157 protein-coding genes, 2 tRNA genes and 2 pseudogenes (1 of these 161 cut by a window edge) are annotated in these 174,949 nt (G+C 64.0%); 86 read left to right on the top strand and 75 right to left on the bottom strand.

The genetic code is table 11. The annotated features are described in order from the left end of the window. Positions 1 to 494: 494 nt before the first annotated feature. Both HU752_RS04325 and aptA read right to left on the bottom strand, forming a co-directional pair. Positions 495 to 1,988: a CoA-acylating methylmalonate-semialdehyde dehydrogenase gene (locus HU752_RS04325; protein WP_186689013.1), complete on the bottom strand. Its 1,494-nt coding sequence runs from the start codon at positions 1,986 to 1,988 to the stop codon at positions 495 to 497. 70 nt (positions 1,989 to 2,058) lie between these two features. Beyond that, positions 2,059 to 3,408 (bottom strand): omega-aminotransferase AptA, encoded by a 1,350-nt coding sequence (aptA, locus tag HU752_RS04320; protein ID WP_186689010.1) that lies wholly within the window; start codon positions 3,406 to 3,408, stop codon positions 2,059 to 2,061. Between the two features lie 125 nt (positions 3,409 to 3,533). Between aptA and HU752_RS04315 the strand changes: the two genes are divergently transcribed. The 3 genes from HU752_RS04315 to HU752_RS04305 all read left to right on the top strand — a co-directional run bounded on the left by HU752_RS04315 (position 3,534) and on the right by HU752_RS04305 (position 6,119). Then, complete coding sequence (locus tag HU752_RS04315; protein ID WP_017903828.1) at positions 3,534 to 4,454, top strand: LysR family transcriptional regulator; 921 nt, start codon at positions 3,534 to 3,536, stop codon at positions 4,452 to 4,454. Positions 4,455 to 4,863: 409 nt separating this feature from the next. After that, positions 4,864 to 5,514 carry a TetR/AcrR family transcriptional regulator gene (locus tag HU752_RS04310; protein ID WP_186689007.1) on the top strand — a complete coding sequence of 217 codons (651 nt, stop codon included), beginning with the start codon at positions 4,864 to 4,866 and terminating at the stop codon, positions 5,512 to 5,514. A 23-nt stretch (positions 5,515 to 5,537) separates the two neighbouring features. Then, positions 5,538 to 6,119, top strand: a complete 582-nt coding sequence (locus tag HU752_RS04305; protein ID WP_186689004.1) for an IMPACT family protein — start codon at positions 5,538 to 5,540, stop codon at positions 6,117 to 6,119. A gap of 363 nt (positions 6,120 to 6,482) precedes the next feature. On the opposite strand, the gene HU752_RS04300 is transcribed toward HU752_RS04305, so the two are convergent. Continuing rightward, entirely contained in the window at positions 6,483 to 6,911 is a 429-nt protein-coding gene (locus HU752_RS04300) for a hypothetical protein (RefSeq protein WP_186689002.1), read from the bottom strand. Between the two features lie 84 nt (positions 6,912 to 6,995). On the opposite strand from HU752_RS04300, the gene HU752_RS04295 reads away from it, so the two are divergent. Then, entirely contained in the window at positions 6,996 to 7,355 is a 360-nt protein-coding gene (locus HU752_RS04295) for a MerR family transcriptional regulator (protein WP_186688999.1), read from the top strand. Between the two features lie 16 nt (positions 7,356 to 7,371). Next, on the top strand, positions 7,372 to 8,055 hold the full coding sequence (locus tag HU752_RS04290) for an SDR family oxidoreductase (protein ID WP_186688994.1): 684 nt from the start codon (positions 7,372 to 7,374) through the stop codon (positions 8,053 to 8,055). Positions 8,056 to 8,064: 9 nt separating this feature from the next. Here the strand turns inward: HU752_RS04290 and HU752_RS04285 are convergent, their stop codons facing one another. Beyond that, entirely contained in the window at positions 8,065 to 9,153 is a 1,089-nt protein-coding gene (locus HU752_RS04285) for a calcium:cation antiporter (protein WP_186688991.1), read from the bottom strand. 160 nt (positions 9,154 to 9,313) lie between these two features. Here HU752_RS04285 and HU752_RS04280 point away from each other — a divergent pair, with 160 nt between their 5' ends. Then, on the top strand, positions 9,314 to 10,267 hold the full coding sequence (locus HU752_RS04280; protein WP_186688988.1) for an adenosine deaminase: 954 nt from the start codon (positions 9,314 to 9,316) through the stop codon (positions 10,265 to 10,267). A gap of 112 nt (positions 10,268 to 10,379) precedes the next feature. Here HU752_RS04280 and HU752_RS04275 read toward each other — a convergent pair whose 3' ends face one another. From HU752_RS04275 to vimR, 3 genes are all read right to left on the bottom strand, one after another. Further along, positions 10,380 to 11,756, bottom strand: coding sequence for an MFS transporter (locus HU752_RS04275; RefSeq protein WP_186688985.1), 1,377 nt, complete (start codon positions 11,754 to 11,756; stop codon positions 10,380 to 10,382). Between the two features lie 128 nt (positions 11,757 to 11,884). Beyond that, positions 11,885 to 12,601: an ArsR/SmtB family transcription factor gene (locus tag HU752_RS04270; protein ID WP_186688982.1), complete on the bottom strand. Its 717-nt coding sequence runs from the start codon at positions 12,599 to 12,601 to the stop codon at positions 11,885 to 11,887. Between the two features lie 243 nt (positions 12,602 to 12,844). Then, entirely contained in the window at positions 12,845 to 13,768 is a 924-nt protein-coding gene (vimR, locus tag HU752_RS04265; RefSeq protein ID WP_186688979.1) for a transcription regulator VimR, read from the bottom strand. 134 nt (positions 13,769 to 13,902) lie between these two features. Between vimR and HU752_RS04260 the strand changes: the two genes are divergently transcribed. Then, a complete protein-coding gene (locus HU752_RS04260) occupies positions 13,903 to 14,916 on the top strand; it encodes a zinc-binding alcohol dehydrogenase family protein (protein WP_186688976.1) in 1,014 nt (337 codons plus the stop codon). A 203-nt stretch (positions 14,917 to 15,119) separates the two neighbouring features. After that, positions 15,120 to 15,293 carry a hypothetical protein gene (locus HU752_RS04255; protein ID WP_186688974.1) on the top strand — a complete coding sequence of 58 codons (174 nt, stop codon included), beginning with the start codon at positions 15,120 to 15,122 and terminating at the stop codon, positions 15,291 to 15,293. A 1-nt stretch (position 15,294) separates the two neighbouring features. Here the strand turns inward: HU752_RS04255 and HU752_RS04250 are convergent, their stop codons facing one another. Both HU752_RS04250 and HU752_RS04245 read right to left on the bottom strand, forming a co-directional pair. Further along, a complete protein-coding gene (locus HU752_RS04250; protein WP_186688972.1) occupies positions 15,295 to 16,482 on the bottom strand; it encodes a multidrug effflux MFS transporter in 1,188 nt (395 codons plus the stop codon). Between the two features lie 144 nt (positions 16,483 to 16,626). Beyond that, positions 16,627 to 16,827, bottom strand: coding sequence for a heavy-metal-associated domain-containing protein (locus HU752_RS04245; RefSeq protein ID WP_186688971.1), 201 nt, complete (start codon positions 16,825 to 16,827; stop codon positions 16,627 to 16,629). A 146-nt stretch (positions 16,828 to 16,973) separates the two neighbouring features. Here HU752_RS04245 and HU752_RS04240 point away from each other — a divergent pair, with 146 nt between their 5' ends. The 3 genes from HU752_RS04240 (at position 16,974) to cueR (ending at position 20,388) form a co-directional block, all read left to right on the top strand. Then, entirely contained in the window at positions 16,974 to 17,360 is a 387-nt protein-coding gene (locus HU752_RS04240) for a hypothetical protein (RefSeq protein ID WP_017903813.1), read from the top strand. 81 nt (positions 17,361 to 17,441) lie between these two features. Next, the gene (locus HU752_RS04235) at positions 17,442 to 19,829 is read left to right on the top strand and encodes a heavy metal translocating P-type ATPase (RefSeq protein ID WP_186688965.1); all 2,388 of its coding nucleotides are present in this window, start codon (positions 17,442 to 17,444) and stop codon (positions 19,827 to 19,829) included. 151 nt (positions 19,830 to 19,980) lie between these two features. Continuing rightward, positions 19,981 to 20,388, top strand: coding sequence for a Cu(I)-responsive transcriptional regulator (gene cueR, locus HU752_RS04230; protein WP_186688962.1), 408 nt, complete (start codon positions 19,981 to 19,983; stop codon positions 20,386 to 20,388). An 18-nt stretch (positions 20,389 to 20,406) separates the two neighbouring features. Here cueR and HU752_RS04225 read toward each other — a convergent pair whose 3' ends face one another. Then, positions 20,407 to 21,306 carry a PA4780 family RIO1-like protein kinase gene (locus HU752_RS04225; RefSeq protein ID WP_186688959.1) on the bottom strand — a complete coding sequence of 300 codons (900 nt, stop codon included), beginning with the start codon at positions 21,304 to 21,306 and terminating at the stop codon, positions 20,407 to 20,409. 423 nt (positions 21,307 to 21,729) lie between these two features. On the opposite strand from HU752_RS04225, the pseudogene HU752_RS32040 reads away from it, so the two are divergent. Both HU752_RS32040 and HU752_RS32035 read left to right on the top strand, forming a co-directional pair. Further along, positions 21,730 to 22,818, top strand: a pseudogene (locus tag HU752_RS32040) (cache domain-containing protein); the annotation flags it as partial. A 90-nt stretch (positions 22,819 to 22,908) separates the two neighbouring features. Then, positions 22,909 to 23,676 (top strand): methyl-accepting chemotaxis protein, encoded by a 768-nt coding sequence (locus tag HU752_RS32035; RefSeq protein WP_437182353.1) that lies wholly within the window; start codon positions 22,909 to 22,911, stop codon positions 23,674 to 23,676. 139 nt (positions 23,677 to 23,815) lie between these two features. Here the strand turns inward: HU752_RS32035 and HU752_RS04215 are convergent, their stop codons facing one another. Further along, positions 23,816 to 24,607 carry an AraC family transcriptional regulator gene (locus tag HU752_RS04215; RefSeq protein WP_186688953.1) on the bottom strand — a complete coding sequence of 264 codons (792 nt, stop codon included), beginning with the start codon at positions 24,605 to 24,607 and terminating at the stop codon, positions 23,816 to 23,818. Positions 24,608 to 24,824: 217 nt separating this feature from the next. Further along, the gene (locus HU752_RS04210; protein ID WP_186688950.1) at positions 24,825 to 26,102 is read right to left on the bottom strand and encodes an acetyl-CoA C-acetyltransferase; all 1,278 of its coding nucleotides are present in this window, start codon (positions 26,100 to 26,102) and stop codon (positions 24,825 to 24,827) included. A gap of 120 nt (positions 26,103 to 26,222) precedes the next feature. Here HU752_RS04210 and HU752_RS04205 point away from each other — a divergent pair, with 120 nt between their 5' ends. From HU752_RS04205 to HU752_RS04175, 7 genes are all read left to right on the top strand, one after another. Then, positions 26,223 to 27,575, top strand: a complete 1,353-nt coding sequence (locus tag HU752_RS04205; protein ID WP_186688948.1) for a 3-oxoacyl-ACP reductase — start codon at positions 26,223 to 26,225, stop codon at positions 27,573 to 27,575. Positions 27,576 to 27,577: 2 nt separating this feature from the next. Next, positions 27,578 to 28,432: a MaoC family dehydratase gene (locus HU752_RS04200; protein ID WP_186688946.1), complete on the top strand. Its 855-nt coding sequence runs from the start codon at positions 27,578 to 27,580 to the stop codon at positions 28,430 to 28,432. A gap of 135 nt (positions 28,433 to 28,567) precedes the next feature. Beyond that, the gene (locus tag HU752_RS04195; RefSeq protein WP_186688944.1) at positions 28,568 to 28,873 is read left to right on the top strand and encodes a MazG-like family protein; all 306 of its coding nucleotides are present in this window, start codon (positions 28,568 to 28,570) and stop codon (positions 28,871 to 28,873) included. Next, positions 28,870 to 29,619: a methyltransferase domain-containing protein gene (locus tag HU752_RS04190; RefSeq protein WP_186688934.1), complete on the top strand. Its 750-nt coding sequence runs from the start codon at positions 28,870 to 28,872 to the stop codon at positions 29,617 to 29,619. The genes HU752_RS04195 and HU752_RS04190 overlap by 4 nt, the downstream gene beginning before the upstream one ends. A gap of 13 nt (positions 29,620 to 29,632) precedes the next feature. After that, positions 29,633 to 30,241 carry a DUF4136 domain-containing protein gene (locus HU752_RS04185; RefSeq protein ID WP_186688931.1) on the top strand — a complete coding sequence of 203 codons (609 nt, stop codon included), beginning with the start codon at positions 29,633 to 29,635 and terminating at the stop codon, positions 30,239 to 30,241. A gap of 30 nt (positions 30,242 to 30,271) precedes the next feature. Then, positions 30,272 to 30,835 carry a DUF4136 domain-containing protein gene (locus HU752_RS04180; RefSeq protein ID WP_186688927.1) on the top strand — a complete coding sequence of 188 codons (564 nt, stop codon included), beginning with the start codon at positions 30,272 to 30,274 and terminating at the stop codon, positions 30,833 to 30,835. A 930-nt stretch (positions 30,836 to 31,765) separates the two neighbouring features. Next, complete coding sequence (locus HU752_RS04175; protein ID WP_186685910.1) at positions 31,766 to 33,706, top strand: pilus assembly protein TadG-related protein; 1,941 nt, start codon at positions 31,766 to 31,768, stop codon at positions 33,704 to 33,706. Here the strand turns inward: HU752_RS04175 and HU752_RS04170 are convergent. Both HU752_RS04170 and HU752_RS04165 read right to left on the bottom strand, forming a co-directional pair. Then, a complete protein-coding gene (locus HU752_RS04170) occupies positions 33,695 to 36,448 on the bottom strand; it encodes a PAS domain-containing sensor histidine kinase (protein ID WP_186685907.1) in 2,754 nt (917 codons plus the stop codon). The two genes, HU752_RS04175 and HU752_RS04170, sit on opposite strands and share 12 nt — an antisense overlap. After that, positions 36,445 to 36,891 (bottom strand): TadE/TadG family type IV pilus assembly protein, encoded by a 447-nt coding sequence (locus HU752_RS04165; RefSeq protein WP_186685897.1) that lies wholly within the window; start codon positions 36,889 to 36,891, stop codon positions 36,445 to 36,447. Before HU752_RS04165 ends, HU752_RS04170 begins: the two co-directional genes overlap by 4 nt. 75 nt (positions 36,892 to 36,966) lie before the next feature. Between HU752_RS04165 and HU752_RS04160 the strand changes: the two genes are divergently transcribed. Beyond that, on the top strand, positions 36,967 to 37,437 hold the full coding sequence (locus HU752_RS04160) for an A24 family peptidase (protein ID WP_186685895.1): 471 nt from the start codon (positions 36,967 to 36,969) through the stop codon (positions 37,435 to 37,437). A 125-nt stretch (positions 37,438 to 37,562) separates the two neighbouring features. Then, entirely contained in the window at positions 37,563 to 38,348 is a 786-nt protein-coding gene (locus HU752_RS04155; protein WP_186685885.1) for a response regulator transcription factor, read from the top strand. On the opposite strand, the gene HU752_RS04150 is transcribed toward HU752_RS04155, so the two are convergent. The 5 genes from HU752_RS04150 to cpaB all read right to left on the bottom strand — a co-directional run bounded on the left by HU752_RS04150 (position 38,345) and on the right by cpaB (position 43,644). After that, complete coding sequence (locus HU752_RS04150; protein ID WP_186685882.1) at positions 38,345 to 39,235, bottom strand: type II secretion system F family protein; 891 nt, start codon at positions 39,233 to 39,235, stop codon at positions 38,345 to 38,347. The genes HU752_RS04155 and HU752_RS04150 overlap by 4 nt on opposite strands. A 1-nt stretch (position 39,236) precedes the next feature. Continuing rightward, a complete protein-coding gene (locus HU752_RS04145) occupies positions 39,237 to 40,133 on the bottom strand; it encodes a type II secretion system F family protein (RefSeq protein ID WP_186685879.1) in 897 nt (298 codons plus the stop codon). Positions 40,134 to 40,145: 12 nt separating this feature from the next. After that, entirely contained in the window at positions 40,146 to 41,420 is a 1,275-nt protein-coding gene (locus HU752_RS04140; RefSeq protein ID WP_186685867.1) for a TadA family conjugal transfer-associated ATPase, read from the bottom strand. Continuing rightward, positions 41,420 to 42,607 (bottom strand): CpaE/TadZ family protein, encoded by a 1,188-nt coding sequence (locus HU752_RS04135; RefSeq protein ID WP_186685865.1) that lies wholly within the window; start codon positions 42,605 to 42,607, stop codon positions 41,420 to 41,422. The genes HU752_RS04140 and HU752_RS04135 overlap by 1 nt, the downstream gene beginning before the upstream one ends. Positions 42,608 to 42,711: 104 nt before the next feature. Continuing rightward, complete coding sequence (cpaB, locus tag HU752_RS04130) at positions 42,712 to 43,644, bottom strand: Flp pilus assembly protein CpaB (protein ID WP_186685863.1); 933 nt, start codon at positions 43,642 to 43,644, stop codon at positions 42,712 to 42,714. Between the two features lie 305 nt (positions 43,645 to 43,949). Between cpaB and HU752_RS04125 the strand changes: the two genes are divergently transcribed. From HU752_RS04125 to HU752_RS04105, 5 genes are all read left to right on the top strand, one after another. Next, the gene (locus tag HU752_RS04125; protein WP_186685861.1) at positions 43,950 to 44,156 is read left to right on the top strand and encodes a Flp family type IVb pilin; all 207 of its coding nucleotides are present in this window, start codon (positions 43,950 to 43,952) and stop codon (positions 44,154 to 44,156) included. 69 nt (positions 44,157 to 44,225) lie between these two features. Further along, positions 44,226 to 44,639 carry a response regulator gene (locus tag HU752_RS04120; RefSeq protein ID WP_186685846.1) on the top strand — a complete coding sequence of 138 codons (414 nt, stop codon included), beginning with the start codon at positions 44,226 to 44,228 and terminating at the stop codon, positions 44,637 to 44,639. A gap of 173 nt (positions 44,640 to 44,812) precedes the next feature. Then, complete coding sequence (locus HU752_RS04115) at positions 44,813 to 47,218, top strand: autotransporter family protein (protein ID WP_186685843.1); 2,406 nt, start codon at positions 44,813 to 44,815, stop codon at positions 47,216 to 47,218. A gap of 134 nt (positions 47,219 to 47,352) precedes the next feature. Continuing rightward, positions 47,353 to 47,646 (top strand): hypothetical protein, encoded by a 294-nt coding sequence (locus HU752_RS04110; protein WP_186685827.1) that lies wholly within the window; start codon positions 47,353 to 47,355, stop codon positions 47,644 to 47,646. A gap of 51 nt (positions 47,647 to 47,697) precedes the next feature. After that, on the top strand, positions 47,698 to 49,047 hold the full coding sequence (locus HU752_RS04105; protein WP_186685824.1) for an MATE family efflux transporter: 1,350 nt from the start codon (positions 47,698 to 47,700) through the stop codon (positions 49,045 to 49,047). 16 nt (positions 49,048 to 49,063) lie between these two features. Here HU752_RS04105 and HU752_RS04100 read toward each other — a convergent pair whose 3' ends face one another. The 6 genes from HU752_RS04100 to HU752_RS04075 form a co-directional block, all read right to left on the bottom strand. Further along, complete coding sequence (locus HU752_RS04100; RefSeq protein ID WP_186685821.1) at positions 49,064 to 49,843, bottom strand: DUF4123 domain-containing protein; 780 nt, start codon at positions 49,841 to 49,843, stop codon at positions 49,064 to 49,066. Beyond that, positions 49,840 to 51,138: a contractile injection system protein, VgrG/Pvc8 family gene (locus HU752_RS04095; protein ID WP_186685818.1), complete on the bottom strand. Its 1,299-nt coding sequence runs from the start codon at positions 51,136 to 51,138 to the stop codon at positions 49,840 to 49,842. Before HU752_RS04095 ends, HU752_RS04100 begins: the two co-directional genes overlap by 4 nt. Positions 51,139 to 51,388: 250 nt before the next feature. Then, positions 51,389 to 53,302, bottom strand: coding sequence for an arginine decarboxylase (gene speA, locus HU752_RS04090; RefSeq protein ID WP_186685815.1), 1,914 nt, complete (start codon positions 53,300 to 53,302; stop codon positions 51,389 to 51,391). Between the two features lie 224 nt (positions 53,303 to 53,526). Then, positions 53,527 to 53,898 (bottom strand): translation initiation factor Sui1, encoded by a 372-nt coding sequence (locus HU752_RS04085; protein ID WP_017903778.1) that lies wholly within the window; start codon positions 53,896 to 53,898, stop codon positions 53,527 to 53,529. A 172-nt stretch (positions 53,899 to 54,070) separates the two neighbouring features. Next, positions 54,071 to 54,616, bottom strand: coding sequence for an NUDIX hydrolase (locus HU752_RS04080; protein WP_186685813.1), 546 nt, complete (start codon positions 54,614 to 54,616; stop codon positions 54,071 to 54,073). Positions 54,617 to 54,619: 3 nt separating this feature from the next. Beyond that, positions 54,620 to 55,687 (bottom strand): DUF2333 family protein, encoded by a 1,068-nt coding sequence (locus tag HU752_RS04075; RefSeq protein WP_186685811.1) that lies wholly within the window; start codon positions 55,685 to 55,687, stop codon positions 54,620 to 54,622. Between the two features lie 323 nt (positions 55,688 to 56,010). Here HU752_RS04075 and HU752_RS04070 point away from each other — a divergent pair, with 323 nt between their 5' ends. The 13 genes and pseudogenes from HU752_RS04070 to HU752_RS04010 all read left to right on the top strand — a co-directional run bounded on the left by HU752_RS04070 (position 56,011) and on the right by HU752_RS04010 (position 73,085). Beyond that, positions 56,011 to 57,672 carry a response regulator gene (locus tag HU752_RS04070; RefSeq protein WP_186685800.1) on the top strand — a complete coding sequence of 554 codons (1,662 nt, stop codon included), beginning with the start codon at positions 56,011 to 56,013 and terminating at the stop codon, positions 57,670 to 57,672. Positions 57,673 to 59,142: 1,470 nt separating this feature from the next. Further along, a pseudogene (locus HU752_RS32030) lies at positions 59,143 to 59,688 on the top strand (methyl-accepting chemotaxis protein); the annotation flags it as partial. 288 nt (positions 59,689 to 59,976) lie between these two features. Further along, entirely contained in the window at positions 59,977 to 60,429 is a 453-nt protein-coding gene (gene aroQ / locus HU752_RS04060) for a type II 3-dehydroquinate dehydratase (protein WP_186685795.1), read from the top strand. A 48-nt stretch (positions 60,430 to 60,477) separates the two neighbouring features. Further along, on the top strand, positions 60,478 to 60,939 hold the full coding sequence (gene accB / locus HU752_RS04055) for an acetyl-CoA carboxylase biotin carboxyl carrier protein (protein ID WP_186685792.1): 462 nt from the start codon (positions 60,478 to 60,480) through the stop codon (positions 60,937 to 60,939). Between the two features lie 17 nt (positions 60,940 to 60,956). Further along, entirely contained in the window at positions 60,957 to 62,315 is a 1,359-nt protein-coding gene (accC, locus tag HU752_RS04050) for an acetyl-CoA carboxylase biotin carboxylase subunit (RefSeq protein ID WP_186685788.1), read from the top strand. A gap of 162 nt (positions 62,316 to 62,477) precedes the next feature. Then, a complete protein-coding gene (prmA, locus tag HU752_RS04045) occupies positions 62,478 to 63,356 on the top strand; it encodes a 50S ribosomal protein L11 methyltransferase (protein ID WP_186685785.1) in 879 nt (292 codons plus the stop codon). A 30-nt stretch (positions 63,357 to 63,386) separates the two neighbouring features. Then, complete coding sequence (locus HU752_RS04040) at positions 63,387 to 64,706, top strand: DUF3426 domain-containing protein (protein WP_186685782.1); 1,320 nt, start codon at positions 63,387 to 63,389, stop codon at positions 64,704 to 64,706. 174 nt (positions 64,707 to 64,880) lie between these two features. Beyond that, entirely contained in the window at positions 64,881 to 65,894 is a 1,014-nt protein-coding gene (gene dusB / locus HU752_RS04035) for a tRNA dihydrouridine synthase DusB (protein WP_186685779.1), read from the top strand. Next, complete coding sequence (gene fis / locus HU752_RS04030) at positions 65,891 to 66,211, top strand: DNA-binding transcriptional regulator Fis (RefSeq protein ID WP_003186237.1); 321 nt, start codon at positions 65,891 to 65,893, stop codon at positions 66,209 to 66,211. The genes dusB and fis overlap by 4 nt, the downstream gene beginning before the upstream one ends. 80 nt (positions 66,212 to 66,291) lie before the next feature. After that, positions 66,292 to 67,899 (top strand): bifunctional phosphoribosylaminoimidazolecarboxamide formyltransferase/IMP cyclohydrolase, encoded by a 1,608-nt coding sequence (gene purH, locus HU752_RS04025; RefSeq protein WP_186685776.1) that lies wholly within the window; start codon positions 66,292 to 66,294, stop codon positions 67,897 to 67,899. A 189-nt stretch (positions 67,900 to 68,088) separates the two neighbouring features. Next, on the top strand, positions 68,089 to 69,384 hold the full coding sequence (purD, locus tag HU752_RS04020; RefSeq protein ID WP_186685772.1) for a phosphoribosylamine--glycine ligase: 1,296 nt from the start codon (positions 68,089 to 68,091) through the stop codon (positions 69,382 to 69,384). A 100-nt stretch (positions 69,385 to 69,484) separates the two neighbouring features. Further along, positions 69,485 to 72,265, top strand: coding sequence for a hybrid sensor histidine kinase/response regulator (locus HU752_RS04015; protein ID WP_186685769.1), 2,781 nt, complete (start codon positions 69,485 to 69,487; stop codon positions 72,263 to 72,265). Positions 72,266 to 72,488: 223 nt separating this feature from the next. Further along, positions 72,489 to 73,085, top strand: a complete 597-nt coding sequence (locus tag HU752_RS04010) for a MarC family protein (RefSeq protein WP_186685766.1) — start codon at positions 72,489 to 72,491, stop codon at positions 73,083 to 73,085. Between the two features lie 7 nt (positions 73,086 to 73,092). Here HU752_RS04010 and cobJ read toward each other — a convergent pair whose 3' ends face one another. Genes cobJ through cobG form a run of 4 tightly spaced genes read right to left on the bottom strand, consistent with a single transcriptional unit; the run spans position 73,093 to position 77,495 of the window. Further along, positions 73,093 to 74,796: a precorrin-3B C(17)-methyltransferase gene (cobJ, locus tag HU752_RS04005; protein WP_186685763.1), complete on the bottom strand. Its 1,704-nt coding sequence runs from the start codon at positions 74,794 to 74,796 to the stop codon at positions 73,093 to 73,095. Then, positions 74,793 to 75,524 carry a precorrin-2 C(20)-methyltransferase gene (locus HU752_RS04000; RefSeq protein WP_186685913.1) on the bottom strand — a complete coding sequence of 244 codons (732 nt, stop codon included), beginning with the start codon at positions 75,522 to 75,524 and terminating at the stop codon, positions 74,793 to 74,795. Before HU752_RS04000 ends, cobJ begins: the two co-directional genes overlap by 4 nt. Beyond that, the gene (locus HU752_RS03995) at positions 75,524 to 76,150 is read right to left on the bottom strand and encodes a precorrin-8X methylmutase (RefSeq protein WP_186685761.1); all 627 of its coding nucleotides are present in this window, start codon (positions 76,148 to 76,150) and stop codon (positions 75,524 to 75,526) included. The genes HU752_RS04000 and HU752_RS03995 overlap by 1 nt, the downstream gene beginning before the upstream one ends. Continuing rightward, entirely contained in the window at positions 76,143 to 77,495 is a 1,353-nt protein-coding gene (gene cobG / locus HU752_RS03990) for a precorrin-3B synthase (protein ID WP_186685749.1), read from the bottom strand. The genes HU752_RS03995 and cobG overlap by 8 nt, the downstream gene beginning before the upstream one ends. 136 nt (positions 77,496 to 77,631) lie before the next feature. On the opposite strand from cobG, the gene cbiE reads away from it, so the two are divergent. From cbiE to ureC, 23 genes are all read left to right on the top strand, one after another. Beyond that, positions 77,632 to 78,834, top strand: a complete 1,203-nt coding sequence (cbiE, locus tag HU752_RS03985; protein ID WP_186685740.1) for a precorrin-6y C5,15-methyltransferase (decarboxylating) subunit CbiE — start codon at positions 77,632 to 77,634, stop codon at positions 78,832 to 78,834. 33 nt (positions 78,835 to 78,867) lie between these two features. Then, positions 78,868 to 79,965 carry a cobalt-precorrin-5B (C(1))-methyltransferase gene (locus HU752_RS03980; RefSeq protein ID WP_186685737.1) on the top strand — a complete coding sequence of 366 codons (1,098 nt, stop codon included), beginning with the start codon at positions 78,868 to 78,870 and terminating at the stop codon, positions 79,963 to 79,965. A gap of 8 nt (positions 79,966 to 79,973) precedes the next feature. Beyond that, positions 79,974 to 80,705, top strand: a complete 732-nt coding sequence (locus tag HU752_RS03975) for a cobalt-precorrin-6A reductase (protein ID WP_437182352.1) — start codon at positions 79,974 to 79,976, stop codon at positions 80,703 to 80,705. A gap of 145 nt (positions 80,706 to 80,850) precedes the next feature. Further along, a complete protein-coding gene (locus tag HU752_RS03970; protein ID WP_186685733.1) occupies positions 80,851 to 81,255 on the top strand; it encodes a DUF2946 domain-containing protein in 405 nt (134 codons plus the stop codon). Positions 81,256 to 81,302: 47 nt separating this feature from the next. Continuing rightward, positions 81,303 to 81,788: a copper chaperone PCu(A)C gene (locus tag HU752_RS03965; protein WP_186685731.1), complete on the top strand. Its 486-nt coding sequence runs from the start codon at positions 81,303 to 81,305 to the stop codon at positions 81,786 to 81,788. A gap of 21 nt (positions 81,789 to 81,809) precedes the next feature. Then, the gene (locus HU752_RS03960) at positions 81,810 to 82,283 is read left to right on the top strand and encodes a DUF2946 domain-containing protein (protein ID WP_186685729.1); all 474 of its coding nucleotides are present in this window, start codon (positions 81,810 to 81,812) and stop codon (positions 82,281 to 82,283) included. A 47-nt stretch (positions 82,284 to 82,330) separates the two neighbouring features. Then, a complete protein-coding gene (locus HU752_RS03955) occupies positions 82,331 to 84,460 on the top strand; it encodes a TonB-dependent copper receptor (RefSeq protein ID WP_186685727.1) in 2,130 nt (709 codons plus the stop codon). A gap of 169 nt (positions 84,461 to 84,629) precedes the next feature. Continuing rightward, positions 84,630 to 86,012 (top strand): PepSY-associated TM helix domain-containing protein, encoded by a 1,383-nt coding sequence (locus tag HU752_RS03950; protein WP_186685703.1) that lies wholly within the window; start codon positions 84,630 to 84,632, stop codon positions 86,010 to 86,012. A gap of 154 nt (positions 86,013 to 86,166) precedes the next feature. Then, positions 86,167 to 88,287: a TonB-dependent receptor gene (locus HU752_RS03945; protein ID WP_186685700.1), complete on the top strand. Its 2,121-nt coding sequence runs from the start codon at positions 86,167 to 86,169 to the stop codon at positions 88,285 to 88,287. Positions 88,288 to 88,862: 575 nt separating this feature from the next. Next, on the top strand, positions 88,863 to 89,651 hold the full coding sequence (locus HU752_RS03940) for an ABC transporter ATP-binding protein (protein ID WP_186685693.1): 789 nt from the start codon (positions 88,863 to 88,865) through the stop codon (positions 89,649 to 89,651). Then, positions 89,648 to 90,598, top strand: a complete 951-nt coding sequence (locus HU752_RS03935) for an ABC transporter substrate-binding protein (RefSeq protein ID WP_186685684.1) — start codon at positions 89,648 to 89,650, stop codon at positions 90,596 to 90,598. Before HU752_RS03940 ends, HU752_RS03935 begins: the two co-directional genes overlap by 4 nt. After that, on the top strand, positions 90,595 to 91,605 hold the full coding sequence (locus HU752_RS03930) for a FecCD family ABC transporter permease (RefSeq protein WP_186685682.1): 1,011 nt from the start codon (positions 90,595 to 90,597) through the stop codon (positions 91,603 to 91,605). The genes HU752_RS03935 and HU752_RS03930 overlap by 4 nt, the downstream gene beginning before the upstream one ends. A 424-nt stretch (positions 91,606 to 92,029) precedes the next feature. Continuing rightward, positions 92,030 to 93,295, top strand: coding sequence for an urea ABC transporter substrate-binding protein (urtA, locus tag HU752_RS03925; protein WP_186685680.1), 1,266 nt, complete (start codon positions 92,030 to 92,032; stop codon positions 93,293 to 93,295). 235 nt (positions 93,296 to 93,530) lie between these two features. Then, a complete protein-coding gene (urtB, locus tag HU752_RS03920; RefSeq protein WP_186685678.1) occupies positions 93,531 to 95,039 on the top strand; it encodes an urea ABC transporter permease subunit UrtB in 1,509 nt (502 codons plus the stop codon). Continuing rightward, positions 95,039 to 96,118 carry an urea ABC transporter permease subunit UrtC gene (gene urtC, locus HU752_RS03915; RefSeq protein ID WP_017904771.1) on the top strand — a complete coding sequence of 360 codons (1,080 nt, stop codon included), beginning with the start codon at positions 95,039 to 95,041 and terminating at the stop codon, positions 96,116 to 96,118. Before urtB ends, urtC begins: the two co-directional genes overlap by 1 nt. Next, complete coding sequence (gene urtD / locus HU752_RS03910) at positions 96,115 to 96,966, top strand: urea ABC transporter ATP-binding protein UrtD (RefSeq protein ID WP_186685676.1); 852 nt, start codon at positions 96,115 to 96,117, stop codon at positions 96,964 to 96,966. The genes urtC and urtD overlap by 4 nt, the downstream gene beginning before the upstream one ends. Positions 96,967 to 97,092: 126 nt before the next feature. Beyond that, a complete protein-coding gene (gene urtE, locus HU752_RS03905) occupies positions 97,093 to 97,791 on the top strand; it encodes an urea ABC transporter ATP-binding subunit UrtE (protein WP_017904769.1) in 699 nt (232 codons plus the stop codon). Positions 97,792 to 97,821: 30 nt separating this feature from the next. Further along, complete coding sequence (locus HU752_RS03900) at positions 97,822 to 98,661, top strand: urease accessory protein UreD (protein ID WP_186685667.1); 840 nt, start codon at positions 97,822 to 97,824, stop codon at positions 98,659 to 98,661. A 52-nt stretch (positions 98,662 to 98,713) separates the two neighbouring features. Next, on the top strand, positions 98,714 to 99,016 hold the full coding sequence (gene ureA, locus HU752_RS03895; protein ID WP_117165508.1) for an urease subunit gamma: 303 nt from the start codon (positions 98,714 to 98,716) through the stop codon (positions 99,014 to 99,016). Between the two features lie 8 nt (positions 99,017 to 99,024). Then, positions 99,025 to 99,558 (top strand): GNAT family N-acetyltransferase, encoded by a 534-nt coding sequence (locus HU752_RS03890; RefSeq protein WP_186685665.1) that lies wholly within the window; start codon positions 99,025 to 99,027, stop codon positions 99,556 to 99,558. Positions 99,559 to 99,562: 4 nt separating this feature from the next. After that, positions 99,563 to 100,096, top strand: a complete 534-nt coding sequence (locus HU752_RS03885; RefSeq protein WP_186685664.1) for a GNAT family N-acetyltransferase — start codon at positions 99,563 to 99,565, stop codon at positions 100,094 to 100,096. Next, on the top strand, positions 100,093 to 100,401 hold the full coding sequence (locus HU752_RS03880; RefSeq protein WP_186685662.1) for an urease subunit beta: 309 nt from the start codon (positions 100,093 to 100,095) through the stop codon (positions 100,399 to 100,401). The genes HU752_RS03885 and HU752_RS03880 overlap by 4 nt, the downstream gene beginning before the upstream one ends. A 172-nt stretch (positions 100,402 to 100,573) precedes the next feature. Beyond that, the gene (gene ureC / locus HU752_RS03875; protein ID WP_186685653.1) at positions 100,574 to 102,274 is read left to right on the top strand and encodes an urease subunit alpha; all 1,701 of its coding nucleotides are present in this window, start codon (positions 100,574 to 100,576) and stop codon (positions 102,272 to 102,274) included. Positions 102,275 to 102,578: 304 nt separating this feature from the next. Here ureC and HU752_RS03870 read toward each other — a convergent pair whose 3' ends face one another. Together HU752_RS03870 and HU752_RS03865 are read right to left on the bottom strand one after the other, a co-directional pair. Next, a complete protein-coding gene (locus HU752_RS03870) occupies positions 102,579 to 102,884 on the bottom strand; it encodes a chaperone modulator CbpM (RefSeq protein WP_186685652.1) in 306 nt (101 codons plus the stop codon). A gap of 2 nt (positions 102,885 to 102,886) precedes the next feature. Beyond that, positions 102,887 to 103,834, bottom strand: coding sequence for a DnaJ C-terminal domain-containing protein (locus tag HU752_RS03865; RefSeq protein ID WP_186685650.1), 948 nt, complete (start codon positions 103,832 to 103,834; stop codon positions 102,887 to 102,889). 300 nt (positions 103,835 to 104,134) lie between these two features. Between HU752_RS03865 and HU752_RS03860 the strand changes: the two genes are divergently transcribed. Then, positions 104,135 to 105,400 (top strand): Hsp70 family protein, encoded by a 1,266-nt coding sequence (locus HU752_RS03860; protein WP_186685642.1) that lies wholly within the window; start codon positions 104,135 to 104,137, stop codon positions 105,398 to 105,400. A 571-nt stretch (positions 105,401 to 105,971) separates the two neighbouring features. On the opposite strand, the gene HU752_RS03855 is transcribed toward HU752_RS03860, so the two are convergent. The 4 genes from HU752_RS03855 to HU752_RS03840 form a co-directional block, all read right to left on the bottom strand. Next, entirely contained in the window at positions 105,972 to 106,982 is a 1,011-nt protein-coding gene (locus HU752_RS03855; protein ID WP_186685640.1) for an AI-2E family transporter, read from the bottom strand. Between the two features lie 61 nt (positions 106,983 to 107,043). Next, the gene (locus HU752_RS03850) at positions 107,044 to 107,199 is read right to left on the bottom strand and encodes a hypothetical protein (protein ID WP_186685638.1); all 156 of its coding nucleotides are present in this window, start codon (positions 107,197 to 107,199) and stop codon (positions 107,044 to 107,046) included. A gap of 398 nt (positions 107,200 to 107,597) precedes the next feature. Beyond that, positions 107,598 to 107,897 carry a PsiF family protein gene (locus tag HU752_RS03845; protein WP_186685636.1) on the bottom strand — a complete coding sequence of 100 codons (300 nt, stop codon included), beginning with the start codon at positions 107,895 to 107,897 and terminating at the stop codon, positions 107,598 to 107,600. A 92-nt stretch (positions 107,898 to 107,989) separates the two neighbouring features. Further along, positions 107,990 to 108,775: an AraC family transcriptional regulator gene (locus HU752_RS03840; RefSeq protein ID WP_186685634.1), complete on the bottom strand. Its 786-nt coding sequence runs from the start codon at positions 108,773 to 108,775 to the stop codon at positions 107,990 to 107,992. A 99-nt stretch (positions 108,776 to 108,874) separates the two neighbouring features. On the opposite strand from HU752_RS03840, the gene HU752_RS03835 reads away from it, so the two are divergent. Then, positions 108,875 to 109,768, top strand: a complete 894-nt coding sequence (locus HU752_RS03835; RefSeq protein ID WP_186685632.1) for a DMT family transporter — start codon at positions 108,875 to 108,877, stop codon at positions 109,766 to 109,768. On the opposite strand, the gene HU752_RS03830 is transcribed toward HU752_RS03835, so the two are convergent. Then, entirely contained in the window at positions 109,749 to 110,639 is an 891-nt protein-coding gene (locus tag HU752_RS03830) for an esterase/lipase family protein (protein WP_186685630.1), read from the bottom strand. The genes HU752_RS03835 and HU752_RS03830 overlap by 20 nt on opposite strands. Before the next feature lie 210 nt (positions 110,640 to 110,849). On the opposite strand from HU752_RS03830, the gene HU752_RS03825 reads away from it, so the two are divergent. Then, positions 110,850 to 111,380: a ferritin-like domain-containing protein gene (locus HU752_RS03825; protein WP_186685628.1), complete on the top strand. Its 531-nt coding sequence runs from the start codon at positions 110,850 to 110,852 to the stop codon at positions 111,378 to 111,380. A 154-nt stretch (positions 111,381 to 111,534) separates the two neighbouring features. Here the strand turns inward: HU752_RS03825 and HU752_RS03820 are convergent, their stop codons facing one another. Continuing rightward, positions 111,535 to 113,604: an AsmA family protein gene (locus HU752_RS03820; RefSeq protein WP_186685626.1), complete on the bottom strand. Its 2,070-nt coding sequence runs from the start codon at positions 113,602 to 113,604 to the stop codon at positions 111,535 to 111,537. A 361-nt stretch (positions 113,605 to 113,965) separates the two neighbouring features. Between HU752_RS03820 and HU752_RS03815 the strand changes: the two genes are divergently transcribed. The 7 genes from HU752_RS03815 (at position 113,966) to HU752_RS03785 (ending at position 119,337) form a co-directional block, all read left to right on the top strand. Further along, the gene (locus HU752_RS03815; RefSeq protein WP_217838501.1) at positions 113,966 to 114,571 is read left to right on the top strand and encodes a WD40 repeat domain-containing protein; all 606 of its coding nucleotides are present in this window, start codon (positions 113,966 to 113,968) and stop codon (positions 114,569 to 114,571) included. A gap of 157 nt (positions 114,572 to 114,728) precedes the next feature. Then, positions 114,729 to 115,361 (top strand): TetR family transcriptional regulator, encoded by a 633-nt coding sequence (locus tag HU752_RS03810; RefSeq protein WP_186683421.1) that lies wholly within the window; start codon positions 114,729 to 114,731, stop codon positions 115,359 to 115,361. 191 nt (positions 115,362 to 115,552) lie between these two features. Beyond that, a complete protein-coding gene (ureE, locus tag HU752_RS03805; protein ID WP_186683420.1) occupies positions 115,553 to 116,053 on the top strand; it encodes an urease accessory protein UreE in 501 nt (166 codons plus the stop codon). After that, positions 116,050 to 116,724 carry an urease accessory protein UreF gene (locus HU752_RS03800; protein ID WP_186683419.1) on the top strand — a complete coding sequence of 225 codons (675 nt, stop codon included), beginning with the start codon at positions 116,050 to 116,052 and terminating at the stop codon, positions 116,722 to 116,724. Before ureE ends, HU752_RS03800 begins: the two co-directional genes overlap by 4 nt. Before the next feature lie 9 nt (positions 116,725 to 116,733). Continuing rightward, positions 116,734 to 117,348 (top strand): urease accessory protein UreG, encoded by a 615-nt coding sequence (gene ureG / locus HU752_RS03795; RefSeq protein WP_186683418.1) that lies wholly within the window; start codon positions 116,734 to 116,736, stop codon positions 117,346 to 117,348. Between the two features lie 25 nt (positions 117,349 to 117,373). Then, positions 117,374 to 117,946, top strand: coding sequence for a HupE/UreJ family protein (locus tag HU752_RS03790; protein WP_186683417.1), 573 nt, complete (start codon positions 117,374 to 117,376; stop codon positions 117,944 to 117,946). A gap of 257 nt (positions 117,947 to 118,203) precedes the next feature. Beyond that, the gene (locus HU752_RS03785; protein WP_186683416.1) at positions 118,204 to 119,337 is read left to right on the top strand and encodes an AGE family epimerase/isomerase; all 1,134 of its coding nucleotides are present in this window, start codon (positions 118,204 to 118,206) and stop codon (positions 119,335 to 119,337) included. Between the two features lie 160 nt (positions 119,338 to 119,497). On the opposite strand, the gene HU752_RS03780 is transcribed toward HU752_RS03785, so the two are convergent. The 9 genes from HU752_RS03780 to amaB all read right to left on the bottom strand — a co-directional run bounded on the left by HU752_RS03780 (position 119,498) and on the right by amaB (position 129,436). Further along, on the bottom strand, positions 119,498 to 120,262 hold the full coding sequence (locus tag HU752_RS03780) for an SDR family oxidoreductase (protein ID WP_186683415.1): 765 nt from the start codon (positions 120,260 to 120,262) through the stop codon (positions 119,498 to 119,500). A gap of 23 nt (positions 120,263 to 120,285) precedes the next feature. Further along, on the bottom strand, positions 120,286 to 120,627 hold the full coding sequence (locus HU752_RS03775) for a hypothetical protein (RefSeq protein WP_186683414.1): 342 nt from the start codon (positions 120,625 to 120,627) through the stop codon (positions 120,286 to 120,288). Between the two features lie 380 nt (positions 120,628 to 121,007). Beyond that, positions 121,008 to 121,724 (bottom strand): ABC transporter ATP-binding protein, encoded by a 717-nt coding sequence (locus HU752_RS03770; protein WP_186683413.1) that lies wholly within the window; start codon positions 121,722 to 121,724, stop codon positions 121,008 to 121,010. Then, on the bottom strand, positions 121,721 to 122,596 hold the full coding sequence (locus HU752_RS03765; RefSeq protein ID WP_186683412.1) for an ABC transporter ATP-binding protein: 876 nt from the start codon (positions 122,594 to 122,596) through the stop codon (positions 121,721 to 121,723). The genes HU752_RS03770 and HU752_RS03765 overlap by 4 nt, the downstream gene beginning before the upstream one ends. After that, positions 122,593 to 123,891 (bottom strand): high-affinity branched-chain amino acid ABC transporter permease LivM, encoded by a 1,299-nt coding sequence (gene livM / locus HU752_RS03760; RefSeq protein ID WP_186683411.1) that lies wholly within the window; start codon positions 123,889 to 123,891, stop codon positions 122,593 to 122,595. Before livM ends, HU752_RS03765 begins: the two co-directional genes overlap by 4 nt. Before the next feature lie 3 nt (positions 123,892 to 123,894). Continuing rightward, positions 123,895 to 124,809, bottom strand: a complete 915-nt coding sequence (locus HU752_RS03755) for an ABC transporter permease subunit (RefSeq protein WP_186683410.1) — start codon at positions 124,807 to 124,809, stop codon at positions 123,895 to 123,897. 169 nt (positions 124,810 to 124,978) lie between these two features. Continuing rightward, entirely contained in the window at positions 124,979 to 126,112 is a 1,134-nt protein-coding gene (locus HU752_RS03750; protein WP_186683409.1) for a branched-chain amino acid ABC transporter substrate-binding protein, read from the bottom strand. 361 nt (positions 126,113 to 126,473) lie between these two features. After that, positions 126,474 to 127,757, bottom strand: coding sequence for an L-pipecolate oxidase (gene amaA / locus HU752_RS03745; protein ID WP_186683408.1), 1,284 nt, complete (start codon positions 127,755 to 127,757; stop codon positions 126,474 to 126,476). A 188-nt stretch (positions 127,758 to 127,945) separates the two neighbouring features. Further along, positions 127,946 to 129,436 (bottom strand): L-piperidine-6-carboxylate dehydrogenase, encoded by a 1,491-nt coding sequence (gene amaB, locus HU752_RS03740; protein ID WP_275959758.1) that lies wholly within the window; start codon positions 129,434 to 129,436, stop codon positions 127,946 to 127,948. Between the two features lie 131 nt (positions 129,437 to 129,567). Here amaB and HU752_RS03735 point away from each other — a divergent pair, with 131 nt between their 5' ends. The 4 genes from HU752_RS03735 (at position 129,568) to HU752_RS03720 (ending at position 133,521) form a co-directional block, all read left to right on the top strand. Beyond that, complete coding sequence (locus HU752_RS03735) at positions 129,568 to 130,473, top strand: LysR family transcriptional regulator (protein WP_186683406.1); 906 nt, start codon at positions 129,568 to 129,570, stop codon at positions 130,471 to 130,473. Between the two features lie 143 nt (positions 130,474 to 130,616). After that, positions 130,617 to 131,816 carry a nicotinate phosphoribosyltransferase gene (gene pncB / locus HU752_RS03730; RefSeq protein WP_186683404.1) on the top strand — a complete coding sequence of 400 codons (1,200 nt, stop codon included), beginning with the start codon at positions 130,617 to 130,619 and terminating at the stop codon, positions 131,814 to 131,816. 36 nt (positions 131,817 to 131,852) lie between these two features. Beyond that, a complete protein-coding gene (nadE, locus tag HU752_RS03725) occupies positions 131,853 to 132,680 on the top strand; it encodes an NAD(+) synthase (RefSeq protein ID WP_186683402.1) in 828 nt (275 codons plus the stop codon). 145 nt (positions 132,681 to 132,825) lie between these two features. After that, entirely contained in the window at positions 132,826 to 133,521 is a 696-nt protein-coding gene (locus HU752_RS03720) for a hypothetical protein (protein ID WP_186683400.1), read from the top strand. Between the two features lie 31 nt (positions 133,522 to 133,552). On the opposite strand, the gene azu is transcribed toward HU752_RS03720, so the two are convergent. From azu to rnr, 11 genes are all read right to left on the bottom strand, one after another. Continuing rightward, positions 133,553 to 133,999, bottom strand: a complete 447-nt coding sequence (gene azu, locus HU752_RS03715; protein ID WP_186683399.1) for an azurin — start codon at positions 133,997 to 133,999, stop codon at positions 133,553 to 133,555. Between the two features lie 324 nt (positions 134,000 to 134,323). Next, a complete protein-coding gene (locus HU752_RS03710) occupies positions 134,324 to 134,773 on the bottom strand; it encodes a hypothetical protein (RefSeq protein WP_186683397.1) in 450 nt (149 codons plus the stop codon). Further along, a complete protein-coding gene (ssp4, locus tag HU752_RS03705) occupies positions 134,773 to 135,693 on the bottom strand; it encodes an Ssp4 family T6SS effector (RefSeq protein WP_186683395.1) in 921 nt (306 codons plus the stop codon). The genes HU752_RS03710 and ssp4 overlap by 1 nt, the downstream gene beginning before the upstream one ends. Before the next feature lie 122 nt (positions 135,694 to 135,815). After that, positions 135,816 to 138,116 (bottom strand): YgiQ family radical SAM protein, encoded by a 2,301-nt coding sequence (locus HU752_RS03700; protein ID WP_186683393.1) that lies wholly within the window; start codon positions 138,114 to 138,116, stop codon positions 135,816 to 135,818. 143 nt (positions 138,117 to 138,259) lie between these two features. Further along, on the bottom strand, positions 138,260 to 139,657 hold the full coding sequence (dnaB, locus tag HU752_RS03695; protein ID WP_186683392.1) for a replicative DNA helicase: 1,398 nt from the start codon (positions 139,655 to 139,657) through the stop codon (positions 138,260 to 138,262). Between the two features lie 115 nt (positions 139,658 to 139,772). Continuing rightward, positions 139,773 to 140,219, bottom strand: a complete 447-nt coding sequence (rplI, locus tag HU752_RS03690; protein ID WP_017901623.1) for a 50S ribosomal protein L9 — start codon at positions 140,217 to 140,219, stop codon at positions 139,773 to 139,775. Positions 140,220 to 140,240: 21 nt separating this feature from the next. Next, positions 140,241 to 141,137, bottom strand: coding sequence for a YybS family protein (locus HU752_RS03685; RefSeq protein ID WP_186683390.1), 897 nt, complete (start codon positions 141,135 to 141,137; stop codon positions 140,241 to 140,243). Positions 141,138 to 141,173: 36 nt separating this feature from the next. Then, the gene (gene rpsR / locus HU752_RS03680; protein WP_002551829.1) at positions 141,174 to 141,404 is read right to left on the bottom strand and encodes a 30S ribosomal protein S18; all 231 of its coding nucleotides are present in this window, start codon (positions 141,402 to 141,404) and stop codon (positions 141,174 to 141,176) included. 28 nt (positions 141,405 to 141,432) lie between these two features. Next, positions 141,433 to 141,855 carry a 30S ribosomal protein S6 gene (rpsF, locus tag HU752_RS03675; RefSeq protein WP_017901621.1) on the bottom strand — a complete coding sequence of 141 codons (423 nt, stop codon included), beginning with the start codon at positions 141,853 to 141,855 and terminating at the stop codon, positions 141,433 to 141,435. 334 nt (positions 141,856 to 142,189) lie between these two features. Next, positions 142,190 to 142,951 carry a 23S rRNA (guanosine(2251)-2'-O)-methyltransferase RlmB gene (gene rlmB / locus HU752_RS03670; RefSeq protein WP_186683388.1) on the bottom strand — a complete coding sequence of 254 codons (762 nt, stop codon included), beginning with the start codon at positions 142,949 to 142,951 and terminating at the stop codon, positions 142,190 to 142,192. Further along, positions 142,948 to 145,539, bottom strand: a complete 2,592-nt coding sequence (gene rnr, locus HU752_RS03665) for a ribonuclease R (protein WP_186683386.1) — start codon at positions 145,537 to 145,539, stop codon at positions 142,948 to 142,950. Before rnr ends, rlmB begins: the two co-directional genes overlap by 4 nt. A 226-nt stretch (positions 145,540 to 145,765) precedes the next feature. Between rnr and HU752_RS03660 the strand changes: the two genes are divergently transcribed. Together HU752_RS03660 and HU752_RS03655 are read left to right on the top strand one after the other, a co-directional pair. After that, positions 145,766 to 145,852, top strand: a tRNA-Leu gene (locus HU752_RS03660). A 313-nt stretch (positions 145,853 to 146,165) separates the two neighbouring features. Next, a tRNA-Leu gene (locus tag HU752_RS03655) sits at positions 146,166 to 146,252 on the top strand. Positions 146,253 to 146,485: 233 nt separating this feature from the next. Here the strand turns inward: HU752_RS03655 and HU752_RS03650 are convergent. The 12 genes from HU752_RS03650 to HU752_RS03595 form a co-directional block, all read right to left on the bottom strand. After that, positions 146,486 to 148,420 (bottom strand): methyl-accepting chemotaxis protein, encoded by a 1,935-nt coding sequence (locus tag HU752_RS03650; protein ID WP_186683384.1) that lies wholly within the window; start codon positions 148,418 to 148,420, stop codon positions 146,486 to 146,488. A 141-nt stretch (positions 148,421 to 148,561) separates the two neighbouring features. Continuing rightward, complete coding sequence (locus HU752_RS03645; protein WP_186683382.1) at positions 148,562 to 149,854, bottom strand: adenylosuccinate synthase; 1,293 nt, start codon at positions 149,852 to 149,854, stop codon at positions 148,562 to 148,564. Between the two features lie 54 nt (positions 149,855 to 149,908). Next, positions 149,909 to 151,096 carry an ATP phosphoribosyltransferase regulatory subunit gene (locus tag HU752_RS03640; protein WP_186683379.1) on the bottom strand — a complete coding sequence of 396 codons (1,188 nt, stop codon included), beginning with the start codon at positions 151,094 to 151,096 and terminating at the stop codon, positions 149,909 to 149,911. 300 nt (positions 151,097 to 151,396) lie between these two features. Further along, positions 151,397 to 152,266 (bottom strand): protease modulator HflC, encoded by an 870-nt coding sequence (gene hflC, locus HU752_RS03635; protein ID WP_186683378.1) that lies wholly within the window; start codon positions 152,264 to 152,266, stop codon positions 151,397 to 151,399. Further along, positions 152,266 to 153,435 (bottom strand): FtsH protease activity modulator HflK, encoded by a 1,170-nt coding sequence (gene hflK / locus HU752_RS03630; protein ID WP_186683376.1) that lies wholly within the window; start codon positions 153,433 to 153,435, stop codon positions 152,266 to 152,268. The genes hflC and hflK overlap by 1 nt, the downstream gene beginning before the upstream one ends. 96 nt (positions 153,436 to 153,531) lie before the next feature. Beyond that, on the bottom strand, positions 153,532 to 154,833 hold the full coding sequence (gene hflX / locus HU752_RS03625) for a ribosome rescue GTPase HflX (RefSeq protein WP_186683374.1): 1,302 nt from the start codon (positions 154,831 to 154,833) through the stop codon (positions 153,532 to 153,534). A 12-nt stretch (positions 154,834 to 154,845) separates the two neighbouring features. Further along, positions 154,846 to 155,106, bottom strand: coding sequence for an RNA chaperone Hfq (hfq, locus tag HU752_RS03620; RefSeq protein WP_186683371.1), 261 nt, complete (start codon positions 155,104 to 155,106; stop codon positions 154,846 to 154,848). A 91-nt stretch (positions 155,107 to 155,197) separates the two neighbouring features. Next, on the bottom strand, positions 155,198 to 156,178 hold the full coding sequence (miaA, locus tag HU752_RS03615; protein ID WP_186683370.1) for a tRNA (adenosine(37)-N6)-dimethylallyltransferase MiaA: 981 nt from the start codon (positions 156,176 to 156,178) through the stop codon (positions 155,198 to 155,200). Continuing rightward, on the bottom strand, positions 156,178 to 158,082 hold the full coding sequence (gene mutL / locus HU752_RS03610; RefSeq protein WP_186683424.1) for a DNA mismatch repair endonuclease MutL: 1,905 nt from the start codon (positions 158,080 to 158,082) through the stop codon (positions 156,178 to 156,180). The genes miaA and mutL overlap by 1 nt, the downstream gene beginning before the upstream one ends. Positions 158,083 to 158,093: 11 nt before the next feature. Further along, positions 158,094 to 159,533, bottom strand: coding sequence for an N-acetylmuramoyl-L-alanine amidase (locus HU752_RS03605; RefSeq protein ID WP_202894688.1), 1,440 nt, complete (start codon positions 159,531 to 159,533; stop codon positions 158,094 to 158,096). A gap of 3 nt (positions 159,534 to 159,536) precedes the next feature. Continuing rightward, positions 159,537 to 160,007, bottom strand: a complete 471-nt coding sequence (tsaE, locus tag HU752_RS03600) for a tRNA (adenosine(37)-N6)-threonylcarbamoyltransferase complex ATPase subunit type 1 TsaE (RefSeq protein ID WP_186683366.1) — start codon at positions 160,005 to 160,007, stop codon at positions 159,537 to 159,539. Next, a complete protein-coding gene (locus tag HU752_RS03595; RefSeq protein ID WP_186683364.1) occupies positions 159,995 to 160,855 on the bottom strand; it encodes an NAD(P)H-hydrate dehydratase in 861 nt (286 codons plus the stop codon). The genes tsaE and HU752_RS03595 overlap by 13 nt, the downstream gene beginning before the upstream one ends. A gap of 63 nt (positions 160,856 to 160,918) precedes the next feature. Here HU752_RS03595 and queG point away from each other — a divergent pair, with 63 nt between their 5' ends. Further along, positions 160,919 to 161,998: a tRNA epoxyqueuosine(34) reductase QueG gene (queG, locus tag HU752_RS03590; protein WP_186683362.1), complete on the top strand. Its 1,080-nt coding sequence runs from the start codon at positions 160,919 to 160,921 to the stop codon at positions 161,996 to 161,998. Positions 161,999 to 162,003: 5 nt separating this feature from the next. Here queG and HU752_RS03585 read toward each other — a convergent pair whose 3' ends face one another. Together HU752_RS03585 and orn are read right to left on the bottom strand one after the other, a co-directional pair. After that, positions 162,004 to 162,618, bottom strand: coding sequence for a trimeric intracellular cation channel family protein (locus HU752_RS03585; protein WP_186683423.1), 615 nt, complete (start codon positions 162,616 to 162,618; stop codon positions 162,004 to 162,006). A gap of 120 nt (positions 162,619 to 162,738) precedes the next feature. Beyond that, positions 162,739 to 163,281 (bottom strand): oligoribonuclease, encoded by a 543-nt coding sequence (orn, locus tag HU752_RS03580; RefSeq protein ID WP_186683360.1) that lies wholly within the window; start codon positions 163,279 to 163,281, stop codon positions 162,739 to 162,741. Positions 163,282 to 163,391: 110 nt separating this feature from the next. Here orn and rsgA point away from each other — a divergent pair, with 110 nt between their 5' ends. Beyond that, positions 163,392 to 164,423, top strand: a complete 1,032-nt coding sequence (rsgA, locus tag HU752_RS03575; protein ID WP_186683358.1) for a small ribosomal subunit biogenesis GTPase RsgA — start codon at positions 163,392 to 163,394, stop codon at positions 164,421 to 164,423. 51 nt (positions 164,424 to 164,474) lie between these two features. On the opposite strand, the gene motB is transcribed toward rsgA, so the two are convergent. Then, on the bottom strand, positions 164,475 to 165,515 hold the full coding sequence (motB, locus tag HU752_RS03570; RefSeq protein WP_186683356.1) for a flagellar motor protein MotB: 1,041 nt from the start codon (positions 165,513 to 165,515) through the stop codon (positions 164,475 to 164,477). 3 nt (positions 165,516 to 165,518) lie between these two features. After that, positions 165,519 to 166,370 carry a flagellar motor stator protein MotA gene (motA, locus tag HU752_RS03565; RefSeq protein WP_186683354.1) on the bottom strand — a complete coding sequence of 284 codons (852 nt, stop codon included), beginning with the start codon at positions 166,368 to 166,370 and terminating at the stop codon, positions 165,519 to 165,521. A gap of 206 nt (positions 166,371 to 166,576) precedes the next feature. Here motA and HU752_RS03560 point away from each other — a divergent pair, with 206 nt between their 5' ends. The 4 genes from HU752_RS03560 (at position 166,577) to HU752_RS03545 (ending at position 171,854) form a co-directional block, all read left to right on the top strand. Beyond that, a complete protein-coding gene (locus tag HU752_RS03560; RefSeq protein WP_186683352.1) occupies positions 166,577 to 168,118 on the top strand; it encodes an HDOD domain-containing protein in 1,542 nt (513 codons plus the stop codon). Positions 168,119 to 168,161: 43 nt separating this feature from the next. Then, a complete protein-coding gene (locus HU752_RS03555; RefSeq protein ID WP_186683350.1) occupies positions 168,162 to 168,977 on the top strand; it encodes a rhodanese-like domain-containing protein in 816 nt (271 codons plus the stop codon). An 18-nt stretch (positions 168,978 to 168,995) separates the two neighbouring features. After that, on the top strand, positions 168,996 to 169,859 hold the full coding sequence (asd, locus tag HU752_RS03550) for an archaetidylserine decarboxylase (RefSeq protein WP_186683348.1): 864 nt from the start codon (positions 168,996 to 168,998) through the stop codon (positions 169,857 to 169,859). Positions 169,860 to 170,048: 189 nt separating this feature from the next. Further along, positions 170,049 to 171,854: a cyclic-di-GMP receptor FimW-related protein gene (locus HU752_RS03545; protein WP_186683346.1), complete on the top strand. Its 1,806-nt coding sequence runs from the start codon at positions 170,049 to 170,051 to the stop codon at positions 171,852 to 171,854. Between the two features lie 47 nt (positions 171,855 to 171,901). Here the strand turns inward: HU752_RS03545 and serB are convergent, their stop codons facing one another. After that, positions 171,902 to 173,113, bottom strand: coding sequence for a phosphoserine phosphatase SerB (gene serB / locus HU752_RS03540; RefSeq protein ID WP_186683344.1), 1,212 nt, complete (start codon positions 173,111 to 173,113; stop codon positions 171,902 to 171,904). A 132-nt stretch (positions 173,114 to 173,245) separates the two neighbouring features. Here serB and HU752_RS03535 point away from each other — a divergent pair, with 132 nt between their 5' ends. Then, positions 173,246 to 174,784 (top strand): AhpA/YtjB family protein, encoded by a 1,539-nt coding sequence (locus tag HU752_RS03535; RefSeq protein WP_186683342.1) that lies wholly within the window; start codon positions 173,246 to 173,248, stop codon positions 174,782 to 174,784. 76 nt (positions 174,785 to 174,860) lie between these two features. On the opposite strand, the gene HU752_RS03530 is transcribed toward HU752_RS03535, so the two are convergent. Further along, on the bottom strand, positions 174,861 to 174,949 hold the 3' portion of the coding sequence (locus tag HU752_RS03530; RefSeq protein WP_186683340.1) for a PqiC family protein. Its footprint extends 622 nt past the window's final position; only the last 89 of its 711 coding nucleotides appear in the window; its start codon lies off the right edge, out of view; its stop codon occupies positions 174,861 to 174,863.

The following is a 174,949-nucleotide window of genomic DNA, read 5'->3' as shown; positions in this document are numbered from 1 at the left end:
CAGAAGTTTTCAGAATTTCTTCTTCAACTTCAACCACTTGCGCTTCCGATCTCTCGTTAGCGGGAGGCGAATTCTACAGCGTTACACACTGCTGTCAACACCTCTTTTACAGCCATTTCCGTGTTTCGATGATTTGAAACTGCGCCGCCTGAAACCTGATAACTCATTGAATCTCAAAGAGTTTTCCGTTCAGTCTGCGCCGGAAGTGGGGCGCATTATAGGCCCCTGGGAACCAGCGTCAACCGTTATTTTCAGATTTCTGTCATAAAGGTCAAAAGATGAACTCGGACCCTGTAGGAGCCGGCCGGGCGGCGCTCCGCTTGCTGGCGATAGCGGCCTCTCTATAGTCAGGCACCTAACTGGATGGCCGCCTGCGGCGGATCGCCAGCAAGCCGGTTCCCACAAGAGCAAAATCAACATCAAGAGCAGAAACCCAGAAATCCAAAAGCATAAGGCCGGCCCATTGGGGCCGGCCTTATGCTCTTGACTTCTACCTACAGGCTGGGAAAAGCGAACTGCGACGCTTCATGGCTCGCGCGCTGCGGCCAACGCTGGGTAATCGCCTTGCGCCGGGTGTAGAAGCGCACGCCATCCGGGCCATAGGCATGCAGGTCGCCGAACAGCGAACGCTTCCAGCCACCGAAGCTGTGGTAGGCCACCGGTACCGGTAGCGGGACGTTGACACCAACCATGCCCACTTCGATTTCGTCACAGAACAACCGAGCCGCTTCACCGTCACGGGTGAAGATGCAGGTACCGTTGCCATACTCGTGGTCGTTGATCAGTTGCATGGCCGCTTCCAGGCTGTCCACGCGAACGATGCACAGCACCGGCCCGAAGATCTCTTCCTTATAGATGCGCATTTCCGAGGTCACGCGGTCGAACAGGGTGCCGCCAACGAAGTAACCCGCCTCATGACCGGCTACGTTGAGACCACGACCATCCACCACCAGCTCGGCGCCTGCGGCCAGGCCATCGTCTATATAGCCAACCACCTTGTCCTTGGCGGCGGCAGTCACCAGCGGCCCCATGTCCAGGCCACAGGAAGTACCGGCACCGATCTTCAGCGCCTTGATCTGTGGCACCAGCTTGGCTACCAGGGCATCCGCCACCTGGTCACCGACGCACACCGCTACCGAGATCGCCATGCAGCGCTCGCCGCAGGAACCGTAAGCCGCGCCCATCAGTGCGCTGACGGCATTGTCCAGGTCCGCATCCGGCATCAGCACCGCATGGTTCTTCGCGCCGCCCAGGGCCTGGACGCGCTTGCCGCGCCTGGTACCCTCGGCATAGATGTATTCGGCGATCGGTGTCGAACCGACGAAACTCAGCGCCTTGACTTCCGGCGCCTCGATCAGCGCATCCACCGCCCCCTTGTCGCCATGCACCACGTTCAGCACGCCCTTGGGCAGGCCGGCTTCGTGCAGCAGTTGGGCGATCAGCAGGGTCGAGCTCGGATCACGCTCGGAGGGCTTGAGGATGAAGCAGTTGCCGCAGACGATCGCCAGCGGATACATCCACAGCGGCACCATGGCCGGGAAGTTGAACGGCGTGATACCCGCCACGATACCCAGCGGCTGGAAGTCCGACCAGGCATCGATATTAGGGCCGACGTTGCGGCTGTATTCGCCCTTCAGCACTTCCGGGGCGGCACAGGCGTACTCGACGTTCTCGATCCCGCGCTTGATTTCACCGGCGGCATCTTCCAGGGTCTTGCCGTGTTCCTCACTGATCAGTTGGGCAATGCGCGATTCATTCTGCTCCAGCAATTGCTTGAAGCGGAACATCACCTGGGCACGCTTGGCCGCAGGGGTCTTGCGCCAGGCCGGGAACGCGGCCTTGGCCGAGTCGATCGCCTGCTGGATGGTTTCGCGGCTCGCCAGTGGCACCTGGTGGATGACCTGGCCAGTCGACGGGTTGTAGACCGCGGCGGTACGACCGGAATCGTTGACCAGCTGGCCATCGATCAAATGCTGGATTGCGCTCATTGGGGGCTCCTGAAATGGGTCGACGGGAGCGAAGCGTTCGCTCCCGCAAAAGATCGTTCTATGAGGAAAATCAGTCGAGCTTGTTCAGCACTTCGCCGACCGCATCGAACAGGCGATCGAGGTCCTGCGGCTTGCTGTTGAAGGTTGGGCCGAACTGCAGGGTGTCGCCACCGAAGCGCACATAGAAGCCGGCCTTCCACAGTGCCATGCCAGCCTCGAACGGACGGACGATTGCATCCCCGTCACGCGGCGCGATCTGGATCGCACCGGCCAGGCCGAAGTTGCGGATGTCGATCACGTTCTTGCTGCCCTTGAGGCCATGCAGTGCATTTTCGAAATGCGGTGCGACCTCGGCCACGCTCTGCACCAGGTTTTCCTTCTGCAGCAGGTCGAGTGCCGCCAGGCCCGCAGCGCAGGCCACCGGGTGTGCCGAGTAGGTGTAGCCGTGAGGGAATTCCACGGCGTACTCGGGGGTCGGCTGGTTCATGAAGGTCTGGTAGATCTCGCTGCTGGCGATCACCGCGCCCATCGGAATGGCACCGTTGGTGACCTGCTTGGCGATACACATCAGGTCCGGGGTCACGCCAAAGCTGTCGGCACCGAACATCGCACCGGTACGACCGAAGCCGGTGATCACTTCGTCGAACACCAGCAGGATGTTGTGCTGGTCGCAGATCTCGCGCAGACGCTTGAGGTAGCCCTGAGGCGGTACCAGCACGCCGGCGGAACCGGCCATCGGCTCGACGAACACCGCGGCGATGTTCGAAGCGTCATGCAGTTCGATCAGTTTGAGCAGCTCATCGGCCAGCGCGATACCGCCCTGCTCCGGCATGCCGCGGGAGAAGGCATTGCTCGCCAGCAGGGTGTGCGGCAGGTGGTCGACGTCCTGCATCGCCTGGCCGAACAGCTTGCGGTTGCCGTTCACGCCACCGAGGCTGGTACCGGCGATGTTCACCCCGTGATAACCACGGGCACGGCCGATCATCTTGGTCTTGGTCGGCTGGCCTTTCAGGCGCCAGTAGGCACGAACCATCTTCACCGCGGTATCGGCACACTCGGAACCGGAGTCGGTGAAGAACACGTGGTTGAGGTTGCCCGGAGTCAGCGCGGTGATCTTCTCCGCCAGCTGGAACGACAGCGGGTGGCCGTACTGGAAGCCCGGCGAGTAATCGAGAGTCCCCAGTTGCCTGGCGACCGCTTCCTGGATTTCCTTGCGGGTATGCCCGGCACCGCAGGTCCACAGCCCCGACAGCGAGTCATACACCTTGCGGCCCTTGTCATCGATCAACCAGCTGCCTTCGGCACCGACGATCAGGCGGGGATCACGCTGGAAGTTGCGGTTGGCCGTGTAGGGCATCCAGTGGGCATCGAGCTTGAGCTGGCTGGCGACGGAAGACGGAGCGTTTTCAGGCATGTTCATCGGCGAAACCTCGCAAGGCATTTAAGCGGCGTGGACGTTGAAAGCATTGTTGCGAGTAACTTGCCACGGCGATAAAGTCGGTGAAATGCAACTTTTCTAACCTTCAGTTAAGAGCCGACTAAACCATGAGCAGCCGCCGTCCCGATCCCCTGGCGCAAGTCAGCGACTTCGATATCCGCCTGTTGCGGATCTTTCGCAGCGTCGTGGAATGCGGTGGCTTCTCGGCGGCGGAAACCGTGCTGGGCATTGGCCGCTCGGCGATCAGCCAGCAGATGAGCGACCTGGAACAGCGCCTCGGCCTGCGCCTGTGCCAACGCGGGCGCGCGGGCTTTTCGCTGACCGAGGAAGGTCGCGAGGTCTATCAGTCGGCGTTGCAACTGCTCAGTGCGCTGGAGAGCTTCCGCACCGAGGTCAACGGCCTGCACCAGCACCTGCGTGGCGAGTTGACCATCGGCCTGACCGACAACCTGGTCACCCTGCCCCACATGCGCATCACCCATGCCCTGGCCCAGTTGAAAGAGCGCGGCCCGGACGTGCAGATCCAGATCCGCATGATCGCCCCCAACGAAGTCGAACAAGGCGTACTCGACGGTCGCCTGCATGTCGGCGTGGTCCCCCAGGCCAGCGCACTCTCGGGGCTGGAATACCAGCCGTTGTACAGCGAGCGTTCACTGCTGTACTGCGCGGTAGGGCATCCGTTGTTCTACGTCGATGACCGGCAACTGGAAGACGAACGCCTCAACAGCCAGGACGCGATCGCCCCGACCTTCCGCCTGCCAGCCGAAATCCAGGCCCACTACCAGGCCCTCAACTGCACCGCCAGCGCCTCCGACCGCGAAGGCATGGCGTTCCTGATCCTGACCGGACGCTACATCGGCTACCTGCCGGATCACTACGCCAGCCTCTGGGTGCAACAGGGGCGGCTGCGGGCGCTGAAAGCCAGCACACGCTTCTATGACCTGAGCCTGGCCTCGGTGACCCGCAAGGGCCGGCGTCCGCACCTGGTACTGGAGAGTTTCCTGGAGAGCCTGGCGGCCACGCGTTGAGCCAGGAACCATCAGGCCTCTCGAACCTGTAGGAACCGGCTTGCTGCGGTCGGCGTTCCGACGATCCTCCGAAGGCGGCCATCCAGTGAGACCCTTGGTGACCGTGAGGCCGCCATTGCCAGCAAGCGGAGCGCCGCCCGGCCGTCTCCCACAATGACCGCGCCCCTCTCTAGGAGCGTGGCTTGCCCGCGAATAGGCCCTCAAGTCTTGCCCACAACCATAGAATCTCTCACAGCGGCCCCTGGCCGCCCCTGAAAGCCCGAAAAACCAAGGATTTGGCGTCAATAAGTCGCCCAAAAACCACCCATCACCCTACATTCGGCTTTTATATGATGGCAGGACTTGTATGAACCCAACGGGTAAGTTATCTGTGCACAGGTTGCACCCACAGACCAGTTCGGAACTGCCTATGACCGTTGAAGTCCCTGCCCACGCCGGAAAACCCGCCAGCCGTATTCGCCAGAAAAACGAAGAAGCGATCATCAAGGCCGCCGAAGACGAATTCGCCCGTCATGGCTTCAAGGGCACCAGCATGAACACCATCGCGCTGAATGCCGGGTTGCCCAAGGCCAACCTGCATTACTACTTCACCAACAAGCTGGGCCTGTACGTCGCGGTGTTGAGCAACATCCTCGAGTTGTGGGACAGCACCTTCAACCATCTGAGCGCCGAGGACGATCCGGCCGAGGCCCTGACCCGCTACATCCGCGCCAAGATGGAATTCTCCCGTCGCCAGCCCCAGGCCTCGCGGATCTTCGCCATGGAGATCATCAGCGGCGGCGAATGCCTGAGCGAGTATTTCAGCCAGGACTACCGCACCTGGTTCCAGGGCCGGGCCAACGTGTTCCAGGCCTGGATCGACGCCGGCAGGATGGACCCGGTAGACCCGGTCCACCTGATCTTCCTGCTCTGGGGCAGCACCCAGCACTACGCCGACTTCGCCACGCAGATCTGCCGTGTTACCGGCCGCTCGCGCCTGACCAAGCAGGACATGGAGGATGCCGGCAACAACCTGATCCGTATCATCCTCAAAGGCTGCGGACTGACACCGCCACTCTGACCTTCATTCAAAGCCGATTTCGTATGCCCTTTACCCTTGCCGGCGTTTGCGAATACCGAGAGGAAATTCGCAAAAGCCGCTTCATCACCCTCGCCGCACCGATCACCAGCGTGGCCGAGGCCCAGGCGTTCATCGAGCAGCACAGTGACCTGGATGCCACGCACAACTGCTGGGCCTGGAAGCTCGCCGACCAGTACCGCAGCAGCGACGACGGCGAACCCGGCGGCACCGCCGGCCGGCCTATCCTCGCCGCGATCGAGGCACAGGCGTGCGACCAGGTCGCGGTGCTGGTGATCCGCTGGTACGGCGGCATCCAGCTGGGCACCGGCGGGCTGGCCCGCGCCTATGGCGGCGGAGCCAACAAGTGCCTGCAGAATGCCGAGCGCATCGAGCTGATCAGCCGGGTGCCGCTGCGCTGCGCCTGCAGCTTCAGTGAACTGGCGCTGGTCAAGCTGCGGGTAGCCGAGGCTGGCGGACTGGTGGTGGAGGAAGCCTTCACCGCCAACGGCGTGGAACTGCAACTGGCGGTCGGCGAGAGCCTGATCGACACCCTGCAACGCCAGTTGGCCGATCTCAGTCGCGGACGCATCCTCCTGCAGCGTTGAGTTGTCCACAGCCGCTGACAGTGCTCGACGATCCGCCTGGGCTTTTGCCCACAATCGCTGTGGGCCCGACTGTGGATAACCTGAGTACAGCCGCCTGTAACCCTTCTGCAACGTGGCTTTGCGGGCACTGATCAGTTTTCGTACAGTTGTTTGCCGTCGCCGCCGAAACTTTCTCGAAACAACGGCTTAGACGCATTTATCACCTTTCGGAGATAGCTGCCCAGCGCTTATGCCCGAGTTCGTCGCTTGCACACAAATACTGTGGAGCATCCTGTGGATAACCCGTGCAAGGGTGGCCCAACGGCCGATCCGATCTGGCTGGCGAACAACTGGTTGTTTTTTGATCAATCACGCCACGCCACCTCAGGCTTGGGCGACCGGCCCGGCAAAGCTGCGGGCATCCCTGACCGGCAGCAGTTGCGCGATCCCCCAGGCGATCTCGAAAAACAGGAACAACGCGATGATCACACTCGCCCCCTGGCTCAGCGCATACGCCATCCAGGTGGCGAACAGCAGTCGGCCGATGGCGTCATAACGGCCGAACACAGCCTGCGGATCGCGGATGCGCAGCACCGACCAGACACAGACGATCGACCCCATCAGGTTGGCCATCAGCATGTGCATCGGCTCGAACGCCGGCAGCGTCCCCGACAACCCCATGGCCAGGCTCAAGCCCTGCAACTGACTGTGCAGCGCCATGAAGCTCCAGGGGGTGGCAAACGCGGCGGTGACGATCAGGTCGTACCAGCCACTGGCCCGAACCAGACGACGATAGTGTTCCGTACTCCACATGGTGCAACTCCAGACTCATTCAAGGAACACAGAGCCTAAGGCCTGGAGTATGCTCCAAGGTCAAGCCCCCCGGAGAGTCCACCCATGCGTATCGGAGAATTGGCCCAGGCCAGCGCCGTCAGCCGCGACACCCTGCGGTTCTATGAACAGCGCGGACTGATCGTCGCCCGACGCAGCGCCAACGGCTATCGCGACTACGCTCCGGAAACGCTGCAACTGGTGCTCTACATCAAGACCGCCCAGCGCCTGGGCTTCAGCCTCGGCGAGATCGGCAACAGCGTCGCCGCCTTGTGGAACGCCCCCAATCCGGACGGCGCGGTCACACAGTTGCTGCAGGACAAACTGAACCTGATCGAGACACGCATCGCCGAACTCGGCGAACTGCGCCAGGAGTTGCAACAACGCCTGCAACAGAGTTGCCCCCTGAGAACCCAGACTTCATGACACAAGGAATTATCCCATGAGCAGTAAGAACGCATTGATCATTGGTGCTTCCCGAGGCCTTGGCCTGGGGTTGGTACAGCAGTTGCTGGCCGACGGCTGGAACGTCACCGCCACCGTGCGCGATGCCGGCAAGGCCGACGCACTGAAAGCGGCTGGCCCGGTGCAGATCGAGACGCTGGACATGGACAACCAGGCCGCCGTCGCGGCCCTCGCCGACCGCCTGCAGGGCCAGGTATTCGACCTGCTGTTCGTCAACGCCGGGGTCAAGGGGCCAGCCGACCAGAAACCGGCCAACGCCTCGCTGGCGGACATCGGCCAACTGTTCCTGACCAACGCCATCGCCCCGGTCGCCCTGGCGCAGCGTTTCGTCGGACAGATCCGCCCAGGCTACGGGGTGATCGCCTTCATGAGCTCGGGACTGGGCAGCGTCACCACCCCCGACGCGCCGGAACTGGCCTTCTACAAGGCCAGCAAGGCCGCGCTGAACTCGATGACCAACAGCTTCCTGAGCGAAATCGAGGCGCCCACCTTCACCGTGCTGTCGATGCATCCGGGCTGGGTGAAGACCGACATGGGCGGCGAAGACGCACAGATCGACGTGGCCACCAGTACCCGTGGCCTGGTCGACCAGGTCAATGCCTTCGCCGGTCGCGGTGGTCACCACTTCATCAACTACAAGGGCGAAAGCATTCCCTGGTAAGCGTCTCGCCTAGAGTCCCAGCAGCGAGAGCATGACGAACGTGGCGAACAGCACGAAGTGCGTCATGCCCTCGATGGCGTTGGTTTCACCGTCATTGAGGTTGATCGCGCTGACGACCAGGGTGATCAGCACCATCACCGTCTGCACCGGCGTCATCGCCATCTGGAACGGCTGGCCGGTATAGAGCGCCATCGCCTCCATCACCGGCACCGTCAGGATCACCGTCGACAGCGAGGCGCCCAGGGCCACGTTGACCACCGATTGCATGCGGTTGGCCAATGCCGCGCGCAGGGCCGTGAGGATTTCCGGTGCAGCGGAAATCGCCGCCACCAGGATCGCCGTGATCACCGGCGGCGCACCGGTGTTCGCCAGGCCCAGGTCGAGGGTCTTGGACATCACCTCGGCCAGTGCGCCAATCACCACGATGCCCAGCACCAGGGTCGCGATCGACTGGGCCAGGTTGCCGTGTGCAGGCTCGTCATGGCCGGGCTCGCGGCGTTTTTTCTCCGGGTAGCTGTAGCTGAAGAAGTAGCTGTGCGGACCGACCTGCATGCGCAGGAACAGGGTGTACAACAGCACCATCGCGCCGATGGTGAACGCCGAATAGACCTTCCAGTCCGACTCGGGAATGAACTCCGGGACCACCATCGACACGCCCATCGCGGTGAGGATCATCACGCTGTAGGTTCGCGCCGAATCATCGTTGTAGGGCTGTTCGCCGTGCTTGATCCCGCCCATCAGCGCGGCCAGGCCAAGGATGCCGTTGATGTCGAGCATCACCGCCGAATAGATGGTGTCACGCACCAGGGTCGGCGAAGCCTCGTTGCTCATCATGATCGCCAGGATCACCACTTCCACCAGCACCGCCGACAGGGTCAGGATCATCGTGCCGTAGGGGTCACCGACCTTTTCCGCCAACAGTTCGGCATGGTGGGCCACGCGCATCGAGGCGCAGACAATGGCGCCGATCAGCACCAGCCCGGCCACCAGCGCCACACCCCGACCGTTGCCCAGCAGGGCGTGTTCCAGGGGAAAGGCAAGCGCAGCCATGATCAACGCCAGCAGCAGGTATTTTTCTTCTCGTAACAGAGTGAGCATCGGAGAGTCTCGAGGGTGATGACTTACAGACTGCGGCGAAGCCGCAGCGTTTCTTCCTTGTAGAGCGACAGGGGCACGCTGAACGCCTGGTCAGGTTTTAGCAAATATTTTGTTTCACATCTGTAGAATGTTCGGGATCTGCACCTGATGAGAACCGAACATGTACGACTGGCTCAACGCCCTACCCAAGGCCGAACTGCACCTGCACCTCGAGGGCTCGCTGGAGCCCGAGCTGCTGTTCGCCCTGGCCGAGCGCAACAAGATCGCCCTGCCCTGGAAGGATGTCGATACCCTGCGCCAGGCCTACGCCTTCAACAACCTGCAGGAGTTTCTCGACCTGTACTACCAAGGCGCCGACGTGCTGCGCACCTCGCAGGACTTCTACGACCTGACCTGGGCCTACCTGCTGCGCTGCAAGGAACAGAACGTCATCCACACCGAGCCGTTCTTCGATCCGCAGACCCACACCGACCGGGGCATTCCCTTCGAAGTGGTGCTCAACGGCATCGCCGCCGCCCTCAAGGATGGCGAGCAGCAACTGGGCATCACCAACGGCCTGATCCTCAGCTTCCTGCGGCACCTGAGCGAAGAAGAGGCACAGAAGACCCTCGACCAGGCACTGCCATTCCGTGATGCGTTCGTCGCGGTCGGCCTGGACAGTTCGGAAATGGGTCACCCGCCGAGCAAGTTCCAGCGGGTCTTCGACCGCGCACGCGCCGAGGGTTTCCTCACCGTGGCCCACGCCGGCGAGGAAGGTCCACCGGAGTACATCTGGGAAGCCATCGACCTGCTGAAGATCCAGCGGATCGACCACGGCGTGCGGGCCATCGAGGACGAGCGGCTGATGCAGCGGATCATCGACGAGCAGATCCCGCTGACGGTCTGCCCGCTGTCGAACACCAAGCTGTGCGTGTTCGACCACATGTCGCAGCACAACATCCTCGACATGCTCGAGCGTGGCGTGAAGGTGACGGTGAACTCGGATGACCCGGCGTACTTCGGGGGTTATGTCACCGAGAACTTCCATGCCCTGCACACCCACCTGGGCATGACCCAGGACCAGGCCCGACGCCTGGCGCAGAACAGCCTGGATGCCCGCCTGGTCAAGCCTTGAGACCTGGTCTGCTCCTACAGTAGAAGCAGACCCTGTGGGAGCGGGCTTGCTCGCGAAGGGGCCCGCAAGGCCACCAGAAGCTTCGCGGGCAAGCCCGCTCCCACAAAACCGCTCAGCTAGCTGCCTCGCTCAACTCCTCCAGCGACCGGCCACGGGTCTCCACCCCGAAGCAACCGACCACCAGCGCCGCCACCGCAAAGCACAACGCACCCAGCGCGAACACCCCGCCCTGCCCCATCACCGGGAACACCAGCCCGGTCACCAGCGGCCCGAGCAACGAGCCAACCCGGCCGATAGCCGAGGCGAACCCCGAGCCGGTGGCCCGTGCCGAGGTCGGATACAGCTCCGGCGTGTAGGTATAGAGCACCGCCCACATGCCGAACAGGAAGAACTGCATCAGCAGGCCGGAGCCGATCAGCAGGCTCACTTCACCACCGAACACCGCGCTCTGCCCATAGAGAAACGCCATCAGCCCACCGCCGAGCAGAGTGACGATGCACACCGGCTTGCGCCCCCAGAGTTCCACCAGCCAGGCCGCGACCAGGAACCCGGGAATCCCGCCGAGGGAAATCAGCACGGTGTAGTACACCGACTGGGTGACGGCGAAACCCGATTGCTGCAGCAGCGCGCTGAGCCAGGAAGTCAGGCCGTAGAAGCCGAGCAGGGCGAAGAACCAGACGCTCCAGATCATCATCGTGCGCTGGCGGTACAGCGGCGACCACAATTGCCGGAACGCCGAGAAGAAGCTCGGCTCCCGCTCGATACCCCGCGGCAGGCGCTCCGGCGTCGGCAATGTGGCAAGCTGCAATGAAGCACGTACCCGCTCCTCGATGTTGCACAGTACCTGGTCTGCCGCCCCATGACGCCCGGCCTGCTCCAGCCAGCGTGGCGACTCGGGAATGAAGAAACGGATCGCCAGGACGAACACGGCCGGAATCGCCAGCACCAGGAAGATGTCACGCCAGCCCACCAAGGGCAGCAGGAAGTACGACAGCAGCCCCGCCGCGACGAAACCGAGCGGCCAGAAACCATCCATCAGGGCGATGTAGCGTCCACGTCGCCTGGTCGGGATCAGTTCCGAGAGCATCGACTGGGCGATCGGGAACTCCATGCCCATGCCGATTCCCAACAGGACCCGGAACAGCGTCAGCATCTCGACGGTTTGCGCCGTGGAACACAGGTAGCTGGCCAGCCCCCACAACACGATGCTCCACTGGAACACCGGCTTGCGTCCGAAGCGATCGGCGAGCATGCCCGACAGCGAAGCACCCAGCACCATGCCGAAGAAGCTTGAGCTGGCCAGCAAGCCGGCCTGGGCACTGCTCAGGGCAAACTCGGCTTTGATCGAGCCGAGCAGGAACGTCATCATCGCCAGGTCCATCGAGTCGAAGAAAAAGGCCAGGGCAATGATGATGAAGATCAGTCGGTGATAGCCGCTGATGGGCAGCCGCTCCAGACGTTCCGCCGCGCTATAGCCTTGAGTTTCCATGGGATATCCCTCGATTCGAATGCTCGTTCGAGTGTGGCGATATCACCGCTTGGCATTACCCCTGGGTACGACCTGCCTGCAACCGTGAACGACGCCTGCGGCTTCCCTGTCGCAGACAGCAGCGTGATTCAGCCAGCCAGTTCCAGTTCGACCCGGGCGGCGAACCGCTCGATCTGCCGCTCGCCGTTGGGGGATACCCGCAGGGCCCTGGAGTCCTCCATCACGCCGAGCCAGCCCGACTGCAGGAACAACTGCAGCAGGCCTGCACCGAGCACACCGCCCAGGTGCGGGCGACGCTCGCGCACGTCATGGCAGACGCAGACCGTTTCATGGCGCCCATGGGCCAGCGCCTGGATGTACAACCCACGCTCGGCGAAGCGCTGGACACCGATGCTGGTCACCCGGATACGCTGATCGTTCTGCTCGATCCAACCGGCCGCCAGCAGGCGCTGAAACAACCCGCAGGCCAACTCGCCGCCGAGGTGATCATGGCACTGACGGGCACGCTTGAGCGCGGCCGTATCCGGTGCCTGGAGCTTGATCGAATGATTCACCGCCAGCGGCGCGCTGGCCAGCGAGGCACTGGCCAGGGCTTCCACGGCGGTGGCGATCTCCGGCGCGGACAGCCGGAAGAAGCGCTTGCGGCCACGGGCCTCGAGGCGCAGCAGGCCACCGGCACTCAGGCGGGCCAGGTGGGCGCTGGCGGATGAAAGGGACAAGCCGGCCAGCAGGGCCAGCTCATCGGCGGAGCGCGCGCTGCCATCGAGCAGCGCCCACATCATGGCGCTGCGCTTGGGGTCCGCAAGCAGCGTGGCTATCTGACTGATGCAAGGTGCATATTCCATGTCTTCACTCCCTGTTGAAACATTGATCCACTGCACAACGCGATACTGAGAATCCACGGGATCCAAGCCAAGACGCATAAGTGCCAAAAGCGGGGAATTTCTCTCTATCCGTCGATCAACTCCGGCGAACGTAACAAAATGCGTGTCACCGCCCAGTCATTGGATCCAATAGATTCAAGCCTAAACCACAATGGAACCGGCGCCGACTTTTATTCCTGAACGGCTTGTAACAAGGACGCCGGCCTATTCGCCGCCCCGCCCCGGGGCCAGCCGGGACAGCTCGGCACAGCGCCGACCGAGCATTTCACGCAACAGGTTCACCGGCTTACTCAATTGAGCGCGATGAGCGCACAACAGATTCAGCGGTGCCCGCTCGCAGGACAGTTCCGGCAGCAGCACCTTCAGGCGCCCGGCCAGCACGTCGGCACCGACATCCAGCCAGGACTTGTAGGCGATCCCCATCCCGGCCACTGCCCACAAACGCACCACGTCGGCATCGTCACTGAAGCGATCGCCGCTGACCGTCAGACCGATATCGCGTCGGCCATCGTGAAAACTCCAGTGATCGTGGACCCGGCTGCCGAGCATGAACAGCAGGCAGTTGTGCTGGGCCAATTGCTCCACGGTCTTCGGTTCGCCATGGCGCGCCAGGTAGTCCGGCGCGGCGCACAACACCCGGCGGTTGTCGGGGGCGATCGGCAGCGCCACCAGGCTCGAATCCTCCGGCTCGCCGTAGCGCAGGGCGATATCCACCGGCTGGCGGAACAGGTCGGCGATACGGTCGCCCAGCAGCAGGCGGACGGTCAGTCGCGGGTGCTCGCGCTGGAATTCGTCGAGCCAGGGCAGCAGCACGTTGCGACCAAAGTCCGAAGGCGCCGACAACTGCAGCACGCCGCTGACCTGGTCCTGACCACTGGCCAGCAGGCGTCGACCTTCGTCGAGGTTGCTCAGGGCGGCCCGGGCGTACTCCAGGAACCCTTCACCCTCGGCGGTCAGGCGCAGGCTGCGGGTCGAGCGGGCGAGCAGGCGCGCGCCGAGCTGCTGCTCGATACGCTTGAGCGAGGCGCTGGCCACCGCCGGCGACAGGTCCATGACCCGCGCCGCGGCGGAAAGACTGCCAAGGTCGGCGGCCCGGACGAACAGTTGCAGATCATCGAAGCGCAGCATCCTGAACCCTCGGCATTATCAAAAAAATATTGAAAGAGACTGCTGTTTTAGCCGGTTTTATCGCGTGACGAAATAGCCAATCATGACGCTATCGAAAGGCCCTATCCAATCCTGTCCTCTTTACGGAGCCCATCATGAAAGCCATTGCCTTCTACGCCGCCCTGCCGATCAGCGATCCACAATCCCTGCAGGACATCGAACTCCCCGCCCCGGTCGCCGGCCCGCGAGACCTGCTGGTCGAGGTCAAGGCCATCTCGGTCAACCCCGTGGACACCAAGGTTCGCCAGAACATGCCGCCGACAGACGGCGAGGCCCGGGTACTGGGCTGGGACGTGGCCGGCGTGGTCAAGGCGGTCGGCAGCGAGGCCAGCCTGTTCAAGGTCGGCGACCGGGTGTTCTACGCCGGCTCCCTGACCCGTCCGGGTGCCAATAGCGAGCTGCACGTGGTCGATGAGCGGATCGTCGGGCGCATGCCGCAGAGCCTGGGCTTCGCTGAAGCCGCAGCCCTGCCGTTGACGGCGATCACCGCCTGGGAGCTGTTGTTCGAGCGTCTGCAAATCCCCGAAGGCAAGACCGACCTGGGCCAGAGCCTGCTGATCGTCGGCGCGGCTGGCGGCGTGGGCTCGATCCTGACACAACTGGCCAGCCAGTTGACCGGGCTGAAGGTCATCGGCACCGCCTCGCGGCCCGAGACCCAGGACTGGGTACGCGCACTCGGCGCCAACCTGGTGGTCGACCACAGCCGGCCACTGAGCGAGGAACTCAAGGCCCGGGGACAAGCCCAGGTGACCCACGTTGCCAGCCTGACCCAGACCGACACCCATCTGGAACAGCTGGTCGAGGCACTCAAGCCCCAGGGCAAGCTGGCCCTGATCGACGACCCGAAAAGCCTGGATGTGAGCAAGCTCAAGCGCAAGAGCCTGTCACTGCACTGGGAGTTCATGTACACCCGTTCGATGTTCGAGACCGAGGACATGATCGAACAGCACAATCTGCTCAACCGGGTCGCCGAACTGATCGACGCGGGGGTGTTGAAGACGACGGTTGGCGAGCACTTCGGCCAGATCAACGCGGCCAACCTGCGCCGGGCCCATGCCCTGCTGGAAAGTGGCAAGGCCAAGGGCAAGATCGTACTGGAAGGGTTCTGAAGACGGAGCCGGAACGACGCCGTGGGCTGTCGTTCCGGCTCCCTTTTTCAAGCGAAGACCGCACGGCTGGTCCGGTGAAAGAGCGTCATCCACCTCTGACAAAACAAGCGGAAATACCGTCAGTCAGATCCTTGATCCCCGTCATATCCATACACGGATTCAGGTTTACAATGGCCGCCTTTGCCAACCAAAGGGAGTCAGCCATGAAGATCCTTGTAAAAGCGTTAGCAAAAGCCAGCGGCACTCAATGGCAGGTCCGCCTCGACCAGCATGCGGTGACATTCCGCAGCGAAGCCGAAGCCCGCGCCTTCGTCACCACCCTGCAAGCCCGCCTGCAGGCACCCCATATCTTCCCCGAACAACGCGCCGTAGGCTGATTCAGCCCGCGGCAACCCGCGCCTTTTCCAGGCGCCGGGTGACCATGGCGACCGTCACCGCCAACACACCGCACAGCGCGATCACCAGCGCCATCGGCGTCGCGCTGCCGTCATGCAGCAACCCGACCAGGGAGGCTGCGCCGGCGGCAACGCTGAACTGCAGGCAGCCGAACATCGCCGAGGCACTGCCGGCCCGGGCACCCTGGCCGCGCATCGCGCAGGCCGCGGCATTGGGCACGATGCAGCCCAGGCTGGCGATACAGATGAACAACGGGACCAGCAGCGGCCAGAGCTGCGTGGTGTGCAGGGTGCTGACGCCCAGCAGGGTGAGCCCCGCCGCCACGTAGACCCACACCGCGCGGGCCAGCAGCAGCGCCGGCCCCAACTTGCCCAGCAACCGGGCATTGACCTGGGCCACCAGGATGAAGCCTGCGGCGTTGCTGCCGAACAGCCAGCCGTAGTGCTCGGCAGGCACGCCATACAACTTGATGAAGACGAAGGGCGAACCGGCGATGTAGGCGAACATCCCGGCGATGGCGATACCGCCGGTCAGCGCGTGGCCGAAGAACACCCGGTCGGACAGCAGGCGTCCGTACTGGCGCAGGGCGCCCGACAACGGCTGGCGTGGCTGACTGGCAGGCAGGCTCTCCGGCAGGCCCAGGGCCACGGCAACGGCGGACAGGGCACTGAACACCGTCAGCACGATGAAGATCGACTGCCAACCGTAGAGGTTGACCAGCACCCCACCGAGCATCGGCGCCAGGATCGGCGCGAGCCCGGTGACCAGCATCAGTTGCGAGAAGACCTTGGCCGATCCCACCGCATCGCACTTGTCACTGACCACCGCCCGGGAAATCACCGCGCCCGCGCAACCGCCCAGTGCCTGCAGGAAGCGCGCGGCGATCAGCCATTCCAGGTTCGGCGCGAAGGCGCAGGCCAGCGACGCCACGGTGAACAGGAAGACCCCGCTGAGCAGTGGCCCGCGCCGACCGAAACGATCCGCCAACGGGCCATACACCAGCTGCCCGATGGACAGGCCGAAGAAGTACACCGCCAGCGTCAGCTGGATATGCTTCTCATCGGTGCCGAAGGCAACGGCCATCGCCGGGAAACCCGGCAGGTAGAAGTCGATGGCCAGGGGAGCGAAGGCACTCAGGGCACCGATAATCAGGATCGTTCGTAGGTTCATCAGGCATCCGGTAAACAGCTGTGCACAAAGCGGCGTAGTCTAACCGCGCACGGATGCCTTGAACATTCCGATAGGTCGCTAACTAAATAAATACCCGACCAACGTACTCGGTCAGCCGGGCGGGCCTCTCAGGCCACGACGATTTCAACCGGCCAGCTTGGCCTCGTAGCCTTCCTCGACGATGGCACTGATGACTTCGTCCGCCGACAACCGGCTCTGCACCCCGACCTCCTTCGCCCCCAGATCGACCCGCACACTGGCCGCCGGGTCCCTGGCCTGGAGCGCTTCGGTGATCGCCTTGATGCAGTGACCGCAGGACATACCTTGAACATTGAAGACTTGCATGACGCTTCTCCTGTAGTGAGGTTGGAGCCAGTTTCAAGCTTGCCACGATGGCAAGGTCAAGTTCCTGGCGAAGCTGCCGGGCTGGCATTTCGCTCGTCCCTGCGCCAAGCTTCGTCATCAACGATTCAACCGTAGGAGATTCAGCCATGCGCTGGTCAGCTTTCGGCCTGTTTGGCCTTCTCAGCCTGTTCGGGGCGTCCCCCTTTGCCAGCGCCGCCGGAGAAAACTATGGGGTACTGATCATCTCCCGCGAACGCCTGGAGGTCTCGACTCCCTGCGAGATCGGCGTCTACCTGCAGGATCAGTTGTCGGCGCGACTGTTCCAGGAACAGGCCACGTCCTTCAACCTGCCGCCAGGCGATGTCTCGGTTCGCCTCAAATCCCTGCCGAGCCAGGCTCCCGGCTGCAACGCCAGCATGCTGGCGGCGCCCGAGCAGGTGATCAAGCTCAACGGCGGCGACGTGCGCAAGTTCGCCATCGTCGCCAGTCCCGCCGGCCTGCGTCTCAAGCAGGTGCCCCTGGGTTATCAATGAACCACGTGCGACAAATAGAGGCTTGACCTTGCCCACGTGGCAAGGTTGATCCTGTGGGCAACTTCTTCAGGAGTATCGCCCATGACGCAATCCATCTCCTTTGACCTGCCGATCGCCGGCATGACCTGCGCCAGTTGCGCCGGCCGGGTCGAGCGGGCCCTGCGCAAGGTGGCAGGTGCCAGTGCGGTCAGCGTCAATCTCGCCACCGAACAGGCCCGCGTCCAGGCTCCCGCCGGCAGCTTGCCGGCCCTGCTGCAGGCGATCGAACAGGCCGGCTACCAGGTACCCGGGCAGGAGCTGGAACTGGACATCGGCGGCATGACCTGCGCCTCCTGTGCCGGCCAGGTCGAACGGGCGCTGAACAAGCTCGCCGGCGTACGCAGCGCCAGCGTCAACCTGGCCAGTGAACGCGCCCACGTCCAACTGCTCGGGCAGCCAGACCCCGCCACGCTGATCGCCGCTGTCGAGGCCGCCGGTTACACGGCGAGCCTGCACGAGGCCGACAGCCACGTCGCCCAGGCGCAGGAACAACGCCTGGGGCGTGAGCGCTGGCGCCTGCTGCTGGCTCTCGCCCTGGCCCTGCCGCTGGTGCTGCCGATGCTCGCCCAGCCCTTCGGGTACGACTGGATGCTGCCGGCCTGGCTTCAGTTCGCCCTGGCGACACCGGTGCAGTTCATCCTCGGCGCACGCTTCTATGTCGCGGCCTGGAAAGCGGTCAGGGCCGGTGCCGGCAACATGGACCTGCTGGTCGCCCTCGGCACCAGCGCCGGCTATGGTCTGAGCCTCTACCAGTGGGCCAACGCCCACCCGGGGCACATGCCCCACCTGTATTTCGAGGCTTCGGCGGTAGTGATCGCCCTGGTGTTGCTGGGCAAATACCTGGAAAGCCGCGCCAAGCGCCAGACCGCCAGTGCCATCCGCGCCCTGGAAGCCCTGCGTCCGGAACGGGCGACCCAGGTGATCGACGGCCGCGAGCAGGACGTCGCCATCAGCGCCCTGCGCCTGGGCGACCTGGTGCTGGTCAAGCCCGGCGAGCGTTTCCCGGTCGACGGCGAGGTGGTCGAGGGCCAGAGCCACGCCGATGAAGCCCTGATCAGCGGCGAAAGCCTGCCGGTACCGAAGCAGCCGGGCGACCAGGTCACCGGCGGCGCCATCAACGGTGAGGGCCGCCTGCTGGTCAGGACCCGGGCCCTGGGCGCCGAGACCGTCCTGGCGCGGATCATCCGCCTGGTGGAAGACGCCCAGGCCGGCAAGGCGCCGATCCAGAAACTGGTGGACAAGGTCAGCCAGGTGTTCGTCCCCAGTGTCCTGCTGCTGGCCCTGGCGACCCTGCTCGGCTGGTGGCTGCATGGCGCGCCGTTGGAAACGGCGCTGATCAACGCCGTGGCGGTGCTGGTGATCGCCTGCCCCTGCGCCCTCGGCCTGGCGACGCCGACCGCGATCATGGCCGGCACCGGCGTCGCCGCGCGCCACGGCATCCTGATCAAGGACGCCGAAGCCCTGGAGCGGGCCCATGAAGTCAACCGCGTGGTGTTCGACAAGACCGGCACCCTGACCTCCGGCACTCCGCGCATCGCCCATCTGTCGGCAACCGGCGGCGACGAGGCGCAAGCTCTGCAACTGGCCGGCGCGCTGCAACGCGGCAGCGAACATCCGCTGGCCAAGGCGGTACTCGATGCCTGCCGCGAACGCGGGCTGGCCGTCGCCGATATCCAGGCCAGCCGTTCGCTGACCGGACGCGGCATCGCCGGCGAACTGGAAGGCCGTGCCCTGGCCCTGGGCAACCGCCGCCTGCTCGACGAAAGCGGGCTGCAGCCCGGTGCCCTGGCAGAATCGGCGAGCGCCTGGGAAGCCGAGGGCCGGACCTTGTCCTGGCTGCTCGAACAGAGTCCGCAGCCACGGGTACTGGCGCTGTTCGCCTTCGGTGACACACTCAAGCCGGGGGCCGCGCAGGCGATTGCCCAGCTCGGCGCACGGCAGATCAGCAGCCACCTGCTGACCGGTGACAATCGCGGCAGTGCCAGGGTGGTGGCCGAAGCCCTGGGCATCGACGACGTGCACGCCGAAGTGCTGCCGGCCGACAAGGCCGCCACCGTCGGCGAACTGAAAAAGAGCGGCGTGGTGGCCATGGTCGGCGACGGCATCAACGATGCCCCGGCCCTGGCGGCCGCGGATATTGGCATCGCCATGGGCGGCGGTACCGACGTCGCCATGCATGCCGCCGGCATCACCCTGATGCGTGGTGATCCGCGGCTGGTACCGGCAGCCCTGGAAATCAGCCGCAAGACCTATGCGAAGATCCGGCAGAATCTGTTCTGGGCGTTCGTCTACAACCTGATCGGTATCCCGCTGGCCGCGTTCGGCCTGCTCAACCCGGTACTGGCCGGCGCGGCGATGGCCCTGTCCAGCGTCAGCGTGGTCAGCAACGCCCTGCTGCTCAAGACCTGGAAACCCGAAGACCTCGACTAGGCTCTGTAGGAAATGTATCTGCGCTCGCCCAGGCTGCGCTGAAATCCGGCTCACAATGCTCATTTACTTCAGTAAACTGCGCGTGTTCGCCGGTTTTCGCCTTGCCTGGCCTTCGCTCGAAAACACTTCATACAGACCCTGAGGAGACGGCATGAACATCGGCCAAGCAGCCCGCCAGAGTGGCCTGAGCGCCAAGATGATTCGCTACTACGAATCCATCGGCCTGCTCAAGGCAGCGACCCGCACGGACAGCGGCTACCGCCTGTACGGCGCGGATGAGCTGCACACCCTGGCGTTCATCAAGCGCTCGCGGGACCTGGGGTTCTCCCTGGAGGAAGTCGGCAAGCTGCTGACGCTCTGGCAGGACCGCCAGCGCGCCAGTGTCGATGTGAAGGCCCTGGCGCGCCAGCATATCGACGAGCTGAACCGCAAGATCGACGAACTGGCCGGCTTGCGCGATACCCTGCAGGAGCTGGTCGAACACTGCCACGGTGACCACCGTCCGGACTGCCCGATTCTCAGGGACCTGGCATCGGGCAGCTGTTGCGCCAAGGCCTGAGCGCCTGGGCGCCCGGCTTCAGCGCTGCATCCAGGGCGGCGTCGGCTCCTCGGCGTGACGGCCGCGGGGGGCGTCTTCGGCCGAGCGGATCGCCTGCCGGCGCTCCTCGTCGAAACGCGCCGCCTCGATCTCGCGCAGCACGCCACGCACGTCCGCCCGCCCCTTCTCCTCGGCGAATTCGCCGGTCAGGACGCTGTCCGGATGCAAGGTGCCGGCCTTGTACAGGGCCCACATTTCCTTGGCATAGCGAGTCTGCTTGAGCTCCGGGGCAAACTGGCCGAAGTAGGCGGCCATGTTGCCGACATCACGCTCGAGCATGCTGAATGCATGGTTGTTGCCCGCCGCATCCACCGCCTGCGGCAGGTCGATGATCACCGGACCGTCCGGCGCCAGCAGTACGTTGAACTCCGACAGGTCACCGTGCACCAGGCCGGCGCACAACATCAGCACGATCTGCGAGATCAGCAACGCGTGGTACTCGCGCGCCTGCTCCGGCTCCAGCACCACATCGTTGAGGCGCGGTGCAGCATCGCCGTACTCGTCCGCCACCAGCTCCATCAACAGCACGCCATCGAGGAAATCGAACGGCTTGGGCACCCGCACGCCAGCACCGGCCAGGCGGAACAGTGCCGCCACCTCGGCGTTCTGCCAGGCATCCTCGGCTTCCTTGCGGCCGAACTTGGAACCCTTGGCCATCGCCCGCGCCTGGCGGCTGTTACGCACCTTGCGGCCTTCCTGATACTCGGCCGCCTGGCGAAAACTTCGTTTGTTCGCCTCCTTGTAGACCTTGGCGCAACGCAGCTCTTTGCCACAGCGCACCACGTAGACCGCTGCCTCCTTGCCACTCATCAGAGGGCGCAGCACCTCGTCGACCAGACCGTCCTCGATCAGGGGTTCAATGCGTTTTGGGGTCTTCATCAGCTTTTATTCTGGGTCCTTGTTACCAAATACGCGACCGTCATTCGGGGCGCGGCCACCTCGCACAGCGTACGAAAGATACCGGCCTCCAATGCCCTTGAATGCACTCAATGTGCCAGATTCCTGCAGTAAATCCAGCGGGTCCCAGGATGATAGCCGACACCTGTCAGGCCATTCCCATTCCGCATCCTCTCATCTCCGACCGCGATCGGAATACGAATACTCGGCAAAAACACGAATATTCGCCAGATGGTCTAAATTTTTTTCCAGGTGAGCCGAAGCGCTCAGAGAGAGTGGTGATTCTGTCGGACAATCGGCACGTCGCCTGGGAAAGGGATCTTCAGTACCGCTCGACTTTCACAGCAGCCCTGTTCCGCGCGTCGTCGGTACCCGCGGGCCTACAAGAAAAACCCTGGAGCGCGGATGAACATCAAGCAGAAATTGACCTGGGCGTTTGCAGTCGTCGCCTGTTTGCCGGTGGTGCTGGTTGCCACCCTGGTGGTACTGAACCTGCGCAGTGAGGCACGTAGCGACTTCGTCGATGGCAGTGACCGGGAGATTCGCCAGGTCAATAACGCGATACAGGTGTTCTTCGATGGCGTCAGCCAGAACATCGAGTTCCTGGCCAACCACCCGTTGCTGAAAAACACCGATGGCAGCCTCAAGAGCTTCATGAGCGCCGATCCGTCGCAGATCCCTGCCGGCGAACAGGACAAGCTGTTGATCGAAATGTTCGACAACCTGGGCAAGACTCACCCGGCCTACTCCTACATTTCCTACGGCGTAGGTTCCGGCGGTTACGCCAGTTGGCCGATCGACCAGAAGTTCGCCAACTACGACCCGCGCGTACGCCCCTGGTACAAGACGGCCCTGGCCAACCCCGGCAAGACCCTGCGCACCGCCGCCTACTACTGGGCGCCCGACGATGCGGTGATGGTCGGGACCGTGCGCACCGTGGACAACAAGCTCGGCGCCCAGGGCGGCGTGGTCAGCGTCGACGTGACCCTCAAGCAGCTCACCGAGATCGTCAAGCAGATCAAGCTGGGTGAAAGCGGCTACCTGATGCTGATGGAGAACAGCGGCAACCTGCTGGTCGACCCCAAGCAGCCGGAACACAACTTCAAGAACCTCGACAGCCTGGGCGGTGGCTACACCGAACTGGCCAAGGCCGGCAAGGGCCTGGTCGAAGTCGAGATCAACGGCGAGCGCTACATGGCCAATGTCTGGCCATCGGAAAAGCTGGGCTGGACCTTCATTGGCATGGTCAAGCAGAGCGAGGTGATGAGCAGCGCCAACCAACTGACGTGGTTGATCGCGATCATCGCCGCCGTCCTCGTGGTGATCTTCGCCCTGGTCGGCGCCAGCTTCGCCAGCCTCATCGTCCGGCCGATCCGCGGTGTTTCCAGCGGCCTGGAAGGCATCGCCCAGGGCAACGGCGACCTGACCCAGAACCTGACGGTGCGTGGCAGTGACGAAACCGCGCAACTGGCCGGCTGGTTCAACCAGTTCCTCGGCGCGATCCGCAACCTCATCCAGCACATCGGCCAGTCGGCGAACAAGATCCTCGACTCCTCGCACAATTCGACCCGTGTCTCCAACGACATGGCCGACGCCGCCAGTCGCCAGCGTGAAGCGGTGGACATGGTGTCGACGGCGTTCCACGAGATGGTCGCCACCGCCAACGAGGTCGCACGCTCCTGCAGCCAGGCCGCGGAGTCGGCCGACAGCGGCCAGCGCCAGGCCCGTGAGGGCCAGCAGCAGATCGACGCGGCGGTGCACAGCGTCGACCAGTTGAGCCATGAAATCGAACAGTCGGCCCAGTCGATGCAGCAGTTGGAAAACGACAGCAACAACATCCAGTCGATTCTCGGCACCATCCGCTCGATCGCCGAGCAGACCAACCTGCTGGCGCTGAACGCAGCGATCGAGGCGGCCCGGGCCGGCGAGCAGGGTCGTGGCTTCGCCGTGGTGGCGGACGAGGTGCGGGCACTGGCCAAGCGCACCGCGGACTCCACTGCGGAAATCGACGGCCTGCTGGGCAACCTGGCCAAGCGCACCAGCCAGGTGGCGCAACAGATGCACGCCAGCCTCGAAGTGTCGCAACAGTCGGTCAACCGTATCGGCCTGGCGCGTACCAGCTTCGGGCAGATCCGCGAGTCGGTGGACGTGATCCGCGACATGAACACCCAGATCGCCACGGCGGCAGAGGAACAGCACCAGGTGGCCGAGGACATCAACCGGCACATCAGCCAGATCCATGGCGATGCACAGCTGGTGGCGGAACTGGCGAACTCGGCGCGCATGGACTCGCAGAGCCTGGCGGGGCTGTCCAACGAGCTGGACAGTCTGGTCAAGCGCTTCCGGACCTGATCTGGACACTGATCATTCCCACGCTGCGCGTGGGAATGCCTCTCTGGACGCTCGGCGTCCGCTTTTGTGACGCAGAGCGTCACGGGCTGCGTTCCCACGCAAAGCGTGGGAACGATCAGAGGGGTCCTCAAGATTCGCTTCAGTGACGAAACAACTCTCCCGGCGTATAGCCGAACAGACCCTTGAAGGCCGCGATATAGGCCGAAGTCGAATCGTAGCCGCAGGACAGTGCCGCCCGCGTCACGCTGTCACCCTCCTCCAGCGCACTGAGTGACGACAGCAGCCGCATGCGCTGGCGCCAGCCGCGAAAGCTCAGCCCGGTCTCACGCTGGAACAGGCGCATCAGGGTTTTCTCCGACATGCCCAGGCGCTGTGCCCACTGCCCCAGGCTCGCGCCCTGCTCCGGGCTTTCGATCAACTCATTGCACAACCCGAGCAAGCGCGGATGACGCGGCAGCGGCAGGGAAAAGCCCACTTCCGGCAGACTCGCCAACTGATCCAGCAGCACCTGGACCAGCCGCGACTCGGCACTGCCATCCTGTGGATAATCCACTGGCAGCAGGCAGAAGCTCTTGATCAGTTCCCGTGCCAGCGGGGTCACTTCCAGCACCCGGCAACGCTGTGCCGCCCACGGGCAATCCTCCTTGCGCACGTACAGGCTGCGCATTTCCGCCTGCATCGAGGTCACCACCTCATGCTCCAGCCCGGCCGGGATCCACACCCCCCACTGCGGCGGCGCAAAGAAGCTGCCTTCGGAGGTATGCACGCCCAGCACGCCACTGATGGCGTAGGAAAATTGCACCCAGTCATGAGTGTGGCGTGAGGTCCACGACCCGGCATTGAGACTCTCCGCCCGCGCATACAGCGGGCGCGGCAGGACCGACAGCGCTGGAATCTGTCTTTCCGGCCCTCGTTGTCCGTTGTTCGGCATGGTTGAACCTTGTATCGCCTAATGGCTGGTGGATGCGACCTTAGGCCAGAGCCAGGCATAAGACAATGCCCATGCCGGGAGCAAGGCGGTGCCTGTAGGCGCGATTTCGGGATCTCGAGGGCCTGTTCGCGGATAAATCCGGCTCCCACGGTACCGTGCTGAACACAAATCTTGTGATCGACGCAAACTGTGGGAGCAGGATTTATCCGCGAAAGCGTCAGCGCTCGATGATCGCCGTGACACCCTGCCCGCCGGCGGCACAGATGGAGATCAGGCCGCGCCCTTTCCCCGCCCGGTCCAGCAATTTCGCCAGGTTGGCGACGATTCGCCCACCCGTGGCCGCAAACGGATGTCCCGCCGCCAATGAGCTGCCCTTGACGTTGAGCCGGCTGCGGTCGATCGAACCCAAAGGGGCATCGAGCCCCAGGCGGGTCTTGCAGTACTCGGGATCTTCCCAGGCCTTCAGGGTGCACAGCACCTGGGCGGCGAACGCCTCGTGGATCTCGTAGTAGTCGAAGTCCTGCAGGGTCAGGCCATTACGCGCCAACAGCCGTGGCACCGCATACACCGGTGCCATCAACAGCCCTTCCGCACCCTTGACGAAATCCACCGCCGCCGCTTCGCCGTCACGCAGGTAGGCGAGTACCGGCAGCCCGCGCTCCCGGGCCCAGTCCTCACTGCCCAGCAGCACCAGCGAGGCGCCATCCGTAAGGGGCGTGGAGTTGCCTGCGGTCAGCGTGCCCCTGGCACTGCGCTCGAACACCGGCTTGAGGGCGGCAAGCTTTTCCAGACTGAGGTCGGGACGCAGGTTGTTGTCCCGGTTCAGGCCGAGAAACGGAGTAAGCAGATCGTCATGCCAGCCTTCGGCGTAGGCCGCGGCCAGCTTGTGATGGCTGTCGAGGGCCACCTGGTCCTGTTCGTCCCGCGGGATGTGCCAGGCCTGCGCCATCAACTCGCAGTGCTGCCCCATGGACAACCCGGTACGCGGCTCACCATTGCGCGGCAATTCCGGCTTCAGCTGGCCTGGGCGCAGTTGCAGCAGCGGCTTGAGCTTTCCCGCGAGGCCCTTGCCCCGATTAATTTGCAACAAGATCTGTCGAAGCCCTTCGTTGACCCCGATCGGCGCATCGGAGGCGGTGTCGACGCCGCCGGCAATGCCGCATTCGATCTGCCCCAGGGCGATCTTGTTCGCCACCAGCAGCGTCGCCTCCAGCCCGGTGCCGCAAGCCTGCTGGATATCGTAGGCCGGCGTCTGTGGCGACAGCCGCGAGCCGAGCACGCACTCGCGGGTCAGGTTGAAATCCCGCGCGTGCTTGAGCACCGCCCCCGCCGCCACCTCGCCCAGGCGCAGGCCGTGCAGGTTGAAACGCTCGATCAGCCCCTCCAGCGCCGCCGTCAGCATCGCCTGGTTGCTCGCGCTGGCATAGGCGCCGTTGGAGCGGGCAAACGGGATGCGATTGCCTCCGATGATGGCAACACGGCGCAACGTATTCATAAAAAACTCCCTATTATTCGAATGACACTGCCGCTAAAAGAGTAGGACCTTTCTTAGAAAACGAACCACCGCCAGGCCGTTGCGGTCCACCTTTGAACCCCTGTCGCCGGAGAGCGTTCCATGCCTGACCGTTATATCGACTTCGCCAACTCGACGATCGGCCAACGCCTGGTCGGCGCGCTTGGCCTGCCGGCACCGACGCGTCTGGAGCGCTGGCAGGCCGGGCGCCTGCGCCCGGTCGAAGGTGCCCTGCTGCTCGGTGGCGGGCCGCTGGCCGCGCACATCGCCAGCTTCGCCCAGCGACTGACCGATGCCGTCTACAGCTATGGCAGCGAAGTGCCGGGCTGCAGCAGCTGGATTCCCGGCCACGGCCCCAGGCTCAAGGCGCTGGTGTTCGACGCCAGCCCCCTCGAACAGGTGGACCAGCTCAAGCAACTGCGCGAGTTCTTCCAGCCGCTGCTGCGCAATCTCGAGTCGTGCGCCCATGTGGTGATCCTCGGGCGTGCCCCGCAAGGCCTGCGAGACCCCTTCGCCGCCAGCGCGCAACGGGCCCTGGAAGGGTTCAGCCGGTCGCTGGCCAAGGAGCTGCGCAACGGCGGCACCGTGCAATTGCTGCAGGTTGACGACGATGCCCAGGACCAGCTCGAGGGCGCCCTGCGCTTTTTCCTGTCGCCCAAGAGCGCCTACATCAGTGGCCAGGTGCTGCACCTGAGCGCCTGCACCAGCCGGGTCCTGGACTGGAGCAGGCCGCTGGCCGGGCGCAAGGCGCTGGTCACCGGCGCGGCACGGGGCATCGGCGCAGCCATCGCCGAAACCCTCGCACGCGATGGCAGCGAAATCATCCTGCTCGACGTCCCCCAGGCCAGGACCGACCTGGAGGCCCTCGCCGCGCGCCTCGGTGCGCGCAGCATCGCCCTCGATATCTGCGCCGAGGATGCCGCCAGGCAACTGGTGGAACAACTGCCGGACGGCCTCGACGTCCTCGTCCACAACGCTGGCATTACCCGCGACAAGACCCTGGCGAACATGACACCGGAGTTCTGGGACGCGGTACTGGCGGTCAACCTCAACGCGCCCCAGGTGCTGACCAAGGCCCTGCTCGACAGCGGCACCCTGCACGACCATGGCCGGGTGATCCTGCTGGCCTCCATCAGCGGGATCGCCGGCAATCGCGGCCAGACCAACTATGCCGCGAGCAAGGCCGGGCTGATCGGCTTGGCACAGGCCTGGGCCCCGCTGCTGGGCGAGCGCGGCATCAGCATCAACGCGGTGGCACCCGGCTTCATCGAAACGCAGATGACCGCACACATCCCCTTCGCCCTGCGCGAAGCCGGACGGCGCATGAGCTCCCTGGGCCAGGGCGGCCTGCCCCAGGATGTCGCCGAAGCCGTGGCCTGGCTCGCTCAACCGGGCTCCGGCACGGTCAGCGGCCAGGCCCTGCGGGTCTGTGGACAAAGCGTACTGGGGGCCTGAACATGCTCGTGAACTGGCAATACCTGAACGCCGCCCCCGGGCTGCCCGGCCTGTATGTCCGGGCAGCCCGCCGCCGCAAGATCACCGGTACACAACTGCCGGGCGAAGGCCTGCGCTGCTGGGTCACCGTCGACACCAAGCGCCTGGCCGCCTATCGGCGGATCTGCGGGTTCGCCGACACCGGCCTGATGCCAGCGACCTATCCCCATGTGCTGGCCTTCCCCCTGCAATTGCAACTGCTGACCGCCAAAAACTTTCCCTTTCCGCTGATGGGTCTGGTCCACTTGAGCAACCGGATCCGCATCCTGCGCCCACTCGGTGGCGTCACCAGCCTGCGGGTCGGCGTCCAGGTGCAGAACCTGCAACCCCACGCCAAGGGCGCGACCTTCGACCTCGTGACCCAGATCGACGATGCCCTGGGACCGCTGTGGGAAGCCGAGAGCCGCATGCTCTGTCGCGGGGTCGAGTTGCCGGGCACTCCGCCCGACCCTCTGCACTCGGTGCCAGCCCCTTTGCTCGAACTGGCAAGCTGGCCGTGCCCGGGCAATATCGGCCGGCAATACGCCAAGGTCTCCGGGGACTACAACCCGATCCACCTGAGCGCCCTCAGCGCCCGGCTGTTCGGTTTTCCCAGGGCCATCGCCCACGGCCTGTGGAACAAGGCGCGTACCCTGGCGGCCCTGGGCAATCACCTGCCGGCGGCGAACATCGAGATCGACGTGACGTTCAGGAAACCGGTGCACCTGCCCAATGAACTGGTGCTGCACGCCAGCGTCCCGGGCTCCAGCGGTGACCTGCGACTGATCGGTGCCGGGGAGCTGGAACACATGACCGGGCATTGGCAACCGATGGCCTGAGGCACGTCCGGCAAGCTGACAATTGGCTGGGGCCGACGAATATTTCATCGGCCTGGAACGTTCTCTTCATGGAGAGGCCCTTGCTTCCCATTCCCATCCACCGGAAGCTAGCGGCCTGGAAGGAGAACACCACGCATGAACCTCGACGAACTGACCCAACGCCTGCACGGCATCCGTGATCGCAACGACTGGAAGCCATTCCACAGCCCGAAAAACCTGGCGATGGCCGCCAGCGTCGAAATGGCCGAGCTGGTGGAGATATTCCAGTGGCTGACCGAGGATCAGTCGCGCCAGCTACCGCCAGAAAAACTCGCCCATGCCGGGCAGGAAGTCGGTGACATCATTCTCTATCTCCTGTTGCTGTGCAGTGAGCTGGGGCTGGACATGAACGAAGTGGTCCGCGCCAAGCTGGCCGACAGCGAACGGCGGTTCGCCCGATGAGCGACCGCCATTTCGACCAGTTGGCCACCCGCTTCGCCGAGAAGATCTACGGCGGCGCCAAGGGTGCGATCCGTCTCGCAGTGTTGCAGGCCGATCTCGCCGAAAGCCTGCCGGACCGGCCGCTGCGAGTGCTGGACATCGGCGCCGGCCTGGGCCACATGTCACTGTGGCTGGCCCAGCGCGGCCACCACGTGACCCTAGCCGAGCCCGCCGAGCCGATGCTCGAGGGCGCCCGCCAGCGCTTCGCCGAGGCCGGGCAGCCGGCGATCTTCATCCAGGCGCCGTGGCAGGAACTGCTCGGCCAGCTCACCGAGCCCTACGACCTGGTGCTGTGCCACGCGGTACTGGAATGGCTGGCCGAACCCCACGCGATCCTGCCGGTCCTGCATCAGTTGGCCAAGCCCGGCGGCTGGTTGTCCCTGGCCTTCTACAACCGCGATGCGCTGATCTACCGCAACCTGCTCAAGGGCCATTTCCGCAAGATGCGCAAGAACGACATGGCCGGTGAGAAACAGAGCCTGACCCCGCAACAACCGCTTGATCCACGTGAGCTGGCGGCGCAACTTGAAGGTCTGTGGAACGTCGAGACCCAGAGCGGCGTCAGGGTGTTCCATGACTACATGCCGGTCGAGTTCCAGAACCGCGCCGAGCTGGTCGACCTGCTGGAGATGGAGTTGGCCCATCGTCGTCACCCGAGCTTTGCCGGGCTTGGGCGCTACCTGCACTGGATCTGCCGACCGGTGTAATACGGAGGATGCCATGAATCGCCGTTTCGTGCTGTCAACGCTGTGCCTGGGGCTTGCGGCCTGTTCGAGTCCGAATCCGTATACCGCCAGTTCGATGCCGATCCCGCCAGCGCCGCCCCAGGCTGCCCGGACCCTGGATCTGAGCGCCTATCCGGCACCCGCCCGGGACTATGGCCGCTATCGGACCTGGGCCTGGCTCAACGACCGCCAGCCCGCCGGCACCACCTGGGCCGACTCGGCGCAACTGGCCGAGATGGTCGGCAACGCCCTCGACGAGCAGGGCCTGCGCCCACGTCGCGACGGGACACCGCCGGACCTGCGGGTCAGCGCCGACGTGCACATGGAAAAACGCCTGCGCCAGGTCCAGGAGGACTATGGCTACGCCGGGGGCTATGGCGGCGGTCCGTATGGCAACCGATACGGCGTGTACCACAGCGTGCCGATCGTGCGCACCTATGAGGTCCAGGTGCTCGTGGCGCGTGTCAGCCTGTTCGATGCGGCGACCGGCCAGCCGGTCTGGAGCGCCAGCGCCGAAACCGCCAGCCAGGGCAATCAGCTCGAACGCGCGGATGCACTGCGCGAAGCGGTGCACAAGGCCCTGGCCGCCTATCCACCCAGCTAGACAACCTTCCCAGGCTACCGGAGAAAGATCATGTTCCGCCGTCTCGCTTTAGTGGCTTTTGCCGTGCTGCTCAGCGCGTGCGAGACCACCCAGGTCAACCACGACTTCGACGCCAGCCGCGATTTCGCCGGCTATCGCAGTTGGAGCTGGAAAGAACCCGCGCTGCAATACCGTCCGGACGATCCACGGATCAAGAGCGACCTGACCGAGCAGCGCATCCGCCAGGCGGTCGGTGAGCAACTGGACCAGCGAGGCCTGCGTCCGGCATCCGCCGGCGGCAAGGCCGATGTGAAGGTGCAGGCCTATCTGATCGTCGACAACCGCCAGCAACAGGTCGCCACCAATTATGGCGGTGGCTGGGGTGGCCCATGGCGGGGTGGAGGCCTGTGGGCGGGCCCGGGCTACACCGAGATCCGCAACATCGACTATCAGGTCGCGACGATCCAGGTGGACCTGTTCGACGGCAGGGACGGCAAGCTGGTCTGGCGCGGCAGTGCCGAGCAGGACATGGACAACCTGCCGACACCCGCCGAACGCAGTGCCGCCATCCAAAAGACCGTGGGCAAGCTGATGGCGAACTACCCGCCCAGATAATCTCTACCGGCCATGGCCCCCACCCACTGTGGTGAGCGGGCTTGCCCTCGCTGGGGTGCGTAGCAGCCCTGAAACCGGCCTCGCACCTGCACCTGACACACCGCAATTGCCGACTCCGGGGCTGCCTTGCAGCCCAACGCGGGCAAGCCCGCTCGCCACGACAGCGACTATCAGCTGGTGGACCCGTTCGACGGCAAGTGATGGCGAGCGACCGCCCAGATAATCCCCACCGGCCATGGCCCTCCACCCACTGTGGTGAGCGGGCTTGCCCGCGCTGGGGTGCGCAGCAGCCCTGAAACCGGCCTCGCACCTGCACCTGACACACCGCAATTGCCGACTCCGGGGCTGCCTTGCAGCCCAACGCGGGCAAGCCCGCTCGCCACGACATCGACTATCAGCTGGTGGACCCGTTCGACGGCAAGTGATGGCGAGCGACCGCCCAGATAATCCCCACCGGCCATGGACCTCCACCCACTGTGGTGAGCGGGCTTGCCCGCGCTGGGGTGCGCAGCAGCCCTGAACCGGCCTCGCACCTGCACCTGACACACCGCAATTGCCGACTCCGGGGCTGCCTTGCAGCCCAACGCGGGCAAGCCCGCTTGCCACGACATCGACTATCAGCTGGTGGACCCGTTCGCCGGCAAGTGATGGCAAGCGACCTCCCAGATAATCCCCACCGGCCATGGACCTCCACCCACTGTGGTGAGCGGGCTTGCCCGCGCTGGGGTGCGCAGCAGCCCTGAAACCGGCCTCGCACCTGCACCTGACACACCGCAATTGCCGACTCCGGGGCTGCCTTGCAGCCCAACGCGGGCAAGCCCGCTCGCCACGACGACCTGGGCGTCCGCCACGCTTCCACCAGCCTTGACTACACTGGCATGCAACACAGGAAAGTAAGCGCTCGGCCACGCGCCGGCAAAGGAGTGCTCGATGTCTTTCCCCCGTCGTGCGCGGGTATTTCGCGACCCGTCCAGGCAACGCGGCGCCATCGGCCTGATGGCTGCCCTGACCCTCGGGTTGGCGTTGGTCTGCATGGTGGTGGTGGTCGATACCGGGCGGTTGTACCTGGCGAAACGGAACCTGCAAAGGGTTGCCGATACGGCGGCGCTTGAGGCTGTCAGTCGGGGAGGCAACTGCCAGGCGGGCTTGAGTGCCGCCACTTATGCGACCCAGAGCGCCAACAGGAATGCCTTTGTGGTCGGATCTGACAATACACTGGCAACCGTCTGCGGCACACTGGTTACAGGTGCCAACAATCTGCGGACCTTCAGTGTCGATGCCAGTAAATCCGACGCTATTCGTGTCACTGCGACGACATCGGTGACGACCAGCGTTGCTGCCGGAATCGGCGCGTTGTTTTCAAGCGGCCCCACCAACCTGACCACCCAACTGACGGCTACGGCAGTCGCTGCGGCACCGTTACCCTACCTGGCACAGCTGAATATCCGCAGCACCCTGCTCAGCGTCGACACAACCCGATCCAACGTCCTAAACCCGCTGTTCTCCGGACTGCTGGGAGGGAACGTCAATATCAGTACTGCCGGCTGGGATGGACTGGTCAAAACCAACATAAACCTGCTCAGCTACATGAACCAGTTGGCCCTATCCCTGGGAGTGACCGCTGGTGACTACAACGCGTTGCTCAATACCCAGGCCAGTGTGACGACCTTCATAAAAGCGGCTGCCGACGTGCTGGCCGCCAACGGAGCCACAGCAGCCGTGACGACTGCACTGGGCAATCTTCAGGTCGCCGCGACCGGAGCAAGCCCGATCAAGCTGGGAGATCTGCTGAAGCTCCAGACGGGAACCCTGGCGAATGGGCTGAATGCCGATGTTCAGCTATTCCAACTGATCCAGGGATTCGTACAGTTGGCGAACAGGAATGGCGCCGCGATAGCAGCGCTACCGGTGAGTATTCTCGGCGTGGCGGGCGTCACGACCACCGTAGGTGTCATCCAACCACCACAGTTCTCCGCGATAGGCGACCCCAGGCTGGCGAAGCAGAACCCGACCGGTCCGAACCAGATATATGTTCAGACGGGCCAGATCAGGGCTTTGATATCCGTAGACCTATCGCTGATAAATGCGGTTCTGCAATTGGTGAACTCGACCCTGAACGTCATCGTTGGCTCCATCAATACACTGTTGGGGCCGGGGTGCCTGCTGGGTGGAACCTGTACACAGACCGACCTGCAGGTACTGCCCAACCTGAATCTGGACATAGGTCTTGAGATAGGAATGGGAGCCAGCCATGTCACGGACTACAGCTGCCCTGCAAGCGGGACTGGAAGCAAGACTCTCTCCGCCACCACCACTACCGCTGCTGGCGCCCTGAAAATAGGCCGTATAGACAAGGCCATCTGGTTCTCTGGGTCGTCAGCCGAGAGCGTCAGCCCCCTGACACTAATCGATATCGGCAGCAAGGTCTGTCATGGAACGACCTGCGGTGCCCGCACGCCATTCGCAGGAGGTGGAAGCGAATTGCTTGTAAACATCCCGCTGGACCAGACAACTGTTCAAAACATGCTCTTCAACAACCCACCGAACGTGAACAGTGGTCAGACGCTGATCCAGTCAGTCCCAAGGCCAACCGCTCAAAGCATACTGACGAACGCCCTGAACAACCCGACACTCATTGTTCACTCCCCCACCCTGAGTTCCGGGCTGATCGGAGGGTTGCTGAACACATTGCTATCCGCACTGTCCCAGACTCTGAACACGCTGATCTCGGCAATCACCGGCCTGCTCAGCAGCCTTGTCACCCCCTTGATCAATAATCTGCTACTCAACCTGGGTATCGACATCAACAGTGTCAGCGTCGGCGCCAACCTCACCTGCGGCCAGACCGGCAAGGCCTACCTAGTGATCTAGCACCAGCGGCAACTCGACACAGAAGCGTGCGCCATCGTCGCCATTGCGCACGCTCATCCGCCCGCCCATGTTCTCGACGATGCCATAGCTCACCGACAAACCCAGGCCGGTACCGATGCCCACCGGCTTGGTGGTGAAGAACGGCTCGAAGATCCGCTCCAGCAGGCGCGGGTCGATACCGCCACCATTGTCCTCGACGATCAGCCGCACCGAACGTTCGTCATGCTCGGCGGTGACCGAGATCCAGGGTTCGAAGTCCCGGTTCTTCTCGCGCTTGCTCAGCAACGCATCGCGGGCGTTGACCATCAGGTTGATCAACACTTGCTCCAGCTGGTCGACGAAGCCGCGTACCTGCACCTCGAACTCGATCGGCGGCACCCGCAACTGCACGCCCTTGCCCTTCATGCCTTCGCTGAGCAGCGACAGGGTGCCCTCCACCGCCTGGGCCGGATTGAACGGGGCGGCCTCGATTTCCGAGCGGCGACCGAACACCCGCATGTGATCGACCACCCGCGCCGCCCGCTGGACCTGGGCATCGATACGGTTGAGCTTGTCCTGCAGGTAGTCGATCTGTACATCACCGTTGCCCAGGCGCTTGAGCACGTTGACGATGGCCATGCGCATCACGTTCAACGGCTGGTTGATCTCGTGGGCGAGCCCGGTGGCCATCTCGCCGAGGGTGGCCATTTTCGCGCTCTGGGTCAGTTGCTGCTGGGAACGGCGCACCTCGGTGTTGTCGCGGCCCACGGCCTGGATTTCCTGTAGCCGGCCCTGGGCATCGAACACCCCGCGGTCGGACCAGACCCACCAGGCATGCTCGCGGCCAGGCAGTTGCAGGCTGATCTCGGCGGTACTGACCGGCAGCTCGGGAGTCAGTTGCTCCAGCCGCTTCACAAACGCGGCATGCTGCTCCGGCGACATCCAACTGCCCAGGTTCACGCCCGGCAATTGCTCAGGCGGGCATTCGAGGTACTTCGCCAGCGGCTTGTTGCCGAAGATCAGCGTCAGGTCCGGCCGGTAGCGGCAGATCATCGCCGGCGAATCCTCCACCAGGATCCGGTAGCGTTCCTCGCTTTTCTCGATACGCTCGGCAGCCAGGGTGGCCTCGGTGACGTCCATCCACAGGCCCACCGCCTCCACCGGCAGGCCCAGGTCGTCACGCAGCAGGCGCGCCTCGTCGAGCAGCCAGTGATATTCGCCGCGCTGGTCCTGGAGCCGATAGCGGCAACTGACATGCCCCTCACGCAGCAACTGCCGGGTTCGCTCGAAGTAGCGATCACGGTCCTCGGGGTGAATCCATTGCGCCAAGCCGTCCCGGGTGCAGTCGGCCAGGGTCCGGCCGAGCAACGGCAGCAGGCTGTCGCTGAAGAACACCGGGACCAGCGCGCCCTCGACATACCGCTGCACATAGATCACCGCCGGCGAGCTGGCGATGAGGTTGTCCAGCCGCGCATGGGCGGCGGCAGCCAACTGCTCCTGATTCTTGACGTCGCTGATGTCGAGCATGAAACCGACGACGCGCTGCGCCTCGCCAATGCCCAGCGACTGCCCCTGCAGTCGATACCAACGGGCGGCGTCCGCCGCCTCGTCCTGGTACAGGCGCACGCAGAGCAGCATGGGCTTGCCCTGGCGCAAGTCCCGCAGGCAACTGGTCATTTCCTCACGATCGGCGGGATGGATCACCGCCAGCCAGTCGTCCATCGACAGCGGCGCCTGCGACTCGCCCAACCCCAGCATCTGGGCCAGGGGAGCGGCCAGTTGCAATTCGTCCCTGGCCGGCAGCCACTCCCACCAGCCCGTGCCCAGCAACTCCTGCAGGATTTCCAGGCGCTCCTGCTGCTGGAGCTGCAACTGTTGACGACGACGCCCCAGCAACGGTGCCGCCAGGGCGGCCGCCAATTGCAGCCAGTCCTGGTCGCTGAGCTGCGGAGCGCGCTGCCGGACCGGATAGAAACCACACAGCAGCCAGGCCGCCACGCCATGTTCGTCATGAAACGGCACCAGCAGGCCATCGGCATTGCCCATCACGCCCAGCAGCCGTGGGTACTCACTGAGACCTTCGCGCACCTCAAGGCGCAGCGGCGCCGTGCCGTTGAGGCTGTCCAACCCAGTGCCCAGGGCCTGGCCTTCCTGCCAGAGCGGCGGCGCATCGTGGGCCCGGTAGTGGCTGTGCACCTGCCATTGCTGCCCGGGCTCATCCAGCAGGGCCAGGGCCAGGCAGGGAACCTGCCAGCGCTGGGCCAGCGCCTGCAGTTGTTCGGCGAGGACCTGGGACAGTCGTGCCTGGCTGCACAGGCGCAACTGCTCGCTCATCCGGGCGGCAAAGTGTTGCAGGTACTCGCGGTTCTGCGCCGTCTGGTTGTCCTTGAGCAGGTCACCGATATCCAGCGCCTGCAGCAACCAGCCGTCCTGAAAGGGCTGGAGCCAGCCACGGGTATGCACAATCTGCTCGGCGAGGCCGTTGAAGTCCAGGTCCAGGACATGCCCGAGCCAGTCCGCCGGCGCGCCCTCGACCGACAGGTGGCTGGACGTTGCCAGCAGGTCGCGCAGCGGGTAGGCCCCCTGCCGGGAGATCGCCGCCAGCCCATGGCGCAGCGGCCCGGCGACCTCCAGCACGCGACCGTCGCCGTCGAGGCGAATGCGCAGCTCGGCCGCCGAGGTGGACGGCTCGGGTAAGGGGGTGAGCGTCGGCTCTACTCCCCGGCCTAGCAGACGACCGAACAGTTTCTCCCCGGAACTCAAAATTGCATGCTCGCGCTGGCCGTGAGATTCGCTGGCAGGTTGGGCACCGTACCGATTCCGGGCAGCACCAGGAACGGCAGGACGTTGCGCAGGCGTGAACTCGGGTAGCGGATGCTGACCGTCAGCACTCCCCCCGTATAGGTGGCGCTGATGTCGGTGGAGGCATTGAAGCTCAGCGCCGAGGGAATCCATTGCAACCGCTGGGCTGCCGCTGCAGTTGCCGTGCTCTTGAGCAGGGTGGCGTAACTGCTGCCGCTGGCCACCGGATCGACCTGCGCGCCCTGGCGCACGCCCTCGGCAGACGCCGCATTGAACGACTGCATCATGAGCATCGGCAGGCTGTAGCTGACCAGGCCGTAGAGCACCGCGAAGAAAATCACGAAGACCAGCGCGAATTCGATGGCGGCGGCGCCTTTTTGCTTTTTGGGGAGGCCCGGGATCATGACTGCGTCTACCCTGACAACTGCACGTTGCTATCAGCATAGAATCATTCATCGGAAAAGGACGTTTTTTAACCGATGCACAGCCTCATCCTGCTTGTCTGGTTCACACTCTGTGCGGCGCAGGACCTGCGCCAGCGGGAAATCGCCAACAGCCTGACCCTCGGAGGCTCGGCGCTGGCACTGTTCTATATGCTCTGGAGCGGCAACACCTGGCTGGGAGCCACGGCCGAGCAGGGCGGCTGGGCCTTCCTGCTGGCCCTGCTGCTGACCCTGCCCGGCTACGCCACGGCCAGGCTGGGGGCCGCTGACGTCAAGCTGCTGATTGCCCTGGCCCTGGCCAGCGACAGTCGCTATGTGCTGGGGACAGTCATCGGCGCCGGCGTGGCCAGCCTGCTCTGGCTGACGCTGGGGTCCAGGCTCTGGCCCCTGCTGGGCAAGCGCCCCAGGCGCATGCTGCACCAGCTGGAACCGGGAACCTCAGACAAACAACCGTTCGCCCCGTTCCTGTGGCTCGGGCTGCTCTGCGTGACGGCCAGCCTCCACTAGTCGTGGAGGCCGGTTTCATACATGTACAGCATGGCAAAGTGCGTCTACTTTTACTGGCAGACCCCAGGCATGCGCGCATGGGTAGGGAACTCGTAGTCATTGGCTGGCAAGGCATGGAGTGGCGCGTGAACAAGCTTGTCTCTCAGGTGAAGGTGCTGGTGGTCGATGACGAGCCACTGATCGTGGAAGAACTCTGCGAATTTCTCGAAAGAAACGGCTACCGCTGCGTACCCGCCCTATCGGGCCACGCCGCCATCACGCACTTCAAGCAGGACCCGGGTATCGACCTGGTCCTCTGCGACCTGCACCTGCCCGAACTCGACGGCATCGAACTGGTACGTGAACTGCAGCGCCTGGCCGGCAAGCAACGGATTTTCGAGTCGATCATGCTGACCGGTCGTGCCGACAAACAGGATGTGATCAAGGCCCTGCGTGCCGGGATCGCCGACTACTACCAGAAGCCGGTGGACCTCGCCGAACTGCTCGAAGGGATCCAGCGCCAGGAAGCGGTGATCGCTGAACGCCGGCAGAATGAAAGCCTGGGCCACCTGAACCAGAAGCTGCAGTTTCTGGCTGAGTCCATCGATGACCTCTACCGCGACCTGGACAATGTCCGGCGCTCGCCCCAGGAACGTGGCGAGGAGACCACCGGGGCAATTTCAGGCGAATCGCAGGAACGGGACAGCTCGATGCTCTTCAGCCGACTGTCGCCGCGGCAGATCGATGTGGCGCGGCTGGTGGGCAAGGGGCAGACCAACTACCAGATCGCCTGCGAACTGGGCATCACCGAAAACACCGTGAAGCTCTACGTGTCGCAGGTGCTGCGCCTGACCCACATGCACAACCGCACGCAACTGGCCCTGGCGCTGTCGCCCAAGGGGCCACGACAGCGGGATGCGGCAGCCCGCTAGGAGGTACCGAAGGCCTTGCCCAAGGCCGTAAAACCGGGCCCGGCGAGCACGATCAGCAAAGCCGGAAACAGAAACACCATCATCACCACCGACATCTTCGCCGACATCTTCGAGATGTACTCCTGCAGGCGGGTCAGGCGCCGGTCATCGAGCAGCTGCTTGAGCGACAGCAGCGACTTCATCGCGCCGCCGCCCTGCTGGAGCAGTTGCTGGAGGATGACGCAGGTATCATCGAATTCATCGACCGCCAGGAAGCGGGCCATCTTGCCCAACTCCTCGCTCAGTTCCAGGCCGGAATCGACCCGGGCCAGCACCAGTTGCAGCTCGCCGCTCAACACCGGCAACAACTGCCGTGACTCATTGGCCATCACCCGCAACGCCTGCTCCACAGCCATCCCCGACTCGAAAAGAATGCGCAGCAACGGGATGAAAGTCGACACCTCGACCACCACCTGCTTCTGGCGTCGCCCGGCCGCCAGGACCAGCAACCGCTTGGGCAGCAGATAGCCAGCGGACAGCCCCAGGAACGGAGCAATCCAGGGCGACTCCAGCTCGGAGAAAAATACGCCCTGCACCAGCAGGACCACCACCAGCAGCACCACCGGCGCACCGATCTGGCAGGCGGCAAACAGCGAGCGCTGGCTCGCCTTGCGCCAGCCGATACGGTTGAGCAGCACCTGGGTCTCGTTGTCGAGGCTGACCGAGCGCTGGCCGAAACGTGTGTCCCCCAGGACTCGCAACCAGTCGCTCAGCTTGAGTCGTTCACGTACCATGTGCCCCTGCAGGCGCTGCGCCACCGCCCTTTCACGCTGGCGGGCCTGCAACAGGTTTCCGACGATCAGCACCAGGGCAGCGAGAAACAGCAGAACGCTCATCAACAGGGCCATCTCATACGCTCCGCAACATGCGCCACAGCGCCAGGCACCCCAGCACCTGCAGGCCAAAGGAAAGCAGCAGCATCTGCTGGCCGCTCGGGTCGTGCCACATGCCCAGCAGGTAGCCGGGGTTGGTCACCATGAAATAGCTCGCCACGCCAATGGGCAGGAGCGCCAGGACCACCGCTGTCATGCGGGTCTCGCCGGTCATCGCCCGCAGTTGCCGTGCCGCCTGCTCGCGTTCGCGAATCAGCTTCATCAGGTTTTCCAGCAGCTCACTGGCATTGCCGCCATAACGATGGTTGACCTTCAGGCCCAGGGCCAGGAAGCGAAACTCTTCCCGTTCGTAGAACTCGGCAAAATCACTGGCGGCTTCCGGCAGGCTGACTCCCAGCTCGACGTTACGCCGTATACGTGTCATGGCCTCGCGCAAGGGGTCGGCCGACGCCTCGATCCCGCCGAGGATCGCATCGGCCAGGGTCCGGCCGGACTTCAGGCTGCGTACCGCATGGTCGAGCAGTTGCGGCAACTGCTCGACCATCCGCCGCACCCGTCGCCGATAACGCCAGCCCACGAACAGGCGCAGGCCAAGCGGCGGCAGCAGCAACATCACCAGCAGCCCGAACAGCCCCGCCAGCAGCCCACCCAGGAACACCAGCAACGCCCAGACCACCAGCCACAGGATCAATCGTTCACCCGGACGGTCGAGCCCGGCACGCAGGAACAGATGATCTAGGTAGTTTCTCATGGGACTGGCGACACCCGTGGCCGCGACCAGCACCGGCTGTCCCTCGGTCAGACGGCTGAGCACCCGTTCGTTGCCTGTCTTGCGCATCCCCAACTGGAACAGCCGTAGCGACAAACCGAGCAACAGCAGACAGATGAGACCAAGCAGCAACGGCACGAGCATGGTCAGGCCTCCTCAATCGTCGAAGGTCAGGTGCGACTCGCGCCGCAACTTGTCACCCGCCGGGTTGACCGCATCGCGCTGGAAGCTGAAACCGTTGCGACGATCCAGGCGGAACAGGGTATTGGTGACATAGATATCGTCACGTACCCCCACCACTTCCACCACTTCGCTGACAGCGCGCCGGCCATCGGGCAGGCGGGTCAACTGGATGACCACGTCCAGTGCCGCGCAGATCATCTGGCGCAGGGTTTTCTCCGCGACCTGGCGCCCGGTCAGCCCGACCAGGGTCTCCAGGCGCAGCAGGGCGTCCTGGGCGTTGTTGGCGTGCACCGTGCTCATCGAACCGTCGTGGCCGGTGTTCATCGCCGTCAGCACGTCGAGCACCTCCACGCCACGGATCTCGCCGAGGATGATCCGGTCCGGGCGCATCCGCAGGGCGTTGCGGATCAGGTCGCTGGACTTCACCTCGCCATGGCCCTCGGCATTCGGCGGACGGGTTTCCAGGCGCACCACATGGGGATGGTTGAGTTGCAGCTCGGCGACGTCCTCGATGGTGACCAGCCGCTGGTGGCGGTCGATCAGCTGGCTGAGGATGTTGAGCAGGGTGGTCTTGCCGGTCCCCGTACCGCCGCTGATCAGGATATTGCAGCGCTTGCCCACGGCGTCCTGGAAGAACTCGAAAATGGCCTGGTCGATGGTCTGCATCGCGACCAGGTCGTTGCTCTTGAGCATGTCCTTGCGAAACTTCCGGATCGACAGGCAAGGACCGTCCAGGGCGATCGGCGGGATGATCGCGTTGACCCGGCTGCCATCGGGCATTCGCGCATCGACCATCGGCGACGATTCGTCCAGGCGTCGCCCCAGCGGCGCCAGGATCCGCTGGATGACCCGCTCCACATGATGGTCGTCGATGAACCGCAGGTCGCTTTGGTGCAACAGGCCATCACGCTCGAGAAACACCCGGTGCGGCCCGTTGACCAGGATTTCGGTGACCGCCGGATCCCGCAGCAATACCTCCAGCGGGCCGAAGCCGGTCAGCTCGTCGACGATCTCCTCCGCCAGCCGCTCCATCTCGTAGCGGGAGATCGCCAGGTGCAGGCGCGACACGTATTCGCCGACCTTGTCGATGACGAACTGGGAGAGGACCTGGCGCGAACCCTCCAGCAGGTTTTTCCCCGACTCCTCGATGGCATCGATGATGTAGCGGTGCAGCACCAGCTTGAGCCCTTCGTGGTCGGTATTGCCGGCCGTCCCACGGCTCTGGCCGCCGAACAGTTTTTCGCTCATCACTTATGTCCCCAGATCCGGTTGAGCCAGCCCTCGGCGGTCTTGGCCCGGCCTTCGGAGCGCTTGGCCAGGCGCTCGCCCAGGGCCTTGAGGCCCTGGGTCAGGGCTTCGCGCGAGGCCAGTTCGAACAGCGTCTGCCCCTGGTTCTTCACATTCAGGCGCAGCTCGGCATTGAACGGCAGGACCGACAGCACCGGGAGCCCGAAGGTCTTGCCGAGGGTTTCGGAGTCCGGGGAGACGCCCTTGAGGTAGCGATCGACCAGCAGGCGTGCGTGATCGAGCTTCATGCCCTTTTCACGCCAGAGGTTGAGTATCGTCAGGTTGCGCCGGCAATCGAGCACACTCTGGTCGGTGTACCAGAGCAATTTGTCGCAGTGACTGACGAAGGTCCGCAGGGCCTCGCTGTCAGACTGTCCGGTGAGGTTGACGATGATGTGCTGGAAGTGTTGGCGCAAGGCGCTGAGCAGCATGTACAACTCGGCCGCGCTGGTGCGCTTGAGCGGTTCGTCACCACTGGCATAGGCGAGGATGCGTAGCCCCTCTTCGGTGCGGGTAAAGGCGCTGTCGATCATCGTCGAGTCCAGGCGGCGCAAGTGCCGCAGGGCATCGCCGAAATGGAACGAGCTTTCCAGGCCCAACAGCGCCAGGCTGTCGCCCCGTGGCAGGCCGAGATCGAGCAGCAGGGTCTGTTGCCCGCTCTTTTGCACCACCAGCGCCAGGTGCGTGGACAACAGCGCGCCGTCGGCGTTGCCCTGGGCGCCGTACAACACGGTGAAACCGCCCATCTGTGCACTCGGTGCGACCGTCGGCAGACGCTTGCTCAGGCGCCGGACCAGCCCGGCCACTTCGCTGGAGCGCGAGCCATAGGCGACGAAGTCCCGGGCCCCGGCACGCATGGCATTGAGTACCAGCTGGTTATCCATGCCATCGCCCAGGGCAACGATCGCCAGCATCGGCTTGGCTTCCAGCAAGCCTTCGATCAAAGCGCTCTGGGCCACCAGGTTGTCCCGGTCGAGTCCGACGAAAATCAGCCCGGCAAAGGTGACATCCACCAGCGACAGCAACTCGTCGAGACTGCCACCGGCACTGACCACCTGGCCCAGCGGCGCCAAGGCGCCCTGCAGCCACTCCAGGTCGGTGGTGTTACGGGTGATTGCCAGGAAAGTCTGGCTCAGGCTCTGGCTCATTTCGATAATCCAGTACGTTGCACCGAAGAACACCCCGGGAACAGGCCCCAGGCCACTCGCTTGACACTCGGCCGGGCCCCAGCCGTCCGTCACTTCCTGGCAGATCAGGGCGTGGATTGACTGACCTGGTTGCCACGAATCACCACCGCCGACTGGCCTCGCCCGCTGCTCTCGACCACCGGCGGCTGGCCCTTGGGCGAGCCGGCCAGGGCCAACTGATTGAACTGGAACAGCTCGGCGCTGGCCGCCTTGAGGTTGCCGGCCCCCACTTTCTCGCCCGCCCAGTAACGGGGCAGCAGGTGCTCGTCAGCACTGCGCACCGCCAACCGCAGGGTACCGACCTGGGTCGCCAGCATCAGCCGGCTCAACAATTGTTCGGGGACCGCCAGCACCACGGTCCGGGCCGATGCACGACGCAGCTCCTGGCCGGCCCGATCGGTGGCACTGGCCGCCGACGCTGGCTTGCCATCATTGGTCAGACCCAGTTGATCACCGACGCTGAGCAGGCGCATCGCTGGAATCACCACCTGGGCCGACTGCTGCAGGTTGCTGGCGTCCTGGCGCAGGAACAGCAGCACATCGACATAATCCCCAGGAGTCAGTTGCCCACCGGCCCCGATCACCTCGTCCACGGCGACGGCCAGCGCCCGCTCGTCGGAGCGGATCATGCGGGACAAGGTGCCACCGGCCTGGAAGCTCTCGTCGCTGAGCCAGGTCCCGGCTTTCAGCGGCCGCCAGGGAATACGATCGACCGCCTCCTGCAGCGAGGCGAGGCTACCGGGCGGGGCGATGCGCAGCCGCTCGATCACGAGATCCGCAGCGGTCAGTGGAACGAAGGGGGGCACATCATGGGCCAGCACCACCACCGGCTGACGCGCCTGGTCCTCGACGCTGGCCACAGGCTGGGGCGCAGCAATGGGTGCCTCGGCCGGAGCCACAGGCGCCGACGGGTGGCTGAGTTTCAATCCCAGGAATCCGACGACCAGTGCGGCGATCAACAAGATGGCCGCCAGCCCCATGGTGACGCGACTGTTCATGACGGCTCTCCCTTTCCTACTGCGCGACCCACGGAATCATCACATTCGGGCGGCTATGAACATAAACTTTTTCGCTATTTGAAGGTAGCCCAGCTAGGACAAAACGCCATTACCCAATTGAAAATAGCCAAGTAAAGGAGAAAGAAAACCGACATTTATTGACGCCAACTTTCTGATTAATACTTTATGACTAACTCTTTCTTACAGTTGTTGCCCGCCGCTTTGTTGACGATGCTGTGATGGCATAGGGAAACCATGTCGTTAAGACGGCTGGCACAGCGTTCCGTGGCGTAAGGAGTATTCAGATGATCCTTGATTTCATTCTCAGGATGTATGTGCAGGTTCAACTTTTCATGAGTCGCAAGGAGGGTGCATCGGGTATTGAGTATGCGATTGTGGCAGCGATGGTTGCAGTGGTGATAGCAGGACTGTCGGGCGGGATCGGCACAAAGATCAAGGGCCTGTTTGACAGTATATCGTCAGGCTTGACTGCATCCTCTTCGGGCTCTTGAACATCAGCTTTACTCTCCCCCTCAAAGAGGCGCTACACTCACCAAACGAAGCAGTTACAGGACTCGTTCATGACTTCCTCTATTCCCCCACGCCAACAGCTCCTTCTAGTGGATGACGAAGAGGATGCACTCCTGGAGCTGGCCGAGTTGCTGGAGGGCGAAGGGTTCTCCTGCTTCACCGCAACCTCGGTCAAGCAGGCCCTGTTCCACCTGACCAAGCACCCCGACATCGCCCTGGTCATCACCGACCTGCGCATGCCCGAGGAAAGCGGCATGTCGCTGATCAAGCGCCTGCGCGAACACACTTCACGCCAGCACCTGCCGGTGATCGTGACCTCCGGCCACGCCGACATGGATGATGTCAGCGACATGCTGCGCCTGCAGGTGCTGGACTTGTTCCGCAAGCCCATCTATCACGTACGCCTGCTGGAAACCCTCAACAACCTGTTTCCGCAACCGCGGATCCATGTCGTGGGTTCCTGATCCCCCGCTTTTTTCTGACGCCAATTTTTAGCAGGAAACAGTGGCATCATAGTGATGGCCACTGTAGATTGGCGGCCGCTGAATGCAGCCCCTTGCTGCGCAGCCGGCATGGACGCCTGACAAGGCGGTTCCACGCCCAACTCCTGTCAGATCGCCATGGAAGGACAATTCCGTTGAGTAACCTTCACCTGCGCCGCACGCTGCTGGCGCTCGCCATTGCCGCAGCCTGCCCCGGGACAAGCAATGCCACTCCCGCTCCCGCGTCCGATGTGACTCACGACCTGAGCCTGGGTCGCTTCATCGTCGACCAACAAACCTTCAACAATGTCACACTGATCGGAAACATCACCAGCCGGCATGCCACCCCCTTCGACGATATCGATGTCGGTGACCTGCAGGCCATTACAGTCCTTGGCAACTTCACCAATAAGGCATCGATCACCGTGGAGGGAGACTACGGAACTGCCCTGTACTTCGACCCCAGCCATTCGATCCGCCCCTCTGTTGGTGGCGACTTCAGCAATGACGGCACCATCAGTGTGCAGGGCCAGAATGCCTGGGGAGTAATCTTCGAGCAGAGCGACATCACCGGGGACATCCGCAACAGCGGTAAGATCATTGCCAACGGTGAGAGCGCCGAGGGCATCATCCTCAAGGATGCCACCCAAAGTGGCCTGCTGATCAACACAGGTACTGTAAGCAATAACGGTCTGAATTCGCGCGGCATCGATATCACCGGCACTCAGCTCAATGGCATCCAGAACAGCGGCATCCTGCGCGCGACCGGTCTCGGTGCCGAAGCCATCCACATCGAACAGAGCGGGTTCCCGCCAGCAACCCCGAGCAACTTCGACCAGGCCGGTGTCGTCAACACCGGTGTTATTTCCGCAGAGGGTATCGCGATCAATGTCGCCAGTCTGAGCGGCAGCACCCCCTTCATGCAGATCAATCAGAAAGATGGCCTGATCGAAGGTGGCACTGCGGCAATCCAGGCACATGACAACGCCTCGCTGAACTGGACCGGCGGCACCATCAGGGGCGATGTGCTGGGGTTGTTCTCCGCCAACGTCGATGGCAACACGCTGTTCGACGGCTCGACCCTTCAGGCGACCTGGATCGATCTCGGACATGGCACGCTGACCCTGAACAAACCCCAGACCCGATTCGTCGGCAACCTGGACATGGACTCCGCCGCGGTGCTGCAACTGTTCCTGGCCAACGACACCAATCCGAGCACTCCAATCCTGACGGTCACAGGCACCACCGAGGCCGAATCAGGCGCCCGCATCCAGTTGCAACCACGCGCCAGTGATTTCCGCACTGCTGCCCAGGGCACCGAGTACGCCCTACTCAGTTCCGGGACACTGGTCGGTGGCGAGAACATCCGCGTAACCTCGGGTTCGGCGCTGCTGAACGTCAACAGCTACAGCGTCGATGGCACTACCGTCAAGGCCGTGGTCGCCAGCAAGGAAGCAGGTAGCGTGGCCCAAAACATCCAGGGCGTCGGCGGCTCGCGCAATGCATCGATGGCGATCCAGCCGTTCTCCCGCGCGGTGATGGGCAACCTCGCCGAGAGCGATGCGGTGTTCAAGGCCTTCGCCAATGCAGGCACCGATGTCGAGCTGGCCAAGCTCGCCGAAACCCTGAGTCCGGAAATGAACCAGGGCGCCGTGCATGCCGCGACCAACAGTCAGACACTGGTCAACAACGTCATTGCCAACCGCTCCGGCGCCGCCCGCAACGGCCTGTCTTCCGGTGACGAGGTGGCGCAGAAGGGCGTCTGGATCCAGGCGCTGAACAGCGACGCCGATCAGGACATGCGCAATGGCGTCGATGGCTACAGCGCCAACAGCCATGGGATTGCCGTGGGCATCGACGGTCAGTTCAACCGTGACACCACGATCGGCATCGCCTACAGCTACCTGGACAGCAACGTGAAGGCCAGCGGCGGCAACAAGACCGACATCACCGGCCACGCCCTGACCGCCTATGGCAACTGGACCCATGACAACTGGTTCGTCGACACCTCGGCCACATTCGGCTGGAACGACAACACATCCAAACGCTACATCGCCGGAACCCAGGCCAAGGCCGACTACGACAGCAGCCTGTTCGGGCTCAATGCCCTGGCCGGCTACACCCTGCGAATCGACCGTCACCTGGTAGTGGAGCCACAGGTCGGTGCCCGCTACGCCAACGTGGCCCTGGACGCCTATCGCGAAAAAGGCAGTTCGGCGGCCCTCAGCGTCGGCAGCCAGCGTTACGAAGTCGGTGAGCTCGGTGCCGGCCTGCGCGTGGCCTCGACCTTCGACCTGGGCCAGGGTTCGCTGGAACCGGAAGCCAAGGCCATGGCCTGGCACGACCTGATCGCCGACCAGGCCAGCACCACCTCGACCTTCGTGCTCGGCGGCACGCCGTTCACCACCAGCGGCGCCAAGCCGGCACGTGACAGCTACGAGCTGGGTGTCGGTGCCACCTACCACCTGGGCGCCTGGAGCGTCGGCGGTTCCTACAACTACGTGGCCAAGACCGGTTTCGACTCCGACACCTTCACCGCCAAGGTACGCTACGACTTCTAGGTTGGTGGCCGGGTTGCCCCGGCCCCTCTTCCCGGAACGACCCGAGCGCCCAAGCACTATGTTTGCGGGAACTGCCTGCCAGTTTCATGGCCAAAGGCTACAATCCGTCGCCACACGCTCATCAGGGTACGCACATGCAGGTAGAAGGCTTTTTCGAGTGGTTGGGTCGGGTACTCGGGTCAGTGATCCGCTTCATCGTCGACGGCCTGAGCGGGTTGTTCAGTCTGTTGGCCAACGCTGGAGGCAACTTTATCGACGGGCTGGCACGGGCCCTGGGCATGGACACCTCGCTGATCAGCATCCTGGCGCTGATCGTCGGCCTGATGTTCCTTTACTCGGCAATCCGCGCCTTCATGCGCGCCTCGATCGTCCTCGGCATTATCTGGCTGTTGCTCGGGCTCTGGCTGTTGAGCTGGATCATTCACTGACGACCGCTGCGCAACCCGCCGCTACAATGCATGCTCTTGCGAGGAGCCTGCATGTCCACCCTGATCGCTGACTGGCGCGACCGCCCGACCCACCACCGCGTCTGGGCGCTCGCCGCGCCCATGATCCTGTCGAATATTTCCGTTCCGCTCGTGGCGCTGGTCGACAGCACGGTGATCGGCCACCTGCCCCACGCCCACCAGTTGGGCGCCGTGGCGGTGGGTGCCAGCCTGTACATCTTCCTGGCCTGGGCCATGGGTTTCCTGCGCATGGGCTCCACCGGTTTCGCCGCCCAGGCCGCCGGACGCGGCGACGGCGCCGCCCTGCGACAGGTCCTGTTGCAGGGGCTGCTGCTGAGCCTGGTGCTGGCGCTGTTTCTTGGCGTGATCGCCCTACCCTTCAGTCACCTGGCGCTGGAGGTCATGCAACCGTCGATCGAACTGCACCAGCTGACCCTGGATTTCTTTCACACCCGCCTGCTCGGATTGCCGGCGGCGCTGGCCAGCTACGCGCTGGTCGGCTGGTTCCTCGGCACCCAGAACGCCCGGGCGCCATTGGCGATCCTGTTGACCACCAACCTGATGAACATCGCCCTGAACCTGTGGTTCGTGCTCGGCCTGGACTGGGGCGTGGTCGGTGCGGCACGCGCGTCGGTGATCGCCGAATGGAGCGGGGCCCTGCTCGGCCTGGCCCTGACCGGCGGGGCCCTGCGAACCTACCCGGGCAAACTGGCCTGGGCCGCCTTGACCCTGTGGCGCAACTGGCGTCCACTGCTGACCGTCAACCGCGATATCTTCATCCGCAGCATGGCGCTGCAATCGGTGTTCTTCCTGATCACGGTGCAAGGCGCTCGCCTGGGTGATGCCACCGTCGCCGCCAACGCCCTGCTGCTCAATGGCCTGCTGCTGACGGCGCATGCCCTCGATGGCCTGGCCCATGCAGTGGAAGCCCTGTGCGGGCATGCCATCGGCGCCGGCGAGCGCCAGACCCTGCGCCGCTCGCTGGTGGTCGCCGCCGGCTGGTCGTTGTTGGCCAGCCTCGGCTTCGCCCTGCTGTTCCTGTTCGGCGGGCACCTGTTCATTACCCTGCAGACCGATATCCCCAGCGTGCGCGACACCGCCTTCGGCTACCTGCCCTATCTGGCCGTGCTACCACTGATCGCGGTCTGGAGCTATCTGCTCGATGGCCTGTTCATTGGCGCCACCCGCGCCCGGGAGATGCGCGACGCCATGCTGGTGAGCGTGCTGATCGCGCTGCCTTTCGCCTGGGCCCTGAGCCACCATGGCAACCATGGGCTGTGGATCGCGTTCCTGCTGTTCATGTCGTTGCGCAGCCTGACCCTGGGCGCCTATGCCTGGAAACTGCAACGCCAGGACCGCTGGTTCGATAACCCGGCGCACTGAAGGCTGGCCCGACACCTCACCCCTGGGCCCGCGTCCAGGCTCGGCGCAGACTCTCCAGGCGCTCACTCGGCGTGTCACCCGACAGGCCGGACGGCAAGGCCGCCGCCGGGTACTGCGCACGCAACCACAGCCAGTCATCGAGGGTGGCGCTGTCGCGAAAGCCCTGGGCAATGCCCTCCTGCAGATGGCTCCAGGTCCTGGCATAGTCGTGGCCGCTGGCCTGGCTCCACTGGTAGGCATGCCGCTCCAGCAGGCACACCTGCAAACGCTGCTGCTGCGCCGCGCTGAGAGTTTCCTGGGGCCCCAGAGCCGGCCCCTCCCGCCGCGGATTGAGCAGTTGTTGCCAACCGAGGCTGCCGCTGGCCCTGTCGGCCCAGGTGCCACCGTACCAGTAGAGCAGGTTGATCGGTCCCAGCCAGCGACTCAGCTCGAGACTGTCTGCGCCGTCGAAGAAGTAGCTGGCGGTCTGCGGGTTGTAGTAGCTGACCGCGCCCAGGCGCGCACCGTCGAAACGTACCACCAGCATCCGCCGCAAGTGCGCAAGCAGGGCGGACGCCGGTGCCCGAGTGCACAGGAACAGGCCGCCCCAGGCGGCGGGCCGGGTCTGGCTCAGCGTCGCCAGCGGGCAATCCGCCGCCAACCGGAGCAGGCGCGGTCCCCAGTCGCGCACACCGTGGAAGGGGGTGTCCTCGAACAGCGGGTAGCTTTCGTAATGCGCGTAGCGCTCCTGCAACGCGGCCACCAGACCAGGCGCTGCGGGGATATCCAGCAGCAGCCAGGTATCACTCGAGTTCACGACAAACCGTCCCGACGGCTGCAGGAACTGGAACGACCAGCCGATGCTGGCGGGCCGATCAGCACCAGCGGGTGCCCCGTACGCAACCACTCGAATAGCGGAACAGCAGAGTCGTCCGTGCCAACCATCGGCGCAGGCGACGACAGGGTGTCGGCCCGCCCGACGATCCGTGGCCGGTCCGGATCGCCATCGGCAAAACGCACCCATACCGGCGTCCCAACCTCCAGCCCGGCCACGAACCCGTCGACGTCGACCAGCGCCGAACGGTCGAGCGGCAGCCGGCAGACATCCGGCCTGGCGCCCTCGCCCTGGTAGAACACCCGCAGTTGCACCGCTAGCCGGCCTTGCGCATCACAACGTTCGCCAGCGGCCACCCGGGCCCGAAACAGCCCTGGCAACCGCGGTTTCGGAGGCCGACCAGGCGAGCGCAAGGCGACCTCCCAGGACGTGGCGCGAAACAGGTTGCGGTAGAACAGCCGCCCGGCCTCGAACGGGCTGCTGTCTCCCCGGTGCTCCAGCGCCGTCAGCAGCCACAGGCGGTTCCAGGCGGCACAGGGGTGCCCGGACAACGGCAGCAAGCTTGCGCAGTGCAGCCCGGGCAGGTCGCTTTCGCCCTGCGCCTGCTCCTGGCTGCGCCCGCCTCGCCGCCGAGCCTGCCCCGACAGGCTGATCCGGAAATCCTCTACTCCCGGTCCCTCCTCCGGGCAGAAGCGTGCTTCCCGGGCACGACGCAAGCCCCCCAGGCCATCGGTGAAGACCAGCCGATGGGTCTCGCGGGAGTGCTGGAAGTGAAAGTGCAAGCCTTCCTCGGCGCAGAGCCGCTGGATGAACACCAGGTCGGACTCGTCGAACTGCGTGCAATACGCTCGCGGGAGGCCACGCCCCTTGAGGACGAAATGAAAAGCATCGCCGCGAATGCCATGCTCACCCAGCACCTGGGCGATGATGTCCGGCACCGTGCGCTGCTGGAACAGCCGACGACGCAGGCGTTGTGCCAGGACACCCAGGCGTGGCCCCAGGGACAAGCGGTAATGCCCGCGAGCCAGGCCGCTGGAGCGCAGGTTGATGCCCTGGATCTGCCCATGAATCCCCTGGCCCGCCGCCCCCAGGTGCAGGAAGCAACGGCGATGCATCAACCCGCCCGGGTCTGTCCTGATCGTCTCGCCGGGCACGTCCAGTTCGAAGGCGAACAGCTCGCTGACCGCCTCATGGCCGCTGAAGGAAGTGACAGCCAGGGGACGGGACAAACCGGCGACATCCAGGCGGAAAAACGGCTGGTTGGCTGGATCGAACATGGGTTTTCCTCTCTGCACCCGACGCTGGATCCGGGATTTTCTCCGAGAGAAAAGAGCGAGTAGAGAGCCAAACCGGCGTTAAAGAAACCACCTACGCAAAACACGGAATCAATGAAGCGCTCACCTGGCGCTCAGGCAATAAAAAACCCACCGCGAACGGTGGGTTTTCGACATTCAGACCAGGCCTACACGATCAAAGGAAAAAGCACCTGACTTAGAAGGCTCTTTCCCAGGAACTATCTGCCCGACTTCAAGACGACAGGTAGGAAGAACGGGTCAGGCCCAGACGCAAGGCATCGAGGTACTGGGTCCGCTCCTTGACGCTGATGCTGGCGCTGGCGACCTTGTCGCGGTAGTGGGTCATCAGTTCCTCTGGCGACAGGTGCACGTAACGCAGCATGTCCTCGATGGTGTCGTGGGTTTCGATACCGGCGTGGTACACGCTGCCGTCGGCGTTCTGGTAGATGTTCACCGAGTCGGTGTCACCGAACAGGTTGTGCATGTCGCCGAGAATTTCCTGGTAGGCACCGACCAGGAAGATCCCCAGCAGGTAGTCTTCCCCTTCGTTCACCGCGTGCACCGGCAGGCTGGTCTCGATGCTCTGCTCGTCGACGTACTGCTTGATCTTGCCATCGGAGTCGCAGGTCAGGTCCTGCAGCACGGCCCGGCGCAGCGGTTCCTCGTTCAGGCGGTGCAGCGGCAGGATCGGCAGCACCTGGCCGATCGCCCAGGTGTCAGGCAGGCTCTGGAACACCGAGAAGTTGCAGATGTACTTGTCGGCGAGCTTGTCGTTGAGTTCGTCGAGCACCTGGCGATGCGAGCGCTGGCGGGCCTTCAGCGAGTTGTGCAGGCGCCGACACACGGCGAAGTAGCACTGCTCGGCAAGGGCTTTCTCGGCCAGCGTCAGCTTGCCGTCGGCGTACTGGGTGGCCACATCGCTCATGTAGTGGGTGGCGCGCCAGTAGGTCTCGGTGACCATCTCGATATCGGTCGGGCCCAGCAGTTCCACCAGCCACTGCACGGTTTCCGGCAGGTTTTCCGGGTTCTCGATGTGCGGTACGTCGTCGTTGTGCTTCTCGACGTCGGTCACCTGCACCACCAGCATCGCGTGGTGGGCGGTCAGCGAACGGCCGCTTTCGGAGAAGATGTTCGGATGCGGCAGGTTCTGCGCATCGCAGAACTCCTTGAGCATGCCGACCACGACACCGGCATAGTCATCCATGTCGTAGTTGATCGAACTGGCGTTGCGCGAGTGGGTACCGTCGTAGTCGACACCCAGGCCCCCACCGACGTCGATGTGGTCGACCGGCAGGCCGAGGTTGCGCAGTTCGCCGTAGTAGCGGATCGCTTCTTTGAAGCCGTACTGGTAGTCCGCCAGGTTGGCGATCTGCGAACCCATGTGGAAGTGCAGCAGGCGGATGCCCTGGTCCAGGCCGGCCGCGCGGAAGCGCTCGACCACCGACAGCAGTTGCGCAGCCGACAGGCCGAACTTGGATTTCTCGCCGCCGGTATCGGCCCACTTGCTCGATGCCAGGGACGACAGGCGCACCCGCAGGCCGACCTGGGGCTTGACCTTGAGGGACGCCGCCTCCTCGATCACCAGCTCCACTTCGGATTCTTTCTCGATCACGATGAACACGTTGTGACCGAGCTTCTGGCCCATCAGCGCCAGGCGAATGAACTCGCGGTCCTTGTAGCCGTTGCAGACGATGGTGCCGCCCTTCGGCGCCAGTGCCAACACCGCCAGCAGCTCGGGCTTGGAGCCGGCTTCCAGGCCGATGGAAACGTTCTGGGTGGCGATGATGTTCTCGATCACCGCCTCCTGCTGGTTGACCTTGATCGGGTACAGGGCGGTGTACTTGCTCTGGTATTCCAGGCGCGCGATGTTCGCGTCGAAGGCACCGGTCAGCTGGCGCACGCGGTCCTGCAGGATATCCGGGAAGCGCACCAGCAGCGGCAGGGACAAGCCGCTCTTGCGCAGCTCATCGACCTGTTCGAAGAGATCGATGGGCGAACTGTTCGGGCCGTTCGGACGAACCTCGACGCGACCGGCGTCATTGATCGCGAAATACCCGGCCCCCCAATGGCGAATCCCGTAAACACTGCGGCTGTCCGCAACTGTCCATTGGCTGCCATCGTCTTTGCGTGTGCGTCGTACGGACATCGAAGTCCCCTATAGAAGAAGTCAGGTAGCGCCGCCTGGACCCAGGCTGCGCGCAGTCTAAAGAATGAAAATGACGATTCGCCTGTATCCGGGTAGGACCACGGATCCAGCTTCGAGTTTAGAGGCTGTGCGGGAACAGGCTCTGTGAAAACCATGGGCACGACTGCCAGGCCACGTTCATCCGGGCGGGCGGGTCGACTTCACGGTGGTTTTCACAGAGGCTGCTAGCCGCCGGACTTCTTCGCCTTGAAACCGTGCTTGACCAGCTCGCCCAGCAGCAGCTCGACATGGTCGCCCTGGATCTCGATGACGCCGTCCTTCAACGCGCCACCGGTACCACAACGCTTCTTCAAGGTACTCGCCAGTTCCTTGAGGGCGTCCTCGGCCAGGGGCACGCCGGTGATCGTCGTCACCGTCTTGCCGCCACGGCCCTTGCTTTCGCGGCGCACGCGAGCAATGCCGTCGCCTTCGGGGATACGGGTCTGTTTGCAGGTACAGGCGGCCACCGGCTGGCTACAGTCGGGGCAATGTCGGCCTGCGTCGGTGGAAAACACCAGGCCGCCGAGAGCGGCGAAGGATGCGGCTTTTTTGGCCACCGGCAATCCTCTTGGGAGGACGAAAGACTGGTCGAAAGCCCCTGGGGCGACGACCGCGAAGCCCCACTCAGGCAGGGGCAGCGCTACTCAGGCAGGCCAGGCCGCCTGAGCTTGAAAAGTCGCGCAGTGTAACGGCAAAAGGCCGATGACCCAAGAGCCAATCGGCGCCATTTCATGAAGGTTTTGCGACGCCCTGCAAATAGCGCTTCAAGGCTGCCAGGGAGTCCGGGCAGTAAGGCTTGCGTGCACTTTCCGCTATGGCGGCCTCCACCGGGATGAAACGGGCTTCGAGCACTTCTTCCGGTTGCAGCCGCAGGGGCCCGTCCCAGACGGCGCTGAACACCGCGCACCAGAGCCGGTTGCCCGGCTGGTCGAAGAAGAAACGCTCATGGGCGGTCAGCGGCACGCCGCTGACGCCCAGCTCTTCCTCCAGCTCGCGGGCCGCGGACTCGGCATAGCTTTCATCGGCCTGCACCATGCCACCAGCCGCGACATCCCAGTAGCCGGGATAGATGGCCTTGCTCAGGGTTCGCCGGTGCACGCACAGCTCACCCGCCGAATTGAACAGCAGGATGTAGGTTCCGCGACCGATCAGCCCACGTTCGCGCAGGTCCGCACGCCCGAGGCTGCCCTGCAGGCGGTCCTCGTCGTCGACCCAGGCGATCTGCTCGGCATCGGAGGCGGCGCGGTGCGCCGCCTCGTTCGGGGAGACGTTCATCGATCAACCCTGGTTGAGCAGTTGGCGCAGGTCGATCACCGCGGCGTTGGCCCGGGAAATGTAGTTGGCCATGACCAGCGAGTGGTTGGCCAGGACGCCAAAGCCGCTGCCGTTGAGGATCATCGGGCTCCAGACCGGCTCCTGCGAGGCTTCCAGCTCGCGGATGATCTGACGCACGCTGACCGTCGCGTTCTTCTTCGCCAGCACGTCGGCGAAGTCGACCTCGATTGCGCGCAACAGGTGCGAAAGCGCCCAGGCCTGGCCACGGGCTTCGTAGAACACGTTATCGATCTGCAGCCAAGGGGTCTCGACCACCTCCTCGTCGACCTGTGGCACCTGGCCCGGCGCCACGCTCTCGGTTTTCAGCGCGGAGTTCAGCTTGACCCGACCCACGCTGGCCGACAGGCGCTGGGACAGCGAACCCAGGCGCGTGGCGACATCGCCAAGCCAGTTGTTCAGGTTGTCCGCGCGGGCATAGAACAGCGCATTGTTCTGGTTCGGATCGGACAACCGGGCCTCATAACGATCCAGCAAATTGATGCCTTCCTGGTACTCCGCCTCGCTGGACGGCAGCATCCAGCTCTTGTTGTCGAAGTTGAAGCGCGGCTCGGCCTTGGCCAGGTCGGCGTCTTCGGCCGACTGCGACTGCGAACGGGCGAAGTCCTTGCGCAGGGCGCGGGTCAGGTCGCGCACCTGAACCAGCACGCCATATTCCCAGCTGGGAATATTGTCCAGCCAGACACCCGGTGGGAAACGGTCATTGGAGAGGTAGCCGCCCGGCTTGTCGAGCAGGGTACCGACGACGGTCTTGAGGGTTTCGACCGTGGTGTAGCCCACGACCATCTTGCGTCCCTGCTTCTCGGCAGCCATCTGCGCATTCTGCTGGACAGGAAATAGCGCCGGCTCCTGGCTCCAGTACCAGCCGATCAGCACCGTCACCACCAGGTACAACCCGACCAGGGTCGCCAGGGCACGACTGAACAGCAGGCCAGAGAAGTAGCCGCGGGGCGCCGGCGAGGGTTCTGCAGCACGTTCCGGCGCGCTGCCTGCGCGTTTTTTCCAGTCCAGCATGGCTCTATCCTTTCGATCACTTGAGTTCATCGGTTGACCACAACCCTGGCCCATCGTGCCCTGCCCACCTGAATTCGCATCAGCAACGACGTCGGGCGATCACGGCACGGCAGCGTTGCCATCCATCGACCCACTATAAATCAAGCTGTCGCGGGACGCTTCATGCAAGCGCCGCCCAGTTGACCATCACCGCCACTGCAAGACCTGACCGGAAGGTCACGAAATGAATTCAGGAAGTTGACGCATGGCACATCCATTGGCCGGCAGAAGTGCTAGCATAGAGCCACTACACCCTCCGCCATTCGTCTAACCAGTAGCCAGATATGAGCGAGCCAGAAGACCCCAACCGCGAGCGCCTCAAGCAGCACTTTGCCCAGCGGGTCATTCACCAGGCGCGCCAGATCCTGGAGATCTGGCAGCGCCTGCAGCGCAGCGAATGGTCAGGCAGCGACATGTCCGAGCTCAGTGAGGCGAACCTGCGCCTGCTGCGCTTCGCCGAGCGTTTCGAGCAGCCGGAACACATCCAGCTGGCCCACGGCATCAACCGTTCGCTGGAAGCGGTCGACGCCAACCGTGGACGCCTGAGCAGCGGCCTGATCACCGAACTCAACCGCCTGATGCAGCGCCTGTCACGCACCGGCCTGCGTCATGGCGACCAGCTCGAGCACACCTTCCTGCCCCCATTGCGCAAACCGGTCTACGTGATGCTGCAGGACCACGAACGGGCCGAACGGCTGGCCAAGCAACTGGAATTCTTCGGGCTCGGAGCCCAGGCGCTGGAAAGTGTCGCGGCGTTTCGCTCCTCCATGGCCGAGCGCCTGCCGGCGGCGATCGTCATGGACGTCGACTTCAGTGGCAGCGGCATGGGCCTGCACCTGGCCGCCGAAGCCCAGCTCGGGCTGGAACAGAAGCTGCCACTGCTGTTTTTCAGCCTGCATGAAACCGACACACCGACCCGCCTGGCCGCCGTGCGCGCCGGCGGCCAGGAGTTCCTCACCGGCACCCTGGAAGCCTCCAGCCTGCTGGAAAAGATCGAGGTGCTGACCTGTGTCGCCCAGTACGACCCGTACAAGGTGCTGATCATCGACGACTCTCGTGCCCAGGCACTGCACACCGAGCGCCTGCTCAACAGCGCCGGGATCGTCACCCGGACCCTGATCGATCCGATCCAGGCCATGGCCGAACTCGCCGATTTCCAGCCGGACCTGATCATCCTCGACATGTACATGCCGGCCTGCACCGGCACCGAACTGGCCAAGGTGATCCGCCACAACGACCGTTATGTCAGCGTACCGATCATCTACCTGTCCGCCGAGGATGACCTGGACAAGCAGCTCGACGCCATGAGCGAGGGCGGCGACGACTTCCTGACCAAGCCGATCAAGCCACGCCACCTGATCACCACCGTGCGCAACCGCGCGGCCCGTGCCCGCAACCTCAAGGCGCGGATGATCCGCGACAGCCTGACCGGCCTGTACAACCACACCCACATCCTGCAACTGCTCGAAGACTGCAGCTTCCGCGCCCGCCGCGAATGCAAGCCGCTGAGCTTTGCGATGCTCGACATCGACCACTTCAAGCGGGTCAACGACAGCCACGGCCATCCCATGGGCGACCGGGTAATCAAGAGCCTGGCGCTGTTTCTCAAGCAACGCCTGCGCAAGACCGACTTCATCGGCCGCTATGGCGGCGAGGAGTTCGCCATCGTCATGCCCGATACCGACCTGGAATCGGCCTATAAGGTGCTGGAAGAGATTCGCCAGCGTTTCGCGGAAATCCACTACCCGGCGCAACCGGAAGACCTGTGGTGCACCTTCAGCGCCGGGGTGGTCGAACTGCAGGAAGACAGCGACAGCCTGATGATGGCCAGCCAGGCCGACGAAGCGCTCTATCGGGCCAAGCATGCCGGACGCAACCGGGTGCAGCTGGCAAGGCAAAGTGCCACTTTTTCACCGGATTCGAGTGATTCGGTCATAACACTGTAATCAAACAGCAATAAATTCAGGCGCTTACCACTCTTGTCGTGGATAGGATCCTGAATGCGCCTGAAGCTGCTGACCAATCTCAATACCCTGTTGCTCGTTGCCGTGTGCCTGGCACTCGGGGCTACGCTCTGGTGGTCGCAGCGGGCGCTGGAACGCCCCTATCAACTGATGGAGCGCTACCTGGGCCTGTCGCAACAGTTCCAGAATCAGGCCGCGCGCAACATCGAGGACTACCTCGCTAGCGGCGACGCCCTGCGCCTGAGCAGCGCCGGACAATCCATCGAAGCGATCGAACGGGAGATCGCCGTACTGCCCCCGTCGATGACCGAAACCCTGCGCCCCAGCCTGGCCGCCCTGAGCGACTTCAGCAAGACCGACCTGCTGGCCGCCGGCAAGCTCGCTGGCGACCCGCAGGCCCTGCTGCTGCAAGCCGAACGCGAGCTGGGAGGCAATCTGGACCAACTGACCCAGTACGCCACCGGCGCCCAGAAATCCGAAGCCGCAGCCTATCTGCCACCGCTGCTGGCGGCGTCCTCGCACCTGGCGAAACTGTCCCTGGCCCGGGACAAGCTGGTCAGCAGCGGCCGCAGCGAGCTGGCCGCCGACGTCGAGCGTGAACTGGCCAGCATCAGCAGCCAGGCGGAGCGAATGGAGGCACTGCCCCTGCTCGGCGTGACTTCCAGCAGTGAATCCAGCGCCGACGACTTCAACGCCATGATGGGCCTGGAGAGCAGCGAGAAGGCTGTGACCGAAGACACCGGCGTCGGCCTCAAGCGCGAATTGCGCAGCCTGCTGACCCGCTACCCGGCCGAACTGGCCCGTACCCGCGAACAGATCCAGCGCCGGGCCGACCTGGCAACCGCCACCCACCTCAAGATCGGCGCCGTGCAGCAGGCCATTGCCGCACTGGAACCGCTGGTCCGCGCCCAGCATGGACAGATCGAGAGCGAAGTACGCCTGATGCAGGGCGCGATGATCGGCCTGATCCTGCTCATCGCCTTGCTGATCGACACCCTGCAACGCAAGCTGGCCCGGGTACTGACCAATCTTGCGCCCGCCCTGTCGACCTGGGCCGAAGGCGATTTCAGCCGGGATATCCAGTTGGGCAGGACCAACCGTGAACTGCACGATATCGAGGCTTCGCTGAACCGCCTGCGCGCTTATCTGGTGGACCTGGTGGGGACCATCCGCGAGAACGCCGAGCAAGTGGCCGGCAGCAGCCGGACCCTGGCCGATCTCAGCAGCGGCCTGCACAGCGGCGCCGAGCGCCAGGCCGGCGACACCGGGCAGATCCGTGACGCGCTGGGAGAACTGGAAGCGACGATCCAGCAGGTCACCGGCGATGCCAGCCAGGCGGCCGATGCCAGTCGTAGCGCCGGCCTGGCCGTGGAACACGGGCAGAAGGTCATCGGCATGAGCCTGGCCGGCCTGCACGCGCTGGTTGGCGAGGTGCAGGGCAATGCACAGATGATCGAACACCTGGCCGAAGAGTCGGCCACCATCGGCGGCGTCCTGACCGTGATCCGCTCGATCGCCGACCAGACCAACCTGCTGGCCCTCAACGCCGCCATCGAAGCCGCCCGGGCCGGGGAAATGGGTCGCGGCTTCGCCGTGGTCGCCGAAGAGGTCAGGACCCTGGCCCAGCGCACTGCCGGGGCCACCGGTGAAATCCAGAACCTGATCGCCGGGCTGCAGACCGCCGCGCGCGAGTCGGTGGAGGGTATGCGCGCCCAGGTCGAACACGCCGAGGCCACCGCCAACCAGGCCCAGGCGGCCGACGGCGCGCTGGACGAGATCGTCGGCGCGATCCAGACCATCTCCGACACCGCCGTGCGTATTGCCGATGTGACCGCCCAGCAAAGTGGCGCGGTCAGCGAGATCCGTGATCACAGCGAACGGATCCACCAATTGGGCGAAGACAACCTGCTGCGTATCGGCGAAGGCCGCAGCCAGGGCGAACGCCTGCTGGAGCTGGGCACGCAGTTGAACACGGCGGTGCAGGCCTTCCGCGTCTGAGCACGCGGCCCGACCATTTTCCACGCGCCTGCTACCCTTCTTCGCGGCAGGCGTTTTCGCCCAAGGCATCGTCCAATCGGTCGTTTTGTGAACTCACGGTCGGCTCCCACAGCCAACTTCGCCGAACCTGTTGCGAACAGGGATGACCGGTTTCAATAAACGAGTCACAAATTTTTCGCGAACATCGGACATCGTGCTGGCTATTGCAGTCAACTGGACAGTCATCCGCGCTTTGCGGCATAGTCGGCGCGCATTGACCACTGCGCACCGATAACAAGGAAACAGCCGATGGCGACCCTACTGGTCCTGCACGGACCCAACCTGAACCTGCTGGGCACCCGCGAACCGGGCGTCTACGGCGCCGTCACGCTGCCCGAAATCAACCAGGATCTGGAGCGCCGGGCCCGGGAAGCCGGGCACCACCTGATGTATCTGCAAAGCAATGCCGAGTACGAACTGATCGAGCGAATCCATGCCGCGCGCGGCGAAGGCGTGGATTTCATCCTCATCAATCCGGCAGCTTTTACACATACAAGTGTCGCATTACGTGACGCGTTGCTGGCGGTGAGCATCCCATTCATCGAAGTGCACCTTTCGAACGTGCACAAACGCGAACCTTTCCGCCATCACTCCTACTTTTCAGATGTAGCGGTAGGAGTGATCTGCGGCCTTGGCGCCAGCGGTTACCGACTGGCCCTGGAGGCCGCCCTAGAGCAGCTTGAAAGACTGGCAACAGCTTGAACGACAAGCGATAAACGCCCCTGACCGACCCTTGGGAGTTGATGATTCATGGATATCCGTAAAGTTAAGAAACTGATCGAATTGCTGGAAGAGTCCGGCATCGACGAGCTCGAGATCAAGGAAGGCGAAGAGTCCGTACGCATCAGTCGCCACAGCAAGGCCCCGGCGCAGCAGTACTACGCGCCTGCACCTGTACAGGCTCCGGCTCCAGCCGCTGCACCGGCCGCCCCAGCTGCCGCAGCCGCTGCGCCTGAAGCCGCTGCACCGAAGCTGAACGGCTTCGTGGTCAAGTCGCCGATGGTCGGTACCTTCTACCGCACCCCGTCGCCAACCTCGGCTCCATTCGTCGAAGTCGGCCAGACCGTCAAGAAAGGCGACACCATCTGCATCGTCGAAGCGATGAAGATGATGAACCACATCCAGGCCGAAGCCAGCGGTGTGATCGAATCAATCCTGGTAGAAAACGGTCAGCCGGTTGAGTATGACCAGCCGCTGTTCACCATCGTTTGAACCGCGGAGTGCCTTCGATGTCCAAACCTGCGAAGCTGGAAAAAGTCCTGATCGCCAACCGTGGCGAGATTGCTCTGCGTATCCTGCGCGCCTGTAAGGAACAGGGCATCAAGACCGTAGCTGTTTACTCGACGGCCGATACGGAACTGATGCACGTGAAACTGGCGGACGAAAGCATCTGCATCGGCCCGCCCCTGGCCACCCACTCGTACCTGAACATCCCGAACATCATCGCGGCTGCCGAAGTCACTGGCGCCACGGGGATTCACCCAGGCTACGGCTTCCTCGCGGAAAACGCCGATTTCGCCGAACAGGTCGAGAAATCCGGTTTTGCCTTCATCGGCCCGAAAGCCGACACCATTCGCCTGATGGGTGACAAGGTTTCGGCCAAGGCCGCCATGATCGCGGCTGGCGTACCGACCGTACCCGGCTCCGACGGCCCACTGCCTGAAGATCCGGAAACCGCCCTGCGCATCGGTCGCGAAGTCGGCTACCCGGTGATCATCAAGGCGGCAGGCGGCGGCGGTGGCCGTGGCATGCGTGTGGTGCACAGCGAGGAAGAGCTGGTCGAAGCGGCCAAGCAGACTCGTGAAGAGGCCGGCGCCTGGTTCAGCAACCCGATGGTCTACCTGGAAAAGTTCCTGACCAACCCACGTCACGTGGAAGTCCAGGTGATTTCCGACGGCCAGGGCCATGCGATCCACCTGGGCGACCGTGACTGCTCGCTGCAACGTCGTCACCAGAAGGTCCTGGAGGAAGCTCCGGCACCGGGTATCGACGAAGACGCGCGCAAGGAAGTCCTCGCTCGCTGCGTCCAGGCCTGTATCGACATCGGCTACCGTGGTGCCGGTACTTTCGAGTTCCTGTACGAGAACGGCCGTTTCTACTTCATCGAGATGAACACTCGCGTGCAAGTGGAGCACCCGGTATCGGAAATGGTCACCGGCATCGATATCGTCAAGGAGATGCTGAGCATCGCCGCTGGCAATCCGCTGTCGTACACCCAGGACGACGTGAAGATCCACGGTCACGCCCTGGAGTGCCGGATCAACGCCGAAGACCCGAAAACCTTCATCCCGAGCCCAGGCCTGGTCAAGCATTTCCATGCTCCAGGCGGCAACGGCGTGCGGGTCGATTCGCACCTGTACAGCGGCTACAAGGTTCCGTCGAACTATGACTCCCTGATCGGCAAGCTGATCACCTGGGGAGCCACCCGCGACGAAGCCATGGCGCGCATGCGCAATGCCCTGGACGAAGTCGTGGTGGACGGGATCAAGACCAACATCCCGCTGCACCGTGACCTGGTTCGCGACGCAGGCTTCTGCGAAGGTGGTGTGAACATTCACTACCTGGAACACAAGCTCGCCCACCAGTGAGTCGGTGATCCGAACGACAAGGCCGCTTTCGAGCGGCCTTGTCGTTTTTACCCCCGGGGCCGATCCCCACAAGCCCACTCCCACAAAGCATCGCGCTGGCGTAAACTGCCGCGTTTCTCGCAACCACCCAGGTTGCACATTTCTTATTCACAGGTGCCCGCCATGCCTTGGCTGCAAGTACGCCTCGCCATCAGCCCGGAACAAGCCGAAACCTACGAAGACGCTTTCCTTGAAATCGGCGCTGTTTCGGTGACCTTCATGGACGCCGAAGATCAACCGATTTTCGAACCCGAACTCAACACCACCCCGCTGTGGTCCCACACCCACCTGCTGGCCCTGTTCGAAGCCGACACCGAGGCGACCAGCGTGCTGGCGCACCTCGAGCTGCTGACCGGCGCCCCGCTGCCCGAACACCACTACGAAGTGATCGAGGACCAGGACTGGGAACGCAGCTGGATGGACAACTTCCAGCCGATGCGCTTCGGCCAGCGCCTGTGGATCGTGCCGAGCTGGCACGCCGCGCCGGAACCGGGAGCGGTCAACCTGCTGCTCGATCCGGGCCTGGCCTTCGGCACCGGTACCCACCCGACCACCGCCCTGTGCCTGGAATGGCTCGACGGCCAGGACCTCAAGGACTGCAACGTCCTCGATTTCGGCTGCGGTTCGGGCATCCTGGCGATTGCCGCCCTGCTGCTGGGCGCTCGCGAAGCGGTCGGCACCGACATCGACGTGCAGGCCCTGGAGGCGTCCCGCGACAACGCCGGGCGCAACAACATCGCCGAAGAGCTGTTCCCGCTGTACCTGCCCGAGCAGTTGCCGCAGATGCAGGCCGATGTCCTGGTGGCGAACATTCTCGCGGGCCCGCTGGTTTCCCTGGCCCCGCAACTGTCGACCCTGGTCAAGCCTGGCGGGCGCCTGGCGCTGTCCGGCATCCTCGCCGAGCAGGGCGAGGAAGTGGCCGCCGCCTATGCCAAGGACTTCGATCTGGACCCGATCGCCGATCGCGACGGCTGGGTGCGCATCACTGGCCGTCGGCGCTAGAATGGGCGCTTGCATGAACCGGATCGCCGCATGACCGACAGCTTCGTCACCCAGTGCCCGCATTGCCAAACCAGCTTTCGCGTCAGCCATGCCCAATTGAGCGTGGCGCGTGGTGTCGTGCGCTGCGGTTCATGCCTGCAAGTGTTCAATGCCGCACGACAACTGCTGGAGCAGCGTGCGGCCCGGGAAGCGGCGGCCAACCCGCCGACAACGCCCGCCGCACCACCTCCGGCGCCAGTGACACCGGCTCCGCCGCCCGCCGCGGCGACAGCCCCCGCCGAGCCGCCGCGGGCGATCAGCCAGAAGCAATGGACCGCGCAGGAGCTGGACCTCGACGACCTGGACCTCGACGAGGAACTGGCCCGCCTGGAACAGCGGGAAATCCAGCCGGCCAGGGCTTTCGGCCAGGACACCACGGGCAACGAGGAATCCTTCAGCGCTCGGCGCGACAGCGACGATGACGAAGCCCAATGGTCCGGCAGCCTGTTCAGCGCCCCCGCCAGCGAACCCGACGAGTTGGCCGACGACGAACCGACCCAGCCGGCACCGGCCGCCAGGAGCGAACGCAAGGTCGAGCGCAAGCCCGAACCTGCCAAGCCAAGCCGCACGGAACCCTCGCTGTCCTTCGACCTCGCCGATCTGGACGACGAACCCAAGGCACCCCGCCTGGCCATCGAAGACAGCGAACTGGAAGAGATCGCCCCCCACGAGCACGTGAGCGCCGAGCCGGACGAGGCGGATGAACCCGTCGCCAACCAGAAGAAAGCCACCCGCGAGCGCAATGAACCGGGAGTCGGCGCGCACGACGATGTGCTGCTGGACCTCGAGGACGACCCGATCCACCTCGACTGGCAACGCCGTCGCTCGCCCTGGGGCAAGCGCCTGCTGTGGCTGCTGCTGGTGCTGCTCGCCAGCGCCGCGCTGCTGGGCCAGTACGTCGCCTACCACTTCGACGAACTGGCGCGCCAGGACCAGTATCGCCCGTGGTTCCAGCAACTGTGCCCGCAGCTGGGCTGCAAGGTGCCGTCCAAGGTCGACATCGACCGGATCAAGAGCAGCAACCTGGTGGTGCGCAGCCACCCGGACTTCAACGGCGCCCTGGTGGTGGATGCGATCATCTACAACCGTGCGTCGTTCTCCCAGCCGTTCCCTTTGCTGGAACTGCGCTTCGCCGATCTCAACGGCCACCTGATCGCCAGCCGGCGCTTCAAGCCCGGCGAGTACCTGGGCGGGGATCTCGGCGAACAGAGCGAAATGCCGCCGCAAACCCCGATCCATATCGCCCTGGACATCCTTGATCCAGGCGCCAAGGCCGTGAACTACAGTCTCAGTTTCCACTCGCCCGAATAGCCCGGCCTGTCCTGTTGTTTGACGGCAGTTTTCCGCCGATGACCAAACTGCTGGCGATAACGGAATAACTGTTCAGATTTTATCCAATTTTGCCTTTATCCGGTCATCGAGAGCGGGTATCATGCCAACCCTTTTTCGAACTCCCATGATCCGGCCCCACAACAGGGAAGTCCTATGTCGGCGGTACGCATCGGCCCATACACACTGCAGAACGGCTTGATTCTCGCCCCCATGGCGGGTGTCACCGACCAGCCCTTTCGTCAGCTTTGCCGACGCCTGGGCGCGGGCCTGGTGGTTTCGGAAATGGTCACCAGCGACATGAGTCTCTGGAACAGCCGCAAGTCGCGTCTGCGCATGATCCACGAAGGTGATCCCGAGCCACGCTCGGTCCAGATCGCCGGCGGTGATGCGCAGATGCTCGCGGACGCAGCCCGGGCCAACGTCGAGCTGGGCGCACAGATTATCGACATCAATATGGGGTGTCCGGCCAAGAAGGTCTGCAACAAGGCTGCCGGCTCCGCACTGTTGAAGGATGAACCGTTGGTGAGGGAGATCCTGCACGCCGTCGTGGCCGCAGTCGATGTCCCGGTCACCCTGAAGATCCGCACCGGCTGGGACCGGGAGAACAAGAACGGCCTGACGGTGGCGAAGATCGCCGAACAGGCGGGCATCACTGCCCTGGCGGTACATGGACGGACCCGTGCAGACCTGTACACCGGCGAAGCCGAGTACGACACCATCGCCCAGATCAAGCAGGCGGTGTCGATCCCGGTCTTCGCCAACGGCGACATCGACTCGGCCGAAAAGGCCCGGTACGTCCTGGACGCCACCGGTGCCGACGGCCTGTTGATCGGCCGGGCCGCCCAGGGGCGGCCATGGATTTTTCGTGAGATAGAGCATTTCCTGCGTACCGGTGAAACCCTCCCGGCACCGGAGCTGTTGGAAGTGGAACGCATTCTGCTAGAGCATCTGGCCGCGCTGCATGCCTTCTATGGGGAGGTCATGGGCGTCCGCATCGCCCGCAAGCATGTCGGCTGGTATCTCGCAACCTTGCCGGGCGCCAAGGAGTTTCGCGCCCACTTCAATCGTTTGGAAGATACGGAAGCACAGTGCGCCAACGTTCGTGAATTCTTCGCCGGACGTTACAAGAGCCTGGTGACAGGGGACGGAGAGGGGGTGGCCGCATGACGATGATGACCGAGACTTTAGTGAGTGGAACAACGCCCGTGAGCGACAACGTCAATTTGAAACAGCACCTCAATACGCCGAGCGAAGAGGGCCAGACCCTTCGCGGCAGCGTCGAGAAGGCGCTGCACAATTATTTCGCCCACCTAGAGGGCGCGGCCGTCACGGACGTGTACAACCTGGTGCTCTCCGAAGTCGAGGCTCCCCTGCTCGAAAGCGTGATGAACTACGTCAAGGGCAACCAGACCAAGGCCAGCGAGCTGCTGGGCTTGAACCGCGGAACCCTGCGCAAGAAACTCAAGCAGTACGATTTGCTGTAAGCATTCAATAAAACCAGAAAGGCGCCCGCGTAGAAACGGTCGCCTTTTTTGCTGACTCCCTTGTTTTGATGGACACCGAGATGACCGACCAGACTACCCGCCTGCCGATCCGCCGCGCCCTAATCAGCGTTTCCGACAAGACCGGAATCCTCGATTTCGCTCGTGAACTGGAAGCCCTGGGCGTGGAAATCCTCTCCACCGGCGGCACCTTCAAGCTGCTGCGGGACAACGGCGTCGCCGCCGTGGAAGTCGCGGACTACACCGGCTTTGCGGAAATGATGGACGGCCGGGTGAAAACCCTGCACCCGAAAATCCACGGTGGCATCCTCGGTCGTCGCGGTATCGACGATGCAATCATGAACGAGCACGGCATCCAGCCGATCGACCTGGTAGCGGTCAACCTCTACCCGTTCGAAGCGACCATCAGCAAGCCTGGCTGTGACCTGCCGACCGCCATCGAGAACATCGACATCGGCGGCCCGACCATGGTCCGCTCGGCGGCCAAGAACCACAAGGACGTCGCCATCGTCGTCAACGCCAGCGACTATGCCCAGGTCCTGGAAAGCCTCAAGGCCGGCGGCCTGACCTACGCCCAGCGCTTCGACCTGATGCTCAAGGCATTCGAGCACACCGCCGCCTACGACGGCATGATCGCCAACTACATGGGCACCGTGAACCAGGCGGCCGAGACGCTCTCGACCGAAGGCCGCAGCGAATTCCCGCGCACCTTCAACAGCCAGTTCATCAAGGCCCAGGAAATGCGCTACGGCGAGAACCCGCACCAGAGCGCGGCGTTCTACGTGGAAGCCAAGCCTGCCGAAGCCGGTATCGCCACCGCGACCCAGCTGCAAGGCAAGGAACTGTCCTACAACAACGTGGCCGACACCGATGCCGCGCTGGAGTGCGTGAAGAGCTTCGTCAAGCCGGCCTGCGTGATCGTCAAGCACGCCAACCCGTGCGGCGTAGCGGTCAGCCCGGACGCCGAAGGCGGTATCCGCCAGGCCTATGAACTGGCCTACGCCACCGACAGCGAGTCGGCGTTCGGCGGCATCATCGCCTTCAACCGTGAACTGGACGCCGAAACCGCCAAGGCCATCGTCGAGCGCCAGTTCGTCGAAGTGATCATCGCCCCTTCCGTCAGCGAAGAGGCCCGTGCCATCGTCGCCGCCAAGGCCAACGTCCGCCTGCTGGCGTGCGGCCAGTGGGACGCCGAGCGCGCCCCGGCCTGGGACTACAAGCGCGTCAACGGCGGCCTGCTGGTACAGAGCCGCGACATCGGCATGATCACCAGCGCCGACCTGAAGGTCGTGACCAAACGCGCCCCGACCGAGCAGGAAATCAACGACCTGATCTTCGCCTGGAAAGTCGCCAAGTACGTCAAGTCCAACGCCATCGTCTACGCCAAGAACCGCCAGACCATCGGCGTCGGCGCCGGCCAGATGAGCCGTGTGAACTCGGCCCGTATCGCTGCGATCAAAGCGGAGCACGCAGGCCTGCAGGTACAGGGCGCAGTCATGGCCTCGGACGCCTTCTTCCCGTTCCGCGACGGCATCGACAACGCGGCCAAGGTCGGCATCACCGCGGTGATCCAGCCAGGCGGTTCGATGCGTGACAGCGAAGTGATTGCCGCTGCCGACGAGGCCGGCATTGCCATGGTCTTCACCGGCATGCGCCACTTCCGCCACTAACGTACGACAGCGGCCGCACTGAAGCCGGCATCTGCTGCGTTGGAGCGGCCCTCGCTGATGCTCATTGCCAGGAGGCAACTGCGCTCAGCGAGGACCGCTCCGCCTTGCATCTACCAGCTTCATTGCGACCTCCTAGGGCGTGAAGCGCCCTAGGTTTCAACAGAATTCCGCGTCATCGAGGTTTTTGAAATGAATGTCCTGATCATCGGCAGTGGCGGTCGTGAACACGCCCTGGCCTGGAAAGTCGCCCAGGATCCGCGCGTCGAGAAAGTATTCGTCGCCCCGGGCAACGCCGGCACCGCCATCGAGGCCAAGTGCGAAAACGTCGCCATCGACGTCCTGGCCCTGGAGCAGTTGGCGGACTTCGCCGAGAAGAACGTCTCCCTGACCATCGTCGGCCCGGAAGTGCCACTGGTCGCCGGCGTGGTCGACCTGTTCCGCTCCCGTGGCCTGGACTGCTTCGGCCCGACCGCCGGTGCCGCCCAGCTGGAAGGCTCCAAGGCCTTCACCAAGGATTTCCTGGCCCGTCACAAGATCCCGACCGCCGACTACCAGAACTTCACCGAGATCGAGCCGGCCCTGGCCTATCTGCGTGAAAAAGGCGCCCCCATCGTGATCAAGGCCGACGGCCTGGCCGCCGGCAAGGGCGTGATCGTCGCCATGACCCTGGCCGAAGCCGAAGACGCCGTGCGCGATATGCTCGCCGGCAACGCCTTCGGTGACGCCGGTTCGCGCGTGGTGATCGAGGAGTTCCTCGACGGCGAGGAGGCCAGCTTCATCGTCATGGTCGACGGCAAGAACGTCCTGCCAATGGCCACCAGCCAGGACCACAAGCGCGTCGGCGACGGCGACAGCGGTCCGAACACCGGCGGCATGGGCGCCTATTCGCCAGCTCCGGTGGTCACCAGCGAAGTCCACCAGCGCGTGATGGACCAGGTGATCTGGCCGACCGTGCGCGGCATGGCCGAGGAAGGCAACGTCTACACCGGCTTCCTGTACGCGGGGCTGATGATCGACAAGGCCGGCAACCCCAAGGTCATCGAGTTCAACTGCCGTTTCGGCGACCCGGAAACCCAGCCGGTGATGCTGCGCCTGCAGTCGAGCCTGGTCCTGCTGGTCGAGGCCGCCCTGGCCCAGGCCCTGGACAAGGTCGAGGCCCAGTGGGACCCACGGCCGAGCCTGGGCATCGTCCTGGCCGCCGGCGGCTACCCGGGCGACTATGCCAAGGGCGCGCCGATCAGCGGCCTGGATGCAGCAGCCACCCTGGAAGGCAAGGTGTTCCACGCCGGTACCGCCCTCAAGGACGGCCAGATCGTCACTTCCGGCGGTCGCGTGCTCTGCGCCACCGCGCTGGGCGAGAGTGTTGGCGCCGCCCAGCAGCAGGCTTACCAGCTCGCGGCTAAAATCAATTGGGAAGGCTGCTTCTACCGGAGCGACATCGGTTACCGTGCAATTGCACGCGAACGCGCAGAAAGCCAGGAATAAGCTATTCGTTCGGATAGGCAAGGGTGTCAAACCCTTGCCGTCTTATTCCCGCCCCGCGCATAGTTATGACTCAGGCATCAACCTACGAAGGGATTTCGCCGTGCGCTGGCTCAGGATCGCCATAAGTTTCACCGTCAGCCTGCTGACCCTGCTGTGCCTCGCAACGGCTGCACAAGCCTCGCAAGGCAGTGGCTGGGCGGTATTGCAGGATGACCAGGCCGACCTGCAACTGAGCGATATCCGCTCTTCACGCTACATCAACCAATTCAGTCCCATCGAACTCGACCGCCTCACCGCCGCCCAACCCGGTGGCGCCCTGTGGTTGCGCTTTCGCCTGCAGCCGGGCAAACACGAACAGCTCCTGCGGATCTTCGCCCCGGACCTGGCCCGCCTGGACCTCTACACCTTCGATGGCGACACCCTGGTCGACCAGGTACGCAGCGGCAACGACCTGCCCAAGGTCGACCGACCACTGTCGAGCAGCGACTTCATGCTGCCCCTGATGCAAAGCAGCAAGCCCCTGGACCTGTACCTGAGGCTGGTGTCCAAGCACGAACTGCGCCCGCACATCACCCTCGAGTCGGCGGTGCAGAGCGCCGCCGATCGCGGTCAGAGCCTGCTCTACGGGCTGCTGTTCGGCTGCCTGTCGATGCTGATCCTGCACAACCTGACCCGTTTCGCCTACACCCGCTCTCGCAGCAGCCTGTGGCTGGCCTCCTGCGAGTTCCTGCTGCTGCTCAGCGCACTGTTCCTGCTGAACGTGATCGGCCCCTGGTTCCCCAACTGGCAGGGGGCACAGACCGCTGGCGCCTACCTGGCGCTGCTGCTCACCGCGCCCTGCGGGCTGATGTTCACCTACAGCTTCTTCTCGCCCCTCGGCCCGCACCCACTGAACAAGCTGCTGCTGGGCGACATCCTGGTGATCAGCCTCGGTGGCCTGTTGCTGCTGTTCGTCGACACCCTGCCGCTGAACGTGATGACCTACGGCCTGGTCGGGCTGGCCAGCCTGAGCATCCTGCTGGTGTCCGCCTATCACTGGCAGAAGGGCTATCGCCCGGCGCGGCTGTTCGTCGTCGCCATGGTCATCTTCAACATCGGCACCCTGGTCATCCTGCCGGCCCTGCTGGGCCTGACCCTGGTCGCGCCGGAAGGCCTGCTCGTCGCCCTGCTGGTCTTCATTTCCGTCAGCGGCCTGCTGATGAGCATCGCCCTGGGCGAGCGTCGGCGCAGCATCACCGAAGACCAGTTCAGCCTCAGCCGCGACCTGGCGGCCAGCAATGCCGAAATCGCCGCCAAGGCCGAGTTCCTGGCGAAGATCAGCCATGAGATCCGCACCCCGATGAACGGCGTGCTGGGCATGACCGAACTGCTGCTGGGCACGCCACTGTCGGTCAAGCAGCGTGACTACGTGCAGACCATCCACAGCGCCGGCAATGAACTGCTGACACTGATCAACGAGATCCTCGACATCTCCAAGCTCGAGTCCGGGCAGATCGAGCTCGACGACGTGCAGTTCGACCTCAACGCGCTGATCGAAGACTGCCTGAGCATCTTCCGCGCCAAGGCCGAGCAGCAGAACGTCGAGCTGATCAGCTTCATCCAGCCCCAGGTGCCGCGGGTGATCAGCGGCGACCCGACACGCCTGCGCCAGACCCTGCTGAGCCTGCTGGAAAACGCGATGAAGAAGACCGACGAGGGTGAAATCCTCATCGTCGTCGCGCTCGACGAACGCAGTGGCCAGCCGCGCCTGCGCATTGCCGTCCAGGACAGTGGAGTGCCGATGGATGACGAGGAACGCGACGCCCTTCTCCACGCTGAACTGCAGAGCAAGAACTTCCTCGCCGCGACTCGCCTGGGTGGGCATCTGGGCCTGGTGATCGCCCGTCAACTGGTGCTGCTGATGCGCGGCGAGTTCGGCATCAAGACCGGGACCAACCAGGGCAGCACCCTGTGGCTGACGCTACCGCTGGACCCACAGCACCTCGAACACCCGACCTCCGACCTCGACGGCCCGCTCAAGGGTGCCCGGGTGCTGGTGGTCGACGACAACGACACCTGCCGCAAGGTCCTGGTTCAGCAATGCAGTGCCTGGGGCCTGAACGTCAGTGCCGTACCGTCCGGCAAGGAGGCCCTGGCCCTGTTGCGGACCAAGGCCCACCTGCGCGACTACTTCGACGTGGTCCTGCTGGACCAGAACATGCCCGGCATGACCGGCATGCAACTGGCGGCGAAGATCAAGGAAGACCCCAGCCTCAACCACGACATCCTGCTGGTCATGCTCACCGGCATCAGCAATGCGCCGAGCAAGATCATTGCGCGCAACGCCGGCATCAAGCGCATCCTGGCCAAGCCGGTGGCCGGCTACACGCTCAAGACCACCCTGGCGGACGAACTGTCCCAGCGTGGCAAGAGCCAGGTCGTGGCGACACCGCTCAGCGCCCCGCCAGCCCCCGGGGTCACGGTGCCCAGCGACTTCCGGATCCTGGTGGCCGAGGACAACAGCATCTCCACCAAGGTGATTCGCGGCATGCTCGGCAAGCTCAACCTGCAGCCCGACACCGCCAGCAATGGTGAGGAAGCCCTGCGGGCGATGAAGGCCCAGCGCTACGACCTGGTGCTGATGGACTGCGAGATGCCGGTGCTCGACGGGTTCTCCGCCACCCAGCAGCTGCGCGCCTGGGAAGTCGGCAACCAGCGGGTCCGCACGCCGGTGGTGGCGCTGACCGCGCACATCCTCAGCGAGCACAAGGAACGCGCCCGCCAGGCCGGCATGGACGGCCACATGGCCAAGCCCGTGGAACTCTCGCAGCTGCGCGAGCTGGTCGAACACTGGGTAGCCCAACGCGACAGCCAGCGGGTCCAGGAACAGACCACCTCCTGAGCCGACAGATGGCCTCATGGCCTGTACGGCTCATTCGAATACTCAAATTCGGGTCCGGCGGCTTGCCAGACCAGGCGCCATGACGAGCCGTAGCCGGGCGACGACGAGCAATGGCAACGCAGCCTGGCGAAGCCATGGGCCCGGAGTGGGGTATGCGAATTAGCCACATAGGCCACTAGCGCCTGATAGACTGCCCGGGCCCTCCCCTGTTCGAGCTCAGACCATGCTCCACGTGTTGTTCAGTGTTTACCTGAAGATGCTGGTGCTCTACAGCCCGTTCTTCGTCTTGTCCTGCTTCATCAGCCTGACCCGCGGTTACTCCAGCAGGGAACGCCGCCGCCTGGCCTGGAAAGTCGCCCTCGCCACCCTGGTCTCCAGCGTGCTGCTGTACCTGTTCGGCCGGGTGATTTTCAGCGTGTTCGGCATCACCGTCGACGCTTTCCGCATCGGCGCAGGCAGCGTACTGTTCATCTCGGCGCTGGGCATGGCCCAGGGCAAGTCCGCGGTGCAGAGCGACAATGTGCAGCAGGACGTGACCATCGTGCCGTTGACCATCCCGCTGACGGTCGGCCCCGGCACCATCGGTGCCCTGCTGGTGATGGGCGTGAGCCAGCCGCACTGGGACGACAAGCTCACCGCCATCGTCAGTATCGCCCTGGCGAGCTTCACCGTCGGCGTGGTGCTGTACCTGTCGAACCGTATCGAACGCCTGCTCGGCGACCAGGGGCTGCAGATCGTCAGCCGCCTGATGGGGCTGTTCGTCTGCGCCCTGGCGGCACAGATCATCTTTACCGGGGTACGCGGCTACCTGGTGCCTTGAAGGCCATTCAGGAACCCGGTTTTTCGCCGTACCAACGCGGCGTGTAGACCCATTCGCCACCCTCGGCGCGGGGAAACACGCAGGTGGTGGACGAGCCGACGATGACCATGGTGCGCATGTCGACCTGGTCCGGCGTCAGCTCGCCCAGGGTGGTCACTCGCAGTGTCTGCCCTGGGCGACCGATATCCCGCCCCAGTACCACCGGAGTCTCGGGCCTGCGATGGTGGGCGACGATCTCCAGCGCCCGTCCCAGTTGCCACGGACGCGAGCGGGAGATCGGGTTGTAGAACGCCAGCGCCAGGTCGGCCTCGGCGGCGAGGTCGAGGCGTTTCTCGATGATCGCCCAGGGCTTGAGGTTGTCCGACAGCGACATCACGCAGAAGTCATGCCCCAACGGTGCCCCGGCCTGGGCCGCGGTGGCCAGCGAAGCGGAAACACCGGGCAGCACCTCCAGTTCGACGCCGTGCCAGCTCGGCTCGTCGGACTCGTGCAAGGCCTCGAGCACCGCCGCCGCCATGGCGAACACCCCCGGGTCACCGGACGACACCACCACCACCGAGCGACCGGCAGCCGCCAGTTCGAAGGCATGCCGGGCACGCTGCATTTCCTCGCGGTTGTCGGTGCAATGCAGTACCTGGTCGGCCCGGAATGGGCCGGCCATGCGCACGTAGGTCTCGTAACCGAGCACATCGTTGGCCCGATCCAGCTCGGCCCTGACCGCTGGCACCATCAGTTCGGCGGCCCCCGGCCCGAGGCCGATCACCGCCAGGCGTCCGCGTGGACGGCCGATCCGCCCAGGCTCCAGCGGTTGTGCGGCGACGGCCAGTGTCAGTCGCGCGCCGACATGCAGCGTCGAAGCCGCAGGCGCGGCCAGGCGCGCCATCTGCTCCAGGCTGGCCTCGACCGGCACGAAACGCAGCGGTACGCCCAACTGCCTGGCCGCCTCATGCAAGGCCGGGACAGCCATCTGCGTATCCGCAGCCAACAGGCAGGCCAGGGACTGTTGCGCGATGCCAGCCTCGCGTAGTTCGTTACGTACGCACTCGGCCAGTTCCGGCACGTCCGCCGACACCGTCGCCAGCACGCAGCGAGGATAGATCAGCAATTCGTCGGCTGCTGGCGTGCGCTCGGCGCTGCCTACGTGGATCGACAGCCTGGCGCCCTGCCCCTGCGGCAGGCGTGCTTCGGCCAACCAGGGGGCATCGCCTTCGATACGAACGCTTTCACCCGCCAGCAGGTCCGAGACGAAACGCTTGCCCAGTTCCAGGTCAGCCAACGCGTATCCGCTCGGCGGATTGAGCAGGCAGGTGCCGAAACGCAGCTCGCCACTGGTGGTGATGGCAGCGGCCACTCCCAGGCCCGCCGCGATTTCCCGGGCCATGATGTTCACCCCGCCGAGGCCACCGAGCAGGGGCACCACTGCGCTGCCGTCCTCCGCCACCGCCAGTACCGGCGGTTCGGCGCCCTTCTCCAGCAACACCGGGGCCAGGCTGCGGATCACGATCCCGGCGGCGCAAAGGGCAATGATCGGGGTGTCCTGCTGGTAGAGCTGGCGCAGGGTCGCACCGAACTCGTGATAGCTTCGGTCAGCCCCCTCGACCCGCTCGGCCAGGCCATGGATCAGGGCGTCCGGATAGATCTGCTGAAGCCGGCGCGCGGTCGCCAGGCTGCCACTGCCGAGGATGACAATGGCCGGTACCGGGCGGCTCATCCCTGCCACCGTTCGCCGGGCACGATGATCAGCGAGAAGTACGGCGAGGACATCGGGTCGACCTCCGCGAGCGGGACAATCTTCTGGTTGGCCATGGTGGCCCGCTCCACGTACAGCGCACGCCCGGCCAGACCCAGCTCGTTCAGCACCTCGCGTACCTTCGGCAGGTTGCGGCCCAGCTTCATCACCACGGCCGCATCGGCATCGGCCAGGCGGCGCTTGAGCTCGTCGTGGGGCAGTACACCGGAGAGCACCGACAGGCTCTGGTTGCGGTACACCAGCGGCACACCGAGCACCGAGGCGCCACCGAGCATCGAGCAGACCCCAGGGATCACTTGCGTCTCATAGCGCTCGGCCAGGCGGTCATGCAGGTACATGTACGAGCCGTAGAAGAACGGATCACCTTCGCAGATCACCGCCACGTCGCGGCCGGCGTCCAGATGCGCGGCCACCTCCAGGCTGGCTTCGTCGTAGAAGTCGCTGATCACCTGCTCGTAGGACAGAGGGGCCGGCAAGACCTCGGTGGTCACCGGGTAAACCAACGGCAGCAGGGTCTGGGCCTGCTGCAGATGACCTTCGATGATGCCGAAGGCATTGCCTTTCTTGCCCTTGGCAACGAAATACGCCACCACCGGCGACTCGCGCAGCAGGCGCAGCGCCTTCACGGTGATCAGTTCCGGATCACCCGGCCCCACACCGAGGCCAATCAGACGTCCAGGCTGCTGCATCATTCCACCTCCGTGGCGAGGGCGTTGACGGCCGCGGCGGCCATGGCGCTGCCGCCGAGGCGACCCTGCATGATCACGAACGGCACGCCACGGCTGTCGGCGGCCAGCATCGCCTTGGATTCGGCGGCGCCGACGAAGCCCACCGGGAAACCGAGGATCAACGCCGGCTTCGGCGCGCCGGCATCGAGCATTTCCAGCAGGTAGAACAGCGAGGTCGGGGCATTGCCGATCACCACCACGCTGCCTTCGAGGTACGGCCGCCACAGTTCCAGGGCGACGGCCGAGCGGGTATTGCCCAGCTCCGCCGCCAGCGCCGGCACCTGTTCGTCGCGCAGGGTGCAGATCACCTGGTTGTTGGCCGGCAGGCGGGCGCGCGTGATGCCTTCGGAGACCATCCGCGCATCGCAGAGAATCGGCGCCCCGGCCGCCAGGGCTTCGCGCCCGGCCTTGCCGGCACCCGGCGAGAACTGCAGGCCGTCGATGGCATCGACCATGCCGCAGGCGTGGATCACCCGTACGGCCAGCTTTTCCAGGTCGGCGGGGATACGCGCCAGGTTCGCCTCCGCGCGAATGATCGCGAAGGAATTGCGATAGATCTCCTGACCATCGCGGATGTAATCAATCATCGGTACTGCTCCGTGAGCGGGCTTCGAGCAGGGCGCCCGCCGCATCAATAGTAAGATTGCGCGCCTGCAGCAGGCCGAAGCCGGGCTGGGCTGCATCGCGGAAATAGAGGTCATAGTGGCCGGGGCTGGTCGCCAGCAGCGTGGCCGGCGCCACATGGGCGGCGGCGCAGGAGCGCTGGCAGCCGGACAGGTGCACGTCCTGGGCTCGGCCAGCCAGGAGGGTTGCCAGCCGCCGCGCGTCGGCCTTGGTATCGGCCAGGCCCTTGGCACAGCCGGCGGAACCGGTGCAGGCAATGATCCGCGCCAGCGGCTGGTCAGCCTCGCAAAGCAGGCCCAGCTGTTCTAGCCGGGTGCTGGCCTGGCCCGCGTGTTCTTCGCGGATCCCCGGCAGCAGCAGGCTTTGCCAGGGCGTCAGGCGCAGGCTGCCGTCGCCCAATTGCTGCGCCAGTCCAGCCACGCCCTCGAGCATCGCCGAATCGAGGCGGCCCAGGGGAAACACGGCACCGACATGCACCAGGCTAGGCTGGCGCTGTGGATAAGTCCCCACGTGCAGCAACCCGATGGCGGCCAGCCGCTGCCAGTCACCGACGGCAATCGGCTCGATACCGCCGCGCGCGACCAGTTGTGCAAGGAACGCCTCGGCCGGCACCTCCGCCAGCAGATGCCGCATGCGGGTCTGCTCCGGACGGGCCAGGTCGAGGAACAGCTCCAGCACCGCCACCACCAGCGCATGCCCCTGTTCCAGCGGCACCGCTGCCAGGGGCAGGTCGTGGGCCGGACAGCCGGCGAGACCGAAGGCCAGGTACGGGCGGTTCTCGATCAGCAGGGCCGACAGCCACAGGTCATGGGGATGTTCGAGCATCGCCAGGGCCTCGCCGCCATCGAGCTGGATGGCGAACTTCGCCGACAACTCGTGAAAGCGCGGCTGGCCCTGCAGGCTGGCGAGAATCCGCTCGGCCAATGGACGTGTATCGATCAACATCCGCGCATCGATGCCGGCGCTGGGGCTGAGCATCAGGTTACGCACGTCATCGGCAGCGCTGGCCTGGGCCAGCGAAGGCAGTGCCGCGCTCGTCGGTCCGAGACCGGCAGCCAGCAGACCGTCGATCAGCGCCTGATGCTGCGCGCCGATCCCGCGAATCTGCAGGTTGGCCCGATTGGTCGCCTCGATCACCCCGCCGGCATGCCGCGCCGCGAGCTGAGCCACGGCCCGGGCCTGGGCGGCACTGATCACCCCGCCCGCCAGCTTGATCCGGCAGATGCCGCCATCCAGCGCCGGGACGATGCGCAGCAACCCCGGACAGGCCGAGGGGCGGACAGCGTTGGCAAGCGGGTGTTCGTTCAAGGGGGCAACCGACGTCAGGGGGAAGTGTTCGTTGTCATCGAAAGGCGTTTCGCCTTCGAAGGCGCGGTATTATGCCTGCTTTGTCCGAAGGCATGAAAAGACTGCCGGTCGGAACGTTGCGTTTTGAGGATTCTAGATGGCGCCCTGGCTGACAGTAGTGGGAATCGGTGAAGACGGCTTCGATGGCCTCGGCGAACACGCGCGGCAGGCCCTGCTGGGCGCGACACGGGTATTCGGCGGGCAACGCCAGCTCGACCTGCTGCCGCCGAGCGTTGCCGCCGAGCGCCTGGCCTGGCCAAGTCCGTTCTCCCTCGAACCGGTGCTGGCCCTGCGGGGCACGCCGGTGTGCGTGCTGGCCAGCGGCGATCCGATGCTGTTCGGCGTCGGTGCCAGCCTGTCGCGCCAACTCGACACCACGCACATGCGCGTGCTGCCGGCCCCATCCGCCTATTCGCTGGCCGCCGCCCGCCTGGGCTGGGCCTTGCAGGACGTGGCGTGCCTGTCGGTGGTCGCCCGCCCCGTCGCCGCCCTCAGTGCGCAACTGCACACCGGCGTGCGCCTGCTGGTACTGAGCAACGACGAGCAGAGCCCCGCGGCCATCGCCGCACTGCTGCGCGAACGCGGTTTCGGGCCCAGCCGCATCAGCGTGCTGGAACACCTCGGCGGCCCGCTGGAGCGGCAGGTCGATAGCCTCGCCCGGGACTGGCAGGAACAACCGTTCGCCCGCCTCAACCTGGTGGCCGTCGAATGCCAGGCCGACCCGGCCACGCCACGCCTGTCGCGCATTGGCGGGCTGCCGGACGCCGCGTTCCAGCATGACGGCCAACTGACCAAGCGCGACGTGCGCGCCATCACGCTGGCGCGTCTCGCGCCGGTCCCGGGTGAACTGCTCTGGGACGTGGGCGCCGGCAGCGGCTCCATCGGCATCGAATGGATGCGCGCCCACCCCGCGTGCCGGGCGATAGCCGTCGAAGCGGACGCCGGCCGCCAGCAACTGATCGAGCACAACCGCGATGCCCTCGGCGTCCCCGGCCTGCGCCTGGTCCGCGGCAGTGCTCCACAGGCGCTGGACGGACTGGAGCCGCCGGATGCGATCTTCATCGGTGGCGGCGTGACCGTCCCCGGCGTGCTGGAGACCTGCTGGGCCCGGCTCAAGCCCGGCGGACGGCTGGTGGCCAATGCCGTGACCCTGCAAAGCGAACTGCTGTTGATGAACTGGCGGCAGCAGCATGGCGGCGAGCTGACCCGTATCCATGTTGCCCAGGCCCAGCCCCTGGGTGATTTCGACACCTGGCGCCAGGCGCTGCCCATCACCCTGCTCGAGGTGCTGAAGCCTTGAACCCCGCCTCGCCTGGAGCCGGAGCACGATCGCATGCGTGACGAAACCGCCGAACAACCCGCGCCCCTGCGCAGCGGCCTGACCACCGGCAGTTGTGCCACCGCCACCGCCCTGGCAGCGGCGCGCCTGCTGCTCGGCGGCGTCCGCCACGATGCGGTGCAGATCATCCTGCCCAAGGGCAAGCAGGTCGAAATGCGCCTGGAGTTCTGCCGCCTGCATGAGGACGGCGCCGAAGCCGGAACCCTCAAGGATGCCGGCGACGATCCGGATGTCACCCACGGTGCCCTGCTGTACTCGCGGGTGCGGCTGACCGCAGAGCCTGGCGTCAGCTTCCATGCCGGCAGCGGCGTCGGCACCGTCACTCGCCCAGGGCTGGTGCTGGCCGTCGGTGAACCGGCGATCAACCCGGTGCCGCGCAAGATGATCACCGACCACCTGCAGCAACTGGCGGCCGAGCACGCCTACAGCGGCGGCTTCTCGGTGACCGTCAACGTCGAGGGCGGCGAGGCGCTGGCGCTGAAAACCATGAATCCGCGCCTGGGCATCCTCGGCGGCCTGTCGATTCTCGGCACCAGCGGTATCGTCCGGCCGTTTTCCTGCTCGGCCTATATCGCCTCGATCCACCAGGGTATCGACGTTGCCAGGACCAACGGCTACCTGCACATCGCCGCCTGCACCGGCAACGCCAGCGAGGACACCATGCGCCGGGTCTACGACCTGCCGGAGATCGCCCTGATCGAAATGGGCGACTTCGTCGGGGCCGTGCTCAAGCACCTGCGCAAGGTGCCTGTGGATAAATTGAGCCTGTGTGGCGGCTTCGGCAAGATCAGCAAGCTGGCGGCCGGGCACATGGACCTGCACAGCCGGCACTCGAGCATCGATCTGCCACAACTGGCCGACTGGGCGGCGGCCGTGGGGGCCGACGAGGCCCTGCAAGAGGCCATTCGCCAGGCCAACACCAGCCAGCAGGCCCTGGCCCTGGCCAGCGCCGCCGGTGTCGCCCTCGGCGACGCGGTCTGCCAGCACGCCCTGGACTTCGCCCGCAGCGTGGTCCCGGCCCAGGTACAAGTGGAGGTTTTCGCCATCGATCGCCAGGGCGGCATCGTCGGCCATTCCGGAGCATTTCAATGAACAAGCCGATCAGGCGCCTGCTGTTGCTGGGCGGTGTCACCGAAGCCCTGGCGCTGGCCCGCACGCTCGGGCCGCCGCACATCTACAGCCTGGCCGGCGTCGGCCGGGTCCCCACGGACCTGCGTTGCCAGGTGCGGGTCGGCGGCTACGGCGGCGCCGAAGGCCTCGCGCAGTTCATCCGCGAACAGGGTATCGAACTGCTGCTCGACGCCACCCATCCCTACGCCGCGCAGATCAGTCGCAACGCGGCGGCGGCCGCGCAGTCGAGTGGCATTCCCTGCTGGGCCCTGCGCCGTCCGGCGTGGGTGGCCGAACCCGGCGACGACTGGCGGGAAGTGACGGACTGGGCCGAACTGGTCGAAGCCCTCGGGCCGTTCCGCCGACCGCTGTTCACCCTCGGCCGCGAGCCGTTGCAACACCTGGACGAAATTCCCGAAGGGCAATTCTGGACCCTGCGGGCCCTCGACCCCTACCCTGGCAACGAGCGCTGTGAAGTGATCGGCGCCCGCGGCCCCTTTCACCTGGACGACGAGCGGGTCCTGTTCGAACAGCGGGCAATCGACGTGCTGATCAGTAAGAACAGCGGTAGCGGCGCCACCGAACCCAAGCTGCAAGTGGCCCGGGAACGCTCGGTGCCGGTGCTGATCCTCAAGCGTCCCCCGCTGCCCGCAGTAGACCGCGAGTTCCAGACGCTTGAGGAAACACTCGCCGCCTTGGCAACCGCCCTGCAATCGGCATGAGCAACTGCTGCTAAGCTTCCCCGAACAACGGCGATAGAGAACCTGCAACGTATTGCGACCTTTCACCACAGCCCGTGCTTTTACTTATGCAGGACGTTCAGGCTAAATAACCCACCGGTTTGAAACATCCGACGGAAACCCTTCCATGTCCCGACAACGGCTCGCCGCAGCTACCTGGATCGCCTGCCTTGCAGTGCTGTTCAACCTGCTTGCCATGCCGATTTCCGGGACCATGGCGTCGGCGTCGGATCGCTCCGCCACCGAACAACTGCTCTGGGGCAGTTTCTGCTCGGCCAGCGGCACCAAACTGGTCGCTACCGTCATCGGCCAGCAGGAGCAGAAGGCACCACCGGGTGATGACCACTCCAACATGCAGCATTGCTGGTGCTGCTCCGGTTCCGCGCCACTGGTGGCCTTGCCAGGGCATGTACCGCAACTGGTGGTTGCACGGATCGAAAGCGGCCCACTGCAGGCCGCTCGTCACGTAGACGCCCCGACTCCACGCCAGCAGTGGCCCTCACTCAATCCCCGAGCCTCTCCGGCGGTCTGATTCGCACTCGCAACCCTTTGCGTTTTGAATCGTTATGGAGAACCCCCATGCTCAAGAATGCCCTGCTTCTGGCCGCGTTGCTGCTGCCCGTCGGTTTTGCCAATGCCCACGAATTCACGGCCGGCGACTTGCGGATCGACCACCCCTGGTCCCAGGAACTGCCACCCAATGCACCCACCGTCGCGGCTTACTTCACGCTGCATAACCAGGGCAGCGTGGCCGATCGCCTGACCGGCGTCGACAGCCCCATCGCCGGCAAGGCCGAGCTGCACGAACATGTGATGCAGGCGAACCTGATGAAGATGCAACAGGTACCGGACGTCACCGTGCCGCCCCAGGGTGAGGTGAAGTTCGCGCCCATGGCCTATCACGTGATGCTGCTCGACCTTCAGGACCGCAGCCTGCTGCAGGACGGCAAGCACTTCCCGCTGACGCTGCACTTCGAGAAGGCCGGCGCGGTCACCGTCGAGGTTTCGGTGCAACGGCAGCCGCCCGCCGCAGCCCAGGACAAGATGCACATGCACGCCCAGTAACGCTCGGCCCCGCTGCATACCATGCGCGCTTCCCGCAGCAGATCCAGCCACTCCCGCAGCCAGGCACGCGGCAGTTGGCTGAGTCTGTTCGCCATGCTGATGATCTTTATCGGTCCGCTGATTTCCCAGGCGATGCCGATGGACCAGCACGCCATGTCGATGGCGATGAACATGGACATGCCAATGCCCATGGACATGCCCGATCACCACGGTGCACAGGCCGGGCAAGACGCCAGCGAGCACCATGGCGGTAACGCCGAACACCATGCCCTCTGGGAAAAATGCGGCTATTGCAGCCTGCTGTTCAGTTGCCCGGCGCTGCCGCAGAGCCTGAGTTTCGCCGCCCTCGACGGCCCCCGACCCGCCCCCGCGGTCGACTCCCAAACCCGCCTGGGACATGCCCGGCAGAGCATCTTCCCCGGCGCCCGCACCCGCGCGCCGCCAGCCCGCCATCAAGCAACGACCTCTCTCACACCCGGCTCGACCGCCCTGTAGCGACAGCGCGGTGGCCGTGTTGTATTCGCTTGAATGATGGAACGCTTATGTCCACTGCAAACACTCGCCTGCGCGCCGCGCGGGCGAAAAGCCCTTTCGTCCCGAACGCGCTGCGCCTGAGCCTGCAACAGGCCACCGCAGTGATGTGCACGGCACTGCTGGCACCCGCGGCCTTCGCCGCCGACGTTACGGACGACCCTGAGCAACACGCCCGGGAACTCGGCCCGACCGTGATCACCGCCGTCGCTCCCAGTTCACCGCTGACGGTCATCACCAACCCCAAGGACCCACGCCAGCCGGTACCCGCCAGCGATGGCGGCGACTACCTCAAGACCATCCCCGGCTTCGCCCTGGTACGCAATGGCGGCACCAACGGCGACCCGGTGCTGCGCGGGATGTTCGGTTCGCGCCTGAACATCCTTACCAACGGCAGCATGATGCTCGGCGCCTGCCCCGGCCGGATGGACGCACCGACCTCCTACATCTCGCCGGAAACCTACGACAGGCTGACCGTGATCAAGGGCCCGCAAACCGTGCTCTGGGGCCCGGGCGCCTCCGCCGGGACAATCCTGTTCGACCGCAAGCCGGAGCACTTCGGCGAACTCGGCAGCCGGATCAATGCCAGCGTCCTGGCCGGCTCCAACGGCCGTTTCGACAAGCTGGTGGATGCCGCCGCAGGTGGCCCGCTGGGCTACATCCGGGTGATCGGCAACCAGGCCCACGCCGATGACTACAGGGACGGCCACAACGACACCGTGCCCTCGCGCTACGACAAGTGGAACGGTGATGTCGCCCTCGGCTGGACACCGGACGCCGACACCCTGCTGGAACTCACCGCCGGCAAGGGCGACGGCGAGGCTCGCTACGCCGGGCGCGGCATGGATGGCGCGCAGTTCAAGCGGGAAAGCCTCGGCCTGCGCTTCGAGAAATCGAATATCGGCGAGGTACTGGACAAGCTCGAGGCCCAGGTCTACTACAACTACGCCGACCATGTGATGGACAACTACACGCTGCGCCAACCGTCCGGCACCGGGATGATGGCCGGGCCCATGGCCTCCAACGTCGACCGCCGGACCCTCGGCGCGCGGATCAAGGCCACCTGGCTCTGGACCGACTGGCAACTGGTCGGCGGGCTCGACGCGCAGACCAACGAGCACCGCCAGCGCAGCAGCATGGGCATCGACACCTACAAGGACCTGCCACGGACCAGGGACGCCGACTTCCACAACTACGGGGTATTCGGCGAACTGACCTGGTACGCCGCCGAGCGCGATCGCCTGATCAGCGGCGCGCGGCTGGACCGGGCCTCGGTCCGGGACTTGCGACAGACCCTCGGTTCCGGCATGAGCGCCCGGACGAACCCGACGGCCAACGACACCCGCGCCGATACCCTACCCAGCGGTTTCGTCCGTTATGAGCACGACCTGGCCGAAACGCCGACCACGCTCTATGCCGGCCTCGGCCATGCCGAGCGCTTCCCGGACTACTGGGAACTGTTCTCGCCCAACAGCGGCCCAAGCGGCTCGCTCAATGCCTTCGATGCGATCAAGCCGGAGAAGACCACGCAACTGGACTTCGGCGTGCAATACAAGAGCGCCGACCTGGAAGCCTGGGCCTCGGGCTACATCGGCCAGGTGCGCGACTTCATCCTGTTCAACTACCAGCCGGGCATGATGGGCATGACCTCGCAGGCGCAGAACGTCGACGCCCGGATCATGGGCGGCGAACTCGGCGCAGCCTATCAACTGACCTCGAACTGGAAAGCCGACGCAGCCCTGGCCTATGCCTGGGGCAAGAACACCAGCGACGGCAAGGCCCTGCCGCAGATTCCGCCGCTCGACAGCCGTTTCGGCCTGACCTACAGCGAGGATGACTGGAGTGCCGGAGCCTTGTGGCGGGTGGTCGCGGCGCAGAACCGCATCGACCAGAACAAGGGCAACGTGGTCGGCAAGGACTTCTCGAGGAGTGCCGGGTTCGGCGTGTTCTCCCTTAACGGCGCGTACCGCATCAACCAGCACGTGAAACTCAGCACGGGCGTCGACAACCTGTTCAACAAGGCCTACGCCGAACACCTGAACCTGGCGGGCAACGCCGGCTTCGGCTACCCGGCCAACGACCCGCAGGCGATCAACGAACCGGGACGGACCTTCTGGACCAAGGTGGACATGGCCTTCTAAAGAACATCACCAACGCCCCTCTGTGGGAGCCGGCCTGCTGGCGATCTCGGTATCGCCATGGACTCTGGTGAGTGGCCGCTTTCAGCGGATCGCCAGCAAGCCGGCGCCCATAGAAGAGGGATTGCGCACACCCGACATTCGAACAATCAAACCTTGCGGAGCGCTCCCGATGAGCCAACCGAAAATATCCTTCTACAACCTGGCCTGGCGCTGGCATTTCTACGCCGGGCTGTTCGTCGCCCCGTTCATGATCCTGCTGGCCCTGACCGGGATCATCTACCTGTTCAAGCCACAGCTCGACCCACTGATGTACGGCGACCTGCTCCAGGTCGAGCCCGGCCACCACCGGATCAGCGCCGATGAGCAGATGCAACGGATCCAGGCCACTTATCCACAAGCACGGATCAAGCAGTACCTGCCACCGCCGACGGCTGGGCGCAGCGCGCAGTTCGTGGTGATCCGGGACGGTCGTGAACTCAACGTGTTCATCGACCCCTATCGCGGCAACGTGCTCGGCGAGCAGGATGCCAAGCTCAACCTACAGGCCGTCGCCCGTGCCCTGCATGGCGAACTGATGATCGGCACCGTCGGCGATCGCCTGGTGGAACTGGCCGCCGGCTGGGGCGTGATGCTGGTGGTGTCCGGCGTCTACCTCTGGTGGCCGCGTGGCCGGTCCTCGGGCGGCGTGCTCTGGCCACGGCTGAACGCCCGGGGCCGGGTGCTGTGGCGCGACCTGCATGCGGTCAGCGGTTTCTGGGGCTCGCTCCTGCTGCTGTTGATGCTGCTCAGCGGCATGACCTGGACCGGCTTCTGGGGCAAGCAGTACGCCGAGGTCTGGAACAAATTCCCCGATCCGATGTGGAACAACATGCCCAAGTCCGACGTCGAGGCGCGCAGCCTGAACACCGCCGCGCGCCAGACCGTGCCCTGGGCCGTGGAAAACACGCCGATGCCGATCTCCGGCGACCATGCCGAGCACATGCATCACGGCGGCGCCTCGGCCGGCCCGGCGGCACCGGGTGTCACGCTGCAGCAGGTGGTCGACATCGCCACGGCGCGCCAGGTCGAGCCCGGCTACAGCATCACCCTGCCGACCACCGCCGAAGGTGTCTTCACCCTTGCCGTGTTCGCCGATGACCCACGCAACGACGCCACCCTGCATGTCGACCAGTACACCGGCACGGTCCTGGCCGACGTGCGCTGGCAGCAGTATGGCAACGTCGCCCGGGCCACCGAGATGGGAGTGATGCTGCATGAGGGCAAACTGTTCGGGCCGATCAACCAGATCGTGATCCTGCTGATCTGCCTGATGATCCTGCTCGGTTCGGTCAGTGGCCTGGTCATGTGGTGGAAGCGCCGTCCGCAGGGCCGCCTGGGGGTGCCGCCGCTGCGTCATGACCTGCCTCGCTGGAAGAGCGCGATGTGGGTGATGCTGGTCCTGGCGATTGCATTCCCGTTGGTGGGCGCTTCGCTGATCGTGGTCTGGCTGCTCGACCGGTTGCTGCTGTCGCGCCTGGGAAGCCAACATGAGCCGGCCTCACCTTCTGCCTGAAGAGCCTGAGATGCGCAAGATAGAGGGATCTGTAGACTTTGCAGCTTATCCCCCTTGCCAGGCGATATTGTTATATTATAACAATATCGCAAGACTCCCAGCCCGCGGCCACAAGCCGCGGGGACTCTCCGAAGACAAGCGACTCACGACCCTGATGAACAAGTATTTCGTGTCCGGCCTCTGCCTGCTGGCGTTCACCCACGCCCAGGCGGATGCCACACTGACCCTGCCCACCGGCACCATCACCGCCCCCGCCATCGACAACACCGGCGTCGATCTGCAAACCGCGACCACGGCGGGCTCGCGCCTGGGCCTGAGCGCCCTGGAAACCCCCGCCAGCACCGAGAGCCTGACCGGCGAACGGATTCGCGAACGCGCTGACGCCAGCGTGCAGGACGCGGTCTCGCGCAGCACCGGGATCAGTCGCACCGGCACCCCGGGCGACGGTGGTACCTCGCTGCAGGCTCGTGGCTTCACCGGCCAGAGCTCGGTGATGCAACTGTACGATGGCAACCGGATGTACACCGGCATGGGCACCGTGACCTTCCCGGTGGACACCTGGTCGGTGGAGCGCGTGGATGTGCTGCGCGGCCCGGCCTCGGTGCTGTATGGCGAAGGCGCCACCGGCGCGGTGATCAACACCGTTCCGAAAAAGCCGTTCACCGGCGAGATCGAAAACCACCTGCGCCTCGGCTACGGCTCTCACGACAGCCAGCAACAGGCCTTCGACAGCGGCGGCTCGCTGAGCGACAGCCTGAGCTACCGGATCAATCTCAACCGCCTGCGCAGCAACGGCTGGATCGATCGCGGCGACTCCGCCAGCGACTTCGTCAGTGCCGCCTTGCGCTGGCAGGCCAACGACAGCCTGGTGTTCACCCTGGCCCATGATTATGGCGACCAGCAGCCGATGAACTATTTCGGCGTGCCGCTGATCAACGGCCATTACCAGAGCCACCTGCGCGACCGGAACTACAACGTCGGCAACAACATCCAGCACTACAACGACCAGTGGACGCGCCTGACCACCGAATGGCAGATCTCCGATAACGTCAGCTCGAACAACGAGCTGTATTACCTCAAGGCCCAGCGCCGCTGGCAGAACGCCGAGAACTACAATTTCAGCAGCGCCAGCCAGCAGCTGCTCAGGAACGGCTTCTTCGGCATCGGCCACAACCAGGAGCAGGTCGGCGATCGCCAGACCTTCACCTTCAAGCACAGCCTCTTCGGCCTCGACAGCCAGACCCTGACCGGGGTGGACTTCAACCGTATCCGCTTCAAGCTCGCCAGCAACTCGCCGTTCGAGGACTTGCTGCCAGCTGGCCAACCGATCGATATCGAGCACCCGACACCGGGCATCTTCGACAGCGCCAGCCCCTACCGCGACCAGTTCAAGAGCACCACGCGCCAGTTCTCGGTCTTCGCCGAAAACCGTACCCGACTGAATGAGCAGTGGTCGCTGGTGACCGGTGTGCGTCGCGACTTCGTGCACATCGATCGTGATGAGCTGGTCGAAGGAAACGATAGCGACAAGAGTCTGGTCGGCAGCAACTGGAAAGTCGGCCTGGTCTACGCCATGACCGCCGACACCTCGCTCTATGGCCAGTACGCCACCAGCACCGACGGTGTCGGTGGCCTGATTTCCCTGAACCAGAGCCAGCAGCAGTACGACCTGTCCACCGCGAAGCAGACCGAAGTCGGTCTCAAGCAGATGTTCTGGGACCAGCGCGGCGAGTGGACCCTGGCGGCCTATCACATCGTCAAGAAAAAGCTGCTGACGGACGATCCGAGCAATACCCAGAACAAGCTGCAGGTCGGCCAACAGTCGTCCGACGGCCTGGAAGCCAGCCTCGACCTAAAACTGGCCCACGACTGGCAGTTGCAGGCCAACGCCGCGATTGTTCGGGCGCAGTACGACGATTTTCAGCAGGAGGTCAACGGTGCCTACGTGTCCCGCGATGGCAACCGCCCGGTGGATGTGCCCCGGCGTACCGCCAACCTGTGGTTGAGCAAGGCAATTACGGAGGATGTGAAGGCCGGTGCCGGCGTGCGTTATGTCGATGCCCGCTATGCCGACCTGGCCAACACCGCCGAACTGCCGAGCTACACCGTGGTCGACGCCAATGTCTCATGGAAGGCCCTGCGCAACACCACGCTGGGCCTGCAACTGAACAATCTGTTCGACCGCCAGTACGCGCAAAGCCAATACAATGACGGCCAGCAATGGATCCTGGGGCAGCCCCGTTCGTTCTTCGTGACCGCGGACTACACCTTTTGACCGTGACACGGTGGAGCTCTTGGGCAGGGGCCTTGGCGTTCCTGGGCTGAACTGGGACTCTGTGGAGTTCTTGAGCTGAACTGGAACGCTGTGGAGTTCTTGAGCTGAACTGGGACTCTGTGGAGCTCTTGAGCTGAACTGGGACTCTGTGGCGAGCGGGCTTGCCCGCGCTCGGCTGCGAAGCGGCCGTAAACTCGGCCAACGCGCTCTACCTGATGGAGCGCATTGGCCGGGTTCAGGGACGCGTTGCGTCCCAGCGCGGGCAAGCCCGCTCGCCACAGGTTCAGATTTCAGGCTCAAATTTCAGATTTCAGATTTCAGATCCCAGATCCCAGATCCCAGATCCCAGATCTCAGGTTTCAGGTTTCAGGTTTCAGGTTTCAGGTTTCAGGTTTCAGGTTTCAGGTTTCAGGTTTCAGATTCAGATTCAGATTCAGATTCAGATTCAGATTCAGATTCAGATTCAGATTCAGATTAAAACCCTGGCTCAAATTGGAACGAAGCTCCAAGCCCTGCCCAAGACGGCCATCCGTTTCCCAACCAGGTTGTAAAACAGATAAACCAATGAGCACGCAATGACCTCGCTGACCCTCGCCAATCTGGCCTGGACACCCCTGGGCCAGGGCCACTGCCATCACCAGTTCCAACTGCGTGACGCCACCCTGCAGGTGGCGGCGGGTGAGTTCGTCGGCCTGATCGGGCCCAACGGCAGCGGCAAGACCAGCCTGCTCAAGTGCGCCTATCGCTTCAGCCAGCCGGAAAGCGGCGAAGTCCTGCTGGAACACCAGAACGTCTGGAAGCAGTCGCCACGCTGGTGCGCCCAGCGCATCGCCGTGGTCCTGCAGGAGTTTCCCGACGCCTTCGGCCTGACCGTCGACGAAGTGGTCGCCATGGGCCGCACGCCACACAAGAGGCTGTTCGACGGTGAAACCGGACACGACCGCCAACTGATCCACCAGGCCCTGGCATCGGTCGGCATGCTGGGGTTCGAGGAGCATGCCTTCGCCACCCTGTCCGGTGGCGAGAAGCAGCGGGTGATCCTTGCGCGTGCCCTGGCCCAGCAACCGCAGTTGCTGATCCTCGACGAACCGACCAACCACCTCGACCCACGTTATCAACTGGAACTGCTGACGCGGGTCAAGCGCCTGAACATCGGCACCCTCGCCAGCATCCACGACCTCAACCTCGCCGCCGCCTTCTGCGACCGCCTGTACGTGCTCGACCACGGTCGTATCGTTGCCAGCGGCACCCCGCAGGCGGTGCTCACCGGCGAGCTGTTGCGCGAGGTGTTCGGCGTCGAAGCGCTGGTCGATGCCCACCCGCTCGGTGGCTACCCACGAATCACCTGGATAACCCAACCATGAAGCCACTGCGCCTGACACTCTGCCTCGGTTCCCTGCTCGTCTGCATGACCAGCCTGGCCGAGCCGACGCACTACCCGTTGACCGTCCAGAGCTGCAATCGCGAGGTGACCTTCAAGGAAGCCCCCCGCCACGCGCTCAGCCACGACATCAACATGACCCAGATGATGCTAGCCCTCGGCCTGAAACCGCGCATGGCCGGCTACAGCGGCATCAGCGGCTGGAAGTCGGTCACCGCGCAAATGGCCCGGACCCTCGACGGCCTGCCGGAGCTGGCGGCCAAGTACCCGTCGGTGGAAACCCTGCTCAACGCCAATGTCGACTTCTTCTTCGCCGGCTGGGACTACGGCATGCGCGTCGGTGGCGACCTCACGCCACAGACCCTGGCATCGCTGGGCATCAACGTCTACGAGCTGACCGAGTCCTGCGCCTTCGTGATGAAGCGCCCGGGCGCCAGCCTCGACGACACCTACAACGACCTGCGCAACCTCGGCCGGATCTTCGACGTGCAGGACCGCGCCGAGGCGCTGATCGCGCAGATGCAGGCGCGGGTTGCCGCGGTGCAGAAAAACCTGCCGGCCGAGCGCCCGCGGGTGTTTCTCTACGACAGCGGCGAGGATCGCGCCATGACTTCCGGTCGCCTGGCCATGCCCCAGGCACTGATCGAGGCAGCCGGCGGGCGCAACGTGCTCGATGACGTCGAGGCCAGCTGGACCCGCGTCAACTGGGAAAGCGTAGTGGAGAAGAACCCGCAGGTGATCGTCATCGTCGACTACAGCGAAATCACCGCCGAACAGAAACAGCACTTCCTGGAAACCCATCCGGCCCTGCAGTCGGTGGATGCGATCCGCAACAAGCGCTTCGTGGTCATCCCCTACGCCGAGGCGACGCCGGGCATCGATAACGTCCAGGCCATCGAAACCCTGGCCAAGGCGTTCCACCCACAATGATGAGCCGCCGCTATCCCCTGCTGCTGGTCGCGCTCGGCACACTGTTGCTTGCGTCCTGCGTGGTGTCGCTGGGCTTCGGCCCGGCACGGCTGCCGGTGGACCTGGTATGGCGCATCCTCGCCTACAAGCTGCTGGGCAGCGGGACGGTGGACTGGAACCCCGGCCAGGAACACATCGTCTGGCTGATCCGTGTTCCGCGCATGCTGTTGGGCGCGCTGGTCGGTGCCGGCCTGGCGCTGATCGGCGCGGTACTGCAGGCGGTGACCCGCAATCCGCTGGCCGACCCGCACCTGCTCGGTGTCACGTCCGGGGCCACGCTCGGCGCGGTGATCGTGGTGCTGCACGTGGGGGAAATCGCCGGCCTGCTGACCTTGCCCATGGCCGCCTTCATCGGCGCCCTGGGCAGCATGCTCGCGGTGCTCGCCATCGCCAGCCGCAACGGTCGGCTGGACAGCGAGCGCCTGCTGCTGTGCGGGGTGGCGGTGTCCTTCGTGATGATGGCGCTGGCCAACCTGCTGCTGTTTCTCGGTGACCACCGGGCCAGCTCGGCAGTGATGTTCTGGATGCTTGGCGGCCTCGGCCTGGCGCGTTGGGAGCTGCTGACGATACCAACGCTCAGCGTGCTCTGCGGGCTGCTCCTGCTGCTGGGCATGGCCCGTTCGCTGAACGCGCTGATGGCCGGCGAACAAACCGCCGTGACCCTCGGCCTGAATGCACGCAATGTACGCCTCAGGGTCTTCCTGATCGCCTCGCTGATGACCGGCGTGCTGGTGTCCATCAGCGGCTCGATCGGTTTCGTCGGTCTGATGGTGCCGCACATCGCCCGCTACCTGGTCGGTGCCGAACACCGCCGGCTGCTGCCGGTATCGGCGCTGCTCGGCAGCCTGTTCCTGATCTGGGTCGACGTCGCGGCGCGCACCCTCATCGCCCCGGAAGACCTGCCGATCGGCGTGGCCACCGCCGCCATCGGCGGCCTGTTCTTCATCGGATTGATGCGGCGGCGGTAAGGGCGCTATCGCCAGCAAGCGGAGCGCCGCCCGGCCGTCACCCACAGTGACCGCGTCCGGCTAGAACCTTGTGTGAGCCAACTGTCTTGGATTCATCAACGATGAGCGGTCAAATGCTGGCCGCCTTCGGCGGTCCGGCGCCCCGGTCTATCCGCGAAGGGCTCGGCACCTGTTTATGGGAGACGACCGGGCGGCGCTCCGCTTGCTGGCGATGAACACCACGCGATAACGACCCGAGCACCAACCTGGCGCTTCGCGCGCACCACACCGCTCAATCCGCCCCCACCTGGTGCGACTGTTCAGACCAGTCCCCCGCCAAACCGCTCTGTTCCGGCCTTTTCCCGACTCGGCACAGCCCTTGCAAAACCCGCTTCAGCATCTGCATCTGCCAACCCAAAAAAATTGAGACCCTGGAGATCGCACCATGAAGCGTCGTAGTTTGATCAAGGCTTTCACCCTGACGGCATCGATTGCCGCCATGGGCCTGACCTGGACTGTCGAAGCCGCCGAGACCATCAAGGTCGGCATCCTGCATTCGCTGTCCGGCACCATGGCAATCTCCGAGACGTCGCTCAAGGACATGGCGCTGATGACCATCGACGAGATCAACGCCAAGGGCGGGGTCAACGGCAAGATGCTCGAACCGGTAGTGGTCGATCCGGCCTCCAACTGGCCGCTGTTCGCCGAGAAGAGCCGCCAGTTGCTGACCCAGGACAAGGTCGCGGTGGTGTTCGGCTGCTGGACCTCAGTGTCGCGCAAATCGGTGCTGCCAGTGTTCGAGGAACTCAATGGCCTGCTGTTCTACCCGGTGCAGTATGAAGGCGAAGAGATGTCGCCGAACGTCTTCTACACTGGCGCCGCGCCGAACCAGCAGGCGATCCCGGCGGTGGAGTACCTGATGAGCGAAGACGGCGGCAGCGCCAAGCGCTTCTTCCTGCTCGGTACCGACTACGTCTACCCACGCACCACCAACAAGATCCTGCGTGCGTTCCTGCATTCCAAGGGCGTGGCGGACAAGGATATCGAAGAGATCTACACCCCGTTCGGCCATGCCGACTACCAGACCATCGTCGCCAACATCAAGAAATTCTCCGCGGGCGGCAAGACCGCGGTGATCTCCACCGTCAACGGTGACTCCAACGTGCCGTTCTACAAGGAACTGGCGAACCAGGGCCTGAAGGCCACCGACGTACCGGTGGTGGCATTCTCCGTCGGCGAGGAAGAACTGCGCGGCATCGACACCAAGCCGTTGGTGGGCAACCTCGCGGCCTGGAACTACTTCGAGTCGGTGAACAACCCGGTGAACCAGAAGTTCGTCGCCGACTGGAAGGCCTACGCCAAGAAGAAAAACCTGCCGGGCGCCGACAAGGCGGTGACCAACGACCCGATGGAGGCCACCTATGTCGGCATCCACATGTGGGCCCAGGCGGTGGAAAAGGCCAAGTCGACCGATGTCGACAAGGTCCGCGAAGCCCTGGCCGGCCAGACCTTCGCCGCGCCGTCGGGCTACACCCTGACCATGGACAAGACCAATCACCACCTGCACAAGCCGGTGATGATCGGCGAGATCCAGCCGGACGGCCAGTTCAACGTGGTCTGGCAGACCGAAGGGCCGATCCGCGCCCAGCCGTGGAGTCCGTTCATTCCGGGCAACGACAAGAAGCCTGACTACGCGGTGAAGAGCAACTGAGTGGAGGGGCGGCCCGCCGAAAGCGGGCCGGTCCCTGTGGCGAGGGGGCTTGCCCCCGTTGGGCTGCGAAGCGGCCCTAAAGCCGGAGAACTCGGTGTCGCAGACAGACCGAGCACTCTGACTTTACGACTGCTTCGCAGCCGAGCGGGGGCAAGCCCCCTCGCCACAAATGCCCGCTCGCCACAGGAACTGCGACCACCTCCAGTTCGTGTTTTCCATGCGCAAGGCCATTGATATGCCCACTGTCCTTCATCGTCTTTTCTTCGTTTTCGCCCTCGCGCTGTTGTTACCGATGGCCGCCCAGGCCGGCGATGCCGAAGACTTCGTCGCCGCTTCCCCCAACCAACAGGCGGCCCTGCTGGAAGGCTGGGCCGCGCACCCCGCGCCTGAGCGCATCGAACTGATCGACGCCCTGCACAGCGGCCAACTGACGCTCAACGGCGAAACCAGGACCCTGCGCCTGAACAACCGCCTGCGCGGCCTGATCGACACCGCCGTCGCCAGCCAGCAACTGCTCGCCGCCGATGCCAAGGTGCGCCTTGCCGCCGCCCTGCAACTCCAGAAAAGCGCCAAACCCGCGCAACAGCCCTTCCTCGACCGGCAACTGGCCGGGGAAACCAACGCCGACGTGCACGCTGCCCTGAGCCTGGCCCTGGCCAACCTGCAACTGGTCGACCCGGATCCCGGCGTACGCCTGGCCGCCGTGCGTCTGCTCGGCGCCAGCGGCGACCCGCTGGCCCGCACCCGCCTCGAGGACCTGCTGCAGCCCGGCGTCGAAACCGATGCCAATGTGCACACCGCCGTCGAGACCAGCCTGGCCCAGGTCAAGCGCAAGCTGATGCTGGGCGAAATGCTCGGCCAGGCCTTCAGTGGCCTGTCGCTGGGCTCGATCCTGCTGCTGGCGGCCCTGGGCCTGGCGATCACCTTCGGCCTGCTCGGGGTGATCAACATGGCTCACGGCGAGATGCTGATGATCGGGGCCTACGCCACCTACGGGGTGCAACTGCTGTTCCAGCGTTTCATGCCGCAGGCCCTCGACTACTACCCGCTGCTGGCGCTGCCGGTGGCGTTCTTCGTCACCGCGAGCCTCGGCATGGCCCTTGAGCGCACGGTGATCCGCCACCTCTACGGCCGGCCGCTGGAAACCCTGCTCGCCACCTGGGGCATCAGCCTGATGCTGATCCAGTTGATACGCCTGTTGTTCGGTGCACAGAACGTGGAGGTCGCCAACCCGAGCTGGCTGTCCGGCGGAGTCCAGGTCCTGCCCAACCTCGTGCTGCCCTACAGCCGCCTGGTGATCATTGCCTTCGCACTGTTCGTGGTGGTGCTCACCTGGCTGCTGCTGAACCGCACCCGCCTCGGCCTCAACGTGCGCGCCGTCACCCAGAACCGCAACATGGCCGCCTGCTGCGGCGTGCCCACCGGCCGCGTGGACATGCTCGCCTTCGGCCTCGGCTCGGGCATCGCCGGCCTAGGCGGCGTGGCCCTGAGCCAGATCGGCAACGTCGGCCCCGACCTCGGCCAGAGCTACATCATCGACTCGTTCCTGGTGGTGGTGCTCGGTGGCGTCGGTCAGCTGGCCGGCAGCGTCACCGCCGCGTTCGGCCTGGGGGTCGCCAACAAGATCCTCGAACCACAGATCGGCGCGGTGCTGGGCAAGATCCTGATCCTCGCGCTGATCATTCTGTTTATCCAGAAACGTCCGCAAGGGCTCTTCGCACTGAAAGGACGGGTGATCGACTGATGAACCAGCCCCTGCTGTTGAGCGCCACACAAAAGGCCGGCCCGCGCCTGACCATCGTCATCGGCGGCCTGCTCCTGGTCCTGTTGCTGGCATTGCCGCTGCTGTCATTGCTGCCGGCGCAGAGCCCGCTGCAGGTTTCGGCCTACACCCTGACCCTGGTGGGCAAGATTCTCTGCTATGCCATCGTCGCCCTGGCCCTCGACCTGGTCTGGGGCTACGCCGGGCTGTTGTCCCTGGGACACGGCCTGTTCTTCGCCCTGGGCGGCTACGCCATGGGCATGTACCTGATGCGCGAAGCCTCCGGCGACCAGTTGCCGGCGTTCATGACCTTCCTGTCGTGGAGCGAACTGCCCTGGTACTGGACCGGCACCAACCACTTCCTCTGGGCCTTGTGCCTGGTGGTGCTGGCACCGGGACTGCTGGCGCTGGTGTTCGGCTTCTTCGCCTTCCGTTCGCGGATCAAGGGCGTGTATTTCTCGATCATGACCCAGGCCCTGACCTTCGCCGCGATGCTGCTGTTCTTTCGCAACGAGACCGGCTTCGGCGGCAACAACGGCTTTACCAACTTCCGCAGTATCCTCGGTTTCGGCATCACCGAACCGGGCACCCGCGCCGCGCTGTTCCTGGCCACCGTATTGCTGTTGCTGGCCAGCCTGTACAGCGGCTGGCGACTGGCGCGCAGCAAGTTCGGCCGGGTGCTGACCGCCTTGCGCGATGCGGAGAACCGGCTGATGTTCTGCGGCTACGACCCGCGCGGCTTCAAGCTGTTCGTCTGGGTCCTGAGTGCGGTGCTGTGCGGCCTGGCCGGCGCGCTGTACGTCCCCCAAGTGGGGATCATCAACCCCAGCGAGATGTCACCGACCAACTCCATCGAGGCCGCCGTCTGGGTTGCCCTCGGCGGGCGCGGCACGCTGGTCGGCCCGTTGCTCGGCGCCGGCCTGGTCAACGGCATGAAGAGCTGGTTCACCGTGGCCTTCCCGGAGTACTGGCTGTTCTTCCTCGGAGCGCTGTTCATCGTCGTCACCCTGTACCTGCCCAAGGGTGTGATCGGCCTGTTGAAGAAAAGGGGTGAGGCATGAGAATCACACCGACCGCCGAGTTCATGCTCGAACCGACCGCCCTCGATGCCGGCAGCGGCCGCGACGCCATCGGTCTCGGCCAGGCTGCCGGCAAGGGGCTCAACACCCGCCACGGCACCATCCTGACGCTGGAAGACATCAGCGTCAGCTTCGATGGTTTCAAGGCGCTGAACGACCTCAACCTGTACATCGGCGTCGGCGAACTGCGCTGCATCATCGGTCCCAACGGTGCCGGCAAGACCACCCTGATGGACGTGATCACCGGCAAGACCCGGCCCGGCCAGGGCAAGGCCTGGTTCGGCGAAACCCTGGACCTGACGCAGATGAGCGAAGTGCGGATCGCCCAGGCCGGGATCGGTCGCAAGTTCCAGAAGCCCACGGTATTCGAGGCCCTGAGTGTGTTCGAGAACCTGGAGCTGGCGCAGAAGACCGACAAGTCGGTCTGGGCCAGCCTGCGCGCGCGCCTGACGGGCGAGCAGCGGGACGCGATCGCCCAGGTCCTGGAGACCATTCGCCTGACGGCTTCGGTCAACCGCCCGGCCGGGCTTTTGTCGCACGGCCAGAAGCAGTTCCTGGAAATCGGCATGTTGCTGATGCAGGACCCGCAGTTGCTGCTGCTCGACGAGCCGGTGGCCGGCATGACCGATGCCGAGACCGAGTTCACCGCCGAGCTGTTCAAGAGCCTGGCCGGCAAGCATTCGCTGATGGTGGTCGAGCACGACATGGGCTTCGTCGGCTCGATCGCCGACCACGTGACCGTGCTGCACCAGGGCAGTGTGCTGGCCGAAGGCTCGCTGGCACAGGTGCAGGAAAACGAGCGCGTCATCGAGGTCTACCTCGGCCGCTGACACGACGCGCCCCTGTAGGAGCCGGGCTTGCCCGCGAAGGCGTCCTGACGATCGCTAAAAGGTTCGCGGGCAAGCCACGCGCCTACAAGGGGCGATGCAAGACAAGACAGAGTGGGGAAACTGAGCATGCTGCAAGTCGACACGCTGCACCAATACTACGGCGGTAGCCACATCCTGCGCGGCCTGTCGTTCGATGTGAAAATCGGTGAAATCACCTGCCTGCTCGGACGCAACGGCGTGGGCAAGACCACCCTGCTCAAGTGCCTGATGGGCCTGCTGCCCACCCGCGAAGGCAGCGTCAACTGGGAGGGCAACGCCATCACCGGCTTCAAGCCGCACCAGCGGGTGCATGCCGGGATCGCCTACGTGCCCCAGGGCCGGGAGATCTTCGGCCGGCTGACCGTGGAGGAAAACCTGCTGATGGGCCTGTCGCGCTTTCCCGCCTCGCAGGCCCGGGAAGTCCCGGGGTTCATCTATGAACTGTTCCCGGTCCTGCAGCAGATGAAACACCGGCGCGGCGGCGACCTCTCCGGCGGCCAGCAGCAACAGTTGGCGATCGGCCGGGCACTGGCGAGCCGTCCACGGCTGCTGATCCTCGATGAACCGACCGAGGGTATCCAGCCATCGGTGATCAAGGAGATCGGCGCCGTGATCCGCAAACTGGCGGCCCGCGGCGACATGGCGATCCTGCTGGTGGAACAGTTCTACGACTTTGCCGCCGAGTTGGCCGACCAGTACCTGGTGATGTCCCGGGGCGAGATCATCCAGCAGGGGCGCGGAGAAAATATGGAAACCGAGGGTGTACGCGGGTTGGTTACGATCTAACCTGTAGCGTCCGGACAATAATCGATCATCATGACTTCATCTGCCAACAACGCCCTGTTCACACCCAGCTGGCACGCCGAGCTGGAGCTGGGCTACGCACGTTTCGGCGACACCACCCGCCCGGTCCGCCGTCGCCACCTGGGCCCGCTGCGGGTGCAGAAGCACCTGTACGCCGAAGGCCCGGAAATCTGCCAGCACATCATCGTCCACCCGCCTGGCGGGATCGCCGGCGGCGACCGGCTGGACATCAGTGCCAGCGTCGAACGCGATGCCTGGGCGCAGTTGACCAGCCCCGGCGCCGCCAAGTGGTATCGCGCCAACGGCCCCGCCTACCAGAGCCTGCGGCTGCGGGTCGGTGCCGGCGCCACCCTGGAATGGCTGCCCCAGGAAACCATCGTGTTCAGCGCGGCCCAGGCCGAGCTGGAGACCCTGGTCGAACTGGAGGGCGATGCCCGGCTGTTCTATTGGGACATGGTCGCCCTGGGCCGGCCGGCCAGTGGCGAACGCTTCGACCTGGGGCACTTCCAGTCGCACCTGGATATCCGCCGCGATGGCAAGCCGCTCTGGCACGAGCGCCAGCGCATCCTCGGCAACGACGGCCTGCTGGACTCGCCGATCGGGCTCGACGGCCAGCCGGTCTTCGCCACCTTGCTGGTCACCGGCGAAATCGACAGCGACCTGCTCGAACGTTGCCGCAACCTGCCGACGCCGGTGCGCGGCGACCTCAGCCAGCTGCCAGGTCTGCTGGTAGCGCGCTGCCTGGCCGGACAGGCCCTGCACGCCCGGGCCTGGCTGATCGCCCTGTGGCAGTTGCTACGCCCGGCGCTGCTGGGCCGCGAGGCCGTGCCGCCAAGGATCTGGAATACATGACACCCTGCTTCGACTTGCGCCTTTCAACTGCCTGCCAATGGATCTGTGAACCATGGACCTGACTCCCCGCGAAAAAGACAAACTGCTGATTTTCACCGCCGGCCTGGTCGCCGAACGACGCCTGGCCCGCGGGGTGAAACTCAATTATCCGGAAGCCATGGCCTACATCTCGGCCGCCCTGCTCGAAGGGGCCCGCGACGGCCAGACCGTGGCCGAGCTGATGCACTACGGCACGACCCTGCTCAGCCGCGACCAGGTGATGGAAGGTATCCCGGAAATGATCCCGGAAATCCAGGTCGAGGCGACCTTCCCCGACGGCACCAAGCTGGTCACCGTCCACCAACCGATCGCCTGAGGCCGTTCATGTCTTATGTCATCCGCGACGCCCTGCATGCCGACCTGCCGGCCATTCGCGACATCTACAACGACGCGGTGCTCAACACCACGGCGATCTGGAACGAGCAACCGGTGGACCTGGGCAACCGCCAGGCCTGGTTCAGCGCCCGCCAGGCGCAGGGCTACCCGATCCTGGTGATCGTCGACAACGCCGACAGCGTGCTCGGCTACGCTTCCTTTGGCGACTGGCGGCCCTTCGAGGGGTTTCGCCACACCGTCGAGCATTCGGTGTACGTGCGCAACGACCAGCGCGGCAACGGCCTGGGACCCAGGCTGATGAGTGCCCTGGTCGAACGCGCCAGGAGCTGTGGCAAACACGTCATGGTCGCCGCCATCGAAAGCGGGAACGATGCCTCCATTCGCCTGCATGAGCGCCAGGGCTTCGTCACCACCGGGCAGATGCCCCAGGTGGGCGTGAAGTTCGGCCGCTGGCTGGACCTGACCTTCATGCAACTGTGCCTGAACCCGGGCGCCCTGCCGCCCGTCATCGCCAAGGAGTAAGCCGATGAACGCCGCCCAACTGCGTCGCGTCACCCACGAAAGCTTTGCGCATTACCGCCAGGGGCTGATCGAACTGTTGCTCGACGCCGTTGAGCACGGAGCCTCGGTAGGCTTCATGGCCGACCTCGACGCAGGCCAGGCGCGTGCCTATTTCGACGGCGTGCAGGCGGCCCTGGACAACGGCGGCCTGCTGCTCTGGGTGGTGGTCCGCGATGAACGGGTACTGGCCAGCGTGCAACTGCAGTTGTGCCAGAAACCCAACGGCCTGAACCGCGCCGAAGTGCAGAAGCTGCTGGTGCGCGGCGAGGCGCGCCGTCATGGCCTGGGCCAGCAACTGATGCAGGCCGTGGAACAGGCGGCCCGCGAGCAGCGCCGCGGCCTGCTGTACCTCGACACCCAGGCCGGCTCCGATGCCGAAGCCTTCTACCGCGCCCTCGGCTACCACCGGGTCGGCGAACTGCCGGACTACTGCACCACGCCCGATGGGCAGCACCACCCAACCGCCATTTACTTCAAGACCCTGGGACGACCCGAATGATTCCTGGTGAATATCAGATCCAGCCTGGCGACATCGAGCTCAATGCCGGTCGCCGCACCGTCAGCCTGAGCGTGGCCAACAGTGGCGACCGGCCAATCCAGGTCGGCTCCCACTACCACTTCTTCGAAACCAACGACGCACTGAGCTTCGACCGTGCCGCCAGCCGTGGCATGCGCCTGAACATCCCGGCCGGCACCGCGGTGCGCTTCGAACCCGGACAGAGCCGCGAGGTCGAGCTGGTGGAACTCGCCGGCCTGCGCCGGGTATTCGGTTTCGCCGGCAGGGTCATGGGCAACCTTGATTGACACTGTTCATGGTGGCGAGGGGGCTTGCCCCCCGTTCGGCTGCGAAGCAGTCGTCGAATCATAGAACGCATTGTATTTGATAGAACGAGGTGGCGGCTTTTAGGGGCGCTGCGCGCCCCAACGGGGGCAAGCCCCCTCGCCCCACTAGACATTTTGCGCTCAGGGAAACCCAATGAAGATTTCCAGACAAGCCTACGCCGACATGTTCGGCCCCACCGTCGGCGACAAGGTCCGCCTGGCGGACACCGAACTGTGGATCGAAGTGGAGCAGGACTTCACCACCTACGGCGAGGAAGTGAAGTTCGGCGGCGGCAAGGTGATCCGCGACGGCATGGGCCAGGGCCAACTGCTGGCAGCCGAAGTGGTCGACACCCTGATCACCAATGCCCTGATCATCGACCACTGGGGCATCGTCAAGGCCGACGTCGGCCTCAAGGACGGTCGCATCGCCGCCATCGGCAAGGCCGGCAACCCGGACATCCAGCCCGACGTGACCATCGCCATCGGCGCCAGTACCGAAGTGATCGCCGGTGAAGGCATGATCCTCACCGCCGGCGGTATCGACACCCACATCCACTTCATCTGCCCACAGCAGATCGAGGAGGCACTGATGAGCGGCGTCACCACCATGATCGGTGGCGGCACCGGCCCGGCCACCGGCAGCAACGCCACCACCTGCACCTCCGGCCCCTGGCACCTGGCGCGCATGCTCCAGGCCGCCGACGCCTTCCCGATGAACATCGGCCTGACCGGCAAGGGCAACGCCAGCCTGCCGGAGCCGCTGGTCGAGCAGGTCAAGGCCGGCGCCATCGGCCTCAAGCTCCACGAGGACTGGGGCACCACCCCGGCGTCGATCGACAACTGCCTGGGCGTGGCCGACCAGTACGACGTGCAGGTGGCGATCCACACCGACACCCTCAACGAGTCCGGCTTCGTCGAAACCACCCTGGGCGCGTTCAAGGGCCGCACCATCCACACCTACCACACCGAGGGTGCCGGTGGCGGCCATGCGCCGGACATCATCAAGGCCTGCGGCTTCGCCAACGTCCTGCCGAGCTCGACCAACCCGACCCGGCCCTTCACCCGCAACACCATCGACGAACACCTGGACATGCTGATGGTCTGCCACCACCTCGACCCGAGCATCGCCGAGGACGTGGCCTTCGCCGAGAGCCGCATCCGCCGCGAGACCATCGCCGCCGAGGACATCCTGCACGACCTTGGCGCCTTCTCGATGATCAGCTCCGACAGCCAGGCCATGGGCCGGGTTGGCGAGGTGATCACCCGCACCTGGCAGACCGCCGACAAGATGAAGAAGCAGCGTGGACCGCTGCCGGGTGACGGTGAAGGCAACAGCAACTTCCGGGTCAAGCGCTACATCGCCAAGTACACCATCAACCCGGCGATCACCCATGGCATCAGCCACGAGGTCGGCTCGATCGAGGTCGGCAAATGGGCTGACCTGGTGCTTTGGCGCCCGGCCTTCTTCGGCATCAAGCCGACGCTGATCCTCAAGGGCGGTGCGATTGCCGCCAGCCTGATGGGTGACGCCAATGCCTCGATCCCGACGCCGCAGCCGGTGCACTACCGACCGATGTTCGCCAGTTTCGGCGGTTCACGGCACGCCACCAGCCTGACCTTCATCAGCCAGGCGGCGCTGGACGCGGGATTGCCCGAGCAACTCGGATTGAAGAAGCGGATCGCCGTGGTCAAGGGCTGTCGCGACGTGCAGAAGACCGACCTGATCCACAACGATTACCTACCCGAGATCGAAGTCGACCCACAGACCTACCAGGTCAAGGCCGATGGCGTGCTGCTGTGGTGCGAGCCGGCGGAGGTGCTGCCGATGGCGCAGCGCTACTTCCTGTTCTGACACCAGGCCGCTCCGGCTCCACGTAGGACTCAAGGGCCTATTCGCGGATAAATCCGGCTCCCACAAGCGCTCGCGCCGTGCATGAATCCTGCGAACGACGCTGGCACTGTGGGAGCCAACTGTCTTTAACTCCCCTGCGATGAGCGGTCGGATACTGGCCGCCTTTGGCGATTCGCGGATAAGTTCTGCTTGTGTCTTTAGGGCAGATAAAATCAGAAGTGAAAGGGTGAACGGCAAGCTGATAATCCGCGGTGCCCTAGAGCACGTGTGGGAGCCGGATTTATCCGCGAAGGGTTCCCACCGCTCAATCGTGGACGAAACGCTGCAGCCGCTGGCGCAGCATGCGGTTCTCTGCCCGCAGTTCGCGGACTTCGCCCAACAGTTCCAGCGCCAGGGCGACGCCCTGCCACTCCAGCTCCAGATCCTGGTGCAGCCGCGCCGCATGCCGGGCGATCGGCAATTCGTGGTCGAGAAAACGCCAGGCGTCCGGTGAGCGGCCCTGAGGTTCGAGGATGCCGTGTTCGACGATTTCGATCACGTAGGCGACCGGCAGATCGGACGCCTCGCAGAAGGCTTGCATATCCAGTTGAACGCTCAGGGCAGGACTCATGATCAACTACTCCATTGTTCTCTCGGGTCGAATGCGGCCTTCTTCGCCAGCTCCTGCCACAGCGCCTTCACCGCGTCGTCGCTGTGCTTGGGCATGACCGCCTTGAGTTGCACGAACAGATAACCGCGCTGCCCGGCCTTGTTCAACAGGCCGTGGCCCTTGGCCCGCATGCGCTGGCCGTTCTGGCTGCCGGCGGGCACCTTGAGATTGATTTTACCCGTCAGGGTCGGCACCGCCACTTCAGTGCCCAGCGCCAGCTCCCACGGAGCCAATGGCAACGTGATGATCAGGTTCTCCCCTTCGACATCGAATTTGGGGTGGGGTGCGAAACGAATGGTCAGGTACAGGTCGCCATTGGCCCCGCCGCCAACGCCCGGCGCACCCTGGCCCTTGAGGCGGATGCGTTCGCCGTCGGTCACCCCGGCCGGAATCTTCACGTTCAGGCTCTTGCTGGTGTTGCTCACGTGCTGGCCGGCCGCGTTGTACTGCGGCACCTGGAAGGTGACCTTCTTCGATTCGTTGGACAGGCTTTCTTCCAGAAAGATCGGTAATTCCATTTCCACGTCCTGCCCTCGCCGGCCGGCGCTGCGACCTGATTGTCCGCCACCAAATCCGGCACCGCGCGAGCCGAAGATCGAACTGAAGAAATCCGAAAAATCACCACCACCGCCAAACCCGGCACCACCGCCACGCCCCTGCCAGCCCGGCGGGCCCTGGAACGGCTGGCCGTGCTGGCCGTATTTGCGCAGTTCGTCGTACTCGGCGCGCTTGTCGGCGCTTTTCAGCGCTTCATAGGCTTCCGAGGCATCCTTGAACTTGGCTTCGGCATCCTTTTCCTTGCTGACATCCGGGTGGTACTTGCGCGCCAGCTTGCGGTACGCGGCCTTGATCGCCTTGTCATCCGCCGTAGGCTCGACACCCAGGATCTTGTAGTAGTCTTTGAAGTCCATCTAGGGATCACCCTGCATTATCGATATCGCGCCGCTCGGCAGGACACAGCATGCGCCTTTCGGTGCAGTATGAATTGACCGTTCTCAAGGCTGTGACTGGGCGGGGCTTCAGAAGTTTATCGGCCGTGTCGGCGATTTCTTGTCATCGCCGATACACAACACGAACCAGTGACAGCAAGTTTGGGTGCAATGGCGCACCTTTCAAGTCGCCAATGCGCAATTGAGCGGATAACCGGCCTTCGATTCCGCGCTCGACTGGCATACACTGCGCGGCCGTTTTTTCACCGGAACTCGAAAGACATGAAAGACGCCTCTGCGGCCCGTGCCTGCGGCATCGACTTCGGCACGTCCAACTCCACGGTCGGCTGGCTGCGCCCCGGCCTGGAAACGCTGATCGCACTGGAGGACGACAAGATCACCCTGCCTTCGGTGGTCTTCTTCAACATCGAGGAACGCCGCCCGGTCTACGGCCGGCTGGCCCTGCACGAGTATCTGGAAGGTTACGAAGGCCGCCTGATGCGCTCGCTCAAGAGCCTGCTGGGCTCCAAGCTGATCAAGCACGACACCAGCGTGCTCGGTACCGCGCTGCCGTTCAAGGACCTGCTCGGGATGTTCATCGGCCAACTGAAGGGCCGCCTGGAAGCGACCGCCGGGCGTGAGTTCGAGCAGGTGGTGCTGGGTCGCCCGGTGTTTTTCGTCGATGACGACCCGGTTGCCGACAAGGAGGCCGAGGACACCCTGGTGGAAGTGGCGAAGAAGATCGGCTTCAAGGACGTGTCCTTCCAGTACGAACCGATCGCCGCGGCCTTCGACTACGAGTCGACCATCGAGCGCGAGGAGCTGGTGCTGATCGTTGACATCGGCGGCGGTACCTCGGACTTCTCGCTGGTGCGCCTGTCGCCAGAGCGTCGGGGCCTGGACAACCGCCACGAGGACATCCTCGCCACCGGCGGCGTGCACGTCGGCGGTACCGACTTCGACAAGCAGTTGAGCCTGCAGGGCGTGATGCCGCTGTTCGGCTATGGCAGCCGGATGAAGAGCGGCGCCTTCATGCCGACCAGCCACCACATGAACCTGGCGACCTGGCACACCATCAACTCGGTGTACTCGCAGAAGTCCCAGCTGGCCCTGGGCAGCATGCGCTACGACATCGAGGACACCGTGGGCATCGACCGCCTGTTCAAGCTGATCGAGCAGCGCGCCGGGCACTGGCTGGCGATGGAGGTCGAGGAAACCAAGATCCAGCTGACCCATGCCGAGAACCGCCATGTGCCACTGGACCGCATCGAGGCGGGCCTGAGCGTGGACCTGAGCCGTGCCCTGTTCGAGTCGTCGATCGACAACCTGCTGGAGCGGATTCGCCAGAGCGTCACGCAGATCCTCGGTACGGCCGGAGTGGCCGTCGAGCAGGTCGACACGGTGTTCTTCACCGGCGGTTCGAGCGGCATTCCGGCGTTGCGCCAGAGCGTCGCGGCGATGCTGCCGAACGCCCGCCACGTCGAAGGGAACATCTTCGGCAGCATCGGCAGCGGCCTGGCGATCGACGCGCAGAAGCGCTACGGCTGACTCCCGCTTCCAACACGCCCGCCCCCGCCCTCTGATCGTTCCCACGCTCCGCGTGGGAATGCAGCACGTGACGCTTTGCGTCACCCGGGACGGACGCCGAGCGCCCTGAGAGACGTTCCCACGCGGAGCGTGGGAACGATCGGATTTCGCGGGCAAGCCGGATCTGATCGTTCCCACGCTCCGCGTGGGAATGCAGCACGCGACGCTTTGCGTCACCCGGGGCGGACGCCGAGCGTCCTGGGAGGCGTTCCCACGCAGAGCGTGGGAACGATCGGTACATCCCCGCGCCGCCCTCTGATCGTTCCCACGCTCCGCGTGGGAATGCAGCACGTGACGCTTTGCGTCACCCGGGACGAACGCCGAGCGTCCTGGGAGGCGTTCCCACGCAGAGCGTGGGAACGATCGGAACATCCCCGCCCCGCCCTCTGATCGTTCCCACGCTCCGCGTGGGAATGCAGCACGTGACGCTTTGCGTCACCCGGGACGGACGCCGAGCGTCCTGAGAGACGCTCCCACGCGGAGCGTGGGAACGATCGGATTTCGCGGGCAAGCCGGATAAACGCAGGGCCGGTCAGACCAGCTCAGCCAGCTTCAGCTCACTCTTGATGTACGCATAGTAGATCGGCCCCGCCACCACTCCGGGCAGGCCGAACGCCGCCTCGAACACCAGCATCGCCATCAGCAGCTCCCACGACTTGGCACTGATCTGCCCGCCGACGATCCGCGCGTTGAGGAAGTACTCCAGCTTGTGGATGAAGATCAGGTAGCCCAGCGCCGCCGCCGCGACCCAGATCGACAACGACAGGGCGACGATGGTGATCAGGGTGTTGGACATCAGGTTACCGATCACCGGCAGCAGGCCGAGCAGGAAGGTCAGCACGATCAGGGTCTTGGTCAACGGCAGCTTGATCCCGCACAACGGCAGGATCACCGCGAGGAATACGGCAGTGAAGGCGGTATTGAGCGCCGAGATCTTGATCTGGGCGAAGACGATGTTGCGAAACGCCTGCACCAGCAACCGCAGGCGATCGAACAACGCCGCCGCCAGCGGTTTGCGCTGGCTGGCATCGGAAACATGCTGCAAGGCCACGATCGCCCCCAGCACCATGCCGATCAGCAGGGTCACGAACATGTGCGCCGCGTCCTTGCCGACCAGTTGCAGCTCGCTCAGGTGGCGCTTGAGCCATTCCCCGATCGCCACCTGGAACTCCGCCGCGCTGGCGGGCAGATAGGCATCGATGAACGGCGGCAACTGCCCGCGGGCCTTGTCCACCACCACCATGAATTTACCCAGCGACGCTCCGGGATTTTCCGCCTCATGCAGCAGGAAGCTGATCGCCCCGGCAAAGATCAACGTCAACACGCTGACGATCAGCGTGCCCAGCAACAGGACCGCCAACCAGCGTGCACGCCGCCCGGCAATCAGATGCTCGAGCTTGGGCGTGAGCATGTTCACCAGTTCGAACACCAGCAGGCCAGCCAGCAGGCTCGGCAACAGCCGCAATGGCAATACCAGCAGCAGGCTGCCGCAGACGATGATCAAACTGGCCAAGACTACATAACGCTGGGGAAACGCCGACATACAGCCTCAAAACTAAACAGTGCCAAAGGATGGGCAGTCTGCCAGCGTTCAACTGACAGAACTAGTCTTCGGAAACCTTGCGGGAAGCGGGCGGGAAGTCTTCCAGGAGTGCCACCGGCATCCGTGCACTGGCCTGGGTAATGTCATAGACCTGCTGCTGGCAACCGTCACCCCTCAGGGAAAACTCCACCAGGTAGACCTTCCGTTTCTCGGGCACGAACGTCGTTCCCAGCACCCCACAGGAAGTAAAGGTCGATACCGTGGGGATATCGAGCGGCTTGTCCTCCCATCGGTTCCTTTAGGTGTTATACACCTTTTCAGTGACGCTTCGGTGTTCGTAACCAGGCGCCGGCTTCTGCCCAGCGTGTTTCCAGTACCCCAGTACCTGCAACTTCAGACCGGCGTCGACCTGCACTTCCAGTTGGGGAGAACTCTTTTCCAGGACACTGTCGACGGCAGCGAGCCAGCCGAACGCACGCGACAATGGCTTCGACGCACGGCCCAACTCTTCAGGGCGCTGGCCAGGACTATTTCCACGTCGGACGGAAAATTCGCGCTGGACAACGGCGCCCCGAAGACCTCCAACCGCCACAGTAGAGGTCTTGCCAGGCAGGGTCACTTCTTCAGGCAGGTGCTCATGAAGGTCTTGCGCTCATCGCCCTTGAGAGCCTTGGCGGTGGCGTCGGCGTTGCAGGTCTTCATCTTGTCCTGCTGGGTCGCCGCCTTGGCGGGCTGGGCTTTCAGGCAGTTGCTCATGAAGGCCTTGCGCTCATCGCCCTTGAGCGCCTTGGTGGTGGCGTCAGCGTTGCAGGTCTTCATCTTGTCCTGCTGGGCCTGTTGGGCAGCGGTGGCGGCAAAGCCCTGGGAACACAGCAGCAGGCCAGCCAGCAACAACGGGATACGCAGCATGTTCATGGAGTTTTCTCCTTGTTGCCGCGCCGATGGGCACGGCTCTCGGAGAAGTGTAGACAAACCCCGTTACACCTCCAGTGACCGGCATTCCGGTATCAGGGCAGCCGCGACTGGCGCCGGTACTGCTCCGGCGTACAGCCAGCCTGGCGCTGGAACATCGCGATGAAGGCCGAGGCGGTGCTGTAGCCCAGGTCGAAGGCGATCGCCTGGACGCTGCGGGGCCCTTCCAGCGCCTGAATCGCCCAGACGAATCGCAGGCGCTGGCGCCACTCGCCAAAACTCACGCCCAGCTCGCGCACGAACAGGCGCGCCAGGGTCCGCTCACTGACATGCAGGCTCGCCGCCCACTGCGCCAGCGAACGGTTGTCCGCCGGGTCGTCCTGCAATCCTTCAAGTACGCTGAGCAGCCCCGGGTCATCCGAGTACGGCAGGTAGCAACTGTGGACCTTGGCCTGATGCAACTGGTCGACCAGCACCTGGGCCAGGCGGATATCGGCCGGATCACTGGGGATCTTCACATCGCGCCGGGCGAAATCGCCGAGGATCGCCTTGAGAATGTCGCTGATGGCCAGCGTGCTCGCCACCTCGGGCATGCCCCGGCAATGTTCCTCGGCCACATAGACCGAGCGGTAGACGATCGCCTGGGTGTTGTAGGCGCTGTGCTCGGTATCGGGCGGAATCCACAGGGCGTAGCGCGACGGCGACATGAAACGCCGGCCGGCGACCTCATAGTGGATGACGCCATGGGACACATAGTCCAGCGAACCCCAGCGATGTCGATGGGTGGCCGCATGGCTACCCGGGCCGAACTCGGCATAGCGGAAATAGACCGGCGCCGGCAGATCGGGGAAAGAAGGGATCTCGATGGGGATCTTTTGCATGCTGTCCGGATTCCGACGCCGATTGACTGGATTGAAGTATAAGCTTTGATCCGGACAGCGGGATAATTCCACTCACCCTGTCATTCCGGTTGGAACCCTATGCAATACGCGTTTCCCCTGCTCGCCATCTTCATCTGGGCCGGCAACACCGTCGTCAACAAGATGGCCGTCGGCTCGATCTTCCCGGCCGAAATCGGCTTCTACCGCTGGTTGCTGGCGGCCCTGCTGTTCAGCCCCTTCCTGCTGCGTCCGGTCATCGCCAACCGTGCGGCGATCCGCCCGCACCTGGGCAAGATCATCACCCTGGGCGTGCTCGGCATGGTCGCCTACCAGAGCCTGGCCTACTACGCCGCAACCCTGACCACCGCGACCAACATGGGCATCATCCTCTCACTGATGCCGTTGATGTCCCTGGCCCTGGCGATCGTCAGCCTCGGTCAGCGCCTGACCGCCGGTGCACTGTCGGGGGCGGCGCTGTCCTTCATCGGCGTACTGGTGGTGGTCTCGGCGGGCAACCTCGCCTCGCTGCTGACCCACGGCGTGAACCTGGGCGACGGCATGATGCTCGGCGCGACCCTGGCCTACGCGGTCTACAGCACCCTGTTGAAAAAATGGCAGCTGCGCCTGCCACCGTTGCAGTTGCTGTACCTGCAGATCCTGGTGGCGGTGGTGGTGCTGTTCCCGCTGTACTGGCTCTCACCCAAGGTCGGGCCGAACCTGCACAACGCCGGCCTGGTGCTGTACGCCTGCCTGCTGGCGTCGATGCTCGCGCCGCTGGTGTGGATGAAGGCGGTGGCCCGGCTGGGACCGAGCCGCACGGTGCTGTTCTTCAACCTGCTGCCGATCCTGACCGCGCTGATCGCCGCCGTGGTCCTGCGTGAGCAACTGGCGGTGTATCACCTGCTGGGTGGTGCCATGACCCTGGGTGGCGTGATCCTCTCCGAGCGCTGGACCACGCCACTGCGCAAGGCCGCTAGAGTCCTGCGGCCTTGAGCCGCCGCGCATGCTCGACGAACAGCCGGATCGGCTCGGCCCCCTTGCCGACCAGGCCCAGTGACTGGTTGACGATATCGAAGTGATCGAGGGGATAGTCATCGCCGATGACCGTCCCCAGGTGAGAGCTGTAGCGCCCGACCATGCCATCGCACTGTCCGGCTTCGCGGATGAACGTCCTGGCGAACAGCCGGCAACTGCGGTTGGTGCCATCGAACAGGTTGCGCCCACGATCGGTGATGCCCGGCTGCAGGGTCCCCGACCAGGAGTAGTAGCGCACGCCGTCGACCAGTTCAGCCCCCTGCCCGCCCCAGCGTTCCGGGAGGCCCTGCGGGTATTGCCGGTTGAACAGCGCGACGCCCTCGCTGGTCAGCGACTGGTGCGAGGCGGTCAGGTCCATCGGCAACACGGGGCCGCGATAGCCGGTTTCCAGCCAGCCCATCAGCCGCGCGACGGCGCACAGCACGAAGGTCAGCAAGCGCCCGCGGACGCTGCTCGGCGGATAGTGGCGCTGGAAATGATCGGCCAGTTCCGAACCATGATTGGGCCCGGCCACCGAAGTCACCGATGCCACCCATTCCGGCCGTCGGGCCGCCGCGTACCGTGCGGTCAGCGAGCCCTGGCTATGGCCGATCAGGTTGACCTTTTGTGCCCCGGTTTCATGGCGTATCCGCTCGATCCGCTCCAGCAGCTGCTCGCCACGCACCTCGTTGGAGTGCAGCGGCGATACCTGGATCGCGAACACCTTCGCACCACCTGCGCGCAAGGCCGGGGTGATGCCATACCAGTAGGGAAACCACAGCAGCCGGACGAACCCGAGCATGCCCGGCACCAGCACCAGCGGGTAACGCGTGGCGAGCTCTTGCGACATCAATGACCATCCATGACAGGGAACCAATGAAAGCCTAGGCCAGGGGCGAAAGCATCGGCATAGAAGATGACAACACGACGACAGGCGCCGTTCTGCCAGCCATGCAGTAACAATCGGATAAAACTTTTCCGCTCTCGCAACACTCACACCCTGGGTAGCGATCTCGCCAGCAGAGCGAGGCGCCCTAACCGTATCAGCCAGGAGATCGAGATGAGCGACATGCATTTGTCCGATGTAACCACCCTGCGTGAACGTGCACGCAAGAACGTCGAGAACGGCGCGGTCACCGAAGGCTACGGAGCCGACCGCAGCGAAATCCTGCGCCTGCTCAACGAATCGCTGGCCACCGAACTGGTCTGCACCCTGCGCTACAAGCGCCACCACTTCATGGCCACCGGGCTGAAGGCCAGTGTCGCCGCCGACGAATTCCTCGAGCACGCCAACCAGGAAATGGCCCACGCCGACCGGCTGGCCGAACGGATCGTGCAACTGGGTGGCGAGCCGGAATTCAACCCGGACCTGCTGTCCCAGCGATCCCACGCCCAGTACGTGGCCGGCAAGACGCTCAAGGAAATGGTGTACGAGGACCTGGTGGCCGAGCGGATCGCGGTGGACAGCTACCGCGAGATCATCCAGTTCATTGGCGACCAGGACCCGACCACGCGGCGGATCTTCGAGGACATCCTCGCCCAGGAGGAAGAACATGCCGATGACATGGCGGATATCCTGAAGGACCTGTAGGAATCGCACACGTTCTTTTAAGGGGTATCTCTGGAGTTGGGGAGTCCCCCTGTGGGAGCGGGCTTGCCCGCGAAGCTTTTAGCGGTCTCACGGACCTCTTCGCGGGCAAGCCCGCTCCCACAGAAAAGCGAGTCATCCTGCCATCGCGGCAGCCTCAGTTCCTAACCGTCCGCGGCGCCTTGCCGGACTTCATCTGCTCCAGCAACGGCGCACACTGGTTCGGCACATCGCCCCCCGGCGCCACCAGCGCCAGCAAGCCGGTCGCCGGCCCCGCAATCACGCCCAGCGCCACCATGCCCGCCCCGCGCAGCAGCAGCGGTACCGCCTGCACGCCCGCGTCGGGCTTGATGAACCTGCCCCGCACATACAGCGGCGAACGCAGGGACAGCAGCCGGAAGCCCTTGGACTCGGGACTGATCTTCAGGTCCAGTTGCTCGTTGGCAAAATTGGCCGTGCCGTCGATGTAGATGATCGCGTTCTCGGTATCGAAGACGAACAGCCGGGTGCTCGCCAGGCCATTCTTGATACCGAGGTCGGCCGCCGCGCAATTGATCTTCACCTCCTTGTCGCCAAAGATCTTGCCCACCACATAGTTGCCGACATTGAGCCCGGCGATCTCCATCAGCCCCCGGCTGATGGCGCCATCGTTGATCAGCATCTTCAGGTCGCCATTGGAGGTCCCCAGCAAGCGGGCCACCGAGTTGCCGGTACCGCTGATATCGGCATCGCCATTGAGTTCGCCAAAGCTGGTTTTCATCGGTTCGAAAGTCGGGAACAACTGCTTGAGCTTGAAATTGCGCGCGGTCAGCTTCGCCCGTCCCTGCATCGGCGTGGCACGACCGTTGAGGCGGATCTGCGCATCGAGCTTGCCTCCGGCGACGCCGAAACGCAGCGGCTCCAGGCTCAGCTGACCATCGTCGAGCAGCAGGTGGGTGTAGAGGTCGGTGAAGGGCAACTCGGCGCTGTGGACGATGCGCTTGCCGGTGAACTCGACATCGGCATCCATGTCGCGCCAACGCTCGGTGCGGAACTCCTCGACCGGCAGGACCTTGTCCGCCGGCTGCTTGCTCTCGCCGCCGCGGGCCTTCTGCTTGGCGTTGGAGTCCGCACCGATCAGTGGCGCCAGGTCGGTCATCAGCAGTTGGTTGGAGACCAGCACGCCGGTGAGTTTCGGCCGTGGCTGGCTGGCGACGTACGACAGGTCGCCATGGATGTCGCTGGTGCCGATCTTGCCGTTGAACTGCTCATACTTGAAGGTCGCACCGGTCGGCTCGTGCAGCTTGGCGACCAGGTGGCCGTCCGTCTCGTAGGCCGGCGAATCCGGCAGGGTCACGCCGGTCAGCGGGTAGAGATTGCCCAGGCTGTTGCCGGCCAGCTTGAGGCGCAGGTCCAGGGCCCCGAGGTTGCGTGGGTCGGTCAGGGTACCGGCCACGGCGATGCGGGTATCGGCAATCTTCACATCGGCCTGCACCGGAAACGGCTTGGCCGCATCCTGCAATGCCAGCAGGCCGCCGACCTTGCCGGTCCCCGCGAGCCCCTGGCCGTGGTACTGGCCCTTGACCTTCAGAGCGAACGCATAGTCCTGCGGTGCGGAGCCCTTCTCCAAAGCCTTTTTCGCCGCGCTGTCGCCAACGATATCGCTGAACGGGACCGGCTTGCCCAGCGGGTCGATGATCAGGTCGAGCTGGGTCTTGAGGCTCTTGTCGTCGAGGGTGACATGGCCCTTGTCGAAACCGATGGCGCCAATATCCACCGTCCAGGCCGACGGTGGCTCGTTGGGGTCCTTGGGGTCGAACTGGAACGTCCAGTTGGCCCGGCCATCGGCCAGCCGTTCGAGGCTGGCGTTCGGCTCGGTCAGGTCGATCCGCGGGATCACCACCTGCCGGGCCAACAGCGGCAGAGGCGCAAGGCGCAGCTCGACACGCTTGAGGGTGACCATCTGCGGGTTCTTCGACCAGTCCGGGTTGCCCAGCGTCAGGTCCTCGGCAATCACGTGGGGCCAGGGCATCCAGGCGCGCCAGCCGCCTTCGTCGGGTTCTCGCTGCCAACGCACCGACAGGTCACCATTGATGGCGAACGGGCGATGGAGGATTTCGGAAACCTTGGCGTTGACCGGCGGCTTGATCCGGTTCCAATCGAAGAACGCGATGATCGCCACCAGCACCGCCAGCAGCATGACCAGGCTGGCGCCGGTCCAGAGGAAGATTTTTCGAGTGCGCGTCATTGCACGAGGCTCCTGATAACGGCTGAACGTCCAAAAAGCGACGCGATATACCTTTACGACTGGCAAACCCCCGGCAAGGTTTAATGAAAAACCACCAACCGGGGGGAAATCGCAGCGGGCCGAAGCTGACCAATCCATCAGTTTTTCGTTCCTCGCCACGCCCTTTCATGAAGCAGTGATGGGTAGAAAATACCCAATACGGAGCACAGGTAACACCCTGTAAGGCCCGAGCTAGACACCTCGCCCAGAACAATCAATTCCGTTGATTATTAACATTGTCTTTATGAACTTTTATATCGATTTTGCAAGGGTAACATTAGCTCCGTACCCACTTTATCGCCCTCCCACGGAGCAACCGATCATGAAACGCCAATTACTTCTCAGCCTCACCCTTGCTGTTCTGACCGCCAACGCCTATGCCCTGCCAGCCCGTGAACAGGCTGCACCACAGGCCCAAGCCAGCCACGCCACTGTCAGCCAATCGCTGAACACCCTGGCCTCGGATGGTTCCGAACGCACGCCACAAGGTCAAACCCTGGCGTCCGACGGCAGCGACCGCACCCCACAAGGCCAGACCCTTGCCGAAGGTGGTAGCGACCGTACCCCACTGGGCCAGACTCTCGCCGAAGGTGGCAGCGACCGCACCCCACTGGGCCAGACCCTCGCCGAAGGTGGCAGCGACCGCACCCCACTGGGCCAGACTCTCGCCGAAGGTGGCAGCGACCGTACCCCGCTGGGCCAGACTCTCGCCGAAGGCGGTAGCGACCGTACCCCACTGGGCCAGACCCTTGCCGAAGGTGGCAGCGACCGCACCCCACTGGGCCAGACTCTCGCCGAAGGTGGCAGCGACCGTACCCCGCTGGGCCAGACTCTCGCCGAAGGTGGTAACGATCGCCTGAAAGACAAGGGCCTGATCACCGAAGGCGGTGCCGATCGCCTGGCCGAACGTCATCAAGCTCTGAGCTAAGGCCATGATGGCCTGGAACGAAGCCCGGTCCCTTGGATCGGGCTTCGACATTTCAGGACCCCGCTTCTTCCCTGCTCCCTCCCCGCGCCACGTTCGACGCCGGCAAAGCTGATTTGCTAGAGTGCGCCGCTCCTGTCTTCCAGAAAACGTCCCGCCGATGCTGCCTCGTGCCGAACAGAAACAACAGACCCGCCATGCCCTGATGGACGCCGCGCGCCATCTGATGGAGGGTGGCCGTGGTTTTGGCAGCCTCAGCCTGCGTGAAGTGGCGAAAACCGCCGGCATCGTGCCGACCGGCTTCTACCGGCATTTCGACGACATGGACCAACTCGGGCTGGCGCTGGTCAGCGAAGTAGGCCAGACCTTCCGGGAAACCATCCGCCTGGTTCGCCACAACGAATTCGTCATGGGCGGCATCATCGACGCCTCGGTACGTATCTTCCTCGACGTCGTGGCGCTGAACCGCTCGCAGTTCCTGTTTCTCGCCCGCGAGCAATACGGCGGCTCCCTGCCCGTGCGCCAGGCCATCGCCCGCCTGCGCGAGAACATCAGTTCCGACCTGGCCGCCGACCTGGCGCTGATGCCCAAGCTGCAACACCTGGACACCGATGGCCTGGCGGTGATGGCCGACCTGATCGTCAAGAGCGTGTTCGCCACCCTGCCGGAGATCACCGATCCACCGCTCGAGCCGCTGCCCGATTACCTGGCGCCACAGGCGAAGATCACCCAGCAGTTGCGCTTCATCTTCATCGGCCTGAAACACTGGCAAGGACTCGGCAGCACCGAGTGACTCTCTTTCGGGGCCGGGCGCCCCATAAACGCGCCCCCCTCCCACCGGCGCACCATCTTGAAACATTCAGAAACATCGCTACGCTCCTTTTTCAGGCGCGTCGCGCTTTCTGACAGGGATTTCCCAACTTTCACCCGATTGGCAAGCCCCTTGCTCTAGCTCAAGCATTGCTCATTGCTGGAAGCCCCAAGATGCTGGTGATTCATCGCAGAATCGAACCCCAACCCGCCTGGACCGCCGAGCTGCACCTGAACTTCGAGGCACGTAGCAAAAGCCGCCTGCGCTGTTTCAGTGCCGCCGGTGAAGACGTGGGATTGTTCCTTGAGCGCGGTCAGCCACCACTGTACGACGGCGAGTTCCTGCAGGCCGAGGATGGACGTATCGTCCGCGTCTGTGCCCGCCCCGAGCAGTTGCTGCATGTCACCTGCGCCAGCGCCTTCGAACTGACCCGTGCGGCCTATCACCTGGGCAATCGCCATGTCGCCCTGCAGGTCGGCGACGGTTGGCTGCGCCTGCTCGACGACTACGTGCTCAAGGCCATGCTCGAACAACTCGGCGCCCACACCGAAACCATCGAGGCGCCCTTCCAGCCGGAACACGGTGCCTACGGTGGAGGCCACCATCATTCGCGGCACGGCGATGAAGACTTCAACTACCCACCCCGCCTGCACCAGTTCGGTGTACGCACATGAATCCGGCCTGGGCGCTGCTGCGCCTGGCCAGCCCGCAACTGCCCATTGGTGGCTACAGCTATTCCCAGGGCCTGGAAATGGCCGTGGAGCAGGCACGGGTGCATGATCCGGCCAGCGCCCGGCGCTGGATCGGCGACCAGTTGTTGCTCAACCTCGCCCGCTTCGAGGCGCCGCTGCTGCTGGCCCACTGCACCGCGGCGGCGCAAGCCGACTGGCCGCGCCTGGAACAGCTGGCCGAAGAACACCGCGCCAGCCGCGAGACCCGCGAGCTGTACCTGGAAAGCCGGCAGATGGGCTATTCCCTGCAACAACTGCTCGGTGGCCTGCCCGAACTCGATGAGACCGCCCGGGACCTCCTCGTGCGCCATGGCGAACCCCACCTGGCGCTCGGCTGGGCGCTGGCGGCCCGGGCCTGGCGAATCAGCCCGCAGGACGCACTGGCGGCCTGGCTCTGGAGCTGGCTGGAAAACCAGCTGGCGGTGCTGATGAAGACCCTGCCGCTCGGCCAGCAGGCCGCGCAGCGCCTGACCAGCGAACTGCTGCCGCTGCTGCAGCAGGCGCAACAGGCGGCCAGCGAACAAGACCCGCAACACATCGGCAGCGCCGCCTTCGGCCTGTCCCTGGCATGCATGGCCCATGAGCGCCAGTACAGCCGCCTGTTTCGTTCCTAGGAGAGCAAGATGAACGCACAACCCCTGCGTGTCGGTATCGGCGGTCCCGTCGGCTCCGGCAAGACCGCCCTGACCCTGGCCCTGTGCCTGGCCCTGCGCGAGCGCTACAACCTGGCCGTGGTCACCAACGATATCTACACCCGCGAAGACGCCGACTTCCTGGTGCGCAACCAGGCCCTGGCGCCGGAGCGGATCATCGGCGTGGAAACCGGTGGCTGCCCGCACACCGCGATCCGCGAGGACGCCTCGATCAACCTCGAGGCGGTGGACCAGCTGAACCGCCGCTTCCCGGGCCTGGACCTGATCCTGGTCGAGTCGGGCGGCGACAACCTGTCGGCGACCTTCAGCCCGGAACTGTCCGACCTGACCATCTACGTGATCGATGTCTCGGCCGGCGACAAGCTGCCGCGCAAGGGCGGGCCGGGTATCTGCAAGTCCGACCTGCTGGTGATCAACAAGATCGACCTTGCCCCGCTGGTCGGCGCCTCGCTGGAAATGATGGACGGCGACACCCGGCGGATGCGCGGTGAGCGGCCCTTCGTATTCAGCAACCAGAAGACCGGCCAGGGCCTGCAAGACATCATCGCCTTCATCGAACGCCAAGGCCTGCTGACCGCAGCCTGATCCTCCCACCAACAGGAATGTGCCCATGAGCCTGAAGAAACTCCTTACCGCCGTCACCCTGCTGTTGGCCCCGGCCATCGCCTTCGCCCACCCCGGCCATGGCGACAGCGGACTGGTCGCCGGCATCAGCCATCCCATCGGTGGTATCGACCACCTGCTGGCGATGGTCGCCGTCGGCCTGTGGGCCGCCCAGCAACAGGGCACGGCGCGCTGGGCCCTGCCCTGCACCTTCGTCGGCACCATGCTGATCGGTGGCGTGCTCGGTTTCGCCGGCCTGGAACTGCCGGCCCTGGAAAGCGGCATTGCCGCCTCGGTGCTGGCACTCGGCCTGGCCGTGGCGCTGGCGGTACGCCCTCCGGTCAGCCTGGCGGTGGCCGCCACGGCGCTGTTCGCGCTGTTCCACGGCGTGGCCCATGGCCTGGAACTGCCGGAGATGTCCAGCCCTTGGGCATACGCCGCAGGCTTCGTGCTGGCGACGGCGGCCCTGCATGGCTTGGGGTATGCGCTGGTACGGGTGTTGCCGCAGGCGGCGGCGCCGCTGGTGCGCGTGGCTGGAGCGGCTTCGGCGGCGACCGGAGTCTGGTTGCTGGCGGGTTGAGCACAGCGGTGACCTGAGGAGTCCCTTCGCGGGCAAGTCGGATCGCCGCCCGCCTGCGCCTACAGGATCTGTGTCGAATACACCCTCGCGGCGCAGCGTTACCTTGGAGGAGCCGGGCTGGTCGGGGCGCAGAACCGCCGCGATTCCCGTTCCGCCACATCGGCGCTATCTGCCCGGCAAAAGCCGGGCATCTGACACGATGCCGGACTGCCTGCTACCATGTCGGGCAAACAGCCCTTGCCCGACGATCCCTGCCGATGCCCGATGTTTCCAGCTCTGCCGCCACTCCCGAACTGAAAAGTCTGTTCACGACCGTGCAGCAGCACTTTCGCCAGGTGATCGTGCCCCTGTGGCAGGGCCCCGGCTGGAATGCCGAGCTGGCCTTGCCCTATGAAGCGTTGGACGCCGGGCACCAGCCTCTGCCGCCACAGCGCTATCGCGCTATGGCCTGCGCCCGTCAGTTGTACCTGTTCTCCAGCCTGATCGGTGACCGTGCCTTTCCCGACGCAGCCACCCGCGCCGCCGCCCTGTTCCGTTCGCTGCAACGGCACTTCCACGATGCCGAGCACGGTGGCTGGTTCTACAGCATCGACCCGCACGGCGCGCCCCTGGATACCCGCAAGGACCTCTACACTCACGCCTTCATCCTGTTCGCCTGCGCCCACTACTGGGCCAAGGTGCGCGAACCGCTGGTGGAGTCGGTACTCGATGCCGCGCTGGAAGTGATCGCCGTGCGCTTCGCCACCGGCGACGGGCTGTACGAGGCGAACCTGGAGCGCGATTGGACGTCGCTGGGCAGCGGCCCCCTGCAGAACCCGCTGATGCATCTGGCCGAAGCGTTCCTCGCCACGCTGGCGGCGCGCGAGGACGCCGACGTGCAGCGTGACCTGCTGGCCCTCGCCACGGCCCTGCAGAAGCGCTTTATCGACCGCCGGCAAGGGGTGATGCTGGAGAAGCCGCTGGGCACTGTGGATAACTGGTTCGAGCCGGGCCATCAGTTCGAGTGGCTGTTCCTGCTCGAATCCTCACCCGTGTTGCGCGACACTGCCCTGCACCAATCGCTGAAGCAAGGCTTCGCGTATGCCGAGCAGGTGGGCGTCGACCCGCACAGCGGGGCCGTCGCCGCGATGCTGACCCTCGATGGCACGGTGCGCGACGCGACCCAGCGGATCTGGGCCCAGGCCGAATACCTGCGGGCCCTGACGCTGCGTGTGGATAACTCGGCGCGCCTGCAGCGCCAGCTCCAGGCCTTGCATACGCACTTCATGCATGACGGCGGCTGGCATGAATGCCTGGATGCGAAGGGCGTGGTCAGCCGCGCGGACATGCCGTCGACCACCCCCTATCACCTGGCGACCTGCCTGTACGGGCTGGCCGACTACCTGGGCTGAGCCGCACCGCGTCTCCTTGTGGCGAGCGGGCTTGCCCGCGTTGGGCTGCAAAGCAGCCCCACTACCTGCGAACCCGTTGTGCCTGGTGTATCTCGATCGCTGGCGTTGGGGCCGCTTCACGGCCCAACGCGGGCAAGCCCGCTCGCCACGGAATTGAGGATCAGGACTTGTCGCGCTCGATCGCGAAGCCGGCCCAGGTCTGGCTGACCGGCATCAGCTCCAGGCTGTTGATGTTGACGTGGGCTGGCGTGTTGAGCACCCAGAAGATGGTCTCGGCGATGTCTTGCGGCTGGATCGGCTCGGCGCCGGCGTAGGTCGCGTCGTAGCGTGCCTGGTCACCACCGAAGCGCACCAGCGAGAACTCGCTTTCACACAGCCCCGGCTCGATGTTGCTCACGCGCACGCCCGTGCCTTGCAGATCGCAACGCAGGCTCAGGGAGAACTGTTTGACGAACGCCTTGCTCGCGCCATACACATGGCTGCCGGGGTACGGGTACTTGCCGGCGATCGAGCCGACGTTGACGATGCTGGCGCCACGGCCATGGGCGATCAGGCGCGGCAGCAACAGGCGGGTGCTGTACATCAGGCCCTTGATGTTGGTGTCGACCATGGTGTCCCAGTCGTCCAGGCTGCACTTGGGCGCCGGGTCGACGCCCAGGGCCAGGCCGGCGTTGTTGATCAGCCCGCGCAGCTTGGCGAAGCTCGGTGGCAGGTTGGCGATGGCGGCTTCCATGGCCTTGCGGTCACGCACGTCGAGCACCAGGCCATGCACTTCGGTCTGCTTGGAAAGCTCGGCGCACAGGGCATTCAGACGCTCTTCGCGACGCCCGGTCAGTACCAGTTTCCAACCGGCCTCGGCAAAGCGACGGGCACAGGCCTCGCCAAAACCGGAAGTGGCGCCCGTGATAAACAGCGTGGATGTCATCGTGTTCTCCTAGCTAGACTCGGTTACAGCATGAAATAAAGTCGTTCTCCGCCCAGCATGCCCGGCCCGGCGGAGGCCAGCAACTGTGTCGCACGCTTCGACAGCAGACTGTGCAAAAAACGTTCAAATACCTGCAGCCCAGGCCAGACGTGGCCTGGCGCCTGCTGTACGCACCTTATCCACAGCCCCTTCCACAATCTCTGGGGGCAAGTCGAAAAGCGCCAGCCCGCTATCCACAAGGCCTGCAGCGCGGTTCTGAAAGTTTTTTGCTTGACCTCGAACAAGCCCATGTGCCGCAACCGGATGCCAGAGCCAAGCTGTGGACTTTCGCGGGATGGCTCCAAGCCAGCAGCCACGCCGCTCATAGCGGTCTTTCCAGAGTTTGCCCACAGAGTTATCCACAGGCTGTCCCTATTGATTCAAAGACACCCGGCGCATCCACAAACCTGTTGACAAATGCGCCGCGAGCTTGCTGAAAATCGACTGATCAAAAAACGTACAAAGCCTTGAAAGCCACGTTCCACAAGGCTTCCAGCCAGCTACTCCCACGTTACCCACAGCCGATTCCACAGCAAACGGGGACAAGTCAAAACGGTGACAAAACAACCGGTTGCAGCGGTTTCATGTCGCACCCCACGAAGTTTTCAACTGCGTTTTCCACAATTTCACCGCCGCTCTGTGGATATGAAAAACGCCCCGGACCGACAAGGTCACGGGGCGTTCCTGTGGATAGACCCTCGGGGGATCAGTGACCGCCCAGGTAGGCGTTGCGCACCTCCTCGTTGGCCAGCAGTTCCTTGCCGGTGCCGCTCAGGCGAATCTGCCCGTTGACCATCACGTAGGCCCGGTCCGAGAGCTTGAGCGCATGGTTGGCGTTCTGCTCGACCAGGAAGATGGTCATCCCCGAGGCCGCCAGCTCGCGCAAGGTGGCAAAGATCTGCTTCACCACGATCGGCGCCAGGCCCAGGCTCGGCTCATCGAGCAACAGCAGCTTGGGCCGGCTCATCAGCGCCCGGGCGATGGCGAGCATCTGCTGTTCGCCGCCGGACATGGTCATGGCCCGCTGGTTGCGCCGCTCCTTGAGTCGTGGAAACAGCTCGAACATGCGTTGCATGTCCTCGCTGGCGAACTGGTCGCCAATGGGGATGGTGCCCATCAGCAGGTTCTCTTCCACGGTCATGTCGGGGAACACCCGGCGGCCTTCCGGCGACTGGGCGATACCGTTGGAGGCGATGTAGTGCGACGACTTGTGGGTAATGTCGACGCCACGGTAGATGATCTGCCCGGAGGCCGCCCGCGGCTGGCCGAAGATCGACATCAGCAGCGTCGACTTGCCGGCACCGTTGGAGCCGATCAGGCTGACGGTTTCGCCTTCGTCGATGTGCAGCGAGACCTTCTTCAGGGCCTGGATCGGGCCGTAGTACACGTCCAGGTTCTTCAGTTCGAGGATAGACTGACTCATACCAGCTCCTCTTCATCCGCACCCAGGTAGGCCGCGATCACTTTCGGGTCGTTGCGGATCGCCTCGGGCCCGCCCTGGGCGATCACGTTGCCGTGGTCCAATACCACGATGTGGTCGGAAATGCTCATCACCATGCCCATGTCGTGTTCGATCAGCACCACGGTCAGATCATGCTCGTCACGCAGCAGCCGGATCATCGCGCTCAGCGCTTCGGTTTCCTGGGGGTTGAGGCCGGCTGCCGGCTCGTCGAGGCAGATGACCTGCGGGCGCGTGCACATGGCCCGGGCGATTTCCAGGCGGCGCTGCTGGCCATAGGAAAGCTCACCGGCCAGGCGGTTGGCGCAGTCCACCAGGTCGACCACCTCCAGCCAGTAGAACGCGGTGTCCAGCGCATCGCTCTCGGCCTTGCGATAGCCCTTGGTATTGAGGATGCCGGCCAGCAGGTTGCGATTGACCCACATGTGCTGGGCCACCAGCAGGTTCTCCAGCACCGACATTTCCTTGAACAGGCGAATGTTCTGGAACGTCCGCGCCAGCCCCGCCCGGTTCACCAAGTGGGTACCACCGAACATCTTGTAGTACAGGCGGCTGGCGAAGTTCTTCGGCGAAACGAAGTCGCTGGCCCGGAACGACTCGCCCAACAGCTGGATGACGTTGGTCACCCGGCCACGGGTATTGAGTTCGATGGTGCCGCCGGACGCCTTGTAGAAACCGGTCAGGCAGTTGAACACGGTGGTCTTGCCGGCACCGTTGGGGCCGATCAGGGCGAAGATCGAGTTGCGCTTGACCTGCAGGCTGACGTCGCTGAGGGCCTTGATCCCTCCGAAGTGCATCATCAGTTTCTCGACCGAGAGAATGATTTCATCGTTCATTGCGCGGCTCCCTCGTGCAAGGCACCTTTACGCGGGGCAACCCCGGTACGGCTGATACGGATCAGGCCACGCGGGCGCCAGATCATCATCAACACCATCAATACGCCGAACAGCAGCACCCGGTATTCGGCGAAGCTGCGCAGCAGTTCCGGGGCGACGGTCAGCACGAATGCGGCGATGACCACGCCAATGGTCGAGCCCATGCCACCGAGCACGACGATGGCAAGAATCAGCGCCGACTCGAAGAAGGTGAACGAGGTCGGGTTGACGAAGCCCTGGTAGGTGGCGAAGAACACCCCGGCCAGGCCCGCTGTCGATGCACCGAGGGTGAACGCCGAAAGCTTGACCAGCACATGGTTCAGGCCCATGGCACGGCAGGCGATCTCGTCTTCACGCAGGGCTTCCCAGGCCCGGCCAACCGGCATGCGGGTCAGCCGGTGCTTGATGTAGAGCACCGCCAGCACCACCAGGAACAGCACGGTGTAGATGAAGTAGAACTTCACGTCCGGGTTGTAGGCGAGACCGAAGAATTCGTGGAACGGCACCCCGCCGTCCTTCGCCCGCTTGCCGAACTCCAGGCCGAAGAAGGTCGGCAGCGGCGCCGGCATGCCGTTCGGGCCGCCGGTCAGCGACAGCCAGTTGTTGAGCACCAGGCGAATGATCTCGCCAAAGCCGAGGGTCACGATCGCCAGGTAGTCACCATGCAGGCGCAACACCGGGAAGCCCAGTATGCAACCGGCCAGGGCCGCGCAGATGGCCGCCAGCGGCAGCACGGTCCAGAAGCCGAGGCCGAGGTATTGATAACCCAGGGCCAGGCCATAGGCACCGATGGCGTAGAACGCCACGTAGCCAAGGTCGAGCAGCCCCGCCAGGCCCACCACAATGTTCAACCCAAGGCCGAGCAGCACGTAGATCAGGCCGAGAATCACCACGCCCAGCAGGTAGGAGTTGGCGAACACCGGGAAGATCACCGCGATGGCGATCATGATCGGGATGATCCAGCGCAGGCGCGACTTGTAGTCCGGTGCCAGCACATGCACCCCCGAACCGCCCCCTTCGAAGCTGTCGAGCAGCCGCTGCCCTTTCGAGGTTTGCAGGTAGAGGCTCAGGATGAAGCGACCGAGCATCACGATCGCCACCAGCAGGGCGACACGCTTGGGTTCCAGGTTGAAGCTGTAGCCCTCGAGGACGACCCCGACGATCGGGCCGAAGACGATCAGGGCGATCAGGCCGGCAAGAATGGCATCCACCAGGCTTTTTTTGATATCGAGCGATTTTTCAGTGGCAGTGGACATGGCTTACACCTTCGACACAAGAGGACGGCCGAGCAGGCCTTGCGGCCGAAAGACCAGGACCAGGACCAGCAGCGAGAAGCTGAACACGTCCTTATAGTCCGAGTTGACCAACCCGGAGAACAGCGACTCGGAAATCCCGAGGATGATCCCGCCCAGCATCGCTCCCGGCAGTGAACCGATGCCGCCAAGCACCGCCGCGGTGAACGCCTTGATGCCGATGACGAAGCCGGCGTAGAAGTCGAAGGTGCCGTAGTTCATGGTGATCAGCACACCGGCCAGGGCCGCCATGGCCGCGCCGATGACGAACACATAGGAAATGATCCGGTCGGTATTGATCCCCAGGATCGAGGCCATCTTGCGGTCCTGCTGGGTGGCCCGGCACATGCGCCCCAGCTTGGTGTACTTGATGATGTAGGTCAGCACGCCCATGCCGACGAACGCGGCCACCAGGATGAACACCTTGGTGTAGGTGAGCTGGACGAAGCCGCTGCCGACGTCGATGCGCCAGGCACCGGTGAGCAGCGTGGGCACGCCCTGCTGCTTGGCGCCCTGGCTGATCTGCGCGTAGTTCTGCAGGATCAGCGAGATGCCGATGGCACTGATCAGCGGCGCCAGGCGGGTGGAGTTGCGCAGCGGCTTGTAGGCGATACGCTCGATGGTCCAGCCATACACGCCGGTGACGACGATGGTGAACAACAGCGTGCCGAGCATCAGCAGCGGGAAGGATTCGATACCGAAATAGGCCAGCAGGGCCAGACTGATTGCCGAGAGGTAGGCGGAAATCATGTAAACCTCGCCATGGGCGAAGTTGATCATGCCGATGATGCCATAGACCATTGTGTAGCCGATGGCGATCAGGCCATAGACCGACCCGAGGGTCAGGCCATTGACCAGTTGCTGCAGGAAAATACCATCCATAACGCAATCTCACGCACGTTGAGAGACTGCACAGAAGCGCACCGCGACGGACCGGGGTTCAACCGCCGTCGCAGCACAGCCATGTGCAGTTCTACGAGAAAAGACAGGTAACTGCACGGACACGCGTGGCGGACGGCCCGCACTCGTAGTGCCGGCCGTCCGGTTCATGTCACTTCTGTTTTTCCAGCTGGTGGTATTTGCCGCTCGCGTCCCACTGGTAGACCACGTAGTCGGAGACCTTCAGGTCACCCTTGCTGTCCCAGGCCTTCTCGCCCATGACGGTCTTGACCGGATGCGACTTGAGCCACTTGGCGGCGTCTTCGCCCTTGTTGGACTTGGCACCGGTGAAGCCGGCGGCCAGGGCCTGGATCGAAGCATAGGCGTACAGGGTGTAGCCTTCAGGCTCGGTGCCGTTCTTGCGGAATTGCTCGACCACCGCCTTGCTGTCCGGCAGCAGGCGTGGGTCGGCGCCAAAGGTCATGTAGACGCCGTCGACGTATTGCGGACCGCCAGCGGTGGTCACCAGTTCGTCGGTCACCACACCGTCGTCGGACATGAACTTGACGTCCTTCAGGCCTTCGGTACGCAGTTGCTTGACCAGCGGACCGGCTTCCGGATGCAGGCCACCGAAGTAGACCACGTCGGCGCCAGCAGCACGGATCTTGGTCACCAGGGCGCTGAAGTCCTTCTCGCCACGGGTCAGGCCCTCGTAGATCACCGGGGTCACGCCGCGCTTGATCAACTGTGCCTTGGTCGCATCGGCCAGGCCCTGGCCGTAGGTGTCCTTGTCGTGGATCACGGCGACCTTCTTGCCCTTGAGCACGTCGACGATGTAGTCGCCGGCGACGATGCCCTGCTGGTCGTCACGGCCGCACATGCGGAACATCGCCGACAGGCCGCGCTCGGTGACCTGCGGGTTGGTCGAGCCGGGCGTGATCGCGATGATGCCGGCTTCGTCATAGACTTCCGACGCCGGGATGGTCGACGACGAGCAGAAGTGCCCGACGACACCGGCCACCTTCTGGTTGGACAGGTCCTTGGCGACCGTCACCGCCTGCTTCGGCTCGCATGCATCGTCACCCTTGACCAGGACGATCTTCTCCCCATTCACCCCACCGGCCGCGTTGATCACATCCGCTGCAGCCTGTGCCCCTTTCATGTACTGCTCGCCAAACGCCGCGTTGGCACCGGTCATGGGACCGGCAACACCGATTTTCAGATCAGCCTGAGCAAACGCAGAAACACCCAGCGCAGCAGCCACTGCGAGGGCGACAAAGCCTTTTTTGTAAAACTTCTGGGACATGAGGTGGTGCTCCAAGTTTTTTTAGTTTGGCACTGCGACTTCACTGAATGCTCAGAGCAAGGGGCGTGCCATCGGTTTTTTGTTCTGAAAAAAGTCGCTGTCTTGTTGTTTTCTGGACTGTTTCGAGCCCTTTTTAACTGGGCGTGCAACCGTCTAATCCGCTGAAGGTAGAACCCTTTTTAAAAAAAGGTGCAACCTTCGAGTGCCACTACTGCAACCACGACACACATACGCGTGCAACCGCCCTGTAACAACGTGCGTCACCGAAGTGCACACTCACAGTGCACGACTGCTACATCGCGCACCATATAGGCTAGCCGTATCAGGTAAAAGCGCCGTCCGGATTGGCGCTTTTGTTGTATCAAATGACGATCCGCAGGCACTGGCCCGCGTGATACAGCGAAAATCCGACCTCGTATAGACAACTGCGCAAGCCTACCGCCGGCACCGGCCGCATGGGGGCGAAGGGAATCGGCAGGGCCTGAGGATTTCCGTTACACAGGTAGTCGGCGAACGCCTTGCCGACCACCGTGCCGGTCGTGACACCCCGCCCGTTGTAGCCCGTGACGGCCACCAGCCCTGGCGCCGGCTCGAACAGGCGCATCAGGTGGTCGGGGGTAAAGGCGATGCATCCCGTCCAGGTGCACTCCCAGTCGACCTTTTGCAGGTAGGGGAAATAGTGCTGCTGGACCCGGTCGGCCCAGGCCCGCAGGAACCAGGCGGGTTTCTGGTTGCCGTTGCCCAGGCTACCGAGCAGCAGGCGGCCGTCGGCATCGCGGCGAATGCTGCTGAGCACCTGGCGGGTATCCCAGGAACCCTGGCCACCCGGCAGGATCCGCCTCGCCGCATCATCGTCGAGCGGAGCGGAGGCGACCTGGTAGTAGTAGCCCGGGAAAAAGTTGCGCCGCAGTTCGGTCCACTCGCCCTCGGTGTAGGCATTGGATGCCATCACCACCTGCTCGGCGCTGACCGCGCCATCAGCCGTCTGCACCGACCAGCGCTGGCCCTGGCGCTCCAGCCGGGTGACTGGAGACTGGTCGAACAGTTGTGCTCCGAGCCCCGCGGCAGCCTTGGCCAGGCCCGAGGTGTAGGCCATCGGGTTGAGGGTGCCGGCCCGCCGGTCGAGCAAGGCGGCGGCGATCCGGCGTGTACCGGTGGCGGCTTCGCAGGCGCTGCCGGTCAGCAGTTCGACCGGGGCACCGCGACGCTTCCATTGAGCTTCACGACTGCGCAGGTCAGCCTCGCCGCGGGCGTTGTGGGCCATGTGCAGGGTGCCCTCGCGGCGCAGCTGGCAATCGATGCCGTACTTGTCGACCAGGCTGAACACCAGTGCCGGGGCGGCACCGAGCATACGGTTGAGCTGGCTGCCGACAGCCTCGCCGAAGCCGGCCTCGATGTCGTCTGGAGCAATCCACAGCCCGGCATTGACCAGCCCGACGTTACGCCCGGAACCACCATGCCCGGCGCGGTGGGCCTCCAGCACGCAGACGCTCTTGCCCTGCTCTCGCAGATGGATGGCCGCCGACAAGCCGGTGATGCCGGCGCCGATGACACAGACATCGACACTCAGCTCGCCCTTGAAACGCGGCGCTTCAGGCCGCTGCGGCGTCAGTTTTTCCCAGAGACACTCTTCACGTAACGCCATTGCCAGACTCCAAAAACGAAACCCAACAGCCACCTGAATGTGGCGAGGGGGCTTGCCCCCGTTCGACGGCGAAGCAGTCGCAGGCCAGTACTCGCCTGCATCCCGATACACGCGAGTACCGATTTCAGGGCCGCTTCGCAGCCCAACGGGGGCAAGCCCCCTTGCCACAAGGCTACCCGACGTCAGTGTCAGTCGAAGACGATGCCCTGGGCCAATGGCAGTTCCAGCGAGTAGTTGACGGTGTTGGTCTGGCGCCGCATGTAGCCGCGCCAGGCATCGGAGCCCGACTCACGACCACCGCCGGTCTCCTTTTCGCCACCGAACGCGCCACCGATCTCCGCACCGCTGGGGCCGATGTTGACGTTGGCAATGCCACAGTCGCTGCCCACCGCCGACATGAACAGCTCGGCCTCGCGCACGTCGGTGGTGAAGATGCACGACGACAATCCTTGCGGCACCGCATTGTTCAGGCGCAGGGCCTCGGCGAAGTCGCTGTAGCCGATCACATAGAGAATCGGCGCAAAGGTTTCATGGCGGACGACATCGCTCTGCTCGGGCATCTCGACGATCGCCGGCGAGACGTAATAGGCGTTGGGGAACTGGTCCTGCAACTGGCGCTGGCCACCGAATACCCGACCGCCTTCGCTCAGCGCCTGCTCGAGGGCGTCCTGCATCGCATCGAAGCTGTGCTTGTCGATCAGCGGACCGATCAGGTTGCCTTCCAGCGGATGACCGATACGGACCTTGGCGTAGGCCGCCTTGAGCCGGATGACAATCTCGTCCTTGACCGACTCGTGGGCGATCAGCCGGCGCAGGGTGGTGCAACGCTGGCCGGCGGTGCCGACGGCGCTGAACAGGATGGCACGCACGGCCATGTCCAGATCGGCGCTGGGGCCGAGGATCATCGCATTGTTGCCGCCCAGTTCCAGAATGCTCCGGGCAAAGCGGGCGGCAACCTTGGGCGCCACCTCGCGCCCCATCCGGGTGCTGCCGGTGGCGCTGATCAGGGCCACGCGCGGGTCGTCGACCAGCGCCTCGCCCGCGTCACGACCACCGATGATGACCTGGCTGAGGTACGGTGGCGCATCACTGAAATTTTTCAGCACGCGGTCGAACAGCGCCTGGCAGGCCAGCGCGGTCAGCGGGGTCTTTTCCGAGGGCTTCCAGATCACCGGGTTGCCGCAGACCAGCGCCAGCGTGGTGTTCCAGGCCCAGACCGCGACCGGGAAGTTGAAGGCGCTGATCACCCCGACCACGCCCAGCGGGTGCCAGGTTTCACGCATGTGGTGGCCAGGGCGCTCGGAGGCGATGGTCAGGCCATACAACTGACGGGACAGGCCGACCGCGAAGTCGCAGATGTCGATCATCTCCTGGACTTCGCCCAGGCCTTCCTGGGTGATCTTGCCCGCTTCCCAGGAGACCAGCTCGCCGAGGTCGGCCTTGTACTGGCGCAACAGTTCGCCGAACTGCCGCACCAGCTCGCCACGGCGCGGTGCCGGCACCTTGCGCCAGGCCTCGAAGGCCCGTTCGGCGCGACCGACCTGCTGCTCGACCTCGGCCGGGCCCTGCCAGTTCACGGCGCCAATGCGGCTGCCGTCGATTGGCGAATGCACGGGCTGCCGGCCCTGTTGATACAGCGCCGGGTCAACACCAAGACGATCGAGCAATGCGGCAACCATGGGATCACTCCTGCAAACGGGAATCGGAACCCTAGTTGTAGCGGTGTTAAGAGTTGGCAACAAACGATGATTAGGCGAGATATCATTCCGTTTATTCATGCTGCGCAAGAAACAGAAGAAAAGGCCCGTCCATGCTGAATAAAAGACACCTGCCCTCGATCACCGCCCTGCAGTGTTTCGAGGCCGTCACCCGCCACCTGAGCTTCACCCGTGCGGCAGAGGAACTGAACCTGACCCAGAGCGCAGTCAGCAAACAGGTCGCGCAGCTCGAAGAACTGCTCCAGCACCTGCTGTTCCGTCGGGTGCGTCGCCGCCTGCAACTGACGCCGGCCGGAGACCTGTATCTGGTGGAAGTGCGAAAGATCCTCACGCAGATGGAGATGTCGACCCATTACCTGCGCTCCTACGGCGGCGAAACCGAGGTCCTGCGGGTCTCCACGCCGCCGACGTTCGGTGCCCGCTGGTTGGTGCCCCGCCTCAAGGGCTGGCGCCTGCGCCATCCGCATATTCACCTGGACCTGCGCAGCGAACAGGAGGCCGAGGACCTGTTGCAAGGGCACAGCGACCTGGCGTTCTACTTCGGCCAGGGTTCACGCCCGGGCACCGAGTGCCTGAAGCTGTTCGGCGAGGAACTGGTACCGGTCTGCGCCCCCGCCAGCCTCTCCGAACACCCCCTGGAAGACCCGACGCAACTGAGCGAGCTGGTCCTGCTGCAGAACGCTTCGCGCCCCCAGGCCTGGCACGAGTGGTTCGACAGCCAGGGCTATCACACCGAACACAGCTATCACGGGCCGCGCTTCGAGACCTTCTACATGTGTATCCGTGCGGCGCAGGTCGGCTGTGGCGTGGCCCTGCTGCCGCGTTTCCTGGTGGAGGAGGAACTGGCCGACGGCAAGCTGGTGATCCCCTGGCAGCATGCGATGCCCAGCCATGACGCCTATTACCTGGCGTACCCGGAGCATTCGGCGGAAGTGCCCAAGGTGAAGAGTTTCGTGCATTGGATGCAGGAGCAGATCAACAGTCCGGCGCAGCCTTGATAGCCTGCCAGCCATTGAGGCTGGCCCGCGAAGAAGCCCACAGGATCAACAGAAATCGCTGGTAAAACCGCCCCCTGATATGCGCCACTAGCGCCATTCACCCAAAAGCTGCCGGAGCGTCGACCGGCATGGAGACACCCGTTATGAGCGATAAGGCCTTTGGCGATCGCATCGTGCAGAACCTGCTCGACACCGACTTCTACAAGCTGACGATGATGCAGGCGGTACTGCACAACTACCCCAACGTCGAAGTCGAATGGGACTTCCGCTGCCGCAACAGCGAGGACCTGCAGCCGTACCTGGCGGAAATCCGCTACCAGATCGAGCGTCTCGCCGAGCTGAGCCTGAGCGCGGACCAGCTGGGATTTCTCGAGCGCATCAGTTTTCTCAAGCCGGACTTCCTGCGCTTCCTCGGCCTGTTCCGTTTCAACCTGCGCTACGTGCACACCGGCATCGAAAACGGCGAGCTGTTCATCCGCCTGCGCGGCCCGTGGCTGCATGTGATCCTGTTCGAGGTACCACTGCTGGCAATCGTCAGCGAAGTGCGCAACCGCTATCGCTACCAGGAAACCGAGTTGAACCAGGCCCGCGAGCAGCTGTACCGCAAGTTCGACTGGCTGACCGCCAACGCCAGCGCCGATGAGCTGGCGCACCTGCAGGTCGCCGACTTCGGCACCCGCCGGCGCTTCTCCTACCGGGTCCAGGAGGAAGTGGTGAGCGTGCTCAAGCATGACTTCCCGGGGCGCTTCGTCGGCACCAGCAACGTGCACCTGGCCCGCGAGTTCGACATGAAACCCCTGGGCACCATGGCCCACGAATGGATCATGGCCCACCAGCAACTCGGCCCGCGACTGATCGACAGCCAGATCGCCGCGCTCGACTGCTGGGTCCGCGAGTACCGCGGCCTGCTGGGGATCGCGCTGACCGACTGCATCACCACCGACGCCTTCCTGAAGGATTTCGACCTGTACTTCGCCAAGCTGTTCGACGGCCTGCGCCATGACTCGGGCGACCCGGTACAGTGGGGCGAAAAATGCATAGCCCGTTACCACCAGCTGGGCATCGACCCGATGAGCAAGACCCTGGTGTTCTCCGACAGCCTCAATCTGCCCAAGGCCCTGGAGATATTCCGGGCGCTGCGCGGTCGGATCAATGTCAGCTTCGGCATCGGCACCAACCTCACCTGCGACATTCCCGGGGTGGAACCGATGAGCATCGTGCTTAAAATGACCGCCTGCAACGGCCAGCCCGTGGCGAAGATTTCCGATGAGCCGGGCAAGGCCCAGTGCAAGGACCCGAACTTCGTCTCCTACCTGCGTCATGTGTTCCGGGTAGCCGATTAATCCGTTTTCGACCGAATCCTACGCAAGGAGTGAATCATGCAAGCCGTACAGCGCCAGATTGCCGAACAGCTCAAGGTCCAGCCACCGTTCGCCGACCAGGCCGCTCTCGAGGCCGAGGTGGCCCGGCGCATCACCTTTATCCAGGACTGCTTGCAGAACTCGGGTCTCAAGAGCCTGGTGCTGGGCATCAGTGGCGGCGTCGACTCGCTGACCGCCGGCCTGCTGGCCCAGCGCGCCGTGCGCGAACTGCGCGAGCGCACCGGTGACGAGCAGTACCGCTTCATCGCGGTGCGCCTGCCCTACGAAGTCCAGTTCGACGAACATGAGGCCACCGCCTCGGTGGACTTCATCAACCCCGATGAACGCCATACCGTGAACATCGGCCCGGCAGTCAAGGCACTGGCGGCGCAAGTCGCGGCGTTCGAAGGCAAGGCCACCGTCTCGCGGGACTTCGTGCTCGGCAACACCAAGGCGCGGATGCGCATGGTTGCCCAGTACACCATCGCCGGTGCCGCCAACGGCCTGGTGATCGGTACCGACCACGCGGCCGAGGCGGTGATGGGTTTCTTCACCAAGTTCGGTGATGGTGCCTGCGACCTCGCGCCCCTGAGCGGCCTGGTGAAGAACCAGGTCCGGGCGATCGCACGCAGCTTCGGCGCCCCCGAGTCGCTGGTGGAAAAGGTACCGACCGCCGATCTGGAGGACCTCGCTCCCGGTAAGCCGGACGAGGCATCCCACGGCGTGACCTATGTCGAGATCGACGCCTTCCTGCACGGCCAGCCGGTACGCCAGGAAGCCTTCGACATCATCTGCCGGACCTACGAGAAGACCCACCACAAGCGCGAAATGCCATTCGCGCCGTAACCCCCGGGGGGCTCAGGGTGACGGCCTCAAAGGCCTGATCCCGGCCAGTTTGCCGTAGGACTTTTCTGTTTTTCTCGGTAACTGTTGAGCCCCTCATAACGACGGCGCAGTCTTCGCCCTCCCCTGTTGGCCAGGACTGCTGCCGATGTTGCTCAAGCAAAAGCCTCCCCATATCCGAACCACCCCACTCCTCCAGCGCCCCTGGATCATCCCGTTGTTCGGAGTGGTCGCCTGCCTGTGCTGGGTCGCCATCGCCACCCGGCAGCCCGAGCGCCCGGCCAACGGCCAGCCCAGCAAGGAACACTTCATCCTCAGCGGCAGCATGCCGATCCAGACAGCCCTGCACGCCAGCGCCCGCTACACGCCCGGCAACCTCCAGGACAGTTGCCCCTACCAGCATCCGACCCTGCATTTCGACACGCTGCCGCTGGACGCACCGCGGACGTTCGACTTCACCGTGCCCATCGGCTACGAGCTGCCCGACTGCAAGCTCCACCTGAGCGAAATCAGCTTCGAGACCGAGGCCTTCTATGGCCAGGACAATCAACAGCGCAGCATCACCAGCAGCGGCGCGATCACCCTGCGCGACGACCTGCGCAAAGGTGTCTCGGGGTTTCCGTCATCGGGGGAAAAACACTATCGCGGCCTGTGCGACTGGCAATTGCACAGCACACCGGCAGGACTGGAACCGCAGAAAAGCCTGAACTGCTACAGCGTCGACGAGCAGTGGCAGGCATTGGGCAACGACTACAAGCGCAAGCAGTTGGGCGGGGTATTCAGCCGGCAGGAACTGGAGGGGAAGAGGATTCGGCTGGAGCTGAGGAAAAACGAAGCGTCCTGATCCCGCACGAGGCGGGACCAGGTGAAGGCCATCACTTGAGGGTGACGGTGCCTTTCATCATCGAGATGTGGCCTGGGAACGAGCAGAAGAAGCCGTACTTCTCGGAAGCACTGAGCTTCGATACGTCGAAGGTCACCGAGTCTTTCTCGCCGGCACCGATGATCTTGGTGTGGGCGATAACACGGGTATCACCGTCTTTCAGGTAGTTCTTGTCGATACCGGCGGAAATGCCGTCCGACGCGATCGGCTGCATGTCGGCTTCCTTGCTCAGCACCCAGTTATGGCCCATGACGTTCTTCGGCAGGCTGCCACCGTGGGTCAGCTCGACGGTGAAGGTCTTGCAGCTCTTGTCGATCTCGATGGCCTTGGTGTTGAAGGACATCTGATCGGTGGAATCGATAGTGGTTTTACACTCGGCTGCGAACACCTGGCCGCTGGCGAGGGCCAGCAGGGATACCGCGACAACTTTGGCAAACATCGTGAATCTCCAAGGCAGGGTATGAAATTGGCGGATCAATGCAGGAAGACTGCCTGAACCCAGGCGGCATTCCCATGATCTGGATCAAGAAATTGTATACAATCCTAGGCTATCACACCGATGGATACAATCAACCAGCCAGCCGAACCGACGCGGCCTAACATTAGTCCATCGTCACTGATTGGAGTCCACGTCATGTCCATCGACAGCCTGCTGTACAGTTTGCTCGCCGCCTATGCCTGTGGTGCCAGCGGCACCTGCGAAACGCCTGTTCGCGAGCGCTGAGCCCCAAATGCCCTCCCCCTTCCTGCGGCTACGCAACGGCTAGCGCCGTCTCGGCAGGGTACGGCGCAGGCTTTCGCGTTGCTTGCGGATTTCCACCAGGCGTTCTCGCATCTCTCGGTGTCGTTTGCTATTGAGGAGCAATACGCCCAACAGCGGCGCAAAAATCGCCAAGGCGTAAATGACCCGGTGAGGATGGGACGTGATGGTTGGCAACACGCTCAGAAAACAGACCACAAACACCAGCACCAGCCCTCGAACCCACTGGGGATAGCCACGCACTATCATGAAGTTGCAATGGACAACTACCAATCCGAGAGCCATGCAGGCGATGTACATGCCGGTTGCGACCTGACCCAACGTAGCCGTAGGAAAGTAATGATCGCCCACCAACGGGACACCGCATGAGATGGACACCACTGCCGCAAAGAACCCACCGATGAACGTCGGGAAGTAGTGCGCCAGAAAGCGCCGCAGGCTCAACGTCTCCATTACTCCTCGATCTCCTCGTAAAGCCCCACCGCAATGGTTTTCACGTTGCCGGACAAGGCACTGCCGGTCAGCCCGATTGCCGCGCCCAGCGAATCCTTGATCTGGGTGACAGTGGCGTGGCGCAGCTCGGTGGGAGTGAAACGCTTGGGCAGATCACCGGCCAACTGTTTCAGCTTGAGCATCTTCGGCGTCAGCCGTGGGTCGTTGATACTTAACAATTCCTTGGTCAACTTGGCCCGCTCCTGGCGATTGAGCCCGCGTAGCACGTCACGAACGCTCTTACCGGTGGTGGCCTTGGTGATGCGCACCAGCTTGATGGAAGTCAGCGCGGAAGCGCCGACACCCAACAGCGAAGCAGCGTCCAGAGCAATCGAGGTGTACTGGTACCAGGCTTCACTGTCGAGGTAGTCGTTACGTGCCGGGTTGGTCACCTCGTTGACCGTGCGATAGCCTCCGACGATGCACTGCGCGGTACTCGCGGTCGCGGCGGTATAGCCGATGGCAACCAGTACCGAACTGGCCCCGGCCGAAAACGGCACCGCCACCGAACCACTAAGCACCACGACCCAACCGATCACCGCACCGGCACACGAGAGGCTGGTGTTGATCGCCTCGCTGACCAACCGCGACTCCCGGGGGTTGTCCTGCACCTGCTGGGCGAACTGCTTCGGCGCGATGTATTTCTGTGCCTCACGCAGGATCACCCGCTTGGGCTTGATGCTGCAGATCGGCTGGAACTCGCGCAGGGTCACTACGTTGAATTCGGCATCGATATACACGACACCCGCACCAACAATACCGGGATCGGCATCGATCGCGGCGAACAGCTTGGGCAGGTCGACCTGGCTGGCGATGCGCTGGCGGGCGAAAAACTGGGAGGGACTGGAGTCCATGCCGATGCCGGCTAGCGAAGAGCTCACGCGGTATTCATCCTTGAGTCGAACGGTGGAAAATTCGCGGCCACCTTAACAAACCCACCGGATCTTCGATAGAAAGCAAAACGCCAGCACGAGGCTGGCGTCCTGTCAGGCACAACGGCTTGTCAGCGCGGCACCACCGGCTTGCGGGCCGGCTTCTTGCCCTTGCCCTTGACGGCATCGGAGCGATCCTTGGCCGCCTGCTTGTTGCGTGCGGCGGCGGCGGCCTTGGCTTCCTCGCGCTTGTCCCACGGCTTGCTGCCGTCGCTGCCACGCGGTGGCAGGCCGGTGTGCTGGGTGAGGATGCGACCGCTGTCCTTGCCGACCTTGTGGCTGCCAGCCGGCGTCGAGTTCTTGCGCCGGGCACTCTGGTAGCTGTCGGTCTGCGGCTGGTGCAGCGGGATCAGTTGATGCTTGCCTGGCCCGATCAGGTCGCCACGGCCCATGCGCAGCAGGGCTTCGCGCAGCATCGGCCAGCCCTTCGGATCGTGGTAGCGCAGGAACGCCTTGTGCAGCCGACGCTGTTCCTCGCTCTTGACGATGGTCACCGCATCGCTCTTGTAGGTGACCTTGCGCAGCGGGTTCTTGCCCGAATGGTACATCGCGGTGGCACTGGCCATCGGCGACGGGTAGAACGCCTGCACCTGGTCGGCGCGGAAACCATTGGCCTTGAGCCACAGCGCCAGGTTCATCATGTCTTCATCGGTGGTGCCCGGGTGGGCGGCGATGAAGTACGGGATCAGGTACTGCTCCTTGCCGGCCTCCTTCGAGAACTTCTCGAACATCCGCTTGAAGCGATCATAGGTACCGATGCCCGGCTTCATCATCTGGTTGAGCGGACCTTCCTCGGTATGCTCCGGGGCGATCTTCAGGTAGCCGCCAACGTGGTGGGTCACCAGTTCCTTGACGTACTCGGGCGACTCGACCGCCAGGTCATAGCGCAGGCCGGAGGCGATCAGGATTTTCTTCACGCCCGGCAATGCACGGGCACTGCGGTAGAGCTGGATCAGCGACGAGTGGTCGGTGTTCAGGTTCGGGCAGATGCCGGGGAACACGCACGACGGCTTGCGGCACGCCGACTCGATCTCCGGACTCTTGCAGGCGATGCGGTACATGTTTGCGGTCGGGCCGCCGAGGTCGGAAATGACGCCGGTGAAACCCGGGACCTTGTCGCGGATTTCCTCGATTTCGCGAATGATCGACTCTTCGGAGCGGTTCTGGATGATCCGCCCCTCGTGCTCGGTGATCGAGCAGAAGGTGCAGCCGCCAAAGCAGCCACGCATGATGTTCACCGAAAAACGGATCATCTCGTAGGCCGGGATCTTTTCCTGACCATAGGCCGGGTGCGGAATGCGCTGGTAGGGCATACCGAACACGTAGTCCATTTCCTCGGTGGTCATCGGGATCGGTGGCGGGTTGAACCACACATCCACCTCGCCGTGCTTCTGCACCAGCGCGCGGGCGTTACCCGGGTTGGTTTCCAGGTGCAGCACGCGGTTGGCGTGGGCATAGAGCACCGGGTCGTTGCGTACCTTCTCCATCGACGGCAGGCGGATCACGGTCTTGTCGCGGGTCATCCGCGGGCTGGCCAGGATCTGCACGACCTTGGCTTCCTGCGGGTCTTCAACCGGACCCTTTTCCTGCTCGATGGCGCACGCGGCGGTGTCCTGGGTGTTCACGTAGGGGTTGATGATCTTGTCGATCTTGCCCGGCCGGTCGATGCGCGTGGAGTCGACTTCGTACCAGCCCTGCGGGGTGTCGCGACGGATGAACGCGGTGCCGCGCACATCGGTGATGTCTTCGATCTTGTGGCCGTAGGACAGGCGCTGGGCCACCTCGACGATTGCCCGCTCGGCGTTGCCATAGAGCAGGATGTCGGCACTGGCATCGATCAGGATCGAGTTGCGCACGCGGTCCTGCCAGTAGTCGTAGTGGGCGATCCGGCGCAGCGAGGCCTCGATGCCACCGAGAACGATCGGCACATGCTTGTACGCCTCCTTGCAGCGCTGGCTGTAGACCAGGCTGGCGCGGTCCGGCCGCTTGCCGGCCAGGCCGCCCGGGGTATAGGCGTCGTCGGAGCGGATTTTCTTGTCGGCGGTGTAGCGGTTGATCATCGAGTCCATGTTGCCGGCCGCGACACCGAAGAACAGGTTCGGCTCGCCGAGCTTCATGAAGTCGTCTTTGGACTGCCAGTTCGGCTGGGCGATGATCCCGACGCGAAAGCCCTGGGCTTCCAGCAGGCGGCCGATGATCGCCATGCCGAAGGACGGATGGTCGACGTAGGCGTCACCGGTGACGATGATCACGTCACAGGAGTCCCAGCCGAGCTGATCCATCTCTTCCCGGCTCATGGGCAGGAAAGGCGCTGGTCCGAAACATTCGGCCCAGTACTTGGGATAGTCAAATAACGGCTTGGCTGCTTGCATGGCGATGACCGGTGTCGAAATGAAAGATGACGAGATGAAAATTCGCGGGCGCGGAATATAGCACAAAAAATGATCAAACCCGACGATAATCGTCGGGTTTATCAGCATCGAGCCGGCCTCGCCGCACGCCTGGCGGCTGGAGGTTACTCGTCGTCGTCGAAGTTGTAGCTGCCCGGCGCGAGGTTCTCGAAGCGGGTGTACTTGCCGATGAAGGCCAGGCGGATAAAGCCGATCGGACCGTTCCGCTGCTTGCCGATGATGATTTCGGCAATGCCCTTGTGCTCGGTCTCCGGGTGATAGACCTCGTCGCGGTACACGAACATGATCACGTCGGCGTCCTGCTCGATCGCTCCGGATTCACGCAAGTCGGAGTTCACCGGGCGCTTGTTCGGCCGTTGTTCCAGAGAGCGGTTGAGCTGGGACAGCGCCACCACCGGGCAGTTGAATTCCTTGGCCAGGGCCTTGAGGGAACGGGAGATCTCGGAAATCTCATTGGTCCGGTTGTCGCCACTGGAGCCCGGGATCTGCATCAGTTGCAGGTAGTCGATCATGATCAGGGCGATATCGCCGTGCTCGCGCACCAGACGGCGGGTCCGCGCACGCATTTCCGACGGACTGATACCGGCGGTATCGTCGATGAACAACTTGCGGTCGTTGAGCAGGTTGACCGCCGAGGTCAGGCGCGGCCAATCGTCGTCCTCCAGCTGGCCGGAACGCACCTTGGTCTGGTCGATACGGCCGAGGGACGAGAGCATACGCATGATCAGCGATTCACCTGGCATCTCGAGGGAGTACACCAGGACCGCCTTGTCGCTGCGCAACACGGCGTTCTCCACCAGGTTCATGGCGAAGGTGGTCTTACCCATCGACGGACGACCGGCGACGATGATCAGGTCGGCCGGCTGCAGGCCGCTGGTCTTCTCGTCGAGGTCGGTATAGCCGGTGGACAGGCCGGTGATCGCGTCGGAGGTGTTGAACAGGGTGTCGATGCGGTCGATGGCCTTGGTCAGCAGGTCGTTGACGCCCACCGGGCCACCGGTCTTCGGCCGCGCCTCGGCGATCTGGAAGATCTGCCGCTCGGCCTCGTCGAGGATTTCCGCCGCCGTGCGCCCTTCCGGATTGAAGGCGGCGTCGGCGATATCGTTGGTGATGCCGATCAGTTGGCGCAGGGTTGCCCGCTCGCGAACGATCGAGGCATAGGCCTTGATGTTGGCCACCGACGGGGTGTTTTTCGCCAGTTCGCCAAGGTAGCCGAGGCCGCCGACCTGCGCGGTCTGGCCCTCCTTGTCCAGCTGCTCGGCCAGGGTCACGACGTCGATCGGCAGGTTCTGGTCGGCCAGGCGGGCGATCGCACGGAAGATCAGGCGGTGGTCATGCCGATAGAAATCACCGTCCGAGACCAGGTCCAGCACGCGTTCCCAGGCGTTGTTGTCCAGCATCAAGCCACCGAGTACGGCCTGCTCGGCCTCGATGGAATGCGGCGGCACCTTCAGGGCAGCGGTTTGCAGATCGTATTGCTCGGGAGCGGAGATTTCGTTCATAGCCACTTGGAATCAGATGGTTGGAGCCAAAAAACAAAGGGCACGACCTGAATGAACAGAGTCGTGCCCGATGTTAACCGCCCGGCGGGCAAGCCGCCAGACGATCGAGTGCTGCTTAGGCAGCCACCACAACAACGCGTACGGTTGCTTCGACTTCGGCGTGCAGGTGCACGGCCACGTCGAATTCGCCAACGTTGCGGATGGTGCCGTTTGGCAGACGAACTTCGCTTTTTGCCACTTCAACGCCGGAGGCGGTCAGGGCATCAGCGATGTCGTGGGTGCCGATCGAACCGAACAGCTTGCCTTCGTCACCAGCGGTGGCAGTGATGGTCACTTCCAGCTCAGCCAGTTGGGCGGCGCGCGATTCAGCCGAAGCTTTCTTCTCGGCTGCAGCTTTTTCCAGCTCGGCACGACGCTCTTCGAAAGCGGCCAGGTTGGCAGCGGTCGCAGCGGTGGCTTTGCCGAAAGGCAGCAGGTAGTTACGACCGTAACCGGCCTTCACTTTTACTTTGTCGCCCAGGTTGCCCAGGTTGGCGATTTTTTCCAGCAGGATCAGTTCCATTTGGTAATAACCTCTTAACTTTTAACCTTCACCGTTCGCGGAACCGTTACCGGGGTCCTTCGACGCCAGGCGTCCGCGAAAATCAATCAGGCTGTCGACAATGGCCAATACCACGAGCAACGGACCGAGCAGGTGCATGAACGGCAAGAGCGTGACGTATATCCCCACCAGCCAGAAAGAGGCCAGTCGCTTCTGCGCCACCAGCCCGTGAATCAGGGCCAGGCCGGCGAAGGCGAGCGGTACGCTGCACAGCGGCAACAGGATCAGTGCATGCAACCCGAAAAACGGGGCGATACACATGACGGCCAGCAGTGACAGCGTCACGTTCTTCGGCAGTCGGATAGCGCGAAACTCGCGACCGAAACCACCGGGGTTATACAACAGCGCTTGCCAGTAGCGCCCAAGAATCAGGCACAGCACGCTGAAGACCTGCAACGAAATCGCTGTCGAAATGATCATCAGCGGAACGGTCAGCGAGATGAGAAACGCCTTCTGGTCGGCCGAGAATTTCTCGTAGACCTCACCCATCGCCAGCGGCATGACGTGTTCGAACGTCTGCGCCAGCGATTCGATGAAGGAACTGAACACAGTTCCCAGGCTCACCGCACACAACAATCCCACGGCCATGCTGCACAGCAGCACGCGGTTCCAGGTATGCCCGGCGCGCAAGATCAACGCCAGGCTGCAACTGCCGAGCAGCACCAGAAGGGCCGTCGGGTCACCCAGGAAGTGCCAGCTCAACAACACCGACAACAGTCCGATACCCAGGACGCTCGAGGCGTCCGAACCGCGCCGCAGGAGTACAAGACTTCCCGCAGCGGCACTCAACCAGAACAACAGCGGCAATGCCGCAGCTCCGGCCACGACCAGCGTGGCCTGCACACGTCCCCGCATGATGAAGTCAGCTAAGGCACGCATGCACTCAATCCTTTACTACTTGTCGACGACCCGGTCTCAGCGGCCGTGGCTGTCGGTGTAGGCCAGCAGGGCCAGGAAGCGGGCGCGCTTGATAGCGGTAGCCAGCTGACGCTGATAACGAGCCTTGGTACCGGTGATACGGCTTGGAACGATTTTGCCGGTTTCGGATACGTAGGCTTTCAGGGTGTTGAGATCTTTGTAATCGATCTCTTTCACGTCTTCAGCGGTGAAGCGGCAGAATTTACGACGACGGAAGAAACGTGCCATGTAATAGGCTCCTCAAAAGATCCGTGGATTACTCGTCAGCGTTATCGCTGTTGTCGCTGTCATCACCCTCAACGCCTTCAGCGTCGGAGTGCTCAGGACGGTCGCGACGCTCACGGCGCTCACTGCGGTTTTCTTCAGCCTTGAGCATCTCGGACTGACCAGTGATGGCTTCGTCACGACGGATGACCAGGTTACGGATCACAGCATCGTTGTAGCGGAAGTTGTCTTCCAGCTCGGCCAGGGCCTTGCCGGTGCACTCAACGTTCAGCATCACGTAGTGAGCCTTGTGAACATTGTTGATTGCGTAGGCCAGTTGACGACGGCCCCAGTCTTCCAGGCGGTGGATTTTGCCGCCGTCTTCTTCGATCAGCTTGGTGTAACGCTCAACCATGCCGCCGACTTGCTCGCTCTGATCCGGGTGGACCAAGAAGATAATTTCGTAATGACGCATGAATGCTCCTTACGGGTTGTAGCCTGCCACTCAAAAGCGGTCAGACAAGGAGTGAATGACACTGGTGTGTCTTGCCTTGGAGTAGGCACAAATGCGCCAGCCATCACGGCAAGGGGCGCAATTGTAGAGAAGGGGCGCGAGGGGCGCAAGATAATTGGTGATTATTTGAGCAACTGAAGCATGCTCCAGCGACGAACGCAGGGCTTGTGATCGTTCCCACGCTCCGTGCGGGAACGCAGCCCGTGACGCTCGGCGTCACCAGGGGGACGCCAAGCGTCCAGGGAGGCATTCCCACGCGGAGCGTGGGAACGATCGGTCATTGCGAGAAGGGTTCTCAGGCCTTCTTGGCGGCGGCCTTGACGCTGCGCTGGCGCATCGCCTCGAACAGACACACGCCGGTGGCGACGGAGACGTTGAGGCTGCTGACGCTACCGGCCATCGGCAGCTTCACCAGGTAGTCGCAGTGCTCACGGGTCAGGCGACGCATGCCCTTGCCTTCGGCCCCCATGATCAGGATGGTCGGGCCGGTCAGGTCTTGCTGGTACAGCTCCTGCTCGGCCTCGCCGGCGGTGCCGACGACCCACAGGCCGCGCTGCTGGAGTTTTTCCAGGGTGCGCGCGAGATTGGTCACGGCCACCAGCGGAATCACTTCCGCCGCACCGCAGGCCACCTTGCGCACGGCTGGCGTCAGGGTCGCCGACTTGTCCTTGGGCACCACCACCGCCAGCGCACCGGCCGCATCGGCCGTGCGCAGGCAGGCGCCCAGGTTGTGCGGATCGGTCACGCCATCAAGCACCAGGATCAGCGGCGCCCCCTCGGTGCGATCGAGCAGCTCGTCGAGCATCGCCTCGCCCCAGACCTGGCTCGGGCTGACCTCAGCGACCACGCCCTGATGCACGCCCTCGACCCAGGCATCCATCTCACGGCGCTCGGCCTGGCCGACCGGCACGCGGTTCTCGCCCGCCAGTTGCAACAGGGGCTGAACCCGCGGATCGCTGCGGCCTTCAGCCAGCCAGATCTGCTTGACGCGCTTGGGGTGATGACGCAACAGCGCCTCCACGGCATGCACGCCGTAGATCTTTTCCAGCTGACTCATGACTTGCCCTTGGATTTACGTGCCGGACCGTTCTTCGACGGCCCCTTGCGATGTTTGGTCGGCTTTTCCGAAGAACCGCCACGACCCGCCTTGCTCTCGGCCTTGGGCTTGCCACCGGCCTTCGCCTCGGCCAGCAGCGCCTGCTTCATCTCCCGGCTCTTGCGCACTTCGGCGTTCTTCGCCGCAGCATCGCTGGAGCGATAGGCGTCGCCGGATTTCTTCTCGGCAGCACCACGAGAAGGACGGCTCGGCTCGCCAGCCTTCTCGACCACGGGTGCCGGAGCGGTTTCGACCCCACGCTTCCTGGCGCCGCTGCGGCCAACCGGCGCCGACAGAGTTTTCTCGGCCATTTCGAAGTCGATCTTGCGCTCGTCGAGATCGACGCGCATGACCTTGACCTCGACCGTGTCACCGAGACGGAAGCTGCGACCGGTGCGCTCGCCGGACAGGCGATGGTGCACCGGATCGAAGTGGTAGTAGTCGCCCGGCAAGGCGGTGACGTGCACCAGGCCCTCGACGTAGATATCGGTCAGCTCGACGAACAGGCCGAAGCCAGTCACTGCGGTGACCACGCCCGGGAACGACTCACCCACGCGGTCCTTCATGAACTCGCACTTGAGCCAGTTCACTACATCGCGGGTGGCTTCGTCGGCACGACGCTCGCTCATCGAGCACTGCTCGCCCAACTGCTCCAGCGCGGCTTCGTCGTACGGATAGATACGCGCCTTCGGAATGCTCATCGCACCGGCACGACGCACGTGCGGCGTGTTCTGCTTCGAATGGATCACACTGCGGATCGCCCGGTGCGTCAGCAGGTCCGGGTAACGACGGATCGGCGAGGTGAAGTGGGTGTAAGCCTCGTAGTTCAGGCCGAAGTGACCATCATTCTCGGCGCTGTACACCGCCTGGCTCAGCGAGCGCAGCATCACGGTCTGGATCAGGTGGAAATCCGGACGACTCTGGATGCTCGCCAGCAGCGCCTGGTAATCCTTGGGCGTCGGCCCTTCCTTGCCCTTGTGCAGGGACAGCCCCAACTCACCGAGGAACGCGCGCAGCTTTTCCAGGCGTTCCGGTGGCGGGCCGTCGTGCACCCGGTACAGGGCCGGGATCTCGTGCTTCTGAAGGAATTCGGCAGTGGCGACGTTGGCCGCCAGCATGCATTCCTCGATCAGCTTGTGCGCATCGTTGCGAGTGGTCGGGCGAATTTCGGCGATCTTGCGCTCGGAGCCGAAGATGATCCGGGTCTCCTGGGTTTCGAAATCGATCGCGCCACGGGTATGACGGGCCGCCAGCAGCACCTTGTACAGGGCGTACAGCTGCTTGAGGTCCGGAATCACCTCCGAATACTGGGCACGCAGGCGCTTGGCCTCGGCAGTCTTCGACTGCTCCAGGATCGTGCTGACCTTGTTGTAGGTCAGGCGCGCATGGGAGTGGATCACCGCCTCGTAGAACACGTAGTCGGTCATCTCGCCTTTCTTCGAGATGGTCATTTCACAGACCATCGCTAGGCGGTCGACATGCGGGTTCAGCGAGCACAGGCCGTTGGACAGCTCTTCCGGCAGCATCGGCACCACGCGCTCGGGGAAATACACCGAGTTGCCGCGCACCTGGGCCTCGGCGTCCAGCGCCGAGCCGACCTTCACGTAGCTGGAAACATCGGCAATCGCCACATAGAGCTTCCAACCGCCGGAGAACAGCCGCAGCTTGCCCGGAATCGCCTCGCAGTAGACCGCGTCGTCGAAGTCGCGGGCATCCTCGCCGTCGATGGTGACGAACGGCAGGTCACGCAGGTCGATGCGTTTCTCCTTGTCCTTCTCCTCGACTTCCGGCTTGAGCTTGCGCGCTTCCTTGACCACGGCTTCGGGCCAGACATGGGGAATATCGTAGGTGCGCAAGGCAACGTCGATTTCCATGCCGGGGGCCATGTAGTTGCCGACCACTTCGACCACGTCGCCCTGGGGCTGGAAGCGCGGGGTTGGCCAGTGGGTGATTTTCACCTCGACGAACTGCCCGATCTGGGCATTGGCGTTACGACCCGGGGTGACCAGCACTTCCTGCTGGATCTTCGGGTTGTCGGCAACCACGAAGCCGATACCGCCTTCTTCGAAGTAGCGGCCGACGATGGTTTCGTGGGCACGGGAGACCACCTCGACGATCACGCCCTCGCGACGACCACGCCGATCCACGCCGGAAACCCGCGCCAGGGCGCGGTCACCGTCGAACACCAGGCGCATCTGTGCGGGACTCATGAACAGGTCTTCACTGCCATCGTCCGGGATCAGGAAGCCGAAGCCGTCCCGATGGCCGGCAATGCGACCGAGGATCAGGTCCAGCTTGTCCACCGGGGCGTAGGTGCCACGACGGGTATAAATCAATTGAGCGTCGCGCTCCATGGCGCGCAGGCGGCGGCGCAGGGCCTCCACCTGGTCTTCGGTGCTCAGACCGAACTCTTCCACCAGTTGCTCGCGACTGGCCGGCGACCCGCGCTCGGACAAATGCGCCAGGATCAACTCACGGCTGGGAATAGGGTTTTCGTATTTTTCCGCTTCACGAGCGGCCTCGGGATCGAGGGACTGCCAATCGGCCATTAGATAAATTTCACCTTGTCTATATGCCCGGATAGTTTGGCATACGCGTATTGAAACGGGAAATTTCAGGCACCAATGATGGCAGAAAAGCCCTTCTGCCAACCGCAACAAAGGCCACGGCAGAGCGCCTGCGAGAATTTTTGATTTTTTTTGCACATTGGGCTTTACAGCTTTTGAGAGGCTCCGTATAGTGCGCGCCATCGACAGCGACAACGCTGAAGATGATGCCCAGGTGGTGAAATTGGTAGACACGCCAGCTTCAGGTGCTGGTGACCGAAAGGTCGTGGAAGTTCGAGTCTTCTCCTGGGCACCAATTTCAAACTTCAGAAATTCTGGAGTTCTCCAAAAACCCGCGAAAGCGGGTTTTTGCGTTTCTGGCTGTCAGAAAAATCTCTTACCCGCCCTTTTCTGCCAAAAGCCAAGTTGAGGGCGAATACCTCCTGACAGTCAATATTATGTCGCGCGGCTCGCTACTGCCGCCAGGAGACACATTCCCTTCAGGATGGAAAGACGCCCTGCCACCCCTACCGGCAAAAAATGATTTATTAAAAGCAAAACAGGGGTTTACAGATCAAAACAGTGCCCGTATAGTGCGCCACATCAACAGCGACAACGCTGAAGATGCTGCCCAGGTGGTGAAATTGGTAGACACGCCAGCTTCAGGTGCTGGTGACCGAAAGGTCGTGGAAGTTCGAGTCTTCTCCTGGGCACCAATTTCAAACTTCAGAAATTCTGAAGTTCTCCAAAAACCCGCGAAAGCGGGTTTTTGCGTTTTAGCCCACTGACACACCGCCCTGTGGCGAGCGGGCTTGCCCGCGCTGGGGTGCAAGGCACCCCCAAGACAATTCCCCCCGAAGCAGCAGGTAAAATACTTGCCCGAGCCCTGCGACTGCTCTGCAGTCGAGCGCGGGCAAGCCCGCTCGCCACTTCCTCCAACTGCTATCGATCAGGCCCGGAACTGCCCCAGGCTCGCCTTGAGCTGTGCCGCCAGGCTATCGAGCACCTTGCCGCTGGCCGTGGTCTCCACCACCGCCTGCGCCGCACGCTCGGCCTGGGCATGAATCACCTCGACCCGACCACGCACGGCATGCGCGCCCTCCGCCTGCTGCGCTGCCGCCTGGGTCGCCAGACCGATAGCCGCATGCACCTGCTCGACCGCAGTCTGCACCGTCTGCTGCAGCTTGGCGCTGTTACGCAGTACCGCCAACCCCTCGTTGGCCTGGCGCCCGGCCTGGCCAATCGCCGCCACCGCTTCGCGCGCCCCTTGCTGCAAGGCACCGATGTGCGCCTGGATATCCCCAGTGGAGCTCTGGGTCTTGCTGGCCAGCGCCCGTACCTCATCGGCCACCACCGCGAATCCACGCCCGGTCTCCCCGGCGCGCGCCGCCTCGATGGCCGCGTTCAAGGCCAACAGGTTGGTCTGCTCGGCAATACCATGGATCACGGTCAATACCACCTCGATCTGCTCGCTCTGCTGGGCCAGGCGCTCGATCACCTTGGCACCGGTGTCGACCTGCCCCGCCAGCGCCTCGATCAAGCCGCCGACCTGCGCCGACGTCCGGGTGTTTTCATCAGTGGCCTGACGGATGTCGACCACCTGCTGGAGTGCCGCCTGCATGGCATGGCTTTCCGATTGCGCCTCGTCAGCCATGCGCTCCAGGGCCCGCAGGCTCTGCTCAACTTCATCGCGCTGCAACTCGGCCGCCTTGTCGGCACCGGCATTGCGCAGGCTCATCGCGCCGATCTCGACGCCAGTACGCTGGGCCACATCCCCGGCTTCACGCACGATGGGCTGCAGCTTGTCGACGAAGCGATTGACCGCCGAGGCCATGTGACCGATCTCGTCATCACTGTCGAGCTGTACACGCTTGGTCAGGTCGCCCTCGCCCGCCGCCAGGTCATTGAGCGCCGCGATCAGCAGATGCAGCTTGCTGACCACCCGACGCCCCAGCACCACCGCCAACAACAGCAACACGCCCAGGCCGACCAGCGCCAGTCCCAGACCAATGCGCCAACGCAGGGTCTGCGCCGCGTCCTGAACAGTGCTGGCCGTATTGGCCTGCATCTGCGTGGCCGTGGATTGCGCGGACTGCAGGCGCGCGCGCATCGCGGTCGAGCTGTCGGCCGCCGCCCCCTTGAGGCTGTCGCCAACCAACTGGTCACTGCTGGCGATCAAGGCCGAGAAGCGCTGGTCCAGGGCCTTCAGGTCAGCATCAACCGAAGCGGTCGACACCCCCATCAACACCTTGCCGATTTCCACGCCGTTGGGGTTGATCGAGGCCTCGAGGTAATAGACCGAAGGATCGTTCTTCGCCGCGTTGAGCAGCTTGTCCAGCGCCCGCTCGCCCTGCCCTTTCTCCAGCAACGCCTTGTTGATCGGGTTCTCGCGATTCAGGTAACGGGTCAGGTGCTCGCCAGTGGCATCGTCATACACCACGAACAGCACGTTCGGATTGCGCTGGGCGCGCCGAGCGAACTCGGAGAGAGTGGGTACGTCGCTGTCCCACATGGCACGCGGGGCAACCGAGGCGAGCAGTTGCGCCATGTCGCTGGCCGAATCCTTCAGATCCTTTTCCAACGCAGCCCGCAGTTGTGCCTGCTCGTCCTTCAGGCGCGAGGACAGGCCGACCGTCAGTCGCTGGCGAGTACTGGACGAAAGGCTGTCGAGGCTCGACGTCACTTCCTTGCCCGCCTGCTCCAGCTCACCGGAGAGTTTCTGGCTGTCAGCTCCCAGGCGATTGCCCAGGTCAGCCTCGAGCGCGGTGACCGTGCTTCGGGTCAGGGCGACCGCCACCAGAACCTGCACCAAAAGGGCGATACCCAGGGTAACGAACACAGGCCGAAGCAAACGACTCTGTAACAGCGAGAGAATGGCCGACACCGAAGACTCCTCCACGTTGGCGCCATTAATCTGATGGCACGCTTTTTTAGAAGATAATCACAGCAAGGGTCGTGCCGCACAACAGACAGAAACGACAAAGGGCCCCAGAAGGGGCCCTTTTTGATTTACATCAACGACTTATCAGGCGAATGGATGACGCAGGACGATGGTTTCGTTGCGATCCGGACCCGTCGAAATAATGTCGATCGGCGCGCCGACCAGCTCTTCGATACGCTTGATGTAGGCGCGAGCGGCCGCTGGCAGCTCTTCCAGGGTCTTGGCACCCAGGGTCGACTCGCTCCAGCCTGGCATCTGCTCGTAGACCGGCTCCAGGCCGATGTAGCTGTCAGCGTCGGTCGGCGCATCGATGACTGCACCGTTTTCGTTCCGGTAGCCCACGCAGATGTTGATGGTCTCCAGGCCGTCCAGCACGTCCAGCTTGGTCAGGCACAGGCCCGAGATGCTGTTGACGTCGATGGCGCGACGCAGGATGACGGCATCGAACCAGCCGCAACGACGAGGACGGCCGGTGGTGGCACCGAACTCATGGCCACGCTTGGCCAGGAAGGCACCGACGTCATCGAACAGCTCGGTCGGGAACGGGCCGGCACCCACGCGAGTGGTGTAGGCCTTGGTGATACCCAGGATGTAGTCCAGGTACATCGGACCGACACCGGAGCCGGTGGCGATACCGCCAGCAGTGGTGTTGGAGCTGGTGACGAACGGGTAGGTACCGTGGTCGATATCCAGCAGCGAACCCTGGGCGCCTTCGAACATGATGTCCTTGCCGTCGCGACGCAGGCTGTGCAGTTCGGCGGTGACGTCGAGCATCATCGGCTTGAGCTGCTCGGCGTACTCCATGCACTCGTCCAGGGTCTTCTGGAAGTCGATGGCCGGCTCTTTGTAGTAGTTGACCAGCACGAAGTTGTGGTAGTCCAGCAGCTCGCCCAGCTTCGCGGCAAAACGCTCGCGGTGAAACAGGTCACCGATACGCAGGCCGCGACGAGCGACCTTGTCTTCGTAGGCCGGGCCGATACCACGACCGGTGGTACCGATCTTCTGCTCGCCACGAGCTTTCTCGCGAGCCTGGTCCAGGGCCACGTGGTAGGACAGGATCAGCGGGCAGGACGGGCTGATACGCAGGCGCTCGCGCACCGGCACGCCTTTCTCTTCCAGCTTGGTGATTTCACGCAGCAGGGCGTCCGGTGCAACCACCACGCCGTTGCCTATCAGGCACTGCACGCCTTCGCGCAGCACGCCCGACGGAATCAGGTGCAAGACGGTTTTCTCGCCGTCGATCACCAGGGTGTGGCCCGCGTTGTGGCCACCCTGGTAGCGCACTACGGCGGCAGCATGTTCGGTCAGCAGATCGACGATCTTGCCTTTGCCCTCATCACCCCACTGGGTGCCCAGGACTACGACATTCTTACCCATAACACTTGTCCTCATTCGCGCAAACTTGGTGCCGGCAGCCGCCGGCGGGAAAACTCAGGAAACCAGCGGCAATACTTGCCAAAGCCCATTCTGCAGTATCAATTGCCGGTCGCAGTCCGCTTCGCGGGCGGCGGCCAAAGGTTGCCCAGGCAACGCCTGGACGACACGCTGCCCCTCACCGCGCAACTGGCAGACCTTCTGCCAGAGAGCCGCATCCGCGCTGTCAGGCATCCAGATACCGCCAGACGGTAGCTCGACCTCAGCACGCCCCAGGGTCACCAGGGTTTTCAAATCGGTGGAGAAGCCGGTCGCCGGACGAGCGCGACCGAAGTCCGCGCCGATGTCGTCGTAACGACCGCCCTGGGCGATGGCCTGGCCAACACCCGGAACGAACACCGCGAACACCACGCCGGTGTGGTAGTGGTAGCCCCGCAGCTCGCCCAGATCAAAATACAGTGGCAGGTCCGGGAAGCGCACGGACAGCCGCTCGGCGATCGCCAGCAGGTCATCCAGGGCCGCGGTAACCGGCGCTGGAGCACCCGCCAGGCGCACGCGCGCCGCGGCCAGCACTTCGCGGCCGCCGCACAGGTCGACCAGCGAACGCAACATCGCCGCGAGGTCAGGCTGCAAGCCGTCGGTGAGATCGATCACCTCGTCGATGGCCTTGCGCTGCAGGGCATCGAACAACTGCTGCTCGACCTCGCCGGACAGCCCAGCCGCACGGGCCAGGCCACGGTAGATACCGACATGGCCAAGGTCCATGTGCACGTCCGGCACGTCGGCCAGTTGCAGCATCGCCAGCATCAGGCTGATGACCTCGACGTCACTGCTCGGGCTGGCATCGCCGTACAGCTCGGCGCCCAGCTGGATCGGGCTGCGCGAAGTCGACAGCGCCCGTGGCTGCGCGTGCAGCACGCTGCCGGCGTAGCACAGGCGGCTCGGGCCGGCGCGACGCAGGGTATGGGCGTCGATGCGCGCCACCTGCGGGGTGATGTCGGCACGGAAGCCCATCTGCCGCCCCGATTGCGGGTCGACGACCTTGAAGGTACGCAGGTCCAGGTCCTGGCCGGCACCGGTCAGCAGGGACTCCAGGTACTCGATATGCGGGGTGACAACGAACTCATAGCCCCAGCCCTGGAACAGATCCAACACCTGGCGACGCGCCACTTCGATGCGCGCCGCTTCAGGTGGCAGTACTTCTTCGATGCCATCTGGCAAGAGCCAGCGGTCTACCGTTGCCATTACGCCTTTCCCCTATGATCCGGGCGGCCAGCCCACAGGCGAGCCTTGAGTGAAGCAGAAAATGGTTAACGCACGCGCAAGCAAGGCGCGACGAAACAGCCGAAACCGGCTTCGTCTACCACTTTCCTCGAAAAACCTGTCGGGTCGATCAACCCGTATTCCAAGCATCTGCCGCTAATCAAACATGCAGACGCAAAAAAGCCGGGAATTTCCCGGCTGCCGCATCATACACCCGTTTTCCGAAAGGATCACCCCGCCAGGCGTTTTAGCCGCCCGGCGGGTGTGTAGATGCGCGGTGGATCAGGGCTTGGCTTTTTCCAGATAGTGGAAAAAGTCGCTGCTCGGGTCCAGCACCATCACGTCGCTCTTGTTCGCAAAACTCTCACGGTAGGCGCGCAGGCTGCGGTAGAACGCATAGAACTCCTGGTCCTGGCCGTAGGCCTTGGAATAGATGGCAGCGGCCTGGGCATCACCGTCACCGCGAGTTTCCTCGGACTGACGATAGGCCTCGGCCAGCAGCACGCGACGCTGACGATCGGCATCGGCACGGATACCTTCGGCCAGCTCGTTACCCTTGGCACGATGCTCGCGCGCCTCACGCTCACGCTCGGTGCTCATGCGCTCGAACACGCTGCGGTTCACTTCCTTCGGCAGGTCGATCGCCTTGACCCGGACATCGATCACCTCGATACCCAGCTCCTTCTCGGCCATCTTGTTCAGCGAACCGGTGATATCCGCCATCAGCGCATCCCGCTCGCCGGAGACCACCTCATGCAGCGTGCGCTTACCGAACTGGTCACGCAGCCCGGACTCCAGGCGGCGGGACAGGCGCTCGTCGGCGATCTGCTTGAGACCGGAAGTCGCGGTATAGAAGCGCTCGGCATCCTTGACCCGCCACTTGGCGTAGGCATCGACCATCACGGCTTTCTTCTCCAGCGTCAGGAAACGCTGGGTCGGAGCATCCAGCGTCATCAGGCGGGCGTCGAACTTGCGCACCTGGTTGACGTAGGGAACCTTCACGTGAAGGCCGGGCTGTACATCCGTCTGCACCACGCGACCGAACTGCAGCAGTACGGCACGTTCGGTCTGCAGCACGATGTAGAAGCAGTTCCAGCCCGCCAGTACCACAATCACGCCAACAATCAGGGCGATCAGCGATTTATTGCTCATCAGCGGCTCTCCCTTGTGCGCGTTTGCGGCAGGTCAGTGATATGCGGCACCACGTCCGTGTTGCTGCTGGCAGCGGCCGAACCGGTTACCGGCGAGCTGCTGGCCGGGCTGTTCTGGATCATCTTGTCCAACGGCAGGTAGAGCAGATTGTTCTGGCCGTTCTTGTTGCCGGTCACGAGCACCTTGCTGGTATTGCTGAAGACTTCCTGCATGGTGTCCAGATACAGGCGCTGACGAGTGACTTCAGGTGCCTTGCGGTATTCGGCGACCAGCTTGGTGAAGCGGTCGGCCTCACCCTTGGCCCGGGAAATCACCTCGTCGCGATAGCCGTTGGCATCCTCGATGATGCGCTGGGCCTGACCACGGGCTTCCGGCACCACGCCATTGGCGTAGCCTTCGGCCTGGTTGCGCGAACGCTGCTCGTCTTCACGGGCACGGATCACGTCATCGAAGGCTTCCTGGACTTCACGTGGCGCCGCGGCGCTCTGCACGTTGACCTGGGTCACGGTGATACCGGTGCGATAGGTATCGAGGAAACGCTGCAGGCGCTCCTTGATCTCGCTGGCCATCTGCTCGCGACCTTCGGTCAGCACCTGGTCCATCGCGGTGGAACCCACCACATGGCGCAAGGCACTGTCGGTCGCCTGCTGCAAGCTGATTTCCGGCTGGTCGACGTTCAGCACGAAGTCCTGCAGGTTGGTGATCTTGTACTGCACGGTCAGCGGCACCTCGACGATGTTCTCGTCCTCGGTGAGCATCTGCCCCTGCTTGGTATAGGCACGCTCACGCGTGACGTTCTCCATGTACTTCTTGTCGATCGGCGGGAAATAGATGTTCAGGCCCGGGCCAACCGTCTCGTAGTACTTGCCGAAGCGCAGCACCACGGCCTGCTCCTGCTCGTCCACGACATACACGGCGCTGTACAGCCAGACAGCCGCCAGCACGACGAGACCGATGCCCAGCAGGCCGAAACCGCCGCCGTTGCCACCCGATCCACCACCGTCGTCACTGCGTTTCTTTCCGCCACCGAACAACCCATTCAGGCTTTCCTGCAGCTTGCGGAAGGCCTCGTCGAGATCCGGGGGCCCCTTGCGATCGCCGTTGTTACGACGCTTGCCACCCCAGGGATCCTGATTGTTCGAGTTGCCACCCGGCTCATTCCAAGCCATAGCGCTCTCCATCTGATAAAGCAAAGACGCACCCACGGCGCGCCGACCAATGCTACAGAATGCCTGCGACAGCAGCACAACCGCTTTGTCAGGCTTTTATTGCAAAGTGTGTTGTTCGATGAACTCTGGCGGTTTCATGCCTTCGCGCGAGACCACCCGGTTGAACTCGGCCATGGGCAGACGAATCGACAGCAGACAGGCGCCTTCTTCGTCATGCTCTTCCTTCTGGACCGCCCCCAACTCGAAGAACTGTGCACGCAGTCGAGCAAAACGCTGTGGCAAGCGCAAGGTGCCGACGAACAAATCGTTGCCCAGCAACTCGGCGATCGCCTGTTCGAGCAGCTCCAGCCCCACCCCTTCGCGCGCCGAAAGCCAGACCCGCTGCGGCTTGCCATCCTCGCCACGCTGGATCTGCGGCTCGACGCCCTCGAGCAGATCGAGTTTGTTATACACCTCGAGGATCGGCAAGTCCTGGGCTCCGATCTCGCCCAGCACCACCATCACCTGCTCGATCTGCAGCATCCGGTCCGGCTCGGCCGCATCGATGACGTGCAACAGCAGGTCGGAGTTGCTCGACTCCTCGAGCGTAGCCCGAAATGCCTCGACCAGGTTGTGCGGCAAGTGCCGGATGAAGCCCACGGTATCGGCCAGCACGATCGGCCCGAGGTCATCCAGGTCGAGACGACGCAGGGTCGGGTCGAGGGTGGCGAACAATTGGTCGGCGGCATACACCTCGGATTCGGTGACCGCGTTGAACAGTGTGGATTTGCCGGCGTTGGTATAGCCAACCAGCGATACGGTCGGAATGTCGGCACGCTTGCGTCCGCGACGGGACTGCTCGCGCTGGCTGCGCACCTTCTCCAGGCGGCCCTTGATCTGCCGCAGGCGAACCCGCAACAGGCGCCGGTCGGTTTCCAGCTGGGTTTCACCCGGACCCCGCAGGCCGATACCACCCTTTTGCCGCTCGAGGTGGGTCCAGCCACGAACCAGGCGCGTGCTCATGTGCTCAAGCTGGGCCAGTTCGACCTGGAGCTTGCCTTCATGGGTACGTGCGCGCTGGGCGAAAATATCGAGAATCAGGCCCGTGCGATCCAGCACGCGACACTCGAAAGCACGTTCGAGGTTACGTTCCTGGCTGGGCGTGAGGATGTGATTGAAAATCACGATGTCGATCTGCTCGGCCTTGACCAGGTCGCGAAGCTCCTCGACCTTGCCAGTGCCAATCAGATATTTGGCGGTTGGCCGATGACGCGGCACGCTGAACAGCGCGACGGTCTCGGCGCCAGCCGATGATGCCAACTCCTGAAACTCCTGCGGATCTTCGCGCGCCTCAGGGTCCTGACCTTCCAAGTGAACGAGAATGGTTCGTTCACCACCACCGTGGCGCTCAAAGAACAAAGGAGACTCCTATCAGGCGTTACCTGGCTCAGCGTCACCCTGTTCGGATTCACTTGCGCTAGGCAGGCGGATTGCACGAACCGGCACCACTGTCGAGATAGCGTGCTTGTAGACCATCTGGCTTACGGTGTTTTTCAGCAGAATCACGAACTGGTCGAAGGATTCGATCGTGCCCTGCAGTTTGATCCCGTTGACCAGATAGATGGAAACCCCGACTTTCTCTTTACGCAAGGTATTCAAGTAAGGGTCTTGTAGCGAATGCCCTTTTGACATGTGCCGCACTCCTTTAAGGATCAATAATAAAAAATGAGCAAACAGTGACTTGTGCCGTCACCCCCCAAGGATAGACGGCATTTACAGGGACTCAGCTCAATATGGAGATGGTCCCGAGGTATTTCAAGGCGCGTGGCAGATTGTCGCAATCCAGGCTGTCCAGCCAGTGCAGGTCGGCCCAGCTGCGCAACCAGGTAAACTGACGTTTGGCCAATTGGCGAGTGGCGATGATACCGCGCTCGCGCATTTCGTCCGACGTCAGCTTGCCCTCCAGGTAATCCCAGACTTGTCTGTAGCCTACAGCACGTATAGACGGCAACCCGACATGCAGGTCACTTCTCTTACGCAGGGCTACGACCTCGTCAACGAATCCCTGTTCCAACATTTGTGTGAATCTTTGTGCAATCCGGTCGTGCAGTACCTGGCGATTTGCCGGAGCGATAGCCAGGTTGGCAACAGTATAGGGTAATTGCGGGCGTCCCGAAGCGGCTGCGTCAGTACTTTGCGCAGATTGTCGCTGCCGATGGGCCGTCATGCTCAAGCCGCTGACCCGATAAACCTCCAGCGCCCGGCTCAGTCGTTGCGGGTCGTTGGGGTGAATACGTGCCGCCGACTCCGGATCGATGCCTGCCAACTGGTCGTGCAGGGCCTGCCAGCCAAGGCGCGCCGCCTCTTCCTCGATCTCGGCACGCACCTGCGGGTCGGCCGCCGGCATGTCCGCCAGGCCTTCAAGCAAAGCCTTGTAGTAGAGCATTGTACCACCGACCAGCAGGGGGATTTTGCCCCGTGCGGTGATCTCTGCCATCGCCGCCAGGGCATCGTGGCGGAATTCGGCGGCCGAATAGCTCTGCGCCGGGTCGAGAATGTCGATCAGCCGGTGCGGAAACTGCGCCAGCAGCGCCTTCGAAGGCTTGGCGGTGCCGATGTCCATGTCCCGGTAAACCAGGGCGGAATCGACACTGATCAGCTCGCAGGGCAGTACCTTGGTCAATTCGATGGCCAGGTCGGTCTTGCCGGCCGCCGTTGGGCCCATCAGGAAGATCGCCGGCGGGAGGGAATTCGAAGCTGTCATCAACGTCCGCGCAGGAAAAGTTTGTCCAGGTCATCGAGACCCAGTTGGGTCCAGGTCGGACGACCATGGTTGCATTGGCCGCTGCGCTCGGTGTTTTCCATGTCCCGCAACAGGCCGTTCATTTCCGCCAGGGCCAGCCGGCGGTTGGCGCGCACGGCACCGTGGCAGGCCATGGTCCCGAGCAGTTCGTTCAGGTGCGCCTGGATCCGGTCGCTGGTGCCGTACTCCATCAGGTCCGCCAGCACATCCTGCACCAGGCGATTGGCCTCGGCCTGCTTGAGCAGGGCCGGGATCTGCCGGATAGCCAGGCTTTCCGGGCCCAGGCGCTGCAGCTCGAAGCCCAGGCGCTGGAACCAGGCCGCGTGCTCCTCGGCACAATCGGCCTCGCGCTGGCTGACCGCCAGGGATTCCGGCACCAGCAGCGGCTGGCCACTCAGGCCCTCACTGGCCATGGCGATCTTGAGCCGTTCGTACATGATCCGCTCATGGGCGGCATGCATGTCCACCAGCACCAGACCCTGGGCGTTTTCCGCCAGGATGTAGATCCCCTTGAGCTGCGCCAGCGCATAGCCCAGCGGCGGCACATCGCCCTGGTCTTCGGGCAGGGCCGGTGCAGAGGCCTGCGGCAATGGCGCGTAGAATTCGCGATAGACGCTTTGCGTCTCCGCCGCCGGCGGCATCGGTGTCGATTGCGGACGGTACTGATATTGGTAACCGGCTCCCGCACCCGAGCCGGCAGAGGGCACCGAGGGCGAAAACGGTTGGGACAGGGGCTGCTCGAGCAGATTCGCCGACAGGCGCATCTCCCCTTGCGGGCCGAACTCGCCAGCCTCGAGGCCCGTAGGCCGGACGATACCGGCTACCGCCGCCGGCGCAGCCAACTGGTCTTCCGGCCGCACGTCACCCAGGGCGCGATGCAGGGTCCCATAGAGGAAGTCGTGGACCATGCGCCCGTCACGGAAACGCACTTCGTGCTTGGTCGGGTGCACGTTGACGTCGACCGCCGCCGGGTCGACCTCGAGAAACAGCACGAACGTCGGGTGTCGACCATTGAACAGCACGTCGCGATAGGCCTGGCGCACCGCGTGGGCCACCAGCTTGTCGCGCACCGCCCGGCCGTTGACGTAGAAATATTGCAGGTCGGCCTGGCTGCGGGAGAACGTCGGCAGGCCGACCCAACCCCACAGGTGCAGACCGTTGCGCTCGACTTCGATCGGCAGCGCCTGCTCGAGGAAACCCGACCCGCAGACCGCCGCGACGCGTCGGGCACGGGCCGCATCATCATGGGCCTCGTGCAGGGCGAGGATGCCCTTGCCGTTATGACGCAGATGGAAGGCCACATCGAAACGGGCCAGCGCCAGGCGCTTGATCACTTCCTGCAGATGGTCGAATTCGGTCTTCTCGGCCTTGAGGAACTTGCGCCGGGCCGGAGTATTGAAGAACAGGTCGCGCACTTCCACCGAAGTACCGACCGGATGCGCCGCCGGCTGGACCCGCGCCTCCATTTCCCGGCCTTCGGTCTCCACCTGCCAGGCCTGGTCGGCGTCACGGGTGCGCGAGGTCAGCGTCAACCGCGCCACGGAACTGATCGACGCCAGGGCCTCGCCACGGAACCCCAGGCTCATCACCTGTTCGAGGTCTTCCAGGTTGCGGATCTTGCTGGTGGCGTGACGCGCCAGCGCCAGCGGCAGCTCATCGGCGGAAATACCACTGCCGTCGTCACGCACGCGCAGCAACTTGACCCCAGCCTGCTCGACATCCACGTCAATTCGCCGGGCTCCGGAGTCGAGACTGTTCTCCAGCAACTCCTTGATCACCGAAGCCGGGCGCTCGACCACCTCGCCCGCGGCAATCTGGTTCGCCAGGCGCGGGCTGAGCAGTTCAATACGCGCGCGTTCCTTCAAGGCCGACTCGCTCATTGCTTGGCCGCCAGTTCGGTGCCGGGAATGGTCAGGGTCTGGCCAACCTTGAGCTCATCACTGCTGAGGTTGTTGACACTGCGCAGGGTTGCCACCGAGACCTGGTAGCGCACGGCGATCATCGCCAGCGTCTCGCCCGGCGCGACGCGATGATCACGCGGGCCCTGGGCGATTTTGCCGGAGTCGCGCAACCAGGCGATATAGGTGCCCGGCGGCGGGTTCTGCTGGAAGAACTGGCGGATACCGCTGCTGATCGAACGCGCCAATGCCTGCTGGTGGCTGGTGGAGGCCAGCTTGGAAGCTTCGTTGGAGTTGGAGATGAAGCCGGTTTCCACCAGGATCGACGGGATGTCCGGCGACTTGAGCACCATGAAGCCCGCCTGTTCGACGCGTTGCTTGTGCAGTGGCGTGACCCGGCCGATGTTGCTCAGAACCTTCTGCCCAACGTTCAGGCTCGAGGTCATCGAAGCCGTCATCGACAGGTCGAGCAGCACGCCAGCGAGCATCTTGTCCTTGTCATCGAGGCTGACGTTACCGGCACCGCCGATCAGGTCGGACCGGTTCTCACTGTCAGCCAACCAGCGCGCGGTTTCAGACGTCGCGCCGCGGTCGGACAGGGCAAACACCGATGCCCCGAACGCCGCCGCCGAAGGCGCGGCATCGGCGTGGATCGACACGAACAGGTCGGCGCCTTTCTTGCGGGCAATCTCGGTCCGCCCACGCAATGGAATGAAGTAGTCGCCAGTGCGGGTCAGCTCGGCGCGGTAGCCTTTCTGGCCGTTGACCTGGCGTTGCAGCTCGCGGGCGATCGACAGCACCACGTCCTTCTCGTGCTGGCCACGGGAACCGGACGCACCCGGGTCCTCACCGCCGTGACCGGCATCGATCACCACGATGATGTCACGCTTGCCGGCAGGAGCCGGTGGCAGCTTGATCGCAGGTTCGGCAGGCGTGACCGGCACGGCCGGCAAGGTCGCCACGCTCGGCGCTGGATTGGAGGCCGGCGTCGGTGTCGGCGCCGCATCGGCCGGGTTGTCGAACAGGTCCACCACCAGCCGGTTGCCGTACTGCGCATTCGGCGCCAGGGTGAAGCTCTTGGGGGTGACCGCCTTCTTCAGGTCGACCACCACCCGCAGATCGGTCGGCGTGCGTTGCGCGGCACGCACGGCGGTAATCGGTGTATTCGCGGTCGGCACGTTCAACGGGCCGGCCAGGGTCGCACCATTGATGTCGATCACCAGGCGATCGGGGGCCGTCAGCGTGAAAACGCTGTGCTGGACCGTACCGGACAGGTCGAATACCAGTCGGGTGTTATCCGGGGCTCGCCACAGTCGAACACTCTTGACCTGTGTCGCCGCCACGGCGTCAACGGCCAGTGCCGCAAGCAACAATCCTGCGACTGCAAGCAACGCGCGAAGGCGCATACCAAACCCCATCCTCTATTTGAACTCCAACGCCAATGCGGCACACCAGGCATCGCCTCGCGCGCCCTGGGACAACAGATACAGCGAACGACCGCCGCCATGCGGGCTAATGGTAATGGTCAGGTCAGGCTTTGGCAAAAAGCCTGCACCCTTGTCCGGCCACTCGATCAGACACAGTGCATCGCCTTCGAAGTAGTCGCGAATCCCCAGGAATTCGAGCTCTTCCGGATCGACCAAACGGTAAAGGTCGAAATGGTAGGCACGCACATCAGCGAATTCGTACGGTTCGACGAGCGTAAACGTCGGGCTCTTGACTGCTCCGGCGTGCCCCAGCCCGCGAATGATGCCCCGCGACAGCGTGGTCTTGCCGGCCCCCAGGTCGCCTTCGAGGAAGATCACCCCGACACCGGCGGTGACTTCGGCGATGTTCCGGCCGAATGCCACCATGCTCTCTTCATCAGGCAATTGAAGGGTTAATTCAGACACGGCGATTGTTCCTCCAACAACTGGCGAATGGCTGGAATCAGATCACTGGCCGCCAGCCCACGGCCCTTCTTACCTTGCAACTCGCCGGCACTGGCATGCAGCCAGACGGCCAGGCAAGTCGCCTCGAAGCCGCCCATGCCCTGGGCACGCAGTGCCCCGACCAGCCCCGCGAGCACGTCACCCAGCCCGGCCGTCGCCATCGCCGGATGGCCGCGTTCACAGATCGACACCCGCCCATCGGGTGCGACCACCAGGCTGCCGGCCCCCTTGAGCACACAGACCGCCTGGTATTTCGCTGCCAGCGCACGTGCTGCACCGACCCGGTCGGCCTGCACCTGGTCGGTCGACAGTCCGAGCAGGCGCGCAGCCTCTCCCGGATGCGGCGTGATGACGCTATCGGCCGGCAGTCGCGCTTCGCCCATGGCGAGCAGGTTCAATGCATCGGCGTCCCAGACCTGCGCCACCGCGGCATTCGCCGCCAGCGACAACAGGCTGCGGCTCCAGGCCGACTGACCAAGCCCCGGGCCGACCACCAGCACCGTGGCCTGCTGGAGTACGCTCATCAACTGGTTCGCCGACTCGACGCCCAGCGCCATCACTTCGGGCAGTCGTGCGAGCGCTGCGCCCACGTGCTCCGGACGCGTAGCCAGGGACACCAGGCCCGCACCGCTACGCAGGGCCATTTCGGCGCCGAGCAGGATCGCGCCACCCAAGCGCCGGTCACCGCCGATCAGCAACGCATGCCCGAACTGCCCCTTGTGAGCATCCGGCTGGCGCGCGGGAAGACGCGGCAAGGTGGCGGCAGTCAGCGACTGAATATCGGGAAAAGGCGGTTTGGTCTGCGGCATGCGTCGTTCGGCTCTGATGTCTGGCAGAATTATACGCACCAAAGCCTAGGTTTCTCCTGTCTCATGCCTGTAAATAGCGTCGACCTCCCCGCCCTCGCCCAATCCATCAAGCAATGGGCTCGTGAACTGGGCTTCCAGCAGGTGGGCATCGCAGGCCTGGAGCTGGGCGAACACGAACAGCACCTGCAGCGCTGGCTCGATGCCGGCTATCACGGCGACATGGACTACATGGGCGCCCACGGCAGCAAGCGCTCGCACCCGGACGAACTGGTGCCGGGCACGCTGCGGGTCGTCTCGCTGCGCATGGACTACCTGCCGGGCGACACGCAAATGGTCCAGCGCCTGGCCGAGCCGGAAAAAGCCTACGTCTCGCGCTACGCCCTGGGACGGGATTATCACAAGCTGATCCGCAAACGCCTGCAGCAGCTGGCCGAGCGTATCCAGCAGGTCATCGGCCCCTTCGGCTACCGCGCCTTCGTCGACAGCGCCCCGGTGCTGGAAAAGGCCATCGCCGAGCAGGCCGGGCTGGGCTGGATCGGCAAGAACACGCTGGTGCTCAATCGCAAGGCCGGCAGCTACTTCTTTCTCGGCGAACTGTTCGTCGACCTGCCACTGCCGGTGGACGAACCCCATGCCACCGAGCACTGCGGGCGCTGTTCGGCGTGCATGGACATCTGCCCGACGGCAGCCTTCGTCGGCCCCTACGTGCTGGATGCCCGGCGCTGCATTTCCTACCTGACCATCGAGCTGAAGACGGCCATTCCGGAAGAACTGCGCCCGCTGATCGGCAACCGGGTATTCGGTTGCGACGACTGCCAGGTCGTCTGCCCGTGGAACCGCTTCGCCCGCCCCAGCACCGAGAGTGACTTCCAACCCCGGCACAGCCTGGATAACGCCGGGCTGGCAGAGCTGTTCCGCTGGGACGAGGAAACCTTCCTGAAGAACACCGAGGGCTCGCCACTGCGCCGGGCCGGCTACGAACGCTGGCTGCGCAACCTGGCCGTTGGCCTGGGCAATGCGCCATCAACCATCAACGTGCTCGAAGCCCTCAACAGCCGGCGGGACTATCCCTCGGAACTGGTCCGGGAGCATGTGCAATGGGCCCTGAACCAGCATGCCGAGCGAGCCGGGCAACCAGGCTAGTGCCTTCAGTGGGCGTCGTTGTAGATGAACTTGGGCATTTCCCAGTGAAAGCGGATCGCCAGGAGGCGCAGCAGGAACCCGCCGAACAGCGTGATCAGAATCGCCTGCTCGCTGGGTAACTGCCAGTAGGTGCAACCCAGGAAGCACCAGGCGGCGGCGAAGGAGACGCTGGCATAGAGTTCACGGCGGAATACCAGGGGGATGTCATTGCAGAAGATATCCCGCAACACGCCACCGAATACGCCGGTAATCACCCCGCTGACCGAGGCCACCATCAGGCCCTGTCCCATTTCCAGGGCCGTCATGCAGCCGATCAGGGTGAAGGCCACCAGGCCCAGCGCATCGAGCACCAGGAACAGCGAACGCAGGTGGCGCATCAGCGGGGCGATGAACACCGTCACCAGGGCCGCGACCGACGTCAGCACCAGGTATTCCGGGTGCTTGACCCAGGTCAGCGGGTAATGCCCCAGCAACACGTCGCGCACCGAGCCACCGCCCAGAGCGGTGACGCAGGCGATCAGCACCACGCCGAACCAGTCCATGCCGCGTCGTCCGGCCGACAGCGCCCCGGTCATGGCTTCAGCGGTAATGGCGACGAGGTAGAGCATCAGCAGCATGATGGCGATCCGGGCAGGAGAAGCCGCGCAGTCTACTCATTTGCCCGGCGCACCAAAAGAGCGCAACCGCCGGGCCAGTCACTCCGGGGCCCACTGATCACCGCAGGAGCCTCCCGCGACCGCTCAGAACTTGATGAAGTGCTTGCGGTAGTGCTGCAGCTCGGCGATCGACTCGCGGATGTCGTCCAGTGCCAGGTGGGTACTGCCCTTCTGGAAGCTGTCACGCACTTGCGGTGCCCAGCGTGCCGCCAGTTCCTTCAGGGTCGAGACATCCAGGTTGCGGTAGTGGAAATAGCGTTCCAGGGATTTCATGTGCCGGGCCAGGAAGCGGCGATCCTGGCAGATGCTGTTGCCACAGATCGGCGACTTGCCCTTCGGCACCCACTGCTCCAGGAAGGCAATGGTCTGCGCCTCGGCCTCGGCCATGCTGATGCGGCTCTCACGCACGCGCTGGGTCAGGCCCGAACCGCCGTGCTGGCGAGTGTTCCACTCATCCATGCCGGCAAGAATCTCGTCGCTCTGGTGGATGGCGATCACCGGGCCTTCGGCCAGGGTGTTGAGATCGCTGTCGGTGACGATGGTGGCCATTTCGATGATGACATCGGTGTCCGGGTCGAGACCGGTCATCTCCAGGTCGATCCAGATCAGGTTCTGTGGATTTTGCATAGCTTGACTCCTCGGCATAGCCGCACAGTTTAGCGCAGGCTGTGGCTGCCGGGCGTGCTAAACTCGCGACCGCTTGACCCTCCCCGACGATTCGACCACACGGAACACCCATGGCCAAACGCCAGCTCAACCGCCGCCAAAACTGGCGCATCGAAAAGATCCAGGGCGAACGCGCCGCACGCGCCGCCAAACGCGAGTCACAGGCCGTGGAAGCACTGGAGGGCGGTGACCTGGGACCCGAACAGACCGGCCTGGTGATTGCGCACTTCGGCGTGCAGGTCGAGGTCGAGGCCCTGGAGGGGGAACTCAAGGGCCAGGTATTCCGCTGCCACCTGCGGGCCAACCTGCCCGCCCTGGTGACCGGCGACCAGGTGGTCTGGCGCCCTGGCAACCAGGGCATCGGCGTGATCGTCGCGCAACTGCCGCGCACCACCGAGCTCAAGCGCCCGGACAGCCGCGGCCAGCTCAAGCCGGTGGCCGCCAACGTCGACATGATCGTGATCGTCTTCGCGCCGCTGCCCGAGCCCCATGCCAACCTGATCGACCGCTACCTGGTGGCCGCCGAACACGCCGGTATCCGTCCGCTGCTGCTGTTGAACAAGTTCGACCTGATCGACGAGCACAACGCACCGGCCCTCAATGCCCTGCTGGCGGTCTATCGGCAACTGGGTTACCCGCTGCTGGAGGTCTCGGCTCATCACGGCAATGGCATGGAGCAGCTTCAACAGCAGCTGGACGGGCGCATCAGTGTGTTCGTCGGCCAATCCGGGGTTGGCAAGTCGTCGCTGGTCAACAGCCTGCTGCCCGAGGTGGAAACTCGTGTGGGTCCGCTCTCCGAGCTGTCCGGCCAGGGCACCCACACCACCACCACCGCGCGCCTGTTCCACTTCCCGGGCGGTGGTGAACTGATCGACTCGCCGGGGATTCGCGAATTCGGCCTGGGCCATGTCAGCCGCGCCGACGTCGAGGCCGGCTTCATCGAATTCAATGACCTGATCGGCACCTGCCGCTTCCGCGACTGCAAGCACGACCGCGAGCCCGGCTGCGCCCTGCTCAAGGCCCTGGAAGACGGGCGCATCCAGCAGCAGCGGATGAACAGCTACCGCTCGATCATCGCCAGCCTGCCGCAAGATACCTACTGAACAACTGACGAACACGAAAAGGCCGCGATCATCGCGGCCTTTTCGTCTGGCTCAGGAGCCGGTCTTGGGCTTGCCGGTCTCGTCCATCTTCAACACGCCATCCTCGAAGATGTTCAAGCGCTGCCGAACCTCATGGGCCGGCAGTGGCTGCTTGTCCGCCGGCAACGCATTCGGGTCGGCCGGAGCCGCATTCGAGGCCCCCGGCGCACCTGGGGCCGCGCCATCCGGCTTGGCTTCATCCGCACCCTGCTCACCCTCGATGGCTTTCTGGGCCTTCTTGGTCAGCACGACGATGTCGATACGGCGGTTGACCGGGTTGAACGGATCGGCCTTGTCGAACAGTGCCGAGGAGGCATAACCGACCACCCGCGCCACTTGCGAGTCCGGATAGCTACCAGCCACCAGGGCCCGGCGTGCGGCGTTGGCGCGGTTGGCCGACAGCTCCCAGTTGCCGAAGTCGCCGGTGCCCGAGTATGGCTTGGCATCGGTATGGCCGCTGATGCTGACCTTGTTCGGCACCGCCTTGATGGTGTCGGCCATCGCCAGCAGGATGTCCTCGAAGTAAGGCTTCAGGCGCGCACTGCCGGAGTCGAACATCGGCCGGTTCTCCGCGTCCATGATCTGGATGCGCAGGCCGTCCGGGGTGATCTCGAACAGGATCTGGTCCTTGAACTTCTGCAACTGCGGACTTTCATCGACCTTGTTCTGCAACTCCTGCAGCAGCAGCTCCAGGCGCTCCTTCTCGACCTGCTCGGCCATGCCTTCGACCTGGTCGGTGTCGACCGTGACCTTGTCCGGCTGTGGCTGGGACTTCACTTCCGGATTGAGCGTCTTGTCCGGTGCCAGCGTCGGTGAACCACCCAGGTCGATAATGTAGGGCGTGCCGCTCTCGGAGAAACCGATCGGATCCTTGAAGTAGCCGGCGATGGCGATCTTCTGTTCCGGGGTCGCGGTGGACATCAGCCACAACACCAGGAAGAACGCCATCATCGCCGTTGCGAAGTCGGCAAAGGCGATTTTCCAGGCACCGCCGTGGTGCCCGCCGCCAAAGCGCTTGACGCGCTTGATGATGATCGGCTGATTATTCTCCATGACTCAGCGACCGCGAACCGCTTGTTCCAGCTCGGCGAAGCTCGGCCGGTGCTTCGGATAGAGCACCTTGCGCCCGAACTCCACGGCCAGCGACGGTGGCATGCCGGAGGCCGAGGCGACCAGGGAAGCCTTGATCGCCTCGTAGACGTTCACCTCTTCCTTGGCATCATGGGCCAGGCACTGCGCCAGTGGACCGAAGAAACCGTAGGCCGCGAGAATACCGAAGAAGGTACCGACCAGTGCCGCACCCACGTGCAGACCGATGGACTTCTGGTCGCCGTCGCCCAAAGACGCCATGGTTACCACGATACCCAGTACCGCCGCGACGATACCGAAACCGGGCATGCCGTCGGCAATACCGGTCACGGCATGGGAGGGATGCTCGAGCTCTTCCTTCATGCTCAGCAGCTCCATGTCGAACAGGCCTTCCAGCTCATGGGGAGCCATGTTGCCGGAGGACATGATGCGCAGGTAATCGCAGATGAACGCGGTCATGCGCTCATCCTTCAGGACCGCCGGGTACTTGGCGAAAATCGGGCTGGCGGCGGCATCCTCGATGTCGCCCTCGATCGCCATCATGCCCTCGCGGCGGCTCTTGTTGAGGATCTCGTAGATCAGCCCCAGCACTTCCATGTAGAAAGCGTGGCTGAAGCGCGAACCGAACATGCTCAGGGCTTTCTTGACCACGTGCATGGTCATGTAGCCCGGGTTGGACTGCAGGAAAGCACCCAACGCCGCACCGCCGATGATCATCACCTCGAAAGGCTGGATGAGCGCGGCGATCTTGCCGTGGGAGAGCACGTACCCGCCGAGCACGCTCGCGAATACGACAATGATGCCGATGATTTTAGCCATAGAATGAGAGTACTTGTTGAGTCGGGTTCAAGGTCATATTCGGAAGTTAGTAAATCTCTTCTTCTACTTATCGGCGAAACTGCGCCAGACTATAGCCAGTTCAGGCGAAAAGCCAGAAAACCGGCAGTGCATGGCCTCGGCAGCAGGGCCTGCGCGGCGCCACCAGGCCCACCCGGGCGCACCTACGATGATGATCGCGTTCAATCATGACGAATGAAACGGCTGTGTCCAGTGCAAGACCGAAAACCCTGCAAGGCTGGACCAAGCTGCTGCAGGGCGTACGCCTGCCTGTCCCGCAGGACAGTCATGACCGCGTCTGCCGGGCCATTGCCGACAGCCGCAGCTCGCTACGCGATATCGCCGAGCTCATGCAGGATAGCCCAGCCCTGGCGCTGAGCGTGATCTGCGAAGCCAACCACCACACCCAGGGCAGCATGACGGAGCCGGCCGAGAACCTCGAGGTCGCCATCAATCGTCTCGGCCTCAAGCGCACCGGGGAACTGCTCGAACGCCTGCCCGCGCGGCTGCCGGAAGACATCCCGATCGCCCTGCGGCAGTTGCAACTGATCAGCCAGCACGCCAGCCAGCAGGCCAACGGCCTGTTCGCCGCACGCCTGGCCCGGCTCTGGCAGGACATCCACTGGGGCAGCCTGCTGTTCCTCGCACCGCTGTGGCCACTGGCGCTGACCCATCCCAAGCTGCTCGAAGCCTGGGAGCTGCGCGTCCTGCACAAGCACGAGCCTGCCGCCAAGGTCGAACGGGAGCTGTTCGGTGTTCGCCTGCTGGAACTGTGCCTGGCCATGGCGGAGTTCTGGCGCCTGCCGATGTGGGTGACCCAGGGCTATCAATTGTTGCTGAATGAAAGCAAAACCCTGGTCCGGGCATTGCGCATTGCCCGCGACAGCGAAAACCCGCTGCATCAGCAACAGCAACTGGATGCCGACCCGGAGCTGCAGCGCTGGCTGAACCAGCCCGCCAACACCGTGCTGCTGGCCAACGGCCTGGCCGTGGCGGCACAGCAGGCCTGGGACAGTCCGCACTGCCTGCGCTGGCAGTACCTGTCGAGCCTGTACCTGCAGCAACCGATGAGCGAGTTGCAGCAGCAGATCCACCAGCAGGCGGCCCAGAGCGCCAACCAGCATTCGATGCAGGACCTGTGGCACCCCGCCGAAGCCCTGATCTGGCCCTGGCATGCGCGCCGCACTCACGCCGACCAGCAGCCCGCCGCCGCCCCGACCGCCGAGGCGATGGGCGCCTGGCGCAAGCACTGCGCCCAGTTGCTGGCCACCCCCAGCCGTTTCACCAATGCCATGCACCTGACCACCGTGGCCCGCGATGCCCTGGCGGCCTGTGGCCTGCGCCGGGTGATGATCCTGATGACCGACCGTAGCCGCAGCGCCCTGCGAGTCCACCAGACCGCCGGCCTGCCTGCGGAATCGAGCCACCTGACCCTCCAGGTGGCCCAGAGCACGCTCCTGCAGCGCCTGATGAGCCAGCCGACGCAGCTTCGCCTGTCGCCGGAAAACGCTCCGCAGTTCCTCGCCCTGCTGCCCAACAGCCTGCGGGCCCAGTTTCTGCCTGGCGAGCACCTGCTGCTGCGCTCACTGAGCAACAACGGCCGCGTGGTGATGGTGATCCTGGGCGACCAGGAAGGCGTACCGTTTTCGGAAATCACCGTGCAGGCCTTCGGCAAGACCGTGCAATGCATCGAGAAGGCGCTGCACGCCTTTACCAACCGCAGCGCCTGAAGCTTGCGCTACAATCCTCCCCTTTGCGTCCAGGAGACCCCACATGCCTGACTTCTCCGGCTTGCCACTGGTAATCGAGCCCAGCGACCTGCTGCCGCGCCTCGACACCCCCGGCCTGATCCTGGTGGACCTGACCAGCAGCGCCCGCTACAGCGCAGGGCACATTCCCGGCGCCCGCTTCGTCGACCCCAAGCGCACCCAGCTGGGCCAGCCTCCGGCTCCGGGCCTGATGCCACCAAAAGAGGCGCTGCAAGCCCTGTTCGGCGAACTGGGGCACAACCCGGACGCGGTCTATGTGGTCTATGACGACGAAGGCGGCGGTTGGGCCGGTCGCTTCATCTGGCTGCTGGACGTCATCGGCCATACTCGCTACCACTACCTCGACGGCGGCCTGCTGGCGTGGCTGGACGAAGACCTGCCACTGTCCGAAGACAGCCCGGCGGCAGCCGGCGGACCGGTCGCCCTGACCCTGCACGAGGCACCGACCGCCACCCGCGACTACCTGCAATCACGCCTGGGCGCAGCCGACCTGGCAATCTGGGACGCCCGTGGCCCGCTGGAGTACTCGGGCGAGAAGGTCCTGGCCGCCAAGGGTGGGCACATCCCCGGCGCGGTCAACTTCGAATGGACCGCCGGCATGGACAAGGAGCGCAGCCTGCGCATCCGCAAGGACATGCCAGCGATTCTCGACAGCCTGGGCATCACTCCCGACAAGGAAGTGATCACCCATTGCCAGACCCACCACCGTTCCGGCTTCACCTATCTGGTGGCCAAGGCGCTCGGTTATCCGCGCGTCAAGGGCTACGCCGGCTCCTGGGGCGAATGGGGCAACCACCCCGACACCCCTGTAGAGATTTGAGATTCACAAGGACCCTCGATGAAAAAGAGTTTGTTCATCCTCAGCCAGTACCTGCTGCCCCATCACCTGCTGTCGCGCCTGGCCGGCTGCATTGCCGAATGCCGCGTGCGCTGGTTCAAGAACGCCTTCACCGCCTGGTTCGCCAAGCGCTACCAGGTGGACATGTCCCAGGCACTGGTCGAGGACCTGACCGCCTACGAGCACTTCAACGCCTTCTTCACCCGCGCCTTGAAAGACGGTGCCCGCCCCCTCGACCCGACGCCGGGCGCGATCCTCTGCCCGGCCGACGGTGCGGTCAGCCAGCTCGGTCCGATCGAACATGGCCGGATCTTCCAGGCCAAGGGCCACAGCTTCAGCGCCCTCGAACTGCTGGGCGGTGATGCCGCGCTCGCCGCGCCATTCATGGGCGGCGAGTTCGCCACCATCTACCTGTCGCCCAAGGACTACCACCGGGTGCACATGCCACTGGCTGGCACCTTGCGCGAGATGGTCTACGTGCCGGGCCGCCTGTTCTCGGTCAACCAGACCACCGCCGAGAACGTTCCGGAACTGTTCGCCCGCAACGAGCGGGTCGTCTGCCTGTTCGACACCGAGCGCGGGCCGATGGCCGTCGTGCTGGTCGGCGCGATGATCGTTGCCTCGGTCGAGACCGTCTGGGCCGGCCTGGTCACGCCACCCAAGCGCGAGCTCAAGACTTTCCGCTACGATGAGGCAGCCCGTGCACCGATCCACCTGGAAAAGGGTGCGGAGCTCGGTCGTTTCAAACTCGGTTCGACCGCCATCGTGCTGTTCGGCCCCGACCAGGTAAAATGGGCCGAAAGCCTGGGCGCCGGGTCGACCGTGAGCATGGGCCAGGGCCTGGGCCTGCCCAAGCAGGCCTGACGGGCCAGTGGCCTCGCGAACCGAATTGCGCGAGGCCACGCCATGGACAATCGGTCGCAACAGGAACCGACCGGCAACGATGCACCTGAAACGTATTGCTGCTAGAGTCGTGGCATTATATTGCCACCAATTTTTTGTCACCTTGCCGATGGATGATGCACGTTTTCCTTGCTGGAGCTGGCCCGTTAGATGAGCAATCCGAGCCCCCATCTTCTGTTACGCGCGCCGACGCCCACGCAGTTGAGCCTGTCCTTCTGCGATGGAACGCCGCGTGATCTGAGACGTTGGATCGCTGAACTGCCGAAAGCCAACCTCGGTGAAACCGCGCGCCTGCTTTACCAGGGCCTGGCCGAGCTCAACCAGTTCCTCACCCCCAGCGAAAACCGCCTGCAACTGCTCGAGCTGCTACGCCCCGAGGTGTATTACGTCTGCAAGCACCTGGAGCGACATTTCCTCAACCAGTCCGTGGTGCTCGACGAACGTCCGCGCAAGGTCGCCAACCTCTGCCAGGCCCTGCAGAACCACCTGGCCATCGGCTACAAGCAGATCGCGGTACGTATTGCCTCCAAGTTCAGCAAGGAGCGCGCCGGGCTGCTGACCCTGGCGGTACAGCGCGCCCTGCATTGCCTCAATGGCCCGCTGATCCGCGCCAACCAGTTGTACTGCCCGGTACCGGAGGGCCTGTGGCTCGAGGTACACCAGCTGTACCAGGTCGCCGTCGCCCATCAGCTCCAGCAAAGCACGGTGCGTGACGAACTGGCCAGCCAGACCCAGTCCCTGACCATCGAGCAGACCTACATCGTCGCGCTGCTGCTGGGTTGCTCGCGCTGCAACCAGATGCGTCAGAACAATATCGCCCGGCTGGCCGAGGTACTCGAGCCCTGGAGTAGCCTGGTCAAGCTGCAGGACGCCGGCCTGGCATCGAGCCTGTTCGCCGTCGCCCCACGGACAGATGCGCCGCCACGCTACACTTCGCTGTTCGCCATCGAGCAGCGTTCCAGCCTGATGGGCATCAATACCCTGGCCCTGGTCGAGGCCATGAAGGACTACCTCGACCAACCCGCCGAACTGCGCGGGCAATCACGCCTGCTGGTCCCCAGCGGCTTGAGCCTGGACACCCTGCAACACCTCTGCGCGGCCTGGGGCGAATCGGCCGAACGGAGCTTCCAGCGCACACCAGGGCAGGGTTCGCTGACCCTGTGCATCGGCATGAGTGCCCTGCACTTCTACCTGGGCGGGCAGCGTTCCTTCAGCGAAATCCTCAAGAGCCCGACAGCCAGCCGTGCCGCACACTTTTCCGCGCAGCTGGCCAACAGCGCACAGAAGGACAGCTGGGCCCTGGCCTTCGACGCCGAGCGTCACGGCAGCGCCGACACGCTGCTGCCCTACGAGGAAATCCAGTATCACCCGACGGAAGCCGACACCAGCCAGGCAGCGGCCAACAGCGCTGAAGACTTCCCGACCTTCAGCCTGCAGATCATCAACCACAGCCCTGGCGGCTATTGCCTGGCCTGGCCACGGGAAGTGCCCAGCCAATTGCAGGCCGGAGAACTGGTCGGCATCCAGGATGCGACCTCCCACGGCTGGAGCGTCGCGGTGGTGCGCTGGATTCGCCAGGTGCGCAGCGGCGGGACGCAGATGGGGATCGAGCTGATCGCCCCGCACGCCCAGCCATGCGGCCTGCAACTGGTGCGCAACAGCGAGGAGAACAGCCAGTACCTGCGCGCGCTGCTGCTGCCGGAAATCAGCGCCATCGGCGTGCCCGCCACCTTACTGGCACCGCGCCTACCGTTCCAGGAAGGCCACAAGGTGATGATCAATACCAATGGTGATGAACGTCGCGCTGCGCTGAATACCCGAAAGGCCAGCACCGGCAGCTTCAACCAGTTTGAATATCGGCTGCTCGAGCAACCGGCAGCGGCCGGGAGCACAGCCTCGGGAAGTGACACAGGCGGCCAGGAGGAAGACTTCGGCTCGCTGTGGAAGACACTCTAGCAAGGGACCTGCCCAGCGACAGGCCCCGTGCCGACAAGAGCAGGCCGTCAGTTGCGACCGTGGCGGTCCTGCATGCCCAGCAGATACAGCACGCCATCCAGACCGAGGGTGGAAATCACCTGCTTGGCCGACTTGCGCACCAGCGGCTTGGCGCGGAAGGCCACACCCAGGCCGGCAATCCCCAGCATCGGCAAGTCGTTGGCGCCATCACCGACGGCAATGGTCTGTTCCAGGCTCAAACCTTCCTTGGCGGCCAGCTCACGCAGCAGGTCGGCCTTGCGCTGGGCATCGACGATCGGCTCAACCGCAACGCCGGTGCACTTGCCGTCCACCACTTCCAGTTCGTTGGCGAATACGTAGTCGATACCCAGTTTCGCCTGCAACTGCCGGGCAAAATAGGTGAAGCCACCCGACAGGATCGCGGTCTTGTAGCCCAGGCGCTTGAGTTCGGCGAACAGTGTCTCGGCACCTTCGGTCAGACGCAGCGAGGCGCCGATCGAGTCGAGCACACTGACATCCAGCCCCTTGAGCAGCGCCAGGCGTTCCTTGAAGCTGGCGCGGAAATCCAGCTCGCCGGCCATCGAGCGCTCGGTAATCGCCGAAACCTGCTCGCCAACGCCCGCGGCCTTGGCCAACTCGTCGATGACCTCGGCCTCGATCAGCGTGGAGTCCATGTCGAACACCGCCAGGCGCCGATTGCGGCGGAACAGCGAGTCCTCCTGGAAAGCGACATCGATATCCAGCTCCTGGGCCAGGCCGAGGAACTCGGCGCGCAGCGCCTGCGGATCGGCTGCCGCACCCTGGACCGAGAACTCGATGCAGGCCTTGCTCAGGCCCGTCGACACGTCCAGCGGCAGGCGTGCCGACAGACGGTCGATGCGTTCGATGTTCAGGCCGTGGCGCGCAGTGATCGCACTGACCCGCTGTACCTGCTCGGCGGTGATCTGGCGGCTCAGCAGTGTAACGATATGACGATCCTTGCCCTCGTTGGCGACCCAGTTGCGGTAGTCCGCTTCCGAGACAGCGGTGAGGCGCACCTGCTGCTCCAGGCCCTGGGCGGTGGACAGCACGTGCTGCAGCACCGGCGACTGCTCGCCGCCAGGAACCTCGACCAGAATGCCGAACGACAGGGTATCGTGGATAACCGCCTGACCGATGTCGAGAATGTTCACACCACCTTGCGCCAGCACGCCGGTAATGGCCGCGGTAAGACCTGTCCGGTCGCTACCGGTGATGTTAATCAGGACGATTTCGCGCAAAGCGCACCCCCGTTCGTTAAAAAAGTCGCATTCTACCCACTTTCGGTGACCATCGGCACCGCCAGCGCTTTGCCGGTCTAGGGCCTCTCGCTATACTGCGCGTCAACTTCACGGACAAAAGAGCCGCGCTCAGTGAACCGGCCCACGCCAGTCAAAACCGATAACTTCTTCCTGCTGATCTTCCGGGCATTGCGTCATCGCCGGGTACCGATTGCACTGCGTATTGCCAGCCACAACGTGATTCTCGTCGCGCTGGCGCTGGTCATCTACGCCTGCGTGATGGGGCTGCAGTTCAAGGAAGCCATGCACCAGCAGGCCGACGCCCTTGGCCAGAGCCTGACCACCCAGACCGCCACGTCGGCAACCGAGCTGCTGGTGTCCAATGACATCCTCAGCCTCAACGTGCTGCTCAACAACCTGACGAAGAACCCGCTGGTGGCCCATGCGGCGATCTACAGCGTCGACAACCGGATCCTCGCCGAAGCCGGCCAGCGCCCGAAAAGCGGCCTGTTGGGCGAGACCGAAGGGGTCTACCAGACCAAGATCACCTTCCAGGACGTCACCGCCGGCAACCTGCGGATCAGCCTGGACATGACCCAGTTCCAGCAGCCGATGACCATCAGCCTGCAGAGCATGGGGATTCTCAGCGCCATCCTGTTGGCCCTGGCACTGGCCCTGAGCCTGCGCCTGGGCCGGCATATCTCGACGCCGCTGCTGCAGTTGCGGGTCTGGCTGCGGGACATGGACGAGCACACGCCGGCCACCCAGCGCCAGGACGAGATCGGCGATCTTGCCCGCCAGTTGCATTCGCGCTTTGCCCCGGTGAAGCCGGAACCCGAGCCGGAACCGGAAATCGACTACGACGATAACGACTACGAGCAAGAGCCTGCCGGACAGGGCTTCCAGGTTCGCAACCTGCGCGATCCGAGCTTTGACAGCGGTGCAACAGGCGCCCCGGCCAGGCCGGCAGTACGCCCCGTTCCCCGCCCTGCGGACGACGAGCTGGAACTGGACGACGAGGAAGACCCGTTCGCCGACCTGCGCGAAGGTCCGCAAGGCTCGACCGCTGCGGCGGCGAAGCCGGTGGAGCCCGCGCAACCCCAGCACAGTGCGGTGCTGGCCGTGCAGCTGGGCGCCCAGGACCAACTGCGACGCCTGCCACGCGCGCGCCTGACCGAACTGCTGGAGCGTTATCGCGACTGCCTGGACCAGGCCGCCTCGTTGTACCAGAGCGAACTGCACACCCTGAACGATGGCAGCACGCTGATGCTGTTCCATACCGAGGACAGTGGTGACGACTACCTGACCAACGCCATCTGCTGCGGTGAACTGCTCAGGGCGCTGGGGCACCAGTTGCAGATCGAAGTCGCCGACAGCGGTATCACCCTGCAACTGCAGCTGGGCCTGACCCTGGGTGACGAACTGTTCGGCGTCAGCCAGATCGACCTGCTGCTGACCGAAACCGCCCAGGACGCCCTCGCCCTGTCGCAGCACAGCCGCAACCTGCTGCTGGTGGAACGGCAGATCAGCGATGACCCGCTGATTCGCCAGCGTGCCCGTATCCGCCCGATCGCCAGCCCCGAAGGTGCCTGCTGCGTGGAGCGACTGATGGAGCCCTATCCCTCGATGCTGGAACGCCAACTGGCGCGGATGCACGAGAGCAGCAAGTAAAGCGCTCTCCGGTAACCCCAAACCCAACAAAAAAGCCCGCATCGAATGCGGGCTTTTTTGTTATCCGGTGATGGCCTCAGAAGCGGAACACTTCCATATCCGTGCGGATCGGCGTCGCCATCGGAATCTTCGGCTTCTGGGGTTCGGCTGGCTTGGCCGGGGCTG

The sequence above is a fragment of the Pseudomonas vanderleydeniana genome (assembly GCF_014268755.2).
Lineage (GTDB): Bacteria > Pseudomonadota > Gammaproteobacteria > Pseudomonadales > Pseudomonadaceae > Aquipseudomonas > Aquipseudomonas vanderleydeniana.
This window is presented reverse-complemented; position numbering and strand designations above follow the sequence as displayed.

Coding starts and splice junctions, on each gene's coding strand:
- HU752_RS04325 (WP_186689013.1), bottom strand. CDS start 1,988: ATGAGCGCAATCCAGCATTTGATCGATGGCCAGCTGGTCAACGATTCC.
- aptA (WP_186689010.1), bottom strand. CDS start 3,408: ATGAACATGCCTGAAAACGCTCCGTCTTCCGTCGCCAGCCAGCTCAAG.
- HU752_RS04315 (WP_017903828.1), top strand. CDS start 3,534: ATGAGCAGCCGCCGTCCCGATCCCCTGGCGCAAGTCAGCGACTTCGAT.
- HU752_RS04310 (WP_186689007.1), top strand. CDS start 4,864: ATGACCGTTGAAGTCCCTGCCCACGCCGGAAAACCCGCCAGCCGTATT.
- HU752_RS04305 (WP_186689004.1), top strand. CDS start 5,538: ATGCCCTTTACCCTTGCCGGCGTTTGCGAATACCGAGAGGAAATTCGC.
- HU752_RS04300 (WP_186689002.1), bottom strand. CDS start 6,911: ATGTGGAGTACGGAACACTATCGTCGTCTGGTTCGGGCCAGTGGCTGG.
- HU752_RS04295 (WP_186688999.1), top strand. CDS start 6,996: ATGCGTATCGGAGAATTGGCCCAGGCCAGCGCCGTCAGCCGCGACACC.
- HU752_RS04290 (WP_186688994.1), top strand. CDS start 7,372: ATGAGCAGTAAGAACGCATTGATCATTGGTGCTTCCCGAGGCCTTGGC.
- HU752_RS04285 (WP_186688991.1), bottom strand. CDS start 9,153: ATGCTCACTCTGTTACGAGAAGAAAAATACCTGCTGCTGGCGTTGATC.
- HU752_RS04280 (WP_186688988.1), top strand. CDS start 9,314: ATGTACGACTGGCTCAACGCCCTACCCAAGGCCGAACTGCACCTGCAC.
- HU752_RS04275 (WP_186688985.1), bottom strand. CDS start 11,756: ATGGAAACTCAAGGCTATAGCGCGGCGGAACGTCTGGAGCGGCTGCCC.
- HU752_RS04270 (WP_186688982.1), bottom strand. CDS start 12,601: ATGGAATATGCACCTTGCATCAGTCAGATAGCCACGCTGCTTGCGGAC.
- vimR (WP_186688979.1), bottom strand. CDS start 13,768: ATGCTGCGCTTCGATGATCTGCAACTGTTCGTCCGGGCCGCCGACCTT.
- HU752_RS04260 (WP_186688976.1), top strand. CDS start 13,903: ATGAAAGCCATTGCCTTCTACGCCGCCCTGCCGATCAGCGATCCACAA.
- HU752_RS04255 (WP_186688974.1), top strand. CDS start 15,120: ATGAAGATCCTTGTAAAAGCGTTAGCAAAAGCCAGCGGCACTCAATGG.
- HU752_RS04250 (WP_186688972.1), bottom strand. CDS start 16,482: ATGAACCTACGAACGATCCTGATTATCGGTGCCCTGAGTGCCTTCGCT.
- HU752_RS04245 (WP_186688971.1), bottom strand. CDS start 16,827: ATGCAAGTCTTCAATGTTCAAGGTATGTCCTGCGGTCACTGCATCAAG.
- HU752_RS04240 (WP_017903813.1), top strand. CDS start 16,974: ATGCGCTGGTCAGCTTTCGGCCTGTTTGGCCTTCTCAGCCTGTTCGGG.
- HU752_RS04235 (WP_186688965.1), top strand. CDS start 17,442: ATGACGCAATCCATCTCCTTTGACCTGCCGATCGCCGGCATGACCTGC.
- cueR (WP_186688962.1), top strand. CDS start 19,981: ATGAACATCGGCCAAGCAGCCCGCCAGAGTGGCCTGAGCGCCAAGATG.
- HU752_RS04225 (WP_186688959.1), bottom strand. CDS start 21,306: ATGAAGACCCCAAAACGCATTGAACCCCTGATCGAGGACGGTCTGGTC.
- HU752_RS32035 (WP_437182353.1), top strand. CDS start 22,909: ATGGCCGACGCCGCCAGTCGCCAGCGTGAAGCGGTGGACATGGTGTCG.
- HU752_RS04215 (WP_186688953.1), bottom strand. CDS start 24,607: ATGCCGAACAACGGACAACGAGGGCCGGAAAGACAGATTCCAGCGCTG.
- HU752_RS04210 (WP_186688950.1), bottom strand. CDS start 26,102: ATGAATACGTTGCGCCGTGTTGCCATCATCGGAGGCAATCGCATCCCG.
- HU752_RS04205 (WP_186688948.1), top strand. CDS start 26,223: ATGCCTGACCGTTATATCGACTTCGCCAACTCGACGATCGGCCAACGC.
- HU752_RS04200 (WP_186688946.1), top strand. CDS start 27,578: ATGCTCGTGAACTGGCAATACCTGAACGCCGCCCCCGGGCTGCCCGGC.
- HU752_RS04195 (WP_186688944.1), top strand. CDS start 28,568: ATGAACCTCGACGAACTGACCCAACGCCTGCACGGCATCCGTGATCGC.
- HU752_RS04190 (WP_186688934.1), top strand. CDS start 28,870: ATGAGCGACCGCCATTTCGACCAGTTGGCCACCCGCTTCGCCGAGAAG.
- HU752_RS04185 (WP_186688931.1), top strand. CDS start 29,633: ATGAATCGCCGTTTCGTGCTGTCAACGCTGTGCCTGGGGCTTGCGGCC.
- HU752_RS04180 (WP_186688927.1), top strand. CDS start 30,272: ATGTTCCGCCGTCTCGCTTTAGTGGCTTTTGCCGTGCTGCTCAGCGCG.
- HU752_RS04175 (WP_186685910.1), top strand. CDS start 31,766: ATGTCTTTCCCCCGTCGTGCGCGGGTATTTCGCGACCCGTCCAGGCAA.
- HU752_RS04165 (WP_186685897.1), bottom strand. CDS start 36,891: ATGATCCCGGGCCTCCCCAAAAAGCAAAAAGGCGCCGCCGCCATCGAA.
- HU752_RS04160 (WP_186685895.1), top strand. CDS start 36,967: ATGCACAGCCTCATCCTGCTTGTCTGGTTCACACTCTGTGCGGCGCAG.
- HU752_RS04150 (WP_186685882.1), bottom strand. CDS start 39,235: ATGGCCCTGTTGATGAGCGTTCTGCTGTTTCTCGCTGCCCTGGTGCTG.
- HU752_RS04145 (WP_186685879.1), bottom strand. CDS start 40,133: ATGCTCGTGCCGTTGCTGCTTGGTCTCATCTGTCTGCTGTTGCTCGGT.
- HU752_RS04140 (WP_186685867.1), bottom strand. CDS start 41,420: ATGAGCGAAAAACTGTTCGGCGGCCAGAGCCGTGGGACGGCCGGCAAT.
- HU752_RS04135 (WP_186685865.1), bottom strand. CDS start 42,607: ATGAGCCAGAGCCTGAGCCAGACTTTCCTGGCAATCACCCGTAACACC.
- cpaB (WP_186685863.1), bottom strand. CDS start 43,644: ATGAACAGTCGCGTCACCATGGGGCTGGCGGCCATCTTGTTGATCGCC.
- HU752_RS04125 (WP_186685861.1), top strand. CDS start 43,950: ATGATCCTTGATTTCATTCTCAGGATGTATGTGCAGGTTCAACTTTTC.
- HU752_RS04120 (WP_186685846.1), top strand. CDS start 44,226: ATGACTTCCTCTATTCCCCCACGCCAACAGCTCCTTCTAGTGGATGAC.
- HU752_RS04110 (WP_186685827.1), top strand. CDS start 47,353: ATGCAGGTAGAAGGCTTTTTCGAGTGGTTGGGTCGGGTACTCGGGTCA.
- HU752_RS04105 (WP_186685824.1), top strand. CDS start 47,698: ATGTCCACCCTGATCGCTGACTGGCGCGACCGCCCGACCCACCACCGC.
- HU752_RS04095 (WP_186685818.1), bottom strand. CDS start 51,138: ATGTTCGATCCAGCCAACCAGCCGTTTTTCCGCCTGGATGTCGCCGGT.
- speA (WP_186685815.1), bottom strand. CDS start 53,302: ATGTCCGTACGACGCACACGCAAAGACGATGGCAGCCAATGGACAGTT.
- HU752_RS04080 (WP_186685813.1), bottom strand. CDS start 54,616: ATGAACGTCTCCCCGAACGAGGCGGCGCACCGCGCCGCCTCCGATGCC.
- HU752_RS04075 (WP_186685811.1), bottom strand. CDS start 55,687: ATGCTGGACTGGAAAAAACGCGCAGGCAGCGCGCCGGAACGTGCTGCA.
- HU752_RS04070 (WP_186685800.1), top strand. CDS start 56,011: ATGAGCGAGCCAGAAGACCCCAACCGCGAGCGCCTCAAGCAGCACTTT.
- aroQ (WP_186685795.1), top strand. CDS start 59,977: ATGGCGACCCTACTGGTCCTGCACGGACCCAACCTGAACCTGCTGGGC.
- accB (WP_186685792.1), top strand. CDS start 60,478: ATGGATATCCGTAAAGTTAAGAAACTGATCGAATTGCTGGAAGAGTCC.
- accC (WP_186685788.1), top strand. CDS start 60,957: ATGTCCAAACCTGCGAAGCTGGAAAAAGTCCTGATCGCCAACCGTGGC.
- prmA (WP_186685785.1), top strand. CDS start 62,478: ATGCCTTGGCTGCAAGTACGCCTCGCCATCAGCCCGGAACAAGCCGAA.
- HU752_RS04040 (WP_186685782.1), top strand. CDS start 63,387: ATGACCGACAGCTTCGTCACCCAGTGCCCGCATTGCCAAACCAGCTTT.
- dusB (WP_186685779.1), top strand. CDS start 64,881: ATGTCGGCGGTACGCATCGGCCCATACACACTGCAGAACGGCTTGATT.
- fis (WP_003186237.1), top strand. CDS start 65,891: ATGACGATGATGACCGAGACTTTAGTGAGTGGAACAACGCCCGTGAGC.
- purH (WP_186685776.1), top strand. CDS start 66,292: ATGACCGACCAGACTACCCGCCTGCCGATCCGCCGCGCCCTAATCAGC.
- purD (WP_186685772.1), top strand. CDS start 68,089: ATGAATGTCCTGATCATCGGCAGTGGCGGTCGTGAACACGCCCTGGCC.
- HU752_RS04010 (WP_186685766.1), top strand. CDS start 72,489: ATGCTCCACGTGTTGTTCAGTGTTTACCTGAAGATGCTGGTGCTCTAC.
- cobJ (WP_186685763.1), bottom strand. CDS start 74,796: ATGAGCCGCCCGGTACCGGCCATTGTCATCCTCGGCAGTGGCAGCCTG.
- HU752_RS04000 (WP_186685913.1), bottom strand. CDS start 75,524: ATGCAGCAGCCTGGACGTCTGATTGGCCTCGGTGTGGGGCCGGGTGAT.
- HU752_RS03995 (WP_186685761.1), bottom strand. CDS start 76,150: ATGATTGATTACATCCGCGATGGTCAGGAGATCTATCGCAATTCCTTC.
- cbiE (WP_186685740.1), top strand. CDS start 77,632: ATGGCGCCCTGGCTGACAGTAGTGGGAATCGGTGAAGACGGCTTCGAT.
- HU752_RS03980 (WP_186685737.1), top strand. CDS start 78,868: ATGCGTGACGAAACCGCCGAACAACCCGCGCCCCTGCGCAGCGGCCTG.
- HU752_RS03970 (WP_186685733.1), top strand. CDS start 80,851: ATGTCCCGACAACGGCTCGCCGCAGCTACCTGGATCGCCTGCCTTGCA.
- HU752_RS03965 (WP_186685731.1), top strand. CDS start 81,303: ATGCTCAAGAATGCCCTGCTTCTGGCCGCGTTGCTGCTGCCCGTCGGT.
- HU752_RS03960 (WP_186685729.1), top strand. CDS start 81,810: ATGCGCGCTTCCCGCAGCAGATCCAGCCACTCCCGCAGCCAGGCACGC.
- HU752_RS03955 (WP_186685727.1), top strand. CDS start 82,331: ATGTCCACTGCAAACACTCGCCTGCGCGCCGCGCGGGCGAAAAGCCCT.
- HU752_RS03950 (WP_186685703.1), top strand. CDS start 84,630: ATGAGCCAACCGAAAATATCCTTCTACAACCTGGCCTGGCGCTGGCAT.
- HU752_RS03945 (WP_186685700.1), top strand. CDS start 86,167: ATGAACAAGTATTTCGTGTCCGGCCTCTGCCTGCTGGCGTTCACCCAC.
- HU752_RS03940 (WP_186685693.1), top strand. CDS start 88,863: ATGACCTCGCTGACCCTCGCCAATCTGGCCTGGACACCCCTGGGCCAG.
- HU752_RS03935 (WP_186685684.1), top strand. CDS start 89,648: ATGAAGCCACTGCGCCTGACACTCTGCCTCGGTTCCCTGCTCGTCTGC.
- HU752_RS03930 (WP_186685682.1), top strand. CDS start 90,595: ATGATGAGCCGCCGCTATCCCCTGCTGCTGGTCGCGCTCGGCACACTG.
- urtA (WP_186685680.1), top strand. CDS start 92,030: ATGAAGCGTCGTAGTTTGATCAAGGCTTTCACCCTGACGGCATCGATT.
- urtB (WP_186685678.1), top strand. CDS start 93,531: ATGCCCACTGTCCTTCATCGTCTTTTCTTCGTTTTCGCCCTCGCGCTG.
- urtC (WP_017904771.1), top strand. CDS start 95,039: ATGAACCAGCCCCTGCTGTTGAGCGCCACACAAAAGGCCGGCCCGCGC.
- urtD (WP_186685676.1), top strand. CDS start 96,115: ATGAGAATCACACCGACCGCCGAGTTCATGCTCGAACCGACCGCCCTC.
- urtE (WP_017904769.1), top strand. CDS start 97,093: ATGCTGCAAGTCGACACGCTGCACCAATACTACGGCGGTAGCCACATC.
- HU752_RS03900 (WP_186685667.1), top strand. CDS start 97,822: ATGACTTCATCTGCCAACAACGCCCTGTTCACACCCAGCTGGCACGCC.
- ureA (WP_117165508.1), top strand. CDS start 98,714: ATGGACCTGACTCCCCGCGAAAAAGACAAACTGCTGATTTTCACCGCC.
- HU752_RS03890 (WP_186685665.1), top strand. CDS start 99,025: ATGTCTTATGTCATCCGCGACGCCCTGCATGCCGACCTGCCGGCCATT.
- HU752_RS03885 (WP_186685664.1), top strand. CDS start 99,563: ATGAACGCCGCCCAACTGCGTCGCGTCACCCACGAAAGCTTTGCGCAT.
- HU752_RS03880 (WP_186685662.1), top strand. CDS start 100,093: ATGATTCCTGGTGAATATCAGATCCAGCCTGGCGACATCGAGCTCAAT.
- ureC (WP_186685653.1), top strand. CDS start 100,574: ATGAAGATTTCCAGACAAGCCTACGCCGACATGTTCGGCCCCACCGTC.
- HU752_RS03870 (WP_186685652.1), bottom strand. CDS start 102,884: ATGAGTCCTGCCCTGAGCGTTCAACTGGATATGCAAGCCTTCTGCGAG.
- HU752_RS03865 (WP_186685650.1), bottom strand. CDS start 103,834: ATGGACTTCAAAGACTACTACAAGATCCTGGGTGTCGAGCCTACGGCG.
- HU752_RS03860 (WP_186685642.1), top strand. CDS start 104,135: ATGAAAGACGCCTCTGCGGCCCGTGCCTGCGGCATCGACTTCGGCACG.
- HU752_RS03855 (WP_186685640.1), bottom strand. CDS start 106,982: ATGTCGGCGTTTCCCCAGCGTTATGTAGTCTTGGCCAGTTTGATCATC.
- HU752_RS03845 (WP_186685636.1), bottom strand. CDS start 107,897: ATGAACATGCTGCGTATCCCGTTGTTGCTGGCTGGCCTGCTGCTGTGT.
- HU752_RS03840 (WP_186685634.1), bottom strand. CDS start 108,775: ATGCAAAAGATCCCCATCGAGATCCCTTCTTTCCCCGATCTGCCGGCG.
- HU752_RS03835 (WP_186685632.1), top strand. CDS start 108,875: ATGCAATACGCGTTTCCCCTGCTCGCCATCTTCATCTGGGCCGGCAAC.
- HU752_RS03830 (WP_186685630.1), bottom strand. CDS start 110,639: ATGTCGCAAGAGCTCGCCACGCGTTACCCGCTGGTGCTGGTGCCGGGC.
- HU752_RS03825 (WP_186685628.1), top strand. CDS start 110,850: ATGAGCGACATGCATTTGTCCGATGTAACCACCCTGCGTGAACGTGCA.
- HU752_RS03820 (WP_186685626.1), bottom strand. CDS start 113,604: ATGACGCGCACTCGAAAAATCTTCCTCTGGACCGGCGCCAGCCTGGTC.
- HU752_RS03815 (WP_217838501.1), top strand. CDS start 113,966: ATGAAACGCCAATTACTTCTCAGCCTCACCCTTGCTGTTCTGACCGCC.
- HU752_RS03810 (WP_186683421.1), top strand. CDS start 114,729: ATGCTGCCTCGTGCCGAACAGAAACAACAGACCCGCCATGCCCTGATG.
- ureE (WP_186683420.1), top strand. CDS start 115,553: ATGCTGGTGATTCATCGCAGAATCGAACCCCAACCCGCCTGGACCGCC.
- HU752_RS03800 (WP_186683419.1), top strand. CDS start 116,050: ATGAATCCGGCCTGGGCGCTGCTGCGCCTGGCCAGCCCGCAACTGCCC.
- ureG (WP_186683418.1), top strand. CDS start 116,734: ATGAACGCACAACCCCTGCGTGTCGGTATCGGCGGTCCCGTCGGCTCC.
- HU752_RS03790 (WP_186683417.1), top strand. CDS start 117,374: ATGAGCCTGAAGAAACTCCTTACCGCCGTCACCCTGCTGTTGGCCCCG.
- HU752_RS03785 (WP_186683416.1), top strand. CDS start 118,204: ATGCCCGATGTTTCCAGCTCTGCCGCCACTCCCGAACTGAAAAGTCTG.
- HU752_RS03780 (WP_186683415.1), bottom strand. CDS start 120,262: ATGACATCCACGCTGTTTATCACGGGCGCCACTTCCGGTTTTGGCGAG.
- HU752_RS03775 (WP_186683414.1), bottom strand. CDS start 120,627: ATGAGCGGCGTGGCTGCTGGCTTGGAGCCATCCCGCGAAAGTCCACAG.
- HU752_RS03770 (WP_186683413.1), bottom strand. CDS start 121,724: ATGAGTCAGTCTATCCTCGAACTGAAGAACCTGGACGTGTACTACGGC.
- HU752_RS03765 (WP_186683412.1), bottom strand. CDS start 122,596: ATGAACGATGAAATCATTCTCTCGGTCGAGAAACTGATGATGCACTTC.
- livM (WP_186683411.1), bottom strand. CDS start 123,891: ATGTCCACTGCCACTGAAAAATCGCTCGATATCAAAAAAAGCCTGGTG.
- HU752_RS03755 (WP_186683410.1), bottom strand. CDS start 124,809: ATGGATGGTATTTTCCTGCAGCAACTGGTCAATGGCCTGACCCTCGGG.
- HU752_RS03750 (WP_186683409.1), bottom strand. CDS start 126,112: ATGTCCCAGAAGTTTTACAAAAAAGGCTTTGTCGCCCTCGCAGTGGCT.
- amaA (WP_186683408.1), bottom strand. CDS start 127,757: ATGGCGTTACGTGAAGAGTGTCTCTGGGAAAAACTGACGCCGCAGCGG.
- amaB (WP_275959758.1), bottom strand. CDS start 129,436: ATGGTTGCCGCATTGCTCGATCGTCTTGGTGTTGACCCGGCGCTGTAT.
- HU752_RS03735 (WP_186683406.1), top strand. CDS start 129,568: ATGCTGAATAAAAGACACCTGCCCTCGATCACCGCCCTGCAGTGTTTC.
- pncB (WP_186683404.1), top strand. CDS start 130,617: ATGAGCGATAAGGCCTTTGGCGATCGCATCGTGCAGAACCTGCTCGAC.
- nadE (WP_186683402.1), top strand. CDS start 131,853: ATGCAAGCCGTACAGCGCCAGATTGCCGAACAGCTCAAGGTCCAGCCA.
- HU752_RS03720 (WP_186683400.1), top strand. CDS start 132,826: ATGTTGCTCAAGCAAAAGCCTCCCCATATCCGAACCACCCCACTCCTC.
- azu (WP_186683399.1), bottom strand. CDS start 133,999: ATGTTTGCCAAAGTTGTCGCGGTATCCCTGCTGGCCCTCGCCAGCGGC.
- HU752_RS03710 (WP_186683397.1), bottom strand. CDS start 134,773: ATGGAGACGTTGAGCCTGCGGCGCTTTCTGGCGCACTACTTCCCGACG.
- HU752_RS03700 (WP_186683393.1), bottom strand. CDS start 138,116: ATGCAAGCAGCCAAGCCGTTATTTGACTATCCCAAGTACTGGGCCGAA.
- dnaB (WP_186683392.1), bottom strand. CDS start 139,657: ATGAACGAAATCTCCGCTCCCGAGCAATACGATCTGCAAACCGCTGCC.
- rplI (WP_017901623.1), bottom strand. CDS start 140,219: ATGGAACTGATCCTGCTGGAAAAAATCGCCAACCTGGGCAACCTGGGC.
- HU752_RS03685 (WP_186683390.1), bottom strand. CDS start 141,137: ATGCGTGCCTTAGCTGACTTCATCATGCGGGGACGTGTGCAGGCCACG.
- rpsR (WP_002551829.1), bottom strand. CDS start 141,404: ATGGCACGTTTCTTCCGTCGTCGTAAATTCTGCCGCTTCACCGCTGAA.
- rpsF (WP_017901621.1), bottom strand. CDS start 141,855: ATGCGTCATTACGAAATTATCTTCTTGGTCCACCCGGATCAGAGCGAG.
- rlmB (WP_186683388.1), bottom strand. CDS start 142,951: ATGAGTCAGCTGGAAAAGATCTACGGCGTGCATGCCGTGGAGGCGCTG.
- rnr (WP_186683386.1), bottom strand. CDS start 145,539: ATGGCCGATTGGCAGTCCCTCGATCCCGAGGCCGCTCGTGAAGCGGAA.
- HU752_RS03645 (WP_186683382.1), bottom strand. CDS start 149,854: ATGGGTAAGAATGTCGTAGTCCTGGGCACCCAGTGGGGTGATGAGGGC.
- HU752_RS03640 (WP_186683379.1), bottom strand. CDS start 151,096: ATGGCAACGGTAGACCGCTGGCTCTTGCCAGATGGCATCGAAGAAGTA.
- hflC (WP_186683378.1), bottom strand. CDS start 152,266: ATGAGCAATAAATCGCTGATCGCCCTGATTGTTGGCGTGATTGTGGTA.
- hflK (WP_186683376.1), bottom strand. CDS start 153,435: ATGGCTTGGAATGAGCCGGGTGGCAACTCGAACAATCAGGATCCCTGG.
- hfq (WP_186683371.1), bottom strand. CDS start 155,106: ATGTCAAAAGGGCATTCGCTACAAGACCCTTACTTGAATACCTTGCGT.
- miaA (WP_186683370.1), bottom strand. CDS start 156,178: ATGACAGCTTCGAATTCCCTCCCGCCGGCGATCTTCCTGATGGGCCCA.
- HU752_RS03605 (WP_202894688.1), bottom strand. CDS start 159,533: ATGGGGTTTGGTATGCGCCTTCGCGCGTTGCTTGCAGTCGCAGGATTG.
- HU752_RS03595 (WP_186683364.1), bottom strand. CDS start 160,855: ATGCCGCAGACCAAACCGCCTTTTCCCGATATTCAGTCGCTGACTGCC.
- queG (WP_186683362.1), top strand. CDS start 160,919: ATGCCTGTAAATAGCGTCGACCTCCCCGCCCTCGCCCAATCCATCAAG.
- orn (WP_186683360.1), bottom strand. CDS start 163,281: ATGCAAAATCCACAGAACCTGATCTGGATCGACCTGGAGATGACCGGT.
- rsgA (WP_186683358.1), top strand. CDS start 163,392: ATGGCCAAACGCCAGCTCAACCGCCGCCAAAACTGGCGCATCGAAAAG.
- motB (WP_186683356.1), bottom strand. CDS start 165,515: ATGGAGAATAATCAGCCGATCATCATCAAGCGCGTCAAGCGCTTTGGC.
- motA (WP_186683354.1), bottom strand. CDS start 166,370: ATGGCTAAAATCATCGGCATCATTGTCGTATTCGCGAGCGTGCTCGGC.
- HU752_RS03560 (WP_186683352.1), top strand. CDS start 166,577: ATGACGAATGAAACGGCTGTGTCCAGTGCAAGACCGAAAACCCTGCAA.
- HU752_RS03555 (WP_186683350.1), top strand. CDS start 168,162: ATGCCTGACTTCTCCGGCTTGCCACTGGTAATCGAGCCCAGCGACCTG.
- asd (WP_186683348.1), top strand. CDS start 168,996: ATGAAAAAGAGTTTGTTCATCCTCAGCCAGTACCTGCTGCCCCATCAC.
- HU752_RS03545 (WP_186683346.1), top strand. CDS start 170,049: ATGAGCAATCCGAGCCCCCATCTTCTGTTACGCGCGCCGACGCCCACG.